This window comes from Commensalibacter oyaizuii, from assembly GCF_029953265.1.
GTDB classification, from domain to species: Bacteria; Pseudomonadota; Alphaproteobacteria; order Acetobacterales; family Acetobacteraceae; genus Commensalibacter; species Commensalibacter oyaizuii.
The window spans coordinates 1,927,501-2,158,186 of sequence record NZ_JASBAO010000001.1 but is presented as its reverse complement, the minus strand read 5'-3'; the positions used below and the strand labels follow the sequence as shown (position 1 = coordinate 2,158,186).

227 protein-coding genes, 6 tRNA genes, 2 rRNA genes and 2 pseudogenes (2 of these 237 running past the window's edge) are annotated in these 230,686 nt (G+C 37.6%); 86 read left to right on the top strand and 151 right to left on the bottom strand.

The window, feature by feature from the left end:
* From QJV27_RS09885 to QJV27_RS09875, 3 genes are all read right to left on the bottom strand, one after another.
* Positions 1-152, bottom strand: the beginning of a protein-coding gene (locus QJV27_RS09885) for a DUF1073 domain-containing protein (protein ID WP_281448759.1). 1,246 nt of this gene lie to the left of the window's left edge; 152 of the gene's 1,398 nt are visible here — the first part of the coding sequence; its start codon is at positions 150-152; its stop codon lies off the left edge, out of view.
* 84 nt (positions 153-236) lie between these two features.
* A complete protein-coding gene (gene terL / locus QJV27_RS09880; RefSeq protein WP_281448758.1) occupies positions 237-1,682 on the bottom strand; it encodes a phage terminase large subunit in 1,446 nt (481 codons plus the stop codon).
* Complete coding sequence (locus tag QJV27_RS09875; RefSeq protein WP_281448757.1) at positions 1,630-1,950, bottom strand: hypothetical protein; 321 nt, start codon at positions 1,948-1,950, stop codon at positions 1,630-1,632. Before QJV27_RS09875 ends, terL begins: the two co-directional genes overlap by 53 nt.
* A 680-nt stretch (positions 1,951-2,630) precedes the next feature.
* Here QJV27_RS09875 and QJV27_RS09870 point away from each other — a divergent pair.
* Positions 2,631-2,933, top strand: a complete 303-nt coding sequence (locus QJV27_RS09870) for a hypothetical protein (protein ID WP_281448756.1) — start codon at positions 2,631-2,633, stop codon at positions 2,931-2,933.
* Positions 2,934-3,104: 171 nt separating this feature from the next.
* Here QJV27_RS09870 and QJV27_RS09865 read toward each other — a convergent pair whose 3' ends face one another.
* Complete coding sequence (locus tag QJV27_RS09865; RefSeq protein WP_281448755.1) at positions 3,105-4,079, bottom strand: GlxA family transcriptional regulator; 975 nt, start codon at positions 4,077-4,079, stop codon at positions 3,105-3,107.
* 270 nt (positions 4,080-4,349) lie between these two features.
* Here QJV27_RS09865 and QJV27_RS09860 point away from each other — a divergent pair, with 270 nt between their 5' ends.
* Entirely contained in the window at positions 4,350-5,144 is a 795-nt protein-coding gene (locus QJV27_RS09860; RefSeq protein ID WP_281448754.1) for an acid phosphatase, read from the top strand.
* A 291-nt stretch (positions 5,145-5,435) separates the two neighbouring features.
* Here the strand turns inward: QJV27_RS09860 and QJV27_RS09855 are convergent, their stop codons facing one another.
* From QJV27_RS09855 to QJV27_RS09840, 4 genes are all read right to left on the bottom strand, one after another.
* Positions 5,436-5,834: a hypothetical protein gene (locus tag QJV27_RS09855; RefSeq protein ID WP_281448753.1), complete on the bottom strand. Its 399-nt coding sequence runs from the start codon at positions 5,832-5,834 to the stop codon at positions 5,436-5,438.
* Between the two features lie 82 nt (positions 5,835-5,916).
* Positions 5,917-6,450 (bottom strand): hypothetical protein, encoded by a 534-nt coding sequence (locus QJV27_RS09850; protein ID WP_281448752.1) that lies wholly within the window; start codon positions 6,448-6,450, stop codon positions 5,917-5,919.
* Between the two features lie 127 nt (positions 6,451-6,577).
* Positions 6,578-7,414, bottom strand: coding sequence for a hypothetical protein (locus tag QJV27_RS09845; protein ID WP_281448751.1), 837 nt, complete (start codon positions 7,412-7,414; stop codon positions 6,578-6,580).
* A complete protein-coding gene (locus QJV27_RS09840; RefSeq protein WP_281448750.1) occupies positions 7,414-8,091 on the bottom strand; it encodes a hypothetical protein in 678 nt (225 codons plus the stop codon). Before QJV27_RS09840 ends, QJV27_RS09845 begins: the two co-directional genes overlap by 1 nt.
* Before the next feature lie 1,048 nt (positions 8,092-9,139).
* Here QJV27_RS09840 and QJV27_RS09835 point away from each other — a divergent pair.
* The 8 genes from QJV27_RS09835 (at position 9,140) to QJV27_RS09800 (ending at position 16,127) form a co-directional block, all read left to right on the top strand.
* Positions 9,140-9,898, top strand: coding sequence for a LexA family protein (locus QJV27_RS09835; RefSeq protein WP_281448749.1), 759 nt, complete (start codon positions 9,140-9,142; stop codon positions 9,896-9,898).
* 326 nt (positions 9,899-10,224) lie between these two features.
* Positions 10,225-10,572: a hypothetical protein gene (locus tag QJV27_RS09830; RefSeq protein WP_281448748.1), complete on the top strand. Its 348-nt coding sequence runs from the start codon at positions 10,225-10,227 to the stop codon at positions 10,570-10,572.
* A 175-nt stretch (positions 10,573-10,747) separates the two neighbouring features.
* A complete protein-coding gene (locus tag QJV27_RS09825; RefSeq protein WP_281448747.1) occupies positions 10,748-11,077 on the top strand; it encodes a hypothetical protein in 330 nt (109 codons plus the stop codon).
* A 79-nt stretch (positions 11,078-11,156) separates the two neighbouring features.
* Positions 11,157-11,459: a hypothetical protein gene (locus QJV27_RS09820; RefSeq protein ID WP_281448746.1), complete on the top strand. Its 303-nt coding sequence runs from the start codon at positions 11,157-11,159 to the stop codon at positions 11,457-11,459.
* Between the two features lie 92 nt (positions 11,460-11,551).
* On the top strand, positions 11,552-11,881 hold the full coding sequence (locus tag QJV27_RS09815) for a hypothetical protein (protein WP_281448745.1): 330 nt from the start codon (positions 11,552-11,554) through the stop codon (positions 11,879-11,881).
* 275 nt (positions 11,882-12,156) lie between these two features.
* Complete coding sequence (locus QJV27_RS09810) at positions 12,157-12,468, top strand: hypothetical protein (RefSeq protein WP_281448744.1); 312 nt, start codon at positions 12,157-12,159, stop codon at positions 12,466-12,468.
* Between the two features lie 162 nt (positions 12,469-12,630).
* Complete coding sequence (locus tag QJV27_RS09805) at positions 12,631-13,941, top strand: HlyD family secretion protein (protein ID WP_281448743.1); 1,311 nt, start codon at positions 12,631-12,633, stop codon at positions 13,939-13,941.
* The gene (locus QJV27_RS09800) at positions 13,938-16,127 is read left to right on the top strand and encodes a peptidase domain-containing ABC transporter (RefSeq protein WP_281448742.1); all 2,190 of its coding nucleotides are present in this window, start codon (positions 13,938-13,940) and stop codon (positions 16,125-16,127) included. The genes QJV27_RS09805 and QJV27_RS09800 overlap by 4 nt, the downstream gene beginning before the upstream one ends.
* 85 nt (positions 16,128-16,212) lie before the next feature.
* On the opposite strand, the gene QJV27_RS09795 is transcribed toward QJV27_RS09800, so the two are convergent.
* Together QJV27_RS09795 and QJV27_RS09790 are read right to left on the bottom strand one after the other, a co-directional pair.
* A complete protein-coding gene (locus QJV27_RS09795; protein WP_281448741.1) occupies positions 16,213-16,719 on the bottom strand; it encodes a hypothetical protein in 507 nt (168 codons plus the stop codon).
* An 89-nt stretch (positions 16,720-16,808) separates the two neighbouring features.
* Positions 16,809-18,140 (bottom strand): ammonium transporter, encoded by a 1,332-nt coding sequence (locus QJV27_RS09790; protein ID WP_281449009.1) that lies wholly within the window; start codon positions 18,138-18,140, stop codon positions 16,809-16,811.
* 357 nt (positions 18,141-18,497) lie between these two features.
* On the opposite strand from QJV27_RS09790, the gene cysE reads away from it, so the two are divergent.
* Complete coding sequence (cysE, locus tag QJV27_RS09785; RefSeq protein ID WP_281449008.1) at positions 18,498-19,334, top strand: serine O-acetyltransferase; 837 nt, start codon at positions 18,498-18,500, stop codon at positions 19,332-19,334.
* 77 nt (positions 19,335-19,411) lie between these two features.
* Here the strand turns inward: cysE and QJV27_RS09780 are convergent, their stop codons facing one another.
* A complete protein-coding gene (locus tag QJV27_RS09780; protein WP_281448740.1) occupies positions 19,412-20,548 on the bottom strand; it encodes a glycosyltransferase family 61 protein in 1,137 nt (378 codons plus the stop codon).
* Positions 20,549-20,590: 42 nt separating this feature from the next.
* Positions 20,591-21,343 (bottom strand): 23S rRNA (guanosine(2251)-2'-O)-methyltransferase RlmB, encoded by a 753-nt coding sequence (rlmB, locus tag QJV27_RS09775; protein WP_281448739.1) that lies wholly within the window; start codon positions 21,341-21,343, stop codon positions 20,591-20,593.
* Positions 21,344-21,469: 126 nt separating this feature from the next.
* Between rlmB and QJV27_RS09770 the strand changes: the two genes are divergently transcribed.
* Together QJV27_RS09770 and QJV27_RS09765 are read left to right on the top strand one after the other, a co-directional pair.
* A tRNA-Tyr gene (locus QJV27_RS09770) sits at positions 21,470-21,555 on the top strand.
* 110 nt (positions 21,556-21,665) lie between these two features.
* The gene (locus QJV27_RS09765) at positions 21,666-22,751 is read left to right on the top strand and encodes a restriction endonuclease (protein WP_281448738.1); all 1,086 of its coding nucleotides are present in this window, start codon (positions 21,666-21,668) and stop codon (positions 22,749-22,751) included.
* Positions 22,752-23,535: 784 nt separating this feature from the next.
* Here QJV27_RS09765 and QJV27_RS09760 read toward each other — a convergent pair.
* The 38 genes from QJV27_RS09760 to QJV27_RS09575 form a co-directional block, all read right to left on the bottom strand.
* A complete protein-coding gene (locus QJV27_RS09760; RefSeq protein ID WP_281448737.1) occupies positions 23,536-24,054 on the bottom strand; it encodes a hypothetical protein in 519 nt (172 codons plus the stop codon).
* A 504-nt stretch (positions 24,055-24,558) separates the two neighbouring features.
* Entirely contained in the window at positions 24,559-26,292 is a 1,734-nt protein-coding gene (locus QJV27_RS09755) for a DUF2326 domain-containing protein (protein WP_281448736.1), read from the bottom strand.
* A complete protein-coding gene (locus QJV27_RS09750) occupies positions 26,286-26,525 on the bottom strand; it encodes an ABC-three component system middle component 6 (protein ID WP_281448735.1) in 240 nt (79 codons plus the stop codon). The genes QJV27_RS09755 and QJV27_RS09750 overlap by 7 nt, the downstream gene beginning before the upstream one ends.
* A 12-nt stretch (positions 26,526-26,537) precedes the next feature.
* The gene (locus QJV27_RS09745; protein WP_281448734.1) at positions 26,538-27,461 is read right to left on the bottom strand and encodes an ABC-three component system protein; all 924 of its coding nucleotides are present in this window, start codon (positions 27,459-27,461) and stop codon (positions 26,538-26,540) included.
* Positions 27,462-28,107: 646 nt separating this feature from the next.
* Positions 28,108-28,614, bottom strand: coding sequence for a DUF1828 domain-containing protein (locus tag QJV27_RS09740; RefSeq protein ID WP_281448733.1), 507 nt, complete (start codon positions 28,612-28,614; stop codon positions 28,108-28,110).
* Between the two features lie 15 nt (positions 28,615-28,629).
* Positions 28,630-28,788: a hypothetical protein gene (locus tag QJV27_RS09735; RefSeq protein WP_281448732.1), complete on the bottom strand. Its 159-nt coding sequence runs from the start codon at positions 28,786-28,788 to the stop codon at positions 28,630-28,632.
* Complete coding sequence (locus tag QJV27_RS09730; RefSeq protein WP_281448731.1) at positions 28,775-29,188, bottom strand: hypothetical protein; 414 nt, start codon at positions 29,186-29,188, stop codon at positions 28,775-28,777. The genes QJV27_RS09735 and QJV27_RS09730 overlap by 14 nt, the downstream gene beginning before the upstream one ends.
* The gene (locus tag QJV27_RS09725; RefSeq protein ID WP_281448730.1) at positions 29,169-29,420 is read right to left on the bottom strand and encodes a hypothetical protein; all 252 of its coding nucleotides are present in this window, start codon (positions 29,418-29,420) and stop codon (positions 29,169-29,171) included. The genes QJV27_RS09730 and QJV27_RS09725 overlap by 20 nt, the downstream gene beginning before the upstream one ends.
* A gap of 90 nt (positions 29,421-29,510) precedes the next feature.
* Positions 29,511-30,572, bottom strand: a complete 1,062-nt coding sequence (locus tag QJV27_RS09720; RefSeq protein ID WP_281448729.1) for a beta family protein — start codon at positions 30,570-30,572, stop codon at positions 29,511-29,513.
* A 6-nt stretch (positions 30,573-30,578) separates the two neighbouring features.
* Positions 30,579-31,082: an ImmA/IrrE family metallo-endopeptidase gene (locus tag QJV27_RS09715; RefSeq protein WP_281448728.1), complete on the bottom strand. Its 504-nt coding sequence runs from the start codon at positions 31,080-31,082 to the stop codon at positions 30,579-30,581.
* Positions 31,083-31,084: 2 nt separating this feature from the next.
* Positions 31,085-31,417: a hypothetical protein gene (locus tag QJV27_RS09710; RefSeq protein ID WP_281448727.1), complete on the bottom strand. Its 333-nt coding sequence runs from the start codon at positions 31,415-31,417 to the stop codon at positions 31,085-31,087.
* 267 nt (positions 31,418-31,684) lie between these two features.
* A complete protein-coding gene (locus tag QJV27_RS09705; protein ID WP_281448726.1) occupies positions 31,685-32,104 on the bottom strand; it encodes a hypothetical protein in 420 nt (139 codons plus the stop codon).
* Between the two features lie 7 nt (positions 32,105-32,111).
* Positions 32,112-32,570, bottom strand: coding sequence for a phage fiber-tail adaptor protein (locus tag QJV27_RS09700; RefSeq protein ID WP_281448725.1), 459 nt, complete (start codon positions 32,568-32,570; stop codon positions 32,112-32,114).
* A 12-nt stretch (positions 32,571-32,582) separates the two neighbouring features.
* Positions 32,583-33,731: a hypothetical protein gene (locus tag QJV27_RS09695; protein WP_281448724.1), complete on the bottom strand. Its 1,149-nt coding sequence runs from the start codon at positions 33,729-33,731 to the stop codon at positions 32,583-32,585.
* A gap of 22 nt (positions 33,732-33,753) precedes the next feature.
* Positions 33,754-34,296, bottom strand: coding sequence for a putative phage tail protein (locus QJV27_RS09690; protein ID WP_281448723.1), 543 nt, complete (start codon positions 34,294-34,296; stop codon positions 33,754-33,756).
* The gene (locus QJV27_RS09685) at positions 34,293-35,399 is read right to left on the bottom strand and encodes a baseplate J/gp47 family protein (RefSeq protein WP_281448722.1); all 1,107 of its coding nucleotides are present in this window, start codon (positions 35,397-35,399) and stop codon (positions 34,293-34,295) included. The genes QJV27_RS09690 and QJV27_RS09685 overlap by 4 nt, the downstream gene beginning before the upstream one ends.
* Entirely contained in the window at positions 35,399-35,881 is a 483-nt protein-coding gene (locus tag QJV27_RS09680) for a phage GP46 family protein (protein ID WP_281448721.1), read from the bottom strand. Before QJV27_RS09680 ends, QJV27_RS09685 begins: the two co-directional genes overlap by 1 nt.
* Positions 35,878-36,399 (bottom strand): phage baseplate assembly protein domain-containing protein, encoded by a 522-nt coding sequence (locus QJV27_RS09675; protein ID WP_281448720.1) that lies wholly within the window; start codon positions 36,397-36,399, stop codon positions 35,878-35,880. The genes QJV27_RS09680 and QJV27_RS09675 overlap by 4 nt, the downstream gene beginning before the upstream one ends.
* Before the next feature lie 45 nt (positions 36,400-36,444).
* Entirely contained in the window at positions 36,445-36,726 is a 282-nt protein-coding gene (locus QJV27_RS09670) for a hypothetical protein (RefSeq protein ID WP_281448719.1), read from the bottom strand.
* 12 nt (positions 36,727-36,738) lie between these two features.
* The gene (locus tag QJV27_RS09665) at positions 36,739-37,152 is read right to left on the bottom strand and encodes a BRO-N domain-containing protein (protein WP_281448718.1); all 414 of its coding nucleotides are present in this window, start codon (positions 37,150-37,152) and stop codon (positions 36,739-36,741) included.
* Between the two features lie 784 nt (positions 37,153-37,936).
* Complete coding sequence (locus QJV27_RS09660; RefSeq protein WP_281448717.1) at positions 37,937-39,085, bottom strand: phage baseplate assembly protein; 1,149 nt, start codon at positions 39,083-39,085, stop codon at positions 37,937-37,939.
* Positions 39,082-39,645: a hypothetical protein gene (locus QJV27_RS09655; protein WP_281448716.1), complete on the bottom strand. Its 564-nt coding sequence runs from the start codon at positions 39,643-39,645 to the stop codon at positions 39,082-39,084. The genes QJV27_RS09660 and QJV27_RS09655 overlap by 4 nt, the downstream gene beginning before the upstream one ends.
* Positions 39,645-40,316 (bottom strand): DNA circularization N-terminal domain-containing protein, encoded by a 672-nt coding sequence (locus QJV27_RS09650; RefSeq protein ID WP_281448715.1) that lies wholly within the window; start codon positions 40,314-40,316, stop codon positions 39,645-39,647. The genes QJV27_RS09655 and QJV27_RS09650 overlap by 1 nt, the downstream gene beginning before the upstream one ends.
* On the bottom strand, positions 40,316-42,970 hold the full coding sequence (locus tag QJV27_RS09645; protein ID WP_281448714.1) for a transglycosylase SLT domain-containing protein: 2,655 nt from the start codon (positions 42,968-42,970) through the stop codon (positions 40,316-40,318). The genes QJV27_RS09650 and QJV27_RS09645 overlap by 1 nt, the downstream gene beginning before the upstream one ends.
* 121 nt (positions 42,971-43,091) lie before the next feature.
* Positions 43,092-43,694: a phage tail assembly protein gene (locus QJV27_RS09640; protein ID WP_281448713.1), complete on the bottom strand. Its 603-nt coding sequence runs from the start codon at positions 43,692-43,694 to the stop codon at positions 43,092-43,094.
* Positions 43,691-44,062: a phage tail tube protein gene (locus tag QJV27_RS09635; protein ID WP_281448712.1), complete on the bottom strand. Its 372-nt coding sequence runs from the start codon at positions 44,060-44,062 to the stop codon at positions 43,691-43,693. Before QJV27_RS09635 ends, QJV27_RS09640 begins: the two co-directional genes overlap by 4 nt.
* 11 nt (positions 44,063-44,073) lie before the next feature.
* Complete coding sequence (locus QJV27_RS09630) at positions 44,074-45,555, bottom strand: phage tail sheath subtilisin-like domain-containing protein (protein ID WP_281448711.1); 1,482 nt, start codon at positions 45,553-45,555, stop codon at positions 44,074-44,076.
* Positions 45,548-45,751, bottom strand: a complete 204-nt coding sequence (locus QJV27_RS09625) for a DUF2635 domain-containing protein (protein ID WP_281448710.1) — start codon at positions 45,749-45,751, stop codon at positions 45,548-45,550. The genes QJV27_RS09630 and QJV27_RS09625 overlap by 8 nt, the downstream gene beginning before the upstream one ends.
* A gap of 20 nt (positions 45,752-45,771) precedes the next feature.
* Positions 45,772-46,257 carry a hypothetical protein gene (locus tag QJV27_RS09620; RefSeq protein ID WP_281448709.1) on the bottom strand — a complete coding sequence of 162 codons (486 nt, stop codon included), beginning with the start codon at positions 46,255-46,257 and terminating at the stop codon, positions 45,772-45,774.
* Positions 46,258-46,590, bottom strand: a complete 333-nt coding sequence (locus QJV27_RS09615; RefSeq protein ID WP_281448708.1) for a head-tail joining protein — start codon at positions 46,588-46,590, stop codon at positions 46,258-46,260. It lies immediately after the preceding gene.
* Positions 46,580-47,005: a DUF7210 family protein gene (locus QJV27_RS09610; protein ID WP_281448707.1), complete on the bottom strand. Its 426-nt coding sequence runs from the start codon at positions 47,003-47,005 to the stop codon at positions 46,580-46,582. The genes QJV27_RS09615 and QJV27_RS09610 overlap by 11 nt, the downstream gene beginning before the upstream one ends.
* Positions 46,998-48,071, bottom strand: coding sequence for a major capsid protein (locus QJV27_RS09605; RefSeq protein ID WP_281448706.1), 1,074 nt, complete (start codon positions 48,069-48,071; stop codon positions 46,998-47,000). Before QJV27_RS09605 ends, QJV27_RS09610 begins: the two co-directional genes overlap by 8 nt.
* Positions 48,072-48,091: 20 nt before the next feature.
* On the bottom strand, positions 48,092-48,502 hold the full coding sequence (locus QJV27_RS09600) for a head decoration protein (protein WP_281448705.1): 411 nt from the start codon (positions 48,500-48,502) through the stop codon (positions 48,092-48,094).
* Positions 48,499-49,170, bottom strand: a complete 672-nt coding sequence (locus tag QJV27_RS09595) for a hypothetical protein (protein ID WP_281448704.1) — start codon at positions 49,168-49,170, stop codon at positions 48,499-48,501. The genes QJV27_RS09600 and QJV27_RS09595 overlap by 4 nt, the downstream gene beginning before the upstream one ends.
* 3 nt (positions 49,171-49,173) lie before the next feature.
* Positions 49,174-49,971 (bottom strand): S49 family peptidase, encoded by a 798-nt coding sequence (locus tag QJV27_RS09590; protein WP_281448703.1) that lies wholly within the window; start codon positions 49,969-49,971, stop codon positions 49,174-49,176.
* Between the two features lie 9 nt (positions 49,972-49,980).
* Positions 49,981-51,648 (bottom strand): phage portal protein, encoded by a 1,668-nt coding sequence (locus tag QJV27_RS09585; RefSeq protein ID WP_281448702.1) that lies wholly within the window; start codon positions 51,646-51,648, stop codon positions 49,981-49,983.
* A complete protein-coding gene (gene gpW / locus QJV27_RS09580) occupies positions 51,645-51,905 on the bottom strand; it encodes a gpW family head-tail joining protein (RefSeq protein WP_281448701.1) in 261 nt (86 codons plus the stop codon). Before gpW ends, QJV27_RS09585 begins: the two co-directional genes overlap by 4 nt.
* A 4-nt stretch (positions 51,906-51,909) precedes the next feature.
* Positions 51,910-52,620 (bottom strand): hypothetical protein, encoded by a 711-nt coding sequence (locus QJV27_RS09575; RefSeq protein ID WP_281448700.1) that lies wholly within the window; start codon positions 52,618-52,620, stop codon positions 51,910-51,912.
* A gap of 275 nt (positions 52,621-52,895) precedes the next feature.
* Here QJV27_RS09575 and QJV27_RS09570 point away from each other — a divergent pair, with 275 nt between their 5' ends.
* The gene (locus QJV27_RS09570; protein WP_281448699.1) at positions 52,896-53,141 is read left to right on the top strand and encodes a hypothetical protein; all 246 of its coding nucleotides are present in this window, start codon (positions 52,896-52,898) and stop codon (positions 53,139-53,141) included.
* Between the two features lie 62 nt (positions 53,142-53,203).
* On the opposite strand, the gene QJV27_RS09565 is transcribed toward QJV27_RS09570, so the two are convergent.
* From QJV27_RS09565 to QJV27_RS09515, 11 genes and pseudogenes are all read right to left on the bottom strand, one after another.
* On the bottom strand, positions 53,204-55,132 hold the full coding sequence (locus QJV27_RS09565) for a phage terminase large subunit family protein (protein ID WP_281448698.1): 1,929 nt from the start codon (positions 55,130-55,132) through the stop codon (positions 53,204-53,206).
* Entirely contained in the window at positions 55,101-55,658 is a 558-nt protein-coding gene (locus tag QJV27_RS09560) for a hypothetical protein (RefSeq protein WP_281448697.1), read from the bottom strand. Before QJV27_RS09560 ends, QJV27_RS09565 begins: the two co-directional genes overlap by 32 nt.
* 290 nt (positions 55,659-55,948) lie before the next feature.
* A complete protein-coding gene (locus tag QJV27_RS09555; protein ID WP_281448696.1) occupies positions 55,949-57,760 on the bottom strand; it encodes a hypothetical protein in 1,812 nt (603 codons plus the stop codon).
* A gap of 293 nt (positions 57,761-58,053) precedes the next feature.
* Positions 58,054-58,566 (bottom strand): hypothetical protein, encoded by a 513-nt coding sequence (locus QJV27_RS09550; RefSeq protein WP_281448695.1) that lies wholly within the window; start codon positions 58,564-58,566, stop codon positions 58,054-58,056.
* Positions 58,567-58,675: 109 nt separating this feature from the next.
* Positions 58,676-59,026 (bottom strand): annotated as a pseudogene (gene ssb / locus QJV27_RS09545) (single-stranded DNA-binding protein); the annotation flags it as partial.
* A gap of 90 nt (positions 59,027-59,116) precedes the next feature.
* Positions 59,117-60,028 (bottom strand): hypothetical protein, encoded by a 912-nt coding sequence (locus QJV27_RS09540; protein ID WP_281448693.1) that lies wholly within the window; start codon positions 60,026-60,028, stop codon positions 59,117-59,119.
* Entirely contained in the window at positions 60,025-60,339 is a 315-nt protein-coding gene (locus tag QJV27_RS09535; protein ID WP_281448692.1) for a hypothetical protein, read from the bottom strand. Before QJV27_RS09535 ends, QJV27_RS09540 begins: the two co-directional genes overlap by 4 nt.
* A complete protein-coding gene (locus QJV27_RS09530) occupies positions 60,339-60,692 on the bottom strand; it encodes a hypothetical protein (protein ID WP_281448691.1) in 354 nt (117 codons plus the stop codon). Before QJV27_RS09530 ends, QJV27_RS09535 begins: the two co-directional genes overlap by 1 nt.
* A gap of 93 nt (positions 60,693-60,785) precedes the next feature.
* Positions 60,786-61,037, bottom strand: a complete 252-nt coding sequence (locus QJV27_RS09525; protein WP_281448690.1) for a DUF2312 domain-containing protein — start codon at positions 61,035-61,037, stop codon at positions 60,786-60,788.
* The gene (locus QJV27_RS09520; RefSeq protein ID WP_281448689.1) at positions 61,038-61,217 is read right to left on the bottom strand and encodes a hypothetical protein; all 180 of its coding nucleotides are present in this window, start codon (positions 61,215-61,217) and stop codon (positions 61,038-61,040) included.
* Positions 61,204-61,533 carry a hypothetical protein gene (locus QJV27_RS09515; RefSeq protein WP_281448688.1) on the bottom strand — a complete coding sequence of 110 codons (330 nt, stop codon included), beginning with the start codon at positions 61,531-61,533 and terminating at the stop codon, positions 61,204-61,206. The genes QJV27_RS09520 and QJV27_RS09515 overlap by 14 nt, the downstream gene beginning before the upstream one ends.
* Before the next feature lie 239 nt (positions 61,534-61,772).
* Here QJV27_RS09515 and QJV27_RS09510 point away from each other — a divergent pair, with 239 nt between their 5' ends.
* Positions 61,773-62,057 (top strand): hypothetical protein, encoded by a 285-nt coding sequence (locus QJV27_RS09510; RefSeq protein ID WP_281448687.1) that lies wholly within the window; start codon positions 61,773-61,775, stop codon positions 62,055-62,057.
* Here the strand turns inward: QJV27_RS09510 and QJV27_RS09505 are convergent.
* A complete protein-coding gene (locus tag QJV27_RS09505) occupies positions 62,054-62,332 on the bottom strand; it encodes a hypothetical protein (protein WP_281448686.1) in 279 nt (92 codons plus the stop codon). The genes QJV27_RS09510 and QJV27_RS09505 overlap by 4 nt on opposite strands.
* Positions 62,329-62,574 (bottom strand): hypothetical protein, encoded by a 246-nt coding sequence (locus QJV27_RS09500; RefSeq protein WP_281448685.1) that lies wholly within the window; start codon positions 62,572-62,574, stop codon positions 62,329-62,331. Before QJV27_RS09500 ends, QJV27_RS09505 begins: the two co-directional genes overlap by 4 nt.
* A gap of 96 nt (positions 62,575-62,670) precedes the next feature.
* Between QJV27_RS09500 and QJV27_RS09495 the strand changes: the two genes are divergently transcribed.
* From QJV27_RS09495 to QJV27_RS09470, 6 genes are all read left to right on the top strand, one after another.
* Positions 62,671-63,636, top strand: coding sequence for a S24 family peptidase (locus QJV27_RS09495; protein WP_281448684.1), 966 nt, complete (start codon positions 62,671-62,673; stop codon positions 63,634-63,636).
* Between the two features lie 61 nt (positions 63,637-63,697).
* Entirely contained in the window at positions 63,698-64,447 is a 750-nt protein-coding gene (locus tag QJV27_RS09490) for a hypothetical protein (protein WP_281448683.1), read from the top strand.
* 314 nt (positions 64,448-64,761) lie between these two features.
* Positions 64,762-65,262 carry a hypothetical protein gene (locus QJV27_RS09485; protein WP_281448682.1) on the top strand — a complete coding sequence of 167 codons (501 nt, stop codon included), beginning with the start codon at positions 64,762-64,764 and terminating at the stop codon, positions 65,260-65,262.
* Between the two features lie 441 nt (positions 65,263-65,703).
* The gene (locus tag QJV27_RS09480; RefSeq protein WP_281448681.1) at positions 65,704-66,042 is read left to right on the top strand and encodes a helix-turn-helix domain-containing protein; all 339 of its coding nucleotides are present in this window, start codon (positions 65,704-65,706) and stop codon (positions 66,040-66,042) included.
* Positions 66,043-66,170: 128 nt separating this feature from the next.
* A complete protein-coding gene (locus QJV27_RS09475) occupies positions 66,171-66,428 on the top strand; it encodes a hypothetical protein (protein ID WP_281448680.1) in 258 nt (85 codons plus the stop codon).
* Positions 66,429-66,707: 279 nt separating this feature from the next.
* The gene (locus tag QJV27_RS09470) at positions 66,708-67,037 is read left to right on the top strand and encodes a helix-turn-helix transcriptional regulator (RefSeq protein WP_281448679.1); all 330 of its coding nucleotides are present in this window, start codon (positions 66,708-66,710) and stop codon (positions 67,035-67,037) included.
* Here QJV27_RS09470 and QJV27_RS09465 read toward each other — a convergent pair.
* The 6 genes from QJV27_RS09465 to gatC form a co-directional block, all read right to left on the bottom strand.
* Positions 66,988-68,208, bottom strand: a complete 1,221-nt coding sequence (locus QJV27_RS09465; RefSeq protein ID WP_281448678.1) for a tyrosine-type recombinase/integrase — start codon at positions 68,206-68,208, stop codon at positions 66,988-66,990. The two genes, QJV27_RS09470 and QJV27_RS09465, sit on opposite strands and share 50 nt — an antisense overlap.
* A 155-nt stretch (positions 68,209-68,363) precedes the next feature.
* A tRNA-Ser gene (locus tag QJV27_RS09460) sits at positions 68,364-68,455 on the bottom strand.
* 383 nt (positions 68,456-68,838) lie between these two features.
* Positions 68,839-70,068: a mechanosensitive ion channel family protein gene (locus QJV27_RS09455; protein WP_281448677.1), complete on the bottom strand. Its 1,230-nt coding sequence runs from the start codon at positions 70,066-70,068 to the stop codon at positions 68,839-68,841.
* A 518-nt stretch (positions 70,069-70,586) separates the two neighbouring features.
* Complete coding sequence (gene gatB / locus QJV27_RS09450) at positions 70,587-72,038, bottom strand: Asp-tRNA(Asn)/Glu-tRNA(Gln) amidotransferase subunit GatB (protein ID WP_281448676.1); 1,452 nt, start codon at positions 72,036-72,038, stop codon at positions 70,587-70,589.
* Entirely contained in the window at positions 72,035-73,516 is a 1,482-nt protein-coding gene (gene gatA, locus QJV27_RS09445) for an Asp-tRNA(Asn)/Glu-tRNA(Gln) amidotransferase subunit GatA (RefSeq protein ID WP_281448675.1), read from the bottom strand. The genes gatB and gatA overlap by 4 nt, the downstream gene beginning before the upstream one ends.
* On the bottom strand, positions 73,516-73,836 hold the full coding sequence (gene gatC / locus QJV27_RS09440; protein ID WP_281448674.1) for an Asp-tRNA(Asn)/Glu-tRNA(Gln) amidotransferase subunit GatC: 321 nt from the start codon (positions 73,834-73,836) through the stop codon (positions 73,516-73,518). Before gatC ends, gatA begins: the two co-directional genes overlap by 1 nt.
* A 364-nt stretch (positions 73,837-74,200) precedes the next feature.
* Here gatC and QJV27_RS09435 point away from each other — a divergent pair, with 364 nt between their 5' ends.
* A complete protein-coding gene (locus QJV27_RS09435) occupies positions 74,201-74,716 on the top strand; it encodes a GNAT family N-acetyltransferase (RefSeq protein ID WP_281448673.1) in 516 nt (171 codons plus the stop codon).
* A gap of 81 nt (positions 74,717-74,797) precedes the next feature.
* Positions 74,798-75,121 (top strand): YnfA family protein, encoded by a 324-nt coding sequence (locus QJV27_RS09430; protein WP_281448672.1) that lies wholly within the window; start codon positions 74,798-74,800, stop codon positions 75,119-75,121.
* 86 nt (positions 75,122-75,207) lie between these two features.
* On the opposite strand, the gene QJV27_RS09425 is transcribed toward QJV27_RS09430, so the two are convergent.
* Positions 75,208-76,833 carry an NAD(P)/FAD-dependent oxidoreductase gene (locus tag QJV27_RS09425; RefSeq protein ID WP_281448671.1) on the bottom strand — a complete coding sequence of 542 codons (1,626 nt, stop codon included), beginning with the start codon at positions 76,831-76,833 and terminating at the stop codon, positions 75,208-75,210.
* 371 nt (positions 76,834-77,204) lie between these two features.
* Here QJV27_RS09425 and QJV27_RS09420 point away from each other — a divergent pair, with 371 nt between their 5' ends.
* Both QJV27_RS09420 and QJV27_RS09415 read left to right on the top strand, forming a co-directional pair.
* Positions 77,205-78,092: a cation diffusion facilitator family transporter gene (locus QJV27_RS09420; protein WP_281448670.1), complete on the top strand. Its 888-nt coding sequence runs from the start codon at positions 77,205-77,207 to the stop codon at positions 78,090-78,092.
* A gap of 170 nt (positions 78,093-78,262) precedes the next feature.
* A complete protein-coding gene (locus QJV27_RS09415; protein ID WP_281448669.1) occupies positions 78,263-78,838 on the top strand; it encodes an NYN domain-containing protein in 576 nt (191 codons plus the stop codon).
* A gap of 91 nt (positions 78,839-78,929) precedes the next feature.
* Here the strand turns inward: QJV27_RS09415 and QJV27_RS09410 are convergent, their stop codons facing one another.
* Both QJV27_RS09410 and QJV27_RS09405 read right to left on the bottom strand, forming a co-directional pair.
* On the bottom strand, positions 78,930-80,000 hold the full coding sequence (locus tag QJV27_RS09410; RefSeq protein WP_281448668.1) for a WD40 repeat domain-containing protein: 1,071 nt from the start codon (positions 79,998-80,000) through the stop codon (positions 78,930-78,932).
* Between the two features lie 28 nt (positions 80,001-80,028).
* The gene (locus QJV27_RS09405) at positions 80,029-80,349 is read right to left on the bottom strand and encodes a helix-turn-helix domain-containing protein (protein WP_281448667.1); all 321 of its coding nucleotides are present in this window, start codon (positions 80,347-80,349) and stop codon (positions 80,029-80,031) included.
* 91 nt (positions 80,350-80,440) lie between these two features.
* On the opposite strand from QJV27_RS09405, the gene QJV27_RS09400 reads away from it, so the two are divergent.
* On the top strand, positions 80,441-80,638 hold the full coding sequence (locus QJV27_RS09400) for a hypothetical protein (protein WP_281448666.1): 198 nt from the start codon (positions 80,441-80,443) through the stop codon (positions 80,636-80,638).
* Positions 80,639-80,982: 344 nt separating this feature from the next.
* Here the strand turns inward: QJV27_RS09400 and QJV27_RS09395 are convergent, their stop codons facing one another.
* The 8 genes from QJV27_RS09395 to QJV27_RS09360 form a co-directional block, all read right to left on the bottom strand.
* A complete protein-coding gene (locus tag QJV27_RS09395) occupies positions 80,983-82,029 on the bottom strand; it encodes a CobW family GTP-binding protein (protein WP_281448665.1) in 1,047 nt (348 codons plus the stop codon).
* Complete coding sequence (locus QJV27_RS09390) at positions 82,022-83,344, bottom strand: O-antigen ligase family protein (protein ID WP_281448664.1); 1,323 nt, start codon at positions 83,342-83,344, stop codon at positions 82,022-82,024. Before QJV27_RS09390 ends, QJV27_RS09395 begins: the two co-directional genes overlap by 8 nt.
* A complete protein-coding gene (locus tag QJV27_RS09385; RefSeq protein WP_281448663.1) occupies positions 83,344-84,468 on the bottom strand; it encodes a glycosyltransferase family 4 protein in 1,125 nt (374 codons plus the stop codon). The genes QJV27_RS09390 and QJV27_RS09385 overlap by 1 nt, the downstream gene beginning before the upstream one ends.
* Positions 84,469-84,498: 30 nt before the next feature.
* Positions 84,499-85,527 carry a taurine ABC transporter substrate-binding protein gene (locus tag QJV27_RS09380; RefSeq protein WP_281448662.1) on the bottom strand — a complete coding sequence of 343 codons (1,029 nt, stop codon included), beginning with the start codon at positions 85,525-85,527 and terminating at the stop codon, positions 84,499-84,501.
* Positions 85,528-85,636: 109 nt separating this feature from the next.
* Complete coding sequence (gene mnmA, locus QJV27_RS09375) at positions 85,637-86,704, bottom strand: tRNA 2-thiouridine(34) synthase MnmA (RefSeq protein WP_281448661.1); 1,068 nt, start codon at positions 86,702-86,704, stop codon at positions 85,637-85,639.
* Between the two features lie 3 nt (positions 86,705-86,707).
* Positions 86,708-87,022 (bottom strand): ferredoxin family 2Fe-2S iron-sulfur cluster binding protein, encoded by a 315-nt coding sequence (locus QJV27_RS09370; RefSeq protein ID WP_281448660.1) that lies wholly within the window; start codon positions 87,020-87,022, stop codon positions 86,708-86,710.
* A 26-nt stretch (positions 87,023-87,048) separates the two neighbouring features.
* Positions 87,049-88,212 (bottom strand): cysteine desulfurase family protein, encoded by a 1,164-nt coding sequence (locus QJV27_RS09365; protein WP_281448659.1) that lies wholly within the window; start codon positions 88,210-88,212, stop codon positions 87,049-87,051.
* A gap of 22 nt (positions 88,213-88,234) precedes the next feature.
* Positions 88,235-89,338, bottom strand: a complete 1,104-nt coding sequence (locus tag QJV27_RS09360) for a cysteine desulfurase family protein (protein WP_281448658.1) — start codon at positions 89,336-89,338, stop codon at positions 88,235-88,237.
* 300 nt (positions 89,339-89,638) lie between these two features.
* Here QJV27_RS09360 and QJV27_RS09355 point away from each other — a divergent pair, with 300 nt between their 5' ends.
* The 4 genes from QJV27_RS09355 to QJV27_RS09340 all read left to right on the top strand — a co-directional run bounded on the left by QJV27_RS09355 (position 89,639) and on the right by QJV27_RS09340 (position 93,296).
* The gene (locus tag QJV27_RS09355) at positions 89,639-90,304 is read left to right on the top strand and encodes an alpha/beta hydrolase (protein ID WP_281448657.1); all 666 of its coding nucleotides are present in this window, start codon (positions 89,639-89,641) and stop codon (positions 90,302-90,304) included.
* A gap of 107 nt (positions 90,305-90,411) precedes the next feature.
* A complete protein-coding gene (locus QJV27_RS09350) occupies positions 90,412-91,926 on the top strand; it encodes an APC family permease (RefSeq protein ID WP_281448656.1) in 1,515 nt (504 codons plus the stop codon).
* Positions 91,927-92,278: 352 nt separating this feature from the next.
* Positions 92,279-92,776: a hypothetical protein gene (locus tag QJV27_RS09345; RefSeq protein WP_281448655.1), complete on the top strand. Its 498-nt coding sequence runs from the start codon at positions 92,279-92,281 to the stop codon at positions 92,774-92,776.
* Positions 92,777-92,912: 136 nt separating this feature from the next.
* The gene (locus QJV27_RS09340; protein WP_281448654.1) at positions 92,913-93,296 is read left to right on the top strand and encodes a DUF4186 domain-containing protein; all 384 of its coding nucleotides are present in this window, start codon (positions 92,913-92,915) and stop codon (positions 93,294-93,296) included.
* Here the strand turns inward: QJV27_RS09340 and QJV27_RS09335 are convergent.
* From QJV27_RS09335 to QJV27_RS09320, 4 genes are all read right to left on the bottom strand, one after another.
* Positions 93,293-94,450 (bottom strand): glycosyltransferase family 4 protein, encoded by a 1,158-nt coding sequence (locus QJV27_RS09335; RefSeq protein ID WP_281448653.1) that lies wholly within the window; start codon positions 94,448-94,450, stop codon positions 93,293-93,295. The genes QJV27_RS09340 and QJV27_RS09335 overlap by 4 nt on opposite strands.
* A gap of 12 nt (positions 94,451-94,462) precedes the next feature.
* A complete protein-coding gene (locus tag QJV27_RS09330) occupies positions 94,463-96,379 on the bottom strand; it encodes a heparinase II/III family protein (RefSeq protein ID WP_281448652.1) in 1,917 nt (638 codons plus the stop codon).
* 45 nt (positions 96,380-96,424) lie between these two features.
* Positions 96,425-97,096: a ribulose-phosphate 3-epimerase gene (rpe, locus tag QJV27_RS09325; RefSeq protein ID WP_281448651.1), complete on the bottom strand. Its 672-nt coding sequence runs from the start codon at positions 97,094-97,096 to the stop codon at positions 96,425-96,427.
* 92 nt (positions 97,097-97,188) lie between these two features.
* Complete coding sequence (locus QJV27_RS09320; protein WP_281448650.1) at positions 97,189-98,454, bottom strand: RsmB/NOP family class I SAM-dependent RNA methyltransferase; 1,266 nt, start codon at positions 98,452-98,454, stop codon at positions 97,189-97,191.
* 148 nt (positions 98,455-98,602) lie between these two features.
* Between QJV27_RS09320 and QJV27_RS09315 the strand changes: the two genes are divergently transcribed.
* From QJV27_RS09315 to QJV27_RS09280, 8 genes are all read left to right on the top strand, one after another.
* Positions 98,603-99,397 (top strand): glycosyltransferase family 2 protein, encoded by a 795-nt coding sequence (locus tag QJV27_RS09315; RefSeq protein ID WP_281448649.1) that lies wholly within the window; start codon positions 98,603-98,605, stop codon positions 99,395-99,397.
* 83 nt (positions 99,398-99,480) lie between these two features.
* Positions 99,481-100,164: a YggS family pyridoxal phosphate-dependent enzyme gene (locus QJV27_RS09310; RefSeq protein ID WP_281448648.1), complete on the top strand. Its 684-nt coding sequence runs from the start codon at positions 99,481-99,483 to the stop codon at positions 100,162-100,164.
* Between the two features lie 193 nt (positions 100,165-100,357).
* Positions 100,358-102,412, top strand: coding sequence for a potassium transporter Kup (locus QJV27_RS09305; protein WP_281448647.1), 2,055 nt, complete (start codon positions 100,358-100,360; stop codon positions 102,410-102,412).
* A 5-nt stretch (positions 102,413-102,417) separates the two neighbouring features.
* Entirely contained in the window at positions 102,418-103,587 is a 1,170-nt protein-coding gene (hemW, locus tag QJV27_RS09300; RefSeq protein ID WP_281449007.1) for a radical SAM family heme chaperone HemW, read from the top strand.
* A gap of 22 nt (positions 103,588-103,609) precedes the next feature.
* Positions 103,610-104,038 carry a DUF1489 family protein gene (locus tag QJV27_RS09295; protein WP_281448646.1) on the top strand — a complete coding sequence of 143 codons (429 nt, stop codon included), beginning with the start codon at positions 103,610-103,612 and terminating at the stop codon, positions 104,036-104,038.
* Between the two features lie 82 nt (positions 104,039-104,120).
* Complete coding sequence (locus QJV27_RS09290; protein ID WP_281448645.1) at positions 104,121-104,642, top strand: SPOR domain-containing protein; 522 nt, start codon at positions 104,121-104,123, stop codon at positions 104,640-104,642.
* A 182-nt stretch (positions 104,643-104,824) separates the two neighbouring features.
* Entirely contained in the window at positions 104,825-105,925 is a 1,101-nt protein-coding gene (locus tag QJV27_RS09285) for a lytic transglycosylase domain-containing protein (RefSeq protein ID WP_281448644.1), read from the top strand.
* Entirely contained in the window at positions 105,907-107,094 is a 1,188-nt protein-coding gene (locus QJV27_RS09280) for a DUF3142 domain-containing protein (protein ID WP_281448643.1), read from the top strand. Before QJV27_RS09285 ends, QJV27_RS09280 begins: the two co-directional genes overlap by 19 nt.
* A gap of 20 nt (positions 107,095-107,114) precedes the next feature.
* On the opposite strand, the gene QJV27_RS09275 is transcribed toward QJV27_RS09280, so the two are convergent.
* The gene (locus QJV27_RS09275) at positions 107,115-107,843 is read right to left on the bottom strand and encodes an aspartate/glutamate racemase family protein (RefSeq protein ID WP_281448642.1); all 729 of its coding nucleotides are present in this window, start codon (positions 107,841-107,843) and stop codon (positions 107,115-107,117) included.
* A gap of 409 nt (positions 107,844-108,252) precedes the next feature.
* On the opposite strand from QJV27_RS09275, the gene QJV27_RS09270 reads away from it, so the two are divergent.
* Positions 108,253-109,221, top strand: coding sequence for an AEC family transporter (locus QJV27_RS09270; protein ID WP_281448641.1), 969 nt, complete (start codon positions 108,253-108,255; stop codon positions 109,219-109,221).
* Positions 109,222-109,300: 79 nt separating this feature from the next.
* Here the strand turns inward: QJV27_RS09270 and QJV27_RS09265 are convergent, their stop codons facing one another.
* The 9 genes from QJV27_RS09265 to QJV27_RS09225 all read right to left on the bottom strand — a co-directional run bounded on the left by QJV27_RS09265 (position 109,301) and on the right by QJV27_RS09225 (position 121,751).
* Positions 109,301-111,019, bottom strand: a complete 1,719-nt coding sequence (locus QJV27_RS09265) for a collagen-like triple helix repeat-containing protein (protein ID WP_281448640.1) — start codon at positions 111,017-111,019, stop codon at positions 109,301-109,303.
* 471 nt (positions 111,020-111,490) lie between these two features.
* Entirely contained in the window at positions 111,491-111,736 is a 246-nt protein-coding gene (locus QJV27_RS09260; protein WP_281448639.1) for a hypothetical protein, read from the bottom strand.
* Between the two features lie 748 nt (positions 111,737-112,484).
* Complete coding sequence (gene holA, locus QJV27_RS09255; protein ID WP_281448638.1) at positions 112,485-113,549, bottom strand: DNA polymerase III subunit delta; 1,065 nt, start codon at positions 113,547-113,549, stop codon at positions 112,485-112,487.
* 21 nt (positions 113,550-113,570) lie between these two features.
* On the bottom strand, positions 113,571-114,284 hold the full coding sequence (locus QJV27_RS09250; protein ID WP_281448637.1) for an LPS assembly lipoprotein LptE: 714 nt from the start codon (positions 114,282-114,284) through the stop codon (positions 113,571-113,573).
* Positions 114,281-116,893: a leucine--tRNA ligase gene (leuS, locus tag QJV27_RS09245; protein ID WP_281448636.1), complete on the bottom strand. Its 2,613-nt coding sequence runs from the start codon at positions 116,891-116,893 to the stop codon at positions 114,281-114,283. The genes QJV27_RS09250 and leuS overlap by 4 nt, the downstream gene beginning before the upstream one ends.
* Positions 116,894-116,919: 26 nt before the next feature.
* Positions 116,920-117,411, bottom strand: coding sequence for a DUF3576 domain-containing protein (locus tag QJV27_RS09240; protein WP_281448635.1), 492 nt, complete (start codon positions 117,409-117,411; stop codon positions 116,920-116,922).
* A gap of 129 nt (positions 117,412-117,540) precedes the next feature.
* The gene (gene larC, locus QJV27_RS09235) at positions 117,541-118,800 is read right to left on the bottom strand and encodes a nickel pincer cofactor biosynthesis protein LarC (protein ID WP_281448634.1); all 1,260 of its coding nucleotides are present in this window, start codon (positions 118,798-118,800) and stop codon (positions 117,541-117,543) included.
* Positions 118,801-118,941: 141 nt separating this feature from the next.
* A complete protein-coding gene (locus QJV27_RS09230) occupies positions 118,942-121,035 on the bottom strand; it encodes a hypothetical protein (protein WP_281448633.1) in 2,094 nt (697 codons plus the stop codon).
* Between the two features lie 344 nt (positions 121,036-121,379).
* Positions 121,380-121,751 carry a M48 family metallopeptidase gene (locus QJV27_RS09225; protein ID WP_281448632.1) on the bottom strand — a complete coding sequence of 124 codons (372 nt, stop codon included), beginning with the start codon at positions 121,749-121,751 and terminating at the stop codon, positions 121,380-121,382.
* Between the two features lie 26 nt (positions 121,752-121,777).
* Here QJV27_RS09225 and QJV27_RS09220 point away from each other — a divergent pair, with 26 nt between their 5' ends.
* Both QJV27_RS09220 and rpoH read left to right on the top strand, forming a co-directional pair.
* Positions 121,778-122,776 (top strand): RluA family pseudouridine synthase, encoded by a 999-nt coding sequence (locus QJV27_RS09220; RefSeq protein ID WP_281448631.1) that lies wholly within the window; start codon positions 121,778-121,780, stop codon positions 122,774-122,776.
* A gap of 424 nt (positions 122,777-123,200) precedes the next feature.
* Entirely contained in the window at positions 123,201-124,112 is a 912-nt protein-coding gene (gene rpoH, locus QJV27_RS09215) for an RNA polymerase sigma factor RpoH (RefSeq protein ID WP_281448630.1), read from the top strand.
* A 55-nt stretch (positions 124,113-124,167) separates the two neighbouring features.
* Here the strand turns inward: rpoH and QJV27_RS09210 are convergent, their stop codons facing one another.
* Both QJV27_RS09210 and QJV27_RS09205 read right to left on the bottom strand, forming a co-directional pair.
* Positions 124,168-124,473, bottom strand: coding sequence for an AzlD family protein (locus QJV27_RS09210; RefSeq protein WP_281448629.1), 306 nt, complete (start codon positions 124,471-124,473; stop codon positions 124,168-124,170).
* Positions 124,466-125,215: an AzlC family ABC transporter permease gene (locus tag QJV27_RS09205; RefSeq protein WP_281448628.1), complete on the bottom strand. Its 750-nt coding sequence runs from the start codon at positions 125,213-125,215 to the stop codon at positions 124,466-124,468. The genes QJV27_RS09210 and QJV27_RS09205 overlap by 8 nt, the downstream gene beginning before the upstream one ends.
* Positions 125,216-125,607: 392 nt before the next feature.
* Between QJV27_RS09205 and QJV27_RS09200 the strand changes: the two genes are divergently transcribed.
* Positions 125,608-127,038 (top strand): aspartate ammonia-lyase, encoded by a 1,431-nt coding sequence (locus tag QJV27_RS09200; protein ID WP_281448627.1) that lies wholly within the window; start codon positions 125,608-125,610, stop codon positions 127,036-127,038.
* Positions 127,039-127,108: 70 nt separating this feature from the next.
* On the opposite strand, the gene QJV27_RS09195 is transcribed toward QJV27_RS09200, so the two are convergent.
* Positions 127,109-127,561 (bottom strand): PACE efflux transporter, encoded by a 453-nt coding sequence (locus tag QJV27_RS09195; RefSeq protein WP_281448626.1) that lies wholly within the window; start codon positions 127,559-127,561, stop codon positions 127,109-127,111.
* Positions 127,562-127,674: 113 nt separating this feature from the next.
* On the opposite strand from QJV27_RS09195, the gene QJV27_RS09190 reads away from it, so the two are divergent.
* The 8 genes from QJV27_RS09190 (at position 127,675) to QJV27_RS09155 (ending at position 138,568) form a co-directional block, all read left to right on the top strand.
* Positions 127,675-128,556, top strand: a complete 882-nt coding sequence (locus QJV27_RS09190) for a LysR family transcriptional regulator (RefSeq protein ID WP_281448625.1) — start codon at positions 127,675-127,677, stop codon at positions 128,554-128,556.
* Between the two features lie 462 nt (positions 128,557-129,018).
* The gene (locus tag QJV27_RS09185) at positions 129,019-130,941 is read left to right on the top strand and encodes a DUF4422 domain-containing protein (RefSeq protein WP_281448624.1); all 1,923 of its coding nucleotides are present in this window, start codon (positions 129,019-129,021) and stop codon (positions 130,939-130,941) included.
* Positions 130,942-130,997: 56 nt separating this feature from the next.
* A complete protein-coding gene (locus QJV27_RS09180; RefSeq protein ID WP_281448623.1) occupies positions 130,998-131,891 on the top strand; it encodes a glycosyltransferase in 894 nt (297 codons plus the stop codon).
* A 248-nt stretch (positions 131,892-132,139) separates the two neighbouring features.
* A complete protein-coding gene (gene cydD / locus QJV27_RS09175) occupies positions 132,140-133,831 on the top strand; it encodes a thiol reductant ABC exporter subunit CydD (RefSeq protein ID WP_281448622.1) in 1,692 nt (563 codons plus the stop codon).
* Positions 133,831-135,528 carry a thiol reductant ABC exporter subunit CydC gene (gene cydC / locus QJV27_RS09170; protein WP_281448621.1) on the top strand — a complete coding sequence of 566 codons (1,698 nt, stop codon included), beginning with the start codon at positions 133,831-133,833 and terminating at the stop codon, positions 135,526-135,528. Before cydD ends, cydC begins: the two co-directional genes overlap by 1 nt.
* 72 nt (positions 135,529-135,600) lie before the next feature.
* Positions 135,601-137,202 (top strand): cytochrome ubiquinol oxidase subunit I, encoded by a 1,602-nt coding sequence (locus QJV27_RS09165; RefSeq protein ID WP_281448620.1) that lies wholly within the window; start codon positions 135,601-135,603, stop codon positions 137,200-137,202.
* 12 nt (positions 137,203-137,214) lie between these two features.
* Complete coding sequence (gene cydB, locus QJV27_RS09160) at positions 137,215-138,351, top strand: cytochrome d ubiquinol oxidase subunit II (RefSeq protein WP_281448619.1); 1,137 nt, start codon at positions 137,215-137,217, stop codon at positions 138,349-138,351.
* 16 nt (positions 138,352-138,367) lie between these two features.
* Entirely contained in the window at positions 138,368-138,568 is a 201-nt protein-coding gene (locus QJV27_RS09155; protein WP_408869624.1) for a hypothetical protein, read from the top strand.
* A 193-nt stretch (positions 138,569-138,761) separates the two neighbouring features.
* Here QJV27_RS09155 and QJV27_RS09150 read toward each other — a convergent pair whose 3' ends face one another.
* The 6 genes from QJV27_RS09150 to QJV27_RS09125 all read right to left on the bottom strand — a co-directional run bounded on the left by QJV27_RS09150 (position 138,762) and on the right by QJV27_RS09125 (position 144,249).
* Complete coding sequence (locus QJV27_RS09150; protein WP_281448618.1) at positions 138,762-139,466, bottom strand: acetolactate decarboxylase; 705 nt, start codon at positions 139,464-139,466, stop codon at positions 138,762-138,764.
* Positions 139,467-139,493: 27 nt separating this feature from the next.
* Entirely contained in the window at positions 139,494-140,336 is an 843-nt protein-coding gene (locus tag QJV27_RS09145) for an HNH endonuclease (RefSeq protein ID WP_281448617.1), read from the bottom strand.
* A 63-nt stretch (positions 140,337-140,399) separates the two neighbouring features.
* Positions 140,400-141,686, bottom strand: a complete 1,287-nt coding sequence (locus QJV27_RS09140; protein ID WP_281448616.1) for an adenylosuccinate synthase — start codon at positions 141,684-141,686, stop codon at positions 140,400-140,402.
* Positions 141,687-141,744: 58 nt separating this feature from the next.
* Positions 141,745-142,896, bottom strand: coding sequence for an ATP phosphoribosyltransferase regulatory subunit (locus QJV27_RS09135; protein WP_281448615.1), 1,152 nt, complete (start codon positions 142,894-142,896; stop codon positions 141,745-141,747).
* A gap of 37 nt (positions 142,897-142,933) precedes the next feature.
* Positions 142,934-144,112, bottom strand: a complete 1,179-nt coding sequence (locus QJV27_RS09130) for a phosphoserine transaminase (protein WP_281448614.1) — start codon at positions 144,110-144,112, stop codon at positions 142,934-142,936.
* Between the two features lie 53 nt (positions 144,113-144,165).
* Positions 144,166-144,249, bottom strand: a tRNA-Leu gene (locus tag QJV27_RS09125).
* Between the two features lie 510 nt (positions 144,250-144,759).
* Between QJV27_RS09125 and QJV27_RS09120 the strand changes: the two genes are divergently transcribed.
* The gene (locus tag QJV27_RS09120) at positions 144,760-146,196 is read left to right on the top strand and encodes a glycoside hydrolase family 32 protein (RefSeq protein ID WP_281448613.1); all 1,437 of its coding nucleotides are present in this window, start codon (positions 144,760-144,762) and stop codon (positions 146,194-146,196) included.
* 66 nt (positions 146,197-146,262) lie between these two features.
* Here the strand turns inward: QJV27_RS09120 and QJV27_RS09115 are convergent, their stop codons facing one another.
* Positions 146,263-147,906: a glycoside hydrolase family 15 protein gene (locus tag QJV27_RS09115; protein ID WP_281448612.1), complete on the bottom strand. Its 1,644-nt coding sequence runs from the start codon at positions 147,904-147,906 to the stop codon at positions 146,263-146,265.
* Between the two features lie 401 nt (positions 147,907-148,307).
* Here QJV27_RS09115 and QJV27_RS09110 point away from each other — a divergent pair, with 401 nt between their 5' ends.
* Both QJV27_RS09110 and QJV27_RS09105 read left to right on the top strand, forming a co-directional pair.
* Entirely contained in the window at positions 148,308-149,855 is a 1,548-nt protein-coding gene (locus QJV27_RS09110) for an alanine/glycine:cation symporter family protein (protein ID WP_281448611.1), read from the top strand.
* Positions 149,856-149,961: 106 nt separating this feature from the next.
* Positions 149,962-150,744: a hypothetical protein gene (locus tag QJV27_RS09105; RefSeq protein WP_281448610.1), complete on the top strand. Its 783-nt coding sequence runs from the start codon at positions 149,962-149,964 to the stop codon at positions 150,742-150,744.
* A 55-nt stretch (positions 150,745-150,799) separates the two neighbouring features.
* Here QJV27_RS09105 and argC read toward each other — a convergent pair whose 3' ends face one another.
* Positions 150,800-151,717: an N-acetyl-gamma-glutamyl-phosphate reductase gene (argC, locus tag QJV27_RS09100; RefSeq protein ID WP_281448609.1), complete on the bottom strand. Its 918-nt coding sequence runs from the start codon at positions 151,715-151,717 to the stop codon at positions 150,800-150,802.
* 375 nt (positions 151,718-152,092) lie between these two features.
* On the opposite strand from argC, the gene QJV27_RS09095 reads away from it, so the two are divergent.
* From QJV27_RS09095 to QJV27_RS09085, 3 genes are all read left to right on the top strand, one after another.
* The gene (locus tag QJV27_RS09095) at positions 152,093-153,226 is read left to right on the top strand and encodes an SEL1-like repeat protein (protein ID WP_281448608.1); all 1,134 of its coding nucleotides are present in this window, start codon (positions 152,093-152,095) and stop codon (positions 153,224-153,226) included.
* Positions 153,227-153,321: 95 nt separating this feature from the next.
* Positions 153,322-154,470, top strand: a complete 1,149-nt coding sequence (locus tag QJV27_RS09090; RefSeq protein WP_281448607.1) for an SEL1-like repeat protein — start codon at positions 153,322-153,324, stop codon at positions 154,468-154,470.
* Positions 154,471-154,548: 78 nt separating this feature from the next.
* Positions 154,549-155,577: an SEL1-like repeat protein gene (locus QJV27_RS09085; protein WP_281448606.1), complete on the top strand. Its 1,029-nt coding sequence runs from the start codon at positions 154,549-154,551 to the stop codon at positions 155,575-155,577.
* 629 nt (positions 155,578-156,206) lie between these two features.
* Here QJV27_RS09085 and rpsI read toward each other — a convergent pair.
* A complete protein-coding gene (gene rpsI, locus QJV27_RS09080) occupies positions 156,207-156,701 on the bottom strand; it encodes a 30S ribosomal protein S9 (protein WP_281448605.1) in 495 nt (164 codons plus the stop codon).
* A 5-nt stretch (positions 156,702-156,706) separates the two neighbouring features.
* A complete protein-coding gene (gene rplM / locus QJV27_RS09075; RefSeq protein WP_281448604.1) occupies positions 156,707-157,189 on the bottom strand; it encodes a 50S ribosomal protein L13 in 483 nt (160 codons plus the stop codon).
* Between the two features lie 179 nt (positions 157,190-157,368).
* Here rplM and QJV27_RS09070 point away from each other — a divergent pair, with 179 nt between their 5' ends.
* Complete coding sequence (locus tag QJV27_RS09070; RefSeq protein ID WP_281448603.1) at positions 157,369-158,238, top strand: NAD(P)H-binding protein; 870 nt, start codon at positions 157,369-157,371, stop codon at positions 158,236-158,238.
* 23 nt (positions 158,239-158,261) lie between these two features.
* Here QJV27_RS09070 and QJV27_RS09065 read toward each other — a convergent pair.
* The 3 genes from QJV27_RS09065 to QJV27_RS09055 form a co-directional block, all read right to left on the bottom strand.
* A tRNA-His gene (locus tag QJV27_RS09065) sits at positions 158,262-158,337 on the bottom strand.
* Between the two features lie 330 nt (positions 158,338-158,667).
* Positions 158,668-158,895, bottom strand: a complete 228-nt coding sequence (locus QJV27_RS09060; RefSeq protein ID WP_281448602.1) for a hypothetical protein — start codon at positions 158,893-158,895, stop codon at positions 158,668-158,670.
* A gap of 455 nt (positions 158,896-159,350) precedes the next feature.
* Entirely contained in the window at positions 159,351-161,621 is a 2,271-nt protein-coding gene (locus QJV27_RS09055; protein WP_281448601.1) for a TonB-dependent hemoglobin/transferrin/lactoferrin family receptor, read from the bottom strand.
* A 192-nt stretch (positions 161,622-161,813) separates the two neighbouring features.
* Here QJV27_RS09055 and QJV27_RS09050 point away from each other — a divergent pair, with 192 nt between their 5' ends.
* The 4 genes from QJV27_RS09050 to QJV27_RS09035 all read left to right on the top strand — a co-directional run bounded on the left by QJV27_RS09050 (position 161,814) and on the right by QJV27_RS09035 (position 164,554).
* Positions 161,814-162,380 carry a biliverdin-producing heme oxygenase gene (locus QJV27_RS09050; protein ID WP_281448600.1) on the top strand — a complete coding sequence of 189 codons (567 nt, stop codon included), beginning with the start codon at positions 161,814-161,816 and terminating at the stop codon, positions 162,378-162,380.
* 166 nt (positions 162,381-162,546) lie between these two features.
* Positions 162,547-163,269, top strand: coding sequence for a tonB-system energizer ExbB (gene exbB / locus QJV27_RS09045; protein ID WP_281448599.1), 723 nt, complete (start codon positions 162,547-162,549; stop codon positions 163,267-163,269).
* Positions 163,269-163,694, top strand: coding sequence for a TonB system transport protein ExbD (gene exbD / locus QJV27_RS09040; protein ID WP_281448598.1), 426 nt, complete (start codon positions 163,269-163,271; stop codon positions 163,692-163,694). The genes exbB and exbD overlap by 1 nt, the downstream gene beginning before the upstream one ends.
* On the top strand, positions 163,691-164,554 hold the full coding sequence (locus tag QJV27_RS09035) for an energy transducer TonB (RefSeq protein ID WP_281448597.1): 864 nt from the start codon (positions 163,691-163,693) through the stop codon (positions 164,552-164,554). The genes exbD and QJV27_RS09035 overlap by 4 nt, the downstream gene beginning before the upstream one ends.
* Positions 164,555-164,678: 124 nt before the next feature.
* Here QJV27_RS09035 and QJV27_RS09030 read toward each other — a convergent pair whose 3' ends face one another.
* The 4 genes from QJV27_RS09030 to QJV27_RS09015 form a co-directional block, all read right to left on the bottom strand.
* On the bottom strand, positions 164,679-165,953 hold the full coding sequence (locus tag QJV27_RS09030; RefSeq protein ID WP_281448596.1) for a mechanosensitive ion channel family protein: 1,275 nt from the start codon (positions 165,951-165,953) through the stop codon (positions 164,679-164,681).
* A gap of 201 nt (positions 165,954-166,154) precedes the next feature.
* The gene (gene pabB / locus QJV27_RS09025) at positions 166,155-167,852 is read right to left on the bottom strand and encodes an aminodeoxychorismate synthase component I (RefSeq protein ID WP_281448595.1); all 1,698 of its coding nucleotides are present in this window, start codon (positions 167,850-167,852) and stop codon (positions 166,155-166,157) included.
* A gap of 55 nt (positions 167,853-167,907) precedes the next feature.
* Positions 167,908-168,384 carry a 5-fold beta-flower protein gene (locus QJV27_RS09020; RefSeq protein ID WP_281448594.1) on the bottom strand — a complete coding sequence of 159 codons (477 nt, stop codon included), beginning with the start codon at positions 168,382-168,384 and terminating at the stop codon, positions 167,908-167,910.
* Positions 168,385-168,494: 110 nt separating this feature from the next.
* Positions 168,495-168,917, bottom strand: coding sequence for a 5-fold beta-flower protein (locus QJV27_RS09015; protein WP_281448593.1), 423 nt, complete (start codon positions 168,915-168,917; stop codon positions 168,495-168,497).
* 171 nt (positions 168,918-169,088) lie between these two features.
* On the opposite strand from QJV27_RS09015, the gene QJV27_RS09010 reads away from it, so the two are divergent.
* Both QJV27_RS09010 and tyrS read left to right on the top strand, forming a co-directional pair.
* Positions 169,089-169,526 (top strand): hypothetical protein, encoded by a 438-nt coding sequence (locus QJV27_RS09010; protein ID WP_281448592.1) that lies wholly within the window; start codon positions 169,089-169,091, stop codon positions 169,524-169,526.
* Between the two features lie 77 nt (positions 169,527-169,603).
* Positions 169,604-170,851 (top strand): tyrosine--tRNA ligase, encoded by a 1,248-nt coding sequence (gene tyrS, locus QJV27_RS09005; protein WP_281448591.1) that lies wholly within the window; start codon positions 169,604-169,606, stop codon positions 170,849-170,851.
* A 180-nt stretch (positions 170,852-171,031) separates the two neighbouring features.
* Here the strand turns inward: tyrS and adhE are convergent, their stop codons facing one another.
* Positions 171,032-173,653, bottom strand: a complete 2,622-nt coding sequence (gene adhE / locus QJV27_RS09000) for a bifunctional acetaldehyde-CoA/alcohol dehydrogenase (protein WP_281448590.1) — start codon at positions 173,651-173,653, stop codon at positions 171,032-171,034.
* A gap of 488 nt (positions 173,654-174,141) precedes the next feature.
* Positions 174,142-174,984 carry a squalene/phytoene synthase family protein gene (locus QJV27_RS08995; RefSeq protein ID WP_281448589.1) on the bottom strand — a complete coding sequence of 281 codons (843 nt, stop codon included), beginning with the start codon at positions 174,982-174,984 and terminating at the stop codon, positions 174,142-174,144.
* A gap of 145 nt (positions 174,985-175,129) precedes the next feature.
* Here QJV27_RS08995 and QJV27_RS08990 point away from each other — a divergent pair, with 145 nt between their 5' ends.
* Positions 175,130-175,738, top strand: coding sequence for a superoxide dismutase (locus tag QJV27_RS08990; protein ID WP_281448588.1), 609 nt, complete (start codon positions 175,130-175,132; stop codon positions 175,736-175,738).
* A 169-nt stretch (positions 175,739-175,907) separates the two neighbouring features.
* Here the strand turns inward: QJV27_RS08990 and yajC are convergent.
* A pseudogene (gene yajC, locus QJV27_RS08985) lies at positions 175,908-176,279 on the bottom strand (preprotein translocase subunit YajC); the annotation flags it as partial.
* 113 nt (positions 176,280-176,392) lie between these two features.
* Between yajC and QJV27_RS08980 the strand changes: the two are divergent.
* On the top strand, positions 176,393-177,247 hold the full coding sequence (locus QJV27_RS08980; protein ID WP_281448587.1) for an ATP-binding protein: 855 nt from the start codon (positions 176,393-176,395) through the stop codon (positions 177,245-177,247).
* A gap of 269 nt (positions 177,248-177,516) precedes the next feature.
* Here the strand turns inward: QJV27_RS08980 and serS are convergent, their stop codons facing one another.
* From serS to QJV27_RS08940, 8 genes are all read right to left on the bottom strand, one after another.
* Positions 177,517-178,797, bottom strand: coding sequence for a serine--tRNA ligase (gene serS, locus QJV27_RS08975; RefSeq protein ID WP_281448586.1), 1,281 nt, complete (start codon positions 178,795-178,797; stop codon positions 177,517-177,519).
* Positions 178,797-179,582, bottom strand: coding sequence for a twin-arginine translocase subunit TatC (tatC, locus tag QJV27_RS08970; RefSeq protein ID WP_281448585.1), 786 nt, complete (start codon positions 179,580-179,582; stop codon positions 178,797-178,799). The genes serS and tatC overlap by 1 nt, the downstream gene beginning before the upstream one ends.
* Positions 179,579-180,145 (bottom strand): Sec-independent protein translocase protein TatB, encoded by a 567-nt coding sequence (gene tatB, locus QJV27_RS08965; protein ID WP_281448584.1) that lies wholly within the window; start codon positions 180,143-180,145, stop codon positions 179,579-179,581. Before tatB ends, tatC begins: the two co-directional genes overlap by 4 nt.
* 104 nt (positions 180,146-180,249) lie before the next feature.
* Positions 180,250-180,825, bottom strand: a complete 576-nt coding sequence (gene scpB, locus QJV27_RS08960) for an SMC-Scp complex subunit ScpB (protein WP_281448583.1) — start codon at positions 180,823-180,825, stop codon at positions 180,250-180,252.
* Positions 180,822-181,661 (bottom strand): segregation and condensation protein A, encoded by an 840-nt coding sequence (locus QJV27_RS08955; protein WP_281448582.1) that lies wholly within the window; start codon positions 181,659-181,661, stop codon positions 180,822-180,824. The genes scpB and QJV27_RS08955 overlap by 4 nt, the downstream gene beginning before the upstream one ends.
* A gap of 17 nt (positions 181,662-181,678) precedes the next feature.
* Positions 181,679-182,740, bottom strand: coding sequence for an SPOR domain-containing protein (locus QJV27_RS08950; protein WP_281448581.1), 1,062 nt, complete (start codon positions 182,738-182,740; stop codon positions 181,679-181,681).
* The gene (gene argS, locus QJV27_RS08945; protein ID WP_281448580.1) at positions 182,737-184,539 is read right to left on the bottom strand and encodes an arginine--tRNA ligase; all 1,803 of its coding nucleotides are present in this window, start codon (positions 184,537-184,539) and stop codon (positions 182,737-182,739) included. Before argS ends, QJV27_RS08950 begins: the two co-directional genes overlap by 4 nt.
* Positions 184,540-184,642: 103 nt before the next feature.
* On the bottom strand, positions 184,643-185,818 hold the full coding sequence (locus tag QJV27_RS08940; protein WP_281448579.1) for a deoxyguanosinetriphosphate triphosphohydrolase: 1,176 nt from the start codon (positions 185,816-185,818) through the stop codon (positions 184,643-184,645).
* Between the two features lie 163 nt (positions 185,819-185,981).
* Between QJV27_RS08940 and xth the strand changes: the two genes are divergently transcribed.
* The gene (xth, locus tag QJV27_RS08935) at positions 185,982-186,749 is read left to right on the top strand and encodes an exodeoxyribonuclease III (protein ID WP_281448578.1); all 768 of its coding nucleotides are present in this window, start codon (positions 185,982-185,984) and stop codon (positions 186,747-186,749) included.
* Positions 186,750-186,786: 37 nt separating this feature from the next.
* Here the strand turns inward: xth and QJV27_RS08930 are convergent, their stop codons facing one another.
* Together QJV27_RS08930 and QJV27_RS08925 are read right to left on the bottom strand one after the other, a co-directional pair.
* Positions 186,787-187,923, bottom strand: a complete 1,137-nt coding sequence (locus QJV27_RS08930) for a glycosyltransferase (protein ID WP_281448577.1) — start codon at positions 187,921-187,923, stop codon at positions 186,787-186,789.
* Between the two features lie 85 nt (positions 187,924-188,008).
* Positions 188,009-189,121 (bottom strand): capsular polysaccharide synthesis protein, encoded by a 1,113-nt coding sequence (locus QJV27_RS08925; RefSeq protein WP_281448576.1) that lies wholly within the window; start codon positions 189,119-189,121, stop codon positions 188,009-188,011.
* 339 nt (positions 189,122-189,460) lie between these two features.
* On the opposite strand from QJV27_RS08925, the gene QJV27_RS08920 reads away from it, so the two are divergent.
* The 11 genes from QJV27_RS08920 to QJV27_RS08870 all read left to right on the top strand — a co-directional run bounded on the left by QJV27_RS08920 (position 189,461) and on the right by QJV27_RS08870 (position 198,202).
* On the top strand, positions 189,461-190,378 hold the full coding sequence (locus tag QJV27_RS08920) for a hypothetical protein (RefSeq protein ID WP_281448575.1): 918 nt from the start codon (positions 189,461-189,463) through the stop codon (positions 190,376-190,378).
* A gap of 84 nt (positions 190,379-190,462) precedes the next feature.
* Positions 190,463-191,041, top strand: coding sequence for a hypothetical protein (locus QJV27_RS08915; RefSeq protein WP_281448574.1), 579 nt, complete (start codon positions 190,463-190,465; stop codon positions 191,039-191,041).
* A 77-nt stretch (positions 191,042-191,118) separates the two neighbouring features.
* Complete coding sequence (gene glk, locus QJV27_RS08910; protein WP_281448573.1) at positions 191,119-192,138, top strand: glucokinase; 1,020 nt, start codon at positions 191,119-191,121, stop codon at positions 192,136-192,138.
* 38 nt (positions 192,139-192,176) lie between these two features.
* Positions 192,177-192,314: a hypothetical protein gene (locus QJV27_RS08905; RefSeq protein WP_281448572.1), complete on the top strand. Its 138-nt coding sequence runs from the start codon at positions 192,177-192,179 to the stop codon at positions 192,312-192,314.
* An 89-nt stretch (positions 192,315-192,403) separates the two neighbouring features.
* Positions 192,404-192,958, top strand: a complete 555-nt coding sequence (gene dcd / locus QJV27_RS08900; RefSeq protein WP_281448571.1) for a dCTP deaminase — start codon at positions 192,404-192,406, stop codon at positions 192,956-192,958.
* 21 nt (positions 192,959-192,979) lie between these two features.
* Entirely contained in the window at positions 192,980-194,242 is a 1,263-nt protein-coding gene (gene murA, locus QJV27_RS08895) for a UDP-N-acetylglucosamine 1-carboxyvinyltransferase (RefSeq protein ID WP_281448570.1), read from the top strand.
* A gap of 141 nt (positions 194,243-194,383) precedes the next feature.
* Positions 194,384-195,061, top strand: a complete 678-nt coding sequence (hisG, locus tag QJV27_RS08890) for an ATP phosphoribosyltransferase (protein ID WP_281448569.1) — start codon at positions 194,384-194,386, stop codon at positions 195,059-195,061.
* A 14-nt stretch (positions 195,062-195,075) separates the two neighbouring features.
* Positions 195,076-196,374 (top strand): histidinol dehydrogenase, encoded by a 1,299-nt coding sequence (hisD, locus tag QJV27_RS08885; RefSeq protein WP_281448568.1) that lies wholly within the window; start codon positions 195,076-195,078, stop codon positions 196,372-196,374.
* A gap of 80 nt (positions 196,375-196,454) precedes the next feature.
* Complete coding sequence (gene infA, locus QJV27_RS08880) at positions 196,455-196,673, top strand: translation initiation factor IF-1 (protein WP_110439346.1); 219 nt, start codon at positions 196,455-196,457, stop codon at positions 196,671-196,673.
* A 15-nt stretch (positions 196,674-196,688) separates the two neighbouring features.
* A complete protein-coding gene (locus QJV27_RS08875) occupies positions 196,689-197,297 on the top strand; it encodes a Maf family protein (protein WP_281448567.1) in 609 nt (202 codons plus the stop codon).
* Positions 197,298-197,650: 353 nt separating this feature from the next.
* Complete coding sequence (locus QJV27_RS08870; RefSeq protein ID WP_281448566.1) at positions 197,651-198,202, top strand: hypothetical protein; 552 nt, start codon at positions 197,651-197,653, stop codon at positions 198,200-198,202.
* 9 nt (positions 198,203-198,211) lie between these two features.
* Here QJV27_RS08870 and QJV27_RS08865 read toward each other — a convergent pair whose 3' ends face one another.
* Entirely contained in the window at positions 198,212-200,017 is a 1,806-nt protein-coding gene (locus QJV27_RS08865) for a hypothetical protein (protein ID WP_281448565.1), read from the bottom strand.
* A gap of 339 nt (positions 200,018-200,356) precedes the next feature.
* Between QJV27_RS08865 and QJV27_RS08860 the strand changes: the two genes are divergently transcribed.
* The 3 genes from QJV27_RS08860 to QJV27_RS08850 all read left to right on the top strand — a co-directional run bounded on the left by QJV27_RS08860 (position 200,357) and on the right by QJV27_RS08850 (position 201,805).
* A complete protein-coding gene (locus QJV27_RS08860) occupies positions 200,357-201,475 on the top strand; it encodes a ribonuclease E/G (protein WP_281448564.1) in 1,119 nt (372 codons plus the stop codon).
* Positions 201,468-201,662, top strand: coding sequence for a DNA gyrase inhibitor YacG (locus QJV27_RS08855; RefSeq protein WP_281448563.1), 195 nt, complete (start codon positions 201,468-201,470; stop codon positions 201,660-201,662). The genes QJV27_RS08860 and QJV27_RS08855 overlap by 8 nt, the downstream gene beginning before the upstream one ends.
* A gap of 67 nt (positions 201,663-201,729) precedes the next feature.
* A tRNA-Phe gene (locus tag QJV27_RS08850) sits at positions 201,730-201,805 on the top strand.
* 40 nt (positions 201,806-201,845) lie between these two features.
* Here the strand turns inward: QJV27_RS08850 and QJV27_RS08845 are convergent.
* From QJV27_RS08845 to QJV27_RS08800, 10 genes are all read right to left on the bottom strand, one after another.
* Positions 201,846-202,364, bottom strand: a complete 519-nt coding sequence (locus QJV27_RS08845) for a hypothetical protein (protein ID WP_281448562.1) — start codon at positions 202,362-202,364, stop codon at positions 201,846-201,848.
* 78 nt (positions 202,365-202,442) lie between these two features.
* Positions 202,443-203,342: a hypothetical protein gene (locus tag QJV27_RS08840; RefSeq protein ID WP_281448561.1), complete on the bottom strand. Its 900-nt coding sequence runs from the start codon at positions 203,340-203,342 to the stop codon at positions 202,443-202,445.
* A 135-nt stretch (positions 203,343-203,477) separates the two neighbouring features.
* Positions 203,478-203,750 carry a hypothetical protein gene (locus QJV27_RS08835; RefSeq protein ID WP_281448560.1) on the bottom strand — a complete coding sequence of 91 codons (273 nt, stop codon included), beginning with the start codon at positions 203,748-203,750 and terminating at the stop codon, positions 203,478-203,480.
* Between the two features lie 9 nt (positions 203,751-203,759).
* The gene (locus QJV27_RS08830; RefSeq protein WP_281448559.1) at positions 203,760-204,320 is read right to left on the bottom strand and encodes a hypothetical protein; all 561 of its coding nucleotides are present in this window, start codon (positions 204,318-204,320) and stop codon (positions 203,760-203,762) included.
* Positions 204,321-204,404: 84 nt separating this feature from the next.
* Positions 204,405-204,554, bottom strand: a complete 150-nt coding sequence (locus QJV27_RS08825) for a hypothetical protein (protein ID WP_281448558.1) — start codon at positions 204,552-204,554, stop codon at positions 204,405-204,407.
* Positions 204,555-205,074: 520 nt separating this feature from the next.
* Positions 205,075-207,318: a phage fiber-tail adaptor protein gene (locus QJV27_RS08820; RefSeq protein ID WP_281448557.1), complete on the bottom strand. Its 2,244-nt coding sequence runs from the start codon at positions 207,316-207,318 to the stop codon at positions 205,075-205,077.
* A gap of 50 nt (positions 207,319-207,368) precedes the next feature.
* Positions 207,369-207,830: a hypothetical protein gene (locus QJV27_RS08815; RefSeq protein WP_281448556.1), complete on the bottom strand. Its 462-nt coding sequence runs from the start codon at positions 207,828-207,830 to the stop codon at positions 207,369-207,371.
* Complete coding sequence (locus QJV27_RS08810; protein ID WP_281448555.1) at positions 207,831-208,316, bottom strand: phage fiber-tail adaptor protein; 486 nt, start codon at positions 208,314-208,316, stop codon at positions 207,831-207,833.
* 3 nt (positions 208,317-208,319) lie between these two features.
* A complete protein-coding gene (locus QJV27_RS08805; RefSeq protein ID WP_281448554.1) occupies positions 208,320-209,828 on the bottom strand; it encodes a hypothetical protein in 1,509 nt (502 codons plus the stop codon).
* Positions 209,829-209,839: 11 nt separating this feature from the next.
* The gene (locus QJV27_RS08800) at positions 209,840-210,151 is read right to left on the bottom strand and encodes a DUF2612 domain-containing protein (RefSeq protein WP_281448553.1); all 312 of its coding nucleotides are present in this window, start codon (positions 210,149-210,151) and stop codon (positions 209,840-209,842) included.
* Positions 210,152-210,638: 487 nt separating this feature from the next.
* On the opposite strand from QJV27_RS08800, the gene QJV27_RS08795 reads away from it, so the two are divergent.
* The gene (locus tag QJV27_RS08795) at positions 210,639-211,109 is read left to right on the top strand and encodes a hypothetical protein (protein ID WP_281448552.1); all 471 of its coding nucleotides are present in this window, start codon (positions 210,639-210,641) and stop codon (positions 211,107-211,109) included.
* A 348-nt stretch (positions 211,110-211,457) separates the two neighbouring features.
* On the opposite strand, the gene QJV27_RS08790 is transcribed toward QJV27_RS08795, so the two are convergent.
* The 4 genes from QJV27_RS08790 to QJV27_RS08775 form a co-directional block, all read right to left on the bottom strand.
* Positions 211,458-213,056, bottom strand: coding sequence for a UxaA family hydrolase (locus QJV27_RS08790; protein WP_281448551.1), 1,599 nt, complete (start codon positions 213,054-213,056; stop codon positions 211,458-211,460).
* A gap of 20 nt (positions 213,057-213,076) precedes the next feature.
* A complete protein-coding gene (locus tag QJV27_RS08785; RefSeq protein WP_281448550.1) occupies positions 213,077-214,390 on the bottom strand; it encodes an MFS transporter in 1,314 nt (437 codons plus the stop codon).
* 31 nt (positions 214,391-214,421) lie between these two features.
* Complete coding sequence (locus tag QJV27_RS08780) at positions 214,422-215,321, bottom strand: dihydrodipicolinate synthase family protein (RefSeq protein WP_281448549.1); 900 nt, start codon at positions 215,319-215,321, stop codon at positions 214,422-214,424.
* Positions 215,322-215,478: 157 nt separating this feature from the next.
* Positions 215,479-216,129: a YceI family protein gene (locus tag QJV27_RS08775; protein WP_281448548.1), complete on the bottom strand. Its 651-nt coding sequence runs from the start codon at positions 216,127-216,129 to the stop codon at positions 215,479-215,481.
* 128 nt (positions 216,130-216,257) lie between these two features.
* Here QJV27_RS08775 and QJV27_RS08770 point away from each other — a divergent pair, with 128 nt between their 5' ends.
* Positions 216,258-217,166 (top strand): LysR family transcriptional regulator, encoded by a 909-nt coding sequence (locus QJV27_RS08770; protein ID WP_281448547.1) that lies wholly within the window; start codon positions 216,258-216,260, stop codon positions 217,164-217,166.
* Between the two features lie 130 nt (positions 217,167-217,296).
* Here the strand turns inward: QJV27_RS08770 and QJV27_RS08765 are convergent, their stop codons facing one another.
* The 3 genes from QJV27_RS08765 to QJV27_RS08755 are packed head-to-tail and all read right to left on the bottom strand — an operon-like array spanning position 217,297 to position 219,556.
* Positions 217,297-218,175 carry a hypothetical protein gene (locus QJV27_RS08765; protein ID WP_281448546.1) on the bottom strand — a complete coding sequence of 293 codons (879 nt, stop codon included), beginning with the start codon at positions 218,173-218,175 and terminating at the stop codon, positions 217,297-217,299.
* A 39-nt stretch (positions 218,176-218,214) separates the two neighbouring features.
* Positions 218,215-218,832, bottom strand: coding sequence for a phosphatase PAP2 family protein (locus tag QJV27_RS08760; RefSeq protein ID WP_281448545.1), 618 nt, complete (start codon positions 218,830-218,832; stop codon positions 218,215-218,217).
* 25 nt (positions 218,833-218,857) lie between these two features.
* Complete coding sequence (locus QJV27_RS08755; RefSeq protein ID WP_281448544.1) at positions 218,858-219,556, bottom strand: nucleoside/nucleotide kinase family protein; 699 nt, start codon at positions 219,554-219,556, stop codon at positions 218,858-218,860.
* Positions 219,557-219,811: 255 nt separating this feature from the next.
* Here QJV27_RS08755 and QJV27_RS08750 point away from each other — a divergent pair, with 255 nt between their 5' ends.
* Positions 219,812-220,513: a nucleoside/nucleotide kinase family protein gene (locus QJV27_RS08750; RefSeq protein WP_281448543.1), complete on the top strand. Its 702-nt coding sequence runs from the start codon at positions 219,812-219,814 to the stop codon at positions 220,511-220,513.
* On the opposite strand, the gene QJV27_RS08745 is transcribed toward QJV27_RS08750, so the two are convergent.
* The gene (locus QJV27_RS08745) at positions 220,503-220,943 is read right to left on the bottom strand and encodes a hypothetical protein (protein ID WP_281448542.1); all 441 of its coding nucleotides are present in this window, start codon (positions 220,941-220,943) and stop codon (positions 220,503-220,505) included. The two genes, QJV27_RS08750 and QJV27_RS08745, sit on opposite strands and share 11 nt — an antisense overlap.
* A gap of 384 nt (positions 220,944-221,327) precedes the next feature.
* On the opposite strand from QJV27_RS08745, the gene QJV27_RS08740 reads away from it, so the two are divergent.
* Together QJV27_RS08740 and QJV27_RS08735 are read left to right on the top strand one after the other, a co-directional pair.
* Positions 221,328-222,077 (top strand): SDR family oxidoreductase, encoded by a 750-nt coding sequence (locus QJV27_RS08740; protein WP_281448541.1) that lies wholly within the window; start codon positions 221,328-221,330, stop codon positions 222,075-222,077.
* Positions 222,078-222,109: 32 nt separating this feature from the next.
* The gene (locus QJV27_RS08735; RefSeq protein WP_281448540.1) at positions 222,110-223,717 is read left to right on the top strand and encodes an FGGY-family carbohydrate kinase; all 1,608 of its coding nucleotides are present in this window, start codon (positions 222,110-222,112) and stop codon (positions 223,715-223,717) included.
* Between the two features lie 193 nt (positions 223,718-223,910).
* Here the strand turns inward: QJV27_RS08735 and QJV27_RS08730 are convergent, their stop codons facing one another.
* A complete protein-coding gene (locus QJV27_RS08730) occupies positions 223,911-225,362 on the bottom strand; it encodes a carbohydrate porin (RefSeq protein WP_281448539.1) in 1,452 nt (483 codons plus the stop codon).
* Positions 225,363-225,647: 285 nt separating this feature from the next.
* On the opposite strand from QJV27_RS08730, the gene QJV27_RS08725 reads away from it, so the two are divergent.
* A complete protein-coding gene (locus QJV27_RS08725) occupies positions 225,648-226,187 on the top strand; it encodes a D-glycero-alpha-D-manno-heptose-1,7-bisphosphate 7-phosphatase (RefSeq protein WP_281448538.1) in 540 nt (179 codons plus the stop codon).
* 30 nt (positions 226,188-226,217) lie between these two features.
* Here the strand turns inward: QJV27_RS08725 and QJV27_RS08720 are convergent, their stop codons facing one another.
* The 4 genes from QJV27_RS08720 to QJV27_RS08705 form a co-directional block, all read right to left on the bottom strand.
* Positions 226,218-226,883 (bottom strand): MarC family NAAT transporter, encoded by a 666-nt coding sequence (locus tag QJV27_RS08720; protein ID WP_281448537.1) that lies wholly within the window; start codon positions 226,881-226,883, stop codon positions 226,218-226,220.
* Between the two features lie 1,125 nt (positions 226,884-228,008).
* Positions 228,009-228,085: transfer RNA gene (locus tag QJV27_RS08715), tRNA-Met, on the bottom strand.
* A 275-nt stretch (positions 228,086-228,360) separates the two neighbouring features.
* Positions 228,361-228,476 (bottom strand): 5S ribosomal RNA (rrf, locus tag QJV27_RS08710).
* 105 nt (positions 228,477-228,581) lie between these two features.
* Positions 228,582-230,686 (bottom strand): 23S ribosomal RNA (locus tag QJV27_RS08705) (it continues 633 nt past the right edge of the window).

Below are 230,686 nucleotides of genomic sequence, written 5' to 3'. Positions count from 1 at the left end.
AACATGCTATCACTAACCCCAGCGCACTCATCATGTTCTCCAACAATACCTTCAGGCACTTCATAAGGAGAAAAAACATCTTGTTTATTTATCAGCTGTGAAACCTGTGTATAAGGAACATACACATCTTTGAGCTTTGTTTTTTTAACCATTACTTATATTCTCAACATTTTGATAAAAAAAAGCCCTTCAAAAGAAGAGCCATAATATCCACCACGTTTTTCTTACTAATCCCATTAAATTCGTGATAGCCTTGCAAATGAAGGCATTTTAGGCAGGCGCTTTTTAATCGCAACATATTCGAATGCCCCAGCCGCAGCATCCACTTGATCATCATGTGTACCATCTGGAAACGACATTAATTCATCCAAGAATGCTCTGTTCCATGGTGCACGTACTAAAGCAACATTTCCTACATTTACCTGTGCGACTAAGGGATCAGCACGTATAACTTTGCTACCAGTTTCACGAACAGCTGCAACCTTGTAACCAGCTAATAATTTAGTATAATATTGCACTTGAGCAACCCCTGCCTGACCTGGATCCTGAGATAAAATAACTTTGACCCCCTCTCCATCTTGACTGGCTATTGCTAAAACCGTTTTTTCAACTTCATCTGGACGTCCACGAAAACGAACAACGTCCAAAATCGTATATCCTCCATCTTCGTTACGTTGCATTTTAACCCCTACGGTCCAATCAGGGTCATATCCCTTTGTAGCAACCGTCGCAGCAAAATCCCAACGTCTGACTATTTGTGCAGCTTTGGAAGCTGCATCAATAATTGGAATTTGGGCAACCTTAAACACACTACCCATTGAAAGCACAGGATCACCTTGATACAAAGCAGCCCAATCACGTGCACCAACAGCACTTTCGATTTGCGTTAATTCATCATTTCCAAATGCCTCTGGCCATAAAGGATCCCCAACATCACGTCCCAAGGGATCGTTTTCCTTTGCTCTAGCTGACAAATTTAATACATCCCATATCTCGCCAGAGCCATTTTGCATCTCCTGCAATAAACGCCCTGCCAAATCATCCACGTGCCACCGTGTTAACACTAAAATAATGGCTCCTTTTGGCATAATACGCGTTCGTAAAACAGATTTATACCAATTCCACACATTATCGCGAACGGTTTCACTCTCTGCATCATGACGATCTTTAACTGGATCATCAATTATTGCTAGATGCCCACCGTATCCAGTAATACTGCCACCAATACCAGATGATAAAAAAACACCTTGATAATTAGTTTCCCACAAATCCTTGGCTTTACTATCCGCTGATAAAGTAACGTTTGGAAATATGTTCTGAAATAATCTAGAAGCAACGATATTTCGCACATCTCGACCGAAACTATCGGATAATTTAGCAGAATAACTAGCCATAATTAACTGTTTTGATGGATTTCGTCCCAAAAACCATGCGGGAAAACGCTTAGATGTCAATTCACTTTTACCATGACGAGGAGGCATAAATACCATTAAACGTTTAATTTCACCCCTTTCAACAGCTTCTAATTTATCACACAAAAACTGATGATGAACACCAATAGTATAATCACGTTTGGTATAAGTTGTGAAATGAATCAAACGGTCCCTGGCCGATTGTCTACGCATTAATTCATTTTGAGCTGCTTGTTTTGCTTTCTCCGATAAATATTTGCAACTCTTCATCGGTCATTTCCTCTGGCCTTTTAAGATTAGTCACCTCCAACTTGGATTCATTTAGCTTAGCATGAAGATAAGGTGCAACTTTATAGGCGACATTTAACGCCAAGTCATAATTTTGGTCTTCCAAACTTTTATTCATAATATAAACCATAACTTCTAACGGTGATTTTTGATTTCCCTCTTTGATATTTTTTCTTATTTTTGAAACAGAGTTTTTAATTTCATTGCCAAATAACGACTCCTGCTTTTTGGTGCTTTTTACTATAGCCATTCCACACACCTTACAAATATTTATTTATCAAATATACTAACTGTGATCTTGGAAAAGGTATAAAACCTGATTTGATATAATATGCAATTTCTATAAAGATAGAAATTATTGTCTAGAATCGAAAAGAACGTAACGTTAAATAAATTATAAAAAAAACGCAAATATATTATTTTATAATATAATAACAAACTTTTGTACATATTGTCAATTGTAAAACATGATGAATATATAAATAATATTAACAGTAATTGATCACTAAATATTAATATAATCCTATCAATAATAGTTAACTCGATACCAGCATTTTTTTTCATTAATATTTATACCTATCTAATATTTAGGCAATTTTAAGAAAAAAGCTTTCATTGTATTATTATTTTAACGTATCAATATTTGTCATTTGCAAATAATCATAAATATTTTACAAGACAATAAAAATAAAGTAGGACATTTTATAGAAAGAAATCTTAACTATGGCAAAATTATTCTTCGCAACAACTTTTCTTACAAGTTACTCGCATAAATTATTCGCACAAATTGATTTTAAATATTACATAGAGTAAACAATTTCATGAAATAAAAAATATAAAAATATACTATTTACTTTTTATTATAAAAAAGTAATTATTACTAAATAATAATTAATATTCCTAAAACTACAGAACAAAACCATTGAACAAATGAACGATAAATTAAATTCTAAAGAAGACCTAAAAAGAGCAATTTTTAAATTACAATCTAATTTAGAATCTGCTGCCCAAACGCTTAACATAGACGAACAAGAGACGTATTATAAAAATCAAAAAAGCTTGATAGAAAATTTACAAAACATACTAGCTGACGAAACCGTTCCTTTTGAAGAAATGAAAATCCTTGTCTCATTACTATTGAAATTGCAACCTCCTTCAAAAACTAACAATAAAAGAGACACAAAGACGGTGTCTATTAACACCTCCTCGCATAAAACTTACAACTTAATGTAAATTTTTAAGGTTTTGCCAATTATCATTGGTAAATCCTTATTTCTTCATAAACTCTTTACTCTATAAATACTATTTTTAGTTAATTTACATTTTGCAATCTATAATTACATAACAGTTGTACACTACATATAACTGTGAATATATAGACTATTAGTTATGCAAAACTGATTCTTATAATATCGAAAAGTTATTACGATAAACATTTGGCGTAATACCAACGATCTTAATAAATATCTTGCAAAATGCATTATAATCTTTATAACCAACTTTTTTCGCAATATGTTCGATACATAAATCAGAAAACTGCAAAAATTCCTGAGCTTTATGCACTCGATGTCGTTGAATATATTCTGTGATATTCATTCCTGTTGCTTTAACAAAACGACGCTGCATAGTACGTATTTCCAATTGCGTAACTTTTGATAGAACAACTAAGGTAAGATCAGCACCTTTCGATTTTGAAATATAATTTTGTGCTTTCAAAATTGCGGAGTCTCCATGCTCCAAACAAGGTGAGAAAATTCGATAATGACATTGCTCTCGTCCTGATGGTTGCATAACAAACATTTTAGCAACCGCTATTTTAACGATTGGCCCAAAAAACCTTTCAATTAATCGAAGGCCTAAATCCCCCCATGACATCGCTCCACCAGCTGTAATAATATCCCCATCATCAATCAGTAACTGATCTGTATCGACAATTATTTTGGGAAAACGAACTTGAAACTGATCATTATAACTCCAATGAGTTGTTGCATAACGATTTGATAATAGCCCTGTTCCAGCTAATAAAAAAGCCCCTGCACAAACAGAAGCTAGAATAGTGCCCTTTTCATGATGTGATTTTAAAAAACGAATATAAGGTAAATTACTATCAATATCAGGAATACCTTTTAAACAAGGCGGCAAAATCAATGCCGAGAACTCTTTATAAGAAGCCTTTGTTTTTAGAAAAGCAATATTTGTATAATCTATTTTATCTTCTAATTGTATAATACTTACTTTTAAATCAACCATTGATTGACTATTTTCGTATTTAACTAGCTGATTTGCTACAATAAAAAGATCTACTAATCCCAAAATTGCAGCCTCTTGGGCCCCAGGATACCGTAGAATTCCTACATGTATTTGTGAAATTTCAGTCATTCTTTTTCAATCAATATTATTACCATACTAAAAACAACAATTATTTTTTAAAAAATTTTAAAAGTACGCACCATGTTTCCTTTCTAATAGTTACTAATTTTTCTAATTAAAAATTCATAAAAATTACAAATTAAAAATAAAATACTAATATACAATACCTAGTGCGAAATATATTACTACAGGACTAATTATAACAAACATAGTAAATACACTATTATTGATATTGAAGCTATTCGATTCAAAAAAAATTACCGATAGACTGGGATTCTAATGCCTTTAAAAACAACGTTATACTTACTTATATTTAATAATTTACTCCTATATTCTAATACAATAGCAAATGAGAGAACAACACAACCAACCTCAACTTATCAGACAAAGAACTCAGAATATCGAGCTTCTTTCTTAACAAAAGATGAAATAGCAAATGGAATTATAATTTTACCACCGCCACCTGCGTATAATAGTATTGCATTTTTAGCTGACAAAGCAGCTTATAAAGAAGGATATGCACTACAAAATACACCTAGATGGGACGAAGCTGCAAATGATGCCGACCTAACTGACAATAATATTGGAAAACCATTTTCACAAGCGTTAGGAATTGAAATATCTAAAACAAATACACCTATTACTTACCACCTTCTAAAAAAACTATTAATTGATAGCGCTTATTTGGGCACCCAACCTACGAAAAAATATTATAAACGTGTTAGACCATTCATATTTTTTCATCAGCACAGCTGCACCCCGCAAGATGAACATATTTTGAAAAAAGACGGTTCATATCCCTCTGGTCATTCCGCATTTGGCTGGTCAACAGCACTTATTCTGTCAGAGATATTCCCACAAAGGCAAAATAGCTTATTAAAAAAGGGATATGATTTCGGACAAAGCCGCGTTATTTGTGGGGTACACTGGCAAAGCGATGTTGACGCAGGTCGTATTATCGGTGCATCAATTGTTGCAAAACTGCACACAAATCAAAATTTTATAACTGAACTAAACAAAGTCAAAGAAGAAATTCTTGAAAAATCAAAAATCAATCCTAAATCTGACGAATAAATTGAAAAGGAAGAAGAAAAGGAAAAAAGCGCTTACTCTCTAAAGTGTTACTAAACGATCTTTAATAACCGGGAAAATTATAGAGAGTACAAAACCTTTTCTGCTTCCCAATTTTAATTTAATCGTTTCGATAAAACATTTCAATATAAAAATTATTTATTTTTATAAATTGAACGCAATTAATCTATTATATAAATAATATACCATTATTTGTTCAAGATTGCAACTAAAAAAGTGAACATAAATAAACTGGCTATTTTATTAAAATAAACCAGTCTATATAAATATTCTTTATTGACAGGGTTTTTTTGAAAAATTTAAATGTCCTCGACCTTTTCTACATGCTTGATCAACATCTTTTTTGATAACACTCCAACGTTGATTAACATCTTGCTCTAATAACAAAATGTATCGTTTTTTCACAATACTGTCATCATTCAACCCATCAAGAGTAAATATCACTTGTCCTTGCAACGGACATATTTCCAGTTTTTTACAGAAAATCCGTTTATACTCCAAGGAAGATATCAAATACCCTTCTTCGTCACCACTAGGCAACACATCTCGTAAAAAATTTATTGCCACTTCTATTGGTTTTTGTCCTTCCTGACCCACATACAAACTCTTAGCCTGAACAGCACCATTAATTAAGACTCCCAAAAAGGCAATCAGTGTTACTTTCTTCGCCATATAATTCGCCATATAATTAGATCCTATTTCCAACAAAAGCTTTAAATTTACTATAATATAACTGGCAAATAAAGATATTAAGCTACAACGAATAATTTTCTTTTAAAGCTTCTTCTAATAAGATAAAAGCAGAAAGAACTTGCCCCATAGTATAATGCAGATTCAGCTTCACTAGTTTTGAAATTTCTTTAGTTCCTATATTTCCTAAAACGATCATATCTATAATTTCGCGATGATACCGCCCCATACTTTTCCATATCCTAAACAACTTATCATACGCTTCATGTTGTGAAGAAGATGGTTCCCAATTTCCTCTCCCTTCTTTTAGCAAATTAATCCGAGCATATAAATCACCTGTACTTCCTAATGCTTTTTCACATAAAATTGCATAGCGTTCTGCACAATTTCTTTGCTCTTCAGAAATTGAACCCCTATTCATCATTTCGTCATATACACATTTACGACGCAAACGAGTAACTTTACGTTTAGCACTGTTTGGTTCTTCACCAATCTCTAAAGCATATTCGCCCCGTAAATATGGAAGGGTTAACTCATGCTCTTGAACAACCGAGGGTAATAATTTTGGGGATTGTTTTTTCTTTATAAACTGTGTCATCTTTTAATATCCATATTCATTATTTTTAGTGGTATGAATTATAGCTCTTTTTAATTTTTAGATTATTTACTTCTTGTCTAAATTTCTGCTTAAAGTAAAAAGTTATAATTATCATTAACTTAATACTTTATGCCTCACGACGAATAGGACCAGAAACCATACCAAGACGTCTTAAATCCTCGATTTGTGTTTGTGTTGAACGAATAATATTAATCTTATCTTGTAATATATTTCTAATATCTTCATTCATTACTTTTTCTTTACATTCTTCTAATTTTTCGATAAGTTTAAATCCATCCATATTCACTGCATTTTCAGGAATGTAAGACTCTACAAGAATACGAATACGTTCAGACAATTGATCTATTGGCGCAAATTTAGCCTTAAGTTGGTTCAACTTAATTAAAAATTGTATATTTTCTTCTTTTTGTTGTTCATCTGAATCATCAAAAGCCTCATTATCGATCTTACCTTTTCTCCGTTCTACGACACTTTCTAAAAAAGCAATTTTTTTTTCTAATAGTTGCTTTTGTTCCATTAACACCTTATCTATCTCATAAGCGGACGGAAATACTGGCGTTACCACCGCAAGTCTTCGACAAGTTTTTTCGTTAAAGATAATTGCAGGAACGTTTTTAAAAACACTATATAAAGCCTTAACTTTAAATTCAAACACTGGTTCAGATAACGGGTTAGCAACTAACATATTAACCGCTTTAAACGTTTCAAAGACAGTCTGATAATCAACCTTGATATGATATATATTTTTTAGTTCTTTTAATAAAGAACAAGCATCTTCATACCTATCTTTAGCGACACGTATGAAATCGCAAGGTATAGCTAAATCGGTAATACCTTCTTTTCGATAAAAATATACTTCTTCATGATCCTGTATCCATTCTGGTAATGATGGTAACATAATGTCAGAAAGATAATTTTGCATTGTTATAATCTGTTTAACCATTATTCCCAACCCCATACGATATTGTAACTATTTCTAAATATTCCAAATAAATTTAGCTTAAAATTCAAATATTTTATAAAACTACCAACCCTCGCAGCTTTTTTACTATTTAGAGAAAAACTTCTATTTTTAAAAATCGAATACCAATCTACCTTTGAGACTTCTTTTATAGATGAAAGGCCCTTACTACTATAGCGATCAATTGCAGCTTTTCCTTTATCAAAACAATATTTTTCAATGCAATTGAAATGGTAATCACTCAAAATTAACTGTAAAATAAACCACGTTCTAGAAAAGTCGTTTAACTTTATGTTGGAACTATTGATCTCTTCAACTTTCATACCTGCATCGATATATATGTTTAAACTTTGTGTGCAGTTTTTTTTACAAAAAAAAACATATAAAAATAAAATCTCTATTATATTCTGTTCTTCTCTTTTTTTTTGTCGATGACCACGTAAAATGAGTGTATATTTTATGTGATTATCGTCCTTTTTTTTTGTAAAAATTCCACCGTCTTCAAAGAAATGTACCAACATTTCATTTTGTAATAAATAATAATATAAAACCTTTCTAGCAACTCTTAGATACGTGTCATATGGGCTAAATTTTTGTAATATAAAATTTAGAAAATCTTTGATAATTAAAGATAAATTCCCTTTAAAAATCGTTGCCATATACGTGGCACAATTATTTCTTAACCTTAACAAGACTTGAACTCTCCATGGCTCTTATTGCATAAAATAGTAACTTACCTAACGATTTTTCTTTAAGAAAATATTCCAATGAAACTTTCTTCTATTTAATCTACCATCAATTTTGTTCATTGCCTTACCTTTTGTGAGAGATACAAGACCTTATTTATTAATTATTTTCATTAATATTATATATTGCGAATGAACACTTATTAGCTTCTTAAAATATAGAATAGTTTATCCTTAAAACATGCATTATAAATATTACAAAAACATATTTGATGTTCCTTTTCTTGATAAAATATATTCAACTAATAACTTAAATAATACGATAACAGAACAATATCGTCAGTGTTATTGAAACATTAATTGGATGACTATTATACATTCCTTAGCTATTCTGCTCTCTTCATTTAAATATCAACACGATATTTTACTTTTCAAGAAAAGCTAAAAACATGAATTGTTACATAAACAATAAGGCACTGAACTAAAATTCATATTCCTCCCTTCTTTCCTTATTAAACAAAGAAAAAATATGAGAATACACCTATATAATATCATTTTCGTTTCCAAAAAAAGATCAAGTTTGGCAATAGATAATTTCAGATTTATAACTTTTTACTTTATGTAAAATTGTGATTTATAAAAAAAATTTTTTTTTTTTATAAATATAATGCTTGAATGTATAAATAATATCACCAATGTACAATAACATTACCAACTTCTAATATTTACAAAAGCTCGTTATTCATCAGAAAGAAAAATTTATTACATAATATTCAATAACAACTCACCTCACTTCACTTCACTTCACTTCACCGGATAATTAATGACATGCAAATCACAACACTGAAACACAATATTAATGACAGCAACCTCTATACAACTAAACTTATCGAACTTTTTCCTTATAAACCGCTACCGTTACAGAAATAAAATTTACGGCGATTCCGCCTTATTGTCAATATCAAAATAAGGTGTAAAATCCTTATTGTTCTATTTTTTATACTCAGTAAGCATTGCACATATGACCAACAAGATTTTATTAAATCAAATAGACAAAATTCTAAAAGAAAAAAAAATAAGCGCTAGAAAAGCCTCAATCGACGCAGGCGTAGGAGAAGATTTTATTCGAAATTTACGTCGATATAATAATATGCCGAAAACTGATAAACTTTTGAAACTAGCGAATTCGTTAAATATTGATGTCAATTTTTTTCTTGATGCCTTAGAAAAAAGTCCCCAAAAAAAAATTCAAACGACAAAAGATCATCTCTTACCTATCCCGATAACAACAATTTATATACGAGGAGAAGTGCAAGCTGGGCAGTGGAATTCTGCTATTGAATGGCCTCAAAGTGACTGGATTCCTCTTACCGTTCCCATTGATCATCGATATCAAAAATTTACGACTTTTGCTCTTACAGTTAAAGGAGACTCTATGAACCTTCTTTACCCAGAAGGAACCGTAATTATTGCAGTAAACTTTTCAGAAATTGGTCGGAATCCTGAAGATGGAGATTGTGTTATAACAATTAGACGTGATGCTTTGACTGATTGCTATGAAGCAACTTTGAAAATTATTCAAATTAAAGACGATGGATCCGTTTTACTTTGGCCTAAAAGTGATAATCCTAATTTTGTAAAACCTATTGTCCTACCGACCATAAATTCAAAATACCAAGAATCTAAAATGGAAGGAGATAGCGCATCAACACCTGATCTTGTAATCCAAAGTTTAGTAATAGGCAGCTATAATATTGTCGGTAAAATGAATATTAAATAAGTCTAACTCATATCATATCACATTGTTACATAGTCATATGAAACACAATAACAAAACTGTGTTATAATTTTACAATTTGTAGTGAAAATTTAACTATATTATAAAACATATGGGTTGCATCTATTAAGTTATAAAGCTTGTAATGAGAAGAGGATAAAATTAACTTTATCCTCTAATTCAACAAAGATTCAGAGAAAATTTACAAAATTATTCACAAAATAGGATAAATAATAACAGTAAAAAAATAACGACATATTGCCAATCTTATTTTATTATGATACTGGAATAATTTCTATCGAAAATATATTCACAAGGACAAAAAAAAAATGCGTGAAATTTCAATCGTTGAATTACAAAACATTGCTGGTGGAGTTACTGGCTTAGGATTCTTTGGTAATATCGGCTTACAAGTTGGAAGCTTCATTGGATCACTTGCAGATAGTGCAATCAATTTATTGGGGGGAAGTAGTGCCCTAATCAGCCCAATTTCTGGCTATTTAGGTGCAGGTCTAGGCTCTTTTCTGGATGCACCTATTTCTTTATTTTCAGGTTTAACAGCAGCCCAAAATACATTAAATGTGGCTGTACAGTTAACTAACACTGGTATAACAAATATTTTACCTGCTATTGATATGGGTATTAGCAGCATTTTCACTCCACAAACTGCTAGCTAGATATAGCTAAGAAATTTTGATAATACTCTATATATAAATAAAGATAAGATAAATCTAAATAAAGATGACATTAAATTAAAATAAAAATTAAATCTTTATTGTTTTATTTGTATCGTTATGATAATGAAATAATAGTTCATGATTGAATGGACTAATAAAATATTGGAGAAAATAAATGCGTGAAATTTCTACAGTCGAAATCCAATTCGTTGCTGGTGGTTTTAGTTTTGCTGGAACTGCATCTACAATCGGTTCAACTATCGGTAGTGTTGCAGACAGTTTCTTTAAACTTTTTGGCAATACCACCACTGCCCTAAGCACCTCTTTAGGTCAATTGGGTTCTGGTTTGGGTACATTGGTTGATGTAATTTTCAGTAGCTCTGGTTCATCAACTGGCAATAGCACAGCTATGGGCTCAGTATTCACTGCTGCAGGTAATATTGTTGACGGTGGCATCGGTGCTATAAATGGTTTTAAAAGTGGTTTCCAAAGTATTTTTGGTTAATACTTTGTAAAATCCTTTAAACAGCATGAATTACTTAACGCAATTTCATGCTGTTTTTTCATATATTTAGGAGAATAAAATGCGTACAATTTCTGCAATGGAAATTCAATTTGTCGCTGGTGGTTTGTTTGCTAATGTCGGACAAAGCATTGGATCAAAAATTGGTGGCGCTATTGATAGTGTTCTTAAAATTGTTGGTATTTCAACCGCACTTAGCACATCCTTTGGACAAATTGGTGCAGGTTTAGGCTACTTCGCAGATTCTTTAAACGAAGCTTTCTTTGGCAGCAAAACTGACAACCATAGTGTCGAATACTTAAACAACGCAGTAACCAACCTTCAAAATGGTATTTCAAGTTTATTTGGAAGTAAAGTTTCCTAATTTCATTTAATATAATCATTGCAAAAACGTTACGATTATATTATATTTTGTATACAATCTAGATTGTATATATTATTTTTTGGAGAATAAAAATGCGTGAAATTTCTACAAACGAAATCCAATTTGTTGCTGGTGGTCTATTTGGCTTTACTTTTAGTAGTCTTGGACAATCTATTGGTTCTGGTATTGGCGGTCTTATTGACAAAGCATTCGGCGGCACAACCGCTCTAAGCTCTTCATTGGGACAAATCGGCCAAGGTGTTGGTGCACTTTTTGATGCTCCTTTCCAACTTCTTTCAATTTCTAATGCTCTTAATACCTTAACAGGTGCTGTAAGCGACATTGGTACCGGTATTTACAATACTGGTAAAGAAATTATCTCTGGCATCGGAAGCTTAATCCCTACTACACCAGCAGCATAATAATCTTATTCTTTTCAGATAGATCTATCTGATTATTAAGATGTGGCGATGTAATATAATATTACATCGCCATTTTTTATAACAGTTAGCCAACTAATATATTATTTTACACATAATTTAACTAATAAAATTATCTAAAATCTCCATATCATTTATTTAAGCCTACAAAATATTTTATTGATATTTCGAACTTATTATGATAATCAAACATATTATTCATTCTTAAAAAAGATGAATAATACTACGAACAAAATTAGCTCTTTAGGAGAAAAAATATGCGTGAAATTTCTGTAATGGAAGTTCAATTTGTTGCTGGTGGAACAGCTGCTAGTATTGGTCTATCTATGGGCCAAGCAATTGGTAGCACCATTGATAGCTTATTCAAAATCTTTGGTTCTACAACCTCTCTTAGCACCTCTATGGGACAACTAGGTTCAGGAATTGGTTCTATTGTAGATGCTGCTACTTCTGGCGGTTCTATCGGTGACATTTTCAATAATGTTAATAGTGCAATCAACAATATTGGTGTTGGCGCAACTAACGTTTTCAATGACTTAGTAAGTGGCTTTAAAGGCATTTTTGCTTAATACATTGATAAATAATATCACCTGACTTTACAGAACCTGACTTAATTTCTTAAAGTCAGGTGACTATTGAGCCTGCCTTCTCCTCCAACGTATAATAAATATTAAAAAACTTTATAAATATTTATCCCTATCTTCACACCTAACATCAAATTAAGTACATTAATGAGCTCACTTTTTAGACCAGAAGTATTGGAAGCCAAACGCGATACATGGCTTGGTCGAGTACAAGACATTCAACCAATCCCAATTAAAATTATTTCCATTATTTCCATTGTATTTACAATAGCTGTTATTTTTTATGTATATTATGGTGGTTATACACGTAGAATTCATGCGGTTGGCAGCATGATGCCTGTTTCAGGACTAGTAACTGTCGGATCTCGTGTAAATGGAATTGTTACAGAAAAACTTGTCTCCGAAGGGCAAAATGTCGAAAAGGGGCAAAAACTTTTTGTTATCAGCTTAGAAAATGACTCTATTAGTGGTCCGACTCAAGAACAAATAAATACTATATTAAAAAAGCAAAAAGTTATTTTAATTGAGCAATATAATCTTAAAAAAAATAATGCTCCAATTGAAAAAGAAAATATTAAAAGCACACTGGCTAACCTCTATAGACAACATCAAAAAGTCAGCGCTCAAATTGAAAAAGATAATGAAATTATCCCTAAAATTTTAGCATCTTTAATGCTGATTGAAAAAGCCAAGAAATTAGCCTTAGCAACAAATTTAGAATATCAAAATCAACTCTATACCTACGCTCAAATCTTGAGTTCCCACTCACAGTTTCTACAAAGCCAAACCTCAATCGAAGGACAAATTTTAGAAAATTCTTCAAAACTTCGTCTATTCGATAGTACCCTACAACGTGATTTGTATGATATTGAACAAAAAATCAACCAAACCGAACAGCAAATCATTCAAGGTGAAAAAGACCAAACTATTGTTATTACTGCACCAACGAGTGGAACAGTCACTGCTTTACGTGGTTATGTTGGACAATTAGTTAATAATAACTCTGCTTTACTCAGTATCTTACCTAAAGGTCATCGTTTAGATGCAGAACTTTATGTTCCCAGCTCTGCTGTTGGTTTATTGAAAAAGAACGATACGGTCGTTTTAAGTTATGCAGCTTTTCCTTATCAAAAATTCGGCCTATATAAAGGCGTTGTTACAGAAATTACCTATACTCCAGTTACTTCGGAAACAATGGGTAAAGAAGATAGTGACCGTCTGAAAAATGAATTTGCCAATCCTAATACAGCTGGTGATCACACTTTATATCGTGTCAGGGTAAAACCCGATCAACAATATATTACAGGATATAAAGACCAAATATATCACCTACAAGCAGGAATGAGAGTCGAAGCAGATATCGCAATTGATTATCGTCGTTTGTATCAGTGGATGTTAAATCCATTTATCAAAGTCAAAGATACTATTAAAACAAGATTAGTTAAGCCAACACCATGATAGAAGCCCTTAAAAATTTAAAATTTGGCTTTCGCCAAACAGTTCCTGTTATCTTACAAGTAGAAGCTGCAGAATGTGGTCTAGCCTGTCTTGCAATGGTGATGGGATATTACAAAAATTACATTGATCTTGCGACATTCAGACGCAGAGAATCTATTTCGATTAAAGGAATTACCTTACAAAACATTATCGATGTTGCGCATCGTAATAATCTCTCAACGCGCCCCTTACGCTTGGATATGGAAGAGCTTAGTAAACTTAAGCTACCTTGTATCTTACATTGGAGTTTGAACCATTTTGTTGTACTAGTCAGCGTTAAAACAAATGGCATTATCATCAACGATCCAGCCCATGGGCAACGAAAAATCCTATGGGAAGAAGTTAGTAAAGAATTCACAGGCGTTGCTCTTGAATTAGCGCCTAATGAAAACTTTGTACGCAAGGATGATCGAAATAATCTTAAACTTAGAGATTTATTTAGAAGAACAGATGGATTAAAAAGTACCCTTGTTTTACTCTTTTTTGCATCCTTAGGCTTAGAAGTAATCTCGATTATTATGCCAATGGCCTCGCAGGTAATTATTGATGAAGTCATTGTTACTTTAGATAAAAATCTTCTAACGACGATTGCTATTGGGGTTGGATTACTTATCCTCTTGCAAATGGTTATCGCAACAGCTAGAACTTGGATGGTTATGCTCTTTAGCACGCGCCTAAGCGTGCAATGGAATGCGGGCCTATTCGAGCATCTTAGTCGCCTTCCTCTGGACTACTTTTTAAAACGCCATGTTGGGGACGTATTATCTCGTTTTGGTTCATTGGGTGTTATCCAAAAAACCATCACAACCGACATGGTTCAGGCAGTCATGGATGGGATTATGGCGATTGGTATGTTTATCATGCTGATTCTATATGGTCAGTGGTTAGCGCTTGTTACCCTAACTGCTGTTATTTTGGATGCGATTGCTCGATTTATTGCTTATAATCCTTATAAAAGAGCATCTGAAGAGGGCATTGTATATAGTGCTAAAAAAGACTCTCATTTCATTGAAACCCTACGTGGAATGGCCAGTATTAAATTATTGGGATTACGCGAACGTCGCCGTGCAAGATGGCTAAATCTTTTAGTAGATAGTATTAATGTCGGTTTAAAAACCCAACGCTATGACTTAATTTTTGGACGTATTAACGAAACAATCTTTGCAGCAGATCGTTTGATTTTAATGGTTGTAGGGGCTTATTTCGTTATGGACAATAAAATGTCCGTTGGGATGTTAGTTGCCTTTTTATCCTACAAGGATCAATTTACAAGCCGTATTGGCAGTTTAATCAGTGCCGCTTTTAAACTTAGAATGCTGTCTATCCAAAGTGATCGTATCTCTGATATCGTCTTAACTCCTGTTGAAAAAGATGCTACTGAGGCCTCATTAACCAATGAAAATGCGGTGGCTCCAACGCTCGAAAATCTGGACAAAAAAAGATCTTGTGAGCAACTAGAATGTGTTAATCTTGGATTCCGATATGCGCAGGCTGAGGATTGGGTATTTCAAAATGTTAATATTCAAATCCCTAAAGGTAAAAGTGTAGCTATCGTTGGACCTTCGGGCTGTGGTAAATCAACTTTGCTAAAAGCTATGATGGGGTTAACCCATCCAGAGGAAGGGGAAATCTTATTTAACGGTCGTAATATTATCAAACAATCATTAGATGTTTATCGCCAAAATATTGCTGGGGTTTTGCAAGATGACGGCTTATTTTCAGGCTCTATTGCAGATAATATCTGTGGATTTGATGATAAACCAGACCATGAACTGATCATAGACTGCGCCAAGAAAGCTGCTATTTTTGATGATATCATGGCTATGCCTATGAAATTTGAAACCTTCGTTGGAGATATGGGAAGTTCACTTTCCGGTGGTCAAAAACAAAGGGTTATTTTGGCACGTGCCTTATATCGTCAACCAGAGATCTTGTTTTTAGATGAAGCAACTAGCCACTTAGACGAATTAACAGAAGCCCACATAGCAGATACCTTAAAAAATATGCATGTTACTCGAGTTATCGTGGCCCACCGCCCTGCAACGGTTGCTCTATGCGATTTAATTATGGTGGTCGATCCTCAAACCATTAAAAAGGGTCAAATTCAGGTTATTAGAAGAGAGGATCTATATCCTGAAGAAGCTTAAAAAAAATAAATAGCGACTTTTAATTTAAAAAGCCTATTTCTTGTAAAGAAATAGGCTTTTTTTTATAATAATAATTAAACTTGTATTATTTAGAAGCCTGTCCCTTGAGATGTTTCATACATTCGCTGTAATACCCTCCCCCTTTTTGAATCCATTTTAAACCACCGTTTTTATTGGTTGCTTTATTTACTTTGTACTGATCACGACATGTGTGCATCCGTGCCGTACCATCTTTTTCCTGTGCGTATTTAGTATCCACTTTATCAGGAAATACAATATCCCCAGAAACAACTGGAGCGGTTGCAGATTTTTCTACAGAAGTCGTTTTTCCTTTATCAACCTCTTTTGAGGTAGTAGCCTGAGATGACTCTGCAGCTTTATCAACACAATGCACTGTTTTATATTCTTTAAAGTTCTTTTCTTTTAAACTTCCTGCTTTTTTAGCTGCACTAAATTGTTCATAACATGCTTTACCTTCTGTTGCAGTAGGTGCAGCAGATACTGCATTTATCCCCACCATACTACCAATCATTAGTGCGGTAATAGCTGTATATGCCCCAATTTTGGGTAAACGGAAAAACATAAATTTCATTTTAAACTGCTCCTAAATAAAACATTCAATAAGCAAATATCCAGCATTTTCAAAAATTATATGCACAATGCTGGAACTTAATACCTCCACTATGTATTAATTTGCTCATTATGCAAGACCATATCTAAACCTTCACGTTCGGAATCTTGGTCAACACGTAATCCGATTGTTGCATCGATTATTTTTAATAAAACTAAAGAGACTATACCACTCCACAGAATGGTTACTACGACAGCTTCAATCTGTGCAACTACTAACCCAAAGGAGGCTGAAATTCCTGCGGGATCTGTTTCTGTTGCTGATAATGGACCAAAAGCAAACACACCAGTTAAAATTGCTCCGATAATTCCACCAACACCATGTACACCAAAAGCATCCAACGAATCATCATACCCAAGCTTTCTTTTCAGATAAGAGCAACTCCAAAAACAAGAAACACCGCCGATAAATCCCATAACCAATGCTGGCCCTGGCATAACAAATCCAGCTGCGGGTGTAATGACAACCAATCCAGCCACTGCACCAGAAACTGTTCCCAGTACTGTTGGTTTCTTGCGCATCAACCACTCAATAGACATCCAACCAATTCCACCAGATGCAGCAGCAATTTGTGTAACCAACATAGCCATTCCAGCACGGCCATTTGCACCCAGTGCAGAACCTGCATTAAATCCAAACCAGCCGAACCACAATAGTGAAGCCCCCATCACTGCATAACCTACGTTGAAAGGCGATAAATCTCTTTTTCCGTACCCTATTCTTTTACCAACAACTAAAGCACATACTAATCCTGCAACCCCTGCATTAATATGAACAACTGTACCGCCAGCAAAATCGATTGCTCCTAATTCTGCTAACCATCCAGTTGATGTCCATACCCAATGTGCTATTGGAACATAAGAGAGTAGCCCCCAAAATATACAAAAAACACATAATGCACTAAATTTTATTCGCTCTGCTACAGAACCAGCTAAAATAGCTACTGAGATAATGATAAAAGTCATTTGAAAAACGACATATACGCTCTGAGGAATAGTCATTATCACAGGGGACGCAGTATCTGCCCCCAAAACAAAACCTTTATCAATGCCATAATGGTAACTATCTAAAATTCCATTCAACATAATTTTAGATACCCCACCAATAAAAGGGGATCCAGTCGTAAAAACGAGACTATAGCCAATCACCATCCACATAACGCTCATCAAGCAACAGATCGAAAAAGACTGCATCATTGTTGCCAAAACATTTTTTTTCCGTACCATTCCTGCATAAAATAATGCAATACCAGGAACAGTCATTAATAAAACCAAAGCAGCACTCATCAACATCCAAGCTGTATCACCTGTATCTAAGGCAGGTGATACCACCTGGGTCGCAGCATATCCATGATAAGGTAACAAACATCCCAAAAAACTTATAAAAAAGAATTTTGTAAACCGAAAAGAATTTATGTATTGCAACCTACCCCCTCCTCACTTTTTATAAAATAATCCGTAATGAAATAGACAACCTAAAAAAACAACATCAAAGTCAGATCACTTTAACTAGAACTCTGTAAAAAATTCTGAAAGTAGATAACAAAATATTGATGCGTCACTATTCAAAAAAACTATTCTGCACTATAAAATAACTAAATAAAACGATAAGTTTAAAAATACATTCAAAAAATTTCTAAAAATCCTTTAATTTTTTCTTACTATTGCATATTTACCGAGGTCATCATGAATCATTCTTTATCACGTTCCCCTCATCCGATTGTTCCTGAAAATAATGCCATGAACGATCCTAACAATATTTTAGCTAGTGGCCCCGATAGTCACGAAATTAATTTAGATGCTTTATGGGAACAAATAATTAATGAAAGCCATTCATGCTGTGATCCCTTATTGGCCAGTTTTTTTAATACGTGCATCCATAGTCATCCAAATTTTGCAACAGCACTTGCTTGCATGATTGGAAGAAAATTAGGGGATATGTCAATTTCATCCTCTGCCTTAACACAATTAGTACAAGAGGCTTATAGTGCCAGTCCATCTTTAATCTCCACAGCTGCCGCTGATTTGATTGCTGTAATGATGCGCGATGCGGCATGTTCAAATTTGGTTACTCCTTTTTTATTTTTCAAAGGTTTTCACTCTATCCAGGCACATCGTATTTCCCACTGGCTTTGGAACCATAAAAGAGATTTCTTAGCATTACATCTTCAAAGCCGTATTTCAGAAGTATTCGGTGTAGATGTTCATCCAGCCGCCAAATTCGGGCAACGGGTCATGATTGATCATGCAACTGCGGTGGTCATCGGTGAAACAGCCGTTATTGAGGATGATGTTTCAATTTTGCAAGGGGTTACCTTGGGGGGTACAGGAAAAGTAGAACAAGATCGCCATCCCAAAATTCGTCGGGGTGTCTTAATCGGTGCGGGGGCTAAAATCTTGGGAAACGTAGAAGTAGGCGAAGGAGCCAAAGTCGGTGCGGGTTCTATCGTTTTGGAACGTGTGCATCCTTATACTACAGTAGTTGGTAATCCAGCCCGACAAGTTGGGGTAAGGCACCGCGATATGCCTGGTATTTCAATGGACTTATCCCTGCCACCAATTGATTATATTATTTAGAATAAATATTTTTTGGTTAATGAAAAACATTAACCAAAAACGGATCGTGTCAAAAGATATAAGCTACTATTTTTGATTTAGGCTAATGCTTCCAACTCATCTAGCCGCATCATAACAAAGTTAACGTCCACAGGATTAACCCAATCACTTAAATGATCTGGACGATTATGATCCACCCCAGTTTCTAGCCGATCAGCCCAATAACGCAGTTTACCTTGTAAAGACATCGTTAAAAAACACGGATTATCATGATGACTGGGTATTAGTTCGTAAATTAAAGTATTTTCCTTACAAAAAGCAATATTCGATAACCCTGCACCCAACAAAGCGACAACAATTTTTGCATGCTGAAAAATAATAATTTGTTGATCAATGGTATATTGCTCGGGATCCAAGATAAAATAACCACGCTGTTTTAACGCAGCTATCAACTCTGACTCGTTACGCAAATGTCGGTGTTGTTTGGTTGCTCGGCTAATGTATATTTTATCGTGACATAATTCAGACGTAACTGGAATAGCAACATTTTCCACCATCGCAGCATATGCCTGGACAGATATTTTTGAATTAACAAAATCTGCCTCACCAGTCGCAAGTTCATAATAATCCAATATACTAAAAGCATATTGCTTGTCTTTCTTTATTTCAACGCACTGTGAAAAATCGATACCCAATAATTCTAGCGTACGGCGCTGCCATACTGTCAATTCAGCAGGAATAAGATACTTTCCCTGCACGCCAGATAATTTTGCTGCATAAAAAGCGGGTATTGCATGGGCTAACCAATGAAAATAATTATCTTCCCAGTGATCAAAGCAACTAAAGACAATTCCTTGCGCTTCGTAAGAAATAAGGTGCTCAGGACGCACGGATAGAGACTTTAATAAATCACCATTGATATAGTGACTGCTGTCGATAATTGCTTTTCCATCTTTAAAAAAAACTTTGTAATATGAATCTAAAACAATATTTTTTAATCGATAGCGATAAATCGGTTTAGCAGCGCTTTTCCAATTAAAAAAAGGATAATAATGCTGATTAGATAAGTTTTGCACACCTGGCCATACTAACTGTCCATCGCATAATTCACAATATTCAACTTCTTTTTGTTCAATGGCAACTTGATGTAGATATAAATCTTGTGATGTCGATTTAATACTAATTTTCTTAGAGTTATATTTCTTTTTGAAATATTTTTTAATAATGGAAAACACTCAATTAAACCCTCTAAATTAGTATTTAAATATGCTTGTAATTTAAAAAAAACTACGTGTTATTTCGTATAAAGCAATAGCACCTGCTACAGAAACATTCAAACTGTCAATATCACCTGTCATACGTAAGCTAGCAATCTCATCACAATTCTTTTTTGTTAATTGCCTGATTCCAGCTCCTTCTGCGCCCAGCACCAAAACAATACGACGGTTAACATAATCCGCGCCGTTGAGTAAATTACCATGTGCGTCCAAGCCAACAATCCATAACCCTTGCTCTTTTAATTTACCCAATTCCCTTGATAAATTCACTGCACGTAAAATCGGTATGATATCTAATCCACCAGAAGCTGCCTTAGCCATAACTCCATTCTCATCTGGCGAATGGCGATCTTGTAAAATAACCCCTGCAGCACCAAAAGCCACTGCTGATCGCAAGATTGCCCCAATGTTCCTAGGATCAGTAACTTGGTCAAGCATTAAAATAGGGCCTGGACGGTCTAGCATCTCATCAATACTTGCACCGCCTAAAGGCATTACGTGCAATGCCAAACCTTGATGCACGGCATCTTTTCCACAAATTTTATCCAATGTAAGACGATCAACGATATCGTGACTAATTTTTAAAGGAATGCCTAATTTTTCTATCAAATTTGTATAAGCATCAGATGTAGCCACTAAACGCATTTTCTGGCGCTTACGATTTACCAACGCAGCATGTACAGCATGCAAACCATACAACCAAAACCCACCTTTAATTGTAAAATTTGTGTTAATATTGGTTTGTCTACTCATGAATCGTCAATCTTTACATAATTTAAAAATAGAACATTATAAAAAATCATAAAAATTCTCCAGAGAAATTTTATTATCTTATTGACAATGGGTCAATTAACCTGTTATTAACCTCATATCTTTTACGGAGGGGTGCCCGAGTGGCTAAAGGGGGCGGACTGTAAATCCGCTGACGTACGTCTACGTTGGTTCGAATCCAACCCCCTCCACCATCCTGATACATCATCAGTTGACCGATAAATATTCCTCAATTTAATAGTATCAATCTTTGATCAGCATCGCCTTTTTATCAATTCCATATAATAAAACAAAGACACTTTCAATGAAAAATAACTATAAATTTTGGGGTATTCATATGGGAATACATGTTGGAAGTGAGCCTATAGAAAAAAATTACGTAGCGATCGGCTGGCAATTAATGGGGGATTTAAGGTTAATCGAAAATAATCGTGATGATTTTAAATTCAAACTAAAAGAAATAGAACCCAATTCAAGCGATGCATCTATCAGAAGTCAAATTGGTAGCGTATATCGGTTTGTGCATGAAATCAAAATTGGGGATTATATCATATATCCATGTAAAGCAGATCGGTTAATATATATAGGTCAAATTACCAGTGATTATTATTATGATAATAATAAACAAAATGATAACGATGATCATGAACTTTATCCCAATAAACGTGCTGTTAAATGGCTGATGAACAATGGAATTCCTAGAAGTCAATTTCCACAAAATATATTAAATACGATAGGCTCTTTTATGACTTTATTCGAAATTAAAGATGAAGCCGCATTGTATTTTTCTGAATTACTCAGTACAAATTGTAACAATCTAAGCAAACAAATCCTCCCCTCACCTCAGGATTACACAGAAACATCCATAGATGAAAATGAAGATGAAGAGATAATAAAGGATACTGTTAATATTACTCAGCAATCTACTGAGGATTTTATCATTAAAAGATTATACAAAAAACTAAGCCCAACGGAATTTGAGTTTTTTATCGCTCATTTATTAGAATGTATGGGATATGTAGCAAGAGTTACACAGCAATCTCGTGACGGTGGGGTTGATATTATCGTTCATAAAGATCAATTAGGATTCGAACCTCCAATTATCAAAGTACAATGTAAGCATACAACCGATAAAAGCACCTTACCTCAAATTAATCAATTACTAGGCACTTTATCTCAGAATGAATATGCTTTGTTCGTCAATTTAGGTAGCTATACCTCTGACGCAAAACAAAAGGCGTTAAATGAGTCTAGACTTCGACTGATTGATGGACAAGAAATTGTGAAATTAATATATAATTTTTATGATTCATTTCTTCCTAAATATAGAGTCATCATTCCTCTAAAACAGGTATTTATCCCCAATCTTCCAGAAAATGAAAATCTTTAAAGAAGTCGCAATAAAAAAACAATCACCAATACTCATATATTTCAACGCATTATACGCACATATTTCATCTATAATCCATAGACAACTCCACAATCGATAGTACAATATTATTTATATTCTGTTTATAAATTCTAAATTCTGTACATAGATAAATTCTCTATAGAGCCTAGAATTCCTTGATTCTACCGATGATTTTCGTACCAATTCAGAGCTTCTTGCACCGTATAATGGTTATCTTTTACATAAAATCAAAAATTATTCAGACTTTATCAACAAAGTTATCCACAGAAGAACCTTTGCATAATATACTTTAATTTTTGAATCATATATCCATAATAATAAAAATATCCAAACGATTTAATAGACTTAAGGCTTTATTTGACGGTCTCTATGAATATCAAAAAAATTTATGCTGTAAAATAAAAAGAAAAACGGCTGTTTCTGTAGGGTTTATGCTATAATATGTTGCGAAATGTTTTAGCATATGGCGGAGGGGATGGGAATCGAATTGTGTTATTAACTATATGATAAATATGGTAATATATATTTATCATAAAAATTATACCCTATTTTATACCCGTTTTTTATAACTTACACTTTACCGACAAAAACAATTAGTTAAAAGAGAATCGACTTGCGAAATTACTACCAAACTAACTTAAAACTTTTTTGTATAGCTCCATTAACTAGGATATGGCTTTTGCCGATACCCTTTATGGCGTTATAGAAAATTTCGTTACAAATAGAGCTACCAGAATATTTCTGGCAGTTCCATACAACATAGTTAGGCATCAATAGCCTGCTGGAACCGATCGACATTGCTTTGCCAATCTGCTTTGCCCAAGGCTGTGTTGTAATATTTCTTGTGATATTGTGCCATTGCCGTTGCGTCATTGGCCAAAGGCAAAGCCGCAGTAATCCGTAAGTAAAATACTCGACACATCGCTGCAGCAAAAAAAAGATTGCCTGTCATGACCCCTGGCTTTGGAATGGCTCTGTTGTCGGTATTCCAGTCCCCTGCAAGGTGTTTTAATGCTGTTGCTAGATTATTACGTTTTGGGGCACTTAAAAAATTCGTCCATATATCGTTATAAGTAAACGGCTCCATCTGCATAGCACCCAATGCAGGCCCCTTACCTAACTGTTTAAGATAAGTGCTGCCCCCTGCGTACCCTTCGGCAAGAAAGGTTCCTGTGACTTGGTTAATGGCACGTTGGCCACCAAAACCTATATAATTCAATGCTGGAGTTACGATCTCTTGTTTTAGATGTGGAATATAAATTCCACCTGTGACTTTAGCCATGGTTTTTTCCTATGTTGATTTTTAATGATGATTTTGAGGCGTTATTTTCGTAGGCCTTTTCGGAGCTACCCGAAAAACTGGTGCCTTTCTTAGTTCAAAACCTGATTATTTCTCGTACATCAGGGGGTAGGTTTTTGCCACCTCTGGCAAAAACCTCTAAAACTGTTGGTATTCTGATGTTTTTTCTGGGTCAGTATAATTTAAACAAAAAAAACTCAATTAAGTGAAACTCAAAACGAAACTTATTGAATCAACGGCATACGATAAAACGAAATGAACCGCCTGTGGTTAAAAAGGGTTTAAATTTCCTTTTTACAATAAAATAAATCTGGTATAATTTAACATAAAATTAATAGTTATTATACCAAAAAAACTATATACCAATCAAAACCTAAATGCTGCTTTTGAATTAACACGTGTCTTAACAAGTGCTTATTTACACTATGTTGAATTATGTAAAGGCAAATATCCAGATCGATATCAAATATTTATAGAACAAATAATCTATACAGAAAATTTAAATCCAAATAATCCACCATCAGGTTGATCTGTAAGAGTTACATCTATAATATAGGGGATAAGATCAAAACCTAATCTCTTTAACTCACCATCAGGAACTGCATCAGAGTTCATAGTAACAATATATTGAAATCCATATTTATCGGCTAAATTAGCTCCTATTTGTAATGCTTTTGCAACTTGACGTTCATCAACACCATCAAAAAGGTGACTATCATGAATTAAAAACCCTGGATGAATGCCACGCTCTAAAGCGATCAAAGTCAACATCATATCAAAACAAAAGATTTGCATATTTCCAACACCTTTGCTTCTAGCATTGGAAATGTCTGTAGTAAATTCTAATCCATTTGGTGTTGGTTCTATAACAAACGAACCTGCATGTTCATAAAATTCTTTAGAAATTTGACCAAAATATAAAATTGCTTTACTTACAATCGCTTTGCGCTCTTTTAAATCTAATTGTAACTCACCCTCTAATCGCATTTTATCTTGATCTAAATCCCGCTCACCTTTTTCTACATCCTCAGAAAGTTGTAGTTGTTGTTTAAGTTTTTGTAAGGATGTAATTTTCTGATTCAACTCTTCTTGCAACCTAGAAAATTCTTGCAGCGCGCCCCCCTCTTGTAAGATATTCATAATCTTCTGGCGACGGTTAGCTATTTCAGTTAATTTATTTTGATTATCATCTATACGACTTTGAGTTGAATTGATTTCAGATTGCAAATGTTCCTTTCTGTTTTCAATAATTGCTTTATGAAAAACTTCCACATCTTCAAAACGTTGTTTTACCAAATCAGATAAGATCACTTCGGCTTCATTATAAAGATTAATAATATCTTGCGCAGGGATAGGTTCTTCTTCGACCAAAGAATCTTGTAAAGCTTTAATCATTTCTTGATCTTGTACGATCTGAAGATTCAGACTGCTTGTCTGTATTGTTAAGTCATCTGCCTCATTTTGCATTTCTTGATATTGAGGAACCACATTAAAAGAATCAATATTGTTTTTTAAATCCTCTAACTCTTGCTCTTGTAATATAATCTCTGTTCTTAACTTAGAAGAACTTATATACGAAAAATAATCTAACTCTTCTTTATTAGCAAAGTCCTTGAAGGCTTTCTTTAAATCCGCAATTGACTTTCTATGAGCTCTAAATTCTTGAAAATCGATGGAAATATTCCAATCAAGACCTAGTAAATAACTTAAACCTACCTGTTCTTGATATGGTTGTTGGTACTTTGAATATTTCGTAACCTGATTACTTGCATCAAATCCACCTTCATTATTATTTCTTACAAAATATGGAAAAAGCATACGAAATGAAGGGGCAAACCGTTTTATATTATAGGCACTATTTGTATTTAATTTAAAAAACAACTCTCCTAGTTGGTCATTAAGTGCTTCTGTTCCCAACTTTTTATTGTTAAAATTAAATGGTAATTTGGAACGGTCACAGCGTTCAATAGTATACTCTGTATCGGCATGGTCAAAAATAACACTAAAGTTATGCTCTTTCAGAGCCTCTACTTTAAATAGTTTTAATGACCTCGCACCAAAAAGGAAATGGACAAGTTCTATTAAACCGGTTTTCCCTGCTCCGTTTCTTGTTCTTTTAGAAGATGTTTTAATCGTTCTTTCAGCTAATAAAACATTTAAACCTGGCTTGAATGTTAATGTTTTAAAAGTAGGTAAACTACTCTTGATTTCTTTTAACATTTTGATGCCAACCTAATCAAACCTTGTTCTATTTTAATTGCACCCATTATATATAATAAATCCAACGATAAAATAAACCAACGATAGCTAATGGGTGTCTTTTTTTTCTTTTGACGAATTTTATTCCATATAGAAGATATCGTTTCTGGTCTTTTCTGAATAATCGCAATGATATCAGCACCAACACCTAATAAAGATCGTTCATTAGTAATATGTTTTGTTGGTAAAATCATTGCAATGCCCAATCAATCTTCAAAAAAATCACACCGATCAAAGAAATATACCATATAAGCATATATACATGCCTGATATATTGGTAGATTTAATCTTTTTCCACCAAAAAACATATGCATTGCAGCAAAAATTTGTTCAGCGTTTTTTCCATCCTTCTTTAAACTATTATAATGTGTTCGAATTTTTGTTGCAATATTTTCTGCAAAGTCAGGATCTGGTAGGTTTTCCAAGTAGTTTTTGACCAGTCCTGATTTTTTCTGCCCTAGCTTAAAAAATCCAATAGCTTCATCAGATAAATTATTTTTATTAATTTTTTGTGCAGAAGGTGCTATAGGTAAAATATCGTCTTTGGGAGAGTATTTATAATCTCCAAAAAACCCTTCTATCAAATAACCCATATCACGAACATCTTGAATATCTAGCTGATTAAATGTTTCAGATGTTGGAGGTTTATTAAATAATTGATCTAAGATATTTTGATCGAGTTTGAAAATAAAATCTTTTATATCATTTGCATCCCATATAGCAATTGCTATTTTAGAATAATCTATTTTCATCTGCTCTATAAGACGAATTACCTTAGCTGGAATACCTCCAAAATCATTACAAATAAAAATCCATTCCTTCATATAAGGCCATTTTTCTAAAGCACCAGAAAAACTGTCTTTAATTTTGTTTATTAACTCACTTTGCTTAAGTGTCGCAGAAGGAGCATAACATTGTATTACTAATTTATCTGAAAAAAGATATCCATCGCATTTATCATCCCCCTCCCCACCATATGGTTTCACTGTTTTAAAATCAGCACTATAAATTGTTCGGTAAATAGTGTTGATCCAAATCTCAAAGTCATTTCCTTTTTTCTCGTATAAAGCAAACTTTACTTCTCGTTCATACCAATTACTCCAATCATGATTTTGTATATTTGAAATCAACAGAAGGTATCCTTCGTTCTATTAATAATATTAAGGATAATATACAAAAGGTTGCAAAACAGCAACCAAATGGCAAACAATTTAATTCCTTACTTTTTCCCTCTTTTTTTTAGGCATTAAATAAAATATAATGTTGTTATTTAAACCAAATGGTTAAGGAGTAATTTAATGGTAAGCTTGATAAACTACACATTAAAAAATGCATATCACTTTAATCAAGATCAAATTGATGTTTTTTATAATTTGATTGAATATAATACAATATTAGGCAGCCCTATACCTACAGGGGATTTTATAAATCTAATTCTAAACGGGTTTCATGCCAACAGAAATGTAACTTTGTCCAAAGCACAACTTTTTAGAAATATACTTTTATATATATATCACAACTTAATTTCTACACTAGATTTTTTTACAAAACCACAGCATGAACTAGATCTTTATAATAAATTTTTGGGCACTATCACACGAGAAATATGTTATCTACAAGACAATCCTTATGATAATGACCTTAATACCCTTTTAAGAAGAGTAATTTGTTTTAATTTTTCTGTTTGTCACCCAATCCCCTCCCCCGCCATGTTTTAATCAGCACACAGAACATACAAATTAAAAAGCGAAGTATATGTCTATAAATTAAGTTATTCTATAAAAGGACACATGCACTAATCTGTGCCTTTATCATATTTTGTAAATTAACGAAGAAATCATGCTTATTTGTTAAGAGCGTTATTTCATTATGATCATTTATAGAAACATAAAGTCTATCTTGTAATTTATTTTTGATTTTCAATAAGTCATCCTTATCTACCAAGTCCACATCTATATCAGAAAATATATAACCCCCATCTGATAACAAGTAATGATCATCAACTTTCTTAATATAAACTTGTAAATGATCGTGATGTCGATCTAGAATGCCAGTTACTACTTCAATACAAGTATCGTCGACCTTATTAACTTGACATTGACTAAGCGATGAGAAACTATATTCTGATATCTTAGCCTGTATTTCATCAAAAAATGTTTTCGGGACATATATACCTGGATCAGATGGAAAGCCTTTATTACCACGTATCCCTATCTCACATTTGTTTTGTAAAGAATTAGTCGGAATGCTTCCATTTTCGCTTTTACCTACCACCTTAACCACGGGACAACACATTTATTATCTCCCCCGCCATGTTTTAATCAACACACAGATTGCACGGATCACTAGGAATACTGGAATACAGACTGCTATTACAGGAATAACCCAAGGGTCATGGCTCTTGATCCATTCAGCGTTGTTTTCCCACCACCAGCGCAGGATTTCAAAGAGGTTCATGGTATTGCTCTATCCCCCTTGTAATTCTAAAAAGAGCATAGAGATTAATGGCTGAAAATATCCCCCAGCCTATCAAACTAAAATGCCATTGGCCATAAACGGCAATATTCAAGGTGCCCCATATCAGTAAAGACGAAGCAAGAAAAGCCGCAATCCCTCTGCCGATCAGACTTTCATAGCGCAGCGCCATAAACTGAAACAGGCCAAACATGATAAACAGCACTTCCCATAGATTAAACGGTAATACTTGCAAAAAACCATCCACAAAAGATTGCTGGATAATAAACCCATCAGGGACGCAAAACCCATATATCCCAACCGCCATTAACAAGACTGAGCTCCACCATTCAGCAAACCAATGATCATGGCCCCGTAAACTTCTAGCCAGTTTTTTGAACATGATTGTCCTCCTCTTTTTTAGTAACGGTGGGGGTTTTAAAAGAGGCCAGAACATGAACCACCTTCCACACTTTGTGCCGTTTGCTGGTTGGATTGGGTTCTTTCCAAAACCGTATCACCAACGTACACAGCGTTACCATCGCCGTAATCACAGCCACAATATTTCCTGCAATATCTCCTGGGATCACCCCCAATAAATATTGTAAAACTTGCGTTAATAAATCCGTATCCATCCTATTCTTCCCATAAAAAAAGCCACCTCAATGGGTGGCTTGTGTATTAAGATTATCAAACAACACTTCATTTATAACTAAAACTAAACATTAATCTATCCAAGGAGCATCCGCATCGAAACCATCATTTTGAATACCAAGCATAGACTGGCGATAGAGATGAATATTAATTCTTGCTGCGGTATTTGTCCTAGGGTTATCTATGCCTTTTTCTTCGCCGTTGGCTGTTGCACTAATCAAACTCAGCCCCCATAATTTCAAGTTAGAATCCCAATTTGCACTTGAAACTATCTGTTTAGCTGCATCTTTGTATGTCCAATCACTATCACGAGCTATTAACCAACTATTACTAGTTGTTGGATAATCTATTCTAGGTAATGGTTGTCTTAGTGGTCTTGCTGGCTCCCTTGGCCGTGTGCTTCCCCAATCACTATATATAATTTTCCTATTGGTTGCTCTTGCTACCTGTTCAACCAAATTATGATTTGAAAAAGGAAATTCTTTTACCCCAGATATATCCTGAAAATCCTTTAACATGGAAGTACATGATGAAACAATAATCAAATTATCCCCTAATTGATTAATATAGTTTCTTATTACTCTTTCATGTGACTCAGCAAGTAAAAGCGGATTAGCTACCCATTCACCATCGATAATAATAGAATAAGGGATATCGACTTGTTTCAATGAGGAAATTAAAACATTCATCTTACTTGAAGATTGATAAATATCAGGAGTTAATCTTACAGAAAATTCTCTACCTGTCGTTTGTATATTTTTAAGTTGTTGATCTATATCGCTATTAACGCGCAAGCAAGGCACAACATTCATAAAATCATTACAAAAGTCGTACCATATCTTACAATCCCCATCAGCTCTTGATAAATCTAACCATTTCTGTTTCGCTTCATTTATATCGGATGAAGATGGTATCTCATAATTGCGATCAATATCCAGGATAAATGATCTACCAGGAAACGCTCTTTGAACACGTTCAATCGCTTGATTTAATGTTTTTGAATTCATCCAAGGTGCCAACAATATAACAGGAGTCATATTGTCTTTAGCAAGATCAGGTAAATATTCCAACGCATTCATTTCACTGGGTCTTAATGAAAGAATTGGTACATAGCTTTTACCTGATAAATGCATGCTACTTCACCCACCAACTGTTAAAAGTTTTATACGTAGAGCTTGATTGGATACCTCCCATTTAGAAGCAATCATGTCAAAGGTCTCTTCGTCCATATTTTGTCTAAGATAATTTAAATCATCTTTTATTTTCTCATCTGGCATAATTATTTCAGCTGCAAGTCTATTGGCTTGAGCCTCTACGGCGTCAGAGTTCCCAGATCGATAAAGAGTATTATCTTTTATCGAACCTTCATTTTCTATAATGTCTTTATGAAGAAAAAAATGTGCTAACTCATGGGCAAGCGTAAAACGTTGTCGCTGACGGGATTCGTATTTGTTAATTCTAATAACGAAATCATTACCCTCTTTAGCTATCTGTCCCGATATGCCTTGTTCCAAAGGTGAAGTAAACACTTTCACTCCGAACTCTTTTGCTATTTTTCCTAATGGAACAGGGCGCATACCTAAAAAAGGTGTAATTAATTTTTTAGTTTGATCTGGAAGAGTTTCCAGTAATTGTCTTGCCATTTTTACTCCTCCTTCTCTATTAATTCTTTTTCTGTATCAGGATTAAGAACAGAACTTCCCTTCTGAAAGGCATATTCTCTTAATTCACCGTTTTTTATCATAATCTCAATTTGTTCATTTGTCTTAGTCATGATCGTATCTTTAATAAAAGGTAAGATTTTTTCCTCTTCCAATTCTTTTAGCTTCGCTTCAACCGCGCATGTAGCAGTTTTTTTTGCTTTTTTTTGAATTGACCCTATCGTCAACCAAGCTACTATGCCTATACCAATAGTCATCGCAGTTAGTACGACTGATAAAGCTGTCAACGTAATTGACAAGTAAGTAGAATAGTCCACGAACTTAATTTACCTTGTTAATTTACTTAATCGTATAAATAATAAAGCAGTCATTATCAATTTCATATAATAATTAGTCTTACTCAAATCCATAATTTCGTCTTATATTACATAATAATTTTATAAATTTTCGCTAAAAAAATCAATTTATTTTACCAACTGCACTTAACACAAAATATTCTCTTGCTAATACCCTATTTTCATCTTTGTTTATTGCGATAAAAAGGTACAAAAAAGACGCTTTCGCGTCTCCCTAAGGATAATATATTAATCTTCATTCTTTGAGGTCGATCCACGCATTAACATGCCCCCGCATAACCATGGTCCCCCATCCCCTGGATCAGAAGTGGGTAAAATCTTAAATGCTTCCCTTAACGATTTCTCAAATGCTGTAGGCGGCATAGTACCCAACCTTGACGCATCTCCAGAGGCGAATGCTAAACATCCATCTTTTATCCACAAACTAATTCCATCAGCAGGATCAGAAACAGGTAGAACACTAGATAATCCCTGAAGGGCTTTGGCAATGATAGAAGCACAGAAATCTGTTGCCTGCACGGTTTTGGCCTCGTAATCGGTAACACAACCCAATTCATTTTTGATAGGCTTCATAATTATTATTAAATCGTCATCACCAACTTCTTTTACTCTTAAAGCTGGATCACTAATTGGTCTGATTGTTTTCATATAAATACTATCCAAAGAAAAAAAATGCCCCTGTTGCTGATTTAAGAGGCTGAATGGTTGTGAATTGTACTAGGTTCGGAATATAATCGGGTGCAGAAAGTGTGTAAGTAAAAGACCCTTGTTTTAAAGACTGGTTCAGCTCTATTTGGAAGGCACGCCCCCCACAAGTTTTGCAAACAAAGTATAAATTACCAATTTGCTCTTTACACCCACCACTGAGCGAAAAAATTATACAATTGTGGGCATAACTGAACCAATCCAGTGCCATTTCCTGGACTGTCGCCTCAATAGATTGAATACGATCCCCGCCGTCTTCTAAAATAGCGGATATGTCCAAACTATAATCAAGACGCTCACCACTATAACGTGTAGGCAAGGTTATATTTTGGATAAAACTGGCGTTTGTATTGTAATATCCACCTTTATTTTGTAATTGAAGACATCTTTTACTTGAAATGACCCACATAACTGGTTCCTTCTAAATCACAGCACGCACTAGACATTCAACCAACCTTGTCTTTGTGTCTAAATCCTCTCGAAGAGGACAACCCAACCACACGTCTGATGGATTTCGTGAGGCAATGGCTGTACCGTGATCTGTTGGGGCAATGTGATCATCCAAAGTAACAGGCCCTTCAACCAACACGGGAACGCGACCAATAAGCGCAATTGGCACGTGCATTCCCATATCCTCTTTGCCATTCAAAATATAGGCTGGATCTTGAGAATAAATTCCTATAGCTCTAGCAGGGTTCGTACAAATAGTAATTTCGTTCTTACCTCCTCGCATCATAACCTGACCCACCGCTATATTTTTAGTATCTGCCTCGTATAGTTCAGCCATATCTGCTTTATTAGGTGCGATAAGTGTTTGTGTAATAAAAACTGTTGACTTGTTTTGATAATTCGAATTTTGCTTACGCATTTCAATAAAAGCAGTGATTTTATTTTTATCAGATGGATCATTTTGATCATAAGCAACAAGCTGCCACACATTATTATCATTAGGAATTTGATTGAAACCCCATGATGGCACCATCCCAGGCCCTGGGGCATGATCTAAGTAAGCATAATGTGTAAGAACACCCCCCGTAATCGCCAGACCACCAGTCTTTACCAAGTTACCCTTTAAGGTAGCTGTGTCAAAATCCTGATTACTGTTACCATTTAAATCAGCTTTGGCAGGCAATTCTTTGTGAATGATATCTGAAATTGAACCTTCTACAGACCATAAGCGTTGATAAATATCTTTTAAATCACTAGGGGTCAGCAAATAAATCTTTTCATCTGCTTTTCCATCCTCACTAACAATGACGTAAACCCCATCCTTATCCTTGCCAACTTCTTTAATATTCTTAAAACGCCCATCAACGTTACCAATTTGATCAAAGATTTTTATAATAATCCCGCCAAGCTGGTTCCAATCATCTTTATCGGGTGATTTTCCACCTACTTTGATGGCATTAACGATTTCGTGCTGTAGCGCATTAAAATGTGATGCAGGAAACAAAGTAGCGGGAATACCCCGAGCAGGGTCACCATCCGTTGCGTATTGTGGCGTGCCATTAACGGGGGTTTTGTCCGCTTGGTCAAATGGCACTGAGTGTTTTGCAATTAATAAATCCATTTTGTTTTTCCGTTATACAAGATTACTCACCAACAAAGGCACCATAAATCAACCAAGTATGAGCAGGTGCCATGCGATTGAAAATACAAGGCAAGAAAGCTAGATCCTGTTTTGATTTAATGCGCCACGTATGTCCCCATTCCTCTGAGCCAAAGGGTTGGCCAAAACGCGTTCCAAATCGAAAAGGACTGTATTGATCAATGGTAATGTCAAAACCTAGATATTGCTTGGCATAGGAAATATAAAAATCCATTGAACTATCAACAGAGGATACCAACCGATCCACCACCAGCATTTGACGCTGCTTCAAATCTGTAACCGCACCAATACACAAGTCAGGTAGACCTACTGTCTTTTCCCATTCTTCTAATAATTCTGTTGCTGTTGCAGGAAAGGCGACCTTTAATAATTCAAGGGCTCTTTCACTATTACGGGCATAGCTTTCACCGATAATATTGGCCCAGATCCAAATCATGCCTCCTTGCGTCCTAGACCATATCGGCCCCATAGGTAAAAGATTTAACAATGCATTTCGAAAGTTTTTAGCGGTATAATGAGGGATCATGTGGAAAAAGTCACCTCGCCAAGAATGGGTAAATGTCCCTTACTGGGCGGTATCACAGCCTCAGTTGGACTGGCGATATGATATTGACTGATGTTCGTAATTGAACCGATAGCTCGTTCCCATGAACTGGGATAGAGTGCTGTCCCTGGCGCGGCCTCCCTTCTGAACATGTCTGTTAATGCCGCCTTAATAACGTCCTGATTGGCTGCAGTATTATTTACGCCTAGGTCAGATATTACAAAATTTACAGGTTGAGCGATAGGAGAACAAACAATTACCAATGCTGTTACAGGCTGCTTTTTCCAAATGTAATTTGCCACCGCCAATTGATCGCCCGTAGCTGGATTATATCGATACTCATCTGTTGCTGACCCATCACTTCCCACGGGAAAACCATTCGTTGACGTATTCGCCTGATCGCACATAATCCAAACAATGACAGTACCAATACCAAATCCATTGCGTCCAATCCAGGCGCGTGAAACCTGAGATACTGATTTTGCCCATAAAATATATTCTTGCTCGCGTCCTACCGACCCTGAAATACGATATGCTTCAATAACACGTTGTCGATAGGCTTCTTCATCCTCTAACTCTGCACCACCTGTAATCGGAGTGATGGCAATTACTTTACTATCTACACCTGCCAAAGGATTTCCTAAAGACAGAGTTACCCCCTGTCCGACGTTACCATTAATTCCCGTATCGACAGATTCAACCAGTGCTTGTCCATTCACACTGTCAGCCACAGTGACATAGCTCCACCCATCAGGGCGTTTAATAATTGTGCCCTTTGGGATAGTTATTCCATCAATGGTATTGAATTGAACCGTGGCTGTCGCCTTGGACGGTGCTTTTTGAAAAACATTTTTTAAGTTTCCCCAACCAGCCAAATATTCATCAGTGGCGGTCCAAGGCACGGCCTGTCTGGAAATATAATTTAAATAAAAATAATGTTGCCATGATAACCCCGCCTGCACTTGCCCAATCGTGCCAATAACAGAGTTCTTTAAAGTTGTCTCAATTCCAGGAATACCCGCGTTGACAATATCTTGTATGACCTGTTCATTTAATTCGGTTAAATTAGGTGTAACAAAAGGCATTATACCCCCTCCCAAGCCCAAGAAAACAGCAACGTCTTAGGGCTGTTTTCCTTGGGTTCAAACAACTCAATTGAAAATTCCAAAATATCCGACTTAACCCAAGCAACGTGAACCGTAATACTGTTAACCAACCCATCATCAACCATCCATAACAAAGCCTCGTAAATCATATCTTGGGCCGATAAAACTACTGAATCTTTGTCAGCCTTTACAGCACGCCTTAACTGCCATAAACGCGATCCAATAGGTTCATCACGTAAGGCATCCCCCCACCATCCTCTACGATCACCATCTATTTTACCGATGGCAGCATTTTTTTCGTTATTAGAAGGTTCCAACGGGGCTACACGATCTGAAAATAACGACACCATCACCGCACTATATATCCCATGATCCAGGGCAATATCTCCGTCGGCAACCATCCATTCACCCTTGCCTGTTTCATTGCTCCAGACAATACCAATATCTCTTATTTCACTCATGATGATGGCCCACCCGTTAATCCGCCATTATGACCATTACTGTGAACATGGGATTTAAGACTGACCGATCCAGCCTTTACATCATCAGTTGCAACCATATTATTGGCTGTTATCTTTCCCGTTACCTGTACGTCAGCGTTTAGTGTAATTTTGTTATTTTGCGGGGTAAGCTCAATGGATCCATCTTCTTTTAAGATAATCATTGATCCAGTTTTGTGATAAATTGCTACCTCTCCATCCTTTAAATTTTTAGGATAATATCGTTGGTCCCCAGAGGCGATCACCACCCCCTTGTTGCGGTCACCTGACTGAAACTGAACCACAACATCCGCCCCAAGCAGAGGTCTGCTGGCAAAACCATATTGTTGCAGCACTGGCAAATGATCGCGAACCTCATTAACAGCAAATGTTACCTGTACCAACGGTGTATTTTGATCGTGCGTTATCCCTTTGGTTACGCGTCCAATCCCCATTGCCATATGCAATCGAGTGGCCATTTTTCGTAATGCCTCTGTCATCAATTTTCCCATAAAAAAAACCACCCCGTGGGGTGGCTGTGTCGCTTATAATTTTACAATTTGTTGTGATATGTCGTAAAATTCATCAGTCTTTTCTTGAATATATTGACTTAGAAATTCAACTCGCTGTCTTAACTGCTTTAACCGTTTTTGTTTAGGTTCATCAAAATCATCGACCATACGGGCGACCTCTTCAAAACATTCGTTAAACATATCATTGATAGTCGATAAATCTTTACTAAGGGTAAAGGCAATTCTTGATGCGTCAATTTTGTAAAGGGATTGTTGTTGTCCAATTGAATAACCAAAATGAATATTAGTATGCATCACACCTCCTCCTCATGCTTCGACTTTAGAGAAGATTAAAGCACGAGAAAGCGTTTGTTCTGGTGTTTTATCAAGAATGGTCGCCATATAGTCACCAGTCTTACGAATAGATGGTAATACTTCATTAAATACCCAATCCTGAAAATGTTTTGCTTCTGCTTTATTGCTTCTGAAAATAACACGATATAAATTAAGTTCATTGATAAAAGCCAACTCTTGCTCACCTCCAACGGTAGGAGCGTACGTTTTACGTCCCCCCTTTCGATCTAGCTGTTTCGACATCAAATCTTGTGAATTTGCGATATTCAAAACCTCGCATATGTTATTCAGACAATAACGACCTTCTCCATCTTTTTTAACTGATGTGTTTACGATGATAGGTAGAAGTTGTTGATTTTTAAGGATATTGGTGTTAGTATTACTCATAACTAACCTCCTAGTTGCGTGCTAATTTTGTAAGAAGCAGTGGAAAAGTTTGGCGACAAGATCCACTGCTTTTTTTGATATCTGCGAAACATGGCTGAAATAACGTTAATCTTATTGCGATATCGATTCTATTTACAAGAAAAACGATGTGTCTTAAAAAAAAATATAATTTTTTTGACGTGAAATAATTTGCCGTAAAACCTTGATTTTTAAACAGTAATTGATCCACAACTCGGCTATTATTACGATAAGGAACTGGACTTTTGGGATATGAATCCCTATTATAAAAAGACATGAATACACCTTTGGTGTTGGTTCTTTTCTGTGTAGGTTTGCTGACATACAGACAGAAAAGAACTTGATTAATGAAACGGTCTGTTTTGATATTGGCGTATCAACTCGGGCCGTTTTTTTAATACCGTTTAAAAGTATTAAAAATCATTATAACCATCAAATTACGAATGAAAAGTGTCGGTTTCCGACTTTTTTCATTCAAACACGTAATATTTTCCGACAAAAATTCTGTATTTTTAGCTGTTTTCCGTCATTTATTAACTATTTATTAACAGAATATTAAAGGAAAAATTTTTTCGTTTTTTTTACAATCGACTAGCCTTTTACTTTAAATATACCCTTTAAATACCCATATTTTATTAAGAAGCCCGATTCTATTTTCTTTGATAGTATTTTGAAAAAAAACTATTAAAGTTCTCTGTACAGGCTTTTTACGACATAAATAGTGCAAAAAATGACATTTATTATTTCGTGACCTAATCACTAATAGTTATCGCTCTGCCATGGCTTGCACGACTGCGCTGTTTGCGGCATTTAATACAATGGGTTGTGGCATGAATGCTTCGGCGGGCATTAAGGTAATTTCAGCGTGTGTACCATCATCACCCAATCTGAATACCGTTTCAGAAATTAAAAGTTTGTTGGTTGTATTGACCTTTAACGTTGAAAAAGAAATCGGTACCAAGGTGTTGGGCTTCCAAAGGTTGCCCTGTTGATCGCGCCAACTGTCCGTTACCACTTGTATTGATTGGGAACGACCAAATCTGCGATTGACCTCCCATTGGGCGCGTTGTTGTGAAACCTCATACCCTGCATCCCCCATTTCAGCTGAAATCAACAATGGACGATAACGTTTGACCATTGGGTCGACGGCCTCTTTTCCTGTTGTAATATTTTTCATTTCTGGGGCCAGCTGATTGTCCTGACCAGGACTATAAAATAATGAGGCGGTTGTTTGTAAAATCATGGATACCGAACTGAACCGACCCGCCATGGAACGCCTGACAGAAACCTCTTCAACGTTTTTTCCCTCAACAAAACCTGATGCGGCTACTTTGGATCCAACTTTGGATACAATAACGTTACCATCGGTATCGTCATAAAACAGCAATGCTGCTGCACGGGTCATACGTTCAATGATTTCATAGCCAGTCTCTGTTAAAATTACTGAAAATTGTGGTATAACAATATTATCGATCGCGCCAGTTGTTTTGACCCCAATCCCATAAGGTTTACAAATTGCCTGAATTAATTCGACAACAGGCACGTTATTAAACTGATAAGTTTCAAATTTTGCTGAACATTCACACAAATCGATTGTTTTCGAGGCACCTTGAACCGAGACAAGATGCTCATTTGCGCTTAATCTGCGCGTAACGGTCAAAACGTAACCCGTAATTACCGTCTCTTTGCCAATTCGAACAACACAGGGTGCACCTTCAAGAATGGCGATATCCATCGAGTTAGGATAATATTCGGTACATTCCAATTCGAAAGTTGAAGGCATAATTTCAATGCCTCGGCGAATGGATACCCGTGTCCACCCCGATAAAACCCTACCCTCGACCTCGATCGTAACTTGATTAATTTTAGCATTGGATGGCCCAAAAGCAGAGGTAATAATAGATTCAACAGTCATGAGCTGAGCACCTCAAGTTGAGTCGGCATAAAAGCAGGATGAACAGGATTAGCACGTTGAATTAACTCACTAGCTCTGTTTCCATCAGCGTATAGTTGTTGGGCCAGTTGCAATGCGGGCAATGCTGCTGTCCGTTCGATGGTTCTTAAATGAGGCACCTCGCCCGCCGCCTTGGCCAAAGTTTCTAAAACTTTAATTCGCAAATCGCGCAATGCTGTTGCTGTTTGCATATTTTTGTCGTTAGTTGCAATTAAAATTTCGTTTTGTAAAATTTCAGAAATTCTTTTTCGGATCGTTAAAACTTCGTCCCAACTATCTGCCTGCCAATTAGCAGCAGCTTTACATAAGGTGCGAATGGCTGCCCTGCGGCACAGGGCTGCTGTGGCACGATTTAATGTGTTTTCTGCCAAACCAATTGGGGCAATTGTCTTGATATCATCGACGTTGTATTCACAAAGAGGGAAGATCAGATCCATCTGCGTTTTTGGATCCTTTGAAAAGCCCAGCAAAACCTCTGGTAATGCCACAATAGCATTGGCGAATTCTGTGACGGTTGTCATTAATTACTCCTTATAATGTCAGCGTTAGGGTCTACATTTTTAAGGGCGTTGACCAAGGTTTCACGATTGGTTGCAAGATTTAACAAAGCATCCCCCATCTGTGCTGCGCCGACTTTACCCAATGCAGCAATGGGGATGGTTCCCGTACCTTGTAATAAAACTTTGCTTCCCCATGCGCTAGCAACAGATACCGCACTATTCATCATGCCAAGATTAAGGGGTTGCACGGTATCCTTTATAAAATCACCAATGGCCGTATCTGCCAATGTATCTGACAATGCATCAATGGCGGATCCTGTTAGTTCGCTGATCAAACCTGCCACGGGGTTGGCATATTCTACGCAATCTAAGGTAAAATCGATTTTGTTTTGAATATTATCAGGTTCATGCCACGAACACCCAGAAATAGAGACTTTTAATAATCCAAAACTGGGATGCAGCAAAATACCGGGGCCTGTTTGTTCGACTGCATTAATTAATAATTGACGTTGAGTGATGCAGTCCTCCCCCACTACAAAACCTTGTATGTGGTATTTACGCATGTCCCGCCCTAAGTCTTCGACCCATACTTGATCTTTCATTGGGTATTCATGAATTGTTATTTTACGACCGTTTTCCCCGCTATTGCTATTTACCCAAAAAGACACCCCACGAAATGATGCCTGACGCATTATAAACCCCCAGCAGATTGAACGGGGTCCATAGCCCGCTGATAAGAAACCGATTCAATTTTTAGCTGAGGGCTACGGCTTTTGGGTTTAATTTCCATTCCTTGGGGTTTACCTTTAATATCAATTTCTAACACCAATTTTTGTCCACCCTGATTACTGTTATTATCAAACATGGGTAGATTGACTGGAGGTGCCGATGGTATGTTCATTCCTTCCGCGCCCCCCAACTGTCCTAGACCTGAAGCGGGTGTAATAGGTGCAATGGTCTTAATATTTGACATGTTGGGCATTGCTGCTTGGATTTTATTATTATTGGCTGCAACAATTCCCTGTGGTACAGCCTGGTTAAATGATAGTTTCCCCCCTTGTGCCTGGGCAAAATACTTTTGAAAATTCATCATGGCTTTTTGAGCATCAGGTGAAAATAAAGAAAAATCTTTCCCGCCTGATTTTAAAAACTGTTTTACCCCTTTACTGTTTCCCCCATCATGGTAGGCACCATACGCAGCAAGCACGTTTCCATGAACCTTTTTCAGCATTTTTTCATAATATTTACGCCCACCCAACACATTTTGAAACGGATCATATTTATTTACACCAACTTCTGCGGCGGCGGCATTGGTAAGCTGCGTATAGCCATAAGCTGAAGTTTTAGAATTACCCACCATGCGACCACTGCTTTCCGTCATAATGAGAGCTTTCATCATGGCTGGTGTGGCCATACTGCCTTGTGTTGCCTTATCAACATACCCATTCAAGGTTGCATTCATGCGTAAAGGACTGGTTGCAGCGCGTTGTCCAGCTTTTGCCATTTGTTCAACGGGTGTATTTGTTGATAGCAAAGAAGATGAGGTTGCTGGTACAATAGCATGAGAAGGTTGAGCAGCAACTGGAGGTGCTTTGGTGGCTTGATCAACTTTATTAGTAACTGACGAAAAAAAACCACCGATTTTATCCATAACCTTTTGAACACCCTGATTGGTAGGATTTTTCTCGCTTTCACTCCCTCCCCAACCAAACCAATTTCCAACCCAATCTTGCACATTAGCCCCACCAGAACCATTTGCAGCGACAGTGTCCTTAACTGGTAATGAAGGGGGATCAACCTGCATGACATTAGATACTTCCTGTGCCGCGGCCTTAGTAATCCCGAGTGCTTTGCCAACTTTACCCACTGCATATATAATTTTATTGATAATATTACCAATATAACTCCAAGCACTGTAAAAGTAATCTTTTACGCTATCCCACATATTTTTAAAAAATTCTTTAATGGGCTTCCAATTATCGATGATCCCTTTGGCCAGACGAACAAAAGGACTGACGGTGGGTAAAATATAATCAACAACAAATTTCGTATATGTCTTGATCCATGACCATAACTTTTCCCAATAAGGCCGAAAGGTGTCCCAATATTTATAAATAATAACAGCAGCCCCCCCAATGATAATCCCAGCTGCCATAATCCCCCAGCCCACCGGCCCCATGGTTGCCAATAAAGAGACCAAAGCAGGCACGACCACCCGACCAATTGTCATAGCCATAGATGCAAAAGGCGCAATGGTACCAAGAACACTGCTGACCACTTTAAATGCCATTAAACCAGCAACAATCTCAAGAACCGTTTTAAATCCACCGATTTTATCTATATTTTCTTGAATGGTTTGGCCAAATTGCTTAATCGAATTCCAGACCTGTTGCGCCCCATCACTGACCCGTTGCCAATTGATAGATTTAAGATAATTGGCAAATTGCCTTACATATCTTGCAATATTTTGCGTAATCCATACCCTATTAACGGCAATCCAGTTTGCCATATTGTTGATAATGGGACTAAGAACAGGCTCTATTGATTGTGCAAGGGAGTTACCAAATCCCTCAACCGACTGGGTTAATCGTGCTTGTGCACGCCTTAACTGATCAGCAGCCCTTGCCCCCGCCTCGTTCATCACCCCTAATTTGATGGATTCTTGACGATATTGAGCCATTCCAGCCGAGCCCTTGCGGAAAAAAGGTAATAATGCCTCCCCTTCGGCCCCGAAAAATTGCATGGCTACTTTTGCTTGGGCGACAGGATTTTTTAATGCTGCGATCTTATCGGCCAATTCTGGCATGACTTCGCTTGCTTTGCGTGCAGATCCGTCTGCATTGCGAAAAGAAACATGCAATGTTTGAAAGGCTGCAACCATTTGCGGGTTACGCCCTCCAACCGCATCCCACATCCCATCTTGCAAATTTTTAATCCCATTTGTCATACTTTGTGCAGAGACACCTGCCAAACGTGCGCCATTTTGCCAGCTATGTAAGCCAGAGACCGATATTCCTAATCGCTGGGATGTAGATTGAATATTACTGCCAAAATTGGCCCATGACGTGGCAAGTCGTGTCATCCCCGCGATGGTAACCGCACTGGTAATGGTGCCCAACACGGGGGCAATTTGCCCCATCACCCGAAAAGTAGATGTCGCCGAAGCGCGGATCCTTGAAAATCCCTCGTTTAACCGATTCATCCCTGATAATTGAGAAAATCGTTCAAAAGTGCGCTGAACATTTTTAATTGGGGCCTGCATGCGTTCCATATTGGCATTCACTCGTTGAATGACTTTGGTTACATTATCAACCGCTGTTATTGATACGGAAATGGGATTAACCATGGATTTTACCTTTGTTGCTTTTGCTCGGCTTCTTGCCCGTGGATCGTTGCCAAAACCACTTCTGATAACTGAGAACCCGTCATGTCATCAATCCATTGTGGGGGCCATTTGTAAAAGTAGATCAATTGTTGGCTAAGGCCTCGCCAGTTTTCTGGCCATTGGGAAAAAAACGCAAAAGATAACCGGATGCTTTCGTAAACTGACTGATGGGTAGTTTTAAGATACTTGCCAATTTTTGCCCTGAAACCTGGGTTAATAAAGATACTTGGAATTCCAGTCCCCCGACAATCGTTTGGCCATAGTGATCAAATTGCTTCATCGCCATTTTACGTTGCTTTACTGTGGGTTCTTGCAAAGCAATCTCGCTAAGGGTTTCCCCGTTACTTAATTGTAATGGTGGTATTAGCTCCATATCCCATTGATCATATGGCTCATTACAAGGGGTCATATCTTGAAAAGACATAACGAAATCGATAGCCTGATCCAAAATACGACCTGGCAACTCTTCAATACCTTGAATGGGCATTTCAGAAACGCTTGCCACCAAAATCAGCTGCGCATCATAAGCAGCAACAGAGGATTGTTTACCAGCCATTGTCTTGAAAGCCTGAATGACTTCATTTACGATAGGTTCACGTAATTTTAATTCAGTATAATCACGATCACCAACACGAACAGGGCGATCTAAAGAAATAATTTTTGTATTCATTACTGGCTGTGTCATGCGATATCCTCTGATACATCGTCACCTTCGAAATTAACCTCGAACTTGCCTTCTTGCGTGTTTAATTCGGGTTGTTCAACAAGCCACATTTGATTGCCTGTAATCACTTTTCCATTAACAAGCCTTACAATCACTGTGGCTGTTTCTTTGCCCATAATCTCTGCAATGGGCTTGTCTTTGCGGTCAATTAAGGTTGCAGAAATTGATCCTTGTGTGGGCATTTTGGTAAAACCAGCAACCGCTGTTTGTGCCACCACGGTTTCACGTTTAAATCCACTCGTCTTGTATTTTATATTTTCAGCGTTCCAAACTTCACCGTCAATGGTAAGCGTGGCGTATCCGCCTATCGCACCTTGTGTCGATGCCATGATGTGATTCCTTATCCCTTGGTAAACTGGCAGTTACCTGCAATAATAAATAATTGATCTGAAAACCGATACGGCATCAACAGCTTTACCGTGCCATTTCCTGCGTTTTCAGCCTTTAATTCACTGGCAAATCCGTCCGTATCTTGCACCCATAAATATTCGGCTTGGGTACGATAACGGGCAATACAAGTTTTTCCAATTAATTCGGCTGTCGTTGCCTGTTGGCCTGCTGTAATTTTTGATCCGTCACGCAACAGCACACAACGAGGAAACTGATCAGATAAAAATTGACGCATATCCTGTATGGCCATACTGGCCGTTAACATTGTTTCAATATTTAGATAACTGTTATCTTCATTTCCGTAACTGTTGCGTTTATAGGTTGTGATCAACCGCTCAATCATTACCTGATTATTATCATTGACGATAAAAGTTGAGATCCCGTCATATAGTAACGAGTTGCGTTGTTGAAAATTAAAAAACCCTTGGTCACTGGGAGGCATAACGGATAAAACCAGCCCCGTAATTGGAATAGCTGGATTATTACGCATGCTGACTGCAACTTGTGCACCCACTTGTGCCGCCCATATCATAGGATGGGTTGGACTGTCCGATGTCGACATGATCGTCATATGCTGATCATTCAATCGATCACCTAAGGCTGTAACCTCGCCATAAGTACCAGACAAAGCCGTGATAGTATGACCATACAGTTGATCTGTAAGTTGCCATCGACCCGATTGGTCGTTTAAAAAATCCGTAAAAATCGACAAAGACTGTAAATCGGTAAAGGGATGAATAAACAAATCAAATTGACGACTGCCCAATCCTGCCAAACAATTAGACAATGACGATGGGGTGCCAACACCTCCTTGCATTTTGGTAAGGGTGGCAGTAATCCCCAAAGGCAAAGCCTGCCCAGCGATTTCACCCAAAAGATTTAAGTTTAAAGCAATCGCATTTCCGCACTGTCCACCATTTTTAGCGGTCAAGTTAACCTTGCCCTCGCTAGAATCTGCTTGTACAGGCACATTAGCAAATGCGTTAACACGATCGGCTAGGTTTTTTGCAATAGTGGTAGCATTGTCGCCTTTTGTTACAAAATACTCAATCAATTGATCGCCGATATAAAGAGAAATTTTACCGTTTTGCGAGGCCGTACCTGAAAATTGTATCGATCCCTTGGCCTTACTGACCACACCAGATTCCGATAAAGGTAATACCCATAACTCGCCTGTACGATCAATTTTTCGATAAGCCTCGACCATTAATGCAATTTGAGAACCTGTACCATACAACCCTTGGGCAGAAGTTACCCCTCCACATTGCACAGCAACATCAGGGGTCCCCGCCCCACTTTCCAGCATCTGGCCAATTAACAATACTCTACGCCTTACTTTGGCTGTATTTGCTTTTGATGCATCCAAAGCAAAATAAAAGCCAGGCACACGGTTATCACTGGAATATCCAGGAATGGAGATTGTATCAACCATCTTTGCTCTCCTTTTTTATTCCTGTTGTTAATGATTTTTTTAATTCAAAGGTGTTCTCTTCAACCTTGACGATATCGCCTGTATTTAATAGGCGTGCCCAGTAGAAGTCTTGAGGTACTTCTTCGCCCTGCTCTGACAAAAGGCGCATGGCCCCCGGCCAGCGCACCTTTCGTCCAGGTGCTGGTTTTACAAACATGATTTTTCTTTCTTGATAAATTAAGTAATTTGACCTGTAATTCGATCCACGACGGGACCCTCAGGAAAAAAGTCTTCGCGATACTTACAGGTTATAACAAAACGGATTTCAGCAATTTGTTTCCCAGTGTCAGGATTAAAAACGGTTTCCGTAGTAAAGGATGGCATTTGTTCAAAAGCATATTGAAAATCGTAATCACACATGATTATCTGTTCAACAGCATAACAGACTTGATCCAATTGTTTTGTCGCATCATCAATATTAACAAAATTACAAAAATACTGAATAACCAAAGTAGCCGTTCGCATAAAAACAGGAGTTGCTGTGGTTAGAGGTTCCATCTGGTCATGAGGTGCAGAAACAAAAAAACAAGGCAGCTTTTCCTGAGGCACTTTGATGGAAAAGTTGCGAAAAACCCGCCCCTCCTCTACCAACTTGGTTTTATCTAAGAGATTAGCCAATTGATCGCGTAAAATTGCCCTATATATTGTTGTGCTTTTTTGCATTTAAACCTCGGCATTATTTAACGCTAGATGTGCGCCACCTTGTCCATCAACCTGAACCTCTAAAACGTAATAATCTTGACCATTCAATGTCACACGATCACCCATATCAGGTTTGATGGGAAAATCATCCAAACGCACCCCCATCATCACGCGCGTGGCAACAACACCACTACCCCCAGCATCCATACCAGTGATAGGATTATGAAAACGCGTCACATCATCAAAAATAGCCTTTATACTAACACTTTCCCCAGATTGATGATGATAGGTTACCATCTTACCAAATGTATCCATACAGGGGGTAAGGACCAAATCCTTAAAGTCAACTGGCATCACTGCCCGCCTTTGGGGTGTGGGTTTTAGGAACAACGACACCCCCTGCGGGTAAAATACTACCTGCCACGGCATAATGGTTTTTGATTAAAAAATCCGCATCTTTGGTTGGCAAATCAAGGGTTGTTCCCCCTTTATATTTCACCCCATTATGACGTAAAGTCCGATTTTGTAGAACAGTGATGGTTGTTTTTCCTGTCGATACAAAAAGAGCAGAAGGTTGATTACCATTCTGCTCTTTTGTCTTATCCCCTAACGATTGGTCTTTTGAAGGATCATCGCCTGATGGTGGAGTTTGTGTCGCACCATTCCCCTCTGATTCATTGCTGTCAACAGATGAATTTTTTTCTTTTTCAAGATCTGATGAATCTTTTTCTTTTTCTAGATCTTTGGTATCTTTTATATCTTTAGCCATTGTCATATCCTTTCGCAACATGGGCAACAAAACTTGCATCAATTCGTGCTGGGAAAACTAACGGAGCAGATTGCAACATGATATGTACTTGTGGTGGATCATCAGGAACCCACATTTTAGGAACATATGCTACGGATGGATACCCAAAAGCTCCATCCATAATCACCCCATAAGCCCGAATACCTCTAAGTTCATCTTCGGAAATGCCAATTACTAAACCATCAGGAATCATGGGACGTTCGACATTATCATCATCAACGTACCAATCATTATATAACCAGATGCGATGGGTTCCCCAATATCCCATCATCATTGCACCTGGCGCAGCCTGTGGACCAAGAGCCACATAGGCATCATTATTACCACGAATGCCCGAGTTCAAAAATATCTGCTGCATTTTCAGATGTTGAATAAAGGCATCATAAGCAGAGTGTGTGAAAAGTAAATCAGTCACTTGTGCCCCTGATGTTTTTAGCACTTTTATGATTAAGTTTCTAATTTCCTCAGTTGGATTAGCCGTTGAATTTGGATCATCCCACATATCGGTTCCAGAAAAGACAATATTGAGTTCAGGTGAACGACCAAAATTCATAAAGGTTTCTTGAAACCCATTCCCTTTAATGACCAAATACCCATTGACCAAACATTGTGCTGCCATCCATTCCTGACGACGTTGCAACATATCAAGCTGATCTTTCATTTCAAAAGCAATATTCGCCAAATATTTTTCTGTAGGGGTATGATTGCCTCCGATCTGCTCTCCAATCGCACGCATAACAGGTTTTGTTAAATCAGGAATACGTTTATCTTTGATATAAGGTGGTCTGAAGGTTTTGGTTTCAATCGGTCTTGTTTCAACCAATTTTCCTTGTTGTAAAGGCGAACAAAAAGGCGCCATACGCCGTTTACCAACATCAATATCAATAGCGACATCTTGTGTTGTGGATAAAATTTCTCGTTTAAAAAAACCATCCAGCAAAAAAGACTGTGCCGCTTTTAAATTAGGCACCACATCAATCAACTGAACAGTTGAAAAAATCGGAAATTCAGTGTTTGTTTCTGACATTTATTATACTCTAGTAAAATTTAAGTTGGATTATCAGCATTGACAACATCTTGAAAAAAGAGTGCCAAAGGTCGTCCTGCATCCCGTAATGTTTCCAATGTCCAAGAATCATCTATAATAATTCGACTGGCATTAAACTCACCCGTAAAATATCCACCAGCCCCAGAAACATCACCTGAACTGGTATCGTATGTATCTACCAAAACAGCCAATGCTTTTTCAGAACCATCTGTTGCAGTTGCTTTAGAAACTACATAAACCCCTGTGTTATCTTTACCAATAATCGTCCCACGCCTTAGAATACCCTGATTACCTTTCAACGTGATACTTTGTGTAACAGGCTGTAATTCGCCTGCAATTAGATTATCTTGACGATAACTTACATCCTTGTTTCCATAAATCTGGGCACTTCCGCCCCAAATTGTTGTCATAATTTGATATCCTTCTTCACTGCACCTGTAACCATGCCTGCTTTCAAAATACTAGAAGCAGCAGCTTTATTTTGATTGCAAGGCTGACTTGGTCGTGGCGCGCCCACGCTTAATGATCGACGTTCTTGCATCATTCGTTGATTGTATAAAGCTGTTCTGGAGGGTTTATTGGATGAAGCTGGTTTTGCTATCCCCCCCGCATTTAACAATCGTATTGCCTGGCTGCGTGGGATATTTGTTCCAAAAGCCAACTCTGCTGCAAGTGCTAAATTATTCGCTGCTGCTTTACATCCAAAAATCGCAGCACACCGTCCACGCTCTCTTGCCCTTGCTTGGGCTGTGGTATCGTCTTCTTCATCCTCAGCATCAGTTTCATCATCACCTTCATCTTCAGCATCTGGGTCATCCTCTTCCTCAGCCTCTGGTTCTTCCTCTTCTTCGGCTTTGGCACGTTTTGCTTTTTTAGCTTTAGCCTTCTTGCCTTTGGCTCGACCATTTTGATCTTCTGGATCTTCAGCCTCTTGATCCTCTTCAGCAGAATTTTCTTCGTCTTCTTCTGCATCTATATCGTCTTGGTCTGAATCTTCTGCGCGTGACTTTAATAAATGAGCAAAACGCGTTGCATCATCATTGGATATTTTTTTCTTAGAACTGAGTTTTTTGCTCATTCTCTATTTTCCTTTATATTGTTGTACGAATAAAAATGCTTCATCAGCCGACATGACAAAATCAGCCAACCCTGCCTGAACACCATAAGGACCAAGAAAGGTTCCTGCCTCCATGTCTCGTATCTTTTGAGGGGGCAGATCACGATTACGGGCAACTTGCTCGACAAATAGTTCACCCAAATAATCGACCTCGGCTTGAATACGACCTAATGCACCTTCGGTTAATGAGGTCGTAGGTGCGGTCTCGCCTTTAAAAGCACCAAAAGTAATCGTAGTGATTTTAATCCCTGCTTGATCCAGTGCCTTGGTCATATCAGTATGCATCGTAATCACGCCAATACTGCCTACACCACCATATTTTGGGAGAATTATTACATTTGCAGCACTGGCAATCGCATATGCTGCCGAATAGGCACTGTCATCACAAATGGCAATAACGGGTTTAACTTTACGAATTTTGTAAATCACATCAGAAAGATCAAAACAACCTGATGCAACCCCACCTGGGCTATCGATCAACAACACAATCTTGGTGACTTGTGGATCATTGACTGCTTTGGCTAATTCCTGACGAATATAATCATATCCACAAGCAAATCCCTCATAACAAAAGTTACCAGGCACCAAGATACCTTTAATCGGAATGACCGCAATATCGTCATAGATTTCACCGTCAGGAGAAGCACGTGCCCCCATATCAGACAACATGCGTCGATTGCCCGCTCTTATTTCCTCGGCTAACAAGGACGCACGTCCGCATTCCAACGCCAAAGGTCGGTTCAAAAATTCTGTAATATTCATGATTTTTCTTTATGGAGTTGGTTTTTGTGGGGGTTGCGCTGCTGAAGTCGCTTGACCATCTTGTTGTGGTCCTGTCCATGCGGGTAATGGGATACCTAATTCTTTGCAACGTTTAATTTCAATGGCACGTTGATCCAGCATTTCTTCCCAATCACCGCCAGCATTCTCAGCAGTTTCACTTTGTAATGTTGATAATCCTGCTTCCATACCTAAAACAGAACCCTGTTTTTCTGCAACAGGATCAATCCAACCACGCCCCGGCCCAAGCCACTGACAATTTGAAATAGGCGTTTTCAAAACAGCAATATTGTTAATTAACCATTCATCATTCACACCTTTTGGCCAAGGAAGATCATTAACCATGCAGCATTCCTCTAGCCATGCAGAACGAATGGGGGATGCAAAGCCTCTTGCAAAGCCGTCTCGCCTGCGCGTTAATGTTTTCCATCCCTCTAATGCTGCAGCTCTGGCAGAAGAGTAATTCACATCTGACCAATCATTACTGACTTGTTGAGCAGTAACCCCTGTGCCAGCGGCAATATTACGAAGCGCTGTATTAAGAAATTCTTTATATTGTGAATGTGGATGCGTGGCACTGATGGTATTAATCTTTTCCCCTGGAAATAGAGAATGAATACGCATATCCCCAATGGTTAAACTTTTCCCTTGATGATACTCGGAACGATTGGCTTGATATTGCTTCATATCATCTTCGACACCCAAGGCATCTGCAGCTGAAACAGGATCAAAAGGGCTTTCCAAATAGGCTGCCAAGAATGCATTTAAAATCGCAGCATCCATCTCAGTCTGATCATATTTGGTAATCATTTTTAAACGCTGAACGATTGGGGTTAAAATCCCAGCACCCCCTCGATGTTCAGAAGCGCGATCAGATTCAAAATAATGCACAATATTGGGTCTGCCCCACTCTGTTTCTTTATCTATATATTCCCATTGAGCAGTTTTATCCAAAGCAAAATAATCCGAGATATGTGCCTCTCTGAAATAATACCCAACTGGCGCACCATATCGATCAATTTTCACACCGCCTCGACAATACATCTCATCGATACCTTGATTTGGATTGGACAACCGATCAGGATCAATTAATTGCACCGATGTGGCGTATAAAGCCTGCTGGTTCAAACGTTCTGGAATGTAATTCACCATTGCCACAGCATCCCCATCAATCAAAGAGTGACACATGCCTGCATACATCATTTGCGTAAATGTCAGCCTGCGCCCTGTATCGCAATAGCGTCCATCATCGTTTGCCCAAGATCGCCAATGGCTATCGACAATGCTGCTCCATTCCGAAGCCCATTGTGCATCAAAAGCAAATCCTGTCTTTACCGCCAAAGTTCTATAATCTGGTTTAGTTAGTGGTCGAAACACACTACCGATGGCATTATCCAAAATGCGCGTAATAATGCCCGCAGCCCAACCATCATTGCGAACCAAATCCCGAACACGACTGACAATCAAATCCCGCCAAGGGTTCAGTTCGACATCAGGTGAGGTTAAATAAGGAAACCAGTTGCCAGTATGTGCGCCCGTATTATCCGCAGCATCATAAGGTATACGCCCCCATCCCCCATTTAACGCCATAGGCTTTTTAGGCACGGATTTAACCATCGGCTGTCCATATTGATCGAGGATTGACGAAACTTTGCTCATCTGAATCTTACCCCAATGGCACGTCTGCGGTTAATCCCTAATGCTCGTTGTAAATCGAGAATATAGCCTTGTAATAGCTGCATATTGGCTTGAGTGTAGGTGACTGACTTTGCCCCTGTTTCTTGGGAATAAGAGACTGAAATTGGTTTATTTCCAAGCATTAAATTATTATAAGCTTGTTGCGCTTGACTGAGATACGATTGCAAGGTTTCGCGTGATAAATTAGACCACATGGTTTTCGGTGCTAGATAAAGCATGGTCTTATTTTCCTTTGGTTAAAATACGATCAATAGCTTGAGTTAAATAATGGTTAGCGTTCTTATTGATGAATTGTTCAACTTTTTGATGAAAACCCATTTTAGGTTTATAACTGGCTTTGCTGACAAAGCTGACCAATCGGGTCAGGCTGCGTTGTTGGCGATTATATAAAAAGAACCCGCCAGGCTTGCCGTTCTTTCCTGTTATTTTAAGGATTGATTGGGCTTTGCCTCTGCGTCCTGCTGTCTTAGCGCGTTGTAAATCTTGCTGGGCTTTTTGAGCAAGGCTTTTTACATAACCCTTTGGAAGTCCACCTGATGCATTTTTTTTAGCCTTAGGCCCTGCAATCACTAAAGCTTTGGCATTGGGGTTCACAATATTATCGCTGGTTGTCCGCGTGCCACCATATTCTTCAAATTGTAAATATTTGGCTTGTTGGTCTTTGATAAATACAGTGGCCGTTTGGTCATATTTCGTTGCTGGACCAAAAGATACAGCGTTACGAGTAAAAGCATTGGTGTGATGAAAAATATTAGGAATATCTTGCTTGATTCGATCGCGCGCAGCCTTTGCCACCCCATTTAACCCTTGTGCCGATGCATAAGGAATATCTTTGGACGCAATACGCTGCAGATCCAATGAGGCTTGTTTGGAATTAAATTTTAGCGTGGTTTTCATGAAGAAACGATTACATAAAAAAAGTGCAAATTTCATTACGAAAATTGCACTTGATATCTTGAAAATTACATCATGATGATGTATAGATATATGTGTTGAAGCAATCATACTTCAACAAACTAAGGAGAGAACAAATGGATGTCTATTCCATTTATTTCTTTCTACTTACAATCAAACAACTGAAACCGATCCTTTCAGTTGTTTGCGGAAAATTCAAGATGAATATTCAAATTGAATTAAGCCGAAGGTAGTAAGAAAGGGAGGGGATAAAACCTCTCCCGCTCTCTCCTTATAATATAGAGGTTTTTATTATGGAATGCAAGATTGAAACAGGTGACGATCTTAAACAAGCAATATGTGATTTGGGATATACTCAAAGCTCCTTTATTCGCATCTTGAAAAGCTATGGAGACCCAAGGACACAAAGGGGAAGCCTTAGTCTACTTCAAAAAATGATTGCGAATAAATTACCCATCAATCCTTATATTCCTGTCGTTATCAATATGTTGTATCAGTTAAAAGATCTTAATGCTTTGCCTAAAGATCCTAAAACTTAAGCAAGAAAATAAATTGTAAAAGATCTTATTGAATTGCTTAAAAATCTGAATCTGCGTCACAATTATAAAAACAGTTTTTTAAACGCTCGTCGTTTTTTTTCAGGATCCGTAGTATCCACCTGTTCTCTATCTTCTTTAGGTAAACCTGAAACTTCTACCTTTTGTTCCACCATTTTTAGTGGCTCATGATTTTGTTCCATGCGATCGGCCAGAGCGTTTAATTTTACACCTTGTTGCATTAAGCCACAAAGGGCTGCGTAAGAGTAGACCGCCAAATCTAAAGCCTCGTTTGCACGTCCTGGAGTTTGTTCCCAAATACGGACATATCGACCGCCAATATAGGTTCTGACCGAACGTTCAGAAACCAATTGGGCAAAGAAATTGACATCGCGGTCTTGTGGGTAATGCATATACCCAGGGCACGCAGTATTAGGGGGTGGCTGTTCTAGGGCCAAGCGTGCACGGATGGTGTCTTTGGCAGTGTTGACCCCAATAATATAAGGTCTGAACCCTTTTGATTTGCGGGTTGGTCGTTTGGCAGGCCAGACGGGTGAACGTTGTCCACCTCGTGCAGATTCACCTTTAATTGCCCAAATCCTGCGTCCTAGTCTTGCTTTGCAAAATTCATAAACTTTCTGAGTGTGGTGTCCGCCTGAATCAATACATGTCGCCATGACAGAGAACGCATGACCATCTGCGCGATACCACTGACGTTTTAAAATAGTATCAACCTCTTGCCACAAGGCAGGGCCGTCTGGATCCCCATCAATAACAATATGGGCAATGGACCAGCGTTCTTCGTTTCTTCCCCAACCCACGATTTCCAGTTCAACCCGATCGTCTTGAGTATCCCCTGCGGCAGTTAATAAAACCACGCCATCGGGAACCTCGCCCGCCCAAACTTCGGCACGTCTTGCGAGAGTCAGTTCGGATAATGCACCCTCGCCTCGATCTTCAAATGTTTCCCCAAGCATTGTATTCACAAATGTTTGCAATTCAATCGGGTCAGACTTTACGCGCAAAAATTCTGCAACCAACAAAGACCATCTGGCATTGGGCATTAATGAATAAAGCGAATTAATATGAAAGGACGCATGCCCTTTAAACGGAGCATTAGCACGCCATTCACCCTCTTTGATCAAGTCTGGTTTATCTTTTTCTTCTATGACACACCCATTATGCTGACATACATAATGAGCTGTATCAGGCAAGGCATTACCTCGTTCGTCCTTATCCCACTTAATCCCGTGGGTTACGTCTTTGCCACCCCATTCAAGGATTTGAAATTCCCCACAATGGGGGCATGGCACGTAAAATTTGCGTTGATCCCCCTCTTGATAAAGCTTTTCAATACGAGACAAGCCTTTGATTGTTGGCGTTGATCCAGCCACAATCTTGCGGTTCCAAAAAGTTTCAGAGCGTTTGGTGCCAAGAGCAATTTGATCCCCTTCTGAACCAGCACCGCCCACAGGATATCCATCAACTTCATCAAAAAGAACGATGCGCACGGTAATACGACGAAATCCCCCAGGAGAGTTTGCCCCCACCAAGGCAATGGATGCGCCATTCTTCATGGTCTTTTTCAGTAATGTATTTTCCCCTGATCGTGTTTTGGGATCGGGCGCAATTTCAGCTAATACCGTCGTATCTCTCAGCATCGGAGCAATCTCAGATTTTGAATAATCCTCGGCATCTTCTACGCGTGGTTGCACCACTAAAATTGGACTTGGATCTTGGTGCATATAATAGCCAACAATATGGTCAAGGATTTTGGTATACCCCACGCGGGCTGACTTCATCACCGATACTTTTTCTACCTTGGGATCAGTGATCGCATCCATCATGCCAACTTGATAGGCATAGGCCTCAAACCGTCCTGTTTGCGCGCTGGTTTCTTTGGACAAATACGCATAACGTTCCGCCCATTGACTAAGACTTAATACAGGAGGCGGGGAAAGATTAAGCCGTTGTGCTTTCTGTAATGTCTTCAAAAAGGCTATTTTCCCTTTCTTGTAAGTGTTGGATCCATCGTTCATCCTCGGATAATTCTTCTAATGCTCTGACCATCAATTGATGCATTTTACCTTGAGTTTCTGCAACCGTTTTACAGTTAAATATCTGAGGTGCCATTTCCGCAGGCATTGCCAATAAACGCGTTCTGATCGCACTAAGTTGTGAAGATAGGGCATCAACTACATCTTCAATCCTGACTACAGCACCCGATTTTAAATCATAGTCTAATTGTTTGAGACGAGCTTCGTAACTGGTTTTATAAAGTTCTGCATCTTGAAGGTTCTTAAAAACGGGTAAAGATGGATCATATGGAATTATCTCTGTTTGTGGTAACGCAACAGTTTGATCAAAGTCTCGTTTACTCGCAAGCCAAGCATCAAAAGATGCAAGATCAACTTTATTTTTACCTACAGATTGAATCCGTCCTACTTTTAAATGTTTTTGAATAGCCGCGCGACTGATCCCTGCACGACGTGCAGCCTCACTTTGACTAATCGTTTTCATGATTCTGCAACCTAACTGCAACCTCCAATAATAAAGGTGCAACCAGTTGCAGCTTGGTTGCACCCTCCATATATTCAATTAATGGCTATATTCTGCTGTTTTTAAAAGTATTTATATAAAAGTAAACTGCAACCTAGGTTGCACCCTATTTAGTCGAAGAAACTCTAGGGCTACAGCAATTTTACTAGGTGCAACTGCAACCTCTACAAAACCCTTTGGCTAGACATAAAACGCGATCGCGAATTACCCGCGCTGCAAAGGGGCTAGGAAGGACCCAAGGGAATTACTTATTAAAATGGATTTGACTGCACCAATCTTTCTCTAACTTGTTGCATCGAATATCCCTGAGCCAAAGCATCCTGTTGACGACTAATTGTTGCATCATCTAGAGTATACCCTAATATTTCATTGCTCATGGAGCGAATACGATCATAGCTCTCCTGGTCATACGCATAATTGGCCATTAAGTCATGAAACGCTTCACCACCAGCTAAACGATCTTGTTCGTGTTTAATCATGCCTTCATCGTTCCAGTCATATCCCCTGATACGACTAACACCCTCGCGAATACGATTATGGCTCTCCTGGTCATACGCATAATTGGCCATTAAGTCATGAAACGCTTCACCACCAGCTAAACGATCTTGTTCGTGTTTAATCATACCTTCATCGTTCCAGTCATATCCCCTGATACGACTAACACTCTCGCGAATACGATTATGGCTCTCCTGGTCATACGCATAATTGGCCATTAAGTCATGAAACGCTTCACCACCAGCTAAACGATCTTGTTCGTGTTTAATCATACCTTCATCGTTCCAGTCATATCCCCTGATACGACTAACACTCTCGCGAATACGATTATGGCTCTCCTGGTCATACGCATAATTGGCCATTAAGTCATGAAACGCTTCACCACCAGCTAAACGATCTTGTTCGTGTTTAATCATGCCTTCATCGTTCCAGTCATATCCCCTGATACGACTAACACTCTCGCGAATACGATTATGGCTCTCCTGGTCATACGCATAATTGGCCATTAAGTCATGAAACGCTTCACCACCAGCTAAACGATCTTGTTCGTGTTTAATCATACCTTCATCGTTCCAGTCATATCCCCTGATACGACTAACACTCTCGCGAATACGATTATGGCTCTCCTGGTCATACGCATAATTGGCCATTAAGTCATGAAACGCTTCACCACCAGCTAAACGATCTTGTTCGTGTTTAATCATGCCTTCATCGTTCCAGTCATATCCCCTGATACGACTAACACTCTCGCGAATACGATTATGGCTCTCCTGGTCATACGCATAATTGGCCATTAAGTCATGAAACGCTTCACCACCAGCTAAACGATCTTGTTCGTGACGAATACGATCTGCATTGTTAAAATCATAACCTCTAATACGACTAATATTCTCGTGAATCGCATCGTATGTAGCTTGAGAATATGCAAAACTATTACGAACATCAGCTAGACTCTGAAACCATCCATTCGCAAGATTAACCTGATAGAACTGAATAGTCTCTTTATTAACAGGCCGTCCATACATAGAAGAGGTCAGTTGATCAATCGCGTTGTATCCTGCTTGAGAGTACGCAGTGTCACCTCTTATTGTTGCCCCGATATCACTATATAACCCCATATGTCTCCAACCATTATTATAGAGATTATTTTGTTCATCTATAATCATTTGTTTACTTGGGGGATAACCCAAAACTGAACTCATTATATTTGTCATGTAGGTCACACCATTTTGAGACAATATAAAATCTTGCTGAGCCCGGACCTGCATCACAACAGATCCAACAAAACCGTTATCTTGTACCATTTGAATATCAGGCAACGTCATTATATCGGGTTTATTTTCTTGTGTAACTTCTGCCTGCATAAGACTTGTTGTCATATGAGACAAATCTTTTTGATACCAGTCATCTGCGGATGTTAATTCTTTTATAGTTTTGACATTTGCAATTTGTTGAGAAACACTGAGAAGCTGATCATCTTGATTTGTTTTGACTTCAGGAGCAGTAACCAATTTATCGGCTTGATCGTGTATATTTTGATTAGGCGCAAATAAAACTGTATCTGACATAATTTAACCTTTTTAATAATATCTATTTAGATACAATTCTTATTTATGAAAAAGATTCAGAACAAGATAAAAAAAACTGTAACCAATGCTAATAATACAAAAAAGAACCTAACCAGCTGTAGTAATGTAATAATTTATTTAGAGTAATAATCGCAATCATTACTAATTATTTCCATTGTATTAAAAATACAACAAAATTATGGTAATATACGTAAGTGAATTTATCTAAAAAAAATAAAACACCCATTTTGTCATATATTAAAACATTTTAGACAAAAGTACAAGCCCCTATTTCACAGATCCTGCATTGCTTCTTCTAGTAAAATGAAGGTGGAAAGCACCTGCCCCATTGTGTAATGCAGGTTTAATTGCAATTTTTTTGATATTTCCTTGGTGCCCATATTTCCCAACACGATCATGTTTAAAATCGTGCGATGGTATTTTCCCATCACCGTCCAGATTTTAAAAAGTTTACTATAAGCAATGCTTTGCCCCAAGGTTGGACCATTATAACATCCACGGATACCATCGCTTAATAAATTAGCTTTTGAATACAGATCCCCACTACCGCCAAATGATTTCTCACAAATAATTGCATAGCGTTCTGCCATGTCACGTTGATCTTGGGTGATAGAGCCTCGAGCCAGCATTTCATCATACACGCACTTACGACGTAGACGTTTAACGTGCTGCTTTGGATTTTCAGGATCAACACCCACTTCAATATTAAATTCTTCACGCCGAAAATGTTGAATATCACACTTGGACACGGCGGGATTTGTCTTTTTCTTTCTTTTTACTGCCATTAGCTGTTCCCTAGAATGGTATTTCATCATTTAGATCGTTTGGCATTGAACTATCCCAACCATCTTGATTACTTTGCTGTTGGTTTTTTCTTGATGACTGTTTTTGATCCTTACTGTCTAACAACACCAATTCGCCACGAAATGCAGTTAAAACAATCTCGGTTGTGTAACGCTCTACGCCCTCCCTATCTATCCATTTTCGAGTTTTAAGTTGCCCTTCGATGAAGACTTTACGGCCTTTGGTCAGGTGTTTCTCGGCCAGATTAACCAAACGTTCATTAAAGATCACAACACGATGCCATTGGGTATTTTCGCGCCACTCATCTGTTTGACGATCTTTCCAATGTTCACTGGTTGCAATTGTCAAACTGGCAATTTTACTTCCTGATTGCTGGGTTCTGATCTCTGGGTTATATCCCAAATTGCCAACAAGGATGACTTTATTTACACTGCCTGCCATTAGCTGTTCCTTACCAACGAGGCACGTTTGGTATTTTTGTTTTGGGTATTTAACATTGGATCCCCTTACTTTTTTTTTAAATACTGTTATCTAGGCGGCTTTTTCTTGGTTTTGACGGTGCTTTTCGTAAAATTTATACGCAGCTGGATTATGATTTTCGTGGAATCGCACTAACCACTTGGGCGTTTTACCGTCGATTAATTGCAAAGCGATGGATTGATTATCTGCCGATAACCTTTGAAACTCAGGATCGTCAGCATGCTTGCCCCTAGACAACGCCCATGATGGGGTAATTTTGTCCTGCTTGGTGGGCTGAGAAGCGTTCTTTTTCCTATGGTTTCCAACACATTTGGAAATATACGAGAATGGATCATTTTTATTGCTGGCTGCCCTGACGATACCGATGACAGTTTGCAGATCGCCGATTTGTTGTACCCATTGTTCGATTTGCCCCCTGCACTCTGGCTCAGAATGGGAGGTTCTATCCATCAACAACAATAAAATTTGATTAAACGATTCATGGTGTGAATGAATGGGAACAACTTTGTCCTTCGTTTGGGGGTAAGGGGGATCTATTCTATTTCTGTTCTTTTCTTTTATAGGGGGATCAATTTTTGGCGGATTTTCAACATTCTCTTTACCGGTTCGGCACCTATTGGGTTCCATATCGGTTCTATTTGGAACTATTTCGGCATCTTTTAGATCAATATCGTCCACAAATTGGGTTAAAATAAGCTCGTTACCTCTGCCACGACTACATAATTTAACAGCAATTAAATTCTTAATAACGCGCTCAAACTGTAAAGGTTTGATTGCCAGTTGTTTACATATTTGCTTATCATTAAGGGCGAGAACCCCAGTTTTTTTAGATGTCATTGCAAGGCAAAATAAATCCATATAAATACCTCGCGTGGCAGCATCGCAAGAACGTATCGCCCCATCAATTAACCAGTCTTTAAATTCAAATTTTACCCAATGATGATTTGAAGGAATACGAGTCATGATACGTCCCCTTTTCTGATAAGAACTAGATAGCCGTCTTGATGGTGTTGAATGAGGCCTGCTTGGGTCAGTTCATCGATAGACTGCTTAATGACCAGCAAATGAAAGCGCAGCTTTTCTGCAAGCTGTTGATGAGTGATGAAGATGGAAGAGGTCTTTTTGCCCTGATCATTAAAGATCGCATTGTCCAACAGATAAGTGTATACGCTTTGGGTTGTTGTGCTTAAGGGCTGTGACTTGCCACCGTCAAATCCCATAACTAAGGCAGGATGTATTTTAATACTGTGAGGCTGGTTGGTAATATAGTGCATTACGCAGCTCCCCTATTTACAAATGTAAGGGTGCCGTCTTTATCACAGAATAAATAGCCATTTTCTACTAGCTCTTGGGCTGCATTTCTAAGGGAGTTAATCGTAAATACATATTCTGTCGCTCTTGCTATATGGGGACGTAAGAAGTATGCAAACTCTATAAGATTAATGTCTTTTACATCCTCACCTCTATCTTTACCCACCAATCCTATGGAAACTATAAAACCCAGCTCCTTTATCAAAATTGTTGCTGCATGTGACAAGCCACTTGTATTAATCGTTTTAGGATTTTTCAAAGTTAGTTTAAAAACTTCTTTATTTACAACTTGGCCATCATTCTCTATCTTTGTCATTGCTCATTCCTTTGGTATTTGGGCCATTGTGAGGAGCGCCGTCGCCAAACTTTGCATCCTCACAATGATTAAATTGATTGTTTTGAGTATTCATCACATCCCCAAGGCATGACGATATACGTCAAATAGGGTTTCTTGCTCTTCTATTTCGGATGGCTCTTTTTTGCGTGCACTGATAATGCGACGCATAACAGGCACATCGAACCCTGCTGATTTAGCCTCGGCATAGATATCTTTGATATCATTGGCCAAGCCTTTGCGTTCTTCTTCTAACCGTTCAATACGTTCGATGATGCTGCGTAATCGATCTGCTGCAATCCCGCCTACTTCTGGTTCATCGTTCATCTAATCATCCCCATAAAAATGTTTTAATTCTTGTTCTGCCATTTCCAGAGCTTTATTTTGTTTTTGGAAATACCCAAAACCAAGCCATTGGATATAAAGCCACCCAATCATCAAAGCTGGTGGAAACCCTTTAAAAATTCCAAAACCAAATCGGCCTATAGTTATTCTAATCCACGGCATTTTCTCGTTGCCTTTTTTGTTTACGTTCTTCGACAAGGCTTAATATCTTGCTTGCAATTTCATCATTCTCAATCATTAACTCTATTAACTTTTCTGAATCTGGAGCGCATTTTTTATAAAACCAATTATTTACGGAATGATGTGACATACCCAGCTTTGAAGCCAGTATTTTTGCGCCATTTTTTAAAGGCTTAAATGGTCCACAAACGATTTCACAAATATCTTCTTTTATATTTTGATGAATGATCTCCATTTTTTGTCTATTTCGCTCATTTTTTTGTCTAAATTGACAAAGATTAAAACTTAACTTTTTCATTTAATTCCTCCATATTAACAATTAACAAGGCGTTGCTAATACGGAGGAGACGGAAAGCATGAAACCGATGGATCTGAATGCCAATACAGACCAAAGGTTCCATTTAGGTTCATACTTTCCCCTTTCCTCTCAACACACTGAAAAGAAAGGGCAAAGTATGAGGGAAAGGAATTTGACTCCCTTTCCCATATGCCCCATGATGAACGTTACGACATAATCACAATCATGAGGAAACTGGTATGAATTTTAATAAAAAGCTAGCCTTTGAACTTTTAAAAGACATTGCTAACGAATATCCTGAAGGCGTTAATACAAGTTTAAAACAATCTGAGGCCTTTGGATCACCAACAAACCCAAATGCTTTAAAAAAACAAAAGGCGTATGTAGAATATTTAATACAAGAGGGCCTTGTTATTAAATGTGACAAATCCTTACGACGCACAGTTACTAATAAAGCAATCAATCTCCTAACTGATGGAATGGATATGGAAACTTGGATTAAAAAAAATCATAGTTTAAATTAATCTCTCCTAGGACGAGTATTTTGAAAACAGATATCATTCTCGTCGGGTTCTTTCTCAGAAAAATCAGTGGCCTCGTAAATCATTTGATAGTCCAAAAATGCCTTCCTCTGAAAACGAACCCAAAATAATTTCCCTAAAAATAAAGGGCACCAAATATATTCTGGGTAATGATAGTAAACTTCATCGGGTGTACAATCAATCTTGACCATTAACTTAGATAGGTTGTCGTCAATAGAGTTGATAAAAACTTTATCAACAAATATCTCAGGCCTCATCCCTCTACCCTTTCTTTTACAGGTCGTTGGATAAAATCTGGCCAGGGGTAATTTTCTGGCCAATGATCGGAAAGCCATTCCACCGCACGTTCGTAATTTCGCACGGTGATGGTGCCACCGTTCTTTAAATTATTAAGAGTGCGACTATAGTTAAAAATATAGATAGATAGAGTGACGATTGTAATTTTTCTAAACTCACAATATTTAAAACAAAGGGTTAATAACTTATCGATCATTTTCATAAAAGATAATTATAGGAATAAATACCTATTTATCAAGATAAAAATACAAATTAAATCCTAATGACAAAAAAAATTATAAAAGTAATGTATAAAATCATGGGAAATATAGATCTATTCAATGAAATTAATACTATTTTGAAAAATAAAGGGATCAGCGCCTCTCGTGCAAGCGTTGAGTCTGGATTAAGTGTTGATTTTATTCGTAATTTAAAAAGAAAACCTTTCCGTCCGAAGCTTGATAATTTGCAAAAATTAGCCAATTATTTAGGTGTTAATGTCAATATTTTCCTTCAAACCTTAGATGAAAAAATCTCCCCTTTAAACGTTTCTGCTCTAGTTTCAAAAATAGATGAAATATTACAAATTAAGGGAATTAGTGAGAGAAAAGCCTGTATCGATGCGGGAATAAGCACTGATTTTATTAGAGATATGAGAAGGAAAGGAAACGCACCCAAAACGGACAAAATTTTAAAACTGGCTCAATCCCTAAATGTCGATGTGAATGTTTTCCTTCATGCACTGAATGAAAAAATTCCCTTAAATACATTTGCTGAACCCAATCTGCCCTTTACTACCATTAATATTGTTGGACAAGTTGAAGCTGGTCGGTGGGCCGAGAACTTGCAATGGCCACGGGAGGACTGGTTACCCTTCCTCTTTCCCAATGACACACCATACAAAGACCATCCTCTATTCGCTTTAAAGGTCAAGGGCGATTCTATGAACTTGGTTTATCCAGACGGCTCTATTGTCATTGCCGTAAATTTTTGTGATCTGGGGCGCACCCCTGAAAACGGGGACTGTGTTCTTACTGTTCGCCGTGATCCATTAACTGACTGTTATGAATCGACCTTGAAAATTGTTCAGATACGTGATGATGGTTCAGTATTATTGTGGCCGCGTAGTAACAATCCGGACTTTACTAGACCTATTCAACTGCCCGAACTAACCACTAATTATCAAGGAGGCAAAGTAAATGGCGATACTTCACCACCCCCTGATATCCATATTCAGAGCTTGATCATTTGGTCGCTAAGTAGCGTACAAAAAATATTAATATAATTCAACTTATTGAAATTATTATTTTTTTCTCGTATCGTTTCGATATAAGGAGAAATATATAATGAAAAAATTGCTATTGATTGCTGCATTTACTTTATCTGTTCCCACCGCTGCCCAAGCCCAACAAAAATCCAACACGACAATAGCTGTTGATTATGAAAGCCCACAGCAACTTATTAAAAACTATTATGCTGCACAAGAATTTTGTCAAAGCTCTACCAAAGAAAATGATCCTGAAACAACAATCATGTGTAATTACAGAGATGCCGCCGATATAAAATTAAATCAGTTAGGTTATTGTTTCGGTGACAATGACGAGCAATCAATGGCAGAAAGAGAATGGAAAAAATGTTCTCAACGCTCAAAAAAAACAACAACACTAAATACTGCAACAACTACAGAAGCAACTACCGTTTCAGAAGCTGTAATTAATGAGGCTGTACAAGACATAGATAACACATGTTACGAGCATGGATTTGATGGCTTTGCACAAAATGTTTTAAATTGTTTTTCAACACGATCTGGCCCTCTCTTACAAAAATGTATGCTTGAGGATTTAGCTTTTATTTCTTTTTATAACGACTTATTGCAAGCATACAAAACAAAAAATGGTCATATGCCAAAGGACGCAGAAATTCCATTTTACTCTGGTAGCGACATCCTTTACAGAGAAAGAGTCTATTACCTTCCTATATTCAAATCTATAGAGAATGCAGCAATATTTTTTAAACCAGGACTTGAGAAAGCCGAGGAAGCATTAGCAAAATGTAGCCTTAAAATTATGGACGACGCCAAAAAACTCCAGCATTAATTGTTCATATAATCAGAACAAATAATCTACAAAAACTCAGACCTCATCAAGAGGTCTTTTTTTATAACATCAATTTTATTTTATAAAATTTACGGTATTTATTACCTAAAATTATATTGACATAGGTATTAATACCTAATATAACCAATCTCATGACAACACGTCATGGGAGCTTTTGGTGTTGAATGATTCAGTTGCGTTTAGCAGGTCACTCCAAATCAATATCATCAAAAAAAGTGGTTTTTAATTTTTTTCCACTGCCCCCTTGATAAGATAGAATAAGGACGTAAAGATGTTAAACATTGAGAGCGATCATGACAGAGCAACAAGACGATTACGACCTTTGGCTTATCGAGTTCTTTGTTCAAAAAACCAAAGAACACATGGACGGTTTGGAAAGTGGGCTAGAAAAGCTACAAAACCGAGCAACAGCCCTCTTTGGATGGACAGTTACCCTTTCCATTGCCAGCTTAACCGCATGCGGCACGGGAATAGCGAAAAACATCCTACCATTAGCCATCATAGCAGGTTTAGTTTCCATTTTACTAACCCTCACTGCAATCTGTTGTGTCATCGTTCTTTACACCAAAAAATGGAAATATCTGGAATATACAACAGAAGATATAAAGGATTTCGACAAAGGTTCAAAAATAGAAACTTTAAAAACCGAGCTTGTAGCGCAAAATTGTGCAATCAAAAAGAATACAGAATATTACAAACGAACAAGACGATTTATCAGATTGGCATGGATACTATTTATCTCCACACCAGTTCTGCTAATAACAAGCGGGATTATTTATCTTTCTTCTTTGTAAGATTGATCTTTTTCAATATTTTATTCAAATCAGGATCACGAGCATTTTCAAACGTTTCATTGATTGCAGTACGATTCGTACCCCTTAAAACAATCGGTGGTTTTTTGACATTTGCAATACCAAATCGATCGCAGCTCTTTTTTTTCAGTTTCTTTATCGTCTTTATTTGAATCATCACTCATAAAATTTAACCATTTTAATATTGGACTCCGAATAAATCCAATATTAGAACGGATGGCAGGTTTGTTCAATCTGCCATCCATATCTAACAGGCAAGACCATGACCTTTTACAGCCACGATATTAAAGATATTTACAAGGTCAAAGAGCAGTTGTTGATTTGACTATACTTAATAAGTATTATACTTGTCAAGAAATAAATACTGGTGAAAGCATGTTACAATTCTATAAAATGTTTGAGAATACATCAGGAGGAATCTTGATGAGTAACAATGCAAAATCTACAGATAAAAACGTAAAGAAGATGCTTGATAATATTGACAAATGGCTTGAAAGAAAGAATTTAACTCAGACTTATGTTAGCGCACAGATTGGGATAGAGCCCCCAAGTTTATCTAGAATAATATCAGGAGTAAACAATGTAAACCTAACAAGGCTACAGCAAATAGCTAACGTTTTAGAGATCACAGTTATTGAACTATTATCCGACCCAGACAGCGTTATACAATACCATGAAGCCTTACAAACTATTCAAGGAATGAGTAAAGAAACCTATGATGGCTGGATAAATATAGGTAATATTATGAAAGATAAAAAATAATCTATACTTAATAAGAAATATTTTGTTGACATCATTATACTTATTAGACAATATTAATCATACTAAAAAAGGGACAGAGTTCGCACCTCCATCCCCTTTCCCCCTCTCACTTAAGAAAGGAATATTTCATGCAGAAATATGGACAGACGATATTCAATCCTCCTTCATGGAGTCAAGAAAATAATACGCTTAATAATTTAATTGAAGATACCAATCGTAAAATCAAACGACTTACAAACGTTATGATCCAGCTAAAAACAGCAGGGTTATTTGAAGGGGTAAAGCGCACCCAAAACAGCATCAACGAACTTGAAAAACAGTTGGAAAGCCTAACCCTGCAACGAGATAACTCTTTAGATATCCCAATGCAGGTGTTTCATAGCTAAACCCCAACGCTTGGAAAGAACAAACTGATGACGCTAATCATCTGCCTACTCATCGCATCATCAATATGGCTGGGTTACGTAATTAATGATCTTATAAAAGGACGTAGGGGATGGCCAAAAAATTAATTAATCAATATTACTGAATAAACAAGGCATAAAACAATGAAAAGACTAATTATACGCATACATAAAAATAATGAAGATGGTGGTAAAAAGCTATGTATAACCAATCATTTACTTTCATAACCAAAACCACATAAAGACCACAGGATATAGATAATGGCAAAAAGCACAGCCACTGACAAAGAAAAATCGATTGTTGAATTTCAAAAAGAATACGAAAGATTACTGAAAAAATACAATATCGGGATCCTTGATCCAATTGTTGGTATTGATTTGATTGCATTTCTATCGGGTTTTAGTGAAAGGCAAATAAACAGATTCATCAAAGAAGATAAAAATTTCCCAGCAATCTATGAGTTTTCCTATAAAAAGAAGGGATGTAAGCTTAGCGAGGTGCAACAATGGATTGAAAGTCGTAGAAAGACTGCATCTAAGTTCAATCCTTTAAAACCTTTGCCAAATCTTGAACGGGTTTCAAATCTTTAGTGATGATCTTTTCCCATTCTATCATTAATTCCTTACGTCGATTAAAATGAGTTGTGCGATTATATGCCCCCTCTACCTGATCTTTAGGGGCATGAGCTAAAACCAAATCAATAACAAACCGATCTTGTGGGAAATGCTCATTCATAATCGTTGAAAACATGGCCCTAAAACCATGAGGGACGTGTCTTTGATAATATCCAGCACGGTTAATCAAATACCCCAATGCATTCTCGCTCATAGGCTTTGTAGGGTGACGTCGACTTGGAAATACATATTCTAAATGGCAACTAAACTGTTTGATAATCTCGATAATCTCAACCGCCATCGGGCATAAGGGCACGATATGCTCTTTCTTCATCTTCATACGAGAGGCTGGAATAACCCATATTGGACTATCTGTTTCCAAACCTTCGAATTCTTCCCACCGTGCAAATCGTAATTCACCAGGACGTACAGCTGTTAACAATAAAAAACGCATTGCAAGCTTGGTCACAGGAAAAGCAGGCACATCTTCAACATGTTGTAACATATCGATGGCATCATCTAACTTAATAATGGCAGGTTGCCGTCCCTTTGATACAGGCAACAAAGCGGGGGCAATGATCGCTGCCGGGTTGTCCTTACATAAACCACTCGCAATAGCGTAAACAAATATATCACTCATGCGTTGACGAATTCGGTGTGCTGTCTCTATTGCACCTCTTTTTTCTACTTTCTGCAAAGTAGATAAAACGATTTGAGGCGTTAATTCTGAAATAGGTATCCCACCCAAAAAAGAAAAAACATCATTTTCTAGGCTACGAATAACATTTAATGCATGTTTAGCTGTCCAAAAAGGCTTTTTGATTTCATGCCATTTACGTGCTATAATCTCAAAAGTATTCTCGTAGTGTGACGTTAATAATTGTTTTTTGAGTAATTTCTCTGCAGCAGGGTTTCGACCTTCCCGAATAGATTTTTTAACATCTAATAGTGCGGTTCGTGCATCTGCTAAGGACATATCTGGATAATGGCCAATTACAATTTGTGACTCTTTGCCATTAAAAACATAACGAACGCGCCATGTTTTTGTACCAGAGGTTGCTACGTGAAGAAATAGACCCTTGCTATCTGTTAATCGATAAGGGTCTTTTTTCTTCTTGGCAGAACGAACCTGAGAATCCTTTAACATACTTATGCCCGTCTTTTTAAAATTGTGCCCGTTTTCTTACCCGTTTTTTATGGCATAATTTGTCATCAACTGGCAAGATTGGGTAAACGTATTTGTGGTTTTTCGCTGAAAAATTAGGGTTATGTCAGGAATTGGCAACATCTGACTATATAATATGGCGGAGGGGATGGGATTCGAACCCACGGTACGACTTTCATCGTACAACGGTTTAGCAAACCGCCGCCTTCAGCCTCTCGGCCACCCCTCCGCAAGAAGAGTTGCTTAATAACACGACGTTTGCTCTGATATGGTTTTAATCGTTTATTAAAGGACTGTCAATTTACTTTGTTCAAAATAATTATTTTTTTAATAATTCATTAACAATGAACTATAAACAACGTTATCTACTATCAAAAATTACAAGATAAAGTAGAAAATATATTCTTTCCTAGAGTATTTTAAATACAATCCAGCTTAAAAACTCCTGTGTATCTTTGAACAACTATCAAATATTATACTGATCGAATACATCTACATAAGTAATTCTTACGAATCATGAGATTCAAGACTATTAGTGCCTATTCGTACCTCAATAACGCTTTTAATAGTAAAAAATTCTTTAAAAAATCAATCTATATACGCAATTAAAATTCAATTTAAATGGGAAGATATTTTTGCTTCTATTGGAGATGTTGGTTTAATATCCTTACCTGATGGTTTTTGGTATATCCCTAAATTAAAGAAAGCTGCAGTTGCATACATAAATTCAAAAATTTCTGACTGTGTCTCTTCGTATTCATTCCAAAAAACATTGGACGTAAAACAATAAATTTCAATGGGAAGGCCTTCTGACGTAGGGCTTAATTGTCGAACGACGATATACATGTCTTTACAAATGTCTTCACGATTTTTTAAATAATCAAGAACAAAGCTACGATATAAACCCAAATTGGTGATATTCTTATATTGGGGTAATGCTACTTTATCGATAATATGTTGCTTAATATTATTTACAATAGTGCCTTCATGAGGTTGTAGGGTATTCAACAAATCGTTTGAAAAAAATACAATGCTAGATTGGTCAACAAAGAAGCTTCGTTTAATTCTACGTCCACCAGATTCAAACATAGGCTGCCAATTTGTATAGGTTTCAGTAATGAAATTTTTAGTTGGAACTTGAGAAATTGTATTATCCCAATTCCTTACAGTAATGGTATGCAATGCAATATCAGTTACTTCACCACTAATATTAACGACTGGCATTTCGATCCAATCCCCTAATCGTATTACATTAGAAGACGAAACCTGAATATTTGCAACTAGTGAAATTAAAGTATGTTGAAAAACCAACATCAGTACTGCTGCAATTGCACCTAAACTAGAGATAATAATGATTGGCGATTTATTGGATAAAGTTGCAACAATCAAAATAACCGCGATCGAAGATACAATAATTTTACCTATTTGGATATATCCTTTGATAGATCCAGATTTGGCGCCATGTTTTTTTGTATATGCGTCTTTGGTAATATCAAGTATTTCATTGATGAGTATCATGATATTGATAATTAATACAACGCCACAAATTGTATGAACTGCCTCTACCAGACCGATTGGTAAACCTTGGATCCACAAAGACATAAAGTAGACAGTAATAACGGGGGCAATATGTGATAGACGTTCTGTTATACGAATATCTTTTTTTTGTGCATCCGTATTGTTGTTTCTATGTAAAATGAATTGGCGAACGATACCTAATAGGAAATATTTGCAGATAATAGATGCAATAAATCCAGATAATAGCATTAACAAGATTGATAATAAGGAAAATACTATTTTATTGGAATAAATCCAATCTAACATGGATGTTAAACTCTGCATTATTGTATCCTAATATAGGTAAAATCAAAAATAAATCATCTCAACTACAAAAAAAGATGAAGACAGTTTACCATCTCGAATTCAAGGGGCGTAACTTGTCTAATAATGATGCAAATAAATGAACTTCAAATATTGCCCATAATCATCAATAAACAAAGCAAAAGGACAATTGGTTAATATAAGGTAAAACCGTGGTTGGAGAATACTGAACCTTATTTTTGAATGTTCACTATCAATATCATTGAATTAATTGTATTAAATGTATTTCAACATGGTGAATTACACACACTAAAACGATTCAAATAGCTATTTTCCTTCTCTGTAATATTGGGAACTATTTCCATATATGACGGCAAAAATGAAAATCAAATCAATATTATGATAATTACCTTAAAAAAATTGCAAATCGCCGCTTTTGACCTCTGGTCATTCCTCTTCAAAAGGAATTGTTTAATAGTGCGGCGTTTGCTTCAATATAATTCTAATCTTTTATTGAAAAGTTTTTCTTTCTAAAATTGTTAAGATAATTGTTTTTTAAGCAATTCATTGACGATCGCAGGGTTGGCTTTGCCTTGCATTTCTTTCATGACTTGCCCAACAAAGAAACCAAATAATTTATCTTTCCCAGATTTATATTGTTCAACTTTATCTGGATTTGCAGCCAAAATTTCAGCAATCACTTTTTCAATTGCACCTGTATCGGTCACTTGCTTCAAGCCTTTGCGTTCAACAATATCCCCAGGCATATCGCCTGTTTCAACCATATCTTCAAAGACTTCCTTGGCGATTTTACCATTGATGGTATTATCCGCAATCAAATCCAATAACGCACCCAAAGCCTCTGCACTGACAGGACTTTCGTGAATGGATAGGCCTTGTTTATTTAAAACAGCAAATAATTCACCCGTTACCCAATTAGAAGCCATGCGACCGTCACGACCTTTAGCGACTTTTTCAAAGAAGTTCGCAATATCTTGTTCAGCTACCAACACGTTTGCATCATAACGTGGCAATCCATATTCAGATTGAAAACGATTACGTTTATCATCTGGTAATTCTGCCAATGTTGATTTTAAATGATCAACATGGGACTGCTCTATAATCAAAGGTAACAAATCGGGATCAGGGAAATACCGATAGTCATGGGCGTTTTCTTTGCTGCGCATCGTGCGGGTTTCCCCACGTGCAACGTCAAATAAGCGCGTTTCTTGATCGACTTCACCGCCATTTTCATAAATCTCAATATGACGTTTTGCTTCGATCTCGATTGCTTGCATCACATAACGAATAGAGTTAATATTTTTCAATTCGCAACGCGTGCGATAATCTTCACCAGGTTTACGTACGGACACATTCACATCTGCACGCATAGAACCCTCTTCCATATTTCCATCGCAAGTGCCAAGGTAACGTACAATCGCACGTATTTTACGAAGATAAGCGCCTGCCTCTTCTGGGGAACGCATATCTGGTTCACTGACAATTTCCATCAATGCAACGCCTGAACGATTTAAATCAATACAAGTACCTTTAGGTGCCAAATCATGAATAGATTTGCCTGCATCTTGCTCCAAATGTAAGCGCGTAATACCGATATTTTTAACAGAACCGTCTTCTAATTCAATCTCAATGCTGCCTTCTCCCACAATCGGGAATTCAAATTGCGAGATTTGATAACCTTGAGGCAAATCCGCATAGAAATAATTCTTACGATCAAAGCGGCTCATCAAGTTAATTTTAGCATTTAAACCAAGACCTGTACGAATGGCTTGATCCACACATTCACGGTTTAATACTGGCAACATTCCTGGAAAAGCTGCATCCACAAGGCTGACATGAGTATTGGGATCAGCACCAAAATGCGCAGAAGCCCCTGAAAACAACTTGGCTTTGCTGATCACTTGGGCGTGGACTTCCAATCCAATTACCACCTCCCAAGAACCAGTAGAACCTTCAATCATATAACTCATAATGAAACTCCTGCACGTAGTATTGGTTTATGGGTAAAGTTTGCTGCTTTTTCCATTGCGGAACCAACGGCAAATAAGGTTTCCTCATCAAAAGGACGACCTAATACTTGTAATCCCAAAGGCAATCCTTGACCGCTTAATCCAGCTGGTAACGCAAGACCAGGAACCCCAGCCATGCTGGCAGGAACCGTGAAGATATCATTTAAATACATTTGCACGGGATCTTCTTGATTTTCACCTTTAGCAAAAGCTGCGGTTGGTGCGGTTGGCGTTAATAACACGTCGACTTTATCAAACACATTCATGAAATCTTGATAAATCAATTTACGCACTTTTTGAGCACGCAAATAATACGCATCATAATATCCCGCAGAAAGCACATAAGTTCCCATCAAAATACGGCGTTTAACTTCATCTCCGAACCCTTCACCACGCGTATTCGCATAAAGTTCATCAAGGCTTGCACCAGCAACGCGACGACCATAACGAACGCCATCATATCGAGCAAGGTTAGAAGAGGCTTCAGCAGGCGCAATAATATAGTACGTTGCCAACCCATATTTTGTATGCGGTAAGGATACGTCAACGATCTCGCAACCTGCTTCTTTCAGCCAATTAATCCCTTGCTGCCAAACGGCTTCGATTTCAGGAGATAGACCAGGTGCACGATATTCCATCGGAATACCGACCTTCATCCCTTTCAAAGAACGGTTACAAGCAGCACGGTAATCGGGAACTTCTTTGTCAACAGAGGTGCTGTCTTTTGGATCAAATCCAGCCATAGATTGCAACATAATAGCACAATCTTCAACCGATTTCCCCATTGGACCAGCTTGATCTAAAGAGCTGGCATAGGCAATAATCCCCCAACGGCTGCAACGACCATAAGTTGGTTTGATCCCTGTAATCCCACAATAAGCCGCGGGTTGACGGATAGACCCGCCCGTATCGGTTCCCGTTGCCCCCATTGCCATTTCAGCAGCAACCGCAGCAGCAGAACCACCAGAAGACCCACCAGGAACAAGGAATGTATCTTCGCCTTGACGTTTCCAAGGATTTTCCACGGCACCAAACGCAGAATTCAGATTGCCAGAACCCATTGCAAATTCATCAAGATTGACTTTGCCCAAGAATACCGCACCATCGCGCAGCAGATTAGCCGTTACAGTGCTTTCATAAGGAGGTACAAAATTTTCTAAAATACGGCTGGCTGCGGTGGTTTTAACGCCTTTGGTACAAAACAAATCTTTGATTGCCAATGGAATCCCTGTTAATGCAGGCGCATCCCCAGCAGCCAATTTTTGATCTGCTGCTTTGGCTTGTTCAATCGCAGCATCCGCAGTCACCGTAATATAGGCATTAATACGATCATTTAATTGATCTATCACCTTGATATGTGCTTTGGTTAATTCCTCGGCACTAAATTTCTTTTGACGCAGTCCATCAACTGCCTCTGTAATTTTCATTCCAGTTAACATTATTCAACTACCTTTGGCACAGCATAAAAATCAGCAATCCGTTCTGGGGCATTGGAAAGAACATCCTCTTTACAATCACCGTCCGTTACGACATCTTCGCGTAAGCGTAACTGGGCAATTTCTGTGCCAACCATTGGTTGAATATTTGTAATATCAACCTCGTTTAACTGTTCCATCCAATGAATAATTCCACCCAGATCTGACGCATAAGTTGCCAACTCATCCTCCTTCACTGCTAACGAAGATAATTTAGCAACTCGTTGGACAATCTTTGTATCCAATACATTGGCCTGCTTTTTATTGGTCAATTCAGCCCCCATAAAATAGATTACTTCTTTATCAAAATTATTAATTTTAAACTACGTATACCATAAGATTAAAAATTTTAAGCGTCTTAAGTTAACTGATACTTTATAAAGAACGTATTTTTAATGTCAAAATACTAAAGTCTTTTTTTAGAATTTGGCTTTGCAACACGAATCAAGATGGTCTTTGATACAATAATTATTTATGATGTACAAAGTCTTTGTTAAAATAATATAATCCAATGAACATCTAATTATACATTTCTGAAAAATTAACTTTTTCTATAGTTAATTCTACAAATAATGTATAATTGATAAACCTTTCTTTATCCTAAAATACTTTTATACCATCATTACCCATACATTTGATAGTTTCATTATGCATATTCTTCCAGCGACTTTAAATGATTTAGAGGCTATATTGCAAATACAGGATAGCTGTTATTTCGAAATCGAGCCTGAATCTAAAGAAGCGATGGCCTCTAAAATTATAACCAGTCCTGATACATGCTTTATCGCTAAAGATCAGCATAGTATCAAAGGGTATTTATTAGCCCTGCCATCTATTTTGGGAAAACCACCACAATTACACATGGAAACTCAAGAGTTAGAGACAAACCCAAATTGTCTTTATTTACACGACATGGCTATTGATCCAAGTGCCAGAGGATTGGGAATAAGTAAGCTTTTATTTCAAAAATTTATAAACACTGCACATCAAAAACGCTTGCATCATGCTTGCTTAATTTCAATTCAAAATTCGGTTTCTTTTTGGCAGCAATATGGTTTTGCCGTTGTCGAACCAGACACGTATCTACAATCCAAATTAGAATCCTACGGAGATAATGCAGTTTATATGGAATGTCGCTTGCCTGCCCATTCCCCCCACATTTGATAAATATTAGTGTTGAGTGTTCGGGTTATGCTTATTTTCTAAAGTATACTAAGCTTTTTATTCGACAAATACGTGAAACACATGACCTCTTTTCTATTCTATATTTTAGCAGCATTTGCTGAAATTGCAGGCTGCTTTTCTTTTTGGGCTTGGACACGGCTGGGGAAATCAATGTTATGGACAATTCCTGGCACGATTTCTTTGGTTTTTTTTGCATGGATATTAACGAAAGTAGATATAGATATTGCTGGTCGTGCCTATGCAATTTATGGTGGGATTTATATCGTTTGTTCTTTACTTTGGCTGTGGGTCGTTGAAGATACAAGACCTGACAAGTGCGATATCGTGGGTGCCGTTATCTGTTTATTTGGGGCTAGTATTATTTTACTTGCCCCTCGTTCATAGCTCTTAAAACAATTTTATATTAGACTGTTAACCAATATTTTATTTATGTATTTTAAAATATTATTTTTTTTATCTCAATTTAAATCTTAACGCATCGATTGTAATATATCTTTGGCTACAGCTTCAGCCATTTTTATCCCGTCAATGGCTGCTGACATAATACCCCCTGCATATCCAGCCCCCTCACCAGCAGGATACAGGCCTGATGTATTAACACTTTGACCATTTTCCCCACGAGGGATACGAATAGGTGACGAGGTACGGGTTTCAACCCCCGTCATGACTGCATCAGCAAAGGAAAATCCAGCCAATTTACGATTAAATGCGGGTAATGCTTCTTTAATTGCATCCACAACAAACGTTGGCAGAATATCTTGAAGATTGCTGGGCGTTACCCCTGGCTTATAAGAAGGAACCACATCCCCTATTGCTTTTGTCGAACGACCCGCTAAAAAATCTTCAACACGTTGTGCAGGTGCTTTATAATCAGAACCACCCAAAACAAATGCTTTTTGTTCTAAATCTCTTTGAAAATCAATTCCAGCCAAGGGATGCGTGGGATAATCTTTTTGAGGATCAACACTGACAACCAATGCAGCATTCGCATTACGTTCGGCACGTGAATATTGGCTCATTCCATTGGTCACAACCCCACCCGCCTCTGAAGCAGCAGCGATCACTGTACCCCCTGGGCACATACAAAAAGAATAAACCCCACGGTCATATCCTGTATGATGAACCAATTTATAATCTGCAGCACCTAGTTTTTTATGCCCTGCTTGAACCCCAAACTGGGCCTGATCAATCATTGATTGCGGATGCTCAATCCTGACCCCAACAGAAAATGGTTTGGCATGTATTTCCACCCCGTCATTATATAACGACACCATCATATCCCGCGCACTGTGACCCGTTGCCAATATAACATGACGGCTGGCAATCTCTTCACCGTCACTTAATCTAACCCCCATAACCTGGCGATTTTTGTCCATCACAATTGAATCGACATGTGCATTAAAGCGATAACTACCACCATAAGATTCAATTTCCGCACGAATATGTTCCACCATACTAACCAATCGAAATGTTCCAATGTGTGGTTTCGATAAATATAAAATTTCTTCTGGCGCACCAGCCTTGACAAATTCTGTTAAAACTTTGCGACTGTAATGATGGGGATCACTGATCTGAGTATATAATTTTCCATCGGAAAACGTTCCTGCCCCACCCTCACCGTACTGCACGTTACTTTCTGCATTAAATTGAGATTTTCGCCAAAATGCAAACGTATCGACCGTACGCTCACGAACGGCTTTACCGCGTTCTAAAATCAAGGGCCGTAATCCCATTTGTGCCAATAAAAGCCCTGCCATGAATCCACAAGGTCCCGCACCAATAACAACAGGACGTTGATATGTTGATTGACTCGCTAGTTTTTCACCTAACCCCTGATCCACAACAAAACGATATCCGATTTCGGGGGCTTTTTGGATATGTCTGTCATGACTATGCTGTTGCAAACAATGAATGTCGTCCACAACCTTACAATCGACAGTATACACAAGTTGGATATGTCCTCGTTTTCGCGCATCATATCCCCGACGAATAATATGGTATTCTATAATATCGGTTGATAAACGCTGCTTTAGGGCATCTTCCAATTCTGTATCACTATGGTCAAGAGGGAGTTTTAGCTCGGTTATACGAATCATTATATATCTATCAACAAAAATTAATGAAATGAAATTAAATCTGGCAAAATATATACCGCTTATATCAACAGAAAACTATTTTTAAATACAATATAAGGCTTATATAAATTATCAATCGATATAATAATATTACCTACAAACCGATCTCCCAATTAAAAAACGCAACAATTTTACTGCCATATCTAAATATTTATCCACTCGCCAAAGATGTTCCCTTTTATAACCAACACGTTTTAACACAACCCATATGATTAATGTTTATATAATCATTGAAACAGCCTATACTATATTCTTTAATTCTTCAGCAATTATTAAGCGAAATAATACACAACTAATCAGATATAATGACCTTAACAGATGCATAAGTGATAATGATTTTAAACGTTATTCAAGACAAAAAAATACTTTTTAGTATTGGAAGTATTATCATCAGCATTGTCGTTTTATACCTAAAGTATCTTGCTTGGTATACAACAAACAGCATTGCTTTTTACTCTGATATGCTAGAAACGTTAATTAACGTTGCCGCAGCAATATTTGGATTCATCGCTCTACTTATTGCTGCAAGACCTGCAGATGCGGATCACCCTTATGGCCATCACAAAGCTGAATACTTATCAGCAGCAGCAGAGGGATTATTGGTTTTAATCACAGCCATCTTGATTTTTTACGAATCTTGGCAATCATGGCAACATCCCCGAATGCCAAATGCCCCTTTTATTGGCATTATTTGGAATGGATCGGCTGGAATTATTAATCTAATTTGGTCCCTAATATTAATTAATGCAGGAAAAAAACTATGTTCTCCTGCATTAATTGCAGGTGGACAACATGTCTTATCGGACGTTTGGACGACAATCGGGTTGATCGGTGGATTTATACTTATTCCACTGTTGGATTTACTGTATCTGGACGCAATTTTGGGGTTTCTAATCGCTTTAAATATCTTAAGAATGGGATTTCACGTTATTAAAGAGGCCATCGATGGATTAATGGACAAAGCCCCTCCTCCGAGTACAATAGAACATATTCATAAAATAGTTGAACAAAACGCACCTGAAGCTTTGGAATTTCATATGATGCGTTTTCGTAAGGTTGGTGCTGTTCTTTTTATCGATTTTCATCTGGTCTTACCTGGCAACATGAATGTGTATTGCGCGCATCAAATATGCGATCGAATCGAATATGCTTTAAAACAATCACTCGGATCTGTTTCGATAAATATCCATGTTGAGCCAGAGGAAGAAAAAAAAAGTTAATATTTGTTAATATTTGGAACATAGCTGTATCACTTAGAAAACAAACATCGTTAAAACAACGTAATGTTTATTTACAAAAAATATTACGATAACAACGTTTTAAAAGATGTTTTTTTCAAAAGAAACACCATATATGTCAGACGAATGAATTATAATAATATGGTTATTCAATGCAAATTACTTCTCGTTGTGCTATTTTCTTGGATGCTGGATATATCGAATATATTACCAGACAGGAATTCTCTAATATCCAAATTAATTATACTAAGTTGGTGAAAGAAATTTCACAAAATAATACCGTATTCAGAACATTTTATTATAATTGTTTACCCTATCTTGACTTCTCATCCTCCGAGGATGAAAAAAATCTCTATGAAGGGAAAATGAACTTTTTTGAAGCTTTAAAATTTCTTCCCCGCTTTGAAGTCCGTCTAGGGGCATTGTCGCGTTATGAAGATGCTGATACAACATCCTTAAGTTTTCATCAAAAACGAGTGGATATTTTAATGGTGGTTGACATGATGCATCTTGCTTTAACAAAACAAGTTGATCATATCATCATCACAACAGGAGATGGCGATTTGGTTCCCGCTATTAATGCGTTAAAGCAAGCAGGGATTTTAGTTACGTTATGGCATGGCTCTTTGCGAGGGAAAGCATCTCCAAATCGTGAACTGTTTCAAATTTGTGACGAACGTCACGAGTTTTCTAAAATTGTTAATAAAATTCAAAAACATTCCGCATAATTCGTTAAAAACTCTTTAGCTGGTAGCAAATAAAATACAGTCGATTCTAATATTAACCCGATACCAGCTTATGTTAAATGTGCTAAACGTCTTACGCTTGCGCAGTCAAATCAATAACTGCAATGATACCCTTTTCTGTTCCAAAACAAAATAAGCTTCCTGACAAATCAAAGGAAATAGCTGTTACTTCACCAAAATCTTTTTCCTGTCCTAAACTAATGGGCAGTACTTTTTCACCATCCGGACTGATAAATAATACACTGCCATCAAGAAAACCCGCAGCTAATAAGTCACCATATGTTGGGTGAAACTGGACAATTGTGCAGCATCCTCCAGGAATTCCTGGTAATTCAACAGGGGGTTTCCCCATTGGTCCACCATCAAAAAATGGCCACATAACAATAGATTCAGCACCGCTGGTTGCTAACCACTTACCATCATTTGAGAATTGTAAAGATTGGACTTTGGTTGGATAACCACTCATCCGCATATTGTGACCATCAGAAATTCGCCATCCATGCAGATCATGATCTTGCATAGAAGTAACTACAGCTTCTTCTCTGGGATGCAAGGCTATTACCAAATGACTGCCTTTCCAAATAAAATCTTTGATTTTCTTTGCGACAGGCTGCTTCACGTCCCACAATGTTACACCGCTATAATATGCCGTGGCCAGTCTGGTTCCTTCCTGATTAAAAGTTAAATCACTGACTGTCGACTCATGAGGTAATATGGTAATAGGTTGGTCAAAATCATGATGGTAGATGTGAACCTCTTTGCCCACTGTTACCGCGATTTTTGTCCCTTTACCTTTAGGATCAATCCACAAAGCAATGTGCTCAACCCAACGCTTGGTTTTCACTAATAACTGTGGGTCTTGTCCAGGAATAATTCGAAATATCTGATTATCATCCCCAGATGTCAGAAATCCTGAAGGTGTACTGTCACGAGCCAAACATAAAATTCCCCCATCATGGGGTTGAATCATCTGCCATTGTTGAGGATCCTCTAATTCATTACGAGGCACTAACCATAAATCACCATCCGCCGTTGCAAAAGCAATATATTGACCATCTTGAGAAACCACACAGCTAATAATATTTCCCTCAACTTGTCTATATTTTCCTCGACTATCTATTAACTGCAACGGTGTATTCATCATCGTTTACTTTCTTTTTGTGTCATATAATTCAAACGGTATGTTGGTTTAATGTGTTGTGTATCATCAACTTAGCCTCATCCGGTAATTTATGATAATTCATAATCAATTCTGCTAGTAAATTATCCTCTGTATATAAAAAAGCTAGTGGTACCTCTAAAACAACAGCTAATTTTTGTGCTGTTTCAATATCCACTTCATGCACGCCTTTTTCATATCGATTAATTCTCGTACTGGCAACAAACTCATCAATCCCCGCCAAAATACCTAGTTTTTTTTGTGATAATCCCTTTAATTTTCTGGCCTGCTTTAAACGATAACAAAAAACTTGTCGATACGATTGTTGTACCATTGTAACTCTTTTAAAAAATAAGAGCTACGATATTCGTAGTTTATGAATAAAGTGTATACTACGTTATTCGTAGTATTAAGAGGAATTAGACATGAATCGTATCTATGAATCTTTTTTTGGATTTATAGGAATAACTTTGGCACTTGTTATTAGTGGAATAGTGACCGGAGCCCCTATTTATGCAGCCATATACGATGCGCAGCACAATTATATTATATCTGCAATTCTTGATATCATTATGCCCCCTTATGGGATAGGCCGGGGTATTTATCTACTTTTAAATTTTTAGTAACCGCAATAAGGAATCGTAAAATTATGAAACAAAAAATCTATTTTTTACTTATTTTCTCTGCTTTATGCTTACCTATAAATGCTGTTGCTGAGATAGTAACTGCAAATAATATTGGACATAGTCCAGGGCCCAGTTTTACCAGCAGTGTTTGCTACTATGAAACATATAGCGATTTTCGTTTTTCAATTATTATAAAATCCAGCTTTTGTCCCATGACAGTATACTATGATACAGATACAGGATCAGTTAGCCAATCGCCTTTTTAAAACAAAAAATACGTATATATATAAATATACGTATTTCTCATTCGATTTAGTAATAACAGCTGTCTATTTAGAGACTTAAGCAAGGCAACTTTCAAACCCTTTACGCAAGTTTTGTTCATCTAAATTGCGCCCAATAAAAACCAACCTAGAACATCGTTTTTCATTTGGTTTCCAAGGGCGAATAAAATCACCATCCGCCATCATATGCACAGCTTGAAAGGCAAAACACTGATCTGAATCAGAGAAATTTAATATCCCTTTAGTACGTAATAATTCTAGACCAAATTTTTGTAATATTGACATAATCCAAAAATTAAACTTCTTTGAATCTAATGGCCGTTCTTCCATAAACGAGATACTGTGTACTCCGTCCCCATGATGGTGATGTGCTTCGTGTTCGTGTTCGTGTTCGTGTTCGTGTTCGTGTTCGTGTTCGTGTTCGTGTTCGTGTTCGTGTTCGTGTTCGTTATTATCGAGAAATTTAGGCGCCAAAGCTAATGCTTTTTTTAAATCAAATCCACCTAAATCCACAATCTTCTCTAGATTAATATTCCCCTTACGAGTACGATATAAAGCAACATAAGGATTAATAGCACGAACCCGTGTTTCAACCTCTTTTAACTGTGCCTCTTCTACTAAATCCGTTTTATTTAGCAAAATTACATCTGCAAAAGCAATTTGATTAACGGCTTCTTTGCTATCATCAAGAGTTTGCATAATATGTTGTGCATCGACAACGGCAATAACCCCATCCAATCTGGTTTTTTGCTTTACATCTTCATCAACGAAAAATGTTTGCGCCACGGGTGCAGGATCAGCAAGCCCTGTGGTTTCAACGATGATCCCATCGAATTTATTCCTACGTTTCATTAACGTCCCTAAAATCCGAACCAAATCACCACGAATAGTACAGCAAACACAGCCGTTATTCATTTCAAAAATTTCTTCATCAGCATCAACAACTAAATCATTATCGATACCTAGTTCACCATATTCATTCACAATTACAGCATATTTTTTACCATGTTGTGCCGTCAAAATATGATTAAGTAATGTGGTTTTTCCAGCACCAAGATATCCCGTTAATACCGTAACAGGAACGGTTTCCTTTTCATCAGACATTTTTCATTCCTTCCACGTTTACATAATTTTTCTGGTAATCCCAACTATAAGCAAGCCCTAAACCAAGAAGCAAGAAAAACCATCCCCCCAGTGGCATATTAACAAAATTACTTGTTGAAGCAAAAGGCCACTCATGAATAAAAACAGCGGCAAATAAACCAACCCGCCACGCTTGTTTCATTGCCATCGATTTATTAAATATTTTTGCACTTAGACCTTTGGATAATTCCCATAGCCAAACCATCACCAACGCAATAAAACACAATAACCCTGGAAAACCACTATCAATTAATGCTTGCAGATAATGATTATGTGGATGACTTAAGCAAATAATTGCTCCGCCTCCATTTCCCGAATTAACATCCCAAAAAGGCCATCCACGAAAATATAATGGATCTGCACAAGCATGTTTAAACGCATCATATCCTAGACCGGCTAGGGGATTATTTAACCCCATTACGAATGCCCTATTATAAACCAACCCATAGGGACTGGAAGAAAAATGGGACATTTGTTCAATAAAACGAATGACCAAATGATGGAAACTGCGGGGAGATACAAAAGCTGTTATCAAAATAACCACAGGCAATATACCAATAGTCATCAACGCCAAATTACGTAAAGGACGCAGCCAAATAACTGCAATAATTAAGCCCATCACAAATAAAATAAATGGCATTCTTTGCCCAGCTAATGCCAATACGGCCAAAGCAAACAGCAATATTAGCAAGGCTCCTAACTGTCCTTTCCATCCTTTGACAGTGTAAATTACAAACACAACGCTTACCAAAGATGTAGGCAATAATATGCGTGATAGTGGCGCTGCAGCTCTCGGATGTGGATAAGGCCCCGTTAATGTACCGTCAATATATCTGGGGGAACCGAAAAAATTATACCCAACAACAAACTGACACAACATTTGTGCAACAATATATAGACAACAGCCAGCAATAACATACCCGATCCATCGCCGATGACGTTCGTCCACCAATACCCACCGCTGCATTGCAACAACAAATATAAGAAACCTTACAACAACAAACGCCTCTAAAATATTTCCCTGCCCACCATAACGCAAAAATGAACCAAAAGGAATACTACAAATCAACAGCCATCCCCACCATATAAAGGCTATGATTATCCATGACTGTCTTGCCCAATCCCAATCTTTTTGCAAAATGGAATGCAGTAAGAAGCAAATGGCAATATAACTCATTAAACCATCTGCAATCCCACGAAAATGCGTTAAGAATAAAGGTAAAATAAGTGCAGATCCAAGGGATGTATGATGTAAAAACTTATAAATAGAATCCATTAATGATCCTCTTGAATTTGAATACCTGCTTTTAACAAAGGGCAAATTTGTTTACGAAAAGATGTCAATACTGCTAAAGCATCGGACACGTTGTATCTCTGTACTTGCATTAAAGCTTGCTGAGACAAATACTCTTGTAAAACTTTATCTTGTATTAACCGTAATAGCTGTTGAACGCAATCTTCTATTTGCTCTGGATCAATAATTAATGCTGCATTACCAACAATTTGTGGCAATGCCCCTCGCGAAGAAACTAATAATGGTGTACCACAAGCCATCGCTTCAAGTGCTGTCATTCCAAAAGGTTCTGGCCAACGACTGGGAATAATAATCACCTTGACTGTTGCCATACGTTTTAAAACTTCATCGTGGGGCAAATATCCGCGCATAACAACCTGATCATTTTTGATTTGATGACGCAACTGCTTAATAAAAGAAGTTTCTTGACTATTTTTAAAAAAACGATCAGCCCCGATCATCTCGATTTTCCATGACGGATCAATCAACAAAATCCGTTGGCAGATCTGAATGAATAAATCAGCACCTTTATCTGCGACCATACGTCCTACAAATAAAATAGTTTTTTCACGATGATCAATCGGGATGTAACTGGGAACCGCCCTCAAATCAATTGAATTCGATAAAACTGTTACCTCACCTCTGACATTATCGGACAAAAAGCGCTGCTTTAAAAATTCAGAAACTGTAACTACATGTAACTTTTGCAATAACAATTGTCGTTCTGCTGCAATTTTAGCCCTACGCATACCTACAGGATCATTATGTAAGGTCAAACTAACAACAATATCTGGAAACTTCTTTGCTATAGATAAAGCTATCTCTGGACGGTTATGTATTTCTACCATTACGGGCTGATACTGTTTTATATATCGTATAATCCCATAAAGATAAGCTCTGTTCTTTCCCAAAAACCTACGCCATCCCAAAGAAATTTCTAAATAGCGTAGTCCTTTAAAAGGAGGAGAAGCCGTAGATTGTCCAACGATCAAATCGTTAGGCTTTGCAAGTCTGCGAACTAATAGTCCAATTGCTCCGGCACAATCTTGTGAGAATCCTTCCTTAGGAGGAAGAACCGTCATAATATTTGATGACGGCTTTGTCATAATACAAATAACTTTTTACTAATGGATAGATCATTTCACCTTAGCATCATTAACGAAGGTTGGATAAACATAAAGCAAATAATCTGACAAAACATTACTTATCACGTTCGAACTGCGTAAAAACAATCCTATTTCATTGAAATATGCCGGCAAACGCCGTGTGAAAAGCAAAGATTGTTCCCTTTTTTCCAGGTATTCCTGACCTTGTATCAAAACTATCATTTCTTGGGGGGAAAGCTTTAACAGATCAGCAGATGCTATCAAGTCTTTGGATTGAGATGTTAAAACAAATGCTTTTTGATTATAGTCTTTGATTAATTTGAGTGTAGCATCTACAAAATTCTGACATAAGTCTGGCCGAGATGCAACAATGTTATCCATTGTCACCCAAAATGTATAAGTTGGACTACCCCAATCCGCTAATTGCTTTGACGTTACCAACACATAACCAGTCTTTTTTAGATCTAAAAAGGTTTTACCTTCAACATAAGCACCATCTATTTCCCCTTTATCCCAAGCGGCAACAATTTGATCAATTGGCATATTAATTAACTTCACACGATCTAAAGGAATTTTCCAATAATCCAGTGCTTTCAACAAACTGTAATGTTCGCTAGTTAAAAATGGAACAGCAATTTTTTTATTAGTTATATCATCTGGGTTCATAACGTGACTTTGATTACGGACAACTAGACCGCTACCTGTTCCATATTGAAAATTAATTGCAATAACGCGAACTTGTACTCCTGATGTCACGGCTGACGTTAAGGCAATGATCCCAACAGGTGCAATATCTAATTTATTTGCAGCAAGATCGTAAAGCTCTTGAAAATCATCTTTGTATTCTATCCAAGTAACGTTTTCTCCCAATGCCTTACGGTAGGTTCCATTAACCTGAGCAATTTTTGCCAAATCTGCTTGCTTTTGCCAAGCGATACGTACAGCTGCCTTTGCATCACATGACACAAAACTTGCCAATAGCAATAAAAACAAGACTAAATAGTATAAGCCATGACGTTTTACTTGTGCCACAGAGAATTTCAAAAACAATGAAGTCATCCCTAATTCAATAAAGATCAAATAGTTATTACACCTTCATCACAAAGGTATTTTTTAATACAACAGCTTACGTAATAAGAAAAGTCTAAAACATTTTTATAATATTCTCTTATCCTAACGTAATAAAGCCACCGCCTAAGACGCGCGTTCCTTTATAAAAAACACATGCTTGACCAGGTGCTGGATTAGCAAAATCGTCCAATTCGACCTCTACTCTTTGATCAGATAGAATTCTAATTGTAGCAGAGCGTTCTTGCTCTCGGGCTCTGATTTGAACGTTACACCGCAATTCTGTTTGTGGTGCATTAATTAACCAGTTCAAATCACGCAAATAAAAGACCTTACGCCCTCTATCTTGTTTTGGTCCAATAATAATTCGTCTAGTCTGAGGATCGATGCGCAAAACCATTTGCTTTTGCCCATCGCGCATAGCAAGATTTCCCAAACGCTTTGTTTGTCCCACTGTGTAATGGGCTATGCCTTCATGTTGCCCTAAAACCATTCCTTTTTCATCGACGATATCGCCTTCTTCAACACCTTGAGGCGAGAGCTTTTCAACAATTTGAATATAAGACTTGTCGGTTACAAAACAAATATCTTGGCTGTCTGATTTTTGGGCAACGGTTAGTCCAAATCGCTCAGCTTCCTCTCTGACGGTCTCTTTATTAGGCATCTCCCCTAAAGGGAACCTTAAAAACTCAAGTTGCTCTTTAGTTGTTGCAAATAAGAACCAAGATTGATCGCGGCTCATGTCAACGGGACGGTGTAACTCGGCTCCCTCTGGGCCTTCTATCCTACGAACGTAATGACCTGTTGCCATTGCCTGCGCCCCTAAGTCCCGCGCCATGTTTAACAAGTCTGTAAATTTCACCCCTTGGTTACAGGCAATACAAGGCACTGGGGTTTCGCCCATTGTGTATGATTGTGCAAAACGATCAATAACAGTTTGATGAAAACGATCCTCAGCATCAATAACGTAATGAGGGATTTTCAATTGATCAGAGACCCTACGAGCATCACGGATATCTTGACCTGCACAACACGATCCCTTCTTTACGACACCACGCGCGTCATATAGCTGTAGTGTCGCACCAAACACATCATGTCCTTGTTCTTTTAATAGGGCGGCAGTGACAGAACTATCAACGCCACCAGACATGGCAACCATAATACGCATTAATTAAGACAATCTTGGCAAACGTACAACTAACCCATCTAATTCTTCAGACATAATAATCTGACAACCAAGACGAGATGTCTTTTCAAGCCCAAACGCCATATCCAACATATCTTCTTCCTCCTCAGCAGCAGGTTTAAGGTTGTTCCACCAAGCATCGTCGACAATAACATGACAGGTTGCACAAGCCAACGAACCTTCGCAAGCACCTTCCAAATCAATATTATTTTTATGGGCAATTTCTAAAACAGATAATCCAACAGGGGCGTCGACCTCACGTCGTGTCCCGTCACGTTCAATAAAAACCATACGAGGCATTTTACTCTTCTTCCTAAATAAAAATATTATCTTGTTGTCATAGCATTATGCCATGCACAAGATAAAGCATGAATTGCCTGTTGCACTTCTTTTTGCGTTGTCATGCGACCAAAAGACAAACGAAAACTACGGAAAGCTTCATCCTCTGACAAACCCATTTCTAACAGTACATAAGAAGGGCTGACAGAAGATTTTGTACAAGCAGAACCTGTCGATACACATAAATGAGGAATTCTTGCCAAAAGATCAAGAGCTTTAACGCTAGGAAAACACAAATTTAAACTAGCCGGCAGGCTATCAAAGAGAGATCCATTAATTTTTAAACCAGGCACGACTTGTTGTAAAGCCTCTACCATCTGCCTTTTGTATCTTGCAAAACGTTCAACCTCGACCTTCGCTTCTTCTTGCATCAGAACACATGCCTTCCCCAGTCCAACAATCAAAGGAACGGGTAATGTTCCAGAGCGATTCCCACGTTCCTGACCACCACCATGGATGATTGGCATTAAACGTACCCTCGGGCGTCTTCGCACATACAAAGCGCCCACTCCTTTTGGACCATAAATCTTATGACCTGACATTGATGCCAAATCAACACCCATATCATTGACACGAAATAAGGTTTCTGTTTTCCCCACGATTTGAGCCATATCACAATGAAATAATGCCCCATACTCGTGTGCTAAGGCAGCCAATTTAGCAATAGGATGAATAACTCCAGTCTCATTATTAGCCGCCATCACACTAACCAACAAAGTTGGTATTTGTAATGCGGCTTTTAAACGCTGAGGATCAATTTGTCCTTGGTGATCTACGGGCAGGATGACAGGTTCTATCCCCATCACAGTTAATGAAGCTATTGTTTCCAAGACACATTTATGTTCTGTACAAACGGTAATAACCCTGCGGGCTGTGTGACCTTGTTTCAATAAGTAACGCACAGCCCCAATAATTGCTAGGTTATTTGCCTCTGTCGCACCAGAAGTAAAAATAATTTCCGAGCGCATAGCACCGATTAAATCTGCAACCTGTTGACGAGCAATTTCAACCCCATCATTAGCAACTTTACCCATTACATGATCAGAATGTGCATTTCCAAAGTACTCTGAAAAATAAGGTAGCATTGCTTCTACGACTCGTTTATCACACGGTGTCGTTGCTTGGTAATCTAAATAGATAAGTTTTTTCACCCTCGCCCCTCACACAGCAAAACTAAATTTTACCGATGTGCTTGCGGTATGCTTCTATAAATGAATTAATATCCTGTTCCTGAACGTTCCACGGCAAGGAAACGCGGATGGCATTGCCCGCCAAATCCTTCATCCCCATCGCTGACAAAACATAGGAACTGGCTACCTTACCCGAAGAACACGCCGATCCCGTTGAAACACAAAAGCCAGCTAGATCCAAAGCCATTAATTGTCGTTGAGCCGATATTCCTGAAAAAGCTATATAAGATGTATTATCCACTCTTTCTGCACCATCACCACAAATAATTGCCCCAATTTTTTTAATCTCAATTTCAAGCTTGTTTCGTAATGTTAAAATCTGAGTACGATCTTGTGCACACGCCTCTTTGGCAGCTTCTGCCATTCCAACAATTGCAGACAACCCTGGAGTTCCCCCCCGTCGGCCCTGTTCTTGACCACCCCCGATAAACAAAGGCTCTATCCGTTTACCACCTCGACCACCAGAGGCTGCTAATAACAAAGCCCCTACTCCCTTAGGGCCACCCATTTTATGTGCAGAGACCGCCATACTATCCGCCCCCAAACGCTCTAAACGAATAGGAAAGCGACCAGCCCCTTGTACAGCATCAACGTGCAATAACGCCCCATATTGATGGCAAAGCTCAGCAACTTGCTGAATTGGATTAATTACCCCAGTTTCATTATTTGCAAGCATTATACAAACTAACGGTGGTTTTGCGGTTTGCTTTAATGCATCCTCAAGAAAATCCAACGCTATAATACCCTGGTTATCAACTGGCAATATTGTTTTGGGAATATCCAATTGCATAATTGCCGGATGTTCAGTTGCTCCGACCCACAAGGGACGATCTTGTTTTTGCCCATGAACAGCCAAAATATCGGCCTCTGTTCCACCAGAAGTAAAAATACAGTTTTGAACATCTCCGCCAAAACACGCAACAAGAATTTCACGTGCATCTTCAATCAAATGATAACATTGCCGCCCCATTGTATGAACAGACGAAGGATTTCCCGTGACCTGCAATGTCTGTATCATTGCCTTCATTACACTTTGTCGAACAGGTTCACTAGCATTTGCATCAAGATAGACAGGGATCGTATTCATGTTATCACGTAATTATAGAGTTTAATAAAATTTATCCGTTATTAGCCTAACGAAAGTGAGCTTAAAAACCTTCGTATTTGAACCATTTTTAAGAGAGGTAGCACATTCAAGATATTAATTTAGATCCGAATTACTCAATTTAAACAAATTTATCAAAAAGATAACATTAAATGCTTCAAAAAACCTTTCCCTTTGTATAAAATCGTTTTATAGAGAGATCCTATATAATTATTTTAATAACCGATTTCATCAATTTTAGTCAAACAAACTGTGCCAGTTTAACAACAAGCGGATAACTATATGCCAGAGGTAATGTTTGCAGGTCCTGCAGGTCGTCTTGAAGGACGTTATCATCACTCTAATGAACCTAATGCTCCCCTAGCCCTAATTCTGCACCCTCATCCCCTGCAAGGGGGGACAATGAATAATCGAATTACCTATACGATGTATCAAACATTCCAAAGATTGGGATTTTCTGTATTACGGTATAATTCACGTGGTGTGGGACGTTCCCAAGGACAATATGATGGGGGCATTGGGGAAATCTCTGACGCAGCAGCTGCATTAGATTGGTTACAAATGGCCAACACGAACTCAAGAGAACTATGGATTAGTGGCTATTCCTTTGGTGCCTTTGTTGGAATGCAACTGTTAATGCGTCGACCAGAAATTCAGGGATGGATCAGCGTGGCTCCACTTGCTAATCATTATGATTTTAACTTTCTGGCACCTTGCCCATGTGGAGGACTAATGATCGCTGGAGAAGCTGATACCGTTGTCCCCGTTGGTGAAATCGACAAATTAGTTGAAAAATTAAATGCTCAAAAGGGCATTTCAGTTGACTATCATGTATTGCCAAAGGCAAACCATATTTTTGCTAACGATGCAGATAAAATTGCACAAGCTATTGAGAAATATGTTCACAACATTGTAGAGCAACGCAAAAACACTCCCTTAACTGATTAAGTTTTTATGTAATGGTTAGATATGGTCTTTTATAATTTTTGACCTATTCTAACCAGCCCTTATATCTCCCCCTATTTCCTTATTAATCTCTTAACCTCAATATTAATATGACCCTTTTTTCCAAACGTAAATCTCTTGAACAGATCACCTTTGATGCCAAAAATCATGGGTTAAAAAGATGTTTGGGACCTTGGCGGTTAACTATGATTGGGGTTGGTTCAACCGTTGGGGCTGGTATTTTTGTTATGACGGGTACAGCAGCGGCCAATTTCGCAGGCCCGGCGGTTGTATTATCTTTTATTATTGCTGCGATTGCTTGCCTTTTTACCGCACTCTCTTACGGGGAACTTTCATCGACAATTCCTGTTGCTGGTTCTGCTTATAGCTATGCTTATACATCATTAGGCGAAAAATTTGCTTGGGCAGTAGGATGGCTATTGTTGTTAGAGTATGGTATCTCTGCAGTTTCTGTCGCATCAGGCTTTTCCAGTTATGGTGTGTCACTGCTTCAGAATTTTCACATCGATATTCCATCTTATTTACACAACCCTACTTTCCAACCCTCCCTAGGGGGATATGGCAAGGGTATTATCATTGCGCATTCTATTGATTTAATCGGTGCAGTCTCAGTATTGATTGCTTCAACTGCGCTGTTGTTTGGCGTATCAGAATCTGCAACCGTTAACGCAGTTATCGTGACCGTAAAGATTGGAGTATTGATTCTTTTTGTTGCAATTTGCATTTTCTATATTCAACCTGCAAACTTAACCCCTTTTATCCCGCCCTCAACGGGTCCAATGAATTTTGGACTTGCTGGTGTTTTTCGTGCAGCCTCAACAATCTTTTTCGCATATATTGGTTTTGAAGCCGTTTCTACCGCTGCATCAGAGGCAAAAAACCCCCAACGAGATATCCCATTTGGCATTATTGCCTCTTTGGTCATTTCTACTCTCATCTATATTGGTGTGGCTTTTGTTCTCGTTGGGATTGTACCTTATCAAAAGCTAAACGTTTCTGACCCCTTGGCTATTGCTATTGACTTTATCCACATACCATCATTGGCATGGATTTTAAAAATTAGCGCAGTTGTAGGGTTATGCTCTGTAATGTTAGTTTTACTTTATGGGCAAACGCGCATTTTTTTCATTATGGCCAAAGATGGTTTATTACCGCCAGCTTTTTGCAAACTACATCCAAAATATAAAACCCCTTGGCTGGGAACGCTGATTTTAGGTATATGTGTTGCCATCGCTACGGCTTTTTTACCTATTGATATCGTCAGCGATTTGGTTAGTTTAGGAACTGCGTTGGCTTTTGCTATTGTCTGTTTTACCGTAATTTGGCAACGAAATGCACATCCTGATATTCATCGCCCTTTCAAAGTTCCATTTGGAGGATTTACACTAAAAAACATCTGGATTGGATATGTCCCATTGTTAGGTATTATTTGTTGCTCTGCAATGATTATTCCATTGTTAATCGATATGATTTATTCAATATTCAACCATAATCCTGTACCAATAATTTTATTAATTTCTTACAGTGTTGTTGGGTTTTTAGGATATTATTGTTATGGTAGGAAGCATTCTCTACTTGGAAAAGATATTAACAATCCATCATAATTAGGTGAAATAAAATAAACATCATTCGCTTTAATTATCTACGCTAGTCTAGCAAATTACTACACTTGATGTGGTATAATAGTAAGCTCTGCTTAATATAAAGTTAACAAACCAAAATAAATATTGAAAAGTAAAAATACCGACATTATACAATTGTATACTGTTCTTTTCTTGATGAGTCAAAGTTGCTTTAACCATGAAATTACCACCATTTTTAGTATAATAGACGTTTGAAGTTCTCACAATTCTGAGTGTTTCATCCGCTTTTAAACTGCCTGTAGTAACAAAACCCTATAATTTCTTTTAAAACAGAATATAATATCGATTATATGAATAAAATTAGTTGTATCCCATGCAAAAGATTACTTTTATTATAATAGCGCTAGCTTTATATTGCCCTTTTTCTCTGTATGCACAAGATATTCGCCCCCCCAGCATGCCCGACGCCACTATCTATGCAGCAATAAGCCGTTTCAACCCAGCCTATTGTAACGATGGTATCAAAGGTCTAGCAAAAGCTGTAGATACCTGCTATCAAAATACAAACGATACCAGCCCCGCAATGGATCAATGCATTTTAGGTGATATGACAATTGGCCGCATTTTGTTAAAAACTCATCAGGCAGATCCTAAAATACTGGATAAAAAACCCTCAGATATTTTGCTTGATAAAAATATTCTTGTTGAAGGAGAGCAATCTTATTTAAACTTAGCTTCTATTTTAAAACGCAGCTATATGTTATCTTTCCTTCCACGTTTCAGAAGTTCGCAAGAAGAAGAGATATTGCCCTATTTGAAACAAGGATTAAAATCAGTTTACGATGGCACTATATCAAATTGTAAACATTAGAAATATAACTTAAATGTTGATCCCGTCTATTATCGGTAATATGCTTTAATAAATACGAAATTATTTGGCCGATCAAATTGTTATACACATACCAAGCATATTTCGTTTTTAAACGGTTGAATATTTAATGATATTAATGGCAAACCTAGACACAAATATTATTCTTTCCCGATTGAAACAATCAGCATTTCGATCAAAATTTACATTGCGTGAGAAAGAAATTGCGTACTTAAATCAACAAGGCATGGATAAAATTATGTCCCATGCCAAAGACTTTATTGCACAACGATTAGCCCCTGCTCTTCCGAAAAATGATGGAAAACAAACCCCTTGGAAAGGGCACCCAGTCTTCATTGCGCAACATGCCACCGCGACTTGTTGTCGAGGTTGCTTAGAAAAATGGCATAAAATTATTCAAAAACAACCTTTAGATACTAAGCAACAACTTTACATCTTAACTATTATCCACGAATGGATAAAACAAGATTTAAAAAAACATCGATCCAACCCTAATCACTAACAAACATGCTTTTTGTTCATGATCGTTTCAAATGTTGATAAAATAGCTTGAATATTTTTATCTTCAGTAAACTCATCTAATGCTTTTCGGTATCCAGCACATCCCATAGCTTGCCTCTCTTCATGATGCTCTGTCATCCATATCAGTGCCTGTGTTAAGGCGGATACTGATCCTGGTTTAATCAATAACCCAGTTATATTATGCTCTACTTGTTCCCTTGGTCCTCGAATTGAAGTACTAACTACTGGCAACGCTGAAAGCATTGCTTCAACAATCGACATAGGTAATCCCTCAAAATGACTGGGCAGGACAAATACATCTGCTGCACGCATTAATTCATTAATATTCCGCCGATACCCCCATAATTTGAGCTGCTTACCCAAAGATTGTTGGGCTTGTTGAAACAAAGCGTCTAAAGAATCGCCATGATCAGAGGTTAAACGCTCGCCAACAACCCATAATTCAACTTTGGGCTTATGCTTTACTACATTCATAAAAGCTTTTAACAATTCTGGATATCCTTTGTGGGGTACCAAACGTGAAACAATTAGAAAAACCGTCACTTCTGAATCGATATTCAGATCTCGACGTATTTTTTCTTTTTGTAATCGATCGGGGTAAAACCGTTTTGGATCTCTACCATTTCCAATACTTACTGCACGACGATGAATCCAAAATCTTCTAGCGTCTTTTGCTTCTTCCTTAGAAACCGTCATATAAATATGCGTAACTTTCCCAGCCAACCACTCCATTACAAACGATAGAGATCGCCTAAACCATGATTTAATTCCACGTCCTGACTGATTAAATAAATATCCATGGCAAGTATAAGCAATAATTGGAGTTCGACATAAAAAAGCAGCCATCCGTGTTAAAAAACCACTAATCGGCATATGGGCGTGTACAATATCTGGCTGCTCTCGTTTTATCACCTGATAAATTGCCCAAAAGGCTTTTAATTGTCCCCAAACAGCATAAGAGCGTATAAAGGGAACGGCAATAACGGGTATTCCCTCTTTACGAATATCTTTTAATAATTCGCCTTCCGCACAAACCCCGATAACTTCATGTCCCTGTGTTTGCAAAACACGCATCAAAGGTAAAACAAATTGATAAAGCGAAAAATCTACATTTGCGACTTCAAGAATTTTCATCAGATTTTATACTTACAATTTACGCAGTAATGCCCACCGCACAATCTGGGGCGATTTTTCCTTTGACTGATAATCAGAGGTCTCTTGCTGAAAGGAATTCTCTTCTTGTTCATTAACAGGATTATGACCTGATGCCTCTTCCTCTATCTTCTCTTGTGAAACAAAGTGTTGAGACATTGTTTGAGAATGTAAAGCGTGATCACTTTCTTGCCCAACTCTTTGATTAACGTTTTGATGATGAAAAATAGCCACATAATCTGATCCCTCTTGTATTTCTTCATTAATTAAAGACGCTTCCTTTGGTTGCAAGGAAGATGTTTGTGATATCTCTATCTCAGACTTAACAGGTTTATCAGCTGTCACTGTTAAAACAATTTGCTGAGACGCTGTTCGGCTTCCTTCTCCAAAATAAATACTTTCTTCAACCGTAGCCTCTGCCCCAGAAAAGCGAAACCACCAAATCTGACGCCCCTCATGTTTATTATTAGCCAATAAAACGTAAATTCTTTCAGGTTTTCCCTTCGTAAATTCTACCACATCTTCCTCAACCACCATTGACGGATGTAAATGGAATCTTATTTTAAAAGAGAGATCTTCATTAGCATCAATACGTTCCTCTCCTTTCAATATTTCGCCACTTGAAGAAAGGTACAAAATTCGTTGATAAATCGCCCCCCATCGTGGCAACCATCCATTATGCCCCATCTCTAATAAATGGGCACCTTCTTCAACATGATGTTTTGCAACAACTTCAAATTCCATGACTGATTTGCTATTTTCAACGACAACACAATCCGAATTTTCCAAACCCAAGACAGAATGTGCTGCTGTGCACCCTAAAATAGATCGCCAAGAACTTGTATCACCAGCACCACAATTAACAAAAATACGTTGCCTTCCCGCTGAGAATTCAAGAGATAAACACCCTGCATGCTTGTGACGACTGCCAGTCATTGCAGGACGTCCACTGTCGACGATCAAAGTCGCACGATTGGCATAACATCGGACATATCCGCCTTGCTTCATATTCGTCATAGCCACACGTTTTTGTGTGGCATGAGACAAAACACGGTCTATAAACTGTGGGTTATTTTCACTGGAACCGTTAAATAGAGCTAACCCACCATCACCATGGCGTAAAGCACGCAAAGCCTTACTGATTAAATCTAATGCCGTAATTAGTTCATTGGGTGGACGTCGATTAATTAATTGAAACATCAACCTTATTTCAACCAAATCCCTTAAAACTACTAACATTATTTCAGGGTTACGTTCAATGTGCACCCCATCCTCTAAAATCTGACAGACTAGCTCTTCTTTTAAATAACGGACGATACGGGACAATAGGTCAAATTGCTCTGGCATACATAGGGTCATAACCATCACCCCTTTAAACAAAGAAAATGCCTTATAATTTCCTGATATAGGTGGCAGCATCGCAGCAACATAACGCCCTTCTATCAATAAGCGATCCATAAATTGCTTACGAAACGCATCATCGGCAGAAGCTGCAAAAAAGTCGAAATGTCCTAACCAATTTGTTAAGCGCATACCCAAAATATCGGAATAATACGCAACTTGATGCTGAGCGGTCGGCGGACGTCCCATCCAGTCCGCAATTAAAGCGCGCGCACTAAGACGAGCATTATCAGTCCCCAATTCGCGCATATCTCGTAACCAAGAAAAATCATAGATTTTACATAACCCTTCTAACGAAGTGTTACGCCGTCCCCATAACCCAGGTTGCAATGGAATGATCTGGTCTTTATAGATCAGCTCGCCTTTCGTTAAATGCATCCCGTGAATAGAATTGCCTTGCCATAAATCTCGCAAAATAAAAGCAGGAGCATCAGGAAGTTTCCCATATCCAATAGGTGGCAAACGTGCCATAGAAAGTCGCATTGATCTTAATATGCGCCGCAAAGCCATCCTGACATCCCTCCCCCTTTTATGTTGCAATAAATCAGTAAGACTTTACTTTACATCTTGCCCGCGTAATGCATTCATAGCTTGACGATAATCTTTTTGTCCATATATAGACGTACCAGCAACCAATACATCTGCACCGGCATTAATAACCAACGGTGCTGTTTTCGCAGTAATGCCCCCATCGACACTAATTCGAATATCACGACCTGTTGCATCCACCATATTCCGAATCTGATTAATTTTAGAAAGTTGGCTTTCTAAAAATTGCTGCCCCCCGAACCCAGGATTAACCGTCATGACCAATATTGTGTCCACCAAATCTAAAATTTCAGAAATTGCCTGTGCTGGGGTTGATGGACAAAGAACAATACCAGCCTTGATCCCAAATGATTTAATTGTTTGTAAGGTTCGATGTGCATGAGGGCCCGCCTCAATATGAAAAAGGATCTGATCGGCCCCTGCTTTGGCAAATGGCTCAATAAACAAATCAACAGGTTCAATCATCAAATGCACATCAAAAAATAAACGAGAATATGGGCGTAATGCTTTTACAATAACGGGGCCAAACGTCATATTAGGAACAAAATGACCATCCATCACATCCAAATGAATCCAATCCGCACCTTGCTCATCTACAGCTTTAATTTCCTCTCCAAAACGAGCGCAATCAGCAGAAAGGATACTTGGGGCAATTAATGGGACAGTTAAAGCTGGCATGATTCCTCCGTCTATAAATTAACTTCTGTCACAGCTAATATGAAAATATGATGTCAAATTAAAGAAATTTATAAAATAGTTTTTAGTTATACTTACGCAGTTTTTTGAAATCTTGCTATAAAAAAACCGTCTAATCCCCCCTTATCTTGTAACATATAGGGTAATGTTCTTACCCACCCCTCTTTTGTCAGACTTTCTGGCAAAAAAGACACATCTTCTGTTGTAAAAGGTAAAGATTTAACCCCTGGCAAACTAGCAATGTATTTCGCTTGCTCCTCTGCTTCTCGTATCTGCAAAGAACAAACGCTATAAATTAAGCGTCCCCCTACTTTTAAATAAGTCAAAGCTGCTTGTATTAACTGGCGTTGAATAGAAACTAAAGCATTAATGTCTTTTGATTTTTTAATATGCAACACATCTGGGTGCCGACGAAAGATACCCGTAGCAGAACATGGAGCATCCAGTAAAATAGCATCAAATATCTCTTCATACGCTAATTTTGACGCATCCTTTTGAATAATTTCAGCGTTCAATTGTAAACGTTTTAGGTTTTCTTGTAACCGTAAAATACGCTTGGGGTCTTTTTCGACAGCTGTAACCTGTCCACCAGCCACAATTAATTGAGCCGTTTTTCCGCCAGGGGCAGCGCACAAATCTGCAATTTTTTCACCTTTTTGTACATTTAATAACAAGGCTGGTAGAGATGCAGCAACGTCTTGTACCCAAAAATTCCCTTCTTCAAATCCTGATAAACTGCTGACTTTGGTGCCAACAGGATAACGATAACTTCCTTCTAACAGCCTTTCACCCCCGACAGGAGGAGACACACCCAATTTTATAGACAAATCCAATGGCACTTCATAAGCCAGACATTGTGCCAGTTTTCTGGGGTCAAAACCAGCTTGTTTCCATTCCTGCCATAACCATGAAGGTAGGTTTAAACGATCTTGGTCTAATTCCTCTAAACAGGTCTGACCTTTATCAACTACTTTACGCAACACTGCATTGACTAATCCGGTAAATCCCGCCAACCCATTTTTACGGGTTAAATTAACTGTTGTATTCAAAGCAGCGTGTTTAGGAGTATCCAAAAAAATAATCTGAGCAACACCTAACAATAAAATCCATAAAACTCGCTGTGGTGGTGCGCGGCGTAACAAGGGTTCAATAATAGCTTCTAATGTTCCTTTTTGCCTTAAAACACAAATAATAAGTCGATATGCGGCTGCTTTGTCGCGCTCGTCCGCATGACGGGTCATTAAACTATCTAAAACCACATCTAATGAACGGTTACGTTCCAAAACTTGACAAACTGCCTCAAAAGCTATTTGACGTGTATCGTCTTTTTCTTTATTCATATGTCCGACTTAATCTTATTTTTCTAAGGATTTTTGTTGTTTTACTCTTAATATTCAGATTCTCAACACCATATTCTTATGATATGCCATATTTTATCCATTATTATAAGTTTTAAAGCGATATTTCCTTACTTTGGCAAAATTAACAATGAAAAACTGGTCTATCATTCTCCCCTATTATAACGAGGAAAAATTCCTACCTGGGACGTTGGAATCAATCATCGCTCAAAATTATAAGAATTTTACTTTGATTTTAGTCAATAATGCCTCCACTGACCGATCAGAAATTTTGGCAAAAGATATATTATCTCGACACCCCGAAATTGATGTCCGATACTTATACGAAGCAAAGTCTGGTAAAACAAATGCGCTGCAAGCAGGACTAAAAGCTGTTACAACCCCATACGTGGCAACTTTTGATGCTGATACCTATTATCCACCCAATTATATTGGTTTTTGTAATTATATTTTTGAACACCATCCTGAATATCTAGCTGTGATGGCATGTGATATTTATGCCCCCTACGAAGACTATAAAAGTCAAAAGCGGTGCAGAAAAATTTTTCTTAAATCCAAAATTTTTAGTAAACAGTGCCACGCGGGCGGATATGCCCAAACGTTCCGTACAGAAAGCTTAAGGCAAATCAAAGGATTTGATCAAAATATATGGCCTTACGTTTTAATGGATCATGAAATAGTACATCGATTGTTAAAAATTGGTAAGACTTTCTATTCTTCTAAACATTGGTGTATGCCTTCTGAACGTCGTACTGATCGCACTAAAGTGCAATGGACAAAATTCGAAAAATTATTATATGAGTTCACACCTTTTTTTCTGAAAGACTGGTTTTTTTATTCTTTTTTGAGTAAACGATTTAAAAAACGAAAAGCTTCTATTACTCAGCTACGAGAACATGCTTGGGAAACAAAGGAAAAAAAATAGAGTTCCGGTATCATTTAAAAAGGTATATGCTATTTATATTTTAGTTTTATTCCTTCTTTCTTTTACTATGTGATGACCAATCAATGAATCCGTTTATAATCCAACAAAACTTAAACAAAATTCATGAACGAATCTCGCATGCCGCTAAATTAGCAAGACGAAACCCAAATGATATTAAACTGGTTGCAGTATCAAAATTCCATCCCATCGAAGCAATTCAAACTGTTATCAATCAAGGTCATGTAATCTTTGGCGAAAATCGTATTCAAGAGGCAAAAACAAAATTTACTTTGCTACGTCAGGATGTATCTGACCTTCATTTACATATCATAGGCCCAATTCAAACCAATAAAATCATAGATGCTGTTAAAATAGCGTCTGTTATTGAAACAATTGACCGCCCAGCTCTTTTATTACCATTGGAAAAAGCCATGGACAAAACTGGCTTGGCTCCTAAATTATTCATTCAAATCAATATCGGCCAGGAACCTCAGAAATCAGGGGTTTTGCCACATGATGCAGACGAATTCATAACATTATGTTTAAAACGCTTTGGAAATCAAATCCAAGGGGTTATGGGCATTCCACCCTATCATCAAGATCCCACCCCTTATTTTCAAAAACTAGCAACTTTTGCACGAAAGTACCATTTACCTGAAATATCAATGGGCATGTCAGCAGACTTTGAGACTGCAATTGCATGTGGTGCAACAATTGTCCGTGTTGGGTCAGCTATCTTTGGTGAACGGCCAGTCAGGCAGTTATAAATAAAGATTTTTAAAATATATCTATACATTTAAAATGCTTTTTTATAACATTAACTTCTTATTTTCTTAAATTTAACATCTGTTTATCATTTGGCTGAATAATTTTATCACCCACTATATTTATTTTATATTTTGCATTAAAGCTGTTCTCGTAATCTGAACAGATTGTAAAACAATGCGGAGTTATTCTAATATGACCTCTTCTGACGAGGAAAATATAAACACAGATGAAAAAAAAACATCTGAACCATCTAACGAAGCCCTAGAGCACACTGTATATCCAGCGTCAAGACATGACGATACGATTACCGTCTTACCTGCTTTGGATGCCCAAAGTCCCATCACAGAATTTGGGACTGATCAGCCTGAACGGAAATTAAAACCTTTGAGTGCTGCTGTTCTGATGACGGTTTTAGGGGTTGTTTACGGTGATATCGGAACCAGTCCGATTTACGCATTGCGTTCTACAATCCTTGTGGTTTCTAATCACCATACCGATCTTCAGCGCTGGGAAGTCTTTGGAATTGTCAGTTTAATTTTTTGGGCATTAATTTTAGTTGTGACCATAAAATATGTCATGTTGGTCATGCGTGCTGATCATAATGGCGAAGGGGGAATTCTCGCCCTGATGTCTTTAGCGCAGCGCGTTGCGAAGAAAACCAGTGGGAAGATTTTATTAGGCATTGTTGGCATTGCTGGCACCTGTCTTTTTTTCGGGGATGGCATGATCACCCCCGCTATTTCCGTTTTATCTGCAATAGAAGGGCTGGAAGTTTCCATTCCACAAACCCAAGAATTTATCATACCGATGGCCTTGATCATTCTCTTAGGCCTTTTTAGTATGCAAAGCAAAGGAACGGAGCGCATTGGTAAAATCTTTGGCCCTGTGATGTTTATATGGTTTAGTACAATTGGCATACTAGGGTTACTAGAGGTCTTAAAGCAGCCTTTTATCCTATGGGCACTTTCACCCCATTACGCTATCTCCTTTATTGTTCATCATCAATGGATGGCTTTTTTAGCCTTAGGTTCCGTAGTATTGGCCGTTACAGGTGCCGAAGCTTTATACGCAGATATGGGACATTTTGGCAGAAGTCCCATTCGATATGCTTGGGTCTTTTTTGTTTTACCTTCATTAACTTTAAATTATTTAGGCCAAGGTGCTTTGGTACTAACCAACCCACAAACCTTAAGTAATCCCTTTTTCTATCTAGCACCGCATTGGTTTAATATACCACTGGTTATTTTATCCACATTTGCCACCGTTATCGCCAGTCAGGCAGGAATTTCAGGTGGATTCTCTTTGGCTAGACAATTAACGCAACTGGGATATTTTCCAAGATTACGCATATTACATACGAACGCCCATGAAGAAGGTCAGATTTATATCCCTGACGTTAACCATGCTTTGATGCTAGGGTCTCTATTACTTATCTTAAGCTTTAGATCCTCTGAAGCATTAGCAGCAGCTTATGGTATTGCGGTAACGGGAACCTTTCTTTGTACATCAACCTTGTCTTATGTTGTTTTTTACAAATTATATAAATGGCCCATCTACAAAGTTATCCCTATTTTCGGTCTTTTTTTCCTGATTGATATTCCATTTTTTACCGCAAATGCATTAAAAATCCCTCAAGGTGGATGGGTTCCTTTGTTACTTGGTATTTGTTTAACCATTATGATGACTTCATGGAACAAAGGACGAGGCATTATTATTAAAAAGCGAGATCAGGGTGCTTTACCCATTGCTTCTTTCCTAACTCGCCTACCTCAATCTAAAATTACCAGGGTGTCTGGAACTGCAATTTTTATGACACCAGATCCTGTATCTGTTCCTAATTCTTTGTTGCATAACTTGCGTCACAACAAAGTATTGCACGACCATGTTCTATTTGTAACCATCGAAAACCTTAAACAACCCGAGGCAGAACGGGGACATCGAATTGCCATGCGTCAATTGGCCCCTAATATTTATCAAATAATTGTTCGATATGGTTTCATGGAAATGCCGAACTTGCCAAAAGTCCTTGAATTATTGAAAACGCAACCACAAATGAGTTTCTTTGATCCTTTACAAGCTTCTTATTTCACTACCAGAGAACAAATTGTACAAGCACCGATCCCCAAAATGAGTAAGTGGAGAATGGCAATATTTATGTTCATGAACCGTAACGCAAGCCCCGTAACAGATTTCTTACGAATTCCGGCAGATCGTGTGGTTGAATTATCGGTTCGCGTATCTATTTAATCGTGATACACCCATCATTACAGTCCAATCAGGGAATAGCACTTTATATCCATTGGCCGTTTTGTTTAGCAAAATGCCCTTATTGTGATTTTAACAGTCATGTTACAAAAACTATTCCCCAAGACGATTATGCCAAAGCATTATTGCAAGAACTAAAAACTGCATTAGCGCTTACGCATAATCGCATCCTTACGTCTATTTTTTTTGGTGGGGGAACACCATCTCTGATGGCTCCAACGACAGTTCAACAACTTATTGAATGTGCAACCAAAAACCTACCCGTTGCAGATCAACTTGAAATAACATTAGAAGCAAATCCAACCAGTGTTGAAAATCAAAAATTGAAAGATTTTCAACAAGCAGGTGTAAACCGTATCTCCCTAGGTATACAAAGTCTTAACCCTGTTGCCTTAAAAGCGTTGGGACGTGAACATACAGTTGGACAAGCCATCGAAGCCTTATCCTTGGCCAAAAAATTATTTCACCGGGTATCATTCGATCTAATTTATGCACGTGAAGGACAAACTTTATCCCAATGGGAAACTGAGTTAGACGAAGCATTAGCACTAGCTAATGATCACCTTTCGCTTTATCAACTGACAATAGAATCTGGTACGCTATTTGCCAAACAATATCAGCAAGGTAAACTGCATTTACCCGATGAAATAACAAGTTCAGAATTATTACAAATGACCGATTCTGTCACAAATCGGCATGGGTTGGCAGCTTATGAAATTTCTAATTACGCAAAGCCTGGCTCTGAAAGTAAACATAATCTAGCCTATTGGCGGTATCAAGACTATATTGGCATTGGCCCAGGCGCACATGGACGTGTAACAATCGATCATAATTTATACGCAACAGAGCGCTATAAAAACCCACAAAAATGGTTAATATCCGTACAAGAAAACGGTCATGCCCTTTGTCACCAAGAGTTACTGTCATGTATGGATAAAGCATACGAAATGCTTTTAATGGGATTAAGATTAACAGAAGGGGTCAAAGCGTCCCTGTTTGAAGAACGCTGCGGCATTCCTATTTTAGATGCAATTAACGTATCGATGTTAACAGCATTAATCGAAGAAGATTATCTGCTTTGGGATCAAACATACCTAAAAACAACGGCCAAAGGGAAAATTAGACTTAATGCGATTTTAGAGGCATTATTAAAGTAATTGCTATCGCAAAGGAGGAAATATGCTGCACATTATGAAGGTAGCTGTTGGCGTACAAGATATTGAACATCTACTTGAAATTAACCGCTCTCTTGCCAAGGAGAATGGTGGATATCCTTATACTCTGACCCGTTTTCCACCCAAACAAATTGCTGATATCTTAGACCAAGGTTCATTATATCGCGTCATCAAAGGAATTATGTGTTGCCGTCAAATCATTAAAGACTTTATTCCCAGCACTCGTGAAAATGGATCACCTTGCATAAAGATTCTATTAGAACCAGAGATTATCCGTACACATTCTATTCCGATAAAACCTTTCCAAGGATGGCGTTATTTAAAACCTGAAACTGCCCCAGCTGATTTGTCTAGAAATAATATTATATCTAGGACAAACCTACCTTTGAAAATGAAACAAGACCTAAAAGAGTTGGGTCTTATTGATTATTAATTTGTTTGCGTAAATAGTTCTTTAACAATGTACGAATACTCTGATATAAAATGATTTAATATCAAAATCGTGGAGGGCAAAAATGCTTTTGACAAAGAAAAATCAATATTATGATTGTGGATTTTCTTTATTATTTCATTTTTTTCCACTATTTTTTTTGCTTCTTCTTAGCGCGTGCGGTGGGGATAAACCAAAACCCGTCACTGTTCAAAACAATGAACAAATTATTCCCTCTCAAAATACGGGCGAGCCACCAATTCTAATTGTCTCCTCTTCTAACAAGAATGTTATTGAGGCACAACAACGCAAATTATCTCGTAGTCCTAAACGAACCCGTAATACAGCCGCACCAACGCCTATTTCAATAGGGGAAAATGCAGGTATACAAATCGGTGCTTTTTCTTCTCAGACATCGGCACAACATGCACTATCACAAGCACAAAAGGTGTCGTCACAACTAGCCAATGCTAGGACGCTAATCAAACCATTAAATAAAAAGGGACAAACCTTATATCGTGCACAATTCACTGGTATCGATTTCAATCACGTGATCCAAACTTGCACGCAATTAAAACAAGCTGGTATACCATGCACACCTTTGTAAAATAACTTTTGAATATTTACGATAAGAGATTATTAATACTGATCCAAAGATCAAATCTTTATACCTCATTACTAATACAACAAAAGCAAAGTGCTTGCCTCTTGTTTTCCAAAAACAAATATAATAAATATTCTTTGTTTTTAAATATAGGTTTAGAAATGAAAATAATAAATAATTATAAAATGACAAATAAACCGTTAAATTATTTCCATTTCTTTTCTTTACTCATTCTTTTATTCCTAACTGCGTGCGATGGTGGCAACAAACAAAAAGGTGGTGTTGTTTCTTCACGATACAGTAATTATATGTCTTCTCATCCAAAATGGCGCCCACCAGGACCAGAACAAGACCCATGGGGACCTTATATTAATCAATCATCTCAACGATTTAATGTTCCTGATCAATGGATACGCGCTGTTATGATGCAAGAGTCACGGGGATATCAATATTATAATAAACGCCCTATTACTTCACCCCATGGGGCTAAAGGATTAATGCAACTAAAAACGCCCACTTACAATGATATGGCTAAACGCTACAATTTAGGGAAAGACCCTTACGATCCACGTGATAACATCATGGCAGGTACTGCTTATATTCGTATTCTTTATAATAAATTTGGGGCTCCTGGCTTTGTTGCTGCTTATCACGGGGGACCTGGCACGCTAAATGCACATCTAACACGTGGCAAATCTTTACCCTCCGAGACGAAAAAATACTTGGCTGCTGTTGCCCCGAAATTGGGAAATGATGTGCCCATGAGCGGACCGTTTGCAAGTTACGCAGGCCCCTATCGGCGAAAAAACACAGCAAAACCCTTATCTTTAGAGGCTTATTATACCCCCAAACCATATTACCCAACAACAATGGTCGCCCAAAGCAATCCTGTTTCTTTGCCAAAGAATAAACGTTCTAAAAGCAAATCAACCTCTAAAAAAGATATCTTGGTCGCTTCCTCTGTGGTTACACCAACCTACGAGGTATCCAAACACTCTGACGCTAATATCGTACAGGTTGCTTATGCCCCGCCGTCGTCAAGTAAAGGAAATTGGGGTATTCAAGTTGGGGCTTTTTCTTCACCCAGTCTTGCACAACAAGCAACCTTTCGGGCAAAAAGAAACGCTGCGGGTACGTTATCTATAGCTAATAGCTCTGTCGAGATGGTCAACAAAAATGGAAATAAATTATATCGGGCTCGTTTAACAGGAATAAATTATATAACTGCTTCTGAAGCTTGTTCAAAATTAAAACAAAAAGGTATGAATTGCGTAACTATACAATAACTTTAATTCACAACATTTTAAAAATTACTTGCTTTGTTTGCCTATTATGTTTGTCTCAATCAACCCACACCCACAGAGTATTACCTCAACAAGCCTATATCTGGCAAAAAAGATGGTTATCAACCTTAATACCCTCCATCCAGCAAAGCACTCCTTACCTTACTGGATGGCGATTTTTAGCAGGCGAATATGAACCTGATGAAACAACCATCTATCCATCCATAGACTTTACCACATTAAATCAAACACAACTGCCTTTAACAGCTGTATACCGCTTTGATCGCATTCGCCCCTTGCCCACCGCAGGCGAGATTTTGAAACTTGTCAAAGATTCACCCACATATCACCAACATCATATTTATCGTATTGAATTAGATCTGGATTGGCCAACTTTAAAATTACAACACTACATCTCGTTATTAAAAACGATAAAACAACAACTACCTAAAAACATATATCTAACGATTACTGTTATTCCAGACTGGCTGAACTCTCCATATTTTCCACAGCTTACGCAACAAATTAACCATGCAATTTTGCAGGTTCATACCGTCGATAACCCAACAATGGGCCTGATTAATATTCAGAATGCTTTACGTTATATTGATAAAATGAATCGCATAAGTAAACGCCCTTTTTATGTGGCCTTACCCACTTATGGATTACGGGTAGGTATGAATTCATTTGGTTCAATTTATTACATTGAAGGAGAGAATAACCTAAAAGCTGGCCCCTTTGGCCATGAACTATATAGCGATCCTCAACAATTAAGAAAACTAATCCAACAGCTTGAGCAAAATCCCCCATTTCAGTTAAAAGGGATTATCTGGTTTCGTCTGCCAGTTACCAACGATCAGCGCAACTGGAGCTTACGAACATGGTTGACGATGTTACAGCATCTTCCTTTGATTCAACAATTTAGTGTGGATCAAATCCCCCATCCAAATGATCCTAAACTATTAAATATACGATTAACCAATATAGGAAATACACCGCTGGAATTACCTAAAATCATTCCTTTGCAATGTTCTATAGCCGATGGATTTACGCCCTACCGTTTTACGACGACACCAAGTGGCAACTATGTTTTAAAGCTTAATGTACCCAGTGCTCGCCCCTTGAATACAAATCAACAGTTAATTATTGGATGGATGCGCTGCGATCCTTGAATCATGTAACAGTACATAATTTATTTTGGGCTGAATGGTGCAAAAATGCCTTTAAACTCTTTCGCAACTGGACGCCTATATCCCCCCCATTTAGAGGTGCCAATGCCTAATTGTACAATAGCTTCACTCAATTTTACCGCAGCACTGACACCATCAATCACAGGGATATGATGTTTTGCAGACAAAGACGCCGCTAAATCTGCCATTCCTGCACACCCTAGAACAATTGCCTCAGCACGATCATCAAGGAGCGCACGTCCAATTTCATCCGATATTTTTTGGTAAGCATCAGAACCATTCTTTTCCAAATCCAATACAGGAACCTCACTAGCACGAATACCTGCACAACGGGTTAATAAACCATATTTTCCAAGATTGTGCTTAATCGCAGGAATAGAGCGAGAAAGTGTTGTGACCACAGTAAATGTCCCTGCCACCAAGCTGGCAATATGAAAGGCAGCTTCACCAATACCGATAACCGGTGCGTTGCTAACACAACGTGCGGCATCTAGACCTGTATCATCAAAGCACGCAATAATATATGCATCTGCATTAGGATGCTTTTGCATTTCACCAATCATACCCGGAACAGCAAAGACCTCATCAAAATAACCCTCAATACTAACGGGACCATCGCTAGGATTAACTGCTGTAATCTTGGTGTTTAGTGATGCTACTTTTTTCGCAGCCTCATCAATCTTTTTGGTCATCGAGACTGTTGTGTTGGGGTTAATAATAAGCAAATCCATGCAATTAAATTCCTGATCTTTGATAAATTGTGTTATTATAATGTATTGTTCTACATATAAATTTAAAATGGAACTTATACGATTAAAATAATTTGTAGCCGTGTTAAGTTTATTCAACTATCATTTAATTGATAAAAGTACGAATATTGATCGTATATAAACTTATTCAAAGTATAAATTATACTATCGGATCATATCCTATATTGCTCAATTTTAGCATACATAAATGAACTCTTCCAAAATTCGTTCTGTCATGATGCATTTTCTGTAAAAAAAAATATATATATCAAGGTTACAAAAAGATTCCTTTATCTAAAAGATTATATGCTCAATATATCGTTTTCTTTCTTTGTTACTTAGTGCTAAATATCCTTCAAATACAAAGTACAAGAAAGTCGGTATCAATCACATGTTATCCCTCTTACAGCCTATTGGGATTGTTATCCCCATCATTATCATTTTAATGTTTGGTTTTTTTGCTGCGAAGAAAAATATTTTTCAAAATAATGATAATGCTATCTCCATTCTCAGCAAACTGGTACTGACCGTCACACTCCCTCCAGTTTTATTTGCAGGAACTCTTAGCGTTTCTAGGACACAGCTTCATAGTGCTTTCTTGTTATTTTTATCATTATTAATTTCTACCATTGCCATTTACCTAATTAGTTTTTTCATTGCCAAAATAATTTTTAAACGTAACGTTGTTCAATCTTCTCTAGCAGCTTTGGGAGGGAGTTTTTCTGCAGGACCTTTTTATGGTCCTGCTTTGTTAGAACCACTATATGGAGGATCTAGCAGCATTGCCATCAGTATGATGGCTCTGGTTATTAATCTATTTCTTATCCCGCTTGCCACTATTATCATTGAAGTTGACGAAGAGAAAAAAAATAGCCAGCACCACATTCCAATTTATCGTTTAATAACCAGTTCTATTTATAATGCGATCGTCTATTGTCCATACGTGTGGGCCCCTCTATTAGCAATTATTTTATTATTGTGTGGAATTCAACTGCCTGACTTTATCAACAATTCTTGCTTATTAATTGGTAAAGCTACTTCTGGCATTGCAGTTTTTGTAGCGGGCATGACAATAGCTGTTAACAAGTTTAAAATAACCACTGAACGTTTATTCTTTGCATCAATTAAGGATATTGCTCTGCCTGCCTTATTTTTAGGTGTCGCATTTGTATTTTCTCTTAACAATAGTCCTACCATTTTTAATGAAGGATTATTACTGTGCGCAATGCCATCTGGTCCAATGACAATATTACTTAGTAATCAATATAAACAATACCAAGAAGAATCTGCATCTATCCTTGCTATCTCTACTTTTAGTATGATTATTACAGTTTCTATTGTTCTGGGGTTAATACATTAACCGTAGAATTTGTGATATAATAGGCATAAAAAAGCTGCTTAAACAACCTAAATTATGCCTTATTATTTGATAAAAGTAATTATATGGTAATAACATTACCAAGGGCATCTACCCATTGTTTTCCATCCCACCAACAAGGCTTTTTTAGTGCTTTACTAAAGGCTTGTCTACCAATCACTAGATTTTCAGCTTGCACTTCACTTGTATCTGATAAGACAAGACTATTTGCATTCAAAGCCACAGAACCATCTGAAAGTTTAGCTAGCGATGGATATTGTTGCCATTGTGCACTGCCGTCACCGCCTTCTTTTTGGCAATAATATATTCCATCATTCCCTAACCGAATTTCGTTTAAATATCCTTTCGATGATAATGTTGTAGGGGCTGCTTTACCCGACAAAAAGATGTCTGTTAATAATGTCGCAGATCGACTGCGTCTAGCATGATAATATAATCGATCATTGTCAAACCACTGAGCTGTTAATATTAAAATATCGCCAATTCTTAGCGTAATAATCGCATCTTCTTTAAAAGCTTCTCCTTTCCCATCATCTGCTTCATTTTCACAAACCAAATTCGTTTTGATTTGATAACCAGACTGTTCTAAGTCTGCACCATAACAACCAAATATATAAGTTCCTTGATATCCTTTAAATTCCAATGGCGATGCGGCTGGTATCCACGTTGCCCCTCCTACCAGAAAAACACCACTCAATTCTTCAATTTTATTCATTGTTGTCAATGCCAAAAGGTTATCAATTCCTTTATCTGGACTAAAGGGTTTAATATTGCTACCTGAAGACAGCTGATATAAATCATTTACTGTAATTTGATAAGGACTGGGAACACCGTCATGTAGATCAACGTTCAAATATGCATTTTTATTGATTGATTTAACGTTTAAATCAACAGTTCCATCATTAACGTAGCTTGTACCTCTCTCTCCAGTGTCACCCTTATCTCCTTTTGAACCTTGTGCACCTGTATCACCCTTTTCACCTTGTGGACCTTGAGGGCCCTGTGCACCTGTATCACCCTTTAGATTTCCAACCTTGTACCATCCTTGCTGACAACCACAACCAACGTAACGTTGAAACAAATCCCCTGTTAAACTATTTAACCAAAGTGCATTTTCTTCCGTATCTGCCTCTGATGGGTCTCTCTCTGCAGCAACAATTTGTGTACCATCCTTTCCATTTGACCCCGCTATACCACGGGGTAGGACAAAATCTAATACAGCATGTGTACTAGTACCTACATTCACAACTTGTGGTTTTTCACCTGGTTCTGTTACTTTAACTTCACCCACTTTAATAGTAGGGGCTTTATCACATGGGGAATGCGTGTGGTTTAGTGAGCCATTATCATGAATACAGCAATTATTGTGATCATGGTGATAATTATAGTGATGATTTTGCTCGTAATTTACATCACAATCGCTATATTGGTGATTGCTGCAACAATAAGATGACGAAATACATGAAAATACACAAAATTCGCGTGTTTCACAATTACGTGTTTTAACAAAGAAACGAATTTTACTTTTGGTACCTGCTCTTCCACCACTTATCCTTACTTTAAAAGTTTGCCCAAAAACCGTAATCATATCAACAATAATATTACGATCAGATGGATACGCACAAACAGACAAAATTTTGTCCATTGGCGACAAGCGTTGTGCTAAAGAAAATTGATAAATAACTGCTTCGTCAGGAGCTCTGCACTGTAAAGTAAGATCTTTGTCATCATTACACAGTTCAGGCACCATTATAACTTGATGATTTATAAAACATGTCATAGTATGTTGTCCTAATAATTTAAATATAAAAAAAGTAAAAGAACGCTTTCATAAAAGAAAATTCCTTTACTAAACTAAAAATTGATTAATTTATTAAATATAAATACTTTTATTTATGATAAATATAATAGATAAATAAATTATATTATATATTTATTATGTAATATTTTGAAAAAAATTTCAACAATATAATTTATTGTTTTATTTAGTATAATTTACTTTTAACACTATCAATTATACTTTATTAAAATAACAGAATGTAATAATATTTAACGTCACTTGATAGTCACAATGTGACTAATTTCGATTTCTTCATATTTGCTATTAAAATCGTATTTAGGACATAAAAATTAATAATCGTAAAAATAATTAGTACAATCATACCTGAATCCCATTGCCGACCATATATAAAAGGATTTGAAACACTCCACACTAACAAAAAAGCTGATACAAAAGCAGAGATACCCTTGGCTATTTTATATTTAACTCATAAAGGAAAAACTGTAACATCCCACATAACATGAATATTAGTTGCCAATAATAATCTGCTAGTAAAACAATAAAACCATCTGCTAAACCCGAATTTACAATTTCGTTTTCATAAGTAAATCCCCCATAAAATCCAATATAAATGAGTAAAATACGATTCAACGATTCAACCATTGCACAACCCCATATTTGTGTTGAAGCGCTTTCTTTATTATTCCCCCTTTTCATTATATTTCTCTTTTTTTAAATTACATAGGTATTTAAATAGATGTCACATACAAACCACTTATTGAATTTGTTATGTCATTACATATTGTTGTGATAAAAATTTAATAAATACATTTCTTATTGATATTTAAAATAGTAACCGTAAATTTTAATTTAAAATATTATTACGAAACTTTTTATTTACTTGAATTACATATCAATCATTGATTCTATTTGACTAAATATAAAAAAAAGATGCCAAAGCGTCTTACTATTCTTTCATATTTTGCTTTTAATTTTCTAATTCACACGTTTAATGTTATATTAGGTAATAAAATACTTTATATAATAACGTTATTAAAATATTAACTGGCTCATATGTACATCGAAATTAAATACTGCATACCATAAAAGACGCATAAGTTGTTATATTTAAATGGTGTCCACGGCGGGATTCGAACCCACGACCCCAGGATTCATCTCACCACGATTTTCATCGCCATTGTTATCAAAAACAATGTTTGTAAGCTGGACTGTCTCTTTACCTTAGGATATTTATATCCCTTAGGCATCACCCGTACAGTCTCTACACCTTTCTAATCATTCGATCAGACTTGGCTCGGGATTGGTATGGTTGAGATTACCGAAACTTCCCCCGAATTAGAGTGAATCCACTTTATAGTTTCCTAATAAAGCGCCCAATTATATTTAGGAATCCTGTGCTCTATCCTGCTGAGCTACGCAGACGTATGACTCTTTTAACCTGACTTTATAAATTTGAAAAGAGTTTGCTTTCATTTAAAAGTTTTTTTTTATCTTTGGCATGTTGGGCAAGCGTTAAAATAAAATGCTGACATAATAATTCAACAGGAACTGCCGTTTGCTTGCACAACTGTTCTAATTTTTGAACATATCGTAACAAAGCAAATAAACGATTAACATGCCAAATATCTAGTGCCTTCAAAAAACTTTCTGTTCGTTTAAAAAAAACAGGAGGGTTTAACTTAGAAATTGCTGTCTTGGCAGGAATACTATTTTCTACCATAAATCGAGCCTGCAATAAACGATCAACAAAATATAATAGGCTTCGTACTAATGCAATCATGGCCATCCCCTCTTTCATAGCACGATCGAATGCACGATCTGCTACAACAATTTGACCGCACATTGCAGCGTATACGATATCTTCAGGTGAATATTCTCCACCATCCCCAATAGCTTGCTGAACATCATCAAGAGTAATTGTATTTTCTTGTCCAACATAGAGCAATAATTTTTCAATCTCATTACGAATTAAAGCCCTATCGGTGCCCAATACTGAAAGTAAATAACGAAAAGCTTCAGAAGCTATATGCTTTTTACCAAGTAAGTATCGTATTGTTTCCTCTAAAGATCGCCCTGTTTCCGCATAGCAGGGAACAGACGCAATCAAAGGATGTTTTTCTGCTAGAATACGTAAAGAGGATCTAGGGGAAAGGTTAGAAGCTTCAATAATCACAACACTATCAAATGTCGCGGGATCAATTGCGTTTTTGGGATATAAAGCACAAAACTCTTCTAAGGGCTTGGTTAATGTATCTCCTCCTTCTCTGACCCATACTGCACGCTGTCCGCCCATCAGAGATAAAGCTGTTGCTTCCTCTAATAATCGGAAATGCTCATCTTTATCCAATACGCAAACTAAAAAAGGATCATCCAATCGTCCAGCTACTTTCCTGACCATAAAAGCAGCACGCTCGCGAACCAATCCCGTATTTTCGCCATATAATAAAAAAACACGAAATTTGATTGGTCCTTGTAATGTTCCGATCAAATTTCGTGTATCTATTTTCATAGTTTCATACCTAAAATTGACTTAGTTTCCAGGTATATCATCAGTCGTCATATTATCCATACCTACAGGTATCATTGTATTTCGGCCAGTTGCCATTGCTGGCATTCCATCAACCCCTGTACCTTGAGTCTGGGCACCATTAGATCCAGGATTCATACTGGGCAGCATATACGTTGCCTTAGGCGTCTGAGGTTTTTTTGGCCTAGTTTGGTATGCCTCATTATTTCTAAACCAAGTTGCAATTTGCTGCGTTACCTCATTGGCTAAATTCTGTGCAACGCGCGCCTGTGCAGTTTCATCATTTAAGCTTTGTGCGAAATACTGCTCATAAGTAATCGTGTAACCATCCATGACTTGGGCATCCCCTTGCGCCAATACAACAGGATCAATAGAAATGGTTTTCAAGACCCAATGCGCCGTCCCAATCATTCGTGCACGACCCGAAGAATTATCATAATGAATATCAATTGCCTCTTCACTGAGCCCAGGGGAAACATCCAATTGATATGTTTTAGGATCCTCTGGCCCTGATCCAGCAAGATTTTGTTGCAAGGACTGACGCACAAGTTGCCCATAACGATCATTTAGCACGGGAACATAAATCTTCTTAAGTTCATCACTAACATCCAAGTTAGCAGAATCCCCATACAAAGGCTTAAACCCACATCCTGCAAGAAAAATACCAATTCCAACAAACAAGCTAGAAATTTTAAGAAGCTTACCGATTGATTTCATCCGCCTACCACGAAATTAACAATCTTATTAGGAACATAAATCGTTTTCACAATTGTTTTTCCTTCTAAGAATTTTGCCACAGTTCTTTCTTCACGGGCCAAGCCAATGACCGTGTCTTTATCTAAATCAGGGGAAACCTCAATCGTACCCCTTAATTTACCTTTAATTTGCACTGCAATAACGACCCGTGTTGCTGTTAGTAAAGATGCATCTGCCTTTGGCCAAGCCGTTTGAGCGATCAGTTGATCATGTCCCAGTAAACGTGCCATTTCCTCTGCCATATGTGGGACGAGGGGACCACACAACAAACATAGTATATAAGCTGCTTCACGACGTGCAAATGCCATTCCTGAATCATTTGCTGATTTTTCTGCTTCCCCAAGGGCATTGGTTAATTCGTGTAAACGCGCAATAGCAACATTCATAGCAAATGCGTCAAGCGCTTCGGTAACGGCAACAATAGTACGATGGGTCATGCGACGCAAACCATCAGCACTATTAGCAATATCATCTGGCAGACTCATAAGCACAGGCACGTCCTGAGCAATGCTGACGATAATACGGTATAGACGTTGTAAAAAACGAGACGTTGCAATCGCCCCCTCTTCTGTCCATTCCATATCCCGTTCAGGTGGATTATCTGACAAAATAAACCAACGAGCTGTATCCGCACCAAAACGTTCAATAATTACAGAGGGAGCAATTGTATTTTTCTTTGACTTGGACATTTTTTCAATACGCCCAACAGTAATTGCCTGCCCAGTACCACGTTTTACAAAGCCATTTTCGGACTTTTCAATTTCATCGGGGGCTACCCAATTTCCTTCTGAATCCTTGTAACTTTCATGCATTACCATTCCTTGGGTAAATAATGCATTAAATGGTTCGTCTACACCGATATGACCCGTTTGATGCATTGCACGGGTAAAAAAGCGTGCATATAGCAAATGCAAAATTGCATGTTCAATCCCACCAATATATTGATCGACAGGCATCCAACGGTTGACAGCGTTTAAATCCGTTGGAGTTTGCACCTGTGGGGCTGTGAAACGCGCAAAATACCAAGAACTGTCAACAAAAGTATCACAAGTATCGGTTTCTCTTATTGCATCCTGATGACAATGTGGGCATTTTACATGCTTCCATGTTGGATGGTTGTCTAATGGATTCCCCGACAAGGAAAAATCTACATCCTCAGGTAAAATGACGGGTAGTTGATCCTGAGGAACTGGAACAATCCCACAAGATGAGCAATGAATAACAGGGATTGGACAACCCCAATAACGTTGCCGTGAAATACCCCAATCCCGTAGGCGCCAATTAACCACTCTTTTACCAATATTCATGGTCTCTAGACGGGAAATAGCTTCTTTTTTTGCTTGTGTCGTTGTAAGGCCATTTAAAAATTGTGAATTGATTACTATACCCGCACCAATATAGGGCGCATCTGTGACGGTATAAGTCTCTGGGCTCTCACCTTCAGGCATAATAACGGTTTTAAAGGGAATATTATATTTACGCGCGAAATCAATATCCCGCTGATCCCCTGATGGACATCCAAACACTGCACCCGTTCCATAGTCCATTAAAACAAAATTGGCAATCCAAATAGGGTACTGTTGATCAGGCATAAAGGGATGAACAACTGTCAACCCTGTATCGATTCCTTTTTTCTCGGCTTTTTCGATAGCCTCTTCTGATGTTCCCAAACGATGACATTCAGCTATAAACTCGGCAATTTTTGAATTATTTTTAGCTAATTTAGCAGCAATAGGATGATCCGGAGAAATAGCTAAAAAAGCCATTCCAAATAACGTGTCTGGGCGTGTGGTAAAAACTTCAACAGAGGACAGATTTTCTTCAAATTCTGCAGGAACATGACTTAAAGAAAAACGAACTTTGGCTCCCTCTGAACGACCCAACCAACGTTCTTGCATGGTTTTGACACGATCAGGCCACTGATCTAATGTTTTTAGACCATCCAGCAAAGGCTGTGCAAACTCTGTAATCTTCAAGAACCATTGAAAAAGCTGTTTTTTCTCGATCGGGGCACCAGAGCGCCAACCTTTTCCATCGATTACCTGTTCATTGGCCAGAACTGTTTGATCTACAGGATCCCAATTAACCCAACTTTCGCGGCGTTCCAATAACCCTTCTTTCATTAGGCTAAGAAATAGTTTTTGTTGTTGCCCATAATATTCAGGCTGGCACGTCGCAAATTCACGATTCCAGTTTAATGAAAACCCAAGACGTTTTAACTCTGCCCGCATGGTAGCAATATTTTCCATAGTCCATTTAGCAGGCGACACACCACGATCTCGCGCAGCATTTTCTGCAGGCAATCCAAAAGCATCCCAACCCATGGGATGCAAAACACTGTAACCTCTAGCACGCTTGTACCGTGCAACAACGTCTCCCAAGGTATAATTTCGCACATGCCCCATGTGCAACTGTCCCGATGGATAGGGGAACATCTCTAGCACATAATATTTTGGCAAATTTGGATCTGGAACATCAGGAACATCGAATAAACGTCGTGTTTCCCATTCTTTTTGCCAAAAAGGTTCCGTTTGTTGAAAATTATACGAAGTCGGAGAAGAGTCACTCATAATCTTTAATCAATATATAAAATAGCTTAATGTTTATCTGCACGTAATTGTCGTGCGCGGACTTGAATTTTACTGGTAATATCTGATGCTGTACTAGCCGTCACAGGGGCATCAACCCACTGTCCATTTTCCTGAACTTGCCTGTGCACCACAACGGTAATAGAGTCAGAACGTAAACGACGATCCAGTACCGCACATACAATTTGAAAACGTTCAGGGTTCGAGGCAACAGGCTGATACCAATCAGTCACTAGTGTCCCCCCTACGGCATCTGCGGATAAGAATGGCATGAACGCCAACGTATCCACTGCTGCACGCCATAAATATGCATTTACGCCACCTTGTAGATTATCATCCCCCCCAGTTGCGGAACGATCAACCCCCACCAACCGCTGATTAGGCAAAGTCAATGTATCTTTCTTTTTATCACCAGAACAAGCCGTAAGACCTAAAGATACAACACTCATTACAAATAAAAGTCGGGGAAACGACGTTAAAGACAAAACGTTAATGGGCATGCAGCCTCTCCATAATTGCCAAATCATATGATCTGACCTTAAACCATCAGTACAAAAGAAACGTTACAATAATACTGAGACTGTTATACAGATTTTAAAAATATTTTTAAATCTTTATTCTATATAATCTTAATTTTTTCTTGATAAAAAAATTGTTCTAACAGTTTCCACAACCTCTGTATAAGATAAATGATGTTTTTGAGCAACCATTGCACATCTCTCATCGTCGGGAATAACTGAAATGATTTGATTGTCTAATAGTTGTCCAACCTGTACTTTGATCAAACCCCATGGGGTTAAAACATCCTCGTCGTAATGAATTAAACGTTCATACCTTTCAACCCGCCAATGAATAGAATGTAAAGATAGAATATTAAACAAGTAATGTCGTATGATCTCTGCACGTTCAGGTAGTGAAAAAATAACCAATTTTCGTGTTACTTGGGATATTACAGAACAAATAGGCACTATATATACTAACTGAGCCCCGTGCTCATATAATTTTTGTTGCACGTCTTGTAATCGTTGTGCAGAAACCTCACCTAACTCTGCTTGGGTAATAACAATTTCAGAACTTGTAGAATATTTATCCTTTCCCAAATCATTCCCAATACAAATCCTTAAAAAATTAGGAAGATTATCATATTCTATACGTCCTGCCCCATATCCGACTCTTGAAATGCACATAGGGGGACAAGGGGCAAATTTGACTTTTAATGCTTTCAATAATCCCGCACATGTAGAAGTTAATAACTCCCTTTGCGGTCCAGCAGCAAAAATTGGTGCTTTATCCCCCAATAAATACAATGTAGCAGGCGCTGGCACTGGTAACATCCCTTGGGGATATTTTAAAACACCACTACCCACATTCAAAGATGACGCATACCACTGGTCAATATTAAGCCAATCACATCCAACGCAACATAAAGTAATCCCAACAACAGTATTTAAGGCCCTGACTTTATGGAAGTAAATTTCTTCAACTGGTAATCCCCTAACCGATGCCTCAGCATGGGCAAGATGCGTAAAAGTATCCACTGCCAGATCCTTGGCGCGCTGGGAAAGCTGAGCATTATTAATCAATGCGTGAATAGTACTTAAAAGCTGAATATTATCTGGAACAACGTGAGAAGATATGAAGGTTGGTAACTCATAATAAGGTGTTTCCTCAGCCTCGTGATAGGTATCAGCATCAGCAGATAAACTGATATGGGCCTTAATTGTTGCGATATTATTACGTTTTATATGTAGTAATTCCAACCGAGCACCAATATCCAATGCACTAACTGCGTCGTGTAGTAACTGCTCTGGGACACCGGCACTTACCAATGCACCAACAAATCGGCTACTACTCATCCCCGCAAAACAATCCAGATATCCAATTCTCACAGACCTGTTCTTTCTTTACGCATTATGAAAGCTTACTTTTAAGTATACAATTATACAGAGCAATACAATTCAATACTTTTTGACATAAATATTCTATGCTTTCCCTAATAATAACTCCACTTTAATTTATATAATTTTTTTCTATTGACCTTTTAAAAAACGAAAAGAATGGCGGATATCTTGCCAAAGAAGTTTTGATTTCAGCGATGCAATCTTATCAAATTCAGGTGCTGGACAATTTTGTCCAAAATGGGTTGCAAAAGGCACCGCAGGCCCATGTCGTAAATATAAGTTATAAAGCTCTCTTGATTTTGAATAAGCAAATTTAGAATCATCGACCCAGTTTGCAGTGTCACTGTATGATGTATTTGTATTTTGAAAAGTCATTGAAGCATAATTGGAAGTTTGCTGCATCCAACCATTCGCTTGACATAACATCGCTGCATAAGCTTGTGATTGAGGTGGAACCAAGCTCGTCGCATATAAAACATGATAAATGGCAATATAACGATAATGAAAACGTCGGTTAGGGATTGGCCATGAAGCGTTTGTTCTGTTCTGTTCGTCAGGAATGCTCCATGCTTTATTATATTGTTTATTATTTGGGCCCGTTATCTGACTAATCCCATAGGCAAAAAACCCAGGGTTTTGATCTGGGTACCCTGCTGTCCCGCTCATTTCCATACCGTGATGATAAATAATATTCGCTGCATTCCAAGCAGCCTTGGCACGGTTAGTTGCCCAAAAATTATGACGCATACCATCCAATGCTTTTACATACTCATCCACCCATTTTCTGGTCTCAGCTCTGACTAAATATTTTTTTGCCTCTTCAAAACGATTAGCACGCACCAATCGTTGTCCAACCAAATCACGAAATGCCCACACCCGTCCATTCAGTGTATAATCGTCATTGTATTCTTGATCTTTGGGCGTTAATGATGTTGTTGCCGTGACAACAGCATACTGATCTGCAAACCGTTTTAACTCATCAATAGTCAAAACATTTTCAGCCAAATAAACCACATCCCCCCAATATATATCTCTTACTGGCCACAATGTAATTAACGCCTGAACGAAATTTCCCTGAGACAATGTTAAAACAGACTGTTCCCCCTGAATACGCTTACGCGCTGCATCTGGTAAACTATCATCGTTTAAATGTGTAATAGCTTGATGATAATATTCTTGAGCCTTTTCTTTATCCCCTTTGGTTAAAGCAATTTTTGCCAAAACCCAAGCATCCAGCGCTTTTTCATGTTTCTTCCAGTCATATTCTGCCAGGGTTTGGGCCTTTTCAAAATCGTTATTTTGATATGCAAGCACAGCTAGTCGACTGAAATCCCCACTAGGATCTTTTTGCGTTTCTGCTGCCTTTAAGAAGGCATGTAAAATATTTTGCATTCTTTCTTTAGAATAAGACTTATAATCTTGATCCCCCGTTAGTACATAAGCCAATAGCACTTTTCGTAACAGAGGATTAGCAACAGCTTGCTCTAATAAAGCCTTGGCATGCTCATTTTGAGGGTTAGTTAATCCATCAATAATGACAGCAATCGAATCTATACCCTGATTTTCACCGACTGAGGCTTGTTTTGCATATAGATTCACCGCTCTTTGCAGTTGCAATAAACTATCTTCTTTAAGATCGCCCACTTGCCAAGTAACAAGACCGCTCTTGGCATTGTAATCACGTATGCCTATCTGATCCAAGATTGCCCCAGCAGCTTGTCCATAAGCTGCAATTCCCAAGTGTAAGGGATCAGGTGCGCCGTGAGCCACCAAATAAGCAACCCCACTAAAGGATTGTGCAGCATCCTCATAACGATTTAACTTAAATTCAATTAAACCCAAGGTATATTTAGCACATACCTGTTGAGCGGGCGGACTGTTATATGCCAACAATGCAAAAGCGTTATAAGCCTCGTCCCATTGTTTATTATGATATAAACTAGCCGCTTGCTGATAAGCGTTGTCTGTTTGAGGACATGTTGACTTGTTCCAAGATGAATCAACATGATCTGCGGATAGCAAATTTTGCTTTTCTTTAGCATCTATTGCAACAAGATTTTTCATTCTCTTTGAAAAACTGTCAATGTCTGGCATATCTAATAATGTTTTCTTGCGGTTATCTAAAAGTTGCCAAGGAAAAACCACAGCACAAGAAATCGCAATCGTTGATGTCAACGCCATTATTCCAACAACACAAATTGAAACCTTTATAGATCGATTCATAACTCTAAACTTCAACATCAAATTTGAAATGACCTTTGATCTTATCATCAGATTTTATTTGACACGAACTAAGAATAATAAAAAATCTTGCAATAAAATCGCTTTAAAGAATCATTGGATACAATATCCAAATTCAATTATACCTTATTATAATATAAATAATGCTTCATTACCGACAATAACTTAATTATATCGCGTTATCTGCTGTCGATTAAACAACAATTCCCTACTTATAGTTTATCCTATATGAAAATCACTAATTCTGTTAAAAAATAAACCTTTTATAGCATTACTTTATAATTTTACCTTCTATCCATTCATCAGTAATTGTTACTTTTCACATTTTAATGTTTATTTTCTTCGCTATCAGATAATTTAATCTCAGATAATTTTTGTTGATTAGCAACATCCCAAATTACTATACGATCTGGAATGCCTCCACCACTTAAAGAAAATATCATTGTTTGATCAGATTGACGGACAATTTGCACAATACGAGTACCTTGGGGTTGGGATAAAACACTTACTGGGCGAGTTACAACAGTAGATTCAGCAACTTCTGATGATGCGTATGTACTTTTACCGTGCATAATACGACCTACAATAATGAAGATCAAAACTGTCGTTGCAATAATAATTAAAACCCCTAAAAAAATAACTAAAGCTAACAATCCTTTATTTTTTTGTGTTAAAGGTTCAGGTTGTTCTGGTGGCATATTCATAACCTTAAGGTACTTTCTTTATGTCTGATTCTAATAATAGCATTGATACATCTTTTGTAGCGTTGGTTTCAGAAGAACACAATAATAACCGTATTGATCGTTTTCTTGCTCAAACCAATGAACATTCTAGATCTCGTATAAAATCGCTAATAGAGCAAGGGTTATGTCAACGCAACCATCAAACCGTTACTGATCCCTCAATATCCGTTAAAACAGGGGATCGTATAGAATTAAATATACCACCAGCCAAAACGTATTATCTTCAACCACAAAGTATCGATTTAGAGATTTTATTTGAAGATAACGATCTAATTGTCATCAACAAACCGGCAGGATTAGTCGTACACCCCGCACCGGGCAACGAAGATGGTACTCTAGTCAACGCATTGCTGGCCCATTGTGGCAACACTCTTCCTGGTATCGGCGGTGAAAAAAGACCAGGAATCATCCATCGCTTAGATAAAGATACCTCTGGGGTCATGGTTGTAGCCAAAACAGAACATGCTTTGACCAAGTTATCCGCAGATTTTGCAACTCGAAATATCGATCGACTTTATCTTGCTTTGTGTTGGGGCTTACTGAATCCGAGCAATGGTAGTATAGAAGGTGCTATTGGACGCGATCCTTATGACCGTAAAAAAATGACTATCGTTAAAAAAGGAGGGAAATACGCAAAAACAAATTATAGGACATTGCAAATTATCAATCCCGCTGTCAGCCTTATTCAATGCAAGCTAGACACAGGACGTACCCATCAAATTCGTGTTCATTTATCAAAGTCTGGCCATCCTTTACTTGGTGATCCTGTTTACTTGAAACGCATACCTAGTATCAGTAAACAATTATCAACAGTTCAAAAGAACGAAGCTTTGGACTTTCCACGTCAGGCATTACATGCGGCTAGTTTAGGATTTACCCACCCCACAACAGGTCAATACTTGAAGTTCGAAACTGAACTACCAAAAGATATGCAACAATTAATTAAATCGATAAACACAAGCATACAGGGAACTATTTGAAATTTTCAAAAAGTCAAAAAATTTATGTTTGATTTAAAATAAAAGACGATTCTGTCCTCTTCGAATCGAAAGAATTTAAAAATGTATAAAAAAAACATGTAAAAAGGTAAAATTTATTTATTAAATTAATATTAACAAACCATTTATTTCATGTAATAAACATGTTCGGAAATAAAAGGATAACACTGGAAAAATATTAACCATCTATTTTATTACACTATATAATCGAATAAATCGATTAAAATGAACGAAATATCGTGCGGTTTTTTTTGACAGGACTATTTTAGTCTGATATAAAAATATTCATCGGTTACAAAGAATTAACCGAAAAAAAACGGCAAAATAAGCCGTTCATAATAACTACGAAAGATCAAAACACGTTTTGTATTCTTATAAAACGGAATATCATAAAGGAGCATATATTATGGTTTCTTCAATGCTAAGGATTACCCCAGATACCAATCTCACCCAATATATACAGCATATTCGTAAATTTCCAATTCTAACCGCAGAAGAAGAAGTTACATATGCGAAACAGTGGAAAGAAAAAGGAGATATAGAAGCAGCCCATCGTCTGGTTTCAGCACACTTAAGACTAGTCGTTAAAATTGCATCAGGTTACAAAGGATACGGCCTGCCTTTAAATGAGTTAATTAGCGAAGGTAATATCGGAATGTTACAAGCAATCCAACGTTTTGATCCTGACAAAGGTTTTCGCTTTACAACTTATGCCATCTGGTGGATCAAGGCTGCTATTCAAGAATATATTTTGCATAGCTGGTCTTTGGTTAAGATTGGTACGACCGCAACACAGAAAAAGCTTTTCTTCAATCTACGCAGGGTTAAAAGTCAGATCAAAGCCTTCAATGATACGGATCTGAGCCCTGAGGAATTGGAAACTATTTCTAAAACTTTGGGAGCATCAAAAGATGAGATACAAAGTATGAACCAGCGCCTGAGTGCACAAGATCATAGCTTAAATACGCCAATTGGCAACGACAACGATTACAATGAATGGCAAAATATGTTGGTTGATGATACCATAAACCAAGAGGAACGTTATGCAGAATTAGAAGAACTGACTTCGCGTCAAAATATGTTACAACAAGCGATGAAATCTTTGAAACCTAGAGAACGTGAAATCTTAGTTGAAAGAAGACTGAAAGAAAAACCAGCTACTTTAGAAGAGCTGTCACAAGCCTATAAGATTTCGAGAGAGCGTATTCGTCAGATTGAGGTTCGTGCTTTTGAGAAGCTGCAACAAATTATGCAACAAACATCTTCATCTGGAAGAGGTGACCATGATGCCACCTTTCGCCAACACGCCATGGCTTAGGAAGTAATAATTCACAAGGCTCCGAAAGGAGCCTTTTTATTTAGTATGTAATATATTAGATGATATGCCGTAATACACCCGCACTGACGACACCAACTATCAAAGTTGTTAAAAAAGAACAACGCATCGCCGTAATAATTATCAATAACAATGAGATCGTATCGAACCAACGCCCCGTTACAAACGCTGGTGAAATCAATGATATCATCACACACCCTGGCAGTATTTCTAAAATTCTAGTTAAGCGAGGATAATTTTTATTTCTTAATAACAGATACCCACCGATACGAGTTAGATAAGTCACCACCCCCATACCCATAATTGTTAAAAAAGCATGTTGATTGATCATATCATCAAGCATGATATGGTCCTTCAAAGAAATTCTCAGGTAATAATAAAACGATAATCAATCCAGCCCCCGCACCAGCAATAACATACCAAGCCCCAGGAACTGTTAGATGCACGATGCATGCAACAATTAAACTAACGGCCCATGGAATACCTTTACGCCATCCTTGCCACATTCCACGCAACAATACGATGAATACTGCGGGAAATGCCATATCAAACCCATATTGCGTTAAATCACCCAATAATGGTCCAACTAAAACCCCCAAAAGTGCCGAAAACAACCATATGAAATAAAAACATAAAGCCACTGTAATATAAAATGGATAGCTAAATGCGCGACGATACCCTTCTTTCATACGACGATAGCTATCTTGTAATGATAATGCCCAGGCTTCATCACACAGGAAAAAAAACGAAAATAATATTTTACTCAGAGGTTCCTTACGACATAGAGGGATCATCGTTACACCCATTAAAACATGTCGACAATTAACTAATAACGTCATGCTAACAATCAATAATAATGGTGGGGCATGTTGCCAAAGACCGACAGCGACAAATTCCGATCCACCTGCGAAATTGATACCACACATTAATAAAATCTCTAGCAAGCTCATGCCGTGCATTTTGGCTTGTGTTCCAAGTAACATCCCAAACGGCAGAAAACTAATCATTAGTGGAAGCGCTGCTTTAAATCCCCTAATACATTCTTTATACACATAACGTTGTATGTGTGCTTGTGCGACTGACATTTTCCTTTTCCTGCCTTTAAAGATGAACGGAAATCTTAGTCAGCAAACATAACAATGTAAACAAATTTCATAGAGTTCTTCCTTGATTGTTTATCATCGTTTCTAATTAAATCAAAAATCACTTTTTCTTGCATAAACTCACAATTTTTTATTCACTATGACATAAAATGGATAGGTATTTGCATAAACAAAAATACTTACCTACAATAGTCAAATCCTAAGCGTACTTTAATTTTAAACAATATATTATCATTACACACATCTTATCTGCTCTATCACGTGATTTCGCCTTTAAATCTACCAATTCTTCACAAAACAAGTATCAGACGATTAATAAATGCTTTTATTTAAATACATGTTAGAATTGAGGATATTTTTGAAAGAGGTTGATCATGTCATCATCTACGTTTCGTACAGAAAAAGACCTATTGGGATCATTGGACGTTCCAAGTGAAGCTTATTATGGTATTCAAACCTTACGAGCCATGCATAACTTTCAACTAAGTGGTATCCCACTATTCCACTTTCCCCACCTGGTAAGCGCATTAGCAATGGTAAAATGGGCGGCAGCGAAGGCCAACCATCACCTAGGTTATCTATCGGATGAAAAGCATTCTGCAATTATTAAAGCCTGTAAACGCATCACACAAGGCGAGTTCCATGACCAGTTTTTAGTAGATATGATTCAAGGAGGAGCAGGTACTTCCACCAATATGAATGCCAATGAAGTCATTGCCAACATCGCACTTGAAGAATTAGGATATGCAAAAGGGGATTATCACCATTTGCATCCTAACAACGACGTTAATATGGCCCAATCTACGAACGATGCTTACCCAACAGCAATACGTGTTGGATTATTATTGGGATATGACCATCTACTTGCTTCATTAACCAAACTATGTGAATCTTTTGCCAAAAAAGGTAAAGAATTCGCCCATGTTTTAAAAATGGGGCGTACGCAGCTACAAGACGCGGTACCAATGACATTGGGCCAAGAATTTCATGCTTTTTCTACAACTTTAACCGAAGATGTCAATCGCATACGCTTGCTTATTCCTGACTTGCTTTGTGAAGTTAATTTAGGCGGTACAGCAATCGGGACTGGCATTAATGCTGATCCACAATATCCAGCCTTAGCCGTAAAATATTTAGCTGAAATTAGTGGTCATCCTTTATTACCGGCCAGAGATTTGATTGAGGCAACTTCTGATATGGGGGCATTTGTATTATTATCAGGTATGCTGAAACGCACAGCTGTCAAACTCTCTAAAATTTGCAATGATTTACGATTACTTTCCAGCGGTCCAAGAACAGGAATTAACGAAATTAATCTCCCCCCAAGACAACCAGGGAGCTCAATTATGCCTGGCAAAGTCAATCCCGTTATCCCAGAGGCTGTCAACCAAGTTGTATTCACCATTATCGGTAACGATTTAGCCGTGACCTTGGCTGCTGAGGGTGGACAGTTACAATTAAACGTTATGGAACCGTTAATTGCTTATAAAACCTTTGGATCCATTACCTTGTTAATCAGAGCCATGGATATGTTACGTGAATTATGTATTGATGGTATCACTGCAAATGCAGAACACTGCAGAGACTTGGTTGAACACTCTATTGGTCTAATCACCGCCTTAAACCCTTATATTGGGTATGAAAATGCAACACGCATCGCACGCAAAGCGTTAGAAACCGGCAAGGGCGTATTAGAACTAGTTCGTGAGGAAAAATTACTGAGTGAAAAAGATTTAGAGGAAATCTTAAAGCCCGAAAATATGATTGGCCCTCATCAAATCCTAAGGAATTTGATAAATCATTAAAATTGATAACTCTTACTTTGTAAACCAATAGAATGTTTATACATTAATATTCTATTGGTCTAACATAGTATTAATTTGATTTACTACCTGATGTCCCAAAAGCTTTAGCTGGAGATACTACTGGAAATATGTAGTCATAAATGATGTTAAAGAAGAATGCGTAAACCAAATAAAAAATAACAATAGCCACATCCATAATAAAAGCATCCAACACAGAAATACCTAAATACCATGCAATCGCAGGCAAAGTAACAATCATTAACCCGACCTCGAAAAGCACTGTATGATACAAACGTATAATCATACTCTTTTGAACATCTCCACGGAAATGTAATAGAACTTTGTCAAAGCATATATTATAAATAAAATTCCAAATTGTTGCTGCAAAAGAGGAAAAAATACCTATTACTCCCATATGTTCAACAGACTGATTAAACATCAATACCGCACTCGGAGTAAATATTAACAATCCTATAATTTCGAACAAAATTGCGTGTCTTACTCTATCCTTATACGTACGCATTCAAATACGCTTCCATCTCATCATCATTATATCGATTTAACTTTCACCTTATTTGTAATATGTGTTTTAATATTTAATGTAAACACAAGTAAATACGGGGTGGTGCTTCATTTATGAAACATATCAATTGGGAAAACTTGAAATTTTTAGTTATTATTGCACGTTCTAAAACATTAAGACGTGCAGCAAAAAAAACAGGTGTAAGCACAGCCACCCTCGCCCGACGCATGGACGAATTAGAATATGAACTTGGTATAAAACTTTTAGAGCGAGTTCAGTCTGGGTGCATGCCAACAGCTGCTGGTATGCAAATTATTGCATGGGCTGAACAAATGGAAGAAATCTCCTTTGAAATTGAACGCACTCGTGATCAACAAACATTACATGCAGCCAAAGGTATTGTTAAAATTAATACTGACGAATTAATCTCTTATTTTCTTACTTCTAGATTTTCAGAATTTCATGCATTATACCCCCACGTTGAAATTGAAATTATTACTTCGCACCGCCCTTATAGTCTTACTCGCAGGGAGGCAGACATCGCCATCCGCAATTTTCGCCCTGAACAGGCTGATTTAATCATTCAAAAAATAGGAACCCTTTCATACGGTCTATATTGCAGTCAGAAATACTATAAATGTCACCAAACAGATATTGATCGGCAAGCATGGGATAAACTGGACTTTGTAGGGTTCGATGAACATAGGCATCATTTTCACACCGAACGATGGTTAAGATCATTACCAAACGCACCATTACCATGGATGCGATGCAGTTATGCATTAGGGATCTTTGATGGTATTACTCATGATAATGGTTTAGGGTTACTGGATAATTTTATCGCCGCAGAAACCTCTCATCTTCTATATTCCGTCATAAAGCATATCCCAGAGTTAGATCAAGAAATCTGGTTATCAACACACAGCGGATTACGCTCTAGTGCCAGAATAAATGTTGTAAAAGCCTATATTCGTAATTTGTTTACGCAAAAATAGAATGTTTTTGACTATATTAAAGACGCTAAATCCCTCATATTTTCTGTAATATTATGACGTAATTGAGTGTAATAAAGCTGTTTACGATTTGAAATAGCTGCAAGCTAAAGTCAGTGTGCAGCAGTTACCAATTATTTTACCAAATATTAGTTAAAATTAGCGATTTGTTATAAAATTTAATTAATATTTATAATCTTACTCTCTAACCAAAAGAAAAATTGAATCAAAAGTAATTTTCAGAGAATCCATACCTTATCTTTTTACTTAAGGAAACAACACGCACTTTGAACTTGCTACATCAGCAAAAGATAATTTCTAGTATAATTATATACTTAAGGAATCTACTATAGATCATTATAAATGAAAACAAAATATAAAATTACTTAAATTGCAAAATCATGATAGAATAAACCAATTTCAAAAAAATTATTTTTTAAACATTACTCATGATGATTAGCTCATATGCACAATATCTCTATTTATGTTTCTTATCACGATAAATGTGATTTAATTAAAACAAGCTATTTCAAACCTATACAAGTTGGAACAGCATTAAATGAGCCTTATTATGAGAATGAGCTAAATGATGCAATTGCAAATAATATTTCAGCCAAGAATCAAAGTTTTTGTGAATTAACCGCACAATATTGGGCTTGGAAAAATGATCAAGACAGCGATTATATCGGTTTTTACCATTACAGACGTCACTTTATTTTAAATATAAATAATCATCAAGAAAGTGATGAGTATGGTGTTGTTAACTACCCTCATATAAACGAAACCTACTGCGATGATATCGGATATTCTGACTTGGCTTTAGCCCGATTTCTAAAAAATATTGATGTTGTTGTTCCGGAAAAATGGGATGTAAGAAATGTAAATGCTAAGAATAATTTAGACCAATATGAACAAGGTAAAAATCTGAATATCAGCGATTATCACGCTTGTTTATCCATTCTAAATCAAAAATACCCTGAATATATGGACGCAGCTGAACGATATAATCAATCACATTATGGCTATTACACAAATATGTTCATTATGAAACGCCATATATTTTTGCAATATTGTCAGTGGTTATTTGACATTCTATTTACACTAGAAAAGCAAATAGATCTTAGTGAACGTAATGTACAAGAATACCGTGTCTTTGGTTATCTTGCTGAGTGGTTATTAGGAATATACATAACCAAATTACAAGAAAATAAAAACTTAAACATCGTTCCCTGTCGACGAACCTTTATTCATAGCACTAATACAGGTAGATACTCTTTGTCATCATCACAGAATTTCGCCCCTACTCAAACAAATCAGAAATTAATACAAGAATTAGAAAAACAGTATCAACAAATTGTACCTATTGTTACGGCATTTAATGAAAATTACGCCATTTCTGGTGCTGCACTTCTACAATCAATTATCGAAAACAGTCGTCGTAATTACTTTTACGATCTTTATATTATTGAAGGCGCATTATCAGATATAACGAAGTTTAATTTCAAGCTTCTGTTGAAAAAGCATAGCAATTTTAGACTAACATTTATTAATGGCGATCGCTTTTTTGAAAATAAGTCCTTAGAGCTTCACGATCATTTTACAAAAGAAACCTATTATAGGGTTTTAATACCAAAACTATTACCATTTTATAATAAAGTTATTTACCTTGATGCTGATTTAATCGTGAATAATGATATTCAACAATTATTTGCCATTGATATCGGTGACCACTATATTGGCGCGGTCAAAGATTATGTCATGAGAGGTTTTATTAAAAATGAAATTATTTGTCGTGCAGAAGGTGATTATTACACAGCAAAAGATTATTTAACCCAGTACCTGCAACTAAAATATCCGTACGACTATGTGCAAGCTGGGGTTCTGATTTTAAATACGCAACAAATTCGGAAATTTAATATAGATGATTTTATCATGCAGGATATATCAAAACGATATTACTGGTTTTTAGATCAGGATCTGTTAAATAAACATTGCGAAGGACATATTTACTTCATCGATATGAAATGGAATGTTTTGCACGGGAATGGAAATGTCGACAGTTTTTTCAAAAAACTCCCCTTACCAATCATGCAAGAGTATTTCACAGCCCGCCAGGATCCGTGGATTATTCATTTTGCTGGTGACAAAAAACCGTGGACTCATCCCGATATTGATTTTGCACAAGTCTTTTTCTTCTATTTACGCAACACACCTTGGATCAATTTTTCCCTTAAATATCAAAAAAATTTTACATCACCGTTTAAATCTATACGTAATTTTGATGTACGTTCTTTACTAAGACCAGTAATAAATAAAATATTACCATTAGGTACTAATAGAAGAAAACGAGCATACAAATTTTATATAAAAATAAAAAAATACTTATAAAAATTTATCCGAAATTTAACACATACTGATCATAATATTGAATTGGTTTAAAGAGCATGAAATCTGTTGCACTAATTGTAACCTATAACAGAATCGAAAAATTACGATTATGTTTACAGGCTACATGCGTCTTACCTTTCGACTGTATCGTTGTTGTCAATAATGCATCATCGGATGGCACACAACAATGGCTGTCAACACTTACGGACCCGCGTTTGAATGTCATTCATCTGAATGAAAATATAGGGGGAGCTGGTGGCTTTAAATATGGTGCTCAATATATATCCAACACCATAAAAACAGACTGGATATTTTTCTTCGATGATGACGCATACCCCTCTTCTAACCTCTTAGAAAATTTTATAAATCTTGAGAAAGAGAATTATCAATTATTTTGTAGCAAGGTTGTAACCCCTCAACGACAATTATGTTCTATGAATGTGCCCTATAAAAAAATTCCACATACAATGTGGGATACCATTCATTATGCCCTCTTTCCTGACACTTTTTTACCTAGTATCAACAAAAGCTGCGACGTACAAACTTTCTCTTTCGTAGGTGTTGTGATCCATCACAAAATTTTAAAACTTTATAGTCAACATATACACGAAGAATTATTTATTTATTTTGATGATCTTTATTTTTCATATTTTTTATCACAATTGGGATATAAAATCCGCTATTCACCAGAACTAATATTTACCCACGATGTCACATTGAATTCTACGATTTATAATAGTAAAAAACTATATTACTCTGTCAGAAATCTATTAATCTCTCAGAAAATTTTTAATATCTTTCCTCCTTTTACCAAAGGTACAATTTTTCTGAGGTTACTAAAAATGTTTTTCCTGACTAGCTTAAAAGGTGAAGGAAAACAGAGTTTTAAACACTTCTTTAGGGGTCTAAAAGACGGCTTTTCCTACAAATCTAACAAAAGATATAAATAAATATAATTAACTTTATTCATTAATTTTATTTTCATTTTGAAAAATACATATTTAATCTGTAAAATTAATTTTCTATTATTAAAACTGTTATAATAATTATACAAATTAAAATTAAAATCCCCAATTTTAAAGTAATAAAAAATTAATAAAAAATAAACATGGAAAATTTATGTAGAAAATTATAAAAAAAAACCTATATACTTTTAAAGTCTTATAATTTTTATTTGAGATATTTAGCGTGTTTTCGTATGAATAAAAGAAATATTATTTTAAAAGATCACCTACAACTTAAAAACCTAGCAAAAATATCTCAAAAATGGTTAATTTTATCTGTAATATTGGGATCTGTTGCTGCTGTTTGTTTGGTGGGCCAATTCGTAATATTGGGCCATATTGTAGATAATATTATTTTCCATAGCCGAACTATCTACACGCAATACACACTTATCTTTACCCTTTTACTTTTTCTTTTAGGCAATGTTTTTTTTAAGTTTGCAGCTGACTTGTCGAGTACACACGCAGGGTTAAAATTAACACAATATATTCAAAATGATTTACAAAATTATCTTCTAAACACTGGCCCTATTGCCTATAAAAATTTAAAAATTGGTGAAATGGTCACTACTTTGACCGAAGGTATCGATGCATTACTACCCTATTTTGCGCGATATATTCCAAATGCTGCCATGATGGTCGTCGTTCCCATTATTATTTTAATCGTTGTTGCAAGTATAAATACATGGAGTTTTATCGCTCTTGCTATAACGGGGCCATTAATTCCTATTTTTATGGTGTTAGTTGGATATAGTGCCCAACGCATTATGAACCGCCAATGGGCAGAATTATCCCTATTGAGTGGTCATTTTCTAGATATGTTGAAAGGCCTTAAAACATTACGCCTATTCGGCCGCACCCAAGAAAGCCTTATTCACATAGAAAAATTGGCCAATAAACATCGTACAACAACCTTGTCGGTTATGAAGGTCGCTTTTTTAAGTTCTGCAGTCTTGGAATTCTTTTCCAGTCTTTCTATCGCAGTCATAGCAGTAATCTTTGGAACACAATTATTGGAAGGGACAGTTAATTTCCGTTCGGCATTTTTAGTTTTATTATTAGCTCCTGAATTTTTTATGCCTTTACGAAATTTTTCAGCCAGCTACCATGCAAGACAAAATGCCAACGCTGCCGTAGAACAATTACAGAAAATATATGAACTACCTGCATTCGTCACCCGTTATCAAAAACCAGCCGCAACAAATACACCCCTACACTCCATCCATTGCAAACAATTAACTGTTAAAACGTTTGATGGACAACCCTTGTTACAAAATATTTCCTGTCAATTTTTATCCAATCATCTAAATGTTTTAACTGGGAAAAGCGGCGCTGGAAAAACCAGTTTATTAAATACAATATTGGGATTTATACCGATTAGTTCAGGCAACATGACAGTGCTAAATACGCAAGGTGAACAAATCGGTTTTGAAGATATTCACGTTGCATGGGTTCCACAACAACCTTATTTAATGTTCGGAACCATTCAGGAAAATCTTACCTTAGGCTGCTCTTCCTTTGATTTGCAACACTTAAGAGATGCTGCTGAACAAGCAAATATTTTGTCTTTTATTGATAGTTTGCCAGCAGGATTTGATACCCATGTCGGTGAGCGCGGTGGTATTTTTTCTGCAGGCCAGTTACGCCGTCTTGTTTTAGCACGAGCCTTATACCGCAACCCTGATTTGTTAATTTTAGATGAACCAACAGCTGGTCTGGATCCTACGACTTCAGAGCAAATTATCAATACTATCAGGGCCTGTACTAAAGACAGAGTTGTTATTGTTTCTACACATAATCTTCAATTAGCTGCCAAAAGTGATGCTTTGTTTCGAATTGATCAAGGCTCTTTAGTCTCCCTATCAACCAATGAGGGGACAAAATAATGATCAGCAAAGATAAAAAGCCTATATTATTCAGAAATTATTTCTCTTTCGCAGCATTAGCCAGTCCAATTAAATGGCATTTAATTTTAGGAGTCATTTTGGCTTGTATTGCAGCAATAGGTAATTTTGGATTATTATTTCTTTCTGGTTGGTTATTAGCCAGCGCTGCAGTCGCAGGATTAGGTGGAACAGCCATTGCAAAAGCCTTTAACATTATTCTCCCCGCGGCTGGTGTGCGTTTCTTTGCTATGCTTAGAATTGTTGCTCGCTACTTGGAACGCGTTATTACCCATGACGGTGCACTACGATTAACAAGCTTATTAAGAGTAAACATATTTAAACATCTTATACCTCTGGCACCTGCTGGCCTCATCAATCAAAGAGGGGGCGATATATTAGGGCGTTTTATAACTGACACTGACCTTGTATCTGCTTATTATACAGATGTGATTATTCCTTTTGCGCGTGCATTTATCTGTACGATTATCTTTGTGTTTACTTTTATATGGTTTTCATCTTTTTCAGCATTAGCACTGACTGTTGGATTATTCATAAGCTGCTGCGTTATTCCCGTTTGTGTTTACTATCTTTCTTACCACCACATTCAAAAAACGATTAATTACAAAAATACTTTACAAACAAACTTTACTGAAATTTTACAAAATCTCGGTGAAATGTTGGTCTTAGGGATAGCACCAGCAAGAATGTCTGATATACAGCAAACTCAATATATTTCTGATCGAAATAAATGGATACTGGATGCCATAGAAAGTGCTGGACGTGGGATAAATACCATTATTATGATGTTGTGTATTCTGATCACTTTAATACAAAACGTCCATGAATATCATCAAGGTATTTTAACGGGCCCAGAAATTCCAATGTTAATATTAGGAACGCTTGCAGCTTTTGACGTCACATTTTCATTACCTTTGGCAAGCCAAGCAGCAGCAAAAGCATACTTGTCTGAACAACGTTTAGATGATGCGTGTAAACCGACCGATTTTGTTTCTAATACCTCCTCTCTTAGTTGTTCACAACCTTACGATCTATATCTTGATAATGTCAGCTTTCATTATCCTAATAACCCGATGAAAGTATTTAACCAAGCTTCTTTGACCATTAAACAAGGTGAGCATATCGCATTAGTGGGCCCATCAGGAATTGGTAAAAGTAGTCTGATCAACCTTCTGTTCTCTTTTTATCCTTTATCAGAAGGGAAAATTACTTTTGGAGGAGTGGATACTCGAAAAATATCAACTCAAGACTTATCTTCCATTATTAGTGTGGTCACACAGGACTTTCACTTATTTTCTGGAACAATTAAAGAAAACTTATTACTTGCTAATCCGCAAAGCACACCAACAGAAATAGAAGAAGCATTACGCATTTCACAACTTTACGATTTTGTTTCTGGATTAGCAGAAGGTCTAAATACACGCATTGGCAATGAAGGGATACGCCTTTCTGGAGGACAAGCAAAACGTCTATCAATCGCCCAAGGATTAATACGCAAAACCCCTTGGCTAATCTTAGATGAGCCTACCGAAGGACTGGACCCTCAAACAGAATATGCCCTGATGACGGCTTTGCTTAAAGCACGTCCTGAGACAACTATTATTGTTATCACTCATCGTGATGCAATATTACCACTCATGAGTAGAATCATAACTATGGAAAATGGAGATTTTCTTTAAAAGCATATGCTTACTACCTATCTTAATATTTGATGAATGAAATATCGTTTCTTCTAAAAGAAAGTCTGAGAAATGGATTTAATACACCCTTGGGTCGTTGACCTGTCTCGTTTTCAATTTGCATTAACTGCCTTATATCACTTCATGTTTGTCCCTTTAACGTTGGGACTAACCTTTATTCTTGCTGCTATGGAAACCGTTTATGTTGTTACAGGCAAGCAACTTTATAAAGACATGACCCAATTTTGGGGCAAATTATTTGGTATCAATTTTGCCTTAGGGGTTGCCACAGGATTAACTATGGAATTTGAATTTGGGACTAATTGGTCCATGTATTCAAGATTCTTTGGCGATATTTTTGGTACCCCCCTTGCAATTGAAGGGTTGATGGCTTTTTTTATGGAATCAACCTTTGTTGGATTAATGTTTTTTGGATGGGATAGATTAAGCCGTCCTGCACACTTGGCTGTCACTTACTTAGTCGCCTTGGGATCCAATCTGTCTGCATTATGGATCTTAGTTGCTAATGCCAGCATGAATATGCCCATGGGAACTACTTTTGATCCAGAAACAATGCGCATGACGTTTGATAGTTTTGTCAAGGTTGTATTCAATCCCGATGCACAGGCTAAGTTTGTTCATACATCTTTGGCAGGCTATGTCACTGCCTCTATGTTTGTTATGGGAATTAGTGCTTTTTACTTGCTGCGTCGTAAACATCGTATGTTTGCCGCACATTCTTTTAGAATAGCTGCTTTATTTGGTATCTTATCTACAATTGCTGTTATTACCTTAGGTGACGTATTAGGTAGATTAGACTATGAACACCAACCTACTAAAGTTGCTGCAATGGAAGGACTTTGGCATACAAGTAAACCGCCAGCTGAACCGTGGATTTTATTTGCTATTCCTGACGACAAAAATCAAAAAAACTATTTCGAAATTGGGGTACCGTATGTATTAACCCCTCTGCTAACACACACGTTTGATACACCAATCAAAGGACTATATGAAATTCAAGATTCTGCAGGTCCTCGCATTGAATCTGGTTTAAAGGCTGTTGCAGCACTAAAACGATATAGTGAACAACGTCAAATGGAAGATTTGGCAGTGTTTAAACAACATGAAAAAGATCTTGGATATGGATTTTTAGCCAGTCGTTATGCACCAGAGCAAAATGTTGATAAAATCACCTCTGACCATATGCCTCAAATCATAGAAAAAACAAAATTAGATCTATTTCCAAATGTGTTTGTTACCTTCTGGTCCTTTAGATTTATGGTTTTCTTAGGGGTTTATTTCTTTGTTATATTTGCAATGGCCTCTTATCTAAGCTTAAGAAATCAATTGGAACATTATCCTTGGTTTTTAAAAGCATGTACTTGGTCTATTCCTTTACCTTTTGTTGCAGCTGAATTTGGATGGATCACTGCAGAAATAGGACGCCAACCTTGGACTGTCTTTGATATTTTACCAACATTTATGTCAGCCTCTTCGCATACAGCATCCTATATGGTGTTCTCTTTAATCGGATTTGTAACATTATACAGTATCTTTATTATTGCAGAACTTTATTTAATGTTCAAATATGCGCGGTTAGGTCCACAACCCCACCATCCATCTGATGATAACAAGATAGAAAATATCTCCATTATTTCTTCTAAGAATAATTAAGGAAACACAAACATGGAATATTATATTGTTTTAAAACTCATTTGGGCTGGCCTGTTATGTATATTATTAATTGCACTGGGTCTGATGGTTGGTATGGATATGGGGGTTGGCACATTACTGCGTTTTGTTGGTAAAACGGATGCAGAACGAAGAACTGCCTTAAATATTATTGGGCCCCACTGGGATGGAAACCAAGTATGGTTTATTTTGGGGGGTGGCGCAATTTTTGCAGCTTTTCCAACATTATATGCCACTTCTTTCTCAACGTTTTATGTTGTTATGATTTTACTGTTATTCAGTATGATCTTACGACCTGTTGCCTTTGAGTATCGTTCCAAAACAGAAGCACACTTATGGAGAGCTGGGTGGGATTGGGCTTTTCTAATTTCAGGGTTTGTGCCTATGTTTATATACGGTGCTGCATTTGGAAATATTTTACAAGGCGTTGGCTATCATTTCTTATGGAATGGACAATATATTCAAGATAGCTCTTTTTGGAGTTATTTGATTAATCCATTTGCAATTTTATGTGGATTAATGTCTGTGTCGCTAAGTATCTATCAAGGCGGTGTCATGTTAATGATGCGCTCTGAAAATCCAATTTACGATCGGGCAAGACGTTTTGCCATGATCGGAGGGATTGCTGCTGCTGTTTTATTTATCATTGGTGGATTTTGGATATTTCAAATTAAAGGGTTTGTATTAACCGAAGGAGATCCTGCCATGCCTGCCAATCCAATGCACGGACAACATGTAGATACATATGTAGGTGCATGGTTACATAACTATACCAATCATCCTATATTATGGTTCTTCCCCATGCTTGGAACGGTTTGTATGTTATTGGGAGCCTTGATTGTCAAAGGGAACAAGCCCCATTTGGCATGGTGGATTGGTCTTGGCTCTTGGGTTGGGACAATTTGTACTGTTGCCGCAGCAATGTTTCCTTTCTTTATGCCTTCAACGACAACACCCAATCACAGTTTAACCATCTGGAACTGTTCTAGCTCTGCTTATGGTTTGGCTTGTATGCTCGCTGTAGCGGCAATTTTCGTCCCTCTTATTATTTCTTACACCTCTTGGTGTTACTATGTGATGAGAGGAAAAGTTAAAACCTCTAAAGTAGTCAACGATACCCACAGCTATTAAATGAAAGTTAAATAAAATGATTATCACTTTACTCCGTTTTGCAGGATTGGGTCTGGTTCTTTTTGTTGCTTTGCTTGTAGCAGTTTTTGTAGGGGATCAAGGACCTTGGTATTTCGCATGGATTATAGGTACAGTTATGATTACTTTGATTTCTGCAGCGGGAGCAATTTTATTTGATACACAAGTTGCAGACAATAATACAAAAGGAGAAGTATAATGCCTAATGTCGTAGAGCACGTTATTTTTCTCGTCCCCTTTGTTTATTTATCAATCTTTGTAATTGCCTATCTAATTACAAGAAAATTATTTCCATAATAAGCTATTGCCATAAAATTTATCCAATAATACATCATATTTCATTAATAGGTGTATTATTGGCATTCAAATCTTTAATCAATTTTTACTCTAGACTATTTTTCAACCCGATTAATCATTTCATCCAACATATTTATGTCAATCTTCATTTGTTTAAATTGATCTTTTTTTGGATTAGTAATCTCTAACGTAGGTTTTTCCTCAAAACTTAGCTGTGCTTGTTCTACATCAAACTCTAAAACATGCCCACTTTTACGTTTGCTCTCATCTAAAAAATGAAAATGAAATCTAGGAACAGAGATACGTCCAAATAATTCAGGTGTCCAAAATCCTATTAATGTTCCTTTTACTTGGCAATAGGTATCAACCTGTTGAGAAGCCGCTATCTTACTGACATCCCTATCTTCCCCTGTGTATGAAGAATGTGGTCTTCTAACAATCACTTTACGAAACGTTCCCTGCACAGAAACAGCCAACAGAATATTATCAAATTGAATAAAGCGTTTCATTGAATTATAAATTGTTGTGTGATCAACATCCTTAATAATATGGCTTTGTTCTGGCTGGAAATTTGTTATTTGGATAAATGGTACTTTAGATTCGAAATCCAATGTTTGTAAAGCATGGCCAGCCGTTGCCTCATAAGCCGTGCCATCGTAAATAGTCAATTCCCCATCAAGATTGGCTGAACAGCCAAGACCAAAGTTACATCCGCAACATACCTGAGAAAATAGTCTATCGCCTTGTAAATATCCAGCCATCAAGGCACCAATTGTTGAAAACTGAATAATTTTGCTCATGCTTTTTTCCTATCAAAAAATATAGTACTATTTCAACATAATAAGAAGATCTTGCGTAACTTTTTTTGCTTGTTGTTTTAAAAATTTAACATCATGTTTATCATTAACGTGGTGCATTTTCCTATGACAATTGGGACATAAAGCTATCATATTATTTAAGCTGTCTGCACCTCCTTTTGACAACCATTGAATGTGATGGATTTCTAAAAAAGGCTCTCCGTTAGCACTTTTAAACGGAGCGTCTTGTAAACAAAATTGACAAATTCCCTTGGCCTTTCGTTTGACCCAAGAAGACAGATAAATATTACGACCATAATTTGTAGTAACACATAAACGCTGTGATCTTACAGATGTCATTTGACTTACTTTTTGTGCCAATTGCTTGTCAGATAATTGCTGGATACGTGTTCGAGCGTTTTTTTCAATAAGCTCAATGTTTTCTTTTTTTATATAGTAAAAATCTGAAATACTCTTTAAAGGAAAGATATAAACTTTCCGGATATTCCCTTTTTCATCTAATTGGTCTTCTTTAAAAGGTAAATCAGCCAGAACCATTTGTCCAACATAAGTATATTCGCCTTTCACATAACATTCAAATAGGTGAATACCAAAACCATTTTCTTTTGATTCAGCCAAAGTCTTATTTTGGGAATATGTTAGGTATTGATCACCAACGCTTCCCATCCCTGTGTAATAAAATACGTCCTTATCCCAGCGATTATAAAAGAGTGATTTTGTATAATTGGAAACCAAAATCAATGTTTGTGTTCGATTAGACTTTCTCATTCCACCTTGTTTACTACAACCAAAAATGTCATGGATTTGATCGTTACTTAGCACATATCCAGGCCTTAAATCAGAAATCTGCATATCACAAACACCTTATGAAAAAAGCAACCTTAAGGTTGCTTTTTGCTTGTTTTTTACAGTGAACTAAACCAAAAGATCACCAGACATAATGGTGTCTTCACGTTCTGGGCTGGTCGAAATAATACTGACTTTTGCTCCAGTTAGCTCTTCGATACGGGTAATATATTTATTCGCCGCATCAGGTAACTCACTACGATCCCTAATGCCATATGTACTTTGATCCCAACCAGGCATTGTTTCGTAAATAGGCTTTAGGCGTTTTTGAGCTTCCAAAGTGTAAGGAAAGCGATTAATCTGCTGACCGTTTAATTCATATCCTATACAGATTTTAACTTCTTTTAATCCATCTAAGACATCTAGTTTCATGATGGCTAACCCATCCAAACCACCAACCTGTACTGCACGTTTCACCAGTACAGCATCGAACCACCCACAACGACGGGCACGCCCTGTTATTGTGCCAAATTCGTGTCCTTTTTCGCCAAGATATTTACCGACATCATCAAACAATTCCGTAGGAAAAGGCCCCTCCCCCACACGGGTTGTATAAGCCTTGGCAATCCCAAGAATATATCCCCCAGCACGAGGCCCTGTGCCACTACCAACACCTGTCTGAGAAGGAACCGTATTAGAACTGGTAACGAAAGGATAAGTACCATGATCGACGTCCAGCATAATGGCCTGCGCACCCTCGAACAATATAAATTTATCTTGTGCCTGATATTCAGCCATCAGCTCCGGAACATGTGCCATAAATGGCAGTACCTTCGGCCCAATATCAGCCAAATATGCCACCACTTCTGCCTTGGTAAACGTTTTTTCACCCATAGACGCTAGCAATGCATTATGGTGTGTTAATAATTCGTCTAAACGCCAATCCAACGTTTCTGGTTCTGTTAAATCGCACAAACGAATAGCACGGCGAGCGACTTTATCTTCATAAGCTGGACCAATACCACGCCCTGTAGTACCAATTTTCTTCTCCCCCCTGGCCTTTTCACGGGCTTGATCCAATGCCACATGGGACGGTAAAATAAGCGGACAATTTTCAGCAACTTTTAGTATTTGAGGGGTAATTTCAATATTTTGTTCTTTAAAACGAGCAATTTCTTTTAACAACGCCTGCGGATCTACAACAACGCCATTGCCAATAACACTGATTTTCTTGCGTACAACGCCAGAAGGTAATAAAGACAGTTTGTAAATTTCACCATCTATAACTAAGGTATGTCCAGCATTATGTCCCCCTTGGAACCGCACCACGACATCTGCACGACTGGCTAACCAGTCAACAATCTTTCCTTTTCCTTCATCACCCCATTGGGCACCCACAATGGTAACACTGGACATAGAAGTTTCCTTACCAACTTAAAATGTTAAATAAAATAATTGATGTCATCCGATAACCTCATCCAGAAACTGAATGCAAATGTCCATCTTGATACACATAAGAGCAATTTAAACGACGAGCTTCACGAATATGATCATCGTCAGCACAAAGCCCCATAACAATAACATACCCCTCTTGACGCAAGAATCTTACTTGATTCATTGTTAGGCCAAAAGGCACAAAAACTCGTTGCACTCTGCTTTCATCATAGTCAACTAGCTGTAACAAAATATCAGGGCGTAGTGTTAATCCACATGCAGGTTCGCCATTATTAGATAAATAACGCCCACCTCGACCAACTTCACCACTAATCCCATGAACATATACAGAAACGCATAACCCAGTATGATAATCCCACCCCCTAAACTCGACCGGGTCAATAGTCAATTGTACATTAGGGCTCTGCCTCTTCACAGCTTCAACCGCAGTTAATAATCGTTCTAAAATAGGTTGAACATCTAATGAAAGATCCAATCCTTTCAACATTTCTACAGCACGATCAGCGGGTCCAGCAGCTTGTAACATTGTGGTTAGGACTCCTGCCGATGATCCGCCGTATTGTTGAACAGCAGCCACATCTTTACGATCCAATGCACGCATTAATCGTTTAGTTTGTACATAATCGAACGATTCTGTTTGGATAATTGCCTGTGCCAACTGAGGCATCATTAAATCAAAAGAAACTGAACAAATACCCGCAGATCCCAAAGCTTCAGCAGTAATGGCAATAATCTCAGCATCAACTTGGGGGCTATCGACCCCTATTAATTCTATTCCTGCTTGTAAAATCTGTCTTGCTGCGTGATGCTTGGCCCCACTGACCCAAACACATGGTCCCGCGTAACAAAGGCGCAACGGACGCGGCGAGTTAATCAAACGGGTTGCTGCGATACGGGCAATTTGTGGGGTAATATCTGAGCGTAAACCCATCATATAATGCGTTTCAGGATCCATTAATCTGAAAGTTTGTTCAGCAACACCAGCACCAGAATGGGCTAATAAACTTTGTTCAAATTCAAGTAAGGGTGGGCTTACCCGTTCGTAACCATAAGAGGCAAAAGCCTCCATGATTTGATGCAACGCAAATGCTTCTTTTTCCGCATCAATGGGCAGAATATCACAGAACCCTACTGGTAACAGGGCATTGCTCATTTCAGTATCATCAATCATAAGATATTGCTCTTACCTTAAAGTTTATTTAACAAAATTAAAATTTATAAGTTGATTTAACCGTTGCAAATGCCCATTCTAACCAAGGTAATAATGCTTCAATATCGGCTGTTTCAACAGTTGCACCACCCCAAATACGTAATCCTAATGGAGCATCGCGATAGCTAGCCAGATCGTATCCAGCTTTTTCATCGGATATTAATTTTGTTATTTTTGCAAAAGCAATTTTTTGTTCCTTGTCCTCTAACCCTGTAAACCAAGGATCAATAATTTTTAGACAAATAGAGGTATTTGAACGCTGGCTTTCTTCGACTGCTAAAAATTCCACCCATGGTGTCCGCTCTACCCAAGCACTAACCACGGCCAGATTATTATTGCTTCTTGCTTGTAAACCAGAGACACCACCCATTGATTTTGCCCAATACAGACCATCCAATGCATCTTCGACGCATAACATCGAAGGGGTGTTAATAGTATCGCCTTCGAAAATTTTATCGTTTAATTTTCCTTGTTTTAATACTCTAAAAATCTTGGGCAGCGGACGTAATTGTTCAGTCTGCTCCAATCTTTTTATTGCTTTAGGAGATAAAGCCAACATACCATGTGCAGCCTCTCCACCCAGTGCTTTTTGCCATGACCATGTCACAACATCCAATTTATTCCAGGGTAAATCCATTACAAAAGCAGCCGAGGTGGCATCACATATAACCAAACCATCGCGATCATGTGGAATGAAATCACCATTTGGCATACGTACCCCAGAGGTTGTACCGTTCCACACCATAACAACATCATGATCCCAATTAATTTGGGTTAAATCAGGCAAATATCCATAATCAGCATGTAATATACGTGCGTCAGCAAGTTTTAATTGTTTTACAACGTCAGTGACCCATTCAGCAGAAAAACTGTCAAAAGACAGCATATCCACAGGGCGAGACCCTAAAAGCGCCCATAATGCCAATTCCACTGCACCTGTATCTGATGCGGGGATAATTCCAACCTTCCAATCTTTGGGAATTCCAAGGATTTCAGAAGATAAGCTGATTACCTCACCCAACTTTTTCCGTCCTTCATTAGAACGATGAGAACGCCCGACCAAGGCATTTTGTAACGCATTTAACGTCCAACCTGGGCGTTTGGCGCATGGACCAGAGGAAAAACAAGGGTTATTTGGTTTTTGATGAGGTTTAGCAGGTATATTTACTGTTGGCATAAGAGTTCACTACCATAATCTAGCACGTAAATGGACAATTGCGACGTGCAATTTGGTGCGAAAGGGGGGATTTGAACCCCCACGCCTTGCGGCGGTCGATTTTGAGTCGACTACGTCTACCGTTCCGTCACTCTCGCTTATATATGTTCTCTTAGCAGATAATTATGTCAAAAGACAATGTTCTTTTAAAAAAAAAATATACAAATTGCAAGTGCATTTATTCTTTTTTAAACATTTTTCTTAGAGTGTCACAACTAACTTAAGATCATTCTCTTTTCTTTATCAACTAATATATAAATTAGTAAGATCTTTATATAAAACTCTATCAATAGATCAACAATCTTTGTAAATAACGTCGCCAACAATTACAGTATAAATATTGTTCACTATATAAAGATTTTATTTATGAATAGTTTTTATAAATATTACGATAAATTTAGACGTAAAGAACCGATTCTTTACATTGAACGACGCTGTAAATAAATACTAAAACAATAAATTTAAAAAAAATTTAGTATTTATAATAAATTATGCTATAATAATTGAAGTTGAATATAAAATAATACTTCAACTATACTAATTTTAATTTTTTTATTCAATTATAATATATTTTTATACATATTTTTATTAGAAAATGGAAAGCAAATATGAAAGCCTTATCTCAAGCAGATATTTTCGTTAAAAACGCTGCAAAAACAGTTGATACTTTATATTATCCAAAATTCCACGTCGCCGCTGAGGCGGGATGGATCAATGATCCCAATGGATTGATCTATATCAATGGATATTATCATTTCTTTTTTCAACATTACCCCTACGAACCAGTATGGGGCCCAATGCATTGGGGTCATGTTATCAGTAAGGACCTTGTACATTGGGAACACTTACCTATCGCCCTTTATCCAGACGAAGACTATGATCGTGACGGATGTTATTCTGGTTCTGCTGTTAATAATAATGGGGTTTTAACCCTTATTTATACAGGAAACGTCAACCTAGATGACAAAGGCAATATTCGCCAAGTTCAATGTATGGCTACCAGTACTGATGGCATCAACTTTACGAAGCACGGTCCTGTACTATTCCCACCCGCAGGTGTTATGCATTTCCGTGATCCAAAAGTATGGCGCGCAAGGGACTCTTGGTGGATGGTCGTTGGTGCTAGGGTTAATGATCTTGGTGAAACAAGATTATATAAATCCGCAAACCTTACTGATTGGACTTTTGTTACTATTCTTGATCAGGCAACCTCTTCTGATCAAGGTTTTATGTGGGAATGTCCTGATTTCTTCAACGTTAATAACAAAGATATTTTAATCACTTCACCACAAGGCATGCCTGCTAGTGGATATGATTATCGCAATCTTTTTCAAAGTGGCTATCGTTGCGGCGTGTGGAACGAGGATGGCAGTTACACCGTCGAAGAAGAATTTAAAGAAATCGATCATGGACATGATTTCTATGCACCTCAATCTTTCGTTGCAGCCGATGGACGCCGTATTATGGTGGGTTGGATGCAAATGTGGGAGGCTCCGATTCCTACAGAGAAACAGGGATGGGCTGGCGCGTTTACATTACCTCGTGAGGTAAAATACAACGAACATGGCCGTTTACTGTGCACACCAATTACAGAATTGGAACAACTTAGAACAGCATCCACCAGTTTACAACCATTCAAAATTACCAACCAAAGTACAGTCCTAGATGCACAATATCAAGAACTAAAACTATGTTTTGATATCAAAAATAGTACTGCGGAACGCTATGGTTTATCTGTTGGAGATGGCGCAAAATTATTCATTGATAGCCAAGCTAAACGCTTGGTTCTAGAACGCTACAGTGATGATTTGACATTAAACACAGACAGAAGCATTCCTTTGCCTGTATGTTCTAAGATTAATTTGCATATCTTCATTGATGCAGGATCAATTGAGGTTTTCGTTAATGATGGGGAAGCATCTATTACCAGCAATATTTTCCCTCGCTTTGACAACAAAGCATTATCTTTCTTTGCTGAGAATGGCAGCGCAGTTATCACAAAAGCCGATATGTGGCAGTTATCAAGTATTTTTGCAAATTGTTAATTACTTTGTAATATATAAATAATAAAAAGGCCTCTTTTGTCTTGCAAAAGGGGCTTTTTACCTCTCTTAATGTAAATTCTTTGTAGCCTCTTGCAACATTAACGTCATAGAAGCCTTGGCCCAATTTAATGGCGTAATCGGGCTGGGTGATTCCCACAACTGTCCTTGATCAGCTATAAAATTATAACTTTCAGGCAGTGCCATCGCAGAAACAACTTTACCATTTGCCCCAATCGTATCTTTGCCTGTAATTTGCGCCAATGCACGGTTCATGGAACGAATAGCCACGGCTCTGTAATGGGGGTCTTTACTCTCATGATAAATCATAAAAGCTGCTTTTGCATACCACGAATCAAAAAACCACTGTGCTTCTGTCCCTGGGATAAATTGTTTTTTTCGTTCTGCATGACTGGCGCTGTCTGTATCGGTTTTGATATTATGAAACCAAAAGTTAGCAGATTGATAATTATCTTTAAAATAACGGCGAATACCAATATCCCCCATAAGAGGGGCAACTATGTCCAAAACACGCTTTTTATGCTCTAGCGTTAAGCGGCTTAAACGCGCTGGATAAATCAAATTCAGTAGTGCAGCATCAGCCTGTCGATATCGTGAATCTGTTTTGTTATAATCGGGGGATTCACCCCCCTGTTCTAACTGTTGGTATATACGTTTATATCCTAAATCTACCAAGCGTGATAAATTTGGAGAACTAACAAAAGAAGACGCATTTAATTGTTTAGCTCTATCCTGCAAAGCATGGACAAAATCTTTATCATGAACCGTGGGATGATCAATTATCCTCTGCAAATTTTCCAATGCTGATGTCACCAACCCTACAGAAGATGTATTTAGACGACTATCTTCCTCCCATGCACCAGAATCCTCCATTTTATAGAATTGGGCTTTGTCTAAATACCCAACTAGATAAATCAAAGCATCTAAACGACGATCTTTACTCCAATCTTGTCCTTTTACTCTCCCATTATTAATCTCAGTAAATATAGAATCTAAAAACAATCCCAATGCATCGTTTTGCTTATGTGTCCATGGTTGAGGTATTCCATTTTCCATCACATCTGCAAAATCTTGAGAAGCACTGTTAAATCGAATATGAACGGCTTTCATCTGTCCATCAGAGCCGTTAAGAATGGTTGGGTCAATAATAACAGCTTTCATTCGAGCAATCTGAACGGGGGTTGCCATATAATCCCATAATGTCATCAATACTTGATGTGCATCTGACCTAGTTTCATCTTGGCTTTCTAATGCCAAATATCCCCAGACACTATCCCTTACCCAAATTGCATCATAATTGGTTTTAGTGGCCATATCTTGTGACGCAAAACTAGCCGCCTGCACAAAAATTCCCCACGGATGACGCTGGACTTTGATTTTACGTGTTGCCTCAGTCCCCTTAATGATATTATTAACGGTATCTGTTGTATAATCACTCTTTAATAAAGATAAAGCTAATTGAGAATGCACATAAACCGTGTAAGGATGTAAATCAGCCTGACCAACAAACATTAAAATATTATGATATGGATGGTTTTTTAAGTCATTAACATATTTTATATAAACGGGATCCTGTATAGATGAGCCTTGCGTCACTGCAAAGGCATTATGTGTAACGCCGATCAAACCAGAATATAATAGTAAATGACCTAGGTATTTTACAGAGAATAAAGCCTTCTTGTAATGCCGCATAACCCCTCCAAAATCATAAAAAAATTAGTATAGTTTTTTTATTAATAAACTCATTTTTTTAGAAACACATAAATTACTATCATAAATGTTTAAGATTTGATAAAAATCTACGAATATTTTAAAAAACATAATATTACATTATAAATATATAAGATGTGCTCAATTTTAATTGAGTAGCAACCCTTAAATAATAACATGCTCTTTAAGCTCTACGATACTGTGATAAACAGTAGGCAAGTAAGTTATTCATATTATACTTGTAAATATTGCTATTCCACCGCTTATTGTAATTATAACGAAAGCAATGGCTGCACCAGAATCATTTTCATCATTCGTATAATTTCTATTAATTTCTAACAATTCGATTTATATTATTACCACCAATAATTTGAGTACCTATTGTGAATACTATTTTCAATTTCATTAATCAATTTTTCGCGTTTTTAGCCCCGATTACCGATACGATTTGGGATTTTCCGACGAATATTAATTGGTATAAAAATATCCCAATCTTAGGACAATTCTCCTTCCCTGTGATTTTATTGATAGGGGTTGGGATATATTTCACTATTCGTACGCGCTTTATTCAACGACATAGCTTTGCCCCTGCGATCAAAATTATGCTGGCCAGACAATCTCCTCAACAAGGGATCAGTGCCATAGGTTCTTTTATGCTGGGGCTGGCTATGCGTGCAGGGCCAGGAAATATTGTCGGAATTACAGGTGCTATCTCCATCGGCGGCCCGGGGGCTTTATTTTGGATGTGGGTTGCAGCCTTTTTTGGCATGGCATCAGCATTTACTGAATCTGTATTGGCACAGCTTTTCAAAGAAAAGAAAGGTGATGAATTTGTTGGTGGATTACCTTTTTATGGAAAACGCCTGCTTGGAAATAACCACTTTGTTGGCTTCTTTTTATCGTGCGTCTTTATCACCTATGCGCTCTTTAATATCCCTGCTCAAACGTTTAACGTATTCTCTGCCATTGGTGCCATTGCACAAGCCACAACAGGGCATCAATATAGCCATCAATCCACCTTATATTATACGATTGCAGTTATTCTTGTCATAACCTGCGCCTTTACTATCTTTGGTGGCATTCGCCGTGTTGTTGCGTATTCTGATATTCTGGTTCCCATCAAAGCAGTCATCTTTATTGGTATATCCAGTATTATTATTCTGATTAATTTTCCGTTAATCCCTTATTTTTTCCGTGAGGTCATCATTGGTGCCTTTGCACCCCATGCAATTTTTGGAGGAGCCATTGGCACTGCCCTTGTCCAAGGGGTAAAAAGAGGATTAATGTCAAACGAAGCTGGTCAAGGCACCATCACCATGGCCGCAGCGATTGCCAATAATCGTCACCCTTGTGAACAAGGATTTGTTCAAAGCTTTGGGGTATTTTTTGATACGATGGTTATTTGCACCATGACAGGTTTTATTGTGATTATGGCGCATGTTTGGACAGGTTCTGTTGATGGTGTGATATGGGATTCTGTCAGAGCTTCAAAAATCACCTTATATTTGACCTCGGCCAAAGCACTGACACCATCATTCTTGGCTACCAGCGTCGAAATTATTATGTGTGCTTGTTATGGATTATTTGCTTTTACCACATTATTGGGAATGATTTCATTTGCCGAGATTTCCGCCAATTTTATTTCTAAAAAAAACAGCTTTATTATCATCATTCGTATCCTAGGGGCTTTGATCTTTGTTCCCTTTGGTATTTTAACCATTCTAGCTGGATTAGAGCTGGGGAATTTATGGTATATCTCTGACCTGATGAATATTATTATGGTGTATTTAAATATCCCATTATTACTTTTGGGACTGCCCTTTGTCCTCAAAGCATTAGCCGATTATCGAAAAAATAAAGGAACACCTTTTGACTCTAAACAATATGGATTTACGACAGAGTGTTGGAATGGAAAAGATGATGTGAAGTAATCTAAATCACCTATCATCGCCCTCACCTTCAATCAAAACAATAATATTTTCGAACGAAACATATATCATCCATATGCAAATCAAAATAATATGTAAGTAGGTTGCAATGACAGCAAGAGAAAAAACATTCTGTGAAGAACTTGATAAATTAATTGAGGAAGGTGAAAATTTATACCAAGCTATACAAGAAGAATGCAAAGCTGTAGATACCATATTTCAAGAAACATTTTTTAGACAGCATTACCAACAATGGTATTCTAAAGCTGACATTATTATTAAAACTATTTTACCTAACAGACATGATGAATTTGTATCATGCTATAAATATCAAGAGGATAGAGAAACATTAAAAAAAGACAATTTTAGAATACAAGATTATCTACATAACAAATTTGTAGTATTAGCAACAGGAAGCCTATTCACAAACAATTATAAAAGTTGGAAGGACTGTTCAGAAACTATTACTTTTTTTTATCAACAACTAAGCATTCTCAAAGCAGTTAAAGAAATGCTCTCCTCTAAACTGCTTGATTTAAAAGCCCTTGTACAAGCAGATTTATTTGATTCTGAAATAGAAGTTGCCAGAGAGCTTGCTAAAAAAGGTTTCTTAAGAGCTGCTGGTGCTATTTGCGGTGTTATTATTGAAAAACATTTACATGCACTATGTGAAAGACATAATATTACCATTTCCAAGAAAAATCCTGGTATTAATGATTTATGTGTCATTCTAAGGAGTAATGATGTTATAGATGTGCCTCAAGAACGTTTTATTATGTCTTGTGCAGACGTTCGTAATTTATGCGATCACAACAGAGGAATAGAACCTACTCAAACTCAAATCAATCATCTTCTAAGTGATACCAAAAGAATCATAGATACAATTTATTAATATGTACAATAAAAGGCTCACTTAAAATCAAATTAAAAATGAGCCTATATTCAATCTACACCCCCAGCATCAACCGAATATTCTGTATCGCTGCGCCAGAAGCACCTTTACCAAGATTATCAAAAGTTGCGGTTAACACCACCATATCTTTGCGCTCATTTGTATGAATATGTAATTCCATTTGATCGGTGTGTGCCAACATATCCCCTGCTAGTTTCGCAGGTTGATCCTTCATAAAACGAACAAATTCTGCTGTTTCATAGTGATGTTTTAAACAAAGCCTAATGTCACTCACATCAGCATCATTGGACAACGTATCTATATGCAATGGAACAGAAACTATCATCCCTTGAGCAAAATTTCCAACAGAAGGAACAAATATTGGCTCACGACTTAATCCCGCATAATGCACAATCTCTGGCAAATGTTTATGCTGCAAACTTAATCCATAAAGCATAAAAGGTGGCGCATCTTTTGTAACTTCATAAGAGGCAATCATTTGCTTTCCCCCACCACTATAACCACTAACAGCATTAATCGTCAGTGGATAATCTTGTGCAATAATGCCTGCTTTGACCAAAGGATGGAGTAACGCAATTGCACCGCTGGAATAACACCCAGGATTAGCAACCAATGGTGCAGATTTAATTTTCTCTGCCTGTCCCAAATCCAACTCAGCAAATCCATAGACCCAGTCTGGATGAGTTCTGAACGCAGTACTGGCATCTAAAACCTTGGGGTGATGTCCTGACAAGGATTGAATAGCAGCCACTGATTCCCGCGATGCATCATCAGGCAAACACAAAACAACCAAATCCACTTGCGCCATCATGTCCAAACGCTTTTTCATATCATGGCGTTGTTCAACAGGAATAGAACAGACTTGCACAGGCAAGTTGCCCAAGCGTTGACGAATTCCTAAACCCGTTGTTCCATATTCACCATCAATGAAAATCTTTGGCATTTGTGACATGATGCACCTTTATTCAAAAATAAATTAATGTTTGACTATATGACAAAGTTGCTGAAATAATCAATGACATCTACTACCTTTATTTATTCCCCATTATATATCTGAACAAAAATCATTTTACTTTCAAAATTTTTCAAAATATTCCTGCATAATAAAGCATAATTTTACGATAAGAAATTTACCTTTTTATGTTTCAAAATTATTAAGATATGAGGAAATTCCTTGAGATATCTATGCTCAATATAATCTGGGTGCGATGCTTATAAAGGTTAAAGAACAAATAAAACGATTAATACTTTGATTTAGAGTATAAGTATTTATTGTCTAAATAAAGCACGAATAAAATATCTATCTTTCAAAGGAAATAGTTCGATTATGAGTTTTTTAAAAGGAATACTTTCTAATTTAATAAATAATACGAACGAAACGTCACAATCTGTTAATATTGATTGTCAGCAAAATGAGCAAGATATCAAAGAATTAGAGCAAAAAGCCAATCAAGGAGATATAAATGCTCAATATAATCTTGGGATGATATATGATAATCACCCAGATTTTGTTCAAGCAGCAAAATGGTATTATAAAGCAGCCGATCAAGGACATATAGATGCTCAGTATCACCTTGCTACGATGTATGAAGAAGGACAAGGCGTTCCACAAGATTATGAAAAGGCAATAGAATATTACCAAAAAGCTGGTAATCAAGGGTCTGCGAAGGCTCTATATTTTCTGGGTTTGATGTATAAAAATGCCAAGGGTGTGCCTCAGGATTATACAAAAGTAATAGAATATTTTACCCAAGCCGCAGAACAAGGCTATGTTTTAGCACAATATAATCTTGGTCGTTTATATTATCATGGTCAAAATGTACCCCAGAATTATTCTAAGGCACTCAAATGGTTTACCAAAGCTGCAGGTCAAGGAAATGTGGATGCCCAAAATGATCTGGGTGCGATGTATGATGCAGGGCAAGGCGTTGCACAAGATTATGAAAAGGCAGCTGAATATTTTACTAAGAGCGCCAACCAAGGGAATGTCTTAGCTATATTTAATTTGGGTCTGATGTATGAAAATGGACAAGGTGTGTCTCAGGATTATGCAAAAGCAATTGAATTATATTATGAAGCGGGCAGCTGTGGACATATCAATGCTCAAAATACGTTGGGTGTAATATATGAGAATGGTCGTGGTGTTCCACAGGATTATATAAAAGCAATTGAATGGTATCAAAAAGCCGCAGATCAAGAAAATGCTGATGCCGAATTTAATCTTGGTCGGATGTATTATTATGGTCGAGGTACTGCACAAGATACGTTAAAATCAGTAGAATATTTTAACAAAGCTGCCAATCAAGGACATATCAATGCTCAATATAACCTTGGGGTAATGTATGAAAACGGGATGGGTGTTCCGCAAGATAAAGAAAAAGCATTGGAATATTATCAACAGGCTTGTTCAAATGGCTATCAGAAAAGCTGTGATGCTTATGAACAGTTGAAGGGTGAATAAAACTTTCATAAGTTTAAGTATTTATAATGATAAAAGAATATTTTATTATCAAACAATTCTGCTAAGGACGCGCGGTATTTAAAGGAACGTTTATTATGAGTTTTTTCAAAAAAATCTTTCCAAATATTAAAAGCAATACAAGCAAAGTACCGCAATCTACTAAAACCCATTCCCAGCTCAGTGAACAAGATATTGCAGAGTTAGAGCAAAAAGCAGCACAAGGTGATGCTGTTGCTCAAAGAATTTTAGGGCAATTTTATAGTAGTGGTATTTCCGTTCCACCAGATTATGATAAAGCTCGTGAATTATTTCAAAAAGCAGCCGATCAAGAGGATGCAGAGGCTCAATTTCATTTGGCACATATGTATGAGTATGCTGAGGGTATTCCCAAAGATGATTTGACAGCAATATTCTATTATTTACGATCTGGAGATCAAGGATATGCCAACGCACAATTTCATCTTGGCGAAATATATAACATAGGCGCTTGCAATGTCCCTCAGAATATAAATACAGCCATTGAATGGTACCGCAAAGCAGCGGATCAAGGACATGCAGAAGCACAATTTCAGCTTGGAGAAATATATAATAATGATGAAGATGTCCCTCAGGATATTGATGTCGCATTAAAATGGTATCAAAAGGCAGCCGATCAAGGACATGTTTACGCACAATATAGAATTGGATCTGCATATTATGTAGGTCAAGGCGTTGAGCAAAATTATAAAAGAGCATTGGAATGGTATCAGAAAGCCGCGGATCAAGGGGATGTAGATTCTCAATATAATCTTGGCACAATGTATGCACAGGGTTTAGGTATGCGGCAGAATTATAAAAAAGCGATCGAATGGTATCAAAAGGCTGCAGATCAAGAGGATGAGAGCGCACAATATAATCTTGCCAGAATGTATAAGCATGGAAAAGGCGTTCCACAAGATATTGCCAAAGCAATAGAATGGTACCAAAAGGCTGTCGATCAAGGTCATGCGTCTGCGTGCTATAATCTTGGGTTAATCTATTGGCGTGGAGAAGGCATCCCCAAAGATGAAGCCAAAGCAATGGAATATTTTATCGATGCTGCGCTGCAAGATCATGCAGAGGCACAATATTGTATTGGTGTAATCTATGAATATGGAGGAGCTGTTCCAAAAGATTTAGAAAAAGCCAGGGAATATTATCAACAGGCTTGTTCAAATGGATATCAAGATGGCTGTGATGCTTATGAAAGATTAACTAAAGCGTAAAAAATTATCTATAGATTAAAGACTAAACATATTGTGTAATTTGTCTGTGTAATTGAGGGGTTATCAGGATATTAAATTATGAAAATATTCAAATATATTTTATTTGTAGCGACAAGTCTTTCATGTGTAACCTCTAGTGCTTTTGCTATCGATTCTCAAAAAGACATTGCAACATTAGAGCAAAAAGCAAATCAAAATGATGTTGAGACTCAATATAAACTCGGCATGATGTACAAAGATGGTAAAGGCGTTGCACAAAATTACACAAAGGCAATCGAGTATTTTACCAAAGCTGCCAACCAAGGGTTTGCTTTAGCTCAATATAATCTTGGCGAAATGTATTATTGTGCCCAAGGTATTCCACAAGATTATACAAAAGCATTGGAATATTTTACCAAGGCCGCCAATCAAGGATATGCTTCTGCTCAATATAATCTGGGTGTGATGTATCGGGACGGTCAAGGCGTTTCTAAAGATTATGCAAAAGCAATCGAGTATTTTATTAAAGCTGCCAATCAAGGGGATATACAGGCTCAATTTAATTTGGGTATGATCTATATGAATGGTCCAAATAGTGTAAAAGATTATACAAAATCCGCAGAGTATTTTACCAAAGCTGCCAACCAAGGGTTTGCTTTAGCTCAATATAATCTGGGTGTACTCTATCGGGACGGTCAGGGCGTTTCTAAGGATTATGCAAAAGCAATCGAGTATTTCGAAAAAGCAGCCAATCAAGGGAATGTAGAGGCTCAATTTAATCTGGGTGGGATGTATTATGCTGCTCTTGGTGTTCCACAAGATTATACAAAAGCAATAGAATATTTTACCAAAGCTGCGAACAAAGGGTTTGCTTTGGCTCAATATAATTTGGGCGTAATCTATCGGGACGGTCTGGGCGTTTCTAAGGATTATGCAAAAGCAATCGAGTATTTTACAAAAGTAGCAAACCAAGGAAATGTAAAAGCTCAATTTAATCTGGGCGAGATGTATGAAAATGGTTCAGGCGTTTTTAAAAATAAAGAAAAAGCCAAAGAATATTATCAAAAAGCTTGCTTAAACCAGCTGCAAGAAGGCTGTGATGCTTATAAAAAATTAAATGAAGAGTAAATGTCTATAGATTGAAAATTGAGTGTATTTTATAATTAAAGTACACTCAATTTCTTGTTGATAATAATGCTAATTTAGAAAGAAGATTGGCTTTATTTTATCGAAGAAATATTATTAATAAATTTAGAAAAATTTTCTAAAATATCAAAAATTCAATAATCTCAAATATCTAAGGTATTTTCTTTCATCAATATCATTTTTAAATTTGTGGCAAAAATTGTTCCTACTAATAAAAAACAAATTCTATCTGACCTGAAAGAACCTTAGATGAACATACTCTTTACCAATATACACCGATTTCTATAGCTTAAACCTGTATCTTCGGAGATTTAAGTTTAAATTTTAAAGTTCTATAGAAGATTTTTTAAAAAAAGTATAGCTATTAATTAAAATAGAATAATCCTCAAAGGAAGCGGGTTCCATAGACGTATATAAAGAGAGATTAAAAAAACAGTTCAGGTAACCCCCAGCATCATTCTTGTGAAATTCCAAAATATTTGATGATGATTTTTACTTTCTCGATTAACGGTTTTTTGTACTTACCTACTACAAGATCAATATTCTAAATAAAAAAGGCGGTAGAAAGTTTGACCTTTCTCCCGCCTTTTTGAAATACAAAACTGTATATCTTAACGTTTGCTGAACTGGAAAGAACGGCGAGCTTTTGCTTTACCGTATTTCTTACGTTCAACAACACGAGCATCACGGGTTAAGAACCCAGCAGCTTTTAATGCACCGCGTAATTCTGGTTCGTAATTGCATAATGCACGGCTTAAGCCATGACGAACGGCACCAGCTTGACCAGATAAACCACCACCACTGACAGTACAATAAATATCAAACTGCCCTTGACGATCCGTCACAAGGAAAGGTTGGTTTAACAACATACGTAATACAGGACGTGCAAAATATACATCGACTGCACGACCATTCACAATAATGTCACCTTTACCAGGCTTTACCCATACACGTGCCACGGCGTCCTTACGACGACCAGTTGCATACGCACGACCAAATTGATCACGTTTTGGTTCACGAATAACAGCTTCTTGTGCCAAAGGAGTATCAGCAACGGCACCTTTTAAATCAGCTAAGCTGCCTGTACGTTCTTGAGTCTCTGACATATTCCTCAGGCTCCAACTTTATGTTTAATAACACTGTTTTTACGATTCAACGCCGCAACATCAAGCTTAACAGGTTGTTGAGCTTCATGTGGATGGGTTTCACCAGCATAAACATACAAATTTTTCATTTGTTTACGTTGTAATGGCCCACGGCTGATCATCCGTTCAACAGCTTTGATCACAACATGTTCAGGATTTTTACCTGTCAAACGTTGGGTGATAGTACGTTCTTTAATTCCACCAGGATAACCCGTGTGGTAATAGAACTTCTTTTGTTCAACTTTTTTACCAGTTAAAGCAATTTTTTCGGCGTTTACAATAATAATATTATCACCACAATCAACATGTGGTGTATATTGAGGTTTATGTTTACCCCGTAAACGGTTGGCAACGATCGTAGCAAGACGGCCCAATACGATGTCTTTTGCATCAATTAGGACCCAATTCTTTGTTACTTCCGCTGGTTTAATCGAAATGGTTGTTTTCATTAACTCTAAATTCCGTTAATTAAGCAGCTTTATAAAATTATTCCTGTTATTAACATTCGAAAGGATTTCGTCAAGTAATTTTTACAACATTCTTATTTTTTATCTATTTTTCAGTGTTTTTTAAAGCGGTATTATATTACCGCAATCTATTTTTTTTCGAAAGTTGATTGAAATCTTAGATGAATTTTTCCCAATCCCTTCCTACGAAAATCCACGTTATCGGTGCTACTGGTCGCTCTGGCAAAGCACTGATTCAGGCTTTACAAACCCGTAATTGCGAAGTCATTTCTCTGATCAGGAACCTTGAAAAATGGCAAAAAAGTAATCTTAATGGCGAATATCGCCTCATTGATTTAAAACATAATCCACTTTCATTGGCCGATGCCTTAAAAGACGCGGCTTATGTTGTCAGCACAGCCCACGCAAAACATAGTGCGACCATTTTAGAAGCTGGACCTAAAGAGGCGACATATATCTTTTTAGGTAGTACGCGTAAATTTACACGGTGGCCGGATTCGCATGGCAATGGCGTTATAGCAGGAGAAAAAGCGTTTTTATCAAGCAATCGTCGCGGGGTGATATTGCATCCTACAATGATTTATGGATCTCAAGGGGAAAATAATGTGCAACGTTTATCAAGTTTATTAAAGCATTTACCTTTTATCCCCCTACCCAATGGGGGCAAAGCCTTAGTACAACCGATTCATCAATCAGATATAACCCGCGCAATTTTATCAGCACTGTCAAAACCTTGGGATGGACCACATAGTTTAGTCATTGCTGGGAATACAGTATTATCTTATAAGGAATTTATTAAAATTATTTTAAAACAGGCCAATATTCCAGCAAAACCATTTATTCCAATCCCCATGATATTCTTAAAAGCAGCAGCATTACTGACATATCTTATACCTTTTATTCCCACCATCAAAACCGACGAAATCCAACGTTTGGCTGAAAATAAAGATTTTGATATCTCAGAGATGAAGGAACAACTGGGCTTTACCCCTATAGATTTTAAAACAGGAATTGAACAAACAAAATTATAATATTGGGGGAAATTAAATGTAGATGGGGCGAACGACGGGGATCGAACCCGCGACAACCGGTACCACAAACCGGCGCTCTACCAACTGAGCTACGTCCGCCACAATCTGAAATTGTCTTTACTATAATTTTTAATTCTTAGTCAATTCTTTTTATGAAAAATATTTCATTTAAATCATTACAAAAATATTACTACAACTTTTTTGAATCAGGCCGTAACCAAAAAATAAAATACTTTTTTTTACGATTCTAAAATTATCTCTACAAAATAATTTATATCTATAGTTCAATATATATATCTATGCTGCATGAGAAGACCTGAGGTGACTTTTTACCTCTTCTAAACTTGAAAACCACCCACTCGCAAGATTTTCTTGATAGAACCAAACTGTTTCATTATTAACTGGTTGACCATAAATGAAAGATGTCATTTAATTAATCTTGTCATATGCTTCTTGAGAATATATAACTCTATTGCGCAAATCTCGTAACATCATATCCTTGTAATCTGATAAACGAGGATCATCTCGAAATACATATTTCATTACTTCATGAGCTATTGCGTCAATATTGCAATCATGACCTAAAATATCATGATATATGTCCTTTAGGTAATTCACTATAGTATCAATAGTCTCATCACGTGCTTGCCATTCCATTGTATTAGATACCTGACATTTCCATCAAGATGCTCGATAGGAACTGCTTGATAACCTCGACCTGACATTAACTAATTACTTGAAAAATCTTGCTGAATTTCGTCCTGTAATATATTAGTTGTTAAATGAACTAAATCCCGTTGATACCAATCATTAGCTTTTAAATGGGTCTCTCCTTTACTCTCAGTTTGTTACAAACTTTATGTAAATACATTATTATTATGTGTTGTGTTTGTATCTAAAACAACTAATTTACTATCAACTTGAGATTATAAATTAGTTGCAGTAATAGGTAATAAAATCGAATTCGACATATTCGTAGTCATTAACTTTTACGATGTTATATAACAGCATTTCTGTTATTAAACGCAAATAAGAACCATTATTATCCATATAAAAAGTGAAATGATAAATATTTACCATTTCACTTTTTTAATCTTAGCTGCCTACTATTTTTAGAAGTCAATGCGTGCTGTTACTTTGAAATATCTTCCTGGTTGGGTATAGAATTCTTGACGCATACCACTTGCTGATTGTCCAATGGGTAATGAGGTTGCATTATAATATTTCTTGTCAAACATATTATACATCCCAGCTTGGATTTTCAAAGGTTTATAGAACGAAGGACGATACCAACCCGTCCAATCAAAAATCACGTATCCTGGTGTATTCCACTGCTTACTTAAACTGCCAGTACTGGTTAAATATTTTGCATTATCTCTAGCAATAGCAAAGGTACTGGAAAGGTCACTTCCCCAATTTTCTTGTTTATAGCCAAACCCTACAATACCTCGGAATGGTGCAACAGAGGCCAAATTATAATTCATATCTGTATTACGACCATTTGTATAAGCAAAAGATCCCCAACCACGCCAATGTTTATCAAGTTCCCAATTGACGTTGGCCTCTACCCCGTAAATACGCACATCTTTTAGATTTGTATATCCATAACAAAATTGATAACCAGTGCAAGGTGTAACGCCCATCATATCAATAAAGTTTTTATAGTAATTATCATAAAACGCAACATTAGCACCACGTTTTGAATCACCATATTTTAAACCAACTTCCCATCCTCGACCTGTTTCAGCTTTAAGATTAGGATTTCCTGTAACCGCATATAATGGCGCAGTACTATAAGATAAATACTGATCTGTTGCTACTGGTGCACGATAAGATTGAGAATATAACGCATAGGCAGTTAAATTCTTTGCCAATCTTGCCTCTGCCAAAAATTTCGGGGAATAACGAGAGCCACTACTACCAGACGGTAATCCAGTATAGCCCGGATTATTTTGATAATCTTTTGAATTATGAGGATCTCTTTTATAATAATCAAATCGAACCCCTGGGGTTAAATGCAACCAATCATTACGTCCCAAAGAAATCCTGTCTTGCAGCATAGCACTTAAATCTGTACCATGAACATCTGGCATATCTGCATAATTATTATGCACAAATGCACTTGGCGTTGCGCGCCAACCACGTTGTTTTTGGCTTGAGTCAGATAAATAGACCTCACCACCAAACGTAATTGCATGATGCACAGACCCTGTATATGCATTGACTGTCGCAGAACCCAGCGCACCATATGTTTGTGTATTTAGTTTCAAATCTTGCCACTGATTACTAGCTGGACGTAAAGAATTATAATTTGTGGTGTTGGTCATCGTATTTTGGTCTTGCCAATAAGCTGTAAAATGACCTTCAGCAAATAAATCTTTTGGATCTTCAGCAATGTAATCATAAGTAGCACTGAATCGAGACCGTTGATTTTCTGTATTCGTATGATAATCTTGTCCAACAACTGTTTGAGAAGTCAATGTATGTTCATGATTATTTAAATCATACCATTCACCTGTAATCCCTAAACGATGTCCACCAGAGAAATAATGTCTGATTTTACCTAGAAAGCTACCTTGAACATAATGTGCAGGATTTGCCTTGGTACGATCCCTCCCTTGCCCACCTGTTTCGCCTCTATTCCCTGTTTCGCTACCATTTTGATAACCTCCAGATAACAAGAACAACGTATTTCCATAACGTGCAGCAAAAGATTGATTTAAAACAGCCGCAGCTTTTTGTCCAGCGTATGTTGCTTTGGTCGAGTTCGCAAATTTTTCGCCAGGTCTTAAAATATCTTCAGGATCTAATGTTCGGAATGCTATAACGCCCCCCAAAGCCCCTGTTCCAAAAAAGCTAGAATCTGAACTTTTGATAATATCAATACCGCCCATTGTATTAAAATCAAAATACCCTACCCCACCTTGTTGAGTAGGAGAGCCACCTGCATAAGCACCGTCATTTGAAAACGGTTGACGTATCCCATCAACAGTTACCAAAAGACGATTCCTATCCAAACCACGCATATTTAAACTAGCACTATCCTCATTAAAATTAACGGACGCATCTACACGTCTTGAAAAGTCTTCTAAGTCATCAATTTGACGATTTATTAATGTTTCTCGTGTTATTGTTGTGGTTAGAACTCTTGATTTACCAACGTTAGTATAATCTTTGTCAGGATCGATCTTCATTGAATTTAAAATAGGATCAGAAATTCCTTTGACCCGAACAGGACTTAAATTCACAGATGTTTCAGTCGTAGAAGATACAGCTTGAGTATCGGTCTGACCTACTTGTGCCCATGCAGACACTGGCAATAAACATAAAAAGCTAGAGGTCATTAACCCAACTGACCAAGATTTTGTCAAAACATATTTCATTTTAATCCACAGACAATAATAGAATAGAACGCTTATTTATATGAGAATAATTATTATATGCAAAAGATATTGCAAATCATTCTCAACTTTTGTATAAAGAAAAATAGATTTTATTGCAAATGATTCGTAATAACTTTTAAGTAAATAAGTGATTAACTATTTTATGATTTTTTTAAAAATCAGGAGATTTGAATGTCTGAAGTCAAAGACCAACCCCCTACCTATGCGTTACGCCTGGGAACCAGCAGTACGCACAGCAAATTAGATGAACATATTATGGGATTGGGATTATTTTCTAATCAAGAATCATATAAAAAATTTGTAACCTTACAATATTTTATTCATAACGATGCAAAACCCCTTTACGATCATGCAAAATTAAAAACCATTATTCCCAATTTGACTATGCGTAATCGCTTTGAAAAAGTAAAAGAAGACATGTTGGATTTAAACATGGAAATCCCAACAGCACCTACCCCCATACAAATCCAAAATGTATCAGCGGCAATTGGGGCATTATACGTCGTAGAAGGATCAAAATTGGGTGCAAAATACCTACTTCATCACGTTGAAAAATTTGGACTTTCAGATCAGTTCGGCGCACGTCATTTAGGTCCTGATGAAGAGGGTCGTGGGGTATCATGGCGTTCTTTTCAAAAAGCAATTGATACAGCAAATATCGATATTCCTGTTGCAGTAAAGGCAGCAGAACAAACATTTGATCGAGTATTCACATATCTCAATCAAATTACTGCATAACTCATGCAGTACACGGACTATCCTTTTTAGTATATTTTTAGCATCGTATCAGGTTTGCTCCTTTAAAGATCTTTCAATCACCTGATACGATTATTTTTATTTAAGTCACTCTAATCGGGTATCATCCAAATAAATTATGATATTCAAAATCAACAAGGTGTTCCCCATGACTAACTTGTCTTTTTCCCCATGGGAAATGTTTGTAAATGCTAATGTCGTTGTTCAAGCTGTAATGATTATATTGCTTTTTGGATGCTTATTAAGTTGGACAATTTGTATTGCCAAATCAATCGAACTTTTTTCAATCCGAAAAAAATTGATTTCTGAACAAAATCAATTACATCAATCTGGCACTATTAATCACGAACAAATTACAAACAGCAAGGGAATTGCAAGCACCATGCTGATGTCTGTTTTGGATGAATATCATTACTCCAAAGGTTTTACCCATGATTCAACAGGGTTAAAAGAACGAATTGCCATGGCACTAGAACGGGTTGAAGCCAGCGAAGGTCGCCGGTTACTTCGGGGTACAGGGTTGCTAGCGACAATTGGTTCTACGGCCCCTTTTATTGGATTATTTGGTACTGTTTGGGGAATTATGACTTCTTTTACAGGCATTGTTGCTGCAAAAGCAACCAGTTTAACCGTTGTTGCCCCTGGAATTGCAGAGGCATTATTGGCAACAGCACTAGGGTTGATTACAGCAATCCCAGCTGTTATTTTATATAATGTTTTTTCACGACATATTAGCAGCTGCAAAGCCAATATCGCTGATCTAAGCACATTAGTTATGAGATTGGTTTCGCGTGATATAAGCCAAATGACCAGTCCACAAAATAAAGGGCAAATTATTCAATTTGGTGTAAGATCAGCAGGAGACAAGTAATGATCCGTATGCGTCACAATGATGAAACGCCCCACGAGGTCAATGATATTAATGTCACTCCTTTTATTGATGTGGTCTTGGTTCTATTAATCATTTTTATGGTAGCAGCCCCCCTAAGCACCGTTAATATCCCCGTAAATTTACCAGCATCAACCGAACAACCTAAACCACAGCCTACAATGCCTGTCTATTTGACTATCCAAGCCAATCATGACTTGGCACTTGGTGATACAATTATTCAAAAAGATACATTAGTTAGTGCATTAGCAGATGCTACAAAAGGGAACAAAGAAGAAACCATTTTTTTACGCGCAGATAAAACAGTTGATTACGGCACACTAATCCAAGTTATGAATCAGCTGCGTCAAGCTGGATATTCAAAAGTTGGATTGGTTAACGCACAAGGGGAAAATAATACGCCATGAACACCTCTTTTTTCGTTATTAGCAACGACTATACCTATCGAAAAAAATCCTGTTCTTGTCTTCGTTGGCAGGAAATGCTCGATAGTCAAAAACGTAAGCAGGATTGCATTATATGGAGTTGGTCTTTAATTACCGCTACCACTTTAATTATAGCCTCAGTTTGGGCTACAACCCATATTCACCCGCATTCAAAAGAAATTAATCTTCCCCAGACCCCTCCCGCAATGATGATTGATCTTTCTGCGGATATTCCAACGCCACCTTCACCGGCTTCGACTGTGGCTACCGCCACGACCACATCCACACAACCTGAAATCAAAGAACCCGATAGTGTTCAGCCCTTAACAGATACAACCCCACAAATAACAGCACCTCAAGCACCATCACCTGCTATAGCAGTTCCTAAGTTTAAAAAATTACAAAAAATTAGTCATACTAAAATCTCACATCCCGTCCCAACACAGCAATCACCAACAATCAGCCAGCCAACAACTCAATCCTCCCCATCATCAACAAATACGCAATCATCGCAAAAAAGTTCAACACATAGCTCCTCAAGCTCACATGCTTCAACAGATCCTGCAACCTGGCAAAGTAATATTTTAAAAAAATTAGAGCGTCTTAAACGATATCCTTCTGAGGCCCAAAATGATCACATCGAAGGAACCACGGTTTTGCGATTAACAATTAATCGGCAAGGGCAAATTCTATCCACAAAAATTGTAAAAAGTTCAGGATCAACAATTTTAGACACAGAAGCACAGGCACTATCTCGTAGAGCAAACTCATTACCAGCTCCTCCAGAGGCCATCACGGGCAATACGATTACGTTAAATGTACCTATTGAATTTTATTTGTAACGTTAAGTTGAAGCAATTTACTTTGTATCAGCTTTAGAATTTGGTCTGCGATTAATGTAGCAACCCAAAAAAACAGCGCAAAAACGCTGTTTTTTTATTATTCTGAGGTAACTTGACTTAGCAATTAGACCCCTTCATTAATTTGTTCAGGCTGACGTCTTTCAATTAATGTAACCGTTGAACTGTTTCCAGTACCACTTTGTCCTGCTGTTAAGAAAAACGCACTTAAGATTGAATAAGAATGATCAAAAATGCTAGATTGAATTTCTTCATATTCCTTCCATACAACTGTATTTGTAAAACAATAAATTTCTAATGGAAGTGCTGAAAACTCAGGCTCCATTTGCCTAACCATACAGGTCATATGACGATGAACGCCAGGATGTTGGTTCAAATACTCCTCTAAATAAGCCCGAAACAATCCTATGTTTGTTTGTCGGCGACCATTTAAAATTGAAGCGTCTAAGTCATATCCTTTTTCTTTATTAAACTGTTCTAACTCTGCAATTTTTTTCGTAACATACGGTTTTAATAGTTTACTCTTTGATAGTTCTTCAAGTTCCGCACTGGATAAAAATCGAATACTATTGGCATCAATTAAAATTGATCGTTTAATACGTCGCCCGCCAGATTGCTGCATACCGCGCCAATTGATAAATGAATCCGATACCAACGCATAAGTAGGCAACATCGTTACTGTATTATCAAAATTTTGTACTTTTACAGTGGTTAATCCAATATCAGTAACCGTTCCATCAGCACCATATTTGCTCATGGTTAACCAATCGCCAACTTTTAACATGTTATTTGCTGCCAACTGAATCCCAGCTGCTAATCCTAAGATAGAATCTTTAAACACCAACATAATTACCGCAGCCATTGCTCCCAAACCAGTAATTAACGCCAATGGGGACTTATCAATAACTGCAGACACCATTAATATTCCAAAAAATAAAGCAGATAATAACTTTATTCCTTGAAATATCCCCCCTAAAGGCAGTTTTTCTGAAAGTCCTAACTTATTAGAGACTTTTAAAACTATGTTTAAGAAAGAAAAAACAGATAATAATGCATACAGCAAAATCCATAACTTTGTACATACAATAACTAAAGAGAAAGCTGGGAATCTGTTTACCCAAAAACTGACTTGCGCCAGTAAAACAACTCCTTGTACGGTAAATGCTAAACGATTAAATAACTGGTCTTCTGTAAAAACCTGCATCCAAACACGAGAACTTTTTTTGGAAAATTTATCCAAACGTCCCAAAACAACTTTGTGCAAAACAAAGTGTAAAATGACCGCTGTCAATATAATCGTAACGATTGCTGTTAAAAATAATGTGATTTCATTAAATTTAAAGCCCGTCTTTTCTAAAAGATCTATCATTTTCTGTTGCATATAGAATTCCATATTTAAATTTTTTTAAAAGAAAGCATCTTTATGCATTTCCTATGTAATCATTATGATGTACCGCTATTTGTTCTGATTTGAATATAAGAACCATTCTCAGTAATATTGCTCAAACAATAGTGGTAAAAATTTGTCAACACAAACTAAATGAGTGAATATTTTAAGAATCATTATAAAAATGATAATCTTTTACACTTCCCAAATAACATTGCGCCACTTTCTAACACTGTTAATAAAAGCCATTTTACAGCCAGGCTGAATATCTTTTTTATAAATCACTGCTTCTTTAATTTTATTTTGTTCTAGTAAATACTGGCGCATTGTTCCATTTAATAAACCTGATCTACAAACAGGGGTAATCCATTCCCCCTCCTTATACAAAATAACATTCCCATTGACAAATTCTGTCACCTCATTACGTTCGTTAAATAACAAACACTCCTGATCCATAGACACTTTAGGATAAAATTCACGTTGCGTAGTTTTATGATATAAAAAGGTGTTTCGGCTGTGCATACCCATTGGTGACCACGTTGCACGCAAAGAAGATAAAATAGGGAAAACTTCACTTATTTGGGTTTCTACTTTACCTGTAGCAGTTAATAATAGCCGAATTTTCCATGATCCATGAGGATGGTTTTGTGCAAGTTGTGCCAAAACCTTTTTAATAGATAAAAAATCATATGAGAAATTAAAATAATGTGCAGACTCTTTCAAACGATCAAGATGATAGTCATATAAAAAATAATTTCCATTTTCTAATAACAGAGTTTCTAATAATTGGTCAGGGATTTTCGATTGATACAACACTTGTGCCTTATGAATAATCTCTTCATATTCATCCTTTGAGGTCGAATCCCATGTAATCCCACCGCCAACACCGTAAACTGCTTGATCTTTATCAATAATCATCGTTCGTATAGGAACTGAAAAAATAGCTTGTTGATTGGGGGTTATAATCCCAAGTGCACCGCAATATATATTTCTAGGCTCTTTTTCTAATTGACAGATGATGTCCATTGTTTTTGCTTTGGGTGCCCCTGTCACAGAACCACAAGGAAATAAAGCTTGTAATATTTCAGTTACCGTCATTGTTGTTGATACAGATGCTGTTACTGTTGATGTTAGTTGCCAAACAGTAGGATATTTTTCTACTGTAAACAGATTAGGTACATTCACAGACCCCTGTAACGCAATTTGCCCCAAATCATTACGCAATAAATCCGTTATCATTAAATTTTCAGCGTGATTTTTTTCGTTGTGTAATATCCGTTGATTGGCATCATCTTCATCATTTGTCACTCCCCTTGGGGCTGTACCTTTCATCGGTTTTGTAATAATAGTACCTTCTTTGAATTCAAAAAATAATTCAGGGGACGCTGATAAAATTTGATAGGATCCTATATCTAAATACGCACTGTAATTAGCCTGTTGCGCTTTCAATAAGTGGAGATAAAATGCGTATGGATCTTGCTTAAATTGAGCATACATACGCAGAGTATAATTAACCTGATATGTATCCCCAATGGCAATATGGTGCTGTATTTTTTCAATTGCTTGGCGGTATTCTTCCCATGAAACATTCTCAAACCATTGGGGGTGGGACAAAGATCCTATATTTTTACCAAAAGTGGTTGCAGCCACAGGTTGATCGAAGATTCCGAACCATATCAATGGAAAATCACTAGGGGGGTGCGTCTTTAAATAAGAACGAAATGCGGGTGCTGCTTCATAACTGATAAATCCTGCGGCATAGTATCCTTTAGCAACAGCTTGTTCAACCTGATGTAAACAGGATATAACCTCGTCCAATTTGTTGGTTGCAATTTTATATAATGGTTTTTCAAAACAATAACGATAATCTGCAAAATCAAAACGAAACTTCATATAAATCAACTTGCTTGGAAAAAAACACTATATATTTATGATATTATTTTATAAATTACATGGAAAATGGATTATTTTCCTGCGACAACAACAATAATGTCGCGGCATTTCTGTATTTAGACGCAACCTCACCAACATATTCGTTATTTGTGGTATATACTTTTCCCTTTTTATCAACCATACCGATGTTAACATTGTTCATATTAAAAATATTTCCCTTTTTGTTAACCCTGCCAATATTATCATTTTTACTGTTGTAAAGATAACCATTCGAATAAATCCTACCAACGCTGATATTATTACCGTTGTAAATATTGCCATCCTTACTGATTTTACCAATACACAAGTTATCAACGTTGTATATATAACCAGCCTGATCAATTTTTTGAATACGAATACTAACATGACCAGGATTATTAACTGGAGCAACATTATTATACGAGGTATCTGCTGCCAAAGCAGCTGATGATATGCCTCCCTTTAATGATAAAATCCCAATAGATAGACATAAAAATATAGTATTTAATTTCATTTTTTTCTCTTTACATTGAGTGTATCGCTATTACGCAAAATATTACAAAAATAAAAAGTTGATTATATCATCCTAAATACACAAAATGACATTAATCTGTTATAAAAGAACTAATGTGGTAACAAGGATAATCCTGTTTGACGGTGTTGAGGATCAACATGTCCCTTATAAACGCCAGAATGATCGTAAACATTCCCACTGGCATCCACCCTTCCTCTGTATGTCCCCGAACGATTATATACGCTGCCATTTGAATCCATACGCCCCTGATACGTCCCCGAACGATTATACATACTACCACTTGAATCCATACGTCCCTGATACGTCCCTGAACGATTATATACACTGCCTTTTGAATCCATACGCCCCTGATACGTCCCTGAACGGTTATATACACTGCCTTTTGAATCCATACGTCCCTGATACGTCCCTGAACGGTTATATATTCCGCCCTGCATTTGTGCCCACACATCAGATGATAAAAAGCTGGCACCACACAGCAATCCAACCAATAAATATTTAAAGTTTTTCATCTACCTATACTCCTTTGTAATAAAATAATGATTAATCATTTATATCATTCTTCCAATATCAGGACAAAATGAAACATATTTGAAGGGTGCAGATAAAATCTTGTTCAACTTACACGTATCATATAAGAATATTATTCTTCTATCTTTGCTTCTCAATGTTATGAGTTGAATATGAAATTTTGTAAATTTTCTCTATGGGTCTTTGGAGTATCACTTTGTGTAACCCCAATACATTCTGTTTTTGCGCAAGAACAATGGACAAATCATCTTACTGCTACTTCGTCACAAGAAAAAGCAACTTACCATGCAACGCCCCCTTTAAAACCTGCTAAAAGAAAATCAAAGAATCCTTTACGACATTCTGGATGGCATACGCATCCTGACCCCTATATCGAAGAGGGGGGTGTTTACACAAAGAGGCCCCACCCAGCCTTAACTCAACATCAAAAAACTTTAGATCACTATGGTAATGGCACCCCAAATAGTCATACTCCTCCTCCGTCTGCTGTTTTAAATCAGTCACGATCCACCTTTCAGCAACACGTAAAAATTACTGATCCAACCAAGATGTCTTATATTCCCCCTATTCCCATACCATCGGATAAATAAAAAGCATTGCATTTAACCTGATCCTGTTTCATGTTAACTATTTATTACTTTAATTGTTTTATTGAGATTTGATAACCATGCCTAAAAGTTCATTTTTACAAGAAGCCCAAGCAAGAGGGTTTATTTTCCAAGCAACTGATCTTGAAGGATTAGATGAAGCTTTATCAAAAGGTCAAATCTCTGCTTATATCGGTTTTGATCCAACCGCAGACAGCTTGCATGTCGGATCATTAGTACAACTTATGTTATTGCGTTTACTGCAAAAACACGGACATAAACCTGTTGCCTTATTGGGTGGAGGAACCGCACAAATTGGTGATCCTTCTTTCCGTGAAGAAGCACGCAGCTTGATGACCCAAGAAGTTATTGATGCCAATTTAAAAGGAATTGAACAAAATATTCGACAAATTGTCACCATCGATAATGGACCAAACAGCGGAATATTGGTCGATAATGCCGAATGGTTAAAAAAACTGCCTTATATTGAGCTTTTACGAGATGTAGGAATTCATTTTTCTGTTAACCGCATGCTATCTTTTGATTCTGTTAAAACGCGTCTGGATCGTGAACAAGGATTATCATTTCTTGAATTTAATTATTCAATTCTACAATCCTACGATTTTCGTGAATTAAATCGCCGTTATGGTACTGTCTTACAAATGGGTGGTTCTGATCAATGGGGCAATATTGTTTCTGGGGTTGAATTGGTTCGACGCATGGAAGGTAAACAAGTCTTTGGATTAACCGCCCCTCTTTTAACAACCAGCTCTGGTGCAAAAATGGGGAAAACAGCCAAAGGTGCCGTGTGGTTAAATGCTGAAAAATGTTCAATATTCGATTTTTGGCAATTTTGGCGTAATACAGAAGATGCTGATGTTGGAAAGTTCCTGAAACTTTTTACGGATCTTCCAATTGAAGAATGTGAGCGTCTTGCCGCGTTACCTGGTGCTGAGATCAACGAAGCAAAGAAAATTTTAGCAACCGAAGTAACAGCAATCTGTCACAATAGAGCAGCTGCAGAGCAAGCACAACAAGCAGCACAGGAAACATTTGAACAGGGGAAATTGGCACAAACAGGTTTACCTGAAATTACCTTACCCGCCAGTGAATTGGCAGTTGGAATCCCAGCCTTTAAATTATTTGCCCTCAGCCATCTAAGCAACAGTAACGCTGAAGCCAGACGTCTAATTCGTGGAGGAGGTGCCAAATTAAATGATCAAAAAATTGAAGACGAAGGACAAATCATAACCACAAATGACTTGCATGAAAATGTTTTAAAGTTATCTGCAGGTCGTAAAATACACCTATTGGTTAAATTTCAGTAACTTATTTGAAATGGATATCACAAAACGTAACTGATATTTTACTGTCTAAATAAGTAAGAAGTTATCTGAATCTAAATAATATCATAACCATAAGTTGTAGCCTTCTAAAAAAAAGCCTTGTTCTTTTGATTTAAAGAACAAGGCCAAAGATACGAGGTAACCTAAAATATCTCTCGGTCCCTATTCCTTTTCATCTTGATAGGGACGACCATAATAAGAATCTAATAAGATCTGTCTTAACTCTGCAATCAAAGGATAACGGGGGTTAGCGCCTGTGCACTGATCATCAAATGCATCCAAAGCCAGTTGATCGACGCGATCTAAAAACTCTTTTTCTCCAATACCAAATGCTTGAATGGAAGCAGGAATATTAAGCTCTGCTCTTAAGGATTCCAACCATGCAATCAATTTACTAACTTTAACCGATTCTGTATCAGATTGATGAGTTAATCCTAAGTAATCAGCAACTTGGGCATAGCGTTCCACTGCTTGGGGATGCCCATACTGACTAAATGCTGCTTGTTTAGTTGGATTATTAGTCGCGTTAAACCGGACAACATTGCTGATTAAAATCGCATTGGCAATGCCATGGGGGATATGAAACGCTGCCCCAATCTTATGCGCCATAGAATGACAAATCCCTAGAAAGGACTGAGAAAAGGCGATTCCTGCGATGGTTGCTGCGCTATGTACTTTTTCCCTAGCAACAGGGTTTTTAGCCTCTTCAGTATAACTTGCCAACAAATACGTTTTTAGTAGTCCCAGCGCTCGTAAAGCCTGACCATCTGAAAATTCGCTGGCTAGGACGGAAACATATGCTTCCAAAGCATGAGTAATCGCATCATACCCACCTGCAGCACATAAGGATTTAGGCATATCCATAACTAGATTTGCATCAACAATAGCCATATGTGGGGTCAAAGCATAATCAGCCAATGGGTATTTCTGTCCTGTCTCATCATCGGTAACTACAGCAAAAGGTGTAACTTCTGATCCTGTACCAGATGTTGTCGTAATACAGATCAGTTTGGCTTTTTCCCCCATTTTTGGGAAACGACAAATACGTTTGGATATATCCATAAATCGTAATGATAAATCCTCAAAATTAGTCTCTGGATGTTCATATAAAACCCACATCAATTTTGCCGCATCCATGGGCGATCCACCACCAAGGGCGATAATTGTATCGGGCTTAAATAATTGCATTGCCTGTGCACCCTTACGCACAATACTTAGAACTGGATCAGCCTTTACCTCATAAAAAACTTCACAAATAACCCCATGACTTTGTAATTGATCCACAATTTGTTTCACATATCCATTTTCATACAAAAATGAATCCGTTACAATAAAAGCACGTTTGGCCCCTTGGGTTGCAACTGCATCCAACGCGGGCAACAAAGAACCACGACGGAAAATAATAGAACTGGGAATGATGTGACACAACATATTTTCTGCTCTCTTGGCAATCACTTTAGTATTGAGAAGGTGCTTAGGACCAACATTTTCTGAAACAGAGTTTTTACCCCAAGCCCCACATCCCAACGTCAGAGATGGAGCTAAATTAAAGTTATAAATATCCCCAATTGCACCGTGGGCCGCAGGTTGATTAATCAGTACCCTGCCCGTTTGCATTTTACCGCTAAAATAATCAATACGATCCTGACATTTTTCTTGATCTGTATATAATACAGATGTATGACCAAGCCCCCCCATATCCACCAATTTCTTTGCAATATCTACAGCTTCATTAAAATCGCTAGCCTTAAACATCGCAAGTACCGGAGATAGTTTTTCATGAGCAAAAGGTTCACTATGTTCAGCCTTAGTAACCTCACCTACTAAAATTTTAGCTTTTACGGGAACTTTAATTTTTGCAAGTTCAGCGATCTTAAACGCTGATTGACCTACAATCTCTGCATTTAAAGAACCCTTTTCATTTAGAATAATACTACGCACTGCTTTTGTTTCATTGGTATTTAAGATATGCGCACCATATTCTTTTAATAATTGCTTTACCTCTTCATAAACAGATGCAACGACAACGATTGCTTGCTCTGATGCACAAATCATCCCATTGTCAAAAGTTTTAGACAATAAAATAGAAGAAACTGTGCGTTTTAAATCAGCACTATCATCAATAACGACGGGTGTATTTCCTGCCCCCACCCCAATTGCAGGCTTGCCTGAGCTATAGGCAGCTTTTACCATTCCAGGACCACCTGTTGCCAAAATCGCTGCAATCTGTGGATGCTGCATAATTGCACTAGATAATTCTACCGAAGGCTCGTCAATCCAACCAATAATATCCCTGGGTGCCCCTGCTGCAACTGCTGCATCTAAGACGACTTTTGCGGCTGCAATGGTACATTTTTTTGCACGAGGATGCGGGGAAAAAATAATCGCGTTACGAGTTTTTAAACTGATCAATGCTTTAAAAATAGCGGTAGATGTCGGGTTTGTAGTCGGAATAATTCCACAAAGTATACCCATTGGTTCGGCATAGGTTACAGTACCAAAGGCTTTATTTTCAGAAACAACACCACAGGTTTTATCATTTCTGTATTTATTTAATATATATTCGCTTGCGAATGAATTTTTAATTACTTTATCTTCAACAATTCCCATCCCTGTTTCCAAAACAGTTTGTTGTGCTAAAGGAATACGTTGAGCAAAGGCTGCTTTGGCAGCTACCATAAATATTTTATCAATCTGCTTTTGTGAATAAGAAGAGAAAATATCTTGGGCTTTTTTTACTTTGGCAATTAGGGTATCCAGCTCCGATAAATTCGTGACTGTCATTAAAAATCTCCTAATTCTATTAAAAACGCTTAAATAATAATTTTTCTAAAATCTAAAATTATTCAAATCTTTTAGGTAAAGAACCATAAAAACTTGTCATATTATCGAAAATTATAAATAAATATTAGCTAATTATAAGCTATTGTCCAAGCATTTAATCACGCCATTTTTAACAAAAATTTCTTGATTAAATTAAATATTCTAATTAAAATATTCAGTTCATAAAAATTTATTTTAAATACTTTTTTTATATTATTTTATAAATAAATTTTAAATTCCTAATATAACCTGTAATAATATTATGAATTTTATATCTTATAAAAAATTTAATAATGTTTTTTTCTATTTTTAAACCATATTATGAAAAATTTTTACAAAAAATATTCACAACATACAAAATTATTGATATAATGTAACAAAATAAAAAGCGCATCAACAAACAGAAGAATTTTCTTCTGTTTGTTGACTTATAACTACTACGTCAGAATTTAAATATAACTTCTTCCTGTAAATTTAGACCACACTACTGCCAATTGATCCCCTATCCCCCGTTTTGCGGGTATATGATCCCATAATATTGACCGCTTTAAATCACGTTTAGCAAGGGTAATTGGTAAAATTGCTGCATTTTTCTTTCGCCCTAACGCCTTTACTTTTTTACCAGCATCTAAATAGATATGTACCTTCTCAATTAGCAACATTCTAATTTGTGCAACAATCTCAGCATTACTTACAATTCCATCATCCGTTCTAATTAAATGTAAATTTTCAATCGTCTCAGTCGGAAAAGGACAACGCCCTATCTGTAACATTTGCGGTAAATAACGTGCCATTCGAACAATATCGTATGCGACCCCTAAGGCCCCCACCGCATATAATTGTGCTTTATCCTGTATCCCTAAAATAGAAGCAATAGTTTGTTGCAACGCACCAGAAGATAGCATCATCATATGATCCCAATGCTCCCAATCTTTGATACCATCTAACTCTATTTCTCTAGCTTCAATCATCGATAATAAAACACTAGGATTTAAAGTTTTCTGGGCAATCGATTCTCTGATAAAAGGTGCTATTTCGTGAGTTCTATCTTTGCCTTCTATTAATTCCCGCCACCATTGCAGACGAATAAACCCTGCCATCGGCCCTGCAACGGACCATGATGCTGGCAAAGCAACTGCACGTGTTATTTCAATATAAAACGCAGTCAATCGGAATACGAGCTCTCGATGGGGTGGAGGAATAAACAACGTGCAAAAAAAACGATCTGGATCATTTTTTTGAACATATTGTGCACAAAAAGAAAGTAAAGAAGATGTGTTTTGGTTGGGCATAAAAATACTGTATGATAAAAGAATTCAAAAGAAAATTATAAACGTTTTACGATTAAACCTTTATAAATGTCGTAATAACTTTTATATATATAAATAATAAGAACTAAAAAGGTCTTATATTAAATTTAAGATAACGAGGAACAAAATGACATTTGAACTTGCACAACTCCCATTCCCCCCCAACTCTTTATCTCGTTTAGGGATGAGTGAAGAAACATTACAATTTCATCACGGAAAACATCACCAAACCTACGTAAATACATTAAATGACTTGGTTGCTGCCAATCCTGCACTACAAGGTAAGACCCTCGAAGAATTGATTGTAATGGCCGCTAAAGACGAAGCCTTAACCCCTGTATTAAACAATGCAGGTCAACATTACAACCACAGTATGTTCTGGAATTCAATCAGCCCAGATGGCGGAAAAATGTCTTCATCTTTTGAAGAACGCATCGTCAAAGATTTTGGATCTGTCGATAATTTTAAAGCTGAATTTAAAAAAGCAGCAACCACTCAATTTGGTTCTGGTTGGGCTTGGTTAGTCTTAGACAATAGCGGTAAATTAATTATTACTAAAACACCAAATGCAAAAAGTCCACTTTCTGAAGGCCAAGGTAAGGCTCTGTTAACCATTGACGTTTGGGAACATGCATATTACATCGATTTCCGCAATCGTCGCCCAGACTTCGTTGATAATTTCCTAAACAAACTAGCAAATTACGATTTTGCTGAACAGCAATTAAACGCTAAATAATTACGTTTAATAGATAATAAAAAGCCCGACACTATATGTCGGGTTTTTTAATTTATTAGGCTTTTTCTTCTTTTTCCTTAACTTCACTGGCCGCAAGCTCAATTTCTTTAACAGGCTCGGCTGTTTTTTCTTTATCTTTATTATTTTTACCTATCGCTGCTTTGACCTTTTTATTGCCCTTATTGGCTTCGTTGGCTTGCATTGCTTTACTTTCCAATACCGTTGTCACGGTACTGCGTAAAACTTTTACCCGAACATCGCTGGATAATTCAACTTCCATTTCATCGGAATCTTCTTGGTTACGAATAACAGTTGCAACAATTCCACCCGCAGTTACAATTTTATCACCACGACGTAATGACTTCATACTTTCACGTAACTGTTTTGCTTTGGTTTGTTGTGGACGGATAATCATAAAGTAAAAAATTAGAAAAATTCCAACAAAAGGCAACAAGCTGACGATCATTGACCCACCCCCAGCACCACCGCCACTGGCTTGCGCATAAGCAGAAGGAATCAGCAAATCCATAATATTCATCATTAAGTTATTTCCTATCATATCCACACGATGTATAGTTATTTAATTCAAATAGATACCCTTTTTCATATTACATATAAAGCAAAACTCCTACTAAAATTATTTGGAAAAAACAAATGAATGCTGATCTGATCCCTTTACTAGAACGTATTGCAACGGCACTAGAACAATTATCCCCTCCAAAACCACATATTGATAATGTTCATCAAGCCAATGCCTTTATGTGGTCGGCTTCTAAAAATTGCCTAATCCCTATTGATGACGTAACCTTTGTTGACGTTTCATTATTACAGGGTCTATCCCATCAAAAAGCCACCTTATTTGAAAATACCTTACATTTCGCCAAGGGTCTGCCTGCTAATAATGCTATGTTATGGGGTGCTCGGGGGATGGGAAAATCCTCGTTAATTAAATCTGTACACCAAGAGGTCAACAAAGAACTGAAAGGTCAATTTGAAGAAATAAAAATTATTGAAATTCCGCGAGATGATATTCACTCTCTACCAACCCTATTACAATTATTAAAGCCCTTACCACATCGTTTTATTATCTTTTCAGATGACTTATCTTTTGAAAAAGAAGATCGCGATTACAAAGCCCTTAAATCCGTTTTGGATGGTGGCATTGCAGGCCGGCCAAACAATGTCTTATTTTATGCCACCAGTAACCGCCGTCACTTAATGCCACGTGACATGATCGAAAATGAAAGCTCTACAGCCATTAACCCATCTGAAGCAATTGAGGAAAAAGTCTCTTTGTCCGATCGTTTTGGATTATGGATTGGGTTTCACAATTGTGATAAAACACTTTACGATAACATCGTCAAAGCCTATGCCAAAGATCGCAACCTATCTATTTCAGAAGAGGACCTTCTTGCCCAAGCTAATGAATGGTCTATCACGCGGGGTTCTAGGAATGGCCGTGTAGCTTGGCAATTTATCGAAGATTTAACTGCAAAATTAAAGAAATAAGATAAATACCACTTCAGTCCCTGCTACTTTCTAAGTGTATTTTTCAATCATATTCAAAATAATAAAAAATAAAGTAGTATTTGATATTTACTTCTTCAAAAGCACAGTTTTGAAACTGTGCTTTTTATTTTAGTCCTTTAAAACAAAAACGATGCCTAAATCCAGCGACACTGTGATGGATATATGATTAGCATTTCAACTGCATTTTTTATTAAGATCAAGAAATAAGATTAATCTACATCATTCTATAAAAAGAGGCTGTGATTTGATCAACCGATTTTGCTTAATCCCCCCATATAAGGACGCAGAACTTCTGGAACCGTAATTGTGCCATCTGCATTTTGATAATTTTCCATCACAGCCACCAATGCACGCCCTACTGCAACACCAGAGCCATTCAGTGTATGCACGAATTCAGGTGAAACTTTTTTCCCTTCTTCTGCCTTGGGACGAAAGCGCGCATTCATACGGCGTGCCTGAAAAGCCTTGGTATTCGAACAAGAAGAAATCTCACGCCAAGCTTGTTGACCAGGCAACCAAACTTCTAAGTCCCAAGTTTTAGCAGCACCAAATCCAGTATCTCCAGAACATAACAAAATACGGCGATAAGGTAGGCCCAGTTTTTCTAATACTGTTTCCGCACAACGGGTCATTCGTTCATGCTCTGCTTCGCTTTCATCTGGTGTGGTAATGCTGACCATTTCCACTTTGTAAAATTGATGCTGACGAATTAATCCACGCGTATCACGTCCAGCAGCCCCAGCCTCACTACGAAAGCAAGCTGATAAAGCCGTTCTACGAATAGGTAATGCTTCTACAGCGATTAATTCATCTGCTTGCATCGCTGTCAACGGTACTTCTGCAGTGGGGATTAACCAACGATCATCTGTTGTACAAAAAGATTGATCACCAAATTTAGGCAATTTATCCGTATTATACATGGTTTGTTCATTCACCAGTAATGGCACAACATGCTCTATATATCCGTGTTCATTCGTATGCAAATCTAACATATACTGGCCCAAAGCCCGATCCAGCCTTGCCAACGCCCCTTGCAAAATACTAAAACGCGCCCCTGATAGTTTAGAAGCAACTGTGAAATCCATCATGCCTAATTTTTCACCCAGCTCAAAATGCTGTAATGGTGTGAACCCTAATTCTTTGGGTTCCCCCCACTGGTGGATAATGACGTTTTCGGTTTCGTCTGCACCGTTTGGCACTTCTGGTGCCAGTCGATTAGGAAGTCCAGCCAAAATCTCGAATATCTGCGCATCCAACGCATCTGCTTTGGCTTGAATAGCTTCTAATTCTTGGCGTAAAGCAATCCCTTGCGCTTCTAATTCTGAAGTATCTTGTTTATCTCGTTTTAACTGTCCAATTTGTTTAGACAAATTATTACGATCTGCCTGTTTTTGATGCAAATCATTCAATAAGGAGCGGCGTTCTTCGTCATATTTTAATAAATCGTCACTGATAGGGGCAATTCCACGACGTGCCAAATCGTCATCAAAAGCAGTCGGATCAGCACGCAACGCGCGAAAATCATGCATTATAAGTTCTCCTCAAATAATTTAGGCTCTACCAAACGAGCAGAAAAAATAGAAATTTCATATAAAATAATCAGCGGAACCGCCAAAGATATTTGCGTAATCACATCAGGTGGGGTCAAAATCGCTGCAATAACAAAAGCAATAACATAAGCATACCGTCTAAATTTTTTTAGTTTAGCAACCGTAACAAAACCAACTTTGGCCAACAGAGTCAATAAAACAGGTAATTCAAACGCAATACCAAAAGCCAAAATTAACCGCGTTACCAATCGCAAATACTCAGAAACCTTAGCCTGTAATTCAATATGCATCTGATTACCTGCCCCATCAATTTGAAAAGATAGAAAGAATTTCCATGCCATTGGAAAAACAAAATAATAAGCCAAGGCAGCCCCTAGTATAAATAAAAACGGAGTAGCAATTAAAAAAGGGGCAAATATTTTTTTTTCATTTTTATATAATCCAGGTGCAATATAGATCCAAGCTTGGGTAGCAATCATGGGAAAAGATAAGAACGTAGCTCCGAAAAAAGCGACTTTAATATTTGTAAAAAAAGCTTCTGTCAGATCTGTAAAAATCATCTGTGGATGTTGCCCCTTGGCCCGTAATGCACTTTCTAAGGGGTGGGCTAAAAACAAGTAAATTTGTTGGGAAAAATGATAACAAACTGCAAAACTTATAACGAAAGTAACCACACACCAAATCAAACGACGACGCAATTCAATGAAATGCTCCATCAATGGCATGGCCTTATCATTTAATGTTTCTGTTTCTTGATCACTCATAACCATCTCTGTTCTTTATATTTCGCGATTTGGGGTGGTATCATCGGTGGTGATGGTGGTGATGCGCGTCTAACTTGCATCCGTTGGGCAACTGGCGGTGGGAAAAATGTGGGGGCAGGATCATCACGTTCCAATGCCTCGACATCGATATCATTATCCACATCCTCTTCAACGCCAGTATGATCCACCGCTGACCCTATATAAGGTGTCGGATTAATATCGGTTGTCTCGAACCCCTGATTCCCTGAACCTGTTAATGCTGTGTGAGAAGATAAGGGAGGATTTTTAAACGTATCTTGCAAAGAACCATCCCGATCAATTGCGCCTAATATGACCCCTTTAACATTCATGTGGCGCAATTCCATCAATTGATCTTTGGCCTCTTTTAAATCAGTATCTTTGACCATTTCATCAACTTGATTATGAAATTCCCCCGCCATTTTGCGACATTTTTTCAATGTATCAGAAAACCAACGGATAACTTTTGGGAAATCCTTCGGCCCGATAAAAATCATACTGACAATCCCAATCAATAAGATCTCTGCCCAAGAAAAATCAAACATCTTTTGTTATTGCCCCCTCCATTCCCCAACCATCACGATGATTATGGTATATGTTTCTTCATTTTATCTATACGGGTTCTGAACATAAAATGCAGCAACTAATTTCACAAATCTCCAGGGGTTTGATATGGGATATCGGCAAATAACTCTTCTTTTTTAGGCAAGTCCTGCAAATCATTTAATCCCAAATATCCCAAAAATTCTTTGGTCGTTCCCCATAAAGTGGGACGACCTGGAACCTGTTTATGTCCACATGGTTTAATAAGCATATTTTCCAGTAAACTGTCTAAAACATTTTGATTTAAACTAACCCCACGTATACGTTCAATATCTGCCCGTGTACATGGTTGATGATAAGCAATAATGGCCAAGGTCTCCATCGCAGCCCTTGAAAGGCGCTTGGGTTTAACAATAACTTTTACCAGATACGGGGCCCATTCTTCGGCGGTGCGAAATTGCCATCCCCCACCTATTTGACATAGTCGTATCCCTCGATATGCATATTCTGCCTGTAAATCCTTTAATACTTGCTGCAATTCCGTAATAATTGTTGGCATATCCTTAATAATTACGGAATTTTTCATTAAAAGATCCAATATCATTTTCTCTGATACAGGCTCAGGTTGTGCAAAAATAAATGCTTCAATCAACCCTTTTAATTCATTCGGAATTAAAGTCATAAGTCGGACTCTCTTTCCTCTAAATGCTGATCGCTTTGCTTACGTAATTGAATTTGGCCAAACTGTTCTTTTTGTGTCAATTCAATCTGACCCGATTTAGCCATTTCCAATCCTGCTAGTAACGTTCCACTCCATGCGGCTTTGACCTGCCGCAAGGTCATTTCAGCAGTAGCATTTTGCCCAGCAATAACCGTATAGTGGGGCAAAAATGCATCCAATACGTGCCACCCTGGTATATTACTTTGCCCAAGTAGTCTTTTTAACCGTGATAGTGCATCTTTAACGGTCCAAAAATTAAAAGATCGCAGACGCCATTCTTTTTTCTTATTTTTTTTGCGCATAGAGGTTACATAAGCACTGATAAATCGCGATAAATCCAAAATAACCCCAGAAGAATCAATTTTTGTTCGATCCTCAAAATAACCACGAATAAATACTTCATGCCCACACAACGGACGGCTTTGCATCCATTGGGCGACTTTGTTAATGCGCTCTAGCTCCTCAAGACGTTCTTGTAATAAATCGACTGCCTGTTCTGTATCCTCAATATCTGTTGGTTTTTCAGGCAATAATAAACAGGACTTTAACCATGCCAACCATGCCGCCATCACCAACCAATCCGCGGCCAACTCCAAACGAATTTTCTGTGCTGATTCAATAATATCGAGATACTGCTCTACCAAAGGTAAGATTGCAATACGCGCCAAATCAACCTTTTGCGTGCGCGCAAGTTGCAACAATAAATCCAGTGGCCCTTCAAACCCTTCCAAATGAACAACAAAGGATTCAGAGGACTGAATCCTTTGTTCAGAAAAATTCTCTATGGATTTTTCCATATTATTGCACAGTAACCTTAAAAGTTAGCTGGCGTACAAGCAATGCTTTTTGCCTTTAGCTGACTACAAAAAGCACCAGCCTGTGTTTTAGATGCGAAACCCTTAACACGTAAACGATATACTGTATTGCCGTTAACCTCAGCCTTTTGAATAGTAGGAGAATGTCCGCCCAATAATTCAGGTGCTTTTTTACGTAAAACTTGCCATTGCTTTTGCGCAGCACTTTCAGAACCCAACGCAGACAATTGAACCCCAAATTTGCCATTGGAAGATGTAGCAATAGCTTGCTTTTTCACTGGTTTTTTAGGCTCAGTTTTTACCGTCTTTTTAGTTTCCACCGATTTATGCTGAGGTACATCATGATGTTTCACATGTGTTTTCTTTGGAGGCGCAACGGGTTCTGGTACATTTTCTGATGCACTGTTATTAGCAGCTGTATTCGTTGACGGCGCAACAGGAGATACACCACCCGATGGCGAAGATGTTTGCCCACTTTGCCCCGAAGACGTCTGATTAGTCGCAGTAGCAGGCGGCAAGGCAGGTGGTTTTGCATATTGTTCTGCTAAGGCCGATGGATTTGGCTGTTCTGGTCCTGGTGCCAGTGTAGTTTGACCTGGTATTCCACCCGCTGGGTTATTAGGATCTGGCACGGTATTGACCCCAACTCCTAATCCAATAGTTTCTACATTTCCTGAACTCGCAATTTTTTCTTTGGCAGGTTCCGTGGGAGGTTCAAAAACTGGGATACCTCTGTTGGATGATCCAAATAACATCCATCCCCCAACAAACAAGACCAATAAAGCACCAATACTGCCTGCGGCATAAGTTAAGCGACGACTGCCAGAATCACCACGTCCCAATGTTTCCATAAACCCAAACCGAGAAGGCTTTTTACGATCATACTCTTGATCGTCATATGGATATTCCTCGTCGTCATGATAGGGGGACGCCATACGTTCACGATCATTATAAACCCGTTGATTTGGATGCGGGGCTGGCCTGTCACTGTGATTATCCAGCGCATCTTCATCGAAAAATGATTTTCTCTTTGAAGGGTCTGGTGAATTGGGGTCTATCATCTCATTTCCTCTACCGGTTCAACACCTAAAATCATCATCGCAGAACGAATAACACAAGCAGTCGCTTCTACCAACGCCAAACGTGCCATCGTTCCTGAAGTATCATCTTCTTGAATGAAACGTAATGTCGCATCATCACGTCCAGCATTCCATAACGCATGAAAGTCAGCAGCAACTTCCATCAAATAATACGCAATACGGTGCGGCTCTCTGACCAAAGCGGCACTTTCTACCACTCTGGGCCATTGGGCAAGACGACGCATAACGGCTAGCTCTGCATCACTTTGCAACTGATCCAATTTTGCCTTGGCTAATTGTGCAGCACAAATTACATCATTACCAAATTTTTCTATGGCCGAACGCAATACAGATCGACAACGTGCATGTGCGTATTGTACGTAAAATACGGGATTATCGCGTGTCTGCGCAACAACTTGCTCCAAATCAAAATTCATTTGGGCATCTGCTTTACGCGTCAACATCGTAAATCTTACTGCATCTTTACCCACTTCATCGATCAAATCCCGTAACGTAATAAAAGTTCCTGCCCGTTTGGACATTTTTACCACTTCACCATTACGAACCACACGCACGATTTGACACAAAACCACTTCGAAATCAACAGGTTTTTGATTGGTTAATGCCTTAATTGCAGCACGCATGCGTGGAACATACCCACCGTGATCTGCCCCCCAAATATCAATTAATACTTGGGCTCCACGTTCAACTTTATCATAATGATATCCGATATCATTAGCAAAATATGTCGCAGACCCGTCTGATTTGCGTAAAGGACGATCGACATCATCACCATAAGCTGTAGATTTAAACAGAGTTTGTGGGCGTTGTTCCCAATCTTCAACAACCTTACCTTTTGGAGGTTCCAAAACACCCGTATAAAGCAGCCCTTGTTCTTTTAGCGATTCTAGGGCTTTATCTGCCATTCCAGAATGTAAGATAGATAACTCGGAAACAAATATGTCGTGATGAACACCAAGTGCTGTTAAATCATCACGAATGCCAGCCATCATGGATTCTAGCGCACATTTGCGGACCGTTTCAAACCACGTGGGCAACGGCAAGTTTTCGCTGCCATTTAATAATTTATCCCCATAATCTTGGGCCAACTTTTGCCCAACAGGAATTAAGTAGTCCCCTTGATATTGCAATCCCGTCGGCATAATATGTTTGAAACGATCCTCAAACATTTCTGCCGGACAATCTTGCCCCAAGGCTTGTAAATACCGCCAATATGTTGCCCATGTCAGTGCAATCACTTGCGCACCAGCATCATTAATATAATATTCTTTGGTAACATCAAATCCAGTTTTAGCCATCAAATTGGCCAACACATCGCCAACCACAGCACCTCGACAATGACCAACATGCATTGGCCCTGTTGGATTAGCAGAAACATATTCAACATTTACCTTTGTACCATGACCAATCTTACTGGCACCAAAGATCTCTCCTGTTCGTAAGATCGTACTTAACAAATTTTGAAACATCTTGGTCGAGATTTTTAAGTTAACAAAACCGGGCCCTGCGGGTTCTGCATGATCAATCCCATCAATTTGTTTCAAATAATCTGCCAATTCCACGGCCAACTCTTGAGGACGACGTTTGACAAACTTTGCAACGATGAGTGCTGCATTCGTTGCCATGTCCCCATGAACAGGATCTTTGGTTGGGGTCAATTCGACGCGATCTATTATTGTTTGGGGTAATTCTGGCACGGTCTGTCGTAAAGCTTCTAAAACAGAATGACGGAAGAACACGTACAGATTATGATCATTCATATAAAAACTATCTTTCTCAAAACCAAATGAATATTTGAATTCCCTTTTACCGAACCCTTTGTAAAAAAGCCATTCTATCTTTTATATAACACTAGTAAATAACTTAGGCCAATACCGCTAAATCCGTTAAACGCTGATATTCCTCGATCGCGTAACGGTCAGTCATACCAGCTATATAATCTGCCACAACGCGTAATTCACCTTTTCTTTGCTTTCTTTCAGAGGCTTTTTGTAATCGTTTTTGCCATTCTTTGGGTAATAAATCAGTATTCTCTGATAGAATTGAAAATAATTCCTTTACTAATTGTTTGCCTTTACGACTCATACGATTCACACGCCAGTGATAATATAGATTCTGGTATAAAAACTGACGAATCTGTTGATTGGCTTTACCCACCTCGTCACTAAACTGTACTACCCCTATTTTCGCGTATCGAATATCATCAACGTGCTTGGGTGCCAAGGCCTCTATATTACGCAAAGTTTGCGTTTTTAAATCGGTAACTAAATAATCGATAATCCTGCGAATCATCTCATGTCGTAACCTATTATCAAAGTGTTCGGTGAACTGACAATCATTCATTGCTTTTTTAGCTTCGTGCAAGGCTTCTCCTACCAAAGGCAAATCTCTCAACTCATTTAGATTTAATAACCCCGCCCGTAATCCATCATCTAAATCATGACTATGATATGCGATGTCATCGGAAATGGATGCAATTTGAGCCTCGGCTGAGGCGTAACTAGATAATTCTAAAGGGTAATATTGGTTATATGTTTGTAAATACGGATCTGGCTTTAAAACAGGGCCATTATGTTTTGCCAGCCCTTCTAAACTCTCCCACGTTAAATTTAATCCGTCAAAATGAACATAACGTTGTTCAAGACGTGTAACTTGGCGAAGAGATTGATCATTATGGCTAAAACCATTATATTCCTTCATTACTTCTTGTAACGCCCATTCCCCTGCATGACCGAAAGGCGGGTGCCCTAAATCATGTGCCAATGCTAAACACTGAGTCAGATCTTCATTCAATTGTAAAGAACGCGCAATCGAACTGGCAATTTGTGCCACTTCAAGAGAATGTGTTAAACGTGTTCGGAAAAAATCACCTTCGTGATTAATAAAAACTTGTGTTTTATATTGTAATACACGAAAAGCCGTCGAATGAACAACACGATCCCTATCCCGCTGCCATGGTGTTCGGCTAACGGATTCCGCTTCGGGATAAACGCGCCCTCTGGCACTCGTTTCTTGTACAGCATAGGCAGCCAGTTTCATGATTATGCCTTTTCTATATTTGTTATAAATGACAAAACGTAATAGAATTAAATTTAATCAGCAAAATTTCTAAAAATTAATTGGTTTTGCATTTACGCTATCTTAATCATTTAATATTATCATAAAATATATCACATATTCATTTATACTAGGTCTATATTTTATGAAACTTGCCACTTGGAATGTCAACTCTGTTCGACAACGAAAAGAACTTGTTCAAGAATGGTTAAAAAAAGAACAACCAGACTGGCTTTTTCTACAAGAAATCAAGTGCCAAACCGAACAATTCCCCGTCCAGTCATTTGAAGATTTGGGGTACCAAGCCGTTGTACATGGCCAAAAAGCCTATAATGGTGTTGCTATTTTAAGCCGTCACCCATACCAATTACACTATACTACCCTGCCTGACCTCGACGAAAAAAATCCTCAAGCACGCTATATTGAAATTGAAAGTGAAAATATTATTTTGTGCAATCTATACCTTCCTAACGGAAATTCAGGGGGAGAGGAAGGTTTTCAACGAAAAATCGACTTTATTAACGCCTTAATATTACGTGCAAAAACATTACTGGAACAAAGAAAGAATTGTATTTTTGCTGGAGACTTCAATATTTGTCCAACAGACCAAGACTTCGCACCTGAAACTCTATCTGCCGAAGATGCCTTAATCAATCCTCAGAGCCGTCGAGGCTTTTACCAACTATTGTGGGCTGGACTAACAGACGCAGTTAGATCCCTCTACCCTACACAGCATTACTATACCTTTTGGGACTACACTCGGGGGGCTTGGCAACGTAATGCAGGACTAAGAATTGACCATGCCTTGTTATCCCCAAAAATTGCCGAGCAACTTTACAAAGTTACTATTGACAAAAAGGAACGATCCAAAGAACAGCCTTCAGATCATGTACCTTTAATAATTGAATTTTAACTTACAAAAAAATGCTGCTTTTAACAGCATATTCATACTAAGATGCCATCCAGTGCGGAGTTGCTGTTTTGTATGGTGTCTCAAAATCTTCGATTACATTCCAAAACTTATGATGATCTAGTATAATCAAAGAAGGTGATTTTGCCTCTCCCTTGATACAACGATATAAAATTCTGTTGATTGCGCGATTAAAGACTCCCGGTCCTGTTTTATATGCGATAAACAAATCTTTATGCATGTAGGAATTATGATATAAAGTACGAATACATTCGTTCAAAATAGGACTATTGGCAACAGAACCAAAGAAATCATTGTGAACAACATAATTGTCTGTCAACAAAAACACGTGTTCGTACGCTGTTGAAATAACAGAATAAAATTGTTCTATTGATCTAATACGTATATCGGCATCCAACCACCAACCACCATAATGATTGATGACATGAATACGAAGGAAATCTGCTGCTTCAGCAGGATGACGTGCAGAAAGAAAAATATGACGAGCCTCAACGCCATAATTTTGATAAAGCCACTCTGTTGCTTCTGCTTTATCAAAAATTCTTAAATTAAAATGCCCTAGTTGCTTTTGATAATCAAAATTTTGCGTAACTTCAGGCGGAGGATTTTGATCCCAATACATAAATAAATTATTTGGAATAACGTTGAAAGCTGCTTTACTACATTCCCTAGGACTGATAGACACCACCGGATTAGGGTTGAAAATATCCATCATAATAGAGAGGTAAATGCGATCTGCCTCTTCCCCCGTTGGAAATTCTTCATAACAATTTTGCATTACCGAAATGGCAGATAATGCATCATTATTTTCTTTATATTGTTTCCAACCAGTTAAATAATTATAAAAAGGAATACTAAGATTTTTTAACTGTTCTAGCTCTTCATCCTTTATAGGCAAATTGCCTTTTAAAAGTGCAACTATTCTAATCATCCACAAGATATGGCATAATGGATATTCTGCTGGACTTTTCGAGTGCATATTATAAGCAAGTTTGAAAAGAAAAGCAGCTTCAGCATAAAAGTGATTTGTGCTCAATATATTGCCAATATCATATGCCGCAGTTACGTCATTTAAGCCACGCTGCTGATATACTTGTAATGCTTGAGGACATATAGACAACATGTCCGTATAATCTATAGACTGATTTTCTTCCATCACTTTATACCTAATACCTAAATAAAAATATTATAACAATTTTAAACAGGGATACTATAACCATCTATACATATACACCAGATTTTTATGTTGAGGTCCAAGTCCCCCCCTGTTTATACGCAACAGGATATTGTTCTGTTATTTTATCAAACATTTTCTGATCCATTAATTTTAAAGAGGGCATCTCCTTAACTGCCCCGTCCATGCATCTAAAATAAGCACGGTTTATAGCCCTCATAAACACGCCAGGTCCTGTTTTATATGAAATGAACAAACCACCATATTCATAACAGTTACGATAAATTGATAAAAGGCAGTCTTTCAAAATAATATTATTGGCTGTTGCTGCAAAAAAATCATTGTGAACAAAATAACCATCTGTTAGCAACAACACGTTATCATAATTTCTTGGAATATATTTTTCTAATAGTTCTTCCGAGGTGATTTTTAGATCTGCATCAACCCAAAAACCACCATACAAATTAATGACATGAACTCGCAAAATATCGGCCGCTTCAGCAGGGTGACGAGATTTTAAAAAGATTGTCTTCGCTTCTTTGCCATAATATTTGTAAAGCCATTCTATTGCTCTATCCTGGTCAAAAACCTCGACATTATAATTTTTGAATTGTTGATGATGCTCTATATTTTGTCTTACATCATCAGGCATATTTCGATCCCAAAAGAAGAACAAATTTCTTGGAATTTCTGTTTTTCTAATTTTATTGGGAAAATTTCCCTTGCTTAAACCTTCGTAAATTAAACGCAAATAAATGGTATCAATTTCTTCACCCGTATGAAACTGCTCGTAGGTGTACCCAATTTTCTGCAAAGTCTCTATAATAGATAGATTACCTTGACGATGTTGTTGCACACCAACGATATAATGGTATAAAGGCTCTGACAACACTTGCAATCGATTTAAATCGCTATCCTCAAGCTCTGCTCCAGCTTTCACTAGACAAAGTAACTTAACTTGTAATAAAATTTCTTCCCTAGGATGACCTTCAGGATCATCTTTTCTATAATCAATAGCTTCTTGATAAAAAACAGCAGATTCTTTTAGAAAGCCATGCATGTGTAGGTGATTTGCAATGTTAAATGCGGTCATGACATCATGACACCCGTGTTGCTGAAATAATCCTTCTGCAACGGGACACTCTTTAACAAGACCCTTTAAATCATTCTCATCTATCATTGATCTAACCCTGATGACGTCATAAATTTAGACCAAAGCACAGAAAATTGGCCTAAATTATTCTAAAATTACTACGTGAAACCGAAGATTGTTGCCAACAATATAGTGATTACCAGGATATGTATAGGACAAAAATATCACAAATTAGAATATTGTAATTTACTATTGTTATTATACCATAATAAAATGTCTTTTTTAGTAAAGTTTTTTATCTCACTGGTTAAATTTTTTATCACAATATCTGAAAAAATTTGTAAACTTACTCTCTCTTCAGAAAACGCATTTGCTTTCTTATTATCTTTTCGTATTATATGACGTTTTGATTGATTAAGGTAGAAAATGCATAAACCATCTATTTTTCGGACCCTTCCGATTTTTATTGCTCTTAGCTTGCCCAGCACGTATGCTATGGCTCATGATCCTGTAACTTATAACTTGTCTTTCCCGATTCCAGCATTATTGGAACAAAAGACACCCGCAAAAATGCAGCATACCGCTGCGTATGGTGAATGGAGCATTCTAGCAGGGCAACATTATGCAAGCCTGTTATGGCAACAGCCTAACTCTTCACTAAAATTATTCGTTACGCCATCAGCTAATATGATTACAATTGATGTTATGGTAAAAAAGAAGGAAAATAGAGCTTTTAAGTTACCTTTCATCACATGGAATATCAAAAATGTTTCCGTCACATTGAATAAAGTTAGCGATCAAAAAGGATGGGTACAATTTTCAACAGCTGTATATACCCAAAATATTGAAAAACTTGTCAACGCCCTGCAAGACGAGTCTCCAATGACATTAAATCTTTCAGCTCTTTCCTCTATTACTATGAATACCCAAGGGTTACACGCTGCAATGGATGATTTTACTCAAACCATTCGACAAAATCATCTTATCGCACCCAAACCTTTAGCCCTTGATACCATAAACCCTAACACTTTCACACCTCTTGATGGAATGTCTCCTAATTTGTTTCCGTTGTATCAAGAAACAAATTACTACATTCGTAAATGTATCGATATGGCGGCCAGTCCAACGCAAGAAAAAACACGTTACGATATTTGTACAAAGCGTAATACATTATTAAAACAAATGCAGACAAAAGGTTGGTGTTGGGGCAGCAGTGATCCAGATCAGCATGATAAAGATAAAAATTGGAGAAAATGCATAATGACTCCTAAAGGTGGTATTGAAAAATTAAAAGATCACAAAAAGGCAGATTTTAAAACAGCCAAAGAAGTATCCAATAATTGATAATTAAAGATTGAACAAATTATCAATATTATCCATAATTTAACTGTGCCATCATTTAAATAGTTAAAAACCGAAAGGAACTTTATGAGCACTTTCTTCATTAATTCAGTTAAAAAGATGTGTTTATTAACTGTAAGTATAATGGCATTTTCTACGGCGTATATTTCCCAAACCTATGCACAAACTACTTATACATCCCAGAAAATAGAGGTAGACCAATATCAAAAATTTGGAGAATGGCGATATAATCCTCATTTCGTCCCACCGACCCTGATGTGGTGGAATGATCGGATGTCCATGGTGCCTGTATTATATATTTCATTTCTACCTGATAAAATAGTGTTAGATGCAGTCACCCCGGTTTGGCCTGACACTGGAATTATTTTCTATTTAAAAGATAAAAAAAGAGAAACCTCAGGGTTAAATTTAACCTTACAGCGCCGCGACAAAGAGCATTGTTTCTATAGTGCTACAATTTACGGTGCAGATCGACAAAATTTTATTAATAGCTTTGTCACTTCGCATAAAGCGCGTATAATCACACCGTCCTCTTATTCACAATCATTGTCTTTAAAACATGTTGATGAGGCAATGCAGCTCGTTTTATCATCAAATCCAGGACTGGGACTGACTTTACCAAACTCAATTTCTAACACAAAATAAGGTATTTACTGATTAACTATTTCTAAAAAATTTATTTTAAATGCCAATTTATAATTCTACTTAGAAAGGATATCATTATGACCACAAATAACACTCAGGCAGAAAAAAATAGCGAAAATGCTCAAGAAGTTATTGTCGCAGACATTGGTGGTACCAATGCACGGTTCGCAATTGCGAAGGTAAAAAGTGGAAAAGTTTTATCCATTGAGCACGAAACAATTTTAAAAACTGCAGATTACGCTACAATGCAACTAGCCTGGGATGCGTTTGGACAAAAAATTGGACGCCCTTTGCCTGATGTTGCTTCTATGGCAATTGCATGCCCAATTCGTGGTGATATTCTCAAATTTTCTAACAGTCCTTGGATTATCCGTCCAGCCTTAATTCCTCAACAACTCAACCTTAAAAAACTTGTCCTAATTAATGATTTTGAGGCAGTTGCCCATGCAACCGCTCACTGTGAAGATCAATATTTAAAACCTATTTGTGGTCCTAGACGAAAAGATGCCCCTGATGGTGTAACCACGATTGTTGGACCAGGCACAGGGTTGGGCGTTGCTTCATTACATTTTGACAATGCCAATGATACCTATATCGTTACCCCAAGTGAAGGAGGACATATTACCTATGCTCCTTGCGATAATATCGATATTAGTATTTTACGATATCTAAAACAACATTATCGTCGCGTTTCCGCAGAACGCATTCTTTCTGGTCCAGGTTTGGGTAATATTTATGAAGCTCTTGCCGCAAGTGCGGGTTTATCCGTAACTCATCACAGCGACAGTAATCTTTGGGATGCTGCATTAAAAGGCACAGACCATTTAGCAACAGCAGCATTAGAACGATTTTGCCTAAACTTTGGAACATTTTGTGCAGATATTGCTTTAGTACAATTAGCTAATCGCGTCGTTATTAGCGGTGGAATTGGTCAATTATTGGCTGACTATCTACCTCATTCTGGGTTTGGTGAACGATTTGTTGACAAAGGGCGATTTGAAAGAATGCTTGCACAGATTTCGGTTGAACTACTAACTTATCCCCAACCTGGTATTTTAGGTGCAGCAGCTGCTTATGCAGTAAAACACACCAAATAATCCATTTTCACTTTTTAGAATCCTTTACAGTTATCGTAATGAATACATCTACCTCGAAAAAAACTGCTGTTAAGGATTCCTTAAGCGAGCGACGCAAACAAGAAGCGCAAGCCCTTAGGGAAAACTTAAAGCGACGCAAAGAGCAACAACGCGCTAAAAAAGAACAAAAAACGTAATAACGTTATTATTTTACAAAAAAAACTTGTTCAAATATAAAACCTCGTTTATTGAACAGCAAAAAAACCAAGAAAGAGGAAACACCCCTATGCCAATCATGCCAGATAGTTGGATTACACGTATGGCAAAAGAAAAAGGAATGATAGAACCTTTTGCTGATAAACAACATCGTGAAGGCATTATCTCATATGGTGTATCCTCTTATGGATATGATGCGCGAATTGCAGATGAGTTTAAAATTTTTACTGATATCGACAATGCAATTGTCGACCCTAAAAATTTTAGTCCCAACAGCTTTGTCACTCGCAAAACTGATGTATGCATTATTCCCCCAAACAGCTTTGCCCTCGCACATACGATCGAATATTTCCGTATCCCGCGTGATATTTTAGTGGTCTGTTTGGGAAAATCAACCTATGCCCGTTGCGGAATCATTGTTAATGTGACCCCTTTAGAACCCGAGTGGGAGGGACAAGTCACCATAGAAATTAGCAATACTACCCCCCTTCCTGCGAAAATTTATGCTAATGAGGGCATTTGCCAGTTCCTATTTTTCCAAGGCAGTACCCCTTGCGATATTAGCTATGCCGATAAGCATGGTAAATATATGAAACAAATGGGCGTTGCCACTCCACGTTTATAATCAACTGAAAATAAAGATATTATGGATAGATTCTTGATTCGTGGGGGAAGACCCCTACATGGCGACATTACTATTGGTGGTGCCAAAAACGCTGCATTGGCCATTATGCCCTGTGCTCTTTTAACCTCTGAAACCTTATCGTTAAAAAATATGCCAGGTATTATGGATATTAAAACGATGTGTAGTTTATTAGAACAACATGGTTTAAATATCACTATCAATGATAACGATCCCCATCATTATTCTTTCAAAGGCGACATTACTAACACAGAAGCACCTTACAAGATCGTTTCCAAAATGCGTGCTTCTGTCTTGGTTCTTGGGCCTTTACTTGCACGTTGTGGCAAGGCTCGCGTTTCTTTACCTGGGGGGTGCGCTATTGGGACCCGTCCTGTCAATTTACATTTGGATGCTTTGACCGCTTTGGGTGCCGAAATTGAAATAGATGGCGGTTATATCAATGCTACGGCCCCAAAGGGATTAACGGGGACTCGTTTTGTTTTTCCATTTGTATCTGTTGGTGCAACTGAAAATACAATCATGGCTGCAAGTCTTGCAAAAGGTAGAACAGAACTATTAAATGCCGCCCGCGAACCAGAAATTTGTGATTTAATTGACTGTCTGGTTGCTATGGGGGCGAAAATCCAAGGAAAAGGCACCAGTCATTTAATTATCGATGGGGTTGATTCTTTGCATGGTGCAGAACACTCTATTTTATTTGATCGTATTGAATGTGGCACTTATGCTTGTGCTGCAGGTATAACGGGTGGTGAATTACGCTTAATTGGTGCGAAAGTAGAATATCTGGGATCTGTCATTCACGCCTTGGAAGAATGCGGTGTTGAAGTTTTTCAAGAAGAAAATGCCATTCGTGTTAGACGTACGGGCAGTTTACGCGGCATCGACATTATGACCGAAGCCTATCCCGGTTTTCCGACTGATATGCAAGCACAATTTATGGCCCTCTTATCTATATCTGAAGGGGCCAGCATGATTACAGAAACCATTTTTGAAAATCGGTTTATGCACGTCCCAGAATTAAACCGTATGGGGGCACGAATTAACGTCCATGGATCTTCTGCTATTATTCGTGGGGTGCACTCTTTATCTGGTGCACCAGTAATGGCAACGGATCTACGCGCTTCATTCTCTTTAATTCTGGCGGGGCTTGCTGCTGCTGGGGAAACCAGTTTAAATCGTGTTTATCATCTAGATCGCGGTTATGAAGCTGTTGAGAAAAAGTTATCAGCATGCGGGGCACAAATTGAACGTATAAAAAGCTAGACCTTAATTCCTAGATTAAAAAACAAGATTATATTGTTTTGTCTTTATCTTCTGATTATAGTTAATCGTAATAGTGCTATATATTAACTATAATCAGTTTTATTATCCTTATTATTGACTGCTGGAATATTTACGACAGACATGAACAATACTTCATTGATCCTTGCCCTTCCCAAAGGTAGAATTCTTAAAGCATGCCTTCCACTTCTTCAGGCTGCAGATATTATTCCAGAACCTGCTTTTTTCGATGAAAACAGTCGTCTCTTACGTTTCAAAACCAATGACCCTAGTTTAGATATTATCCGCGTGCGCTCTTTCGACGTTGCAACTTTTGTGGCTTTTGGAACAGCTTCCTTGGGTATATGTGGTTCAGATGTATTAATGGAATTTGATTATCCTGATATTTATGCGCCTTTGGATCTAAATGTAGGGCGTTGTCGTTTATCAGTAGCACAACTAGCCAATACCAAAGACAAAAATCTGGGCGATCCTGCAAGATGGTCGCAAATTCGTGTAGCAACCAAATATCCCAATATTACCAAACGCTTTTTTGCACATAAAGGCGTTCAAGCCGATATTGTTAATTTACACGGTGCTATGGAATTAGCCCCAGTTTTAAAATTATCCAATCTTATCATAGATTTAGTCGATACAGGCTCTACTTTAAAAGCGAACGGACTGCAAGAGGTCGAAACAATTGTAGATGTATCCAGTCGTCTGATCATTAATCGTACGGCGTTAAAAACACAATCTGTGCGAATTAATGCTTTGACTGATCGTTTCCGTAAAATGATTATATCCCCTCAATCTCCATCTTAACGGGGTTTCAAATTATGCAATATTTATTTGTTACGCAACCTAACTTTCAAAAAGCCTTTAACCATTTGCTGGCCGCACGCGCAATGGATACATCCGCTGTTAAACAACCGGTAACAGATATCTTAAATCGCATCAAAGCACATGGGGATACAGCACTGTGCGAGTATACGACTAAATTCGATCGTCTTTCTATTACTTCACAACAATTACGTATCACAAATGAAGAAATTGAACAGGCCTATCAACGAACTTCTAAAGAATTATTAGATGCTTTGAATGTCGCAGCATCTCGTATTAAAGCCTTTCATGAAAAACAATTACCCCCTGATTTACATTATAACGATGAGAGTGGATTTGAATTAGGATATCATTGGCGTCCAATGGATTCCGCAGGGTTATATGTTCCGGGCGGGACCGCGGCCTATCCATCTTCAGTACTAATGAACGCTATTCCTGCAAAAGTTGCAGGGGTTAAACGATTAGCCATGTGTGTTCCCAGCCCCGACGGTCATTTAAATCCATTGGTTCTGGCCGCAGCCCACACGGTGGGGATTACAGAAATTTATCGCATCGGCGGTGCGCAAGCAATTGCTGCATTGGCATTTGGAACACAAACCATTGCCCCAGTTGACTATATTGTTGGGCCTGGTAATGCCTATGTCGCAGAAGCAAAACGTCAAGTTTATGGTCTGGTTGGTATCGACAGTGTTGCAGGCCCCTCTGAAGTTGTTGTACTTGCAGACTGCAATAACGATCCAACCCATATTGCCCTTGATTTACTGGCGCAAGCTGAACATGACAAAATGGCACAATCAGTCTTTATCACCAATGATGAGGCATTTGCTGATCAAGTTGTTAATGCGGTTGAACAACAATTACAGGTCCTGTCCCGTCAAGAGATTGCACGTGCTAGTTGGGAAAACCACGGGGCTGTGATCGTCGTTGAAGATTGGTCACAAGCCGCAGAGTTAATTAACCAAATTGCCCCAGAGCATCTGGAATTAATGTTAGAAGATCCTGATATATTATTTAATGAAATCCGTCATGCTGGCACTATTTTTGTTGGGAAATGGTGCCCAGAGGCAATTGGTGATTATGTGGGTGGCCCAAATCATGTTTTGCCCACCAGTCGAACAGCACGATTTTCATCAGGATTATCCGTATTTGATTTTATGAAGCGTACTACATTTTTAAAATCAAATAAAAAGGGAATTCAAACAGTCGGCCCCGCCGCTGTTGCCATTGCCAATACCGAGGGATTAACAGCACACGCATTAAGTATTTCACAACGTTTGAAAAGTTTAAGCAAATAAAGCTAGACTTTTTTTATGAATAACCGTTATGTTGAAATCGTTTTTAAACGAATCAAACCGCAAGGACAATATACTTAAAGATGTCTAAAGAAGATATGATTGAATTTAATGGAACAGTTACCGAATTGCTTCCAAATGCTATGTTCCGTGTAAAATTGGATAATGAACACGTTATTTTGGCCCATACTAGTGGTAAAATGCGTAAAAATCGCATTCGTGTTTTGGCCGGTGATCGTGTCAGTGTAGAAATGACCCCCTATGACTTGACCAAAGGTCGCATTACCTTCCGCTTTAAATAAAGTCTTGCGAACCATATGATTTTGTCAAATCAAGAGTGCCACACCCTACCAATTGTTTTGGCTTCGGCCTCACCCAGACGCTTGCAGCTTTTACAACAAATTGGAATAACCCCTCAATTCGTTTTGGCAACCGATATTGATGAAACCCCTTTAAAGCAAGAGCGGCCCGCAATTTATGTTCAGCGCTTGTCCAAAACAAAATTGTTGGCAGGGCAAGCTATGCTAACAACAAATATCCCTTTTATTTTGGCGGCAGATACGGTTGTAGCTGTGGGTAATCGTATTTTAAATAAAACCACAGACCCAAAGCAGGCCGTAACGTATCTAAAGCTTCTTTCTGGGCGCAGACATCGCGTTTGTACCAGTGTTGTTTTGATGAATAGGCAAACAGGGCGGATTGCCTCTAGACTTGTGTACACCGTTGTTCAATTTTCCCGCTTAACGGATAGACAATGTCAAACCTATCTAGCCTCAAACGAATGGCAGGACAAAGCTGGTGCCTATGCCATTCAAGGAAAAGCCGCCAGTTTTATCAAAGCCATTCACGGCAGTCACAGCAATGTTGTCGGCCTACCATTATTTGAGACGGCACAGCTTTTGCGTGGTTTTGGATTAATCCCTTAAAGAACGATCAAAAATCTTTTACATTTATCTGTTTGTTTTAATCAAATAGCAAAATATCCAGGTAATTATTGCTTTATAAAGCAGTTATTTTTTTATTTATCCCCTAAGTCTTTTAAATCATTTTTTTCAAAAAATGAACAAAGCATACGCAAAAATTAATGATCATATTTATTAAATTATTGACATCAAAGACTTGGTTATAAAAATCAAATAGTTCGAGTATCGTTATTATATTCCACTATCAATATTAAAATAGTATATTTAGAAATACAATAATCACTAAATTGGCAAATCTACCCCTAAAAAGGGTGTTTGTGCAAAATGTATAAAACCTATTAATGGATCCACATTCAATGATAAACTTGTTTATAACGTTATTTATTTCTTTGACCGTGCCCAATCATCAACCAAAGGATTCACAAACATTATATCGAGAAATAATTAATAGAATCGCCGATGAAATGTTTCCTATTTTCTGTCGGCAAACTCTGCCCCAAGCAATATCAGCCATACAATATTGTTACGATACCGCTGGAAATGATCGTATTAAAAACCTTGCCTGTTTGATTGCCAATAAATACACCATTGATTTGATAGATTCACGTTATAGGGGTCGTATATACGATAATGGAATGGAATTAAATTCACAATTTATGACTAATTATATTCAAAATTACCATAATAGAGCTCAATTACAATATCTGCAACGATATCAAAACATATTTTCAAGCGTGAATGAATACGAAGATATTATAGAATCCTATACGTGGACATTGGCCAAAAGATTTAACACGTTGTACGAGTTGAAAAATATAAAAATTTTGTTAAGAGATTATCCTTGTTATGATAAAGATTTCCTGATGAACAATTTTTTTATATCTTTTATCCATCGTACAAGTGATTAAAAAAATGAACTATTTGCCTGTTGTGTGCAAATTTATTGACTCCGCCGTTAATGACGTAATTTGACGTTTTACGGAATTCATAAAATTATTCGGGTCGATATCCCCCCTGTTGAACGTCATGGTAAAATGGTTATGATTGTGCACTGTAATCACGTTTCCCTTTTCATACTGAAAATTACGGTCCATGTGTAAATTCATGAATGTTCTTGTTTGTATATTTTTTATTTGATCATTGTTGGGATTAACTGATCCCATATATTTCTTAATAATCTTGGAGGCAGCCGAAAGTTGTCGTTCCATCCACATTGAATACAAGCTTTCAGATAAATTAACATTGCCCTTGAAAACAGGGGGTGTCAGTTCTTTTATTCTTGTCTCTATAGTTTTTATATGAGCACGGTTACGATCTGCTTGGATCCCGTATGGGTCCTGTTCCAGGACACGCGTTAATCCCTTTTTTTTGTTTTCTAAGTATTGTAATTCTCTTTCTGTTTCAGTGGGTCTTTGTACTCGTCGGGGACCAGATTTTTCACCCCCCAAAATCAATGCAATTGTATTTTCAGGAGAGTTTTCAAAATTGATGGCACCAGCCTCTAAATACATTTTATCAGTTTTCCTTACAACCTCTGCAAGTGATTTTCCAACCTTGGGTACTATTTCCTCTAGTATAGTTAATGGCAGATCATTTTTATAATTCTTATCATATTCGTTATCAACGTCTTTTTTGATATCGTCCCTTACCAATCCATTCAAACCTTCTATAGTTTGAAATTGGCTGTTCGAATCTTTGTTCTGTTTATCCAAATACGTCATAAAATAATGTAAACGTGCAATTGAATTAACAACATAATTGTTATTTTGCGTCTCTATCTCGCGATAATGATATCCTTGTTGTTCTATTTGATCATAAATATTTTTTTCTCTATCAGCATTGTTATATATCTTTTGATAAACGGTATTCTCTAAAACCTCTGGATACCGGATTTCGAACGGTGTTGGATTATGTATGGCACTGTCGGTAAAAGTCGCCATTATCCCTGGTTTTTTTAGATATGAAGGTAGATTTTGCAAAATCTTTTGATTATTTTCATCATATGCCTTTGAAATACCTTCGATTAAGAGAACAATAAAATCCTTCATAGTTCTCGTATCTTTTATTTTTTTTAATAATTCAGTATTGTTTTTTGTTAATATCTCAATAAAAGGGTTATGATCGAATTCTGGTGTATTTCGAACATTAAATAGATTTTTCTGCACCTCTTCAAAACTATCAAAGGCTTGTGCGCGACTGACGTTATGGCGGCTGGCAAATTGTTGAAACATTGAAATATCTGTATAATCCACGTTATGTGCCCGTGCAAAATTCGATGTTTCAATCATTTTTTGTTCACTGGTCATCGGTGCAATACTTTGCACGATCTGTTGCAAGGCAACACGAATATCAGAAAAAACAAGTCGTTGATTTTCAATATATTGATCAAGTTTTCGATATTCATCAAATTCTTTTCGAGCAGCATTCATCCCATTGTTCCTTATTGACTGCTCTAAAGCCATACTGTTAAGTGCGTAAATTTTACTGAAAGACTCAGAAAATAAACGATCCATTCTTTCTGATGATTTTCCCACCGCTTCGTTTAATGTTTTTAACAGGGCTTCGTGGAACGCACCTTGTCGCAAATTAACAATCTTATTGATATTATTATAGGCTGTTATAACAGCTCGTTCCAAATGACTAATTGACGCTTCCAGATTCATCTCATTATTATTCGTTACAGAATTACGTGCTTGTGTTGATGTAGTTGATGAATTAACCATAAATATAAAATCCTTTTGAATGATGATTAAAAATTAAGCGCAGTCGTGGCGTTAATTCGATAAAATTAGATTTTTAATCTTTGAAAAATGGGCAAAAAGACAACCTTATGAAAAATCGCCTATATCCCTTTAAAACAAATTATTGCTCTACTTATATTGCGTTAAAACGAGATAAAATTTAAAATAATTAGCCCAATGAAATTTTGGTATTGTATCGTTCATATTTTACATTAAAAACGTATAATCACTGATGATCCATACATCCTAAATACCCCCCCTCAAAACGAGTATTATATAACTTGCTTATCCTTATATTCCTGACAGGCTGCATAACCCTCTATGATAGAAATTAGAACATTCTCTGCCCCTGGTGTCGTTCGAATTGCCGTGGTTCACCACAACCAACTGCTGGATTTTTCCCTATGGTATCCAGGTTATTCCGATGAATTGGGGGACATTCACTTCGGCCGTGTGGCAACTTGTTCATCTGCTCTAGGGGGGGCATTTATCACGTTGTGCAATAATAAATCCGGCTTCTTACCCAACAATGCAGATAGCAAGTCCCTACATGAAGGGGATGGTGTTATTGTGCGTGTTACACGCAGCGCGCAAGGGGGTAAAGGTATTCGATTGGACCAACGCAATTTGCCAGATTTTGAAATAACACAAAACACTCCACATCTTTTGAAACCGGGCCCATCCCCTTTGGAAACATTGGCAAAACGATGGCCAAATGCCAACATACTTCTTGACGATTTACATTTGATTGAGCTTATCTCGCCTTACCTAAAACCCAGAATACAACCAAGCAAACATACTTTAGACCCAGAAATCGTACAACAAATAGAAGCCTTGGAAGAATCTGAGGTTGAATTGCCCATGGGAATGCATGCCAGTATTGTTCCAACCCCTGCACTGGTTGCCATTGACATGGACGGAGCTGTGCTAAGCAACGATAACCAATCCAAATTACGTTCCCAGTTTAATGCCAATCGAATCGCTTTGCCCATCTTATTACATCAACTAAGGCTGCGTAATCTTTCTGGTGCTATTCTTATTGATATGGTTGGGTTGCCGTCAAAAAAGCGACGTCTATTTCAACAAGATATTGAACAAGCATTGAGCAAAGACCCCCTGCACCCTAAATTCCTGGGATTTACAAATCTTGGGCTTGGAGAAATTTTACGTCCACGCAAGCGTCCCCCTTTGCATGAACTAGTGTCTTCCGATCATGGTCAAGCTATCAAGATCCTTTATGCCGTTAAACAACAATTTAAAAATGATCTTAATCATTTCAAATATCGTCACATTACCCTGATTACCAGTATCCATTTACACCAAGCCTTAAAACAAGATCATTGGGCAGCCTCCAATTTCGAACAAAGGTGTTCAATATCTTTAAAACTGGAATCAAACCCCGGATTTACAAATCAACAGTGGGAACTTCATTATGACTGAATTAAATACAAAATGTCCAATATGTAAAAAAAAATCAATGACTGAATACAGGCCTTTTTGTTCAAAGAAATGTGCAGATATAGACCTTGGACATTGGTTTACAGGCACTTATCGCATTGCCTCTGCACCCAAAAACGAAGAAGAAGAACAAGAAATTGAAAATTTTCTAAAAGAAAGACTTGATTGAAATCATGATGTAGGGTAAATGCTTTACATACAAGATTCGTTGATACCGAAACAACGAAAAAAACAGTGCCCAAGTAGCTCAGTCGGTAGAGCAAGCGACTGAAAATCGCTGTGTCGGTGGTTCGATTCCGCCCTTGGGCACCATTTATTAAAAATAATTAACAAAACATATCCAATATATAAATCAAGCATCAATGGCCTGCTGAAACCGATCGACATTGCTTTGCCAATCTGCTTTGCCCAAGGCTGTGTTGTAATATTTCTTGTGATATTGTGCCATTGCCGTTGCGTCATTGGCCAAAGGCAAAACCGCAGTAATCCGTAAGTAAAATACTCGACACATCGCTGCAGCAAAAAAAAGATTGCCTGTCATGACCCCTGGCTTTGGAATAGCTCTGTTGTCGGTATTCCAGTCCCCTGCAAGGTGTTTTAATGCTGTTGCTAGGTTAGCACGTCTTGGACCACTTAAAAAATTCGTCCATATATCGTTATAGGTGAAAGGCTCCATCTGCATAGCACCCAATGCAGGCCCCTTGCCCAATTGTTTAAGATAAGTGCTGCCCCCTGCGTATCCTTCGGCAAGAAAGGTTCCTGTGACTTGGTTAATAGCGCGTTGACCACCAAAACCTATATAATTCAATGCTGGGGTTATAATCTCTTGTTTTAGGTGTGGAATGTAGATTCCACCTGTGACTTTAGCCATGGTTTTTTCCTTACAGTTAAACTATAAAAAAACCACCCAAGATGGGTGGTTCATTAAAAAAAAAATTAAATCAAATTATTAAAAATCAGATAATGCGACTCTTTTCCATTTATTTGTTGCTACACATACATAATGGTAATTTGCATCATCTTTGATATCACCAGCACTACACGATGCTGACGAAGACGATGGCGTTGATAATTGTATATGCAGTTGAGATGCTGATATTTTCTGTGTAACCGTTAAATTTCGACCATAAAATCCATTTACATTACGGATATTCGCACCATCAGCAACCTGTGTTCCTAAATTCATATCTCCGCCTTCGTCACTATATATAGTCAAGGCAGGATTGTTTGTACTATTTAACAAACGTATCTGTTGACCAGAACTAAACGATGCCCCCGCTCTAAATTGAGGAGAGACATTAAACACTGTCTCAGATGGACTTAATGTAAACATAGGTGTGGAAGATCTTATTGTACTATAATTATTTGTATCATAGAAATCAAAACCACCATTACCATTAATTGGATCCACGTTTACAAACTCTGTACGAGTTCTACCCACTCTAACAGTATTCCACACTAATATAGTTCCTTGCCCTGATACCCAACTTGTACCTATATTATAAGCAGCACTGGCCAATGATAGAGATGATGCGAACTGTGCCCTACTGTTAAACAGCACATTTTTTGCAGAACTGACAGAACCATCTCCCTCTTGACAAAAGCCTTGGTTACTATCGTATCCCAACAAACAGATCCCACCATAGTGACTTGCACTATAATTAAATACAATTGATCCTATACGTGACCCATTATACAATCCTTTTTTACGATCACGTTGACTGTCAACATCCATAACTAAGCGCGCACCATAATCACGCCAATCATTGGTACCGACAACCTCTCTACTAACAATAGTACTCATATGAATTGTATTACTACTGGGTAAAGAGCTTGCGAATGAGCTCATAATATGATTAGAATTCTTTACGGCTGCACCAGAGTTGCCATCTGAATCAATACTTTGCGGAGCACCATTACCACCAACAAACGTGCTATAACCAGAAAATTCTAATGCATCACCTACTGTTTGGGCAACATAAGCTTAAGGCAACCCATCAGCACCGTTAGCAAGATAGGCATAGCTATCCTCTGATACAGCACGTGGATCGCAATTAGGTCGACACTCAAAAGAAGTAGTCCAACCATGAAAAGATAAGCTATGTGGTTTTATCCAATTCTTAGCACGGGAATCAAATTCTTCTCGTTCATACTTATTAACAACAGATACTGCTTTGTCACCGATTACCCTACTCCCATCTGCAACCATATATTCATTTTCTGCAAATATTTTATCTGATGCACCAACAAAAATCATAGGAACTTTTTAACTAGACAATTGATCGTCAAGATAGTTAACATCTTTAACATCTGGAACCTGACCATTGGCAGCATTACCACTCGCCAAAACTGCCCAACCATATACATAAATATGATTTGCATCCCACGACTTAATAAAGCCTCGATATGAACGTGAAGTTAATAATGCAGTATTAACAGGAATATTGCGATTAATAACATTTATCGCAATATACATTCCTTGATGCAACTGTGACATTTGTAAGTTTTTCATTGGTGAGGATAAAGTAACAACATCGGGGCCGAAAGATGCTGCTTGAGCAACAATTCGAGCAGAGGAATTTTCTTCATAATGATAAAAGCCAACTGTAGCCATATCTCCATTTGCTACAGCGTTCGCTCCACCACGATAATCAATACCAGAAATTGCTGCTTGACCTTCTGCTCCATTCATACCTCCAGAGCCAGAAAAAACACATAAAGTACAACCAGCATTATAGTTCCCATATGGCCTACCTAAAATGGTAAGTCCCATTGGTACAGGCATGCTAGAACCATTATTAATATAATCACCACTAATTTGTACCATTTCTTTTCCCAAAGTAAATGCAGATTTATCATCTGGAACAAATTTAACTGATTGACGCTAAATAATAGACACGTCTGGTACCTTTTATTGACCCAAAATTTTCATTTGTGAAGTTGTAATACGACTATTACTAATGTCTACAGTGGCTTGTTTGCTGCTGTCTAACCCTGCTACACCATTTGCAGCGTTGATTTGAAACTTTGTTACATAATCTTCTGCGTAAGCAAAAGGCATGGAAATAACCGTACAGGACAACAAAAATCCCATACTAATATCTGTTATTAATTTTGATTTCATAATAAATCTTAAATATAAAATAGTATTTAATAATATTTTATTAATAAAAATACGGATTATATTGACAGTAAATAAAAAAATAAATATCGATACAACTAGAATAAACAGTAATTATTCCTGTTTTTTACGCAGTATTATTTTCTCAAAAACAATAATAAAATTTGAGGAAATTCATAATATTATTATAATCCTTTATCATTCTAAAAGGGGCGCAAAGATTAATTATTGGGAGTAACTCCTAAATAATCAAACTGAAATATCATTGGCTTATACAGCAACATTCAGTGTAGTTCAAATTGATAAAAAGGAGATAGGTAAACAGCGACCTCTCCACCAATTACATTCTCATATTATACCTACATTAATAATCCGTATCCATTATGCTCCTCTCATATTACAAGCACAAAAAAAGACGCTTATGCGCCGTGTTCTGTGCCTGTTATTTTATGAATATTAGTTATGTAGAAGCTGCATTACCAAGGGCATCGATCCATTGTTTACCATCCCACCAAACTGGCTTTTTTAATGTTTTACTAAAAGCCTGCCTACCAACAGCGTCTTCTCCCCACGTAGACGTATCAATAGTTTTACTATCAGATGTTTGTAAATATTGGGCTTTTATTTCTTTAGCAGAAGTAATACCCGACTCATTATAAAGTATATTGCCTTCTAGCATAGTAAGTAATGTAGCCTGAAAACCATCATAATCTCGTATAATAAAACTAAAACCATCCGAGCTGATAGATACAAAAAAAGTATTGCCCTTAAGATTTACTGAAGTAAAATTGAAGAAAGCAGGACTATAATTTGTATTTGGTGAAATAAGTAAAGCATTATTACCGATGGACAAATTTCCGTTACCATCTGTTTTGACTAATCCTTTGTCAGAGTTTATCGATTTAACATTTAAATCGGTGCTGCCATCATTGATATAGCTTTGTCCTTGAGGCCCCTGTTCGCCAGTATCCCCTTTTTCCCCTTGGGGTCCTGTTTGGCCGATATCGCCCTTATCGCCTTTTGGTCCTTGGGGACCTGTGACGGTTCCAAGTGGTCCTGCCCAGTTATTTTGGTTGGTTAGGATGTAGGTGCTGGCGTCGTTTTCTTGGGTATTGAGGTATAGATACATATCGCCTGGGCGTGGTGCGCCGCGTGGATCTTGCAGGCCTGTTTTGTTGGATGGGGCTTCATTGCCGCTGTACCAACGTGAACCTGCATCGCCTTTTTCCCCTTTGGGCAAGGTGATGTCGAGCAGTGCTGCATTTTGTGTGCCACGATTAATGACGCTGGCCTGATCGCCATTGGCAACGTTGCCAATTTGAATGGTTGCTGCCTTGCCATCTTGACCAGTCAGTCCCTGATCGCCTTGCTGACCTTTGATATTCCCAATGGTAATCCATTCCCACGTATCGTTATTGAAGATGGTGCGCTTGATGGTCCAGGTCTGGGTGTTGATCCATAAAACATTGGGATTAGACGGGCCACTGCCTAGATCGGGGTCGGTTTGGCTGGTAATAATGCGTGTGCCATCTTTACCATCTTTACCGTTTGTTCCTGCAATACCATTATCACCCTTTTCGCCTTGAGGGCCAGTTTCACCTGTATCGCCTTTGTCCCCTTTAGGGCCCGTATCACCTTGTAGTCCTTTGAGGTTTCCGGCTTTTTGCCAATTGGACCCGTTATATACAAATAGATCGCACGTTTTGGTATTTAAAAAGCTGTCCAATTCTTTGTAATTGACAGAGGGTGTGGGGTCTTCTTGACCAAAAAACCATAAGGATCCACGGGTTCCCTGATCGCCCTTTAAATTGCTCAGTTTGACCCATTGTTTATCACTAAAGCTAAACAAATCATTGTTGGTGTGATTAAAATATAAATCACCATTTTTATATATTGTGTTATAAACAGGATCGGTTGAGCCTGTGTAAATGATACTGCCAGCCTCGCCTTTTAAATTGCCCGACTTATTCCAAAGATACCCATTATTACCATTGGGAACACTTTCAAATAAATCACCACTGACATCATTAAGCCAAATAATATTTTCCCTAGCATCTGCAAAAACAGGATCACGATTGGACAACAAGATCTGTGTCCCTGCCTTGCCCTCTATCCCTTGAATACCCTGTTCGCCTTGAATACCTTGCGGGCCAATATCGCCTTGCTCACCTTGGGGGCCAACGGCACCACGAGGCAAAACAAAATCTAAAATCGCGTCATGTTGGGTGCCAACATTGGTAATTGTTGGGTCTGCATCAGGATCGCTGGGAATAACTTTGCCAACAGTGATGGTGGCAGCCAATCCTTGTTCACCTTGGGGACCTGTGTTACCAATAACATAATCGCCACAATTCCCATCGCTAATAATCCCAGCAGGGGCAATGGGTAAGGTCACGTCAAACTCGCGCGTTTCGTTTAAACGCGTAGTTACAAGAAACCGAATACCGATTTTGGTGTTCATCACACCACCACTGATACGAGCCTTAAAGGTTTGACCTGATATCACAACTTGATCAATCCCAACGTGCTCGTCCGAAGGCCAAGCACTTACAGCTGTGATCATATCTGTGCTGGCCAAACGATTGGCCAACGAAAACTGATAATATACCGCCTCTGAAGGGGATTTACATTGTAGGGCAATCTCTTTGTTGCCCAAGCACCCTGACGGGATAATTACAATCTGACTTCCAATGCCACATGTCATCTTATCTTTGTTCCTTTATCTATAAAAAAACCGCCCTAATGGACGGTGTATTAATCTTCATTCTTTGAGGTCGATCCTCGCATTAACATGCCCCCACATAACCATGGCCCTCCATCCCCCGGATCAGAAGTGGGCAAAATCTTAAATGCTTCCCTCAACGATTTCTCAAACGCTGTAGGCGGCATAGTGCCCAACCTCGACGCATCTCCAGAGGCTATCCGAATAAATCCATCATCTAACCACAAGGAACACCCATCAGCAGGATCAGTGCGCGGCATAGCTTGGGTCGCGTTTTGTATAATGGACAGTGCCACTTCTGAATTTAATTCATCAAACGTTGCACTATATATTTTGGTTTGATCATTATGTTTTCGAATAACTAAAATCTGATCTGTGGGTAGGATCGTATCCGTATTTTCGATAACCTCAATATCGTGTGACGTCGTTTGTGTTTCCTCGTCACAGATTTGTAAACTCTCTAAAACACCACATTCACATGGTCTTGTTTTCATTTAAATCACCATAAAAAAACCGCTATCATTTAACAGATAACGGTCGTTAATCTTAAGCCCATTTAACGGCGGCCTTGTGTTGGGGGGCTTTTGTTGTTGGGTAAAGGATGCGTATTTATAATCAATGCGTTTTGTCGCTGATGTTCCTATAACTGGCATAATCATTTCTTGGGTAAATACCCCACCAGTATTGGTACGTGCGGTAAACGTCATATAATAACTAGAACTCGCCCTCCCACCATCAATAAAAGCTGTCAAATAAGATCCATAAGGATACACCCCACCAATCACAAGACCTGCCCCATAAACACTAATGCTGCCATGAATAATCTGTTCATTGGTCTCTAACAAACGAGAAAAATCAACACTGTAATCCATATACTCGTTCACGGGTTTTGCCGTAAACGTCGCAATCCCTTTGTTGGCCCGTCTAGAACTTTTGTAAATACGATAGGGGTTTAACCTAAAATCACTAACAAGTTCCATTCCTCATAATCCTGATTTAATTTCAAAGGATGGATTAAGATAAGCATACCGCTTACTGGGGGTTGAAATCGTTGCCAAGGCTTGTCCGCTATAGATAGACGCACGTTGAAAAAAAGCCAAGGCATTATTGGATAATAAAGTATATCCTGTTGTCGTTTGCACCCAATCATAGGTTTCTGAATTAATATAGATCGTCAAATTATTAATATTATTAACAATTGGTGATCCCTTGACCGCCAAATCCCCTGAAAAATAATTGACTTTACTAAAAGTATAAGATGTCAACGCATCCGTATATCCCCCAAAAATGGTGCGATCATTACCAATATTTAAATCATCAAATCGACATCCTAAAAACTGATAACCGCCACCATTTTGAAAAAAACCACTTACAATTCCATACTCAAATGCTTTTAACTGATCAACTTTATAAACACTAAACGCAATCCCATAAAAATTGTAGGAAAAACTATTTACAGTGCCATAAAGACCTGACCATGCTGCACCCTTGGTCACGAATTTTCCATCTACTTCATTATAGGCATAGTTCCATAATAAAACGACCTTAGGCCTACCTATCCCTAAGGTTTGATACTCTTGATCTGACAAACAATACGTATATCCTGTATCCCCTATTTTATTAAAAAATTCTGTCGTTATCCGACTCCAAGGATCAATATCATATTTATCTGTATAGGGTAAGAACGTGATATTGCGGGTTCCTGCAAACGTATTTGCTGGCAGTAATGCACCAGGATACTCTGTAACATTATCATTTTGGGTCAAAAGAGCCCCTGGTAACTTATCAAGATGCCCATTTACGCCGTCTTGATTTGCTATTAATGCATTATCAAAATTAATAAAGTAATGCGTATCATAATCCCTTAGATAAATATTAATATTACCAGAACTAGGGGATGAACGAATAGCCTTATCAATGGTTTTATATGGACGCGCGCGTGTCCCATCGCCTGTTTGATCACTGCCAGCATCCCAAGAGACATATTTTTCACTGGTATTGGTTGCGGTAAAAACCTTTAACTCCCCACGGTCATTATAAATTAACGTAGCACCTTCGGTCTCTTCGATAACGGGATAACGCCGCCACCCCCCTTGCGCACCAGGTTTGCCAATATCCAAGCCTGCGGGATTGACCATATTCCCATCTTCAAGATTAATCCAGGCCACCCAAATATTATCGCCCGCTGATTGTTGAACGATTGCCCCTTTTGAATAACCGCCATTTCGTTGTGCAAACGCCTCATCATAAACAGGCCATCCCCCCGCTTGTGTCCATTGGATGCTTTGGGTGATTTTGTGTAAGATGCCGTTATGATCTTGCCCCCACGGGGGGGTGCCACCTTGCAGTACGGATTTCATGGTTGTGTCTGGAAATCCTGACTGAATGTCAGCCCTGCCATTGGCATGATCGGCTCCTGTATCGGGCACGTCAAAGCGTTTCCCGTTTTCTGCCCATTTCGACAAAAAGGGATTGGGTCTGTTTAAAGACATAAAAACCTCTGTTATTTTATAGAAAATTCTGTTTTTAATTCCACACCTGCAGGTTTAAACAAAAGACCTGCATTTAAAATCAGTGCAACTTCATCAGTATTAGGGATCCAGTTAAAGATAATCGTCATGCTCATATCTTGATTATCACGAACATAAAGCTCGTGGCCCTTTGCCCTATCACCAAAAACCAGCATTAATATTTTATTGAGATCCGATGCTGTATAATTGCTGATATTGGCATGGGCTTTGGCAAGGATCAGTTTTCGAAAATTACCATCATCAAAGGTGATTTCCCCCTCCAACTCCTGCAAATCACGAAACATCCCCAATGCCGTACGTCGGTCTCCATATTCCGTTAAAGAAGCGTTAAATCAATAATTATAACTGTAGCATTAAGACAGGATATCTTTAGGATAGAATTGATTCCACACCTACTCTTGTTGTCACAATTTGCCCCAATAAAAAAGGCGCCTTTGAATAAAGATGCCTTTCTATTCAATTTCTGTGATTTTAATAAATATTACTTATGATATTACGACAATTATACGATTTATTCTTAATATATACTTAAAATTACTTCAATCGGATAATGGATATGATTTTACCATCATAAATATTAATGTAGCATATTTTTTCAAAAAAATAAACACGATTGTCGAAAATACGATACCATATTGTAAAATATTGAATCTCTCTTAAAATATGAATAATATTCATTAAATTTTATGTATTATTTTTATTTATTAAAATCATTACTAATTTGTAATATCAATACAAAACCGTAATTTATCACACTCAAGGACAATATTAATGAAAAAGATCTTGCTGATCCTTGCCACCATTACTATCCCCATGCAGGCCAGGGCAGAAATATTTCAAAAACAAATCCCACAAGAAAGGGTTCAGGCCGCAATCGACCTGATCGCTAATGCCACGTGCAAAAAAAACCTAAGAGAAGGACCACGTGTGGTTTACGAGTGTTACAAAAATACGGATAAGAACAGCCCTCAATTTGAGGTTTGTATGCTGGCCGATATGTCAACATCAAATAGTGCTAGAAACTATAAGGAAGATCATGATGCTTTAGGAGACCCAGACCCCTATGAGGGAATACCTTTTGTCGATAAAAAAAACTTTACCCACCGAATGGCCGATTATCTTTTTTTGCCACGTTTCCATAGAATGGAAAAACAAGGAATTGATGTCGGAGATTATTTCGGGTCAAGTATCAGTGAAGTAACAAAAGGTATCAATGCGAAATGCAAAGCCATGGAACCTTAGATCCATCCCCCTCCTATCTGTCTGGCATTACGAGTGGAGGTGGCAACGTTTTCCTAAGGAGATTGATATACTAAACTCCTAAATGTAATCTGTTACAAGACAAAAATAGGCAAAACCACTTACTATTTTTATAAAAAGAACCATTTACTTGTTTATTAAATCAACTCCAAATATCAGTTACCCATCACCCGTTGAGATAAAGAACTATAATACTCAATCTACTCTAAAAAGTATTGATAAAAACAAACCTACTCCTGAAATATCATTTATACGATATTTATCAAATTACGAATAAAATCTTATTGTGATCAATGACACATAAATAACGCTCTTCTATCTATTCGAATATTATAGATCAATTGAACGTTTCCATAAAATAAAGTCAAATTGTTCTAACCGATCTGCTTTAACTTTATATTTACCGCTAGCTGTTTCAATAATTCGTTCAAATAACCCTTTACTAATTTCTTGCAAAGGAACACCGTCAATCACAGGCCCACAATCATAATCTATCAAATCTTTTAAACGTGTTGCGATCTTACTATTTGTTGCAATCTTAATAACAGGTACAATAGGGTTTCCCGTAGGTGTTCCCAGTCCCGTTGAAAATACAACAACATTACATCCAGCAGCAACCAACCCTGTTACCGATTCAACATCATTACCAGGCGTACAGACCAAGGATAAACCTTGATCCGGCATAGGTTCACCATAATCACATACAGCAGTAATAGGAGCGCGTCCTCCTTTACGAGCGGCACCCGTTGATTTGATCGCATCTGTAATTAATCCATTAGAAATGTTTCCAGGGCTTGGATTGTCAGCAATGGTCGTATCAAAAAAGTTAGCAACCTTTTCGTAATTTTTCATAAGGCTCAAAAATCTTTCTTTATTTTCAGATCCTACACATCGCTGAACAATGTCCCCTTCCGCACCACAAAGTTCGGGAAATTCTGATAACGCCGAAGCCCCTCCTAATGATACGATCCAATCAGAGACAAGGCCCATTGCAGGATTTGCCGAAATTCCAGAAAATCCGTCAGATCCCCCGCATTTAACCCCCATTTTCAAATAAGAAAGTGGGACATTCTCCCTTTTTGTAGGTTTTACTGACTTCATACATTCGAAAGTTTCTTTCAAAGCAGTCTGCATCATGGCTTCTTCACTGTCCCATTCTTGCTGCCTGAAATATAATGCTGGCTTATTGAAATTGGGATTACGCTTTTGCAGAGCTTCCTTAAAATATTTACGTTGTGCCTTTTCACATCCCAGGCTAAATACTGTAATTCCAATGACGTTGGGATGATCTGCATATGCAGCCAACACATCGCACATTGTCAAACTGTCGGATGCAGCCCCACCGCAACCACTGGTGACGGTAATATATCTTACCCCTTCAATATGAGGAAAAGGATTATTAACAGAGGTAGCTGGCGACGTAGAATTTTCTGTAAGATTTAATGCAAAATCCTTTAACGTATTTTTTGAATATCCCAATACCTCATTCAAAGTATTCGTTAATTTCATTACATTACGATTTTCACAAAAAACTAATGGGAAGACTAACCAGTAATTTGCGGTTCCAACCCGCCCATCTTCGCGTTTATATCCCGCAAATGTAAGATGTTGGTACATAGAAACATCAGGTTTTTTCCATTCATAAGAATCTGTATAATCCAATGATACTGGTGCTGCATAATGATGAATATTATCAACAGTAACACATTCTCCTTTTGCGATAGGTTGCGTTGCCTTTCCAACGGCCGTGCCATAGAGTGTTACAATATCCCCGATATTGCATGCCTCTATTGTAAATTTATGTTTGGCTTGCACATCTGTGAATAATGTAATTTCTTTGCCATCAATATTAAAAGTTTCACCTTTTTTTAAATCTTTCAAAGCAACGATTAAATTATCTGCCTCATCAATCCGTAAAATTCTTTGCATGTATCTAATATTCCTTAATCTTAAATTATCTGAGTATGTTTAATAGGTGGGTGGGAATACGTATAAGACAGCATCATAATTAAAAAGGCACAAAATAATGTGATTAGCGATAAAACATATAGGCCAGCATATGAATTATGCATAAATTGATCTACTTGTACCCTGATATTTGGAGCAATAAATGAACCGACAGCCCCCATTGTCGTACAAAATCCTATTCCTACAGCCAAAGCTGGCCCCGATAAAAATTGTGCAGGAAATGTCCAAAAAATAGGCTGCACTGATAAAAATCCAATAGCACTGCAACTAAGTGCAATAATAACTACAACAAGATTTGAGGCTGTAGATAGCGCCAAGCCAAAGGCTGCCAGAACCATACATAAAGCAGACAAAGTAATACGATAATGAGGAAAACGATCTGCAATACGTGGAATATAATATACTCCAACCCCTGAACATACCCACGGTATAGCAGATACCAAAGATTGCTTTAATCCTATATTTTGCCCCATTAGTGTGGCAACCTGTGATGGTAGGAAAAACATTAATCCATAAACAGAAATCTGGATAAGACCATAAATAGTACCCAAATACCATACTTTTGTATTTTTTAGTGCGCTTATAACAGAAACTGTCTGCGTATTTTGTTCTTCTTGTTGCAATCTCCGCTGAATCGCATCTTTCTCGTTTTGCGTTAAAAACCTCGCTTTGGAAGGATTATCATCCAGATAATACCACGTAAACCCACCAACCAAAACAGCGACGGCACCTTCAATTATGAACATCCATGACCATCCAGAATATCCTAATAGCCCATGCATTTGTAGCAATGCACCTGACAAAGGTGACCCAATACTCAAGGCCAAAGGCACACCCAACGCAAACGCGCCAATTACCGATCCTCGGACTTTGTTTGGAAAATAAATCGCAGCTAACAATAAAATTCCAGGTAGAAATCCTGCCTCACCTACACCCAATAAAAAGCGAATAATAATAAACTGAGTTTCATTTTGAATAAACGCAGTCGCTACAGAAAGGCCACCCCATATAATTGTTGTTATTCCCAACCATCTTTGTGCCCCCATTTTATTTAAGGCTAAATTAGCAGGAACACCACATAAGGCGTATGCAGCAAAAAAAATCCCAGCCCCCAACCCATAAGCACTGTTTGACAACCCAATATCAGTTTTCATTGCCTCTTGGGCAAAACTTATATTAATACGATCAATAAATGCTATAAAATATAACAAAAACATTAATGGAACCAAACGATACCAAGTCTTTTTTACCGCTATATTTAATACAGGATCGATATAAATCATTGTTTTAGCCATGGGACTTTCCTCTCTGACTAAAGAAAAATATTTATTTTTTTAATTGAACATTGGCATTTTCCAATATGCCACGCAGTAATTTAACTTGACTATCATCTAAACAATTAAACGGTGGGTATGAACGATCAGACCGAATAACACCACGCAGTTGTAAAGCCTTTTTCAAAGTCGAAATAAAAGGATTATTTACATTATACACTGCCATTAACTGATCAACCGTTTTTTGATGTTGGGCAATAGAGGCCAAATTATTCTGAGCGAATGCGTCCATCCACGATGCAAAAAATTCAGGAACAATATTTGACAACCCACCAATACATCCGTTTCCACCAGCCAAAATATTATGGGCAAAGTTGTTATCAAACCCAGAAAATACCTGAAAATTTGGGATCTCTTTCTTAACCAGATTAATCACTTCACAAGTATGAATTGTATCTAAAATAGTGTCTTTTAACCCTACAATATGAGGATATTTATCAGCTAGTTTCAAACAGGTTTGCGGCGCAATAGAATATCCCGTGCGGTCAGGAAAATTGTAAATAAATATTTTCGCACGGGTCTGACTGGCAATCGTACTGTAAAAATCATAGATTGCCTCTTGAGTTAAAGGAAAATAATAAGGGCTTATAATCATTACCCCATCCAAACCCATCTCATCCGCATAATTTGCCAGTTCGATTGATTCTTGAATATCCATACGGCTGGCACCTGCATAAATTTTCATATGTTCTCTTGGTGCTGTAGAACATAATTTAATTAACTGCTTGGAAGCATGCATATTTAATGAAAAGAACTCTCCTGTGCTGCCCATAACGACGAACCCAGAAACTTTGTTATTTAAAAATTGATAAACCTGTAAATTCTGCTCGTTGTCTATCTGACCTTTATCATCAAAAACAGTCACGACAGGGGTAATATATTGACTCTTCATTAAATGATTCCCTTTGTTAATCTATTTATCAGCATAGGGAATAATACTTTTTATCGTCCAGTAACAGTACCGTCATTTTTATATATGAAAAAAGGCAACGCAACATATGCATTGCCTTACTTTGCGCAACCTAATATAAAAATACGTTATAATTCAGTTATTTAGCTTTTTTTTCAAAAGCACCTGCAATGTTCAAAGAAACTTCGTCACCGACTTTGGGTAAATATGTTTTGATACCAAACTCACTGCGTTGGATATTACCATAGATCTGAAACCCAACCGTATAAGCTTTGTTTAGCGGATTAACCCCAGCACCAATAAATGTAACATGTAAAGTCACTGGTTTTGTTACCCCGTGTAAAGTTAAATTCCCCGTAACATCTGCTGTTGTTTCACCAGTTTTTACAATTTTAGTTGATACAAAGCGAGCATTAGGATATTGCGCCACGTCCAACCAATCTGCTGCTTTTAACTCTTCAGTCAGTTTTGGACTGGTGGTTTGAATTGTTCCAACCGGAATTTGAATATCTAGTTTAGTCTTATCCAGCTCTTTTGTATTAAGCTGTAAAGACCCAGATACGTCAGAGAAAATACCTGAATAATTGGTAAAACCGAAATGCGATACTGAAAAAACAACTTGAGTATGATAAGGATCAATTTTGTACTGACCACTTTTTATACTTTGTGCAGTAACCACGCCTGCAGAGTCATTGCTCTTAGCAACGTTATTCGCTGCAACAGCATTATCCCCTAATGCTCCAAATGTTAATGCTGCCGCTCCGATAAATGCCGTCATTATTTTTTTCATTATCTTCTCCTTATATGTCAGATATAGATGTTTAACATTAAAATTATTCAGATAAACTTTATATCTTTTTGATAATAATATAATCTATCTTTTTATTAAAATATTTCCAACCATTAGTGTGAAATAAAATGCTTGACCGTATTACTAGTATGCAAGTTTTTGTCAAAGTCGTTAATACAGGCAGCTTTTCTGCCGCCAGTCGTGCGCTAGGGTTATCGCCAACAATGGTAACAAAGCACATGAACGCCTTAGAACATCGACTGAATTGCACATTATTTCACCGCAGTACACGTAAGTTATCCCTCACCGAAGCTGGCAGTATATTTTATCAGGGTTGTGAGAAAATTTTATCGGAGGTCGATTTAATCGAGCAAACCGTCACTGCACAACACGTCAAACCACGCGGAAATCTTAAAATTAATGCACCTATTTCACTGACACTACGCCATTTATCACCATTATTAATGAAATTTTCTGAACAATATCCTGATATCTCCATTGAACTGGGATTAACAGATCGAATTATCGACTTAGTTGAAGAAGGCTGGGACTTATCCCTACGTATTGGCAAAATGATTTCAAGCAGTTTAAAAGCACGCAAGTTAACAGATATAGAATTTATACTATGTGCATCACCGACCTATCTTGATAATCATGGCAAGCCAAAATCTATAGATGATCTTGGACAACACACGTGCTTACGTTATAATTTGGGAACATTTATGCCGACATCACATTGGAGGTTTGGCAAAAAAGGGGAATATAGCATTCGGGTACAAGGACCATTAATCGCAAATAACGGCGAAGTTTTACGAGATGCTGCCATTCATCACCAAGGTATTGCCTATCTACCCAAATTTTTATTAAATACCGAGTTAAAACAAAATCTATTATTACCAATTAACTTGGATCAACCCACCATCCAAGAAGCAGCACTATATGTCATGTATGCTGCTTCGGATTACATTCCTTTAAAAACTAGAGCAATGATTAATTTTTTAGTTGATGCTTTTAAATCAAAAGCCCCTTGGGATTGATCACTAATTTATGAATTTAAATAGAATAAGATATAATAGCCTCTATTTTCTTTAAGCCAGAATACTCAACATTCATTCGTAATCTCTATCTTTTCAGGACACAGAGCAGCCTTCACCCTTTTTCTACGTTTTAAAATACTGTTAAAAAGCGGTCTGTAAAAACTGTTAATCGTGACAAGATTTCTTTTGGAATTTCAAAATGATCAAAAAAGTAATTTTGAGTTTGATTTAATTTTCTTTCAATCAATTCATCATGGAAATTCCCCATCAATCCATTAATGGTTGCTAAGTATTGGAATACCTGATGATGATAAGGGGATGGATACAATACATCAAATGTCCCATAAACAGCTGCGAACATGCTCATATGTTTTCTAAGACTGTGAAAGTCATGCGCAGATATTGTCGCTTTTGTTTCAATTTGATGACGAATAAAACACGCACGTTTTCGAATGCTGAAAATGAACCCTTCCAAATCACAGGGATAAAAGCGATAAACCTCTTGCCTCAATAAAGATAACCCTTGCTCATTCCATAATAGCTTTAATAAGAAAGCATTAGGCTTAACCACTGAATTCTTATTATTTTTAAATCCATCTTGAATAACCCCCAACAATCCGGTGGTATGCCCCAATAAAAAAGGCCTTTGGTGACGGCTATCAAAGGCACGATATGCATAACATAAATGTTTAAACTTAGCCCTAATCATCTTGTAAATAACTTTATCTTCAAGTGAAATCTCACAAGTACGATAAAGATGGCTTACAATTTTTGGAAAATGACGATCAATAATCCCTTCTAGCCATAGCTGACGACAAATTAAAAAACTTTCAATTAATTGTGCCTGAGTATAATTAATTTTTATTGTTTCTGGTAAATTTACATCCAAATTGATCTCGTCATCAACACAGATCATAGCGTATAACTGAGCACATTGTCGTTCAGAGAAATGGAAACGATCAAAATCCACAATTTGCTTTGCTGTTTGGGAACGACTAAAATTAAACATCTTCTGTATGAGATCCCATTGATATAAAAAATCGAATAATTATTTATTTAAAAATCTTTGATTACACCACTGCTGTAATCTAGATGAATCTTTAATTTGGGCTAGGATTACAAACCACATCAATGCACATCCCCAACCTGCTAAAACATCACTGAACCAGTGTGCACCTAACGCCAAGCGAGACCAACCAATTAACAGCCCCCATAATAATGTTAAGTACAAAATCGACGCCCGATACCGTAAAATAACATAGCATACCATTAAAAACATAAATGAATTGACAGCATGACCGCTGGGAAAGCTAGCAGTAATAGCATGGGTCAGAGGCTCGTCAAATACAGGGCGCGCCCTATCGACAATTAATTTTAAACCAGCAAAAACGATACGACAAGATCCCATTGCGACTATTACCCAGATCGCATCATAAATACGTTTCTTGAGCCATAGCCATGTTCCTAAAATCAACGCGGCAGACGTAATACAAACAAAAGAACCTGTTTTTGAAATAATTTTTACAATAGGAACGATGAAATCTGTTCGTGATAAAATTAAAACGTGACTTAAAGATTGATCCCACGTTGTAAATGCGAAAATAAACGCAGCTACACAAAATAAAATTAATCCACTATCAAACAAAATTTTAGCGTTTAAAAACACCCATAAACCCCAGTAAAAAGGAAAACTATATTTCCTCTTTTATCACATTAGAAACAATTTGATAGACTTCTTTATAAGGAATGGTTGAATCGATATCAATCATTCGTGCACCTCTAAAGGATAATTTATGGGTTGCTTCTACTTTCGCTTGCAACAACGCATAATCATGATCTGGCTTTCGATAAAAAGCTGTATCGACATCAATATTTAATCTAAAAATGATGTCTGGTTTTATGGATGCCATACGGTCATATAATTTATATTCCCACTTTACCAATTTTGAGATAAACCAATTTTGTGTTTCTGCGGCTGATAACCCTGGTCCATCATAAAACCCTGGAACATCGGTTTGCGGATATCGGTCAGTAACAACGATGATTCCCTTTTGACGAAGTCGCATCATTTGTTGAAAATGATAAAATCTTACACATGAAAATGCAAATATCACTATAGCTGTCAATAATCCTGGAATTTTCTTTCCTTTTGTTCTTGCCGTTTTTGCTTTTTTATTAATAACACGATCTAAAATAGGACCAATTATCTTTAACTCTCGAATCTTGCGGCCGATATATCCTGATCCCTGCCCTAGATAACACCGCTGAGCTGGGATTTGCTTATTTAACATCGTTGTGATATCAGCACTAAGCGTTGATTTTCCTGAGCCGTCACAACCAATAAATGCAATAAGTGGCGCTAAACGATAAGTGGTTTTTCTATAAGACATATACAATTTTCTAAATTAAATACATACGTATTAGGGATAATAATAAGTAGCTTTTACCCAAAGGATAAAAACAGACCATATATGCATACTCTTCAAAGATTTAAATAGTTTTGAAATCATAAACGAACTATAATAAACCCTTATATAATAATTAGGTTGAGTTATAATCGTTTTTACAATCGAAGCAAATCACTTTTTATCGTAATTTATTGTAATATACATAAATAATATCGTTCTTTTTAGAGAATAACCCCAATGAAACAACATCCTAAACTACCTGTTATTGCCATTATTGGTGTTGATGGGTCTGGAAAATCCACCCTTTGTAATGAACTAATGGTATGGTTAAAAGATCAATACCCAACCAGACTGTGTCATCTAGGACGACAAACAGGCGGTATTGCTAGAACGATCGCACGATTGCCTTTTGTTGGAAAAAAAATAGATCACAATATCGCAAATAAAACAAACAAAGCCCGCATGAATAAAGGGCCAAACGGGTTCGTGGCCTGTGTTATGTTTCTTTTGTCTTTAAAACGTGTTTATCGCTTTTGCAAAATGTTGCAATTAGAAAAACAAGGATTTTTAATTCTAACCGATCGCTACCCCCAAACCTCAGTAATTGGTGGGCTAGATGGCCCAGACATGACGGTTGACCATCCCAAAAGCAATATCGCACGATATTTGACCCGTTTGGAACGTAGACTTTATCATTGGATGACAGATCATCAACCTGATTTAGTCATCAGACTTAATGTCGATATTGAAACTGCAATGCGACGAAAACCTGATCATAGACTATCTTCAATAACGAAAAAAATTGAGTCAATTCAACAATTAACTTTCAAAGATGCCCCTATTTTAGATTTAAATAGTCACCAATATCCAATTGGACAAATAGTACAACAAGCTAAAGATGCGATTTCAAAAACAATCGAAAAATCCCTTAATAATTAGGTTCATATACAGGCATAGCACGTCGGAAAACCCCTCTTGTTTTGTTTTGAGTAGGATCTCCAGTTTGAGGAACAGGCATATTGATCCCTAAATCATACTTGCCACGTTGACGTTTACTATTGACCCATCCTTCTGTACCATTAACACGTTGAGAACGTTTTGTATAATGCCCTGGGAATAACGCTGCTGGGGCATCAGACTTTTTATTATTTTTAGTCGAATTTACTTGTCGTTGTCGCGCTGCAAGTTCAGCGTTTTTTGCAAATTGAGAAACATCATCAGGGCTTTGTTGGGGATTTAAAGATAAATCCTTCTTTTCTTCTGGGGGCGGAGGGGCTTTTCCATGATGATGGCGCGCATAGGCATATGGATCACCTATTATTATTGCCCCAGTAATCACTAAAAAGAATGTCCAACTTTTCATTTTCATTGCAATAGCTCTTTTAAAACCAATATTATCATTACAAACTATGGAACGTAAGCAATATATCCATTTAAAATATATATAGTAATAAAGTGATTTTTATGACGAATGTTTAATCAAAACAATGCAGGTTAATAAGCAAATTTTACGATAAAACCTTTTAAAACTCATTAATTTTTTCCTACAATACCCCTTTTAAAATTTTAACTATACCGTCCATAAAGAAACTTAAGTCTGTTTCTTTAGATATAAAACATTCATTAATCCCTAAAATTCATATTCTAAACATACTTAAATTCATTAAGATTATAAAAAACACGATCGCTTGACAAAGCATAGTAGATAAACGAAAGTTAACACGTTCGTAAATATTTTTAAAAGGATTGTAAAATGAGCAAGACCGCCTGTTTTAGGGATATATCCCTTAGTGGTAAAGTCGCCGCAGTCACTGGTGCAGCCTCAGGCATTGGTCTGGAATGCTCCAAAATATTCCTAAAAGCTGGCGCAAAAGTGGTTCTAATTGATCGGGAAGGTGAAAAACTTAATCGGATCGTTAAGGAATTAGGTGAAAATGCCTTTGCTTTACAGATTGACTTAATGAAAGGCGAGCAAGTTGATACTATTCTTGATGGTATTTTAAACCTAACTGGCCGCCTCGACATTTTCCATGCCAACGCAGGGGCTTATATTGGCGGGCCCGTTGCCGAAGGTGATCCTGATGTTTGGGATCGTGTACTACACCTTAATAACAGTGCCGCTTTTCGTTGTGTGCGCAGTGTTTTACCCCACATGATTAAAGAAAAAACAGGGGATATTGTTTTCACAAGCTCAATTGCAGGCATGGTTCCTGTCATTTGGGAACCTATTTATACTGCTTCTAAATTTGCAGTACAAGCTTTTGTACACACCACCCGACGTCAAGTTTCGCAACACGGTGTGCGTGTTGGTGCAGTTTTACCTGGTCCTGTGGTCACTGCCTTACTTGATGATTGGCCAAAAGAAAAAATGGAAGAAGCCCTTGCCAATGGTAGCTTGATGCAACCAATAGAAGTCGCTGAATCTATCTTGTTTATGGTAACCCGACCCAAAGGGGTAACCGTACGCGATTTAGTCGTCCTGCCAAACAGCGTCGATCTATAATATTAGTTGATCAGTATAAGGATAGTAATTTTATGGCCAGTAACGAAAAAACAATTATCGGCGTTGATGTTGGTTCAGGCAGCGTAAGAGCAGGCGTTTTTGATCTCGAAGGCAAGCTTCTTGCTCATGCTACGCAAGAAATAACGCTGTTTCGCAGTACTGGCAATATTGTTGAACAATCCAGTCAAGAAATCTGGCAGGCTGTTTGTTTTACCATAAAGACCGCCATTACAAAAGCCCATGTCCACCCAACATCAGTTGCAGGAATTGGTTTTGACGCGACATGTTCACTTGTCGTTATTGGTGATGACAACGCACCTCTGGCTGTTGGCCCCACGAATGATCCAAACCGTAATATTATCGTCTGGATGGATCATCGTGCCATTGAACAAGCAGAGAGAATCAATGCAACCAAACATCCAGTTCTCAACTACGTTGGGGGGGCCATCTCACCCGAGATGGAAACGCCGAAAATTCTATGGTTAAAAGAAAATCGTCCTCATATCTTCCAACAAGCCCGTCATTTTTTTGATCTTGCAGATTATTTGACATGGCGTGCAACAGACGACTTAACACGCTCAGTTTGTACAGTAACATGCAAATGGACTTATCTTGCCCATGAAAAACGTTGGGATAGCGATTATTTTCATCAAATTGGCTTATCAGAATTGGCTAACGAAAATTTTATTCGTATTGGCCAAACTGTCAAAGACCCAGGAACCCCTTGCGGGCGTGGTCTAACCAAAACGGCTGCCCACGAAATGGGATTGCCCGTTGGAACACCTGTTGCCGTTGGAATGATTGATGCCCACGCAGGAGGTATTGGTACAGTGGGTATAAAAAACGGTGCTCTTACCAATATGGCTTACGTTTTTGGTACTTCATCTTGCACCATGACAACCACTGAAAAAGAGGTTTTTGTTTCTGGCGTCTGGGGACCTTATTATTCAGCCATGGTACCTGGTTTTTGGTTAAATGAAGGTGGACAAAGTGCGGCAGGGGCTGCAATTGATCAACTTTTAAATTTTCATCCTGCAACTTCAGAAGCTCGTAAATTAGCGCAAGAGGCAGGTGTTTCCTTACCAGTATATCTTGCTAATAAGGTTCTAGCTGAAAAAAGTATAGCATCAGAAGCAATTAATCTTGCCCGTGATATCCACATTGTACCTGAATTTTTAGGGAATCGTGCTCCATTTGCTGATCCAGATGCCAAAGCAGTCATTGCAGGCTTGGGAATGGATCGCGATCTTAATAATCTTATGGCTTTTTATATTGCTGGATTATGCGGCATCGGTTACGGATTACGTCAAATTCTAGATGCACAGAAAGCTTGCGGAATTCAATGCGAAAATATTGTTATTAGCGGTGGTGCTGGACAACATCCACTTGTACGTCAACTATTGGCTGATACGTGTGGTATCACCATCATTGGTACTGAATGTAGTGAACCCGTTCTACTAGGTTCAGCCATTCTTGGAGCAGTTGCTGGAAAGGTAACCCCTTCACTTCCTGATGCAATGAAGCAATTCACAAAAGTAAACGCAATCTATAATTGTAATACGGACTATACCTCAATACATCAACAACGCTACGAAGCTTATAAAGCCCTTCAAAAAACAATGAAACTCATTCGTGGTTAAGGAGCCATTCTCTTTCTTAATCATTTGTATTGGGTAATTTTCAAATAGAGCTTTGCAATTTCTAGTAGTTGTTATAATCGCATTTAAAGCAATACTGTGATAGATAACAAAGATTGATCATGATACGAATAAAAAACGTCCTTCATATTAAATATGAAGGACGCAATAACGCACTTTATGAGTACTAAGCAAGCTAAAAGACAATATTCGTTCTAAATCCTAATACAGCGGCATCATTATATATTTTCCTTGTTGCCCCAACGTTATGAAAATATTCAAAAACGGGCATAATCATAATCCCTCGATAAACACTAATCCCGTAATTTGCCTCAAACAACATTGCATTTGACTGTATTCCAGGCGCTCCGTTCAACAACGAAGAAAAACCCCCATAAATATCAGGTTGAACCTGCCCGTGATTGATTTGATATTCCTGTGCCCGCCCTAATCCTCTGGGTACTGTATAATAGGTAAACATAACGCCAAATTGATCGTAAGGTCTTTTTCCCCAAAAACCGCGATCTAAAAAGCCTAAATTATATAGGTCTTTAAAGGTAGAGGTGGTTGGAGAATCATGTCCCCAGTTAGCGATAACATATAAACCATGATCCTGAACAGGATCATTACGATAAAGCATTTGCCCCATCATGATCCAAAATTGCGTTCTATTATCTTTTTTTCCTGATCCAGTTGCCTGTGATGACCACGTATCAAAACGGCTCGTATCAAATCCAGCACCTACACGAAAATAACCATTTAAATGTTTTTTACCAAAATTAGAGTTATATCCAAATTCAACAGGAATAAAAACACCCGTAGCAGCTTTTACCCCCCAAGTGAATCCTGATACTCCTCCTTTACCTGTTCCCCATGGTGAACTTTCATAAGCACCGACCTGAACAAACGTATCGGCAGACGTATTATACAAAATCCTAGCCCCCCATACAGTCCCTGGCCATGGGGAAAAGCCTTGTTGAGACTGAATGCTTCGGGGTTGGCCGCAGGTCGCAATTAACATAAACTGACATGCAAAAGGACTTACTGCAAAATCATTTCCAACGCTTTCCCGACCAGCTTTAATATCGATCTTACCGTCCCATAATTTTTGTTCACCATATAAGTAATTCATATGGATCACTCGATCATATCCCCCACCATAAATTTCTTGTGCCTGGATCTGAGCGTCACCAACATAATCAGTACTAGCATTACGACCTGCTAGGTTTAAAATCATTGCATGTGTTGAAAATCCCTTCCAACCAACGATTTTTTCCCAATCCATATCGACAGAAAAAGCAATCTGATGAGCATAGTCAACCCCCTTCCTTTTCCCACCTCTTACGATCCCAGCCGTCTCTGTCAACCAACTAGCACCAATTTGAATTCCGTATTGATCTAAATATTTGTTTACCTTCCCCAGCAGCAATTCTTGAGAAGGATCAGAATCTGGATCGCCTCGTGGATTATTCAACGTTGATGCTGCCTCCTGATTAACTTGAGGAGCAGGCAATATATGTTTGTGTGTTTTTGTTCTTTTTTGGTGTAGAACGGGTTTAGCAACTGCCCCTACACAATGAAATGTTAAAACAAAACCAGCACTAATACAGGTCCAAAAATATGATTTATAATTCAGTTTATTTATCATCCAACAATTTTTATAATTAACTTTCTATACTTAATAGATCGAAGTGGAAAAAAGAAGATCATAAAGCGATCAGAGAAAAAATATACTATCACGTTTTAATAAAGAGTAAAAAACAAGTTTTTTGAAGTTATTCTTCATAAAATTAATTCTAGTACCTTTACATTAATAATAATAAATATTATTAAACCAATATTATCAACGCCCTTTTATAATCTGTTCTATAAAAAATTCAATTTAAAAAATTAGTTAATAACAATTCTATTATAATCCCAGTGAATAGTTGGCATGATATCATATCCTCATCCACATCGCTATTGTTTATTTCTAGATCGTGATGGTGTGATCAATGTAGACACAAGATACCCGTACCGCAAAGACGAGTTACAACTTATTGATGGGGTTGGAAAAGCTATAGCCAAAATGAATTCCTTAGGATACTTAGTGATCGTCGTAACTAACCAATCAGGAATAGCTCGTGGCTTCTTTTCCGAGCAGGATATGCATCAATTTCATCATCATATCAATATTTTGTTGCGTAAAGAAAATGCTTTTATCAATGCTTTTTATTTTTGTCCGTATCATCCTGATGGGATCGTTCCCATTTATAAACAAGAACATATTAATCGCAAGCCCAATCCTGGAATGATCGAACAAGCGATTAAAGATTATTCAATAGATCGAAGAAAGTCTTTCTTGATTGGGGATAAAATGACAGATATTCAAGCCGCTCATAACGCACATATAGATGGGTACTTATTTGCAGGTGGCAATCTGGATATATTTTTGACATCTATTCTTAAAAAGCGGTTTAAAGACTCTAAATAACTCTGTTAATAAATTATTTAATTATCACTCTTAATGTACACTCGCCACAACATCTAAGGAACCATTAATAATGAACTGAACACCCATACAAACTAATAAAAAACCCATTAAACGTGAAATAGCTTGGACACCTCCACCACCAATTAACCGCATAATTACTGTAGAGCTACGCAATGATACCCACAAAAGCAAAGCAAGCAAAACAAAAACAACAATTGGGGCAATAAGCATTACCCACCAAGCAATTTCAACATGTTGTGCCGCAGTAGAAGCATTACTAATAATCATCGCAATAGTCCCTGGACCAGCCGTTGCAGGCATTGCTAATGGGACAAATGCAATATTTGTATCAGAAGATTTTTGAAGCTCTTTCGTCTTTGCATGAACCTCAGAAACATCGTGAATCTTTTGTGCAGGGAAAAGCATCTGAAATCCGATAAAAGACACAATTAACCCCCCTGCAATACGCAACCCCGGAATAGAAATTCCAAAAGTACTCATCACAACTTGACCCGCATACCACGTCACAAGCATAATTGAAAAAACATACACCGCAGCCATCCATGATTGCTGATCACGTGTGTCTTTATCCATATCCTCTGAAAGCGTGATAAATAATGCAACAGCTGTTAATGGATTTGCCAAAGGTAACAGTGTAACCAATCCAATTCCAATAATTTCAATTAATTCTAGCATTGTAAATATTCAAATAGTTTAAAGGATAATACGTAATACAAAAGCAAAATCCTTATTATATAAACAAATAATTTTTTTACTTAAATAACAAATAGATAATACAATTAGAAAACACAAACATAAACTATATTTTTTAAACTGATTTGAATAAATGAAAGAATTAAAATATAATTGTGCTTTAAATATAAAAAATTTCTTAGCAACAATAACAGACAACGACGCACTTGTTAAAAACGGTTATATGACAATTCAAGGTGTGACAGGTATATTACCTTGTTACTATAACACACATATAACTTCTATTAATTCGCAAGTAACCATTAATGCAGCCACCAACAGTATTATTGACATTCAGAATAGTAACTATTCTCAAAATTCAATGTAATGATAAATAATGCACAAAATAGTAGTGTAATTGCAAACGATAATACAGGACAACTAAATGTCGGTAAAGGAAGTGATAACTTCTATCATACCTACAATGGCAAGATCATATCAAGTGCGGTTGACAATAACACAATCAACTCTGTTTATGGAGGGATTGTAATTTTTGACTCTAATGACCCCCCAGCAGAGGATTCGAATTTAATCTTGACTGCTGGCATTAGAAGTAATCTAACAAGCGGTTCGTTATTTGTTGCTGGAGTAGGCAACAAAACACTGGACGAGTCAAACTCTTAAAGTAATATTCAAGTATGGGCTAATACCAATGTTAATAGCGATCTAATCGCTACTACTGGTAGTGGTGACGACACATTAACTGGTAGCAATGACAATGCAATCTACACAGGTGGTAGTGGTAACAACCTATTTATTTTCAATAAACACAACTCGACTAGTGGCAACATAGTAATTACAGATTTTTATCGGTCATCAGGTAATAAAATTAGTCTTATCGGTTTTATAGACAACGTACAAAGTATTCTCGATAACGCATATAATACTTTTAAAATTGATAGTGAAAAAAAAGGCATGTATACGCAACAATTAATTTAGGATCGACAAAGATAGAATTGCAAGATGTTTCGGCTTCTGGTCTTCGAGCTAAGCAATTTAAGAATTTTTATAAAACTTGATTATTTTTTATGAGGGCCAATTCCCACTTTTTTGACACATGCTTTATAATGGGAGCGGGGAGAGGATTTGAACCTCTGACCTTCAGGTTATGAGCCTGACGAGCTACCGGGCTGCTCCACCCCGCATTGGGTGTATATGCCTGAGTGATTTGGGTTCATAAGTTTTCCCAATGGCATATAGGTAACTGAGTTATTTTTTAGATGGTGAGCTCAGTTATATTATAGATCTGAATTGCGCTAAATTGTTAATGAAGGCTTATTCAGATGGTTAATTTTTTTAATCATTAATGGAATAATTATTAATGAAGATTGATATTTATAATCCGTGAGTGGATGCTGGTTAATTGATGGTGATTAACGTGTTGGATTATAGTGTAATTTTTAAATGGGTATATTAGAAGACCTGGCGGCGACCTACTTTCCCATGCCTTAAGACATAGTATCATGGGCGCTGGGGGTTTTCACGGCCGAGTTCGGGATGGGATCGGGTGGTTCACTCCCCGCCATTGCCACCAGGTCATCTAATATACCCTTTTGTTTATTGGTATTGTGAGTTTATGGTTGGTTAATTTGATTGGATAGTTTTATAAGAGTGACTGATATGAGTGTATGTGTGTTTAGTAGAGTAAGTGCAAGGGCGATTAGTATCAGTTAGCTGCACATGTTTCCATGCTTTCACACCTGACCTATTAACGTGATGGTCTATCACGGCCCGTAATGAGACCTGGTTTTGAGGGGGGTTTCCCGCTTAGATGCTTTCAGCGGTTATCCTTTCCATACTTAGCTACCCGGCGGTGCTGCTGGCGCAACAACCGGTACACCAGAGGTATGTTCACCCCGGTCCTCTCGTACTAGGGGCAAATCCTCTCAAGTCTCGACATCCACGGCAGATAGGGACCGAACTGTCTCACGACGTTCTAAACCCAGCTCACGTACCACTTTAATCGGCGAACAGCCGAACCCTTGGGACCTGCTCCAGCCCCAGGATGTGATGAGCCGACATCGAGGTGCCAAACCTCCCCGTCGATGTGGACTCTTGGGGGAGATCAGCCTGTTATCCCTAGAGTACCTTTTATCCGTTGAGCGATGGCCCTTCCACGTGGAACCACCGGATCACTATGGCCGACTTTCGTCTCTGCTCGAGCTGTCACTCTCGCAGTCAGGCGGGCTTATGCCATTGCACTCAACAGCCGATGTCCGACCGGCTTGAGCCCACCATCGCGCGCCTCCGTTACTTTTTGGGAGGCGACCGCCCCAGTCAAACTGCCCACCATGCAGGGTCCCAATCCAGGCTTACTGGATATGGTTAGACATCAAAAAAACTCAGGGTGGTATTTCAAGGATGGCTCCACAAAGACTGGCGCCTTTGCTTCAAAGCCTCCCACCTATCCTACACAGCGTTTTCCTGATGCCACTACAAAGTTGCAGTAAAGGTTCATAGGGTCTTTCCGTCTGACCGCGGATACCCCGCATCTTCACGGGGAATTCAATTTCGCTGAGCCGATGCTGGAGACAGCGGGGAAGTCGTTACGCCATTCGTGCAGGTCGGAACTTACCCGACAAGGAATTTCGCTACCTTAGGACCGTTATAGTTACGGCCGCCGTTTACCGGGGCTTCAATTCAGTGCTTGCACACCTCCTCTTAACCTTCCGGCACCGGGCAGGCGTCAGACCCTATACGTCGTCTTTCGACTTTGCAGAGCCCTGTGTTTTTACTAAACAGTCGCTACCCCCTGCTCTGTGCCACCTGATCATGGTTGCCCACGACCCGGTCTTGCTTATCCCGAAGTTACGCAAGTAATTTGCCTAGTTCCTTCAGCATCGTTCTCTCAAGCGCCTTGGTATTCTCTACCAGTCCACCTGTGTCGGTTTCGGGTACGGTCTATATGCTAGAGCTATTTCCTGGAATACTCCAAAAGCCAGATCAATCCGATAAGATCTGACAACATATTGTATTCGTCACTTCTAGCAGGTTCAGGAATATTAACCTGATTTCCATCGACTACGGCTTTCGCCCTCGCCTTAGGGGCCGACTAACCCTGCGTGGATTAACCTGGCGCAGGAACCCTTGGACTTTCGGCGACAGTGTTTCTCGCACTGTTTGTCGCTACTCATGTCAGCATTCGCACTTCTGATATCTCCAAAGAGGGTCACCCCGTCTTCTTCACAGACTTACAGAACGCTCCGCTACCGCGCATAATAAATTATGCACCCACAGCTTCGGCAGATAACTTTAGCCCCGTTACATCTTCGGCGCAGGGTTTCTTATTTAGACCAGTGAGCTATTACGCTTTCTTTAAAGGATGGCTGCTTCTAAGCCAACCTCCTGGTTGTTTTGGAATCCCCACATCCTTTCCCACTTAGTTATCATTTGGGGGCCTTAGCTGGTGGTCTGGGCTGTTTCCCTCTCGACAATGGACCTTAGCACCCACTGTCTGTCTGCCAAGCTCATACTCTTGGGTATTCGGAGTTTGATTAGGTTTGGTAGGTCTTTGGGACCCCCGAGCCCATTCAGTGCTCTACCCCCCAAGGTAATACTTGACGTTCTACCTCAATAGATTTCGCGGAGAACCAGCTATTTCCAAGTTTGATTGGCCTTTCACCCCTAGCCACAGCTCATCCCCGTCTTTTTCAACAGACGTGGGTTCGGTCCTCCAGTGCGTGTTACCGCACCTTCAACCTGGCCATGGCTAGATCACTTGGTTTCGGGTCTTCTGCCAGCAACTA

Coding starts and splice junctions, on each gene's coding strand:
- terL (WP_281448758.1), bottom strand. CDS start 1,682: ATGAAGAGTTGCAAATATTTATCGGAGAAAGCAAAACAAGCAGCTCAA.
- QJV27_RS09875 (WP_281448757.1), bottom strand. CDS start 1,950: ATGGCTATAGTAAAAAGCACCAAAAAGCAGGAGTCGTTATTTGGCAAT.
- QJV27_RS09870 (WP_281448756.1), top strand. CDS start 2,631: ATGAACGATAAATTAAATTCTAAAGAAGACCTAAAAAGAGCAATTTTT.
- QJV27_RS09865 (WP_281448755.1), bottom strand. CDS start 4,079: ATGACTGAAATTTCACAAATACATGTAGGAATTCTACGGTATCCTGGG.
- QJV27_RS09860 (WP_281448754.1), top strand. CDS start 4,350: ATGCCTTTAAAAACAACGTTATACTTACTTATATTTAATAATTTACTC.
- QJV27_RS09855 (WP_281448753.1), bottom strand. CDS start 5,834: ATGGCGAAGAAAGTAACACTGATTGCCTTTTTGGGAGTCTTAATTAAT.
- QJV27_RS09850 (WP_281448752.1), bottom strand. CDS start 6,450: ATGACACAGTTTATAAAGAAAAAACAATCCCCAAAATTATTACCCTCG.
- QJV27_RS09845 (WP_281448751.1), bottom strand. CDS start 7,414: ATGGTTAAACAGATTATAACAATGCAAAATTATCTTTCTGACATTATG.
- QJV27_RS09840 (WP_281448750.1), bottom strand. CDS start 8,091: ATGGCAACGATTTTTAAAGGGAATTTATCTTTAATTATCAAAGATTTT.
- QJV27_RS09835 (WP_281448749.1), top strand. CDS start 9,140: ATGACCAACAAGATTTTATTAAATCAAATAGACAAAATTCTAAAAGAA.
- QJV27_RS09830 (WP_281448748.1), top strand. CDS start 10,225: ATGCGTGAAATTTCAATCGTTGAATTACAAAACATTGCTGGTGGAGTT.
- QJV27_RS09825 (WP_281448747.1), top strand. CDS start 10,748: ATGCGTGAAATTTCTACAGTCGAAATCCAATTCGTTGCTGGTGGTTTT.
- QJV27_RS09820 (WP_281448746.1), top strand. CDS start 11,157: ATGCGTACAATTTCTGCAATGGAAATTCAATTTGTCGCTGGTGGTTTG.
- QJV27_RS09815 (WP_281448745.1), top strand. CDS start 11,552: ATGCGTGAAATTTCTACAAACGAAATCCAATTTGTTGCTGGTGGTCTA.
- QJV27_RS09810 (WP_281448744.1), top strand. CDS start 12,157: ATGCGTGAAATTTCTGTAATGGAAGTTCAATTTGTTGCTGGTGGAACA.
- QJV27_RS09805 (WP_281448743.1), top strand. CDS start 12,631: ATGAGCTCACTTTTTAGACCAGAAGTATTGGAAGCCAAACGCGATACA.
- QJV27_RS09800 (WP_281448742.1), top strand. CDS start 13,938: ATGATAGAAGCCCTTAAAAATTTAAAATTTGGCTTTCGCCAAACAGTT.
- QJV27_RS09795 (WP_281448741.1), bottom strand. CDS start 16,719: ATGAAATTTATGTTTTTCCGTTTACCCAAAATTGGGGCATATACAGCT.
- cysE (WP_281449008.1), top strand. CDS start 18,498: ATGAACGATCCTAACAATATTTTAGCTAGTGGCCCCGATAGTCACGAA.
- rlmB (WP_281448739.1), bottom strand. CDS start 21,343: ATGAGTAGACAAACCAATATTAACACAAATTTTACAATTAAAGGTGGG.
- QJV27_RS09765 (WP_281448738.1), top strand. CDS start 21,666: ATGAAAAATAACTATAAATTTTGGGGTATTCATATGGGAATACATGTT.
- QJV27_RS09760 (WP_281448737.1), bottom strand. CDS start 24,054: ATGGCTAAAGTCACAGGTGGAATTTATATTCCACATCTAAAACAAGAG.
- QJV27_RS09755 (WP_281448736.1), bottom strand. CDS start 26,292: ATGTTAAAAGAAATCAAGAGTAGTTTACCTACTTTTAAAACATTAACA.
- QJV27_RS09750 (WP_281448735.1), bottom strand. CDS start 26,525: ATGATTTTACCAACAAAACATATTACTAATGAACGATCTTTATTAGGT.
- QJV27_RS09735 (WP_281448732.1), bottom strand. CDS start 28,788: ATGAACCTCTTTGAAATCCTGCGCTGGTGGTGGGAAAACAACGCTGAA.
- QJV27_RS09730 (WP_281448731.1), bottom strand. CDS start 29,188: ATGTTCAAAAAACTGGCTAGAAGTTTACGGGGCCATGATCATTGGTTT.
- QJV27_RS09725 (WP_281448730.1), bottom strand. CDS start 29,420: ATGGATACGGATTTATTAACGCAAGTTTTACAATATTTATTGGGGGTG.
- QJV27_RS09720 (WP_281448729.1), bottom strand. CDS start 30,572: ATGCATTTATCAGGTAAAAGCTATGTACCAATTCTTTCATTAAGACCC.
- QJV27_RS09715 (WP_281448728.1), bottom strand. CDS start 31,082: ATGGCAAGACAATTACTGGAAACTCTTCCAGATCAAACTAAAAAATTA.
- QJV27_RS09705 (WP_281448726.1), bottom strand. CDS start 32,104: ATGAAAACAATCAGACCAATTAGTGATCCAGCTTTAAGAGTAAAAGAA.
- QJV27_RS09700 (WP_281448725.1), bottom strand. CDS start 32,570: ATGTGGGTCATTTCAAGTAAAAGATGTCTTCAATTACAAAATAAAGGT.
- QJV27_RS09695 (WP_281448724.1), bottom strand. CDS start 33,731: ATGGATTTATTAATTGCAAAACACTCAGTGCCATTTGACCAAGCGGAC.
- QJV27_RS09690 (WP_281448723.1), bottom strand. CDS start 34,296: ATGATCCCTCATTATACCGCTAAAAACTTTCGAAATGCATTGTTAAAT.
- QJV27_RS09685 (WP_281448722.1), bottom strand. CDS start 35,399: ATGCCTTTTGTTACACCTAATTTAACCGAATTAAATGAACAGGTCATA.
- QJV27_RS09680 (WP_281448721.1), bottom strand. CDS start 35,881: ATGAGTGAAATAAGAGATATTGGTATTGTCTGGAGCAATGAAACAGGC.
- QJV27_RS09675 (WP_281448720.1), bottom strand. CDS start 36,399: ATGACAGAGGCATTACGAAAAATGGCCACTCGATTGCATATGGCAATG.
- QJV27_RS09670 (WP_281448719.1), bottom strand. CDS start 36,726: ATGCATACTAATATTCATTTTGGTTATTCAATTGGACAACAACAATCC.
- QJV27_RS09665 (WP_281448718.1), bottom strand. CDS start 37,152: ATGAGTAATACTAACACCAATATCCTTAAAAATCAACAACTTCTACCT.
- QJV27_RS09660 (WP_281448717.1), bottom strand. CDS start 39,085: ATGACTGTTGAATCTATTATTACCTCTGCTTTTGGGCCATCCAATGCT.
- QJV27_RS09655 (WP_281448716.1), bottom strand. CDS start 39,645: ATGACAACCGTCACAGAATTCGCCAATGCTATTGTGGCATTACCAGAG.
- QJV27_RS09650 (WP_281448715.1), bottom strand. CDS start 40,316: ATGCGTCAGGCATCATTTCGTGGGGTGTCTTTTTGGGTAAATAGCAAT.
- QJV27_RS09645 (WP_281448714.1), bottom strand. CDS start 42,970: ATGGTTAATCCCATTTCCGTATCAATAACAGCGGTTGATAATGTAACC.
- QJV27_RS09640 (WP_281448713.1), bottom strand. CDS start 43,694: ATGACACAGCCAGTAATGAATACAAAAATTATTTCTTTAGATCGCCCT.
- QJV27_RS09635 (WP_281448712.1), bottom strand. CDS start 44,062: ATGGCATCGACACAAGGTGCGATAGGCGGATACGCCACGCTTACCATT.
- QJV27_RS09630 (WP_281448711.1), bottom strand. CDS start 45,555: ATGGTTGATACAATCTCCATTCCTGGATATTCCAGTGATAACCGTGTG.
- QJV27_RS09625 (WP_281448710.1), bottom strand. CDS start 45,751: ATGTTTGTAAAACCAGCACCTGGACGAAAGGTGCGCTGGCCGGGGGCC.
- QJV27_RS09620 (WP_281448709.1), bottom strand. CDS start 46,257: ATGCAAAAAAGCACAACAATATATAGGGCAATTTTACGCGATCAATTG.
- QJV27_RS09615 (WP_281448708.1), bottom strand. CDS start 46,590: ATGCCAGTTGACTTTAAGGATTTGGTCCTTACCCCCTGTATGGATACA.
- QJV27_RS09610 (WP_281448707.1), bottom strand. CDS start 47,005: ATGGCTAAAGATATAAAAGATACCAAAGATCTAGAAAAAGAAAAAGAT.
- QJV27_RS09605 (WP_281448706.1), bottom strand. CDS start 48,071: ATGTCAGAAACAAACACTGAATTTCCGATTTTTTCAACTGTTCAGTTG.
- QJV27_RS09600 (WP_281448705.1), bottom strand. CDS start 48,502: ATGACAACAATTTGGGGCGGAAGTGCCCAGATTTATGGAAACAAGGAT.
- QJV27_RS09595 (WP_281448704.1), bottom strand. CDS start 49,170: ATGAGCAAAAAACTCAGTTCTAAGAAAAAAATATCCAATGATGATGCA.
- QJV27_RS09590 (WP_281448703.1), bottom strand. CDS start 49,971: ATGAATATTACAGAATTTTTGAACCGACCTTTGGCGTTGGAATGCGGA.
- QJV27_RS09585 (WP_281448702.1), bottom strand. CDS start 51,648: ATGAGCAAAGTTTCGTCAATCCTCGATCAATATGGACAGCCGATGGTT.
- gpW (WP_281448701.1), bottom strand. CDS start 51,905: ATGCTTTATCTAGCACCGAAAACCATGTGGTCTAATTTATCACGCGAA.
- QJV27_RS09575 (WP_281448700.1), bottom strand. CDS start 52,620: ATGAAATTTGCACTTTTTTTATGTAATCGTTTCTTCATGAAAACCACG.
- QJV27_RS09570 (WP_281448699.1), top strand. CDS start 52,896: ATGGAATGCAAGATTGAAACAGGTGACGATCTTAAACAAGCAATATGT.
- QJV27_RS09560 (WP_281448697.1), bottom strand. CDS start 55,658: ATGAAAACGATTAGTCAAAGTGAGGCTGCACGTCGTGCAGGGATCAGT.
- QJV27_RS09555 (WP_281448696.1), bottom strand. CDS start 57,760: ATGTCAGATACAGTTTTATTTGCGCCTAATCAAAATATACACGATCAA.
- QJV27_RS09550 (WP_281448695.1), bottom strand. CDS start 58,566: ATGGCAGTAAAAAGAAAGAAAAAGACAAATCCCGCCGTGTCCAAGTGT.
- QJV27_RS09540 (WP_281448693.1), bottom strand. CDS start 60,028: ATGACTCGTATTCCTTCAAATCATCATTGGGTAAAATTTGAATTTAAA.
- QJV27_RS09535 (WP_281448692.1), bottom strand. CDS start 60,339: ATGCACTATATTACCAACCAGCCTCACAGTATTAAAATACATCCTGCC.
- QJV27_RS09530 (WP_281448691.1), bottom strand. CDS start 60,692: ATGACAAAGATAGAGAATGATGGCCAAGTTGTAAATAAAGAAGTTTTT.
- QJV27_RS09525 (WP_281448690.1), bottom strand. CDS start 61,037: ATGAACGATGAACCAGAAGTAGGCGGGATTGCAGCAGATCGATTACGC.
- QJV27_RS09520 (WP_281448689.1), bottom strand. CDS start 61,217: ATGCCGTGGATTAGAATAACTATAGGCCGATTTGGTTTTGGAATTTTT.
- QJV27_RS09515 (WP_281448688.1), bottom strand. CDS start 61,533: ATGAAAAAGTTAAGTTTTAATCTTTGTCAATTTAGACAAAAAAATGAG.
- QJV27_RS09510 (WP_281448687.1), top strand. CDS start 61,773: ATGAATTTTAATAAAAAGCTAGCCTTTGAACTTTTAAAAGACATTGCT.
- QJV27_RS09505 (WP_281448686.1), bottom strand. CDS start 62,332: ATGAGGCCTGAGATATTTGTTGATAAAGTTTTTATCAACTCTATTGAC.
- QJV27_RS09500 (WP_281448685.1), bottom strand. CDS start 62,574: ATGAAAATGATCGATAAGTTATTAACCCTTTGTTTTAAATATTGTGAG.
- QJV27_RS09495 (WP_281448684.1), top strand. CDS start 62,671: ATGGGAAATATAGATCTATTCAATGAAATTAATACTATTTTGAAAAAT.
- QJV27_RS09490 (WP_281448683.1), top strand. CDS start 63,698: ATGAAAAAATTGCTATTGATTGCTGCATTTACTTTATCTGTTCCCACC.
- QJV27_RS09485 (WP_281448682.1), top strand. CDS start 64,762: ATGACAGAGCAACAAGACGATTACGACCTTTGGCTTATCGAGTTCTTT.
- QJV27_RS09480 (WP_281448681.1), top strand. CDS start 65,704: ATGAGTAACAATGCAAAATCTACAGATAAAAACGTAAAGAAGATGCTT.
- QJV27_RS09475 (WP_281448680.1), top strand. CDS start 66,171: ATGCAGAAATATGGACAGACGATATTCAATCCTCCTTCATGGAGTCAA.
- QJV27_RS09470 (WP_281448679.1), top strand. CDS start 66,708: ATGGCAAAAAGCACAGCCACTGACAAAGAAAAATCGATTGTTGAATTT.
- QJV27_RS09465 (WP_281448678.1), bottom strand. CDS start 68,208: ATGTTAAAGGATTCTCAGGTTCGTTCTGCCAAGAAGAAAAAAGACCCT.
- QJV27_RS09455 (WP_281448677.1), bottom strand. CDS start 70,068: ATGCAGAGTTTAACATCCATGTTAGATTGGATTTATTCCAATAAAATA.
- gatB (WP_281448676.1), bottom strand. CDS start 72,038: ATGAGTTATATGATTGAAGGTTCTACTGGTTCTTGGGAGGTGGTAATT.
- gatA (WP_281448675.1), bottom strand. CDS start 73,516: ATGTTAACTGGAATGAAAATTACAGAGGCAGTTGATGGACTGCGTCAA.
- gatC (WP_281448674.1), bottom strand. CDS start 73,836: ATGGGGGCTGAATTGACCAATAAAAAGCAGGCCAATGTATTGGATACA.
- QJV27_RS09435 (WP_281448673.1), top strand. CDS start 74,201: ATGCATATTCTTCCAGCGACTTTAAATGATTTAGAGGCTATATTGCAA.
- QJV27_RS09430 (WP_281448672.1), top strand. CDS start 74,798: ATGACCTCTTTTCTATTCTATATTTTAGCAGCATTTGCTGAAATTGCA.
- QJV27_RS09425 (WP_281448671.1), bottom strand. CDS start 76,833: ATGATTCGTATAACCGAGCTAAAACTCCCTCTTGACCATAGTGATACA.
- QJV27_RS09420 (WP_281448670.1), top strand. CDS start 77,205: ATGATTTTAAACGTTATTCAAGACAAAAAAATACTTTTTAGTATTGGA.
- QJV27_RS09415 (WP_281448669.1), top strand. CDS start 78,263: ATGCAAATTACTTCTCGTTGTGCTATTTTCTTGGATGCTGGATATATC.
- QJV27_RS09410 (WP_281448668.1), bottom strand. CDS start 80,000: ATGATGAATACACCGTTGCAGTTAATAGATAGTCGAGGAAAATATAGA.
- QJV27_RS09405 (WP_281448667.1), bottom strand. CDS start 80,349: ATGGTACAACAATCGTATCGACAAGTTTTTTGTTATCGTTTAAAGCAG.
- QJV27_RS09400 (WP_281448666.1), top strand. CDS start 80,441: ATGAATCGTATCTATGAATCTTTTTTTGGATTTATAGGAATAACTTTG.
- QJV27_RS09395 (WP_281448665.1), bottom strand. CDS start 82,029: ATGTCTGATGAAAAGGAAACCGTTCCTGTTACGGTATTAACGGGATAT.
- QJV27_RS09390 (WP_281448664.1), bottom strand. CDS start 83,344: ATGGATTCTATTTATAAGTTTTTACATCATACATCCCTTGGATCTGCA.
- QJV27_RS09385 (WP_281448663.1), bottom strand. CDS start 84,468: ATGACAAAGCCGTCATCAAATATTATGACGGTTCTTCCTCCTAAGGAA.
- QJV27_RS09380 (WP_281448662.1), bottom strand. CDS start 85,527: ATGACTTCATTGTTTTTGAAATTCTCTGTGGCACAAGTAAAACGTCAT.
- mnmA (WP_281448661.1), bottom strand. CDS start 86,704: ATGCGTATTATGGTTGCCATGTCTGGTGGCGTTGATAGTTCTGTCACT.
- QJV27_RS09370 (WP_281448660.1), bottom strand. CDS start 87,022: ATGCCTCGTATGGTTTTTATTGAACGTGACGGGACACGACGTGAGGTC.
- QJV27_RS09360 (WP_281448658.1), bottom strand. CDS start 89,338: ATGAATACGATCCCTGTCTATCTTGATGCAAATGCTAGTGAACCTGTT.
- QJV27_RS09355 (WP_281448657.1), top strand. CDS start 89,639: ATGCCAGAGGTAATGTTTGCAGGTCCTGCAGGTCGTCTTGAAGGACGT.
- QJV27_RS09350 (WP_281448656.1), top strand. CDS start 90,412: ATGACCCTTTTTTCCAAACGTAAATCTCTTGAACAGATCACCTTTGAT.
- QJV27_RS09345 (WP_281448655.1), top strand. CDS start 92,279: ATGCAAAAGATTACTTTTATTATAATAGCGCTAGCTTTATATTGCCCT.
- QJV27_RS09340 (WP_281448654.1), top strand. CDS start 92,913: ATGGCAAACCTAGACACAAATATTATTCTTTCCCGATTGAAACAATCA.
- QJV27_RS09335 (WP_281448653.1), bottom strand. CDS start 94,450: ATGAAAATTCTTGAAGTCGCAAATGTAGATTTTTCGCTTTATCAATTT.
- QJV27_RS09330 (WP_281448652.1), bottom strand. CDS start 96,379: ATGGCTTTGCGGCGCATATTAAGATCAATGCGACTTTCTATGGCACGT.
- rpe (WP_281448651.1), bottom strand. CDS start 97,096: ATGCCAGCTTTAACTGTCCCATTAATTGCCCCAAGTATCCTTTCTGCT.
- QJV27_RS09320 (WP_281448650.1), bottom strand. CDS start 98,454: ATGAATAAAGAAAAAGACGATACACGTCAAATAGCTTTTGAGGCAGTT.
- QJV27_RS09315 (WP_281448649.1), top strand. CDS start 98,603: ATGAAAAACTGGTCTATCATTCTCCCCTATTATAACGAGGAAAAATTC.
- QJV27_RS09310 (WP_281448648.1), top strand. CDS start 99,481: ATGAATCCGTTTATAATCCAACAAAACTTAAACAAAATTCATGAACGA.
- QJV27_RS09305 (WP_281448647.1), top strand. CDS start 100,358: ATGACCTCTTCTGACGAGGAAAATATAAACACAGATGAAAAAAAAACA.
- QJV27_RS09295 (WP_281448646.1), top strand. CDS start 103,610: ATGCTGCACATTATGAAGGTAGCTGTTGGCGTACAAGATATTGAACAT.
- QJV27_RS09290 (WP_281448645.1), top strand. CDS start 104,121: ATGCTTTTGACAAAGAAAAATCAATATTATGATTGTGGATTTTCTTTA.
- QJV27_RS09285 (WP_281448644.1), top strand. CDS start 104,825: ATGACAAATAAACCGTTAAATTATTTCCATTTCTTTTCTTTACTCATT.
- QJV27_RS09275 (WP_281448642.1), bottom strand. CDS start 107,843: ATGGATTTGCTTATTATTAACCCCAACACAACAGTCTCGATGACCAAA.
- QJV27_RS09270 (WP_281448641.1), top strand. CDS start 108,253: ATGTTATCCCTCTTACAGCCTATTGGGATTGTTATCCCCATCATTATC.
- QJV27_RS09265 (WP_281448640.1), bottom strand. CDS start 111,019: ATGACATGTTTTATAAATCATCAAGTTATAATGGTGCCTGAACTGTGT.
- QJV27_RS09260 (WP_281448639.1), bottom strand. CDS start 111,736: ATGAAAAGGGGGAATAATAAAGAAAGCGCTTCAACACAAATATGGGGT.
- holA (WP_281448638.1), bottom strand. CDS start 113,549: ATGAAAATAGATACACGAAATTTGATCGGAACATTACAAGGACCAATC.
- QJV27_RS09250 (WP_281448637.1), bottom strand. CDS start 114,284: ATGAAATCAATCGGTAAGCTTCTTAAAATTTCTAGCTTGTTTGTTGGA.
- leuS (WP_281448636.1), bottom strand. CDS start 116,893: ATGAGTGACTCTTCTCCGACTTCGTATAATTTTCAACAAACGGAACCT.
- QJV27_RS09240 (WP_281448635.1), bottom strand. CDS start 117,411: ATGCCCATTAACGTTTTGTCTTTAACGTCGTTTCCCCGACTTTTATTT.
- QJV27_RS09230 (WP_281448633.1), bottom strand. CDS start 121,035: ATGAATCGATCTATAAAGGTTTCAATTTGTGTTGTTGGAATAATGGCG.
- QJV27_RS09225 (WP_281448632.1), bottom strand. CDS start 121,751: ATGCCACCAGAACAACCTGAACCTTTAACACAAAAAAATAAAGGATTG.
- QJV27_RS09220 (WP_281448631.1), top strand. CDS start 121,778: ATGTCTGATTCTAATAATAGCATTGATACATCTTTTGTAGCGTTGGTT.
- rpoH (WP_281448630.1), top strand. CDS start 123,201: ATGGTTTCTTCAATGCTAAGGATTACCCCAGATACCAATCTCACCCAA.
- QJV27_RS09210 (WP_281448629.1), bottom strand. CDS start 124,473: ATGCTTGATGATATGATCAATCAACATGCTTTTTTAACAATTATGGGT.
- QJV27_RS09205 (WP_281448628.1), bottom strand. CDS start 125,215: ATGTCAGTCGCACAAGCACACATACAACGTTATGTGTATAAAGAATGT.
- QJV27_RS09200 (WP_281448627.1), top strand. CDS start 125,608: ATGTCATCATCTACGTTTCGTACAGAAAAAGACCTATTGGGATCATTG.
- QJV27_RS09195 (WP_281448626.1), bottom strand. CDS start 127,561: ATGCGTACGTATAAGGATAGAGTAAGACACGCAATTTTGTTCGAAATT.
- QJV27_RS09190 (WP_281448625.1), top strand. CDS start 127,675: ATGAAACATATCAATTGGGAAAACTTGAAATTTTTAGTTATTATTGCA.
- QJV27_RS09185 (WP_281448624.1), top strand. CDS start 129,019: ATGCACAATATCTCTATTTATGTTTCTTATCACGATAAATGTGATTTA.
- QJV27_RS09180 (WP_281448623.1), top strand. CDS start 130,998: ATGAAATCTGTTGCACTAATTGTAACCTATAACAGAATCGAAAAATTA.
- cydD (WP_281448622.1), top strand. CDS start 132,140: ATGAATAAAAGAAATATTATTTTAAAAGATCACCTACAACTTAAAAAC.
- cydC (WP_281448621.1), top strand. CDS start 133,831: ATGATCAGCAAAGATAAAAAGCCTATATTATTCAGAAATTATTTCTCT.
- QJV27_RS09165 (WP_281448620.1), top strand. CDS start 135,601: ATGGATTTAATACACCCTTGGGTCGTTGACCTGTCTCGTTTTCAATTT.
- cydB (WP_281448619.1), top strand. CDS start 137,215: ATGGAATATTATATTGTTTTAAAACTCATTTGGGCTGGCCTGTTATGT.
- QJV27_RS09155 (WP_408869624.1), top strand. CDS start 138,368: ATGATTATCACTTTACTCCGTTTTGCAGGATTGGGTCTGGTTCTTTTT.
- QJV27_RS09150 (WP_281448618.1), bottom strand. CDS start 139,466: ATGAGCAAAATTATTCAGTTTTCAACAATTGGTGCCTTGATGGCTGGA.
- QJV27_RS09145 (WP_281448617.1), bottom strand. CDS start 140,336: ATGCAGATTTCTGATTTAAGGCCTGGATATGTGCTAAGTAACGATCAA.
- QJV27_RS09140 (WP_281448616.1), bottom strand. CDS start 141,686: ATGTCCAGTGTTACCATTGTGGGTGCCCAATGGGGTGATGAAGGAAAA.
- QJV27_RS09135 (WP_281448615.1), bottom strand. CDS start 142,896: ATGATTGATGATACTGAAATGAGCAATGCCCTGTTACCAGTAGGGTTC.
- QJV27_RS09130 (WP_281448614.1), bottom strand. CDS start 144,112: ATGCCAACAGTAAATATACCTGCTAAACCTCATCAAAAACCAAATAAC.
- QJV27_RS09120 (WP_281448613.1), top strand. CDS start 144,760: ATGAAAGCCTTATCTCAAGCAGATATTTTCGTTAAAAACGCTGCAAAA.
- QJV27_RS09115 (WP_281448612.1), bottom strand. CDS start 147,906: ATGCGGCATTACAAGAAGGCTTTATTCTCTGTAAAATACCTAGGTCAT.
- QJV27_RS09105 (WP_281448610.1), top strand. CDS start 149,962: ATGACAGCAAGAGAAAAAACATTCTGTGAAGAACTTGATAAATTAATT.
- argC (WP_281448609.1), bottom strand. CDS start 151,717: ATGTCACAAATGCCAAAGATTTTCATTGATGGTGAATATGGAACAACG.
- QJV27_RS09095 (WP_281448608.1), top strand. CDS start 152,093: ATGAGTTTTTTAAAAGGAATACTTTCTAATTTAATAAATAATACGAAC.
- QJV27_RS09090 (WP_281448607.1), top strand. CDS start 153,322: ATGAGTTTTTTCAAAAAAATCTTTCCAAATATTAAAAGCAATACAAGC.
- QJV27_RS09085 (WP_281448606.1), top strand. CDS start 154,549: ATGAAAATATTCAAATATATTTTATTTGTAGCGACAAGTCTTTCATGT.
- rpsI (WP_281448605.1), bottom strand. CDS start 156,701: ATGTCAGAGACTCAAGAACGTACAGGCAGCTTAGCTGATTTAAAAGGT.
- rplM (WP_281448604.1), bottom strand. CDS start 157,189: ATGAAAACAACCATTTCGATTAAACCAGCGGAAGTAACAAAGAATTGG.
- QJV27_RS09070 (WP_281448603.1), top strand. CDS start 157,369: ATGAATTTTTCCCAATCCCTTCCTACGAAAATCCACGTTATCGGTGCT.
- QJV27_RS09060 (WP_281448602.1), bottom strand. CDS start 158,895: ATGGAATGGCAAGCACGTGATGAGACTATTGATACTATAGTGAATTAC.
- QJV27_RS09055 (WP_281448601.1), bottom strand. CDS start 161,621: ATGAAATATGTTTTGACAAAATCTTGGTCAGTTGGGTTAATGACCTCT.
- QJV27_RS09050 (WP_281448600.1), top strand. CDS start 161,814: ATGTCTGAAGTCAAAGACCAACCCCCTACCTATGCGTTACGCCTGGGA.
- exbB (WP_281448599.1), top strand. CDS start 162,547: ATGACTAACTTGTCTTTTTCCCCATGGGAAATGTTTGTAAATGCTAAT.
- exbD (WP_281448598.1), top strand. CDS start 163,269: ATGATCCGTATGCGTCACAATGATGAAACGCCCCACGAGGTCAATGAT.
- QJV27_RS09035 (WP_281448597.1), top strand. CDS start 163,691: ATGAACACCTCTTTTTTCGTTATTAGCAACGACTATACCTATCGAAAA.
- QJV27_RS09030 (WP_281448596.1), bottom strand. CDS start 165,953: ATGCAACAGAAAATGATAGATCTTTTAGAAAAGACGGGCTTTAAATTT.
- pabB (WP_281448595.1), bottom strand. CDS start 167,852: ATGAAGTTTCGTTTTGATTTTGCAGATTATCGTTATTGTTTTGAAAAA.
- QJV27_RS09020 (WP_281448594.1), bottom strand. CDS start 168,384: ATGAAATTAAATACTATATTTTTATGTCTATCTATTGGGATTTTATCA.
- QJV27_RS09015 (WP_281448593.1), bottom strand. CDS start 168,917: ATGAAAAACTTTAAATATTTATTGGTTGGATTGCTGTGTGGTGCCAGC.
- QJV27_RS09010 (WP_281448592.1), top strand. CDS start 169,089: ATGAAATTTTGTAAATTTTCTCTATGGGTCTTTGGAGTATCACTTTGT.
- tyrS (WP_281448591.1), top strand. CDS start 169,604: ATGCCTAAAAGTTCATTTTTACAAGAAGCCCAAGCAAGAGGGTTTATT.
- adhE (WP_281448590.1), bottom strand. CDS start 173,653: ATGACAGTCACGAATTTATCGGAGCTGGATACCCTAATTGCCAAAGTA.
- QJV27_RS08995 (WP_281448589.1), bottom strand. CDS start 174,984: ATGCCCAACCAAAACACATCTTCTTTACTTTCTTTTTGTGCACAATAT.
- QJV27_RS08990 (WP_281448588.1), top strand. CDS start 175,130: ATGACATTTGAACTTGCACAACTCCCATTCCCCCCCAACTCTTTATCT.
- QJV27_RS08980 (WP_281448587.1), top strand. CDS start 176,393: ATGAATGCTGATCTGATCCCTTTACTAGAACGTATTGCAACGGCACTA.
- serS (WP_281448586.1), bottom strand. CDS start 178,797: ATGCATGATTTTCGCGCGTTGCGTGCTGATCCGACTGCTTTTGATGAC.
- tatC (WP_281448585.1), bottom strand. CDS start 179,582: ATGAGTGATCAAGAAACAGAAACATTAAATGATAAGGCCATGCCATTG.
- tatB (WP_281448584.1), bottom strand. CDS start 180,145: ATGTTTGATTTTTCTTGGGCAGAGATCTTATTGATTGGGATTGTCAGT.
- scpB (WP_281448583.1), bottom strand. CDS start 180,825: ATGACTTTAATTCCGAATGAATTAAAAGGGTTGATTGAAGCATTTATT.
- QJV27_RS08955 (WP_281448582.1), bottom strand. CDS start 181,661: ATGGAAAAATCCATAGAGAATTTTTCTGAACAAAGGATTCAGTCCTCT.
- QJV27_RS08950 (WP_281448581.1), bottom strand. CDS start 182,740: ATGATAGACCCCAATTCACCAGACCCTTCAAAGAGAAAATCATTTTTC.
- argS (WP_281448580.1), bottom strand. CDS start 184,539: ATGAATGATCATAATCTGTACGTGTTCTTCCGTCATTCTGTTTTAGAA.
- QJV27_RS08940 (WP_281448579.1), bottom strand. CDS start 185,818: ATGAAACTGGCTGCCTATGCTGTACAAGAAACGAGTGCCAGAGGGCGC.
- xth (WP_281448578.1), top strand. CDS start 185,982: ATGAAACTTGCCACTTGGAATGTCAACTCTGTTCGACAACGAAAAGAA.
- QJV27_RS08930 (WP_281448577.1), bottom strand. CDS start 187,923: ATGGAAGAAAATCAGTCTATAGATTATACGGACATGTTGTCTATATGT.
- QJV27_RS08925 (WP_281448576.1), bottom strand. CDS start 189,121: ATGATAGATGAGAATGATTTAAAGGGTCTTGTTAAAGAGTGTCCCGTT.
- QJV27_RS08920 (WP_281448575.1), top strand. CDS start 189,461: ATGCATAAACCATCTATTTTTCGGACCCTTCCGATTTTTATTGCTCTT.
- QJV27_RS08915 (WP_281448574.1), top strand. CDS start 190,463: ATGAGCACTTTCTTCATTAATTCAGTTAAAAAGATGTGTTTATTAACT.
- glk (WP_281448573.1), top strand. CDS start 191,119: ATGACCACAAATAACACTCAGGCAGAAAAAAATAGCGAAAATGCTCAA.
- QJV27_RS08905 (WP_281448572.1), top strand. CDS start 192,177: ATGAATACATCTACCTCGAAAAAAACTGCTGTTAAGGATTCCTTAAGC.
- dcd (WP_281448571.1), top strand. CDS start 192,404: ATGCCAATCATGCCAGATAGTTGGATTACACGTATGGCAAAAGAAAAA.
- murA (WP_281448570.1), top strand. CDS start 192,980: ATGGATAGATTCTTGATTCGTGGGGGAAGACCCCTACATGGCGACATT.
- hisG (WP_281448569.1), top strand. CDS start 194,384: ATGAACAATACTTCATTGATCCTTGCCCTTCCCAAAGGTAGAATTCTT.
- hisD (WP_281448568.1), top strand. CDS start 195,076: ATGCAATATTTATTTGTTACGCAACCTAACTTTCAAAAAGCCTTTAAC.
- infA (WP_110439346.1), top strand. CDS start 196,455: ATGTCTAAAGAAGATATGATTGAATTTAATGGAACAGTTACCGAATTG.
- QJV27_RS08875 (WP_281448567.1), top strand. CDS start 196,689: ATGATTTTGTCAAATCAAGAGTGCCACACCCTACCAATTGTTTTGGCT.
- QJV27_RS08870 (WP_281448566.1), top strand. CDS start 197,651: ATGATAAACTTGTTTATAACGTTATTTATTTCTTTGACCGTGCCCAAT.
- QJV27_RS08865 (WP_281448565.1), bottom strand. CDS start 200,017: ATGGTTAATTCATCAACTACATCAACACAAGCACGTAATTCTGTAACG.
- QJV27_RS08860 (WP_281448564.1), top strand. CDS start 200,357: ATGATAGAAATTAGAACATTCTCTGCCCCTGGTGTCGTTCGAATTGCC.
- QJV27_RS08855 (WP_281448563.1), top strand. CDS start 201,468: ATGACTGAATTAAATACAAAATGTCCAATATGTAAAAAAAAATCAATG.
- QJV27_RS08845 (WP_281448562.1), bottom strand. CDS start 202,364: ATGGCTAAAGTCACAGGTGGAATCTACATTCCACACCTAAAACAAGAG.
- QJV27_RS08840 (WP_281448561.1), bottom strand. CDS start 203,342: ATGAGCTCATTCGCAAGCTCTTTACCCAGTAGTAATACAATTCATATG.
- QJV27_RS08835 (WP_281448560.1), bottom strand. CDS start 203,750: ATGATTTTTGTTGGTGCATCAGATAAAATATTTGCAGAAAATGAATAT.
- QJV27_RS08830 (WP_281448559.1), bottom strand. CDS start 204,320: ATGGTACAAATTAGTGGTGATTATATTAATAATGGTTCTAGCATGCCT.
- QJV27_RS08825 (WP_281448558.1), bottom strand. CDS start 204,554: ATGCCTTTTGCTTACGCAGAAGATTATGTAACAAAGTTTCAAATCAAC.
- QJV27_RS08820 (WP_281448557.1), bottom strand. CDS start 207,318: ATGACATGTGGCATTGGAAGTCAGATTGTAATTATCCCGTCAGGGTGC.
- QJV27_RS08815 (WP_281448556.1), bottom strand. CDS start 207,830: ATGAAAACAAGACCATGTGAATGTGGTGTTTTAGAGAGTTTACAAATC.
- QJV27_RS08810 (WP_281448555.1), bottom strand. CDS start 208,316: ATGGAACTTGTTAGTGATTTTAGGTTAAACCCCTATCGTATTTACAAA.
- QJV27_RS08805 (WP_281448554.1), bottom strand. CDS start 209,828: ATGTCTTTAAACAGACCCAATCCCTTTTTGTCGAAATGGGCAGAAAAC.
- QJV27_RS08800 (WP_281448553.1), bottom strand. CDS start 210,151: ATGTTTCGTGATTTGCAGGAGTTGGAGGGGGAAATCACCTTTGATGAT.
- QJV27_RS08795 (WP_281448552.1), top strand. CDS start 210,639: ATGAAAAAGATCTTGCTGATCCTTGCCACCATTACTATCCCCATGCAG.
- QJV27_RS08790 (WP_281448551.1), bottom strand. CDS start 213,056: ATGCAAAGAATTTTACGGATTGATGAGGCAGATAATTTAATCGTTGCT.
- QJV27_RS08785 (WP_281448550.1), bottom strand. CDS start 214,390: ATGGCTAAAACAATGATTTATATCGATCCTGTATTAAATATAGCGGTA.
- QJV27_RS08780 (WP_281448549.1), bottom strand. CDS start 215,321: ATGAAGAGTCAATATATTACCCCTGTCGTGACTGTTTTTGATGATAAA.
- QJV27_RS08775 (WP_281448548.1), bottom strand. CDS start 216,129: ATGAAAAAAATAATGACGGCATTTATCGGAGCGGCAGCATTAACATTT.
- QJV27_RS08770 (WP_281448547.1), top strand. CDS start 216,258: ATGCTTGACCGTATTACTAGTATGCAAGTTTTTGTCAAAGTCGTTAAT.
- QJV27_RS08765 (WP_281448546.1), bottom strand. CDS start 218,175: ATGTTTAATTTTAGTCGTTCCCAAACAGCAAAGCAAATTGTGGATTTT.
- QJV27_RS08755 (WP_281448544.1), bottom strand. CDS start 219,556: ATGTCTTATAGAAAAACCACTTATCGTTTAGCGCCACTTATTGCATTT.
- QJV27_RS08750 (WP_281448543.1), top strand. CDS start 219,812: ATGAAACAACATCCTAAACTACCTGTTATTGCCATTATTGGTGTTGAT.
- QJV27_RS08745 (WP_281448542.1), bottom strand. CDS start 220,943: ATGAAAATGAAAAGTTGGACATTCTTTTTAGTGATTACTGGGGCAATA.
- QJV27_RS08740 (WP_281448541.1), top strand. CDS start 221,328: ATGAGCAAGACCGCCTGTTTTAGGGATATATCCCTTAGTGGTAAAGTC.
- QJV27_RS08735 (WP_281448540.1), top strand. CDS start 222,110: ATGGCCAGTAACGAAAAAACAATTATCGGCGTTGATGTTGGTTCAGGC.
- QJV27_RS08730 (WP_281448539.1), bottom strand. CDS start 225,362: ATGATAAATAAACTGAATTATAAATCATATTTTTGGACCTGTATTAGT.
- QJV27_RS08725 (WP_281448538.1), top strand. CDS start 225,648: ATGATATCATATCCTCATCCACATCGCTATTGTTTATTTCTAGATCGT.
- QJV27_RS08720 (WP_281448537.1), bottom strand. CDS start 226,883: ATGCTAGAATTAATTGAAATTATTGGAATTGGATTGGTTACACTGTTA.